The sequence below is a fragment of the Mycobacterium appelbergii genome (genome assembly GCF_032883035.1).
GTDB lineage: Bacteria > Actinomycetota > Actinomycetes > Mycobacteriales > Mycobacteriaceae > Mycobacterium > Mycobacterium appelbergii.
This window is the reverse complement of the sequence record NZ_JAMQTH010000009.1, coordinates 1-226074: the sequence shown is the minus strand read 5'-3', so window position 1 is coordinate 226074 and position 226074 is coordinate 1. Positions and strand designations below refer to the sequence as shown.

Below are 226074 nucleotides of genomic sequence, written 5' to 3'. Positions count from 1 at the left end.
CATATCGAGCAGCGCCCGACGAAATCGCGGGCCCGTTCGGGCCCGCCGATACGTCGTGACGGCGACCAGAATGCCGGCGGCAGCGATCGCGGCGACGGCGTCGTACCTTGTCAGGTAGGACAGCGCCATCGCGATGCCCCCGGCCGCCACCAGGTGGTGGACATCGTCGTCGGTCATCCACATGACGAGTCGACGCACAGCCCACGCCAGAAAGAAGATGAAGGGCGCTTCGCTCATCCCGTTCGCGCCGTAGAAGACGATCATCGGGTTCGCGGCGAAGATCGCGGTGACGGCGATGAGGTAGGGGCGGGGTAGACCACGGTCGGTGCCCATGCTGAGGATCTGCATTACGGCACCGGCCATGAACGGCGCCGACATCACGGTGCCGGAGTATGCGTACTCGGTCAGCGCCGGCCACACTGGACTGAACAGCACCACCGGAATCTGCACCATGGCGGTCAGCGGTGTGAAGATGAAACCGATTGCGGCAACATGCGGGTCGCGGCTGTAGAGCACACTCTGCGCGGCCGAGATGCGTGACAGCGAGTCGCCTAGGATGAACCCCTGGCGGACCTGCAGCCAGTACCCGACCACCAGGTAGGTGACCAGGGCGAGGCCGAACACGATCGCCTTGAGTTTGCGATCCGAGGGCCGCGCGGTCGTCATGGTGCCGCGGTTTCGGTGTCGGGCTTCTGGGTCAGGCCGTGGAAAGTCTTCTCCCAGTACGACGGATTGCGGATCAGTTGATATGTGCCCTTCGCCGCGGCAATACTCATCATCAGCCAGAACAGCGGCACCGTCAGCGCGGCCCAGAGCAGATCGGCCCGGTCGTCTTCGCGGAGCGCGATGAAATTCATGTAGATGGTGGCGAAGTTGCCGAGCACCAGCGCCGCCAGCGCGGGAAAGTAGATGTACCAGGGGAAGACGGCACCGATCAAGGCCGGCTGTCCGAGGAACCACATCACCGTGATCAGCCAGAACGCGAGGTTGAGCACAGCGATGATCGGGGTTCCCGCAAGCACCAGGTTGAAGCGGATGAAACCACGCCACCCCAGGGTGTGCAGCAACATCCCCGGTCGGCGCATCTGAACCAGCCAGGTCTGCAGATAGCCCTTGTACCAACGGGATCGCTGCCGTACCCAGTTGATCGGGTCGCTGTTGGCCTCCTCCAATGTCGTGGAATCGATGACGGCGGTGCGGTAGCCGGATGACGCGATGCGTAGCCCGAGGTCGGCATCTTCGGTGACGTTGTACGGATCCCACGCGCCGATCTTGTCGAGGACGGGACGCAGCAGGTGGTTCGATGTTCCGCCGAGGGGGATGGGCGAGTTCCGCCGCATCAAGCCGGGTAGGAGATAGCCGAACCAGAGCCCGTATTCGGCGGTGAACCAGGCGGTGAGCATGTTCTGGCGCCCGTTGTGGTAGGCGAGTTTGGCTTGGACGCAGGCAGTGTTGTCCGGCAACCGGGCGAATGCGGCGGCGACCCGGCGCAACTGCAGCGGTTCGGGGAGGTCCTCGGCGTCGTAGATGGTGACGATGTGGCCGGTGGCGAAGAACAGGCCGTAGTTGCACGCCTTGGGTTTGGTTCGCGGATCCGCAGGCGGGACCAGGATGGTGGTGATCACCTGGGTGAACGCCTCGTCTTCACATGCGTTCGCCGCGTCGATCGTGGCCTGGTCGTCGGCTTCGAGCAGTAATAGCACCTGAAGCTTGTCCTGCGGGTACTCCAGTGCGGTGATGGCTCCGATCAGGTCACCCACGACCTCGGGCTCGTTGTATGCCGGCACCAGGATGGTGTATGTCGGGAGATTGTCGTCGGGGATGGCGCGGGCCTGCTCGTCGGTGATGGTGATGGGCCGCGAGGCCAGCCCGTCGCGGAAGATCATCACCCGATCGATCATCGAGAATACGTAAGCGGCGGTGCAGATTCCGACCAATGCCACGGCAGTCCCCATCGGATGCCAGATCGCGAAGACCACGACCGTGATCAGCAGCGCCCACAACAGGCGGCGCTGCTGGGGAGTCACCGCCATCGATGCGGACTGTAGTGGATCGTCCTCACGCAGGCCGTTGATCGCACGGTGCAGGTAGTACTCCCGGTCCTCGGCGGAGGTGGGAACACCTTTCGGCGAACCAGTCTGCCCGGTCATCGCTGACCGTTGGGTGGTAGTTGGGCTGCAACGAGTTTGGTGCTGAACTCGGTCACCATGTCGGCGTCTTTGAACGACGGTGTGAGGTCGGCGGCCGCGGAGTTGCCCCGGAACAAAACGGTGAACAGGGTGTTCAGCGTCGGCACCAGCGCTCCGGTGGGTTGCGGGAACGGAGCATCGGGTTCGTGGTTGTCCACCGCGAACACCGTCACCTGTTGGGCGGAGCGACTGTTGCCCCATACCCAATCGAGGGCGTTCCACGTGATGAGGATGTTGTCGTCGACGACGCTGGCGAGGTAACCCGTGACGCTGTGACCGAGGTCGACCTCGCGCGGTGTGCTCTGTCGGATACCGGACACGTGATAGAGCACCTTCGCCGGATAGGTCTGGAAGGCGAATGGCCGTGCGCTGGTGACGCTGTCGACCACGATGGCGCGCGGACGGGAGAGCTTGTCCCACTGGGGGTTACCCCGGTCGGCCACAAACTTCTGGCGTATCAGCTTGGCGCCAGGGCCGTACACCCTGGACACCCAGGGGTATTCGCGCGTATCGGTCAGGTGCCACCCGGCGGGGGTCTGTAGCGGCGATCCGAATGACACCTGCTCGAACGCCGATTTTGCGGGCAGGACGTGGCCTGGCAACGGCATGAACGCCAGCGCGCACGCCACGACGAGCACGAGCGGAACACCGGCCCATACCTGTGCCGCTGCCAACGGTTCGACCTTGCGGTCGAGCAGTCGAAGCGGCCCGCCACGGTGTGCCTGCACGAACAGTACGGCGCTGACCGAGACGATGGCCGTGAGCGCCGGTATCACCTGATACATCACGAGAGGTGCGTCCGGGGTGAACACGCGCATACCGGCGAGCACTGCAATGCCGACGGCCCACGCACTGCCGAACGCGATCCAGCTGCGGCGGGAGCCATGACCGTTCGTGACTGCCGTCGCCAGGGCCGCGATCAGCAGGCTGACCAGGCCTGCCGCGACCTGCGTGCCGCCCAGCCGGATGACACCGATGTGATAGGGCAGCGGAAAGACGGCCAACAGCAGGACCCACACCCAGCGGAAGCGGTACACCGGCCGCAGGCCGAACAGCACCACGGATGCGCTGATGAGGAACATCCACAGCGCGACGAGATCCAGCCGGAGCAGATGGAAGTACTGCGTATAGCGGCCCAGCAGTACGCCTTTCAGCAGCATGGCGAGGCCGAGGCCCATCAACCCGACGATGATGTCGGTCTGCCGGTCGTGAATCGGCAGTTCGTTGCGGTTGCGTCTGGCCACCCCAATCGCGGCCATCAGACATGCCGGCGGCAGGAGCACAACGTAACTGTTGAGGCCGCCGCTGCGTACGGTGTCAGCCATGCTGGCCAGGGTGTCGTGGAACGCGAGTGCCGTTGCAGCTGCGATGAACAGCCAGCGCAACGCCAGGCGGTAGGCCGGATGCCGGTTCTGCAGCCACGGGGTCTTCGGGGCGGGCGGCGCGGCGGGCGTGGTGGTCATCTGTCCCGGCGCCGTGCGCGCAGCAACAACAGTGCCCCGCCCAGCGCTGCCAGGACCGCCACGCCGGCACCGACGAACAACAGCGTCTGCGCCGAGCCGGCTTCACTGTCGCCTGACGCCGCCTGGTTGTCCGGGGCGGCGACGGTGACGGGCGTGCGGTCAGGGGGCGACAGGATCGCGATGCCGTCGAGCAGCGCCCACCGCTGGATGTCGGCATTGAGCCAGTTGATGAGTGCATCGAGTCGCTCGGGGGCATTGGTGGAGGTGGCGACGAGAAGTGAACGGTCCCCGTCGAACACCGTCTGCAACGCCCCCAGTTGCAGGGATGGCTCGAGTGTGAGGTCCGTGGGATTGCCGTCATCGTCGAAGCCGGTGATGGTTTGCACCTGGTCGCCGCCGATCGTGACGGGCAGCTTTATGTCCGGATGGTTCCAGCCGTCGGCGGCAATGATGATCGCGGGAGTGTTCCTGCTCTCCAGAACCTCTTGTATAGGCGCCACCGAGGTGTCGAAGGGGAGCGCGCTGACACGTTGTAGTCCGGTGACAATCGCGATGGCCCGCGCGGTGTCGTCGAAGTCGGCGGTGCCGTTCTCGATGGCGACACCGATCTGTACCTTGGGCATCAGCGACTGTGGCATCGATTGAAATCCAGGTGGCACCGGGGGTTTTGCGAGCTTGGTCTCGACGTCGGTTTCGCCGTCGATGGTGAGCGTGATGGGTTGGAACTCTCCACAGCCGCCCGTGTTACCGGTGATGTCGACCTTGACCGCCAATGTGGTGTACCGCTGCAGCAAGTCGTCGGGGACGTCGACCCAGCGGTCGATCACGCCGTTGTCCTCGGTGGTCCAACGGTCGACGGTCTGCCCACCGACCGAGGCGACGAGTTGGCCGTTGACGGTGTCGGGCAGGGGAGTGTAGGAGCCGCGCAGGTGGACGCGGACGTGGTGAGCGGAACGCCCCAGGCGCGTCTGGTCCAGACCGATGTAGACCTCCGGGGACAGTGACGAGGAATTGACGCCAGGCTGTCCCAGCTTGCGAATCGTCGTCATATCGCCGGGCAACTGAGGTGTCGAGTGCAGTGGACCGGCCACCGCACCGGAGCTCAGCGCCAACCGGGAGATGTCACTGGACAGCAGGCGTGACTGGTTGGCCAGTTCGGCGGGCGGCCCCGATATCAGCAACGAGCCGACGCCGTTCGTCCGCTGCAGCGTGAGGCCTTTGTCCGGGCTCTCCTTGACCACGATCTGGCGCTCCAGCGGCAGGGACGGTCCGGGCGGAGTCGTCTGGCCGTCGTCCAGCCTGCCGAGGCTCACCTCGGTGTACTGGTGACCGTAGTGCGCAACGATGGCATCGGTCAGTTTCACCGCAGTGTCGGACTCGGCCTGCGATGGATTGGTGGGGATGAAGATGCTCAGCTTCCGCAGCACCGGCGGGAGGAAATCAGCCACCGTCGTGGGAGGTCGTTCGGTGCCGTCGAAGCGCATCGTGGCATCGGTCAACCGCAGCGGGTTGTTCGGATCGAGGCAATAGCCATTGAGCGGTAGCAGGTTGACTGTCATCGTCAGCGAAACGGAATTCTCGACGATCTGTACCCGGGGCAGCGGAATGCTGATCGGGGCGGGTCCGGTGGTCGGCAGTTCGACCCTCGAGATGACGGCGTCCTCCTGTGTCACGGTGAGGGTCGCGGCCCGGACGTCAGCCGGTGGCCATACGGTCGCGGTGATCTCGGTCGGCACCAGACCCGGCTGCACCGGCAGCGTGATCGTCTGCTGCGCCTGCTGGCCGTAGAAACCGAGGTAGGAACTGGACCCCAGCGCGGCAAGGTTGAGTACCGGGGCCACCGACAGTGCGCCACCGTCACCGGGCGCCGCAGGTGCCAACGGTGCAGGTAGTACAAGCAGTGCGCTGCCGACGACGGCGAGCAGTCGACGGCTTCGTCGCCACAGCATTGTCATCACTCAGCTCCCAATCGGTTCGCCAGATCTGTTGGAGTTCATGCAGAGTCGCGGCCCATGGCCGGCTACCCGCGGATGCGGCAATAACCCTGGTGTGAAACGACGCACAATCTTGCAATTTAGTTTGCGGCGGGGACCGCCGCGGCCGTTTGGCCATGTCGAGCACCTCGGGTGGATTTCAGCACTAACCATCTGGCGCCCCCGGCATCGGGAGTGGCTCGGCGCCCGGTGTGCCCAACTGGCCGGCCAGCCATGGCAATGCATCGGCAAATCCCTCGGCAGCTGCGGTGAAGGTGTGCGAACCGGGGTAGCTGACCACGGCGCATTCCACATTGTGGGCGCTCAACAACACACACAACTTGTTGGCATTGGCGGCGTGCTCCTCGGAGTACTGATCCCACCCTGCAAGGGTTTCGGGGTTTGCGGTGGTATCGGCTGCGGCGCGGTGCACGGTCGGGGTCTCCTCCGAAACCCCCAACCAGGCAGACAGGTTCGCGTATGGGCCATGGTTCTCGATGAGCGTCCTCGGGTCGAATGCGGCCCAGGCCTCGGCATCCCCTCCGAACAACCGCGCGATCGTCTGCTCCCTGGTCCCGCTGTTGGGGCCGAGTTGTCCGTCCAGCGCGACGAATGCGCTGAACAGTTCGGGATTGCGGACCGCGAGCATCAGTGCGCAGGTGCCGCCGGACGACCACCCGAGCAGGCCCCAGTTGGCCGGATCGGCGCTGACACCGAAGTGTGAGACCAGATACGGGCGGACGTCTCCGGTGAGATGGTCGGCGGCATTTCCGCGTGGGCCGTTCACACATTCGGTGTCGTTGTTGAAGCTGCCCGTCGAATCCGGGAACACCACGACGGGAGCATTGCCGTGGTGGAATGCGGCGAACTCGTCGAGTGTGGCGAGCGCGCTGCCGGATTCCGGCCAGTCGGAGGGATGACTGAACTCCGCACCGATGGCCATCACGGTGGGCAACTCCGGTGGCGGATCTGACCGGAACCAGGCGGGCGGCAGATAGACCAGCTCTCGGCGATGGCCGAATCCCGAGGCGTCGCGAGGGATGTCGACCCACACCATGGTGCCTCGGGTCGGTTGCTCACCGTTCGCCCGCATGGCGGCAAGGTCGGATTGCTCGATCCATTGCGGCGGTTCGGAACCTGTGACGCGTTGCCAGAGCGCCTGTGTGGTCGGGAAGTATCCCGTTGCGCTGTTGAGCTCGGCGAACGAGCACAGCACGGCCAGTACGACCGCCACCACCGAGGCGATCCGACGCGGCCACCGGCCACCACGCCAGGCCAGGATCATCATGGCCGCCGCGAATCCGGTGATGACCACCCAGAGCACCGTGCCGACCGAGGCTGCCTTCTCCGACCACCCTTGGTATTTCACGAAAACACGGACGACCACCGCGAACAACACGCCTGTCAGCAGTGCGATCGTCACCCAGCGCAGCAGGGGATCCCCGCGTCGGCGGCCGATACCGAACACCAGCGCAGCGAGCGCGAGCACTTCCAGGGTGATCGGCACCACGCCGCTGGTCAGTGACATACCCGCTCCTCCGCCCAGGTCAGTGAGTCATGGTGTGTGGTCTGCCGTGAACGTCGGGCAATCGTTGGCCGAGGGTAGTGATTTCATCCGGTCGTCGAGCCAGCCAAGGGCTGCGACAGGATTGATCTGGTCACGGCCCTTGTCCGGCCAGAAGGCGATCTGGATGACGTCACCCATCTTGCAGCCCTCGGCTATCGCACGGTCGGTCCACGCGGCGGGAATCACCGAATCCTGGCCGCCGTAGATGACGTACATCGGTGCCTGAGTAGGACCTTGAGGCAAATTGGTCTTCTGGATGTACCCGCGCAACGTCTCGAGGGCTGCCGGGGTGGCGGGCCGCAAATCTTGCGGAGGTATCTGCTCGGCGAGCGCCTTTCGTTGCATGGTGTCACTGCAGTTGAGCAACGCGTCCCAGTTCTGCTCGGCGGAGCCGCGCCGGTAGTCGTCGAGCTCGAAATCGTAGTAGTACTCGTCTTTCAGCGCCGCCAGGTAGGCCACGTACACGAGTTTCTGGTCGCTGTTCAACGTGCCGGACATGGCCGCTTCTGCCAGACCTGCGAAGTCCGCCACCGGTGCGAGCGCCGCGGCGGCAACCAATTTCAGATCGTCACCGTAGTTGTCGGCGAGTTCGTTTGCGGCCCACGCCGCCTGTCCGCCCTCTCGCGCGCCGACTGCGGCCCACGAGGTGGACGTTTCGGGGACGAGCGTCCGCGCTGCGCGCACCGCGTCGATCATGGTGAAACCGGCGGTGGTGGAATCCAAGTAGGGGTGAAAGTCATACTCGTCGGGTTCCGATGGCTTACCCAGACCCTGATAGTCGGGCACGGCGACCACGTAGCCGGCGTTCAGCAGTGCCACGACGGATGCGGCCTCACCGAGTAGGTCGGGCGACAACGACGGAGCGCAATCGGATGCGGTGCCGGTGATCCCGTGCCCCAGCGCCACAATCGGAAATCCGCCGGCCGGAGCGCTGCCCTTGGGAACGAAGACCGTTCCCGTCACATGGGATACGGCGTCGTTGACGCCGTTGCGCGAGGCGTACGTGATGGTCCTGGCAGAGGAGGCCGCATCGTGCAGAGCCGGGTCCAGATTGTCTGCCTGCGCATCTTCGATGACGTGGCCCGCGCTGTCCGGGTCCTCGGTGGCGGTCTGCTCGGAAGATCCACCACACCCGGTGACGACGGCGAGAATGACCGAGAGCAGTGCCATGACGCGCGCCATCGAATGTCCCCTGGTTCCCGCTGACTCGTGGCTGTTAGCTGGACCGACCCATCTTTTCATCGTATGTCCGGCCTGACATACGAAACCGATTCATTCGCGAAAATGCCGGGTTAAAGCGGGTGCACAGGCTCAACTCGCGGGCAGTGCACCCGCCGCCGGGCTGCGCTCAATTGCCGGTGGGCAGCGCGATGTTCACCCCTTCTGTCGCAAGTTTTTCTCTGAGGAACTGGACTCTCTGGTACTGCGTGACGGTGATCGGGCCCGCATAGCCTTCGCTCTGAAGCTTCCGTGGCGGGTATTTCAGATAGGTCTGCATCAGCTCCTTGATCGCCTCGTTGATGGTTACGAGAGTCCAGGTGTGTTCGGTGTAGTTGTTCATGAAGATGTCGTACCGTTCCTGCGGATCCTGCCAGAGATCGAAGATCTGAGGGACCGTCGCGACGTATGCCTGCGCACCTTTCCAGCCGAGGTTGGTGTCGACCGCGAGGCCTCCGGTGCTCGCGCCGTCATCACCGCGCAGATTGAAAACGGCCTTGTAGTGCCCGACCCGCACGGCGCCTGGCGTCAATTCGTTCTCACTGAAATAGAACCAGGACTTGCGTTCGGACTTGCCGGTCCCCAACAACGCCGGTGACATGTCGTAGCTGTCGAAGATGATGGGCTCGCCCTCCCGGTCGTTCTCGGGCAGTTGCGCGCCGGCCAGCGCGGCAAAGGTCGCCATGTAGTCGAGGCCGCCGACGATGTCGGAATTGCGTGAGCCGGCTTTGATTCCCGGGCCCCAGGCGATCGACGGAACACGATTGCCACCCTCGCGGACGGTGCCCTTGGTCCCGCGATAGGGCGTGTATCCCGCGTCAGGGTAGACGTCCTGCCACGCACCGTTGTCCGTCGTCCAGAACACGTACGTGTTCTCGGCAAGGCCCAGCGAGCGAATCTTGTCCATGATGCGGCCGATCCGGGTGTCGTTCTCCACGATCGAATCCGCGTACTTCGACTTCGACAGCGACTTGCCCTGGAAATCAGGGTGCGGCATGTTCGGCTGATGCACCTTCATGAAGTTGACGTGCAAGAAGAACGGGGATTCGGGCTTCGCGTTGTCGTCTAGAAACTCGAGTGCGTCCTGCTCGACGTACTCGTCGTAGAAGGGGATACCCACGAGCCCCTTCTCCGGCGTGTTGACGTACTGGCCGTTGACCTTGAAGTCCTCTTTCGCCTTCTCGCCTGCTTTGCCCGACAGCGCGCCCTGGGTCACCCGTTCGAACATCGCACGAAGGTCGTCATCCATGTCCGGGAACCACTCCGGGTCGGCATAGGTGTAGGCGTTGAGGTGGTAGAGCCCGCAGTGCCGCATCTCGTCATAACCGTGCGCGGTGGGTAGCGCATAGTCGGATTCACCGAGGTGCCACTTACCGGTGAAGAACGTTTTGTAATCAGCGGTCTTGAGCATGGACGCAAGGGACCACTCGGCAGCGGGCAGCCCGCCGCCCTGGCCCTGGAAGGCCACGGTCGTCATGCCGCTGCGATTCGGGATACGTCCAGTGAGAATCGCCGCGCGCCCGGGTGTGCAACTGGGTTGCGCGTAGAACGACATGAACTGCATGCCCTCTTCGGCCATCCGGTCGAGACAGGGAGTGGGCATCCCGCGGTTTTCGCCACCCCCGTACACACCCGCATCCCCGTAACCGAAGTCATCGGAGACGATGAGAACAATGTTCGGCTTGGGCTTGCTTGATTCTTGCGCCATATTTACCTCCCGGTGATGTGCAGCCAGGACGCCGACTGCAGACGGTCCTCGTCGATCGACGAGGTGGTGGGGAAGAGCCGACATCCAGCCTGCCACGAATCCGTCCCCGGGATCTTGGGTTCGTGCGTCATCCCCCGATTTCGACATTGCCAAGATCACCGGCTGGCGGGCCGAATTGGATACCGCTGATGAATTCGTCGAGATGGAGATGCCGGCAATCTCACTCGGCGAAAAACCGGGTCTCAACTGGGAGGAAAGCGTTGTTCTTTTCGTTGCAGAGGGCGTGCGATTCGAGAGTTCGCCGGCGAATCATTAATCTGCCTAACAGCTTTCGGTGACACGTCTTTGGCATGCATATGAACCCCATTGCGATCGAATCGGCGTAGTTTTATCGGGCATGGAATCTGTGCCTCATACACAGTCATCGCGCAACGCTGGCATTGACGAGAATCGCGAACACCTGTCGCGCCGTCGGGCATTGGGAGGGCTCGCGGTGTTCGGACTCGGCACGGCGGCGGTCTCGGTGCTCGCCGGTTGTGACAACGAGTCGTCTTCGGGCGCCGGTGGCGAATCCGGTGCGATCAGCACCGACGCCAACCCCAAGCCGGCGAGCGAGGCGACCAAAGCTGCCAACCAGAAACTGCTCGACACGCTGCCGTTCAATGACAAAGCCGATTTCGAGGATGCCAAGCGTGGCTTGATCGCCCGCCCGGATACGCTGACGATCAAGGGCGCCGACGGCAACGTCGTCTGGGACCTGGAAGAGTACAAAAAGTACATTGCTGACGATAAGCCCGCACCCGACACCGTCAATCCCAGCTTGTGGCGCAATGCGCAGTTGTGCATGCAGTACGGCCTGTTCGAGGTGGTGCCCGACCGGGTCTATCAGGTGCGCGGATACGATCTGTCCAACCTCACATTGGTCAAGGGCGACACGGGCTGGATCATCGTCGACACCCTGATCTCGCCGGAAACCGCCAAGGCGGGGCTTGATCTGGCCAACGAGAAGCTCGGCGCCCGGCCGGTCCTGGCAGTCATCCACAGTCACTCCCATGTTGATCACTACGGCGGCGTGCGCGGCATCTTGTCGCAGCAGGACGTCGATGCCGGCAAAGTCAAAGTCATTGCGCCCCAGGCATTCGTTGAGGACGCGGTGAGCGAGAACGTGATCGCCGGGAACGCGATGGGGCGCCGCGCGGTGTACATGTACGGTGCGCTGCTGCCGCGCAATGCCCAGGGCGGGGTGAACGGTGGCCTCGGGATGACGGTTTCCACTGGTGAGCCGTCGCTCATCATCCCGACCGACATCATCAATACGACGGGTCAGAAGATGACCATCGACGGCGTTGAAATGGAATTCCAGATGACGCCGGGTACTGAAGCGCCCACCGAGATGAACACGTTCTTCCCGCAGTTCAAGGCCATGTGGATGGCGGAGAACACCACCAACACGATGCACAACCTGCTGACCCTGCGCGGCGCCCAGGTGCGCGATGCCCGGATCTGGGCGCAGTTCCTCAACGAGACGATTCAGCGTTACGGGCCGAATACGGAGGTCAAGTTCCAGAGCCATCACTGGCCAATGTGGGGCAATGCCAAGATCATCGACTACTGGAAGCGTCAGCGTGACATGTACAAGTACATGCACGACCAGTCGGTGCGGCTGATGAACCAGGGCCTCGTCGGTTCTGAGATCGCCGAAGAAATCCAGTTTCCGCCCGAGCTCGACAACTTCTGGCCGGACCGCGGCTACTACGGCACCCTCAAGCACAATTCGCGCGCGGTGTACCAGCGTTACATGGGCTGGTATGACGGCAATCCGTCGGATCTCGATGACCTGCCACCGCAGGAATCGGCCAAGAAATACGTCGAGTACATGGGCGGTGAGGAAGCGATTCTGGAGAAGGCCAAGAACGACTTCGACAACGGCAACTATCGCTGGACCGCGATGGTGCTCAAACAGGTGGTGTTCGCCAACCCCGACAGTGTGCACGGCAAGAACCTGCTTGCCGACAGCTATGAGCAGATGGGCTATCAGGCCGAGTCCGGGCCATGGCGCTCGGTGTATCTGCAAGGCGCCTATGAACTACGCAACGGCGTGCCCACTTCGGGCGGCACCGACACTGCGAGCCCGGACACCATCAAGGCCATGCCGCCAGAAATGTTGTTCGACTACCTCGCCGTGCGTCTGAACGGGCCGAAGGCCGCAGGCAAGAACATCACCGTGAACGTCAACTTCACCGATCTGAAAAAGGAATACGGGCTGACGGTCGAGAATGGTGTGCTCAACTACGCGCCGGCACCGGTACCCGATGCCAACGCCAGTCTCACGCTGACGAAAGCCACGCTCGACGATATCCAACTGGGTAACACCACGATCGACGATGCGATGTCGACCAACAAGATGACCGTCGACGGCAATCGTCAATCGTTCAACGAATTCATGGGGCTGCTGGACACGTTCCCGTTCTGGTTCAACATCGTGACGCCCTAACGGCGGTCGGCGATCCACTGTCTGCCCCGTTCCACGGCCTCTTCGATGGCGCCGAACACCTTGGTGGTCGCGGGGACCATCCCGTCCGGACCGACCAGTTCGCGGACCCCACCGTGCTCCAGCACCGTGGTGGCTTCTGGGCTGAGGCCGGCAATGATCAGCTTGCCGCCGTTGGTCTTGAGTGCCTGCGCCCACTTCTCCAGTGCTTTCACGACTTTCGACGACGGCACATCGGGTAGTCCACCCATGCTGAGCACGACGACGGCATTCTCGGATTCGGCAACGCTGGGCCACTCCTCGTCGATCCGCGGGACTTCAGCGAACAGGCCGACCCCGGCGTAATGCAGGACGGTGACCTCGTTGCTCGGGCAGGATGCGGGGACCGGCGCCCGGTTCCATCCGCCATCGGCAGCGGCGGTCAGCGCCACCAGCTTTGCCGACTGGGCGGCCTTTACGCAGTAGAGGATGAGCGAGGTCAGGGCGCCGATGAGGATTGCGGTGTGCAGCGGCAGTTGTGTGGTCGCCAGGAACGTGATCAGCATTGCCACCGCGGACATGGGCGCGGTGCGCAGCACCAACTTGATGTCGGCCCAGCGCCCGGTGACCAGTTCGGCGCCGATCACCAGGATCAGGCCACCGATGACGGGCATGGGGATCAGTTCTGCCACCGAACCGGCCAGCAGGACGAGCGCGAGTAGCCACCCCCCGGCGAAGATGCCTGCCCATCTGGTCTGTGCGCCTGCCGAAACCGCGACACCGGTTCGCGACAACGAGCCGCCGGTAGGCAGTGCGCCGAACAGTCCACCGGCGACATTCGCCGCACCCTGGGCGACGAAATCGCCTGACGTGCTTGCGCGGCGCCCGTCGGGATTCGGCACCGATGCCGAGATTCCGGCGGCCTGGGCGAGTCCGACGAGCGCGACGGCCAATCCGCCGGTGAGCAGGTCGGGAATCGCGGCAAAATTGGGCAGGAGGAACGGGGGCAGGGCATTCGGTATCGCGGCGATGTCGCCGACCGTCTCCACTTCGACGTGAAGCACCGTGACGACGGCGGTGACCAGGACCAGCGCAATGAGAGTGGCGAACGCTTCCAGTGGCTTGATGACGCGGAACACCGCCCAGGTCGCCACCGTGCCGAGCGCGACCAGGACCGGCGCGATCTGCCAGGCACCGAGATGGGCGAACGCTTCGACGACCTTGCGAATTGTGTTGTGGCTCTCCGGTCGGTACCCGGTTGCGTCGCCGATGACACCGGTGATGATCTGGACCGCGATGCCGGTGGTGAAGCCCGTCATCACCGCGTTGGAGACGAAGTTCATGATCGACCCGAAGCGCAGCAGTCCGAACAGCAGCATGACCGCGCCGACCACGATGACCAGCGCCGCGATATTGGCGGGGTCCGTCGGATCCAACCCGGCTGCGGTGAGCACGCTGCGGGAAGTCAACGCCAAGGCACTGGTCAATGTCGTCACCATCAAGACGGTGCGGGCGAAAACCGAACCGACGATGGTGGACACCATGCCCGAGTAGAGGCCGGCAACCGGATTGAATCCGCCGATACTCGCGTACGCCATCCCTTCCGGGATCGAGAACAAGCCTGTGACCAGACCGGAGACGACGTCGCGAAATCGTGGTCGACCCAGCGCCGAAGCGGCCTGACCTGCGCGTCCCAAGATTGATGTGGGGCGGGGTTGCTGGTCGTTCACCGTCGAGACCTTTCCATGTTCGGTGCTATCTCCAATGTCCGCCATGACGTCGTGTGCCGGGAGCGAATTCGCGCGAATGAATAGACTCATCGGTCATGCGGCCGTCCGGGATAGCAGCGTGAACGACGAAGAAGTCACGGTGTACGACGCCGCAGGCAACGCCACAGGTGTCGCTGCGCGCTCGCGGGTCTATGCCGAGGGCCTGTGGCACGCCAGCGCGGGAGTGCTGGTCCGCTCGATGGACGGTGCCCGGATCTACGTACACCGACGCACTGCGACAAAAGCCGTCTTCGCGGGCATGCATGATTGCCTGGCCGGCGGAGTCGTCGACCCGGGAGAGACCCCCGCACAAACCGCGACCAGGGAACTGGCCGAGGAACTCGGCATCACCGGTGTGCCGCTGACTTCCGTGGCCTCGGCGCCGTGGGATGGGCAGTGGGCCGGAAAACCCATGCGCTGTCACCTGTTTGCCTACGAGATCCATTACGACGGTCCGATCCGTCATCAGCCCGACGAGGTCGCCGACGGCTGGTGGTGGTCGGATGCCGAGCTCGCCACACATCTGGCGAACCCCGATTGGCCGTTCGTCCCCGACACCCGCGTGCTGATTCCGCGCCTGTTGCGCTGCTGATCACGCCGTCAGAGTCGACGCAGCGGGGGCCACACCTGGGACCACGGTTGTCGCGGGTCGCTGCACTTCCAGATGGTCACGTCCCTGGTCACGCCGGGGAAGCCCAGCCGACTATCCACCCGCCCGACCGGCTGCACATGCGCGCACAGCGCGTGGGCGGTCTCGGGGCGTCGGTCGAGGTAGAGCACCGTCGTCGCCGAATCAGGCGGTGCACCGAAGTATCCCCAGCCGCGGCTGGGGGAGTACACCGCGGGCAGATAGGCATCCCGGAAGTTGTCCAGTGCGCTTGCCTGCCAATAGGACTCCGCAACGACCACGGCATGCGCGCGTTCTTGCGGGGTGAGTTCGCGGTAGGCTTTCGCGGTCGCCGCGCTGAGTTCCGGCCAGCCGAACCGGCCGTACAGCAGGATCGACAGATTGTCGTCGGCCGATGCCGGCGCCATATCGCGCTCCGGTTGCCACGGCAGACTCCACACCGCCATCGCCGCTGATGCAGCGATGACCGGAATCGCTGTGATCCGTTGCCAGCTTCGCGTTTCTGCGCGGGTCAGCCACACCGCGCCTGCGGCCATCGCCACCGAGTAGACCCCGGCAGCGTAGTAACCCCGCCCGCCGAGTGCGAGGAACACCACGATCACGAGTAGCACCGTCAGTCCGAGGAAGCGGTACGGCCGCAGCAGATACCAGCGCAGCAGTGCCCACACCCCGCATGCCAGCAGTATTGCGCCGAGTAGTCCGGCAACGAACAGCGCCATCGGCAGGAAGGCCAGCCTGCCGCCGACCGCACCGTTCTCGGCGGCGATGACACGGCCCATCACCAGTTGTGGCCAGCCGTTGCGGGCCTGCCAGGCCAGAGCAGGCAGCATGCTGGCCAGAACGAACACTGCGCCGGCCCATAAGGTCTTACGGCGCAGGAGATCCCGCGGTCCGAGCAGCAGCACGCTGATTCCGATACAGATCCACAACACTGGGATCAGCCACTTCACCTGCAGTGCAAGCGCCGTCGCGGCGGCAGCCCACCACAACAGCCGGTCCTGCCGGGTTCGGGTCCAGCGCACCACCAACCAGGTGATCAGCACCCATAACGGGATGTCGATCGCATTGGTGGCCAACTGTGATCCCTGCACGAGCAGAAACGGTGACGTTGCGTAGCCGGTGGCGGCCAGCACCTGGGCACCGCGGCCACCGCCGAACTCCCGGGCGATCTGCGCGGTGATCACGATCGCGGCAGCGGTCGCGATGACGGCCGGGAGCCGCAGCGCGAACAGCGATCCCGGCGCGATGGCGTCCATGACGTGAGCGATCAACGGTAGCGCCGGGCCCTGATCGGCGTAGCTGAAGGACAATCGGCTTCCCGCCGACAGGAAGTACAGCTCGTCGCCGAAGTAGCCGTACCTGCCGAGAACGGCCATCAGCGCGATCGAGCCCAGCGCGGCGACACCGGCCACTGCGGTCGTCGCGAAGCGGGGAGGAGCGGTAATGGTGGGCTCGACCGTGGAAACGCTCACCGTGCACTGCCGTTGGCCGTGACCAGGTCGAACAGCCGGGTGAGCGCCGATGTGTACGCGTGGACATCGAAGTCGGGTTCGCGCACGGCGCGTGCGGCAATCCCGTCGACACTGTCGCGAATCAGCTTCGCGGTCACGGTCGCATCGAACTCGCCGAACTCACCGGAGCGTTGGCCGTCGCGCAGGAGTTCGGTCAGGGGGGCGATGAGTTCGTCCTCGTTGCTGGTGTTGACGAATTTGAGGGTGCCGTCGGCGTCGCGCAGATTCAGCACAACCTCGGTCATCGCCGCCACGAATGTCCGGTTCGCATCGATGTAGGCGAGGTTTGATTCGATATAGGCCCGCAACCGGTTTCGTGATCCCTGGGCTGCCTCGACGAACGGTTGCATGTACTCGCCGCCGGAAACGAACAGTTGGACGACGACCTCCGTCATGAGATCGTCCTTGCCCGCGAAATGGTAGGAGATGACGCCCTTGGAGATCCCGGCGTGTTTTGCGATCCGGGCCAGTGAGGCATTGCCATAGCCGCCCTCGGCCAGCACCTCGACCGCTGACGCGATGATCTGGCGTCGTCGTGCTTCCTCGATGAACGACCGCCGCTGGCCGGATGACTCATTTTCTGGCCGCATGGTCAAAAGTTAGCACGTCCGGTCAACATCTCCCCGCGAGCAGACGTGAATGTGCCCTGAAACCGGCGTCTCAGGGTACTTTCACGTCTGCTCGCCACCGCACAAGCCCGGAGCGGGTAACCTGCGCGCCATGGCTAATGAGTTCAGCGGCAAGATAGAACTGGACATCAGGGATTCCGAACCGGATTGGGGTCCCTACGCCGCGCCCACGGCCACCGAAGGTGCCCCCAACGTGCTGTACCTGGTGTGGGATGACACCGGCATCGCCACGTGGGACTGCTTCGGCGGTCTCGTCGACATGCCGGCGATGAGCCGCATCGCCGAGCGCGGGGTGCGACTGTCCCAGTTCCACACCACCGCGCTGTGCTCGCCGACCAGGGCGTCACTGCTCACCGGCCGCAATGCGACGACGGTGGGCATGGCCACTATCGAGGAGTTCACCGACGGATTCCCCAACTGCAACGGCCGGATACCGTTTGACACCGCGCTGTGCTCGGAGGTGCTCGCCGAAAACGGTTACAACACCTACTGCGTGGGCAAGTGGCATCTGACGCCGCTGGAGGAATCGAATCTCGCGGCCACCAAACGGCATTGGCCGCTGAACCGCGGATTCGAGCGGTTCTACGGGTTCATGGGCGGCGAGACCGACCAGTGGTACCCGGACCTGACGTACGACAACCACCCGGTCGACCCGCCGGCCACCCCCGAGGACGGGTACCACCTGTCCAAGGATCTCGCGGACAAGACCATCGAGTTCATCCGGGACGCCAAGGTGATCGCCCCGGACAAGCCGTGGTTCACCTACCTGTGCCCGGGCGCCGGCCACGCCCCCCACCACGTGTTCAAGGAGTGGGCCGACCAATACGCGGGCCGATTCGACATGGGCTACGAGCGCTACCGCGAAATCGTGCTGGAGAACCAGAAGAATCTCGGCATCGTGCCGCCCGACACCGAACTGTCACCGGTCAATCCCTACGCAGACGTCACGGGCCCCAATGGTGAACCGTGGCCGGCTCAGGACACCGTGCGGCCGTGGGACACCCTTTCCGCCGAGGAGAAGCGGTTGTTCTGCCGGATGGCCGAGGTGTTCGCGGGATTCCTGTCCTACACCGATGACCAGATCGGTCGCATCCTGGACTACCTGGAAGAATCCGGCCAACTCGACAACACGATCATCGTGGTGATCTCCGACAACGGTGCCAGCGGTGAAGGCGGCCCCAACGGGTCGGTCAATGAGACCAAATTCTTCAACGGCTACATCGACACCGCCGAGGAGGGACTGAAGGTCATCGACCAGCTCGGCGGTCCGCAGACCTACAACCACTACCCGATCGGGTGGGCGATGGCGTTCAACACGCCGTACAAACTGTTCAAGCGCTACGCATCTCACGAAGGTGGTATCGCCGACACGGCAATCATCTCCTGGCCCAACGGGATTGCCGCGCACGGCGAGGTCAGGGACAACTACGTCAACGTCTGCGACATCACCCCGACGGTCTACGACCTGCTGGGCATCACTCCGCCTGCGACCGTCCGCGGCATTGCGCAGAAACCTCTCGATGGGGTCAGTATGAAAGTGGCCCTTGACAATCCGGAGGCGCCCACGGGCAAGGAGACGCAGTTCTACACCATGCTGGGCACGCGCGGCATCTGGAACAAGGGCTGGTTCGCCAATACCGTGCACGCCGCCACCCCGGCCGGCTGGTCGCACTTCGACGCCGACCGCTGGGAGCTCTTTCACATCGAGGCCGATCGCAGCCAGTGTCACGATCTGGCCGCCGAGCATCCGGACAAACTCGAAGAACTCAAGGCACTGTGGTTCAGCGAGGCCGCCAAGTACAACGGGCTGCCGTTGGCCGATCTGAACATCCTGGACACGATGATGCGATGGCGTCCCCATTTGTCCGGTGAGCGGTCCTCCTACACCTACTATCCGCACGCCGCAGAAGTCGGGCTCGGTGCGGCCGCCGAACTGCGCGGTCAATCGTTCAAGGTGCTGGCGGAGGTCACCGTCGAACGCGACGACGCCCACGGCGTGCTGTTCAAACAGGGTGGGGCGCACGGCGGCCACGTGCTGTTCCTTGCCGATGGCCGACTGCACTACGTCTACAACTTCCTCGGTGAACGCGAACAACTGCTGGTCGCCCCGGATCCGATTCCGTTGGGAAGACACATCTTCGGCGTGCGGTACAGCAGGACCGGCACGGTGGAGAACAGTCATACGCCTCTTGGGGACACCACGTTGTTCGTCGACGGCGCCGCGGTCGCCGAGCTGCCGGACATGCAGACCCACCCCGGTATGTTCGCGCTCGCCGGTGGAGGCATCTGCGTCGGGCGCAACACCGGCTCGGGGGTGTCGCAGCGGTACCGCACGCCGTTCGAGTTCACCGGCGGCACCATCGCCCGCGTCACCGTCGATCTCTCCGGCAAGCCTTATGAGAATGTGGAAGCCGAGCTGGCGCTGGCCTTCTCGAAGGACTGAATGGCTGAGCACCCATGCTGACCGAACTTGTCGAGCTACCCGGTGGCGCGTTCCGGATGGGATCGACGCGCTTCTACCCGGAAGAAGCGCCGGAACACACCGCGACGGTCGCGGAATTCGCGATCGAGAAGCACCCTGTCACCAATGCCGAGTTCGGCGAGTTCGTCGCGGCGACCGACTATGTGACCATCGCCGAACGTCCGCTCGACCCTGCGCTGTACCCCGGGGTGGCGGCGCAGGATCTGCTCCCCGGCGCCCTGGTGTTCCGGCCCACGCCCGGTCCTGTCGACCTGCGGGACTGGCGGCAATGGTGGGACTGGGTGCCAGGTGCGAACTGGCGCTGCCCATTCGGCCCGCAGGCACAGGCCTGCTCACCGGACCACCCCGTGGTGCAGGTCGCCTACCCCGACGCGGCCGCCTATGCCGCATGGGCCGGGCGTCGCCTGCCCAGCGAGGCCGAGTGGGAGTACGCCGCGCGTGGCGGCGCCGAGGGCGTGTACGCATGGGGAGACGAGGTGACTCCGGACGGTGAGCTGATGGCCAACACCTGGCAGGGCAGGTTCCCGTACCGCAATGACGGCGCGTTGGGCTGGCGCGGCACCTCACCGGTGGGAACGTTCCCGCCCAACGCATTTGGTCTGCTCGACATGATCGGCAATGTGTGGGAGTGGACGACGACGCGCTTCTCCGCTCACCACCGACCGGGCTCGGGTGAACCGGCGTGCTGTCCTCCGGCATCAGCTGATCCCAGCGTGAACCAGGCCCTCAAGGGCGGTTCGCACCTGTGTGCCCCCGAGTACTGCCACCGGTACCGGCCCGCGGCCCGCTCACCGCAGTCGCAGGACAGCTCGACGACCCATATCGGGTTCCGTTGCGTCGCGGACCTGACCTGACGCCCGCTCGTGCAACCGCAGGTGACCGATCATCACGACCAGACAGGTGATCACCGCAGCCAAGGCCAGCGGCACCGCAATGTGCAGTCGTAACAGCAGTGCCCCGGAGAGCGCGCCGAGAAAGATGACGACGATCGCGGCGAGTCGGCGGTTGAAAACTGCGGTGCCGCGGGCACCCCGCACCCACGTCTCCCCGGCCAGGCTGGTCAAGGTGGAGGTGACCACGACGGTGGTCATGTCCTTGACCGCGAGAGCCCGCGCCACCATCGCCTGCTGACCCATCACCACAGCGATCGCGGTCGCAATGACAACCTGCCCGGTCGCCCCCGGGGAGCTGTCACCGACCGCGAGTGCCACCGTCAGCGCCAAGAGAATCGCCGCGCCCACAGTGAGCAGAACGGTGATCCGGGTGTCCCATCCGGGCGCCGCCCGGCGGCGGACCGCGATCCCGGCGGCCAGTGCCCCGGCGGTGAACCCGACCAGCGCAACGGCTGGGCCGAGCACCGGCAGTTCGTCGGCCCCGGCAATACCCATGCCGAGGATCACGATGTTGCCCGTCATGTTGCCGGTGAAGACCCGGTCCAGGCCGAGGTAACCGACCGCGTCGACGACGCCGGTGACGAAGGTGAGGGCGATCGTGGTGATGAGTTCCAGACGGGATTGATTGATTCGCAGCATGTTTCAGAATAGGATGAGGGCGGCGACGGTGGCCAGCACCAGGCCGCTCATCACCGGTAGGAAGCACTTGCGGGCCAGACTCAGCACCGGTACGCGGGCAAATCCGGCGACCGCCACCAGCGAGGACCAGGCCACCAGGGTGCCGCCGCCGGACCAGATGTTGCCCATCTGTCCGATCGCGGCCAGCGTCGATGGATCCATGTCCACCACGGGCGCGAGAGCCCCGGACAGGGAGCCGGTCAGTGGCAGCCCGCTGAAACCCGAGCCCTCCAGTCCTGCGATGAGACCGACGAACAACACACCGAACGCGGTGACCACCGGGTTCGGTGACAGGTGCGACTGGGCGGCGGTGATGAGATCGAACAGGAAAGCAGGCCCGGTGGAATCGGCGGGCATGCCGAGAATGGCCGCCGAGAAATCGCCGTTGCCGATGAAGAAGAAGCCGGCGATGGGCAGCACGATCCCCATCGCTTTGAAGGCGAATACCAGCCCGTCCACCACATGCTGGGACGACGTCTCCAGGAAGTTGCGCTTGTCGTTGGTGGCCGCCGCCGCGAACAGGAGCAAGGCGGCCAGACCGCCGACGATGGCTGCCGCATCCCCGCCTTTGAGCGGTGGCACCGCGCTGGTGAACTTGCCAAGCAACAGGTAGACGATGAAGCCCAGGTAGACCAGGGGAACCAGGAGTGCAAAAACCTTTGCCGACAACATCTTCGGCGTCGGTTCCGGTGATGGCGGTGGTTGGTCGGGCTTCGTCAGCACGGCGGTGGCAGTTCTGGCCTCCGCCGCGATCGGTACCGCGGCGGCCGGCGCGGGCGCGGGCGTCGGTGCGGTCACCGGGCCCGTGCCGCCCCCCGGCGCGTCTTTCGGACCGTCTTCAGGTCGGCGATCGGCCGCGTTCTCCCACTCTTTCAACAAATCCGGAGACGGTGTGCGCCAGGTACGGCGCTGCATGACGTAGGTGATGATCAGTGCGGTCAGGCCGACGATCAGTGACAGCACCATGGCTTTGTCGGCGACCGCGTCGGGGTCCACCCCGGCGGCCTTAGCCGAGATACCGGGGGCGACTTTGATGATGTAGTCCGACGACAGCGCCATCCCCTGGCCGGAGATGGCGATCACCATGCCGACCGAGAGCGGCGACAGACCCGCCCGGATGGCGACCGGGATGAGCACCGCCCCGACCAGTGGCACCGCCGGGGTCGGCCAGAAGAACAGCGAGATCACGTAGGTGACGATCGCGAGCACGATGAAACTGCTGGTGCCTGCGCGCATCACCCGGCGAAACGGGGTGACCATCATCCGGTCGGCGCCCATCTCACGCAGCGCGCCGAGCATCGCGGTGACGATCGCGATGATCAGGAAGATGTTGAACAGTTCCTTGGCGGCGGTCAGGCTGGCGTTGAAGATGGACGACAAGCCGGTGATGAAGCTGCCGGAGAACGCCCAGGCCGTCAGCAGCGTCGCGGTGACCGCGGGCACGACGATGTTCTTGCGGATCGCCATCGTGAGCAATATGACGACGATGCCGGCCAGGTATATCCAGTGTGCCGCGGTGAGATGGGTGTCCAATGCGGGACCTCTCGTTGAACTGCTGGGGGCTGTGCAGTCTGATGCTGGAATGTTCGGCGCGGGCGGGCCCCGGGTCAACGACAACAGTGCACACCTGCGGCCGCCTCACCCTGTGCAATGTGCTCGATTTCAGTCGGCGGCATTACCTGGCGTTTCCACGAGGTAAACCCCTGCGCGTGTGCACCCTGTCCAACGAACGTCGACGTCGCTGTGCACGATCGCCTGACGTTGTCGCCCAACTGCGGCCGCTGCGGTGAGACAGTGCTTGGGACACACGGTATTTCGATACGAGGATGGTTCCGCGCAGTCATGACTGACATTCGTTCCACCGCACAGACCGTCTCGAGCGTGGCCGGTCGTGACGGCGGCACACCGCTCGGGCTGGCGGCGCTGCTGGCGGGGACCGTGGTGGGCACCGTCAGCAACAACGTCGTCAATGTGCCGCTCGGCGCGATCATCGACGAGTTCGACGCGCCACTGGGCAACGGTGTGTTCGTGGTGGTCGGCTTCCTGGTCTGCTTCGCGGCGACGATACCGCTGGCTGGTTGGTTCGGCGACCGATTCGGGCGCAGACGCGTCTACTGCGCGGCGCTGCTGGCGACCGCGGTCTGTGCCATCGGCGCCGCGACCGCGCCGTCGTTGCAGCTGCTGATCGCATGGCGGTCGGTGGGCGGGGTTGCTGCGGCTGCATTTGCCCCTGCCGTCATGGGTTTGATCGCATGGATGTTCGCCGGGCCGCGGCGGGGCCGGGCGATGGGAGCGTGGGCATCGGCCAACGGCATCGGACAGGCCATCGGCCCCACGCTGGGCGGTCTGGTGGCCGACAGTTGGGGATGGCGCTGGGTGTTCGTCCCGCTGGTGCCGGTGGCGCTGGCGGGTTTCGTCGGGACGTTGCGCTACGTACCCCGCTATCCGGGCACCAGGATGCCGTTCGATCTGGCCGGGGCGGCGGCACTGACAGTCGGTTCGGCGCTGCTGATGCTGGGGCTGGCGTTGGTGTCACAGCCCGATGTCACGGGCTGGTGGGCGATCGGCGCCGTCGCGGTCGGCGCCGTCGCGTTGGTCTGGTTCGGTTGGCACTGCACGCGGTCGCGGACCCCGTTCGTCAATGTCCGGTTGGTCGCGGAAACGCGATTCGCGCGCAGCTGCCTGGCGGCGTTTGCCCAGATGTTCTGTCTCGGCGCGACATTGCTGGCTGTGCCGCTGTATCTGGTCGGCAACTCGGTGTCGATATCGGCCGCCGGGATCGTGCTGTTCACCGTGCCTGCCGCGATGGCGATACTCGGTCCCTGGGTCGGGCGGTGGCAGGACCGGCTCGGCCCCAGACGTGTGTTGCGTAGCGGCCTGGTACTGCTGATGACGGCCCAGGTCGCGTTGGCGGTCACCATGGCCCACGGCCGGCTGCTGCTGCCCGCGCTGATCGCTGCACTGGTGGCAGGCGGTATCGGTATCGCGCTGGTGCAGACACCGGCGGCCACCGGCGCGACCCGCTCGCCCGCCGGAGATCAGGGCACCGGGCTCGGCGTGTTCAACCTCGTCCGGTTCGGCGGCTCCGCCTGTGGTGCGGCATGGGTGGCCGTCGCGCTCGAGGTGGCCGGCTACCCGGCCGTGTTCGCCGTGTGCGCGGTGATCGTGGCGCTCGGGCTGGCCGGATCGTTCGCCGGTCCGGACCCGCAGCCGGTGTGATCAGCGGAAACTGGCTTCCCGGTCGATCGCGGAGTGCACTTCGTCGAGGAGGTCGAGGCGGATTGCCAGCCACACGGTGAACTGGTTCTCGGGGACCCTGATGTCCATCCCGAGCAGCCGCGAGATCCGGTCCAACTTGCCCAGCATGGTGTTGCGATGCACATTGAGCACCCGCGCCGTGGCGTTCACGTTGCCGCCCTCGGCCAGGTAGGCGCTGAGCGTCTCCAGCAGGTCCGGGCCGGAACGCAACGGCCCCAACGTATCCCGAACCAGGTTGCGGCTCTGCTCGGTCTCCGCCACCTGCGCCAAAACGGTGAAGCCACGCAGTTCCTGATACGACGTCGCGCCGGTGCGGTTCAACCGGCGGGCGATCCCGAGTGCGACACGGGCCTCCCGATAGCTCTCCCGGACCTCGCCGGCGCCGCAGGCCGGGCGACCGTATGCCACCGGGGCGCGCAGGCCCCGACGCCGCTCCAGCTCGAGCGACATGGCCTGCGCGTATTCGGTCATCTCCGCGCGCATCGCCGCGCCGTCCTGGCTGCGTAGCGTGCGGACCACGACCAGAACGTCGCCGATCACGGTGACGTAGGCATGCACAGCCCGGTGCGGGGCGACGCCGGCCGCATAACGGGCCAGGCGGACCATGTTCGCGGTCGGATTGTCCACCCGGCGGGGCAGCACCCCCGGCGCGACGAACACCCCGAACCGGGCGTCCAGTTCGATGTCGTGGTGCTCGGCGCGGGCCCGCATATCGTGTTCGCTGGAGAAGCTCCCGTGCACCAGCGCCTGCACGAAATCTCCTCGGGCACGCTCTTCGGCTTCGTCGACGCTGCGTTGCCGCAACATCTCCGAACCGATGATCGCGGTGGCCTGATCGGTCAGCACTTCGTACCGGGCCAGGTCGTGGCTGCCGGGCGTCGCGGTGGGAGCGAGGACCACGACCCAGCCTTCGAACGACTTGCCCAGCCGGATCGCGCTGGCAACACACGTCCAGGTGCTGTCCTGCAGGCCCGTGACCGGTTGTATCCGGGTGTCGTGCCCGTCGGAGCGGCGATCGGCGGCAGGCACGTCGGCCGCGAGCATCTCCTTCACCGAATCGGCCAACGGTGCAAGTGTTTCCGGCGTCAGCCCGTTGTGGGCCACCACGTGTCCCCGGGAGTCCAGCGCGACCGCGGGTGTGCGCGCCAGGTTGGAAACCTCCCGGACCAGGATCTGCAGGCCGGCACCACGGTGGAACAGGCCGGCAAGTGATGCGTGCACCTGCGTCGAGTACCGCATGACGTGCACTTCCTGGCTGAGTGCGCGCTCCGCGAGGAGGCGGTTGAGGGCGGCGAAGCCGACCGGGATGCCCAACTCGATGACCACAAGTCCATCGGGAAGCCGGCCCAGATCGGGCGGTATGACGCCGTCCACCAGCAGGGCGGTGGCTCCGCGGGCGGTCAGCGCGGACAGGGTGGCGCCCTTTGCCGCCAATGACTCCGGCCGCGCGTAAACCGCCACCGCGTCGAGTGGGTCGTGTTGGGACAGGACTTCATTGAGTGGCAGCACCCAGCTCAACTCGACGTCGAGCCGGTCCGTGCCCGCGGTGATCCGGGCGCCGGCCATGAGTTCCTCGTCGAGCAGGCCCTGCACGGTCATGCGCCCGCTGTCGGTGGGTGGTTCCGTCACGTCGACCCCCGTGCTCGTTGTGTGCGTTCTGTATCGAATACCGGACTGCTCGGCACAGACACCATGTGCAACTTAACCGACGACGAGCACTAATTCAGGTCATATTGACCATCCCGTCCGGGGCCTGCGGATTGATAGACATGCCAGCGTCAGCCGATACCGACTGCTGCGAGAGAGCGAAGAAACCATGCACCGAATTCACCGCATCACCCTCGACGACGCGCTGCCACTGCTGGCCGCCGGTCGTGCGAAAGCCGAGGAACTCGGCGTCAAACAAACCCTGTGCGTCTGCGATGACGGCGGCAACGTCCTTGCCCTGCACCGGTTGCCGGGTGCCCGGCTGACCGGCGTGGACATCGCCATCGCCAAGGCCTTCACGGCCGCCGGCCACGAGCGTGCCACCCATCTGTTCAACGAACCGCCCGGGGGCCCGGCGCTGCCCGGCAACGAGGCGTTCGGCATCAGTCACATGCTGCCCGGCAAGTTCGCGATCTTCGTCGGCGGGTTTCCGCTGGTATTCGACGGCCAGATCGTCGGCGGGGTCGGGATCAGCGGCGGAAACGGTGAGCAGGACAAGGCGGTGGGTGCGGCGATGCTGTCGGAGTTCGACGCATTGACCGCGGCGGTCGCCCGGGCGTGAGCCACCGCGGGTGTGCACCATGACCCGTCAAGGGAGTGACCGCCGGTGATTGTGACCATGGCTGACGCCCGGCGCTCTAGCTAATCTCCCTGGTACCCAAGTGTTTTCACCGAAAGGATTGATCGATGACCCAGCTGCTCGGGCGCGACGAATTTCGCGCCGAACTCGAGAACGCCATCAAGGGCCGCGAGGCCAAGAACGCGTCGTTCTCCAAGGCATGGGCGGACGGCCAGCTGAGCAAGGAGCACTTCGCACGGTGGGCCGAGAACCACTACCACTACGTGGGCCCGTTCGCCGACTACCTGGCCAACATCTACTCCAACACCCCCGATGAGTTCACCGGCGCAAAAGATTTCACGCTCCAGAACATGTATGAGGAGGAGCTGGCCGACATCCGGCACACCGACCTGCTGATCAAGTTCGGTGAGGCGTGCGGGACGACCAAGGAACGCATCGAGGATCCGGCGAACATGAACGCGATCACCCGCGGACTGCAGGCCTGGTGCTATGCGGTTTCGCAGCGCGAACATTTCGTGGTCGCCACCGCGGCATTGGTGGTCGGCCTGGAATCCCAGGTACCCAGCATCTACACCAAGCAGATCGTGCCGCTGCGTGAGGTGTACGGATTCAGCGAGGACGAGATCGAGTTCTTCGAACTGCACATCACCTCGGATGTGGTGCACGGCGAGCGGGGTTACCAGATCGTGCTGGACCACGCCGACACCCCACAGCTGCAGCAGCGGTGCCTTCAGCTGGTGCGGTGGGGCGCGGAGATGCGCTTCTCCTACACCAAGGGACTCTACGACTACTACGTCGCACCGGACCTGGAACCGGCGTCCGTCTGATCCCGTCCCCGCCGTCTCGAGAGAAGGGTTGCGCCATGACCGCTGATTGGATTGCGGTGGCGAGTGTCAAAGAGCTCGGCCGCCGCCGCAAGCTCCGGGTGGAAATCGACGGCCTGGCCATTGCGCTGTTCGAGGCGGCGGGGCGGGTGTACGCGTTCGCCGACCTGTGCATTCACCAGGACCGTTCGCTGGTGAAGGGAACGTTGTTGCACGGCAAGGTGATCTGCCCCGGCCATCAATGGCAGTTCGACCTCGAAACCGGATACGAGGAGAGCCAGGACCGCTGCCAGCCCACCTATCCGGTGCGGGTCGAAGCGGACACCATCTACGTCAACACCGCGGCACGGATGAGTCCGGTGGCCGCTGGAAAGGAAGGGCAGGCATGACCGGCCGAACATTCGTGACCGTCGGCGCGGGGCAGACCGCGGCCGTGGCGGCCCGCACGCTGCGCCGCCGGGGGTTCGACGGTCGCATAGTCCTCGTGGGCGACGAACCGTATGCGCCCTACCAGCGACCGCCATTGTCGAAGGAATTCCTCACCGGCGCAGACTCCTTCGAGACGCTGCAGATCCTGCCCGACGCCTGGGTGGCCGACAACGACGTCGAGATCATCACGGGCGCGACAGTCACACGGGTGGATCCTGGCGCCCGTACGGTCGAGCTCGCCGGGCGGGCATCGCTGCGCGCCGACGCGGTGCTGTTCGCCACCGGTGGACGCCCACGCACGCTGGCCGTGCCAGGACCACGACCAGAGCTTGTGCACTACCTGCGTACCGTCGACGACGCCCGTCGGCTGCAGGCTTCACTCACCCGTGGACGCCGGCTGGCGGTCATCGGCGCAGGCTTCATCGGGCTGGAAATCGCCGCGACCGCACACACTCTCGGCGTCGAGGTCACTGTTGTTGAGGTGGCCGAGGTGCCACTGGCAGGCATCCTCGGACCGCGTATCGGCACCGAAGTCGCCCGCATGCACCGCGCCAACGGCATCGATCTACGCACCAACGTCGCCGTCGACGGGCTGCGCACCACCGCCGACGGCGTCGTCGTCTCCTACGGGGGCGGCCAGTCGTTGGAGGTCGACGCCGTGGTGATCGGCGTCGGTATCACGCCCACCACCGCGGTCGCCGAAGCCAGCGGCCTGGCGATCGACGACGGCATCGTGGTGGACGAGCAAGGTCGCGCGTCGATCCCCAATCTTTTCGCAGCAGGCGATGTGGCCCGCCGCTACTCAGAGCGGGCCGGGAACCATGTGCGGCTCGAACACTTCGACAACGCCAACCGGCAGGGCGCTGCCGTGGCCAACGCGATGCTGGACCGGGTTGCGGTCAACGACGACGCACCGTGGTTCTGGTCCGACCAGTACGACCACAACATCCAATTCCTCGGCGCCGCAACAGCTGAGGTGGTGATCCGCGGTGATCTCGACACGCTCGACTTCACTGCGTTCTACCTGGATGACGATGCCTTGCGGGGGGTGTTCAGTCTCGACCGTGGGGAAGACGTGATGGTGGCGCGCGAACTGCTCGGGCGTCGAATCGACCGTGACGTGTTGCGGGACCATGACGCCGACCTGTGGGAACTGGTGGACTCTGAGGAGGTGGTGGTCTCATGATGACCGCCAACTTTATTGATGGGCAATGGATCCCGGCGGTATCCGGCCGGACATTCCAACGGCACAACCCGGCCGATCCTGATCAGGTGATCGGCAGCTTCCCGGCCTCCGATGCGGCCGACGTCTCGGCAGCTGTCGACGCATTGGAGAAGGCAGCGCCGGAGTGGGCCGCCACCGCACCCGAGCGGCGCGCGGCAATCCTGGAATCCGCAGCCACACACATCGAATCCCGTGCCGATGCGCTGATCGCCGAACTGGTCGCCGAAGAGGGCAAGACCACCGCCGAAGCCACGATGGAGATCAGCCGGACCCCGGCGAACCTGCGGTTCTACGCCGGTGAGGCCACACGATGCACCGGGACCACCTACCCCGTGGCGGGGGAGGGACTGGTGTACACGCTGCGCGAGCCGGTCGGGATCGTCGGGGCGATCACGCCGTGGAACTTTCCGTTCAACATCCCGTCGCGCAAGATCGGACCGGCCCTGGCCGCCGGGAACCCGGTGCTGTTCAAGCCGTCCGAGATCACGCCGCTGATGGGGCAACGCCTCGTCGAGGCACTGCTGGCGGGCGGATTGCCGCCTACCGTGATCGCGCTGGTGCAGGGCGACGGGACCGCAGGCGCGGCGGTCGCGGCAGACCCACGGGTCGCCGCGGTGACCTTTACCGGCTCGACGGCGGTCGGCAGGGCGATCCACGGGGCCGTCGGACCGGACCGTCGGGTGCAGCTGGAGATGGGCGGCAAGAATCCGGTGGTGGTCGCCGAGGACGCCGACCTGGACGCGGCGGCCGCCCTGATCGTCAAGGGTGCCTTCGGTCTCAGCGGGCAGGCCTGCACCGGAACCAGCCGGGTTATCGCGGTCGACTCGGTGCACGATGAGCTGCTGGACCGCGTGGTGGCGAGAACCGAGGCGCTGCAGGTCGGCCCGGGCGACCAGCCCGGCGTCACGATGGGGCCACTGGCCAGTTCGGCCCAACTCGAAAAGTTCCTGCACTACGTACAGGCCGGTGTCGCCGAGGGAGCCACCCTTCGGTGCGGTGGGACCACGATCGGCGAACGCGGCTACCTCGTACGGCCCGCGGTGTTCGCCGATGCGTTACCCACCATGCGCATTGTCGCCGAGGAGGTGTTCGGCCCGCTGATCGCCTTCCAACGCGCCGCCTCACTCGAGGAAGCCATCGGGCTGGCCAATGCCACCGAGTACGGGCTGAGTGCCTCGATCGTCACCTCGAGCCTCGCGGCGGCAACGCATTTCGCACATAAGTCGCGTACCGGTCTGGTCAAGATCAACCAGCCGACCACCGGCATGGCGATGAACGCCCCGTTCGGCGGCTACAAGGCGTCGAGCACCCAGACCTACAAGGAGCAGGCGGGCGCGACGTTGATGGAGTTCTACACGCTCGAGAAGACCGTCTACCTCACCCCGACCTTTTAGTATCAGGAGTTTGAATGGAATTCGAGCGAGTTGCCCGGTCGGGTCAGGTGCCCGAAGGCATGGTGCGCCGGTTCTTCGCGGGCGATCACGAGTTCGCGGTGGCCCGCTTGAACGGCAAGGCCTACGCAACCTCCAACTACTGCACGCATCTGGACTGCATGCTGTCGTCAGGGAAGCTCGTCGATGACGGCATCGGATGTTCTTGTCACGGCAGTGCGTTCGACCTGGAGACCGGTGAGCCGATCTGCCCGCCTGCCACGGTTGCGATCAAGACCTACCCGGTGCAGGAACGCGACGGGGAGATCTTCGTCGGTGTCGATCCGGGGGAGATGCCCGTCGGTCCGCGGCGGCGACGCAAGGGAGCGTGATCGGGGTGCAGCGGCCTTCTGCGCTGTCGGTGGGCGGGATGGTCAGCAGCAGTCATCCCGCCGCGAGCTTCGCCGGCGCCCGGGTGCTTGCCGACGGCGGTAACGCGATCGACGCGACGCTGGCGATGGCCGCGGTCACCTGGCTCACACTGCCGGGGCAGTGCGGAATCGGCGGCGACGCGTTCGCGGTGGTGCGCGAGCCCGACGGTCGGGTGTGGACGATCGGCGGGTCCGGGTTCGGTCCCGACGGTGCCACCACGGAGTTGTACCGCGAGCGCGGATGCACGGGCATTCCCCTGGATGGAGCGTTGGGCGTCGCGGTCCCCGGCGCACCCGCCGCGCTGGCGGCCATGCACGCGCACGGGGCGAGCGTCGCATTGACCGAATTGTGGGAACCTGCTGCGCAATTGGCCGACACCGGCCTGCCGTGCTCGGCCAAAACGGCCGACGACGTGCGTGAGGCGCTGGCTGCGATCCGAGCCGACGCCGGACTGGCCGCGGTCTATGCACCGACCGGCGAGGCGGCGCGGATCGGGAACCGCTTGGGCCAACCTGATCTGGCGCGCACCATCCGGCGCCTGGCCACCGACCCCGACTACTTCTACACCGGCGAGTTCGCGCAGCGTGCCGTCGAGGTGCTGGGCGCGGCGGGCGCACCGTTCAGCGGTGACGAATGGGCGGCGACCGCGGCCGCGGTGCCCGAGCCCGCCATCACCGGTCGGTACGCCGGGGCCACCATCCATCAGACGCCGCTGCCGACACCGGGCTGGATGGTGTTGCAGCAGGCTGCTTTGTGCGACGGGGCGGTGGGTGGCAAGCCATGGCTGAGCGCCGAGGCGATCGATCGCATGGCCCGCGCGGCACGCATGGCTTTCCAAGATCGCTTCGAGCGGTGCGGCGGCGATACATCGGGAGCACGAGATGTGCTCGACCGCAACCATATCGAGGAGCAGCGTCGGCAGTTGTCGGCTGCAGTGGAGGACCGGCTGGCGTTTCAGGTGCACGCCGGTGACACCACCTGCACGGCCGCCGTCGACGCCGACGGCCGCTCGGTCTCGTTCATCCATTCGCTGGGGTTCACCTTCGGGGCCAAGCTGACGGTGCCCGGCACCGGCGTGGTGCTCAACAACCGGCTCGGCCGGGGCGCATATCTGATCCCGGGTCACCCCAACGAGGTCTCGCCGCGGCGCAAACCCCTCAACACGCTCAACGCGTGGATCGCCACGGGTAAGGACGGCGAACTGGTCGCGCTCGGCAGCATCCCGGGCGGCGACGGGCAGGTGCAGTGGAACATGCAGCTGATCTCACACCTACTCGATCACGGGCTCGATCCGGCCGCCGCCGTGTCCGCGCCCCGCTTCACGGTCTTCCCCGGCTCCGACGCCGACGTGATCGGCCGGCCCGCCGAACTGCGCGTCGAGGCGAGGATCTCAAAGGAGACGCGCGACCGGCTGGGTGCCCTCGGGCATCAGGTCATCGTCCAGCCGGCCTACGGGGGCGGCGGCAGTGCCCAGGTGATCCGGCGCGACGAACGCGGAGTGCTGCAGGGCGCCGCCGATCCCCGCCAGGAGGGTGTGACGATCGGCGTCGACTGACGCCCCTGGCGAGGTGCAACTGGATGCGGCTGCATCGTGACCGGTTGCCCGGCAACCATTTTCACTGCAGAAACAATGACGTCACATTGCTGTTCCGCCCGGCGGCCCAGAGTGCACCGTGCACAGAGACCCTCTCCCGACCAGGGCACTGTGCCCTTTGCCTTCGACGAGAAGAACTCCTAAATTTCTGGTGTAATCCCGATCACACAACGGGTCCGTTCTGCGCTTTTCCCACGAACTCCCGCCGTCACGACCACAGCCGTCCTGCAGCCCGGGGCGGCGTACCGAGTCCAACCGGAGATAACATGCACCTCGCCGCCGCACATTGGGTCTACCTCATAGGCGTAGTTTCGCTGATCGGCTTCATGGTTGCGCGCAAGGGCGTCGTGGTGCCCGCCATCATCGCCACGTTCCTGACGGCGTGGGTCTACACGGGCGACTTCGTGCAGGGCATCGGCAGCGTCTTCAGCGCCAGCGCCGTGGCGATCACAGAGTTCCTGAACATATTCCTCGTACTGGCCGCCGTGATGGCGATGGTCGGCGCGATGAAAACCATTGGCGCCGAACAACGGATGATCGCCCCCATCGCGCGTCTCATGAAGAACAGCACGGTGTCCTACTTCGTCCTGTTCGGCGTCACCTACCTGTTGTCGATGGTGTTCTGGCCGACGCCCGCTCTGGCGCTCGTCGCACCGTTTCTGCTGCCCGCGGCAATCCGGGCCGGCCTGTCGCCGCTGGCGGCTGCCATGGCGCTCGCGATCGCCGGGCAGGGCATGGCGCTGGCTTCGGACTACGTGATCGGGGTCGCCCCGAGTCTCTCGGCGAGTGGCGCCGGGGTCTCGGCAGACCTGATCGCCAACCGGGCCCTCATCCTGAGCTGGGTGGTCGGGGCCGTGGCGATCACCCTGACCTATGTGCTCCATGTCCGGGGCGGCGGCTTGCAGCGCCTGCGGCGCCTGGGCACTCGGCAGACCGTTGTGGCGAGTGTGGGTACCGGTCCCACCGTTCCGGTTGACTCCCTCTCCGTCCCGCGTGGCCAGGCTGTGGCAACCAAAACCAGACCGCCGGTGACGTCCGACGGCGCGGGGGATGGCCCTGCGGCAGGGGATGATTCGGACGGCGAAGCGCAAAACGGCGTCTGGACCCGCTTGTTCGCCATCATCGTCCCGATCGCGTTCGCCGGGCTGATCGCCTACATGCTGCTCGGAAAATTCACCGAGTGGGTGCCCGCGCCGGAGAGCGGCAACGGTGCGGCACTCGTCGGCGGGCTCGCCCTGATCCTCACCCTGGTCCTCACGCTCACCACCGGTGGCCAGGACCGTCTGGCGCAGGTCGGCGAGCACTTCGTCGACGGCCTGGTGTTCGCCTTCCGGGCCATGGGCGCGGTGATTCCGGTCGCCGGCTTCGTGCTCATCGGCATCGCGGATTTCGCCGGTCGCATCATGTTGCTGCCCGAGGACGCCACCCCGCCCTCGATCCTGTTCGACATCATCCTCAGCGGTGAGCGCTTCATTCCGGACAACCAGGTGTTGATCATGTTCGCCATGCTCGTGGCAGGCATGCTGATCGGCCTGGACGGGTCGGGATGGACCGGCCTGCCGTTCACCGGCGGATTGGCCGACGCGCTGGCCCACTCGTCAAGCCCGGAAGTCACCGCCACCTTCGCCGCGATCGCCCAGAATGCCGCGGGTTGGACGGGTGGCGGAACGCTGATCATCTGGTCGTCGCTTGTCGCGGTCGCCGGCTTCACCGAAGTTCCGGTCACCACGCTCGTTCGAAGATTGTTCCTTCCTGTCGTGGCCGGGCTCATATTGAGTGTGGTTGTCGCAGCGTTAATTTGGTGATCACCCCGCCCCGAATCTCCACATCTTGACCGGAAAGCATCGAAAGCATTGCAGTAGAAGGGAAACGATTGATGACCACGCTCAAACCAGCCATCGACCTGACCGGAGATGTCGTGATCGTCACCGGAGCCACCGGCGACATCGGCACCGAGTACGTGTGCGCCCTGGTGGCCGCAGGCGCCGATGTCGTCGCCACCGACGTGGCCTCGGCCGAGGCGAAAGGACAGGACCTCGTGCAGGGCGCCAACGACATCGGCCCCGGCAAGGCAGTCTTCCGGGCCGGCGACGTGACATCTGACGCGGACCTCACCGACGTTGTTGCGTCGGCGGTGGACCGCTTCGGCGGGCTCGATGCAGTGGTCAACAACGCTGCCATCTACCGGGGGCTCGGGCCGAAACGGCCGCTCGGTGAACTCAGCACCGATGACTGGGACACGGTCCTGCGCGTCAACGTCCGTGGCACCTGGCAGGCGATCAAGGCTGCTGTGCCTGCGTTCATCGAGCGCGGCGGCGGCCGGGTCGTCAACATCAGCTCCACCGTGGCCCGGGCGGGTGTACCGGGCTTCGCACACTACGTCGCGTCCAAGGCCGCGGTGGACGGGCTCACCCGCGCGGCAGCGAAAGAGCTGGGCGCCCACAACATCCGGGTCAACGGCGTGGCACCCGGTTTGGTGTCCGACTCTGCCACCGAGGCGATCAACCCCGACGGCTACGCGGCCCGCTCCGCTCAGACCCGTGCGTTGGCCCGCGAAATGGAGCCAGGGGATCTGGTGGGCGCCGTACTGTGGCTCGCCAGTCGGTCCAGTGGTTTTGTCACCGGTCAGACGATCCTGGTCGACGGCGGGCAGGTGTTCGCATGACGATCGCGCCTGCGGCACCGGTCGACTCTGCGGCGTGGGGCAGTGAAGAAGACGCCGCGCCAACAGATCCCACACTGCTCACGCCGCTCGGGCACGTCGCAGCGACCGCTCCGGAAGCGCTCGACCGGGCGGTCACCGCGGCGCATGCCGCCCTGCGACCATGGTCGGTGGATCACCGTCGCCGCAGCACGGTGATGCTGCAGTGGGCGCAGAACCTCGTCGACCACTCCGACGAACTGGTGGCGGCGCTGGTCGCGCAAACCGGAAAGCCGCTGCGCGAAGCGCGCGTCGAGGTGCTCGGCGCCGCCGAAGCGCTCCGCTACAACGCCGGGTTGTGCCGTCACATCGGCGGACACGCCGGGACGCTGGCCGATGGCAACATGCTGCACGTCGTGCGCGAACCCGTGGGCCCGTCGGCGTTCATCGTTCCGTGGAACTGGCCGGTGCTGCTGCTTCTGCGTGACCTCTCGCCGGCCCTTGCCGCCGGCGTCACCGCGGTGGTCAAACCCTCGCCGCAGACAGCACTGGTGACACTGCGGGCTGTGGAACTCGGCCACGAGGCCGGCGTGCCGGAAGACGTCGTGCAAACGGTGATCGGCGATGCCGCGGTGGGTGATGCGTTGGTGCGCCACCCCCTCGTGCGGGCAGTGTCATTCACCGGATCCACCGATGTCGGTCGGCACATCATGAAGACCGCCGCGCAGGATATGACCCGTCCGCTGCTCGAGCTGGGTGGCAAAGGCGTCGCAATCGTGTTCCGGGACTGTGACATCGACCGCGCCTGCGACGCCATCCTCTCGGCGGCGTTCATCACTGCCGGCCAGATGTGTATGGCGTGTACGCGGGTACTGGTGGACGCCGAGGTGCTCGACCGGGTCACGGCACGGATAGTCCAGGGCGCGGGTGCATTGCGCGTGGGCGATCCGCGGTCGGAGGAGACCGATGTCGGACCACTGATCTCGCTGAGCCATGCCCGCCGGGTGCTGCAACTGCTCGAGGATGTCCGCCATGACGCCACGGTGCTGGTCGGGGGAGAGGAACTGCACCCTGGGGGTCTGCGCGGGGGTTTCGTCTCACCGGCAGTCGTCACCGATGTCGACGTGAATTCGCCCATCGTGCAACAGGATGTCTTCGGGCCGGTGGTCACCATCGAACCCTTCGACAACGAAGACAACGCGGTCGCCGCCGCCAATGCGACTCCGTTCGGTCTGGCGAGCGCGGTGTGGACCGCTGATGTCGGCCGTGCCTGGCGCGTCGCGTCCACGGTGGCGGCGGGCACGGTCTGGGTCAACGGTTACAACAAGTCCGCCCCGGAGATGCCCAGCGGTGGATTCAAGTCTTCGGGTCTCGGTCGTACCCGCGGCATCGAGGGGCTGGAACAGTTCACCGAGGTCAAGAGCGTCCACTTCTCGATGGACGACAATCGATGACAGGTATGCCGACGAGCGTCCGCTCGGCGGCCGAGCAGATCAGGGCCGGTGACCTGACACCGTCGGACCTGCTCGACCTGTCGATCACCCGCATGCGGCAGGTCGATCCGCTGTTGCAGGCATTCGTCGCATTCGACGAGCAGCGGACCCGTGACGACGCCGCGACGCTGACGCGGGAGGCGGCCGCCGGGCGGATCCGTGGCCCGCTGCACGGAGTTCCGGTGGCCGTCAAGGATGTCGTCGACGTGGCGGGCATGCCCACCCGCGGCGGCTCCAGGGTGACCGACGCGGCGCCCGCGGTTGCCGACGCCGTCGCGGTCTCGCGACTCCGTTCCGCGGGTGCACTCATCCTCGGCAAGACCCGCACCCACGAGTTGGCCCACGGCGTCACGACACCGCCGAGCCGCAACCCCTGGGATCCCGAACGGATTCCCGGGGGCTCCAGCGGTGGATCGGCCGTGGCCGTCGCCTCGGGGCAGTGCCTCGCGGCGATCGGCAGTGACACCGGCGGATCCGTCCGCGTCCCTGCGGCGCTGTGCGGGGTATCCGGGTTGCGCCCGGCGCGCGGCGACGTGCCGGTCGACGGCCTGCTCGGCTTCTCGCCGCGCCTGGACACCTGCGGGCCCATCGCCCGCGACGCGCTCGATCTCACCCTGCTCTTCGAGGTCCTGTCCGACCGTGCCTGCCCTGCACCCGTAGTCCGCGGCATACGCATCGGAACGGTGGGCCCCCGCGACATCGGCGAACTGTCCGATGGCGTGGCAGAAGGCGTCGCAGAGGCCGTGCAGGAACTGGCGGCCGCAGGCGCCGAAGTCTGCACCGTCGAAGTCCCGTCCTTCCGGGCATGGAGCGCCCCCCGAGCGGCATACGTGCTGGCGGACTTTCTGGACACCCAGCGCAGCGCGGGGTTCTACCCCCGACACCGTGATGCCTACGGCGAGGAGGTCGCGAGCTATCTGCGCCAGGCCGAACGAATCACCCCGGCGGCCCGCGCGGCGGCCGTCGACGAACTCGAGCGTCTCGCCCGTGGGTTGCACAACGGCATGTCCGGCGTCGACGTCCTCGTCCTGCCGACCACGCCGACCCCGGCGCCGCGGGTGGCCGACTGCGTGTTCGACCCGCACGCGCAGGGTCGCGCGAGCGTGATCGAGACCCTGATGCGGCTCTGCGGGCCCTTCAGTTGGTGCGGTTTCGCCGCGGTGACGGTGCCCTGCGGAAGCGCACCTGGCAGACTGCCGGTCGGGATGCAGATCGCCGGCCGGAACAGCGCGACAGTACTCGCGGTTGCCGCGGCCTATCAGGCTCGGACGGCGCATCACCTGCGGGAGCCGGCAGCGATTTCGCGAGTGTGACGCCACTGCGAGAAACTCGCCGAGACCTGACAGTACGTTCACGCTGGGGGCGCGAATGCACCGATTTGGTGCATTGACGGTGCTCACCTAGTATGTAGGGGTTGCCTTGGGCAGACCTCGGTTGACTGTGCGTTTGAGTCAGCCCCGCGTGCCCTTCGGGAACAAACAAAGACCGCGCACGACCAGGTCGGTATCTGGCGTGCATACAAAACCAGGTCAGGAGATCGAGTGATTCAGCAGGAATCGCGGTTGAAGGTCGCCGACAACACGGGCGCCAAGGAGATCTTGTGCATCCGTGTGCTTGGCGGCTCGGGACGGCGTTACGCCGGCATCGGTGACGTCATCGTCGCGACCGTGAAAGACGCCATCCCCGGCGGCAACGTCAAACGGGGCGACGTCGTGAAGGCCGTCATCGTGCGCACCGTCAAGGAGCGCCGCCGCGCCGACGGCAGCTACATCAAGTTCGACGAGAACGCCGCCGTCATCATCAAGCCCGACAACGACCCGCGCGGAACCCGCATTTTCGGTCCGGTCGGTCGTGAACTGCGCGAGAAGCGCTTCATGAAGATCGTCTCGCTGGCCCCGGAGGTTTTGTAATGAAGGTGCACAAGGGCGACACCGTGCTGGTGATCTCCGGTAAGGACAAGGGTGCCAAGGGCAAGGTCATCGAAGCCTTCCCCACCCGCGACAAGATCCTGGTCGAAGGCGTCAACCGGATCAAGAAGCACACCGCCGTTTCGAGCAACGAGCGTGGCGCGTCCTCGGGCGGCATCGTCACCCAGGAGGCGGCCATCCACGTGTCCAACGTGATGGTGGTCGATTCCGACGGCAAACCGACCCGCATCGGCTACCGCGTCGATGAGGAGAGCGGCAAGAAGGTCCGCGTCTCCAAGCGCAATGGCAAGGACATCTAGAGATGACTACCACTGAAAGCCCTGCGAAGACCCTCCCGCGCCTCAAGCAGCGCTACCGCGAGGAAATCCGCGACTCGCTGCAGCAGCAGTTCGAGTACGCCAACGTCATGCAGATCCCCGGCGTGGTCAAGGTTGTCGTCAACATGGGTGTCGGCGACGCCGCCCGTGACGCCAAGCTGATCAACGGCGCCATCAACGATCTGGCCCTCATCACCGGCCAGAAGCCCGAGGTGCGCCGGGCCCGCAAGTCGATCGCCCAGTTCAAGCTGCGCGAAGGCATGCCCATCGGTGCGCGCGTCACGCTGCGCGGCGACCGCATGTGGGAGTTCCTGGATCGGCTGATCTCCATCGCACTGCCCCGTATCCGCGACTTCCGCGGACTGTCGGCCAAGCAGTTCGACGGCACCGGCAACTACACGTTCGGGCTGACCGAGCAGTCGATGTTCCACGAGATCGATGTGGACTCCATCGACCGGCCCCGCGGTATGGACATCACCGTCGTCACCACGGCGACGAACGACGACGAAGGTCGCGCGCTGCTGCGGGCGCTGGGCTTCCCGTTCAAGGAGAACTGAGCAGATGGCAAAGAAGGCGCTGGTCCACAAGGCCAACAAGAAGCCCAAGTTCGCGGTCCGCGCATACACGCGGTGCAACAAGTGCGGACGCCCGCATTCGGTTTACCGCAAGTTCGGGCTGTGCCGCATCTGCCTGCGCGAGATGGCGCACGCCGGTGAGCTGCCAGGCGTGCAGAAGTCCAGCTGGTAACACAGCTGAGCCGCTAGCACGCATCCACAGACCCAATCCAAACAGGTTGCGGTAGGCCCCCCAAGAAATTGGACACAGTGGGAACCGCCGCGAGGAAGGTGAGCCGGTTGTCATGACGATGACTGACCCGATTGCAGACTTTTTGACACGTCTGCGCAACGCCAATTCGGCGTACCACGACGAGGTGACCCTGCCCCACTCGAAGATCAAGGCCAACATGGCCGAGATCCTCAAGAAAGAGGGCTACATCACCGATTACCACACCGAGGATGCTCGGGTCGGTAAGTCGCTGGTCGTCGCACTCAAGTACGGCCCCAGCCGTGAGCGCAGCATCGCGGGCCTGCGCCGGGTGTCCAAGCCCGGACTGCGGGTGTACGCAAAATCCACCAATCTGCCACGGGTACTCGGCGGCCTGGGCGTGGCGATCATCTCCACGTCCTCGGGCCTGCTCACCGACCGCCAGGCAGCTCGACAAGGCGTGGGCGGCGAAGTCCTCGCTTACGTCTGGTGAGGGGATAAAAGACATGTCGCGTATTGGTAAGCACCCGGTCCCGGTTCCCAGCGGGGTCGATGTGACCATCGATGGTCAGAATGTGTCGGTCAAGGGCCCCAAGGGCACCCTGACCCTGGATGTCGCCGAGCCGATCAGGGTCGCTCGCGGCGACGACGGCGCCATCGTGGTGAGCCGGCCCAACGACGAGCGCGAGAGCCGCTCGCTGCACGGGCTGTCCCGCACCCTGGTGGCCAACCTGGTCACCGGTGTCACCGAGGGCTACGTCCGCAAGATGGAGATCTTCGGCGTCGGCTACCGCGTGCAGCTCAAGGGTTCCAACCTGGAGTTCGCGCTCGGTTACAGCCACCCCGTGGTGATCGAGGCACCCGAGGGCATCACCTTCGCGGTGGAGACGCCGACGAAGTTCTCGGTCTCGGGCATCGACAAGCAGAAGGTCGGTCAGATCTCGGCGGTCATCCGTCGGTTGCGCCGCCCCGACCCGTACAAGGGCAAGGGCGTGCGCTACGAGGGTGAGCAGATCCGCCGCAAGGTCGGAAAGACAGGTAAGTAGAAATGGCTGCTAGCACAACACAAGCATCCGCACGTAAGCCGGTGGGGCAGAACATCTCGGAGACCCGCCGCAATGCACGGCTGCGTCGTCACGCCCGTCTGCGCAAGAAGGTCGCCGGCACTGCCGAGACGCCGCGTCTGGTGGTGAATCGGTCGGCACGGCACATCCACGTGCAACTCGTCGACGACCTGGCGGGCGCCACGATTGCGGCTGCCTCGTCCATCGAAGCCGACGTGCGTGCGGTCGACGGTGACAAGAAGGCCCACAGCGTGCGCGTCGGTCAGCTGATCGCCGAGCGCGCCAAGGCGGCCGGTGTCGAGACCGTGGTGTTCGACCGCGGTGGGTACACCTACGGCGGCCGGATCGCCGCGCTGGCTGATGCCGCGCGCGAGGGCGGGCTGAAATTCTGATGACTGTCAACGAGAGGACTGCATGATGGCCGAGCAGGCAACATCTGGTGCCGGCGGCCCAGGTGCGTCGGATAACCGTGGCGGCCGTGGTGACCGGGACGGCCGTGGCCGTCGCGATGACCGCGGTGGCCGTGGCGGCCGCGACGGCGGCGACAAGAGCAACTACATCGAACGCGTGGTGACGATCAACCGGGTTTCCAAGGTCGTCAAGGGCGGCCGCCGGTTCAGCTTCACCGCGCTGGTGATCGTCGGCGACGGCAAGGGCATGGTCGGCGTCGGCTACGGCAAGGCCAAGGAAGTTCCTGCCGCCATCGCCAAGGGCGTCGAGGAAGCGCGCAAGAACTTCTTCCGCGTTCCGCTGATCGGTGGCACCATCGTGCACCCGGTGCAGGGCGAAGCGGCTGCCGGTGTCGTGATGCTGCGCCCGGCCAGCCCCGGTACCGGTGTGATCGCCGGTGGCGCCGCCCGTGCGGTGCTGGAATGCGCCGGCGTGCACGACATTCTGGCCAAGTCACTGGGCAGCGACAACGCGATCAACGTGGTGCATGCCACCGTGGCCGCGCTGAAGATGATCCAGCGACCGGAAGAGGTGGCGGCCCGTCGCGGTCTGCCCATCGAGGACGTCGCGCCGGCCGGGATGCTGCGCGCGCGTCGGGAAAGCGAAGCGCTGGCTGCCGCAGCGGCGCGGGATGGATCGGCGTAAACCATGGCAGAGCTCAAGATCACCCAGGTGCGTGGCACCATCGGTGCCCGCTGGAAGCAGCGGGAAAGCTTGCGGACGCTCGGACTGCGGAAGATCCGCCAGTCGGTGGTCCGTGAAGACAATCCGCAGACGCGCGGTCTCATCAAGACCGTGCATCACCTCGTCCAGGTAGAGGAGGTCTGAGAACGATGACTCCGATCAAACTTCACGATCTGAAGCCGGCGCGCGGCTCGAAGACCGCCAGGACCCGCGTGGGCCGTGGTGAGGGTTCCAAGGGTAAGACCGCCGGTCGCGGCACCAAGGGCACCAAGGCCCGCAAGAACGTCCCCGCGACGTTCGAGGGTGGCCAGATGCCCATCCACATGCGGCTGCCGAAGCTCAAGGGCTTCAAGAACCGCTTCCGCACCGAGTATGAGGTCGTCAACGTCGGCGACATCAGCAAGGCGTTCCCGAAGGGTGGCGCCGTCGGCGTCGACGAGCTGGTGGCCAAGGGTCTGGTTCGTAAGAACAGCCTGGTCAAGGTGCTCGGCGACGGCAAGCTGGCCGTCAAGGTCGACCTCACCGCACACAAGTTCAGCGGTAGCGCCCGCGAGGCGATCACTGCCGCAGGTGGTTCGGCCACCGAGCTGTAGATTTTCCTGATGAAAGGCCCCCGCTGCGGCGGGGGCCTTTCGCGTTGGAGGCAGACCGGGGGATCTAGGTGAGCTGTGGAACGACCTCGGCGGCAAGACGTTCCAGCTGTTCGCGGTCTTCGGCGACCGTTGCGCAGGCCGGGTTGAGCAGAATGGTCTCGGCGCCGGCGGCGATGACCTCGCGAAGTCCGCGCACCACGTCGTCCGGCGTGCCCGCCACCGGAACCGATTCGATGCCCGGTCTCGTGTCGTAGATGCGGCGCAGCCCGGCCAGCACGCGTTCGCGGGCCCTGTCGGCATCGTCGTCGACCATCAGGTACACCCGCTTGCCGACCGTGAAAGTCGAAGGGTCCCGGCCCTGTTCGTCGATCTCGCCGCGCAGCACCCGGACCGCATCGGCGAATGCCGCTGTGCTCGACGAGCCCGCGCCCATGAACGCGTCGCCGTGCCGGACCGCCCGGGCAAGTGCCCTGGGTGCGTGGGCGCCGAACCAGATCGGTGGATGTGGACGCTGTATCGGCTTGGGCGTGATCGGCAGATCGTCGACGTCGCGGAACTGCCCGTGAAAGGTGACCCGCTCTTCGTCCGACCAGGCCGCCTTCATCAGGTTCAGCCCCTCGGTGAAGCTCGCGATGAACGTCGAGGAGTCCACGCCGAACGCTGGAAACTGCCGGAAACCTCCGCCGGGGGCGACACCGACATCGATGCGGCCGTGGCTGAGCCGGTCCACCGCAGTGATCGACGACGCCAACTGCAGTGGATCGTGCAGCGAGGTCACCAGCACCGCGACGCCCAGCCGCAGCCGCGTGGTGCAGGCCGCGGCGTAAGACAGCAACTCCAGCGGTGCGATCAGCGGGGTCAGGCCGACGGTCTGTTCCACCGTCCAGCCTGCCTCGAAGCCGAGTTCCTCGGCGCGGGCGACATAGTCCTTGAAGCCGGCCGCGTCGAACCTGTCGCGGTCCAATTGCGGCAGAGAGATGGAGAATCGCACCGCTCCCACGGTACGGGCCGGCAGCCGAGAGTTCGCGCCAGCGCACCGCGGGATACGACTACCGCATGGCCCGGCCCGCAGTCCTGGCGGCCGCGAGAAAGGCCAGGACAGCGGGTGTGGTCCCGTCGGTGTGGTACGCCACTCCGATGGACAGCTGTGGGTGCGGCCCACGGATCGGGCGGTAGGTCACGCCATGACGGTCGAGTCGTTGAGTTCGTGAGGCGATGAATCCGATGCCCACTCCTGCAGCGACTAGGGCGATGATCGATTGCGCGGGAAACGCTTCCATCGCGATCTTCAGGGTGAAGCCTGCCTCCTGGCACTGCCGGAGCACTGTGTCGTAGAGCTGTGGTGCGATCTGCCGGGGAAAGATCACGGCCTGTTCGTCGGCCAGGTCGCCGAGTTCCAAGGACTTGGCCGCCGTCAGCCGGTGATCGGACGGCAGGGCGACGTGAAAGGGTGCCCGCCCGATCTCCTGTACGGCCAGGCCACCTCCTTCCAATGGGGGGTGGATCAGACCGATGTCGAGGTCGCCCACCTGCAAGGCGCGTTCCTGTTCGGCCGTGGTCATCTCCTGCACCAGTACGCCGATATCCGGATGGGCCGTTCGGAACAGCGCAGCAATCTCGGGATAGACCACGTACAGGGCAGGAGCGGTGACGCCCAGACGCAGTTGGCCGATCTCGCCGCGATCGACGCGCACCGCCATATCGGCGGCTTCCGACATCTGGCGCAGCATCTTTCGGGCCTCGCCGAGGAACGCGATACCCGCCGGTGTCAGCGACACCATCCGCTTGTTGCGATGCGCGAGACGTACGCCGATCGCTTGTTCCAGTCGGCGGATCTGCTGGCTCATCGCCGGCTGGCTGATGTGGCAGCGCTCGGCGGCACGGGCGAAGTGGAGTTCCTCGGCCAGCGCGACAAAGTATTCAAGGCCTGTCCGGTCCATACCCCCCAGACAAGCAGAAATAAGTAAACAAAATCAATTGATCACAATTAAGAGTTGGACCTTATCAGCAGGTGGCCCATAGCGTGGTCTTCGTCATACCGAACCGAAGGACAACCTGCATGTCACACCCGGAAGGGCCGCCCATCCGCATCACCGGCGTCGAGACGACCGTCGTCAATGCCGAACTGCGCAACTGGATCCTGGTGAAGGTCCGCACGGATCAAGACGGACTGTTCGGATGGGGTGAGGCCAGCCTCAACTGGAAGACGAGGGCGGTTCTGGGCGCCCTGGAAGACTTCGAGCAGATGGTCATCGGCCGTGACCCCCGCGATATCGAGCAGATCCTCCGGGTGTTGACCAAACACAGCTACTACCGGCTCGGGATCGTCGGTGTCACCGCGATCAGCGGGATTGAACACGCTCTGTGGGACATCTTCGGCAAGTCGCTCGGGGTGCCCGTGTGGCGGCTGCTCGGTGGCCAGGTGCGCGACAAAGTACGTGTGTACACCCACCTCGGCCTGGGGGACATGCGGTCGGTCTACGATACCGGCGACGCCGCTGTCTTGCGTGACAAGGCTGTCGAGGTTGTCGAAAAGGGCTACAACGCAGTAAAAGTCGTACTGATTCCGTATGGTGCGCATCTCACTGTCGCGGCTGAACGGCGGCGCGTCGACACACTCATGGCGACGCTGCGCGAGACCGTCGGCTCCGATGTCGACATCATGATCGACTTCCACGGCAGGCCGGCGTCGATCGCCGCGGCATTGCAGTACATCGATGTCCTGGCGCCCTACGATCCGTTGTTCTGCGAAGAACCCGTCCAGCCCGGCGACACCGAAGCGCTGAGGATCGTCGCCGAGCGGTCAACCGTGCCTATCGCCGCCGGTGAGCGGCTGGTCGGCCTCAAAGAGTTCCTCCCCGTATTGCAGGCCAAGGCGCTACACGTCGCCCAGCCCGACCTCAACCACACCGGCGGACTGCTGGAGGGAAAGCGCATCGCGGCTCTCGCGGACGCCGAGATGGTCGGGGTCGCACCGCACAACCCCAACGGGCCGATCGCGGGTGCGGCGGCGCTGCATTTCGCCGTCAGCACACCGAATTTCGTCATTCAAGAGGAAATGAGCGGAGCGGTGAGCTGGTACGACGACGTGGTGAGTACGCCCATGCGCCGTGACGGCAGCTACTGGCAGGTGCCACGAGAACCCGGGCTCGGGGTGGTCGTCGACGAACGCGAGGCGGCCAAGCATCCCTACCGGCCAGAAGTGGCCCACAGCAGCGCCGCGATCCTCGACGACGGAACGGTGGTGGACTGGTGAGCCGCACCCTGCGTACTTTCGCCCACCCTGCCGGCGTCCACAATGCGACGCCGCCGCGGATCGTGTTCGGTCCCGGCTCCTCCGCGACTCTCGCCGAGGAGATACGCCGGCTCAAGGCGGACCGGGCGATGATCGTCACCACGCCGGGACGCGCAAGTCTGGGCGACGAGTTCGCCACCGCCGTCGGTGATCTCTGCGTCGGACTGCTTCCCGAAGCGGTCAGCCAGGTGCCGGTCGAGGTGACCAGCCGCGGCGTGGACAAAGCAGCGAGCCGCGGCGCCGACTGTCTCGTCGCCATCGGTGGAGGTGCGGCCACGGGGTTGTGCAAAGGCATCGCCTACGACACCGGGCTACCCATCATCGCCGTGCCCACCACGTACAGCGGATCGGAGATGACCGGCTACTGCGGGATGACCGAGAACGGTGTGAAACGCATGCGCCAACGCCTGGCCATGCGTCCGTCAACCGTCATCTATGACGCCGAACTCTCTCAGGCGCTGCCGGCGACGATCAGCGCGGCCAGCGCGATGAACGCACTTGCGCACTGTGTCGACGCCATCTATCTGCCGAGCCTGAGCCCCTTGCTGGCACCCGCCGCGATCGAAGGCGCGCGCATCATTGCCGACACGCTGCCTGCGTTGGTTGCGGACCCTTCGAATATTAGCTTGCGTAACGAAATGCTGTATGCGGCATACCTTTCGGGTGCAGCGCTGACAGGAGGCTATGGGCTTCAGCATGCAGTAGCCCATATGCTCGGCGGCAGCTATGGCGTCGAGCATGGCACGGCACACGCCGTCGTACTGCCGTACGTCACCGAACAACTGGTGGGATCTGCCCCGGAGGCCATGGCGCGCATTGCCGATGCGATAGGCACCGACGATCTGCCCGGGACCATCTGGGATCTGGCGAGGAACGCAGGGCTGCCCACCGGCCTTGACGAGGTGGGATTCACGCCCGACGACATCGAACGCGGAGTGCTGATCGCCACCACGGCTGATGCACCGCCCACCGACCCCGATATCCATAACGCCAACAGGGCAGGCAACCCCGCGCCTGTCACCGCGGAAGTGGTGCGCTCGGTACTGCAAGCCGCATCGCGCGGGGTGCGACCGGGCGGTCCGCGATGAAGATCTTCCTCATCGGAGAGGCCGGTGAACACCGGGACGACCTTCTCCCACACCTCAATGTCGCGGCCGAGGTCATCTCGTTGCCGTGGTCGGCAGCTGACACAACGACCTTCGACAGCAAGATCGCCGACGACGACATTGTGGTTTCCCTACGGTTCTCGCGTCCCGCCGGTGCGCCACGGTTTCGCATGTTGCATGTACCCGGCGCCGGTCTCGACCAGATCCACATCGGGGAACTGAGCCCGGAAACCGTGGTGTGCAACGTTTTCGAGCATGAGGGACCGATCGGCGAGTTCGTCGTGGCGCGCCTGCTGGAGTGGGAGATCCGGGCCGGCGAGCTGCAACACGGATTCGGCGCCGATGCCTGGCCACAGATGTACCGCAACCGGAGACCCCATGGTGAGTTGGCGGACAAGACCCTGCTGCTGGTCGGCTACGGGCGCATCGGCAGGTCCATCGCCGCCCGGGCGCATGCCTTCGGAGTCAACGTCATTGCCGTCGACGACTCGGCGGTCTCCGACGATCATGCGTCGGTACTGCCCATCAATCAGCTGGACCGGCTGCAGCAACAAACCGATTATCTGGTCCTCGCCTGCCCTTTGACCCCGGACACCGAGGGGCTCATCGATGAGCACGCCCTCGAACGCCTTCCGGCACATGCCGTCCTCGTCAATGTCTCCAGGGCACCGATCGTGTCTGAGGTTGCACTGTATGCAGCCCTGCGCGACAACCAGATCGGCGGCGCGATTCTCGATGTGTGGTACCGCTATCCCACACCCGAGAACCCAGAAATCCCGCCGGCAGGTGTCCCGCTGTGGGAACTACCCAACGCCTGGTGCACACCGCACTCCAGCGCCTGGACCACCGAGCTGCCTCGCCGCCGGTACGCGGTGATCGCCGACAACATCAACCGCCTCACCGAGGGGCAACCACTGCGCAATGTGGTGCGCGCGGCGGGAGACAACGCTCAACGAGGAGCCCGGAAATGACCGCCACAGAAACCTCAGACCAGATCTGGGACGAATCGAAAAACCGCCTGATCCCGGGAACGGTGATCGGCAGCATTATCGAGTGGTACGACATCGCCGTGTACGGCCAGGCCGCGGCGTTGGTGTTCGGCACCCTGTTCTTTCCCGAATTCTCCACAACCGCAGGAACTGTCGCAGCATTCGCCACCTTCGGCGTCGGATACTTCGCGCGCCCGGTCGGCGCCATGGTGTTCGGCCATTTCGGCGATCGGTACGGGCGGCGTTTCGCGCTGGTCGCGACTCTGCTACTGATGGGTTTCGCGACCGTCGCGATCGGTCTGCTGCCGACGTACGCCGGCATTGGAGTGCTCGCCCCGATCCTGCTGGTCATCTGCCGGCTGCTGCAGGGTCTGGGTGTCGGTGCCGAATATGTCGGCGCCGTGACCATGGTGGCCGAATTCGCCCCCGTCAGGCGCCGCGGATTCTTCTCGTCACTGCCCGCCGCCGGTGTGTTCATCGGCATCGGGCTGGCCGCCGCCGTCAGCGCCAGTGTGGCCATGCTTCCCGAAGACCAGTTGATGAGCTGGGGCTGGCGGGTTCCGTTCCTGCTGAGCATGCTTGTTGTCGCCATCGGACTCCTGATCCGGCTGCGCGTTCCGGAATCACCGGTCTTCACCGACCTCAAAGAAGCGCGTGTCCGCACCAGGGTGCCCGCCATTGCACTGGTCAAGGCGATGCCGAAGCGATTGCTTCTGGTCATGGTGGCCAACGGCGTACTGGCCTTCAATATTTATGTCGTCCAGACGTATTCGCTGAGCTACATCGCAGACAAGGGTGTCGCCAAGAGCGTTGCCCTGAGCGCAGTGCTTGCGGGTTGCGCCGTTGGCGCGATTGCGATTCCGCTCATCGGTGCTCTGTCCGACCGCACGGGGCGCAAACCGGCGTACCTGGCAGTCAGCGCCTTCTGCGCGGTGATTCCCTTTCCCTTCTTCTGGCTGCTCGACACCGCCAACACCGCGTTGATTCTGGTGGCGTTCGCACTGGCACTGGGTGGCTGCCTGGCGATGTTCGGCTCGCAGGCCGCGTTCTACGCCGAGCTCTTCCCGGCAGAGTTCAGGTTCAGCGGTTTCGCCCTCGGCCGTGAGATTCCGGGCGCAGTGCTGGCAGGCCCGGCACCTGTCGTTGCGGTAGGTCTGGTGAGCGTGGGCGGCGGTGCGCCGATCTGGCTGGCGGTGGCGATGACCGGCGTGGCCGTTGCCGGACTGCTCGCCGTCATGGCGCTGCCGGAGACACGTGGCGTCGACCTGGCCCCGATGGTCGATCTGGAACGGCGACCGGGCGCTGTGCCCGTGGCCAGGTCCCGGTGACACCTTGCGCAAGGTAGGTGAAGTTCGCTCCTGCGCGCAGTGAATACCGATCGGTAGGCTCGGATCATGTTCGCCTTCCTTCCTGGACTGCCCGGTCCCGACGACCTGCGGGCACTGGTCCGCAAGGTCGATACGGCCCGCCACAGCGGGGTGCCGAGCGGCTGCGTGCTCGAGCTGGATCTGCAGTCGGTGCCCCCGGAGTCCGCCGGATTCGATCCGCTCGCCATGATCGCCGTCGGCGGACGCCCGCTGGTGCTGCGGCAACTGGTCGCCGCCATCCACCGCGCCGCCGAAGACGACCGGGTGGCCGGACTGATCGCCCGCGTGCAGGTCCCCGCCGCCGCGGCAGGACCGGTACAGGAGTTGCGCGACGCGATCGCCGCATTCAGCGACGGCAAGCCCACGGTGGCGTGGGCTGAGACCTACCCGGGCACGCTCTCGTACTATCTGGCGTCGGCATTCCGCGAGGTGTGGATGCAGCCGTCGGGCACCGTCGGTCTGGTCGGATTCGCCACCAACGCGATGTTCCTGCGGGACGCGCTGGACAAGGCCGGCATCGAGGCACAGTTCTTCACCCGTGGCGAATACAAGTCTGCGGCAAACCTTTTCACCCAGGATCGCTACACCGACCCGCACCGTGAGGCCGACACCCGCCTGATCGAAAGCTTGCAGGACCAGGTGTGGCGGGCCGTCGCCGAATCCCGGCATGTCACGGTCGAGGCAGTCAACGACCTTGCCGACAAGGCTCCGCTGCTGCGCGAGCAGGCCGTCAGCGGCGGCCTGATCGACCGCATCGGCTTCCGTGACGAGGCCTACGCCCGGATCGGGGAGCTTTCCGGCGCCTCCGGCGACGCCGACGGCGAAGACGGTGCCCCACGGTTGTATCTGTCGCGCTATGCGCGGGCGACCGCGCCGAAACCCGTCCCGCAACTTCCCGGGCGCAAGTCGAAACCGACTGTGGCCGTGGTGACTTTGCACGGGTCCATCGTCAGCGGCCGGGGTGGACCCCAGGTGCTGCCGCTGGGAAATCCCACTGCCGGGGGCGACACCATCGCCGCGGCCATCCGGGAGGCGGCAGCCGATGACGAGGTGTCGGCGATCGTGCTACGGGTGGACAGCCCGGGCGGTTCGGTGACCGGTTCGGAAACCATTTGGCGCGAAGTGGTCCGGGCCCGCGAGACAGGCAAGCCCGTGGTCGCGTCGATGGGCGCGGTGGCCGCGTCCGGGGGCTATTACGTATCGATGGCCGCCGACGAGATCGTCGCCAACGCAGGCACGATCACCGGGTCGATCGGCGTGGTCACCGGCAAGCTGATCTCCCGCGAGCTCAAGGACAAACTCGGTGTCGGCTCGGATGCCGTCCGCACCAACGTCAATGCCGATGCGTGGTCGACGAATGCGCCGTTCACCGACGAACAACGCGCCCACGTCGAAGCTGAGACCGATCTGTTCTACACGGACTTCATCGAGCGGGTGGCCGATGGCCGCAAGCTCGAGGTGGCTGCGGTGGATGCGATTGCGCGCGGGCGGGTGTGGACCGGCGCCGACGCCAAGGAACGTGGCCTGGTCGACGAGCTGGGCGGGTTGCGTACCGCCGTCATGCGCGCCAAGGTGCTGGCCGGGCTCGAACCGGACACCGAGGTGCGGGTGGTGAGCTACCCGGGGTCGTCGTGGCTCGACATGTTGCGGCCCAAGCCGTCCTCGCAGCCCGCCGCGTCGTCGGTGCCGGAGGCGCTGGCCGCTCTGGTCGGCAGTTCGGTTGCCGGAGCGGTGCATCAGGTGCAGGAATCGGTGACCGGCGTGCACGCTTTGTGGCTCGGCCAGCATCGGTTCTGACCAGCTAATACGGTGCCGTTTTGGTAACGGCGTGGTCACGCGCGGGTGCACGGCCGCCGACCGGGTTGTAACGTCAGGCTCTGGCAACTACTGAATTGTCGACGAAGCGACGGCCTGGTCCTGCGGTTTTGACCCCAGTCAGTCCAGCGGGCAGAAATGCGGCTGGCACCGGGTCGTCAGATGCGAGGAGGACCCGTGCCTGCCCCAAAACGCCCGATCAAAAGCTTCGGCGACAAGCCGGAGGTCGACTACCAGGAGCCGGCGGCCGAGGCGCCGGATCCGAAGGTATTGCGGCGTGCCATCGCCGCGTCGGCAATCGGCAATGCCACCGAATGGTTCGATTACGGTATCTACGCCTATGGCGTGAGCTACATATCGGCCGCCATCTTCCCCGGCGACACCGGTCAGGCGACCCTGCTCGCGCTCGCCACGTTCGCGGTGTCGTTCCTGGTGCGTCCGCTCGGCGGGTTCGTCTGGGGTCCGCTCGGCGACCGGGTGGGCCGCAAACAGGTGCTCGCCATCACGATCGTCCTGATGGCCGGCGCGACGTTCTGCGTCGGCCTCATCCCGTCCTACGCAGCGATCGGCTTGTGGGCGCCCGCGCTGATGGTCCTGCTTCGCATGGTCCAGGGCTTCTCCACCGGCGGTGAGTACGGTGGCGCCGCGACATTCATGGCCGAATATGCCCCATCGCGCCGCCGCGGCTTCCTCGGCAGCTTCCTGGAGTTCGGGACCCTGGCAGGCTTCTCGCTCGGCGCGCTGCTGATGCTCGGATTCTCGGTCCTGCTCAGTGACGATCAGATGGGGACGTGGGGCTGGCGGTTGCCGTTCATGGTCGCGGCCCCGCTCGGCCTGGTCGGTGTCTACCTGCGATCCAAGCTGGAGGACAGCCCGATATTCCGTGAGCTCGAGCAGTCGGGTGAAAAGGAACAGGCCGCCACAGCCCAGTTCAAGGATCTGTTGACGGAGTACTGGGGTCCGATCCTGCGCCTGGGTGGTCTGGTCGTCGCGCTCAACGTGGTCAACTACACCCTGCTCACCTATATGCCGACTTACCTGGAGCGGGAGATCGGCCTGTCGAGCAGCCACTCACTGATCGTTCCGGTGATCGGGATGCTCTCGATGATGGTGTTCCTGCCCTTCGCCGGGCACATCTCGGACCGGGTCGGGCGTAAGCCGATGTGGTGGTTCTCGATGATCGGGTTGTTCATCGCAGGGATTCCGATGTTCATGCTGATGTCGACGAACATGCTGGGTGCGATCATCGGGTTCGCCGTGCTGGGCCTGCTCTACGTCCCGCAGCTGTCGACCATCTCGGCGACATTCCCGGCGATGTTCCCCACGCAGGTCCGCTATGCCGGCTTCGCGATCGCCTACAACGTGTCGACATCTGTGTTCGGTGGGACCGCGCCCGCGGTCAACGAGTGGCTGGTGGGTAAGACGGGGGACAACCTCGTGCCCGCCTACTACATGATGGGCGCCTGCGTGATCGGCTTGCTCGCGTTGATCAAGGTGCCGGAAACCGCCCGGTGCCCGATCAGCGGTACCGAGATACCCGGTACGCCGGAGGCGCCGCCGCAGCTGGAGTACGAGACCGTGCCGAGCGGGGCGGACGGGGCGACGGAGGGGTCGGGCTCAGCCGACCGGTAGGTGTGAGACCAGCCGATCCACCGCTTCCTCCATATGCGCGATGACCAACTTGTCGGTGAGCTCGACATCGCCGGACTGGATCGCCACCGCCAGTGCGCGGTGTTCGGCGACCCGATCGCCGGGGGTGGGGTAGGAGTCGGTCAGCGCGTCGACGCACATCCGGGTTTCGACGATGAAGGTCTGGTGCATGCGGGTCAACCGCGGGCTGCCCGCGAGTTCGAGGAGCAGTTCGTGGAAGCGCACGTCGACCTCGTTGATCTCGGCGGGACCCGTCGCGGCGGCCATCTCCTCGACGACGGTCAGCAGCGCGTCCCCGGCGGCGGTGGGGTCGCCCTGCAGGATCTTTCGCGCGGCGGCGCGTTCGATGGCCTCGCGCGCCAGGTAGGTGTCGCGCACATCCTCGTCGGTGATCCGGTTGACGAACACCCCCCGGTTGCGGACTGAGATCAGCAGGCCTTCCTGGGTGAGACGCTGCATCCCCTCCCGCAGCGGTCCACGGCTGACGCCGAACCTGCGGGCCAGCCCGGCCTCTCCGACCTGAGCGCCGGGTTCGAGCTCGCCGCTGGCGATGGCCTGGCGCAGCTTGTCGGCGATGATGCTCGGCGTCGACTCCTGCACCACCGGCGCGATGAACTCGGTCATTTCCGTCCGCCGAACAGGTGTCCCAGGCCCGGCGCCGCCGGAACCGGCCCGACGAGCTGCATCCCCTTCCACACCGTCACCTGGTTGGCAGTGAGCACCGGTTTGCCGACCGCCGCTTCCAGGCGGTCGATGAATTCCAGTGTGTGCATGGCGGTGTCGGGGACGAGCACCGCCTCGGCGTCCGGATGATCGGCCGCACGGACCATGGCGACCACGTGGTCGGGGCCGAGTTCGCCGACCTCGGCGGCGGTGATGATGCCGTGGCTGCCCATCGCGACGACGTCTATGCCCTCGTCGGCCAGGAAGCTCACGAAATGTGCGGCCACGTCCGCCGGATACGACGCGGCAATCGCCGCCCGGCGGATATCCAAGTGGCGCAGAGCATCTGCGAAGGCGATCGAGGTGGACGAGGCGGGCACGCCTGCGACCGCCGCCACCTTCGCCGCCTGCGCCCTGGCGCCCTTGGCGCCGAACACGAAGCTGCCGGATGTGCACGCCCACATCACGGATTCCGGTCGGGCGGCAGCCAATTGCGCGACCCCGTCGGCCAGCCGCTCGGCCCGGCCGAGATCGAGTAGCGCGTCGACCCGATGTGCGTCCTCACCGACCGAGGTGATCACCACCGGAAGCCGCAGCGTGCCCGTCCACCGCTTCTCGAGGGCGGCATAGTCGTCCTCTGCGCTGTGGCCCGGATAGAGGACCCCTACCGTCGCCATGCAGTCTCCTGGATCACCATCATCGAAACAGTCGGATTGTTGACAATTCTAACAACCGGTGCGCTCAAATTAGCCGCTGCATCGGGTGCCGCGCGGTTCTCACGCCTCCAGCAGCCGCTGCCCGGGGCCGACGGCTTTGCGGCCCGCGACCGCGAGGGCGGCCCACATCGTGACCTGATTGGCGGTGACCACCGGTTTGCCGATTTCGGCTTCCAGCCGGGCGATCAGGTCGTATGTCGGCAAGTTGGTGCAGCTGATGACGATGGCTTCGGCCTCGGGCACGTCGGTGGCGCGCACCAGATCGGCGGTGGTCTCGTACGGCACCGCCCAGATCTGGGAGGTCATGCCCAATCCGGCGGTGGCGACCACCTCGACGCCCGCCTCCATGAGATAACTGGTCAGCCCGACCGTGAGGTCGGTGGTGTAAGGCGTGACGGTGGCGACCCGGTTCAGCCCGAGATGTCGCAGCGCGGTGAGCATCGAGCCGCTGGTGGTCACCGCGGCGGGGGCGCCAGCGGCACACATCGCCGCGACCAACGCCGCCTCCCCGGCCATTCCCTTGACGAAGCTGCCCGCGGTGCACGCGTACGCGGTGACCAGAGGCGACACCGCGAGCACGTTGGCGGCGCCGGCGAGGACCTGCTCGGGTTCGGAGACGTGCACCGCCATGTCAACGGTCACCGCGAGTGGGGCATATCGGAGGCGGGTCACGTACAGGCTCACATCGTCGGGCACCCAGCGCCACAATTCGCGGTCGAGCGCGAAGTCATATGGCGTCACAACACCTATCCCTACCTGGTGCAATGGTGGGGTTGGTGCCAGTTCCCCGAGGGTCATGTCCACAGTGTGAGGCCGGATGACCAAACCGGCAAGAGATTGTTGACAATCATACGGCGTGTCCCTAGCGTCGGGGCCGTGCCGAACCCGGTGATCGCCGTGCTCTGTAAGAGTGCAGCCGACCGTCCGCACGGGCTGGAGGGTTTGGATGTGGACTTCCGATATTGCGCTGCCGACGGCCTGGCCGAGGCTCTTCGGGGGGCCCGCGCACTACTGCTGTGGGACTACTTCTCGACCGCGGTGCGCGAGGTGTGGGCCGACGCCGGCACGCTCGAATGGATCCACGTCGCCGCGGCGGGCGTGGACACCCTGCTCTTCGACGAGCTGCGGGAATCTGACGTCGTGGTCACCAACGCGCGGGGCGTATTCGACCGTCCCATCGCCGAATACGTGCTCGGCGCGGTCATCGCCCACGCAAAGGGCAGTCATGCCAGCTTCGAGTTGCAACGTCGACATCGGTGGCAGCACCGGGAAACCCGCAGCATCACCAGCGCACGGGCGCTGGTGGTGGGCACGGGCGGCATCGGCCGTGAGATCGCCCGCCTGCTGCGCGCAGCCGGGCTGGCCGTGCGCGGAGCCGGGCGCGTCGCCCGCAGCGAGGATCCCGATTTCGGACAGGTGGTGGCCGCCGCCGATCTGGCAGCCGAAGCCGGATGGTGCGATCACCTCGTGATGGCCGCGCCGCTGACCGCAGCGACCCGCGGCCTGGTGAACGACGCGGTGCTCGACGCCATGAAACCCGATGCGCACCTGGTCAATATCGCCCGAGGGCCCATCGTCGACGAGGCGGCTCTGCTCACAGCGCTGACCGAGCGGCGCATCGGTGGAGCCACCCTCGACGTGTTCGACACCGAGCCCCTGCCCGCCGATCATCCGCTGTGGGATGCCCCCGGCGCGACCATCACCGCCCACATGTCCGGCGATGTCCTCGGGTGGCGTGACACCCTGGCCGCACAGTTCGCGGAGAACGTCCGTCGCTGGCTGGCCGGGCAGCAACTACTCAACGTGGTCGACAAGGTGCGCGGCTATGTGACCGGAGCCGGGCTGCCGGCGACATCGGGCTCTGAGGGGGGCGTGTGACGATGCTGCAGGCGGTCGACCTGATCGAGGGATACCGCACCAGAACGCTCTCGCCGGTCGAGGCCACCCGGGCGGCTCTCGACGCCATCGACCGCCACAACCCGCGGGTGAATGCCTACGTGCTGGTCGACGGCGACGGCGCGCTCGCCACGGCCAGGGAATCGGAGGCGCGGTGGCACGCGGGACGCCCACTGGGCCCCGCCGACGGCATCCCGACCTCGATCAAGGACGCGTTGTGGACGCGGGGCTGGCCGACGCTGCGTGGCAGCTGGCTCATCGACGAGGCCGGGCCGTGGGATGAGGACGCGCCCAGTGTGGCGCGCTTGCGCGAGTCGGGCGCGGTGCTGCTCGGCAAGACCACCACGCCGGAATACTCGTGGAAGGGCGTCACCGATTCGCCGCGCTACGGCGTGACGGGAAACCCGTGGAATACCGCCACCACGGCGGGCGGATCGAGCGGCGGGAGCGCGGCCGCGGTCGGCCTCGGCATGGGGGTGTGGTCGGTGGGAACCGACGGCGGCGGCTCGGTGCGGATACCCGCGGCGTTCACCGGCACCACCGCGCTGAAGCCGACCTACGGGCTCATCCCGCTGTATCCGCCGAGTCCCTTCGGTACGTTGTCGCATGCCGGGCCGATGGCCCGCACCGTGGCCGACGCCGCTGCGCTGCTGGATGTGATCACCGGCTTCGATCCCCGGGACTGGTCGGCAATGCCAACTCCGGGTTCACCTTTCGGGTCGGATCTCGACGGGGGAGTCGCGGGTCTGCGGATCGCGTACTCGCCGAACCTCGGCTACGGCCGCAACGAACCCGAGGTGGACCGTGCGGTGCGCACTGCGGTGCAGGTGCTCGTCGACGCCGGGGCGCGCGTCGACGAGATCGATCCGAACATCACCGACCCGGTGCACGCCTTCCATGTGCTGTGGTTCTCGGGTGAGGCAAAAGTGTTGGAGGGCAGGCTCAGTGGAGCCGACCGGATCGACCCCGGGCTGCGCCGCACCGCCGAACTCGGCGCGTTGTACTCCGCGTCTGACTATCTGGACGCGACCGCGGTGCGGATGCGGCTCGGTGAGCTGATGGGACGTTTCCACCAGAACTATGACGCGCTGATCACACCTACCCTGCCGGTCACCGCGTTCCCCGTGGGGCAGGACGTGCCCGATGGCTCGGCCTCACCCGACTGGACGAGCTGGGCGCCGTATTCGTATCCGTTCAACCTGACCCAGCAACCCGCGCTGTCGGTGCCCTGCGGTCTGAGTTCGGCCGGGCTGCCGATCGGGCTGCAGGTGGTGGGCCCGCGGCATGCCGATGCGTTGGTGCTACGCATCGGGAAGACCTATCAGAACGCCACAGACTGGCACCGCATGGTGCCGCCACTGCTCACTGAGGAGGTTGGATGAGCCGGCTGATCCGCGTGTCCCTCGATCTGCGCGGCGTGAGTTGCGTCGCGCGCCTGCTCGACGCCGAGGCGCCGCGCACCTGTGCGGCCGTGTGGGACGCACTGCCGCTGTCGGCGCAGGTGTTTCACGGAAAATACGCCCGTAACGAGATCTACACCCTGCTGCCGGGGTTCAGTGCGGACCCCGGAAAGGAGAACACCACGGTGACACCGATTCCCGGTGATCTGTGCTGGTTCTCATTCGACGACGACGATCTGGGTAATCCAGCATACGGCTACGAGAACACCACGGGGACAGGGACAACCGGTGCCATCGTCGACCTGGCCTTGTTCTACGGACGCAACAACCTGCTGATCAACGGCGACCAGGGCTGGGTGCCCGGCAACGTCTTCGGTGCGGTCGTCGACGGTCTGGAGGAGATGGCGGCGGCCTGTCAGGACCTGTGGATGGGCGGCGTCCGGGGGGAAACGCTGAGTTTTGCCCGGCTGTCCGACTCGTAGTCGAACTCAGCCGAGTGTGCCGCTGATGTACACGATCTCACCGAGCACATCACGGTCGCCGAATTCCGGTGTCGGCAAGCCATACCGGACGAACAGGTCCGAACGTGCCACGCCGGCCATCTGCCAGCCCTTCGGACCGAGATAGTCGGCCGCGGAATGCCGTTCACCGTGGTAGATCAGCGAGGGCATGTCCATGTTCAGTCCGAGCCGGCTGAATGCGTCCGTTGAGGCGCGCGCCTTCTCCGCATCGAAATCCTTCATGCCGGGTACGAATTCGGTGGCGACGGCGCTACCGGGTGCACTGAGCTCATGGATGTTGTCGAACAGCCGGTCCTGGGCCTCGGGGGGCAGGTAGATCAGCAGGCCTTCCGCGCACCAGGCCGTCGGCAGGCCGGGATCGAAACCAGCTGCGCGCATCGCGGCAGGCCAATCCTCGCGCAGATCGATCGGCACGGTGCGGCGCTGCGCGGTGGGTTCGGCGCCGAGGTCAGCCAGCGTGCGGGTCTTGAACTCGATCACGTCGGGTTGGTCGACCTCGTACACCACGGTGTCATCCGGCCACGGCAACCGGTAGGCGCGGGAATCCAGGCCTGCGGCGAGAATTACCACCTGCCGGATTCCGCGATCGGTGGCCGCCACGAAATAGTCGTCGAAAAACTTTGTGCGTACGGCCATTTCGTCGATGTTCGAGCGCACCTGACCCGCTGCTTCGGGTGCTACTTCGGCGATGTCCAACTTGCCGTCCACCATCATCGTGAAGGCTTCTATGCCGACAGCCCGCACCAGCGGGGCGGCGAACGGGTCATTGATCAGGCCGTGGGCATCGGTGCTGGCGATCGCGCGCCCCACCGCCACCATCGTCGCCGTCGCACCCACGCTGGATGCCAGATCCCAACTATCGCGGTCGGTCCGTGTCATCGCATCCCTTAAGTCAGTGTTGCCGACAGATAGCCCGAGTCGCCGGCCAGTTCAGCCAGATCATCGGGAAACTCAAATCCATACCCTGCGTAGGCCTCACGAGACAGTTGGACACGCACCTGCCAGCCCTGCGAGGTCAGATAACTGCCTGCGGTGTTGCGGTCACCAGAGTAGAACAGGTCCATCAGGTCGACGTCGGATCCGATCCGGCGCGACCATTCAGTCACCTTCGTCGACCAGGCCTGCGACAGCTTGGCCATGTCCATGTGCTCGGTCGCCAGCCCGCTGCCCGGTGCGGACAGCGCCGTGATGTTGTCGAACAGGCGATCCTGGGCTTCGGGGGGTAGGTAGATCAACAGCCCTTCGGCGATCCACGCGGTGGCGCGGGTGGGGTCGAAACCACTGTCCAGCAGTGCCTGCGGCCAATCATCGCGTAAGTCGACGGCGACCGCGCGGCGGTCGGCGGTGGGCTCGGCGCCGAGGTCGGCCAGCGTGCGGCTCTTGAACTCGATGACCCCCGGCTGATCCACCTCGAAGACCACCGTGCCCGCAGGCCAGGCCAACCGGTAGGCACGGGTGTCGAGCCCCGACGCGAGAATCACGGCTTGGCGAACACCCGCCTCTCCCGCGCCGGTAAAGAAGTCGTCGAAAAACCGGGTTCGCACGGCAATCTGTTCGCACATGCGCTGCCGGTCGAGCATCTGATCGCCCTCCACGCACGCCTCACCGTCAGCAAGGCGGATGCAGTGTTCCAGCCCGACGGCGCGCACGAGTGCGTCGGCATACGGATCGTTGATCAGCGGGTCGGGTTGCTTGGTCGCCAGTGCGCGCGATGCCGCGACGCCGGTGGCCGTGGAGCCGACGCTGCTGGCCAGGTCCCAGGCGTCCCCGTCGGTGCGTGCCATTGGTGTATCTCCTACTGTCGAATTGCTGTGACTGACAACGAATCACGTATCGGTGCGGTCTCGTCGGTGTCGGGCAGGGTGCGGCCGTAATCGGCGAAGACATCGGCGCGGGGACGGGTGGTGACCTGCCAGCCGTGTTGGGTCAGGTATCCGTCCACCCGGTTGCGGTCGCCGTCGTACCAGAGGTCGGACAGGTTGATGTCGAGACCGTGTGCGCGCCAGCGCTCGCTCATGGCATTGCCGCGGTTGCGAAACCGCGCCCCGTCGAGGTGGTCCTCGGTGGCCAGCCGGCTGCCGGTGCCGCTCAACGAGGTGATGTTGTCGAACAACCGGTCCTGCGCCTCTGGCGGCAGGTAGGCCAACAGTCCTTCCGCGCTCCACGCGGTGGGCGCCGCCGGATCGAAGCCCGCGCTGCGCAGTGCCGCGGGCCAGTCGTCGCGCAGATCGACCGCCACGGCGCGGCGCTGAGCGGTCGGCGTCGCCCCGATGTCGACCATCGCCGCCGTCTTGGCGCCGATGACCTCGGGCTGATCGATCTCATAGACGACGGTGCCATCCGGCCATGGCAGCCGGTAGGCGCGGGCATCCAGCCCGGAGGCCAGGATGACCGCCTGGCGTATCCCCGCCTCGCCCGCAATGACGAAGAAGTCGTCGAAGAATCTGGTGCGCACCGCCATCACCCCGACCATCAGCCTGGAGGCGTCGGCTTCCTCACCGTCGAGGGTGATCTCGCCGTCGACGAGTTTGGTGAAGAAATCCACACCCACCGCACGCACCAGCCGCGCGGCATACGGATCGTTGATCAACGGTTGCGGCTCGGTGCTCGCGATCGCGCGGGCCGCGGCCACCATCGTGGCTGTCGCGCCCACGCTGGACGCAAGGTCCCAGCTGTCGGTATCGGAACGTGCCATCGCAACTACCTCTCGGCGCTGATGTAAACCACCGACGCGATCTGCGCGTCGTCCTCGACCGGCGGAAGGCCGGTGCGGATCAGCAGATCGTTGGAGGCGATGCTGTTCGTGCGCCAGCCGTGCCCCTCGAGATATGTCGTCACCTCCGCACGATCGCCCAGAAATACCAGCTCGCTGAAATCCAGGTCGAAGCCGTGGGCGCGCCAACGGTCGGAGAAATCCTGCATCTTGGCCCGCATCGTGTCCTGATCCAGATCTGAGGTGGAGGGCACACCCTCGACGCCGACGCGGCTGCCTGGGGCGCTCAACTCGGTGATCTGATCGAGCAGGCGGTCCTGGGCATCCGGCGGAAGGTAGCCCAGCAGACCCTCGGCGATCCACGCCGTCGGCTTGGCCGGATCGAACCCCGCCTCGGTGAGTGCGGCAGGCCAGTCGTAGCGCAGGTCCACGGCCACCGCCCGGCGGTCGGTGGTGGGCGCTGCGCCCAGTTCGGTCAAGGTCGTCGTCTTGAATTCGATCACCTGTGGCTGATCGATCTCGAAGACCACGGTGCCTGCCGGCCACGGCAGCCGGTAGGCGCGCGAGTCCAGGCCCGCGGCCAGGATCACAGCCTGCCGGATCCCGCCGCGGCACGCGTCGAGAAAGAAGTCGTCGAAAAAGCGGGTCCGCGCGGCCATGCCGTTGGCGAATCGGGCCAGGCCCGTCGCGGCCTCCTCGTCGAGGTCCCCTGCCGAAAACTCGCCGTCCACCAGCTTGGTGAAGAAGTCCACGCCGACAGCACGCACCAACGGCGCGGCGAACGGATCGTCGATCACCGGATCGGGGGCGTCGGTCGCCATCGCCCGCGCCGCGGCCACCATCGTCGCGGTGGCACCCACACTGGACGCCAGATCCCACGTGTCGTCAGCAGTACGCGCCATGTAAACCCCTTCGGTCCCGGTTAGTTAGGTCATGTAATGAGCCGTCGCCGACTGTACGCTCTGAAACTGTATGGTCGCCCGCCCGCTGTTGCCGCTGATCGATGCGGGGCCGTCGGGGGTCAACTGTTACTCTCGTAGACTGTTTGACGCGTGACTCCACAGGTTCGCGCCTGTTCCGGTGACCTGGGCCTATAGCGTCCAGGACGTCGGGAGTCATGTATATGACTTGACCAAGACGCTGGACCCACCAGCCCCATTTGGCACGCCGCGCTGAGAAGGTCGGCTGCGCAGGAGGAAGAGTGCTTTCGGCTTTTATCTCGTCCCTGCGGACGCCCGACCTCAGACGAAAGATCCTGTTCACGCTCGGCCTGGTGATTCTGTACCGGGTCGGCGCGTCCATTCCGTCTCCCGGCGTCAACTACCCCAACGTGCAGAAGTGCATCGAGCAGGTCAGCGGCGGTGATGCGGGACAGATCTACTCGCTGATCAACCTGTTCTCCGGTGGTGCGTTGCTGCAGTTGACCGTGTTCGCGGTCGGCGTGATGCCCTACATCACCGCCAGCATCATCGTGCAGCTGTTGGTGGTGGTGATCCCGCGCTTCGAACAGCTCCAAAAAGAAGGCCAGGCCGGCCAGGCCAAGATGACGCAGTACACGCGTTATCTGTCGATCGCACTGGCGATCCTGCAGGCCACGTCAATCGTCGCGCTCGCCGCCAACGGCGGACTGCTGCAGGGCTGCTCGCTCGACGTCATCCAGGACAGCTCGATCTTCGGGCTGATCGTGATCGTACTGGTGATGACCGCGGGCGCGGCGCTGGTGATGTGGATGGGCGAGCTGGTCACCGAGCGTGGCATCGGCAACGGCATGTCACTGCTGATCTTCGCCGGCATCGCCGCCCGTATCCCGTCCGAGGGCGGCATGATCCTCGAGGACCGCGGCGGACTGGTGTTCGCGCTCGTGTGTGTGGCCGCCGTGGCCATCCTCACCGGCGTGGTGTTCGTCGAGCAGGGCCAGCGCCGTATCCCCGTGCAGTACGCCAAGCGCATGGTGGGCCGCAAGATGTACGGCGGCACCTCGACCTACCTACCGCTCAAGGTCAACCAGGCCGGCGTGATCCCCGTGATCTTCGCGTCATCGCTGATCTACATCCCGCAGCTGATCACCCAGTTGATCCAGAGCGGCAGCTCGGAACCCGGCACCGGTTGGTGGTCCACGTTCGTCGCCGAGAATCTGACGAACCCGGCGGACCCGGTGTACATCGCGATCTACTTCGGCCTGATCGTGTTCTTCACCTACTTCTATGTGTCGATCACCTTCAATCCCGACGAACGTGCTGACGAGATGAAGAAGTTCGGCGGCTTCATCCCAGGCATCCGTCCTGGTAAGCCGACCGCGGACTACCTCCGGTACGTGCTGAGCCGGATCACCCTGCCCGGCTCGATCTACCTGGGTGGCATCGCCGTGCTGCCCAACGTTTTCCTGCAGATGGGAAGTGGCGCCACGTTGCAGAACCTGCCGTTCGGCGGCGTTGCGGTTCTGATCATGATCGGCGTCGGGTTGGATACGGTCAAACAGATCGAGAGCCAGCTCATGCAACGCAACTACGAAGGGTTCCTGAAGTGAGAGTCGTTCTACTCGGACCGCCGGGGGCGGGCAAAGGCACGCAGGCGCAGAAGCTGTCCGAGAAGCTCGGCATCCCGCAAATCTCCACCGGCGATCTGTTCCGTAAGAACATCGGTGACGGGACCCCACTGGGTTTGGAAGCAAAGCGGTATCTCGACGCCGGTGATCTTGTTCCCGCCGAGCTGACCAACCGGCTCGTGGAGGACCGGATCGACCAGCAGGACGCCGCGGGCGGGTTCATTCTCGACGGCTATCCCCGTTCGGTCGAGCAGGCCGAAGCGCTGCGCGACATGCTCGCCGCGCGCAACACCAAGCTGGACGCGGTGCTGGAATTCCAGGTTTCCGAGAACGAGCTGCTCAGCCGGCTCAAGGGTCGCGGCCGCGCCGACGACACCGACGAGGTCATCCGCAACCGGATGAAGGTCTACCGCGACGAGACCGAACCGCTACTGGCGTACTACAGCGACGACCTGTTGACGGTGGATGCCGTCGGTGCCCTCGACGAGGTTTTCGCCCGCGCGCTGCGCGCACTGGGTAAGTGATTTCCCTGCCGGGGCTGCGCAACCGCAAGGTCGTCGCGCAGCGCAGCGCCGCAGAACTGGACGCGATGGCGGTCGCTGGCGCCCTGGTCGCCGCCGCGCTGAGCGCGGTGCGTACCGCCGCCGCGCCGGGAATGTCCACCCTGGATCTGGACCGGATCGCCGAATCGGTGATCCGTGACGGCGGCGGAACCCCGTCTTTCCTTGGCTACCACGGCTTTCCGGCCACCATCTGTGCCTCGGTCAATGACCGCGTGGTGCACGGAATTCCGACGGCCGCCGAGGCGCTCGCCGCCGGAGACCTGGTCTCCATCGACTGTGGGGCGATCGTCGACGGCTGGCACGGCGACTCTGCCGTCACCTTCGGTGTGGGTGCGCTCATCGATGCCGACGAGGCACTTTCGGCAGCCACCCGCTCGGCCATGGAGGCCGGTATCGCGGCCATGGTGCCCGGCAACCGGCTCACTGACGTGTCGCACGCCATCGAGGTCGAAACGCATGCCGCCGAGGCCCGGCACAACCGCAAGTACGGCATCGTCGCCGGCTACGGCGGCCACGGAATCGGCAGGCAGATGCACATGGATCCGTTCCTGCCCAACGAAGGCTCACCGGGGCGCGGCCCGTACCTGGCCCCGGGCTCGGTGCTGGCGATCGAACCCATGCTGACCCTGGGCACCGCGAAAACCGTGGTGCTGGAGGACGAGTGGACGGTGGTCACCGCCGACGGCACCCGTGCCGCGCACTGGGAGCACACCGTGGCCGTCACTGATGACGGGCCCCGGATTCTCACCGTTTAGCACCCACCAGCAACACTTACGTCAATATTGCGCGAACCGGCGCGGCGGGCGCCCGCGCAAAGGTGTAATGAACCGGAACGCCGCCAACGTCGTATCACAGACGGAGGTTGGTAATGGAAGATCCGGAGACCGCGATGATGCGGGTGCTCTACGACGAGCACGCTGCCGCATTGTGGCGGTACGCCCTGCGGCTCACGGGTGATCGTGCCCGGGCCGAGGACGTGGTGCAGGAGACGCTGCTGCGTGCTTGGCGCCATCCGGATGTGACCGCCGACGTGGATCGCTCCGCCAGAGCCTGGTTGTTCACGGTGGCACGCAACATGATCATCGACGAACGCCGGAGCGCGAGGTTTCGCAACGAAACCGGTGTCCCGGACCCCGAACAGGTGGCTGACCATCACGGTGTCGCAGCCGCCCCCGACCAGGTGGACAGCGCGTTGGACCGATTACTGCTGAGCACCGCGCTCAGCCAACTCTCCGAAGAACACCGGGCGGTGGTTCGCCGGGCCTACTACCAGGGCTGGACCACCGGGCAGATCGCCAACGACCTGCAGATCCCGGAAGGCACGGTGAAATCGCGGCTGCATTACGCGGTCCGCGCTTTACGACTCAATCTGCAGGAAATGGGGGTGACACGATGACACAGTCCGGTGTACCCCATAGCGTCGGTCCGGTGGACGACGACCGCTACGCGACCTGGGATGCCGCGTATGTGCTCGGCTCGTTGGAAAGCAGCGAGCGCCATGAGTACGAAAACCACCTGGCGGGCTGCGATCGTTGCCGTGCGGCGGTCGCCGAACTGAGCGGAATGCCCGCGCTGCTGGCGATGCTCGATTTCGACGACGTGCGTGCCCTCGACGAGGAACAACCCGAGCCGCCGTTGCGCCCCGAGGTGTTGCAGTCGGTGCTGGACAAAGTCAGCTGGCGTCGACGCCGTTCCCGTTGGGTGACAACGGGCGCGGTCGGGTTGGCGGCCGCACTGCTCGCCGTCGCGGTGGTCATCGGGATCCGGCCGGAGACCATCGGTCTGCACAGCGGAACCCAGCAGGAGACCGCACAGATGCTGGAGATGAGCAAGGTGTCGCAGACGCCGATCAATGCCAGCATCGCGATGAGCAGCTACGGCTGGGGCACCCGCATCGATATGGCGTGCACCTACGGAGACTGGGGCAACCGCGGCGCTGCGCCGCAGAACCTCGGCATGGTCGTGGTCGGCCGCGACGGCAGCAGCTCTGAGATCGCCACCTGGCTCGGGCTGTCCGGGGCCACCGCGCTTCCCAGTGCAAACACCCCGTTGCCGATGGACGAAATCGCTGCGGTGCAACTGGTTTCATCCCCCGATGGGAAAGTGCTGCTGGAAAAGCAACTGTGAATCAGCTGTCACCGCACGCCTGAAACGGACGGAATGGCGGTAACGCGGCGCTGACCACAGCCGGTTCGCCATGCCCGCGGGTCCATCGAGGATTCTGCGGAATACCTGCCAATCGCCCCGGCGGTGAACCGACCCTACCGGTGGGTCGTGTTACTTCATATGAACAGTGGGCACAGGGTGGTCGACCACATCGTCGGCTATTTGGCGGCGAGCGGTATCGGACATTTCTTCGGCGTCGACGGCGCCAACATCGAGGATCTCTACGACGCCGCGTACTTTCGCGACGACATCACCGCGGTGCTGGCCAAGCATGAATTCTCCGCGGCGGCTATGGCCGACGGTTACAGCCGCAGCGGTGCCGGACTCGGAGTGGTGGCCGCGACCTCGGGCGGCGGTTGCCTGAACACCGTGCCCGGTCTGGGTGAGTCGCTGGCCAGCCGGGTGCCGGTGCTGGCGCTCATCGGCCAGGCGCCCACGGCCCTGGACGGCCGCGGCGCCTTCCAGGACACCAGCGGGGTCAACGGTGCGCTCGACGGCGTGGCCTTGTTCTCTGCGGTCTCGGTGTACTGCAGACGGGTGTGCACGCCTGGGGACATCCTCACCGCGCTGCCCGAGGCGATCGCCGCCGCCGGCACCGGTGGGCCGGCAGTGCTGCTGTTGCCCAAGGACATTCAGCAGGCCGACCTCGGCGCGGTGACCGGATCGAACGGGCATGTCAACGGAACCCGGTCGGTCACACAGCTTTCCGATCCACAACTGCTGGCGCAGGCGCTGCGTCGGGCCGACGGTCCGATCACGATCCTGGCCGGCGAGCAGGTGGCCCGCGACGATGCCCGCATCGAATTGGAGGCTCTCCGTGCGACCCTGCGGGCCCGCGTCGCGACGGTGCCCGACGCCAAGGATGTCGCGGGCACACCCGGTCTCGGCTCATCCTCGGCGCTGGGAGTTTCGGGTGTGATGGGCCACCCCGGGGTGGCCACAGCGGCCGCGCAGAGCGCGCTGTGCCTGCTGGTCGGCACCCGCATGACGGTGACCGCCCGCGCAGGTCTCGACGACGTGCTGAAGACGGTCCCGACGTATTCGATCGGGTCGGCGGAGCCGTATGTACCGTGCACCCACATCCACACCGAGGATTTGCGCGGGTCCCTGTCACTGCTGAACCGGGCGCTGTCCGGCCAGGGCAGGCCCACCGCGACCCGGGTGCCGGATCTGCTGCCGCACAACGAATTATGTCCACCGCCGCACGACGGACCCGGTGTCCGGTACCGGGACGCGATGACGGTACTGGACGGCGCCCTGCCCGCGGGCACCGACATCGTCGTCGACGCAGGCAACATCGGCGCCTCGGCGATCCACTACCTCCCGGCCCGCCGTGACGGCCGTTTCATCGTCGCCCTCGGTATGGGAGGCATGGGATACAGCTTCGGTGCAGGCATCGGGATGGCCTTCCACCGGAGTCGTACGCGGCCCCGGCGGACGGTCGTGATCGCCGGAGACGGCTCATTCCTCATGCACGGCATGGAGATTCACACCGCACTGCAGTACCGGTTACCGATCACGTTCCTGCTGTTCGACAACCACGCCCACGCCATGTGCGTCACCCGCGAGCAGCTTTTCTACCAGGACCGCTACAGCTACAACAGGTTCGGCCCGAGCCGGTTGGGTGCCGGGTTGACGGCGATGTTCCCCGGACTGTCCGGGTTCGACGTCGACCATATCGACCAATTGCCCGCCGCGTTGGACCTCGCCCTGGACACCGCCGGGCCGTCGGTGATCAGCGTGGACTGTTCACCCGACGAAATCCCGCCGTTCGCAGCATTTCTCAGTAAGACCGCCCCATCGACCACAGAGGAGAACAGGTCCCATGTCGCTACCCGCGCTTGATGACATCACCACCCATCGGGGCACCACCGATCCCATGGACGGGCTGATCCGTATCGAGACCTCGCCCAAGGAGCAGGCCACGCCGATCATCATGGAGATGATGCGGTCGGTGTATCCACACGACCAGGTGTTCGGCGAGTACTGCACCGTCAACGACTACATCGACTGTCCGCCCGACGAGCTGTTCGACTACCTGGCCGACACCCGGTCCCTGGAGGAATGGACATACAGCCTGCGGGGTTTCACCCCCACCGAGCAGCCCGGGCTGTGGCTGGCCCACGACCGGCTCGGTGCCGGACCGTCCGGACCGGGTAGCGAGATCTACACCCGCACCGTCGCCCACCGTGATGCCATGACCGTCGACTACCACTGCGCATGGGACCAGGGCAAGCACCTGTGGATGATCTACCTGATGCGCATCGTCGATGCGCAGGTGGTGTTCGACAAGCCCGGATCGGTTGTGCTGTGGACGAACTGCCACCACCCGTTCTACGACCACAACCCCTATCCGGAGACCGCACCGGCGGCCCGCCCGGTCTGGGTGGGCGACTTCTGGGACATGTTCGGTCCCGGACACCTGCTGGAGCTGCGCAACCTCAAGGCGATCGCCGAGTATCGCCACCACAACGGCCTGCCGGTCAGCCCGGCCTGGATGAGATGAGATCGCCCATGAACAACACGACCGTCAGCCTCATCGACGTCTCGACCTACCTGCCCGGTGATCCGGTCGGCGCCGACTACTACGCGCAGTTCGCCGACTCCGATGACCTGCGGGACAACCTGATGTTCCGGGCCCCGCGATCACGTCACCACGTGGCACCCGACGAGACGGCGATCGACATGGTCGAACGCGCCGCGACCGGGCTCATCGAACGCCACGGGCAGGACGCGGTGACGGGCGCTGACATTCTGATCACGCACACCCAGCTGCCCGATATGCCCTTCTACGGTGGCGGTGGCGGCATGGCGCACCGGCTGGGCATGAAACCCAACTGGGTGATCGACCTGCACAACGGCGGCTGCGCGGCGTTTGTGCTGGGACTCAAGCTGGCCCGGAATCTGTTGGCATCGGGGGAGGGCCGGTCCGCGGTGATCGCGGTCGCGCAGAACGCGGCCGGTCAGATCTTCGACCAGCCGACGATCCGGCGAAAGGCGCAGTCCTCGGTCCCCGGCGACGGCGCGGCGGTCGGCCTGGTGACGCTCTCCGACACGGCGCCGATTCTCGATGTCGAATGCCGAACCTACGGCGAGTATGCCGGGGATATGACCATCGCGATCGATCCGCCGCGCAAATGGTGGGAAGCCGGGCCGGGGGAAGGCTGCATCGGTTTCACCGAGAGCAAGATCACCAAGGTGCTGGCCCGCGGCAACCGCCAGGTTCCTGAGGTGTCCTACGCGGTGTGCGACCGAATCGGCATAGCGCCCAAGGATATCGACCTGCTCGTCACCAACCAGCCGAACCGGGTGTTCCTGCGGAATTGGCGTGAGGCACTGGAACTGCCCGCCGAACGTCACGTCGACACCTTTGACGAGTGCGGAAATCTGTTCGCCGCGGGTATCCCGGTGAACCTGGACCGCGCGGCCAGTACGGGCCGGCTCAAAGCGGGTGACACGGTGCTGATGGCGGCATTTGCACATGCCGGCGACTTCGCCGGTGCGGCGGCCGTGCAGTGGGGCGGGCGGAACTGATGGCCGCCACGCGCGGCGCGCTCGTCGATGCTGTCGGTGCCCTGCCGGAAGCGGTGAACCCATTGGCTCTGTCGCTCAACGAATGTCCGTTTGCGCCGTTGCCTGCGGTGCGCTCGGCGATGGCGGCCTCGTTCGATGTCGTCAACCGGTATCCGGAGTTTCTTCCCGAACGCCTGCGGTCGTTGATCGCGGCACACGTCGGGCTGAGCGACGATCAGGTGGTGATCGGGATCGGCGCGACCGGTGTCATCATGCAGGTGCTGCACGCGGTGACCAGCCCCGGCGACACCATGGTGATGTCGGCACCTACCTTCGACGGATATCCGATCTTTGCGCACATGGCCCGGTTACGGCCGGTGACCGTCCCGCTCGATGTGCACGGTCACCACGACCTGGACGCGATGGCAGACGCGGCCGCCGACGCCAGGGTGGTGGTGGTGTGCCGACCGCACAACCCGACGGGCACCGTCGAGCCGGCGGCCGATGTGGAACGGTTCCTGGCCCGGGTGCCCGCGGACACCGTGGTGGTGCTCGACGAGGCCTACGTCGAGTTCCTCAGCCCCGATCACCGCATCGACGCCGCAGGCCTGGTCGCACGGTTCGGCAACCTCGTGGTGGTGCGGACCTTTTCGAAGGCCTACGGGCTGGCCGGACTGCGGATCGGCTATGGCTTCTGCGCGCCGGAGCTGGCCCGCACGCTGTGGGCCATGCAACTGCCGTTCGGTATTCCGGTGAGCGGGTTGGTGGCGGTCGCCGCCTCCTACGATGCGGAAAGTCAATTGCGCCAACGTATCCGGGTGATCGCGGCAGAACGCAGGTACCTGCGGATGCGGTTGCGGGCCCTTGGCGTCTACAGCACCGACGGGCATGCCAACTTCGTCTACCTGCCCGAGGCTGCCAGGGGATGGCGCGATGTCTTCGACCGTGCCGGCCTGCAGGTGCGCCACTACGCCGATGGCGGTGTACGCATCACGGTGGGAGGCCGACCCTCCACCAGGGCGGTGTTACGTGCGGTGATCGCCGCAACGGACTGAGATTCCGGTCGTGGGTTCTGCCGTCTCCGCGCGGGCATGCGGTAAGAAGAGGCGGTGCCCCATTCCGACAAGCGTGATCCCATCGCGTTGGCGCGCGCCAATTGGGAGGCCGCCGGATGGGGCGACGTCGCCGACGGCATGGTCGCTGTGACGTCGGTGATGCGGGCCCATCAGATCCTGCTGGCGCGCGTGGAGAACGCGTTGCGGCCCTATGATCTGAGCTTCTCCCGTTTCGAGTTGCTGCGGCTGCTGGCCTTCAGCAGTGCCGGTGAGCTGCCCATCACCAAGGCCTCCGACCGGCTTCAGGTGCACGTCACCAGCGTCACGCATGCCATCCGCCGCCTCGAGTCCAGCGGCCTGGTGGAGCGCATCCCACATCCCACCGACGGACGCACCACCCTGGTGCGGCTCACCGAGTTGGGGCGGTCCACCGTCGAGGACGCCACCGTCACCTTGAATCAGCAGGTGTTCGCCGACATCGGGATGTCCGATGACCAGTCGCGGGCGCTGGCGCAGTCCATCGAAACATTGCGCCGTCACTCCGGGGATTTCTGAAACGCGCGGCGTTAGGCTCGAACTCGATCGAGGGGAGCGCCATGCACGCCAAGATTCTCGGATTGGTGGTGTCGGCGGCGGCGCTGGTGGCTGCCTGCAGCGCGACCACCGCAGGGGTTGCCACCGCACCCCCGGACGTCACCCCGTTCACCACCACCACGGACCCGAGCGCGACTGCGGCGCCGGGCGCGTCGGTGATGCCGCAGGAGGCCTACGACGAGATTCGCGCCGCCGGTGTCGAGGGTCCGGACTCTGCCATCGAGGACCAGGTGGCGATGGCCTGCATCATGGCCAGCGGCAGTTTCAACCATTCGAAGCAGGACGTGGTCGATGTGCTGACCCAGATGGGCAGCCCGTTGCCGCCCGATGTGCTCATGGTGATCGTGGAGGTGGCGCTCAAGTATGAGTGTCCCGAGAACGCCGAGAAGCTCGGCGGTTAGCCCCGGGCGTCGGCCGTGGCTGCGACATCCAGGCTCAGGAATTCTGGCGCCTTGATGACCCTGCGCAACATGAACCGGATGAATGCGGGCATGCCGCCGGCGTTTTCGTCGCGGTAGACCCGAGGCGAGACCAGTTGGTACCGGTGCCTTCGGCTCTCGAGTTCGCAGCCACCGGCAGCGAGCACATTGCGTACCCAGTCGGCCTGCGAGCCGTAGGTCAGTGCGATGACGTATCCCTGCGGGCGGCGGAAGGCCCACAGCGGCGTCCGGAAGGTGCGCCCGGACTTGCGGCCGCGGTGTATGACGACCGCCCATCCGGGCGCCCACGGAGCGATGAAACGGGTGAGTCGATTGAGCCCAACTTTGTTGGCGCGGGCGACCCAACGGGGAGCAGGCATCTCGAAACTCCTCAGTCGTTGAATTAATGCACCGAGCGTAACGCCGCACGAATCCAGAAGTCAACGGTTGTGGAATTAATGTGGGCTACGGCTGCGGCCGGTTGGCCCTAGTCGATGACCGCGGGCAGCGGGATGGTCGCGGTGACGGCCGTGCCTGCCCCCGGCCTGGACCGGATATTGAGCCTGCCGCCGACGATCTCGGCCCTTTCAGCCATCGACAGCAGCCCGTAGCCGCCCATCTCGTCACTGCCCAGCGGGTGCTCGAAGGTATCGAAACCTCTTCCATCGTCGACGATTTCGAGCCGTGCCACGCCATCTTCGACCGCGAACGTCAGCCGGGCACGGGTCGCTTCAGCATGCTTGACGACGTTCTGCAGGCACTCCTGGGCGATGCGGTACAGCGCCAGTTCGATGTGGTCGGCCACCCGCGTCTCGGCGAGATCGACCTCCAACTCCACATGGGGAATGGAGCGCGCCAGGCTCGCCAGCCCGCCGGACAGGCCGAGGTCGTCGAGCACCGGCGGGCGCAGGCCACTGATCGCCGCGCGGGCCTCTTGCAGGGTGAGATCCGCCAACTCCCTGGCCTTCGCGAGTTGCTCGGCCACCGCCGCAGGGTCGTCGACCGCGCGGGCCGCCGCATCCAGCCGGTAGGACAGCGTCACCAGCCGTTGCGAGATCCCGTCGTGAATATCGCCCGCCAGCCGGCGTCGTTCGATCTCCTGCGCCTCGATCACCTGCTCGACGAAATTCTCATGCGCCCGTTCGCGGGCCACCAGCTGCCGGTGCAGCCGCGCCTGGTGTAGCGCACCGGCGATGAGCCTGCCGATCACCACCAGCAACTCGACGTCACGCGTGGGGAACTCGCGGCGGTTGACGGTATGAACGTTGAGCACCCCGACAAGCCCACCCGGATCCGTCTCCATGGGCACTGACACCATCGAGGTGAAATCGCGGCCGCGCAGCGACTCGAACGGCATGTAGCGCGGGTCGGATTCCTTGTGGTCGTTGATCACCACGGGTTCGCGGTGGCTGGCCACCCAGCCGGAGATGCCCTGACCCAATGGCAACCGGATCTTGCCCACTTCGCTGTCGAACGGCGGCGTGGCCCCGGCCAGGGTCAGCGAGCGGTCCGAGTCGTCGAGCACGTGCACGAAGCACACGTCGGTCGCGGTGGCTGCGGTGATCATCCGAGCCGCGGCGGCCGCCAGCGGCTCCACCCCCGGTCCGCTGGATGCGGCCCGGATGAGTTCCCGCAGCAGCGCCAGCTCGCGGTCGGCGGTCAGGTTCACCCGGGACGGGCGGTCGCGGGCCGGGGTCACTGGTAGATGCCTTCGCGTAGTGCGGTCGCCACGGCGCCGGCGCGGTCGCTGACCCCGAGCTTGCGGTAGATGGATCGCAGGTGCGTCTTGACCGTTTCCTCACCGATGACGAGCTTGTTGGCGACACCGCGGTTGGACAGTCCGCTGACGACGTAGGACAGGATCTCGCTCTCGCGCTGGGTGAGGCCCTGCCGGACGCCGGGCCAGAACTCGTCGCGCTGCAACCGGGCCGCGGTATCGGCCGCCCTGGCCGCCATGCCGGGGTCGATTGCGGTCTTGCCGCTGTGCGCGAATTCGATCTGACGCACCAGTTCGTCACTGCTGATGCTCTTGAGGAGATAACCGGACGCGCCGACCCGCAGCGCCTGGAACAGATACTGCTCGTCGTCGTAGACCGACAGCATCACGACCCTGCGGTCCGGATCCCGTTCGCGCAGGACCCGGCACAGGTCGAGCCCGCTCGAGCCCTGCATCCGCACGTCGCAGAGCACGATGTCGGGGTCCAGGTCCGCGACCACGCTGAGGGCCCGTTCGGCGCCGACGGCCTGCCCCACGACCTGAACCCGGTCTTCGAAGGTGGCAAGCATGGCCTTGAGACCCTCGATGACCATCTCGTGGTCATCGACCAGCACAAGGCGCACTGGGCTGGTGGGCGCCATGCGATCACCTTAGAGGGCCGGTTCTGCTGCGCTGCGCAACTTCGCCTGTCCAATCCCCCCTATGGGGGACGCGGAGGGGTTGTGACGTGCGCCACTGTGATCAGGTGACCACTCCACAGGAGAAAACATGGCGTGCCGGTCGGTTCTGGTGGGACTGTCCCCAACCCGGCGACGCCCGTGCCTTCCCGCTGCGTGCCGTGATCTTCGATCTTGATGCGCTCTCCGATGTCGATACCGACGGACACCGCGTCGTATTCAATGCCGCGTTCGCCGCACTCGGTCTGCCCATCGAGTGGAGCGTCGCACGCTACCGGCAATTACTGACACTCCATGATCAGCGTCAGCGGGTCACCGCCGAGCTGCGGAAGCGCTGCGTCGGCACCGAGTGCGATGTGCTGGCCGAGCTGCTCGCCGATGAGATCTGCATGACCAAGGAGATGATGTTCGAGGAGATGATCCTCGACGCCGGGCTGGCGCCCAGGCCCGGTCTGGTGGACCTCGTGATGGACGCCTACGCAGCCGACGTCCCGGTCAGCGTGGTCTCCAGTGGGCGACGCAGTTGGGTCGAACCCCTGGTGCGTCAACTGGTCGGTGAGGGTCTGGTCGAAACCGTCGTCACCGCCGACGACGTGAGCCCGGATGCCGAGCTGTACCGCCACGCTCTGGGTGAGCTCGGCGTGGCCGCCCACGATGCCCTGGCCGTCACCGGTTCGGCTGCCGGATTGCGCGCCGCGAACGCGACGGGGCTGGCCACGGTGCTCATCGACCCGGATGCCGCCGACGGGCGTAACCGGCCGGCCGCCGCGGTCCGCGCGGATTACGCCGGGGCCGACGACGCGCTGCGCCTGGCGACCTGCCAGCGCCTGCATGCCCAGTGGTGGGCGCAACACAGCACTTCAGCCGCGTAGCGTCTCGATCACCGCGCTGAAATCCTTGTCGGCGTGGTCGACGGCGAACTTGGCGTAGATGTCGGCGGCGTGGCTGCCCAGCGGTGCGGCCGAACCGGTCGATTCCACCGCGGCCATCGCCAGGCCGAGATCCTTGTTCATCAACGCCGTGGCGAAGCCGGGCTGGAAGTCGTTGTTGGCCGGTGACGTCGGAACAGGCCCGGGCACCGGGCAATTCGTGTGCACGGCCCAGCAGTTTCCGGTCGCCCCGGTGATCACGTCGAACAGCGACTGCGCGGGCAGGCCGAGCTTGTCGGCCAGGACGAACGCCTCACCCACCGCGATCTGTTGCACCGCCAGCACCATGTTGTTGCAGAGCTTGGCCGCCTGCCCGGTGCCGGACCCACCGCAGTGGATGATCTTGCCCGCCATGGGTTCCAGCACGGGGCGGGCGCGCTTCACGGCGTCCTCGGTACCGCCGACCATGAACGCCAACGTCCCCGCCGTCGCCCCCTTCACCCCGCCCGACACCGGCGCATCGAGGTGCGCATGCCCGTGTTCGCCGGCCAGGGCGTGCATGGCCCGGGCATCATCGACCGAGATGGTCGAGGTGTCGATGAACAGCGTCCCTTTCGGGGCCGCCGGCAGTACCTCGGTGTAACACGCCCGGACCACTGCACCGCTGGGCAGCGAGGTGATCACCACCTCGGCTTCGGCGGCCGCTTCGGCGCCGGTGTCGAACACCTTGACACCCTTGGCTTCTGCGGCCTCTTTCAGGGCCTGCACCGGGTCGAAGCCACGCACCGCGTGTCCCGCGGCGGCGAGGTTGGCGGCCATCGGTCCGCCCATGTGGCCCAAACCCAGGAATGCGATCGTCGTCACGTGTGTCTCCCTATGCTGTGGCGCTGGCTCTGGCTGATCCGCGCCCGATCACCACGCGCATGATTTCGTTTGTGCCTTCAAGGATGCGATGCACCCGCAGATCGCGGACGATTTTCTCCAGACCGTACTCGCGCAGGTAGCCGTAGCCGCCGTGCAACTGCAGCGCCTGATCGGCCACCTCGAAGCAGGTGTCGGTGACATAGCGCTTGGCCATCGCGCACAGCGTCACCTTGTCGGGGTGATCACTGTCAAGCGCAACGGCCGCCCGCCACAACATGTTCCGTGAGGTTTCCAGGCCCGTGGCCATATCGGCGATGGCGAACCGGATGGTCGGCTCGTCGAGTAGCGCACCGCCGAACGCCTGCCGGTCGGCCAGATACGCCACGGTCTTGTCGTAGGCGGACTGCGCACCACCGAGTGAACACGCCGCGATGTTGATGCGGCCGCCGTTGAGACCGTTCATCGCGATCCCGAAGCCGGTGCCCTCGGTACCGCCCAGCAGCGCATCGGCCGGCACCCGCACGTTCTCGAAGATCACCTGTGCGGTGGGCTGCGCGTTCCAGCCCATCTTCTGTTCATCGGCACCGAAACTGAGCCCCGGCGTGCCTTTCTCGACCACGAAGGCCGAGATTCCCCGTGGACCCTCGCCCCCGGTTCTCGCCATCACCACATACAGATCGGAGCTACCGGCGCCGGAGATGAACTGCTTGACGCCGTCGAGCACGTACTCGTCGCCGTCACGGACCGCCTTGGTACGCAATGCCGCGGCATCCGAACCGGCGCCGGGCTCGGTGAGGCAGTAGCTGGCGATGGCTTCCATCGACGCCAGCTTCGGCACCCAGGTCTTGCGCTGCTCCTCGGTGCCGAACGTGTCCACCATCCACGCGCACATGTTGTGGATGGACAGGAACGCCGCGATGGTGGGGTCGGCACCGGCGAGAGCCTCGAAGATGCGTACCGCGTCGAGCCGGCGCAGTCCGCTGCCGCCGGTGTCCTCACCGCAGTAGATCGCGGCCATGCCGAGCTCGGCCGATTCGCGCAACACATCGGTGGGGAAGTGATGGGTCTCGTCCCACTCCAATGCGTATGGCGCGATGCGTTTTTCGGCGAACGCGGCCGCTGTTTCGGCGATCACGCGTTCGTCGTCATCCAGGTCGTGCAGGTCCACCGCCGACGCTACTTCATGGTCGGGATGACGAACTCGGCGCCATCCTTGATGCCGGAGGGCCAGCGCTGGGTCACGGTCTTGGTCTTGGTGTAGAACAGGATCGAGTGGGGCCCGTGCTGGTTGAGGTCGCCGAAACCGGACCGCTTCCAGCCGCCGAAGGTGTGGTAGGCCACCGGAACCGGGATCGGCACATTCACGCCGACCATGCCGACCTGGACCCGCGAGACGAAGTCGCGGGCGGCGTCGCCATCGCGGGTGAAAATGGCGACACCGTTGCCGTATTCGTGCTGAGACGGCAACGCGAGTGCTTCTTCATAGTCGTGGGCCCGCACGATGCACAGCACCGGGCCGAAGATCTCGTCGGTGTAGATCGACATGTCATTGGTGACGTTGTCGAACAGGGTGGGGCCGATGAAGTAGCCACCTTCCAGGTTGGCATCACCGAAAGTCAGTTCGCTGCTGGCGCGTTCACGGCCGTCGACCACGAGCTCGGCACCCGCTTCCACGCCCTGGCCGATGTAGTCCTTGACGCGTTCGAGTGCGGCGCCGGTGACCAGGGGGCCGTAGTCGGCCTTTGGGTCGAGGCTGTGTCCGACGCGCAGTTGGTTGACGCGTTCAACAAGCCTGGCGCGCAGTCGGTTTGCAGTTTCCTCGCCGACCGGTACCGCCACGCTGATCGCCATGCACCGTTCGCCTGCACTGCCGTAGCCGGCACCGATCAGCGCATCCACGGCCTGGTCGAGGTCGGCGTCGGGCATGATGATCATGTGGTTCTTCGCACCGCCGAAGCACTGCGCGCGCTTACCGTGAGCTGCCGCGCCGGAGTAGATGTAGTGGGCGATGTCGGAGCTGCCGACGAACCCGACGGCTTGGACGGCAGGGTGCTCGAGGATGGCGTCGACCGCCTCTTTGTCGCCCTGGACGACCTGGAACACCCCAGGCGGCAGGCCGGCCTCGATGAACAGCTCGGCCAGGCGCAGCGGCACCGAGGGATCCCGCTCAGAAGGCTTGAGAATGAAGGCGTTTCCGCACGCGAGGGCAGGACCGGCCTTCCACAGCGGAATCATCGCCGGGAAGTTGAACGGGGTGATGCCCGCGACCACGCCGAGGGGTTGACGCAGCGAGTACACATCGATGCCGGTGCCAGCGCCCTCGGTGTGGTCGCCCTTGAGCAGGTGCGGGATGCCGACGGCGAACTCGATGACCTCCAGGCCGCGCTGGATGTCACCCATCGAGTCGCCGAGCGTCTTGCCGTGTTCCAGGGACAGGAGTTCGGCGAGTTCGTCAGCGTTCTGGTTGACCAGGTCGATGAATCGCATGAGGACCCGGGCGCGGCGCTGGGGGTTGAACGCGGCCCATTCTTTCTGGGCTTCGGCGGCCCCGGTCACCGCGGCGTCGACATCGGCGGCCGAGGCCAGTAGCACCTGGGCCTGGACTTCGCCGGTGCTGGGGTTCAGCACGTCGGCGGTGCGGGTGGACCCGGCATTGGTGCGCTGGCCGTTGATGAAGTGCTGGATCTGTTTCGTCATGGCGTCCGTCCAAGAGGTTTTACGCAGTGATGAGACTCGGCGAATACCCGAGATACTTGCATATCCTAGTAATTGGTCAACCGCCTTGGCAAGAGGTGGAATTGTCTTTCTGCCCCAGTTCTCCGGCGAGCAGACGCGCCGGTACCCGAAAAGTGCTCCGCAGGGGTACATACGCGTCTGCTCGCCGGGAAAACTGGGGCAGGTGGTCTCAGCCGAGCGGTTCCGCGGAGCCCGTCGGCGCCGAGCGCACCGCGCCGATGCTCGCGACCGTCACCAGGGCGACACCGAGGTAGCCGGGCACGCCGATCTGCTGACCGAGGATCACGAGCCCTGCCACCGCCGCGGCGACCGGTGACAGGCTGGTCAGCACGGCGAACGCGGCCGGTGTCAGCCGACGCAGGGAAAGCAGTTCCAGTGAATACGGGATGACCGAGGACATCACCGCGACGGTCACGGCCAGGACGGCGATGTCCCCGCGCCAGACGCCGGCCAGGTCGACGGTCAGCAGGGCGAACGGCGCGATCACGAGCGCGCCCATCACGGTCGCCAGCGCGAGGCCGTCGACGCGGCGAAACTCTGCGGCGGTGCGTGCCGAGGCCAGGATATAGCCCGCCCAGCTCACCGCCGCTGCCGCCGCGAAGGCGAACCCGAGTGGGTCCAGACGCCCGTCGCTGTGCCGGGTCAGGCCGAGCAGGGCGACGCCGGCGAAGGCGAGCACGGCCCAGAGCCACGCTGCCCGTCGTCTGCTCGTGACCACCGAAAGGATCAGCGGGCCAAGGACTTCAACCGTCACCGCAACACCGAGCGGGATCCGCGAGATGGCGCAGTAGAAGCTGAAGTTCATCACGGCCAGCGCCGCGGCCAGGGCGCCCGCCGAACCCCACGCCCGCCGCGTCAAGCCCCGCACCGCGGGTCGCACCGCTGCGCACAGAATCACCCCGGCAATCGCGAAGCGCACGAACACCGCACCCGCGGTACCCAGGGTGGCGAACAGGCCGACTGCGAACGCCGCGCCCACCTCCTGGCTGACGGTGGCCGCCACCACCAGCAGGGCTGCCGCGGCCGGTGCGCGCGAACCGAGGGTCAAACCGTCACCGGAAGCCGGGCTCCGGTGGCCAGCTCGGCGTACCGGCGCATGAGCCGCAGCGCGGTGTCCCGACTCATCTGAGGATCGCGAGCCACGATGCGGTACCCGAGATAGTCCTCCATCGCCATGAGTGTCATGGCGATGTCGCGGGCGGGGGAGTCCAGGGTGAACACGCCGCAGGCCGCACCGGCATCGAAGATGCCCGCGTAGAGGCCGACCTGACGGTGATAGATGTGCTGCACGTCGCGGCGTTGGTCGAGTTCGAAGCCCGCAGCCAGCACCGCCCGCCAGATCGCCCGCCATTCCGCATCCTCCGGACCGGTGGGCAGGCCGGCGGCGATGGTCAGCGCCAACTGCTCGCACACATCGTCGGTGCGCTCCACCACCGCGAGGCGGTCGTCGTAGAAGCGGGTGTCCGAACGCTGCGCGAGCTCGGACAGCAGCTGGTCCATCTCCTTGAAGTAGTAGCGGACGGCGTTGGCGGTGAGGCCCAGCTCGGCCGCGACGTCGGCGATGCGCAGCGTGGCGAGGTCATGCCGCTCGATCAGTGCGATCGCCGCGTCGAGGATCTCCTCGCGCCGTTGCGCCTGCCGGTTGGGTCGTGCCACCACCCCATCCTTACTGATTTCCCCGTTCCTCTTGCGCGTGGCGCCCGTCACGTCCATTATTTTCCAATCGTGAAAAAAACTCTGCAAACCGAAACCCCCGTGCGGGCCCGAGACCTCGGCATCCTCGTCGGGGAGCACCCGACCGGCAGCCACAACGCCATCACCGACGTGGCGGGCGTCCGCGTCGGCCACACCACGCTTCAACAGGCCGGCCCGCCGGCCGTCAACACCGGGGTCACCGTCGTCGTCCCGCATTCCGACATCTGGACCGAACCGGTCTTCGCAGGCGCGCACCGGCTCAACGGCAGCGGAGAACTGACCGGACTGGAGTGGATCAGGGAATCCGGCGAGCTCACCACGGCCATCGGAATCACCAACACCCACAGCGTCGGGACGGTCCGCGACGCACTCGTCGACGCGCAGGTGCAGGCCCGCGGCGAGGGGCTGTACTGGTCCCTGCCGGTCGTCGGGGAGACCTATGACGGACTGCTCAACGACATCAACGGCCACCATGTGCGCGCCGAACACGTGCACGCCGCCTTGGCGGAAGCAGCCGACGGCCCGGTCGCCGAGGGCAACGTCGGCGGCGGAACCGGCATGATCTGCCACGGCTTCAAGGGCGGCATCGGTACCGCCTCGAGGATCACCGACACCGCCACGGGCCGGTACACCGTCGGTGCGTTGGTACAGGCAAATCACGGACGACGCGAACGGCTCCGGATCAACGGCGTGCACGTGGGGGAGATGATCGGGCCGGATCAGGTGCCCACGCCCGACCTGCCACGGAGTTACGAGCCGGGATCGGGTTCGATCATCGTCATCCTCGCCACCGATGCGCCGCTGCTACCGCACCAGTGCGCGCGGCTGGCGCAACGGGCGACGCTGGCAATCGGCAGGCTCGGCGGCACCGGCGAGCAGTACAGCGGGGACCTGATGCTGGCCTTCGCCACCGGGAACCGCGGCATTCCGCCGTACGCGTGGGACGAGGACGTCGACACCGAACGCCCCGAGGTCCCGCTGCGGATGGTCGCCCCGCAGTTGATGACGCGACTGTTCGACCTGGCGATCGAGGCCACCGAGGAAGCCATCGTCAACGCACTCGTCGGTGCGCGAACTCTGACCGGACGTGACGGCCGCACCGCCCACGCCCTCGACCACACCTTGCTCCGCACCGCGCTGTTGATGGAGGGCCACTGATGAGCACAAGCACCTCGACTGCCGACGGGCAGCGCCTGCAGGGAAAGCTCGGCGCCGTCGGTGTCGTATTCATGGTGGTTGCCGCCGCCGCGCCCCTGACCGTGATCGGCGGCAACATGCCACTGGCCATGGGCCTGGGCAACGGTGCCGGAGCGCCGGTCGGATTCCTCATCGCCGCACTGGTTCTGCTCGTCTTCAGCATCGGGTTCGTGGCGATGACGCCGTACGTGCCCGAGGCGGGCGCCTTCTTCTCCTACGTGACGCTGGGGCTCGGCCAGCGGATGGGCAACGGGATCGCCGCCGTCGCGCTCATCGCCTACACCGCCATTCAGGTGGGCATCTACGGCTACATCGGATGGGCGATCGGCGATACGGTGCGGTTCTACGGCGGCCCGCAAATCCCTTGGCCGCTCTATTCATTGGCGATACTGGCGATCGTCGCGCTGCTCGGCTACCGGCACATCGACCTGAGCGCCAAGGTGCTCGGCGTCGCGCTCGTGCTGGAGATCAGCATTGTCATCCTGCTCGACCTTGTGATCGTCGCCGATCCGGGTCCGGCCGGTCTGACCCTGACGTCGTTCACCCCCGGCGTCTTCACCCAGGGTGCGCTCGGCATCGCAGTCCTGTTCGCGCTCACCGGGTTCATCGGGTTCGAAGCAACGGCGGTGTTCCGCGACGAAGCCCGCAACCCGGAGCGGACGATCCCGCGCGCGACGTACGCCGCGGTGCTGATCATCGGCGGCTTCTATGCGCTGACCTGCTGGGCCTTCGTTGTGGCCATCGGGCCCGACCAGGTGACCGAGGTCGCGCAGCGCACCCTCGACGGCGACGCGAACATGCTGCTGGACACCACGAACGACAATTTGGGCCGAATCGGGCGTGACATCGTCAACGTGTTGCTGCTGACCAGCCTGTTCGCCTGCGTGCTGTCCTTCCACAACGTGATCGCGCGTTACCAGTTCGCGCTTGCCCGAAAAGGACTGTTGCCCGGTCGCCTGGCCGTCGTGCATCCGGTCCACGGCTCACCGGCCTTCTCGTCAGTCGTCCAAACCGTCACTGCCGCAGTGATCGTGGGCATCCTGGCGGTGCTCGGCGTGGATCCGTTGGTGGGCGTGTTCGGGTCCATGGCGGGGGTGGCGACCGTCGGCATGGTGGTGCTGATGCTCACCACCTCGGTGGCGGTGCTCGCCTATTTCGTGCGGCACCGTGAGCACGCGGGCGGGCGACTCTGGCAGACGCGCATCGCGCCGGGGTTGGCCTGCCTGGGTCTGCTGGGCAGCTTGCTGCTGGTGCTCACAAACTTCACCCTGGTCACCGGCGGCAGCGCGACGGTGAGTGCAATCCTTGCTGCGGTGCCGTTCGCCGGGCTGGTCCTGGGCGCAGTTTTCGGCCGGTTACCGACGCAGTAGGCGGGGACATCCCGATCGCCGGGTTCAGTGCACTCCGGCGCGAAGTTCCTCGACGAAAGCGTGGGTGTCCTCCCACGTCGGCAGCAGGCCCGCCGCCTGCACCTCTTTGAGTGTCGGCGCGGCCGCATCGCGATCGGACACGATCAGCTCGTGGGCGTCCGGCCACTCGATCCCGAGGTCGGTGGCCCTGACGGTGTGCTCGCGGTCAGGGTCATAGCCCGTCGAGCACATGTACATCACCGTCGAATCATCTTCCAGCGCAAGGAAAGCGTGCCCGAGCCCTTCGGACAGGTAGATCGACCGGCGGTCGCGATCGTCGAGCAGCACCGAGTCCCATTGGCCGAAGGTTGGGGAGCCGACCCGGATGTCGACCACCACGTCGAACACCGCGCCCCGCACGCACGTCACGTACTTGGCCTGGCTGGGTGGTAGCTCCGAGAAGTGCACCCCGCGCAGCACCCCGGCGGCCGACACCGAGCAGTTGGCCTGACGCATGTCGAAGCGGTGGCCGGCGAATCCGGTGAACGCAGTGTCGGTGAACCACTCGAAGAACAGTCCGCGCGCATCACCGTGCAACTTCGGCGTGATCTCCCAGGCTCCTGGAATTTTGAGTTCGCGTGAGGTCACTGGCCTCGCTCCCGGTAGTTGTTCTCGACGGCATCCTTCAACGGCGCCCACCATGATTCATTCGCGCGATACCAGTCGATGGTGGCGCGCAACCCTTCGTCGAAGTCGGTGTGCTTGGGGCCCCAACCCAATTCGTCCTGCAGCACCGTGGGGTCGATGGCGTAGCGCAGGTCGTGTCCGGCGCGGTCGGGCACGTGGTCGAAGTCGTCAGGGTCACGGTCCATCAAGCGCAACAGTGCGCGCATGACGGTCAGGTTGTCGCGCTCGCATTCCGCGCCGATCAGGTAGGTGCGGCCGACGGTGCCATCGGCCAGGATGCGCCACACCGCGCTGTTGTGATCGTCGACGTGGATCCAGTCACGCACGTTGGCGCCTGCGCCGTAGAGCTTGGGCCGCCGACCGGTCAGCAGGTTGGTGATCTGGCGCGGGATGAACTTCTCCACATGCTGGTACGGGCCGTAGTTGTTGGAGCAGTTGGAGATCGTGGCGCGCACGCCATAGGACCGCACCCACGCCCGTACCAGCAGGTCGGCGGCGGCCTTGGTCGACGAGTACGGGCTGGACGGGTTGTACGGCGTGGACTCGGTGAAGCGCGCCGGATCGTCGAGGTCCAGATCGCCGTACACCTCGTCGGTCGACACGTGGTGCAACCGCACCCCGTGTGCGCGCACCGCCTCCAACACGGTGAAGGTGCCCATCACATTTGCCTGCACGAACGGCGCCGGGTCGGCAAGTGCGTTGTCCACATGGGTTTCGGCGGCGAAGTGCACCACCGCGTCGCACTCGGCGACCAGCTTGTCGACGAGCCCGGCGTCGGTGATGTCGCCCTCGACCAGCCGGATCCGGTCCGCGACCGGGCTCAGGGATTCACGCGAGCCCGCGTAGGTGAGGGCGTCGAGCACCGTCACCGACGTGGTGAGCGCCTCGCGTAGGGCCAGATGGACGAAGTTCGCGCCGATGAAGCCGGCGCCGCCGGTGACCAGCAATCGCATGGGTCAACCCTAACGGTCCGTCGTTGGGTACGTTCGGCGCGCTCGCGCGGTCAGTCGCGCAGCTCCAGCGGTCCCGCGAGCTCGGTCAGCGTCGGGATCAACGTGTCACCATCGCCGAGCACCTGGATCGCCACGTGGTCGGCGCCGGCCGCGACGTGTTGACGCAGGCGCGCAGCGATATCGCCCGCGGTGCCGTGTGCGACCACCGCATCGATCAACTTGTCGCTACCCGGCTTGGCGATGTCCTGTTCGGTGAACCCGAGCCGACGCCAGCTGTTGAGGTAGTTGCTCAGGTTGAGGTAGAAGTCGACCGTCTCGCGGCCCACCGCGCGGGCTGCCGCCGCGTCGCCGGTCAGCACCACCTTGTGCTCGGGCGCCAGGAAGACCGCTTCGCCCAGCACGCCACGGGCATGCTCGGTGTGTTCGGGAGTGGTCAGATACGGATGCGCGCCCGCACTGCGCTGCGCGGACAGTTTGAGCACCTTGTCGCCGAGCGCGGCGAGCACCCGACGGCTGGTGGGCACCTTGGCGGCATCGAGCACGTCGAGGTACTCGACCAGCGCGTCGTAGGGCTTGCGGTAGTCGTCGGTGTGTTCCGGATGGCCGACGCCCACGCCGAGCACGAACCGGCCCGGGTACGCCGCCTCGATGCGGTGATAGGACTCGGCGACCTGCTTGGCCTCGGCCGTCCAGATGTTGACGATGCCGGTGGCCACCTGCAGCGTTTCGGTGCGCTCCAGGATCGGTTCGACGAACGACAGGTCGCCCGCCGGGGATCCGCCGGCCCACACTGCGCCGTAGCCCAGCGCCTCGATCTCGGCGGCCTGTTCGGGGGTCACCGGCCCGAAGGTCCACACTCCGTAAGTGCCGAGCTGAGGTTTGAGCGAGAGCGTTTCGGTCATCCGAAGTCCTTCTTCTCAGGCCAGGCCGAGTGGCCCGGCGAGTTCGGCCAGCGCAGGAACCAGTTTGTCCGATGAGGTCAGCACCTGCACGGGTACGTGGTCGGCACCCGCATCCAGATGCTGCTTGAGGCGCGCCGCGACCGCGTCAACGGTGCCATACGCCACCACGGCGTCGATGAACCGGTCGCTGCCGGGCTTGGTGAGATCCTCATCGGTGAAGCCGAGGCGCGTGAAGTTGTTGCGGTAATTGGTCAGCCCGAGGTAGATGTCGAGTGCCTTGCGACCCACCGCCCGCGCCTGGTCCGCGTCGGTGGTGAGCACGGCCTTGTGCTCGGGTGCGAGGAACGCCTCCGGCCCGATCAGTTCGCGAGCCTGCGCGGTGTGCTCGGGGGTGGTCAGGTAGGGATGCGCACCGGCCGCCCGGTCCGCCGACAGTTGCAGGACCTTCGGTCCCAACGCCGCGACGACCCTGCGGTGCTTTGGCACCCCGTACTCGTCGAGCTTGTCCAGGTAGTCGGTGAGCGCATCGAGCGGCTTGCGATACTCGGTGTGCGCCTCGCGGTGACCGACGCCGATGCCGAGCAGAAAACGGCCCGGATACGCATTCTCGATCCGGTGGAAAGATTCGGCGACCGGTCCGGGTGCGGCCGTCCAGGTGTTGACGATGCCGGTGGCCACCTGCAACGTCGTGGTGGCTTCCAGGATCGGCTCCACCCACTCCAGCTCGGCCGGTGGTGATCCGCCGACCCAGACGGCGCCGTAGCCCAGCGCCTCGATTTCCCTGGCCTGTGCGGGCGTGACCCCGCGACCGAATGAGCCGAACCGGCCGAGATCGGGTTTGGTGTCTTGAGAAGTTGTGGTCTGCGTCATGGTCCGGTCAACCCTGCGGCGGGTCGCGGCTATTCCGAATGAATCACCGCGATTCTGGGTTACACGTGGCGGTGCGCGATAATTCTCGCGCTCATCGGAACCGATCGTGGAGGAGACAACTCATCAGGCTGGGGGGCTGGTAGTTGCTGGCGGTATTGCAGGCCTTCGCTGTCATCGGGATCGTCATCGTGGTGGGCATCGTCGTGGGGCGCCGCGATGTGCTCGGCGAGAACGCGGGAATGGTGCTCAACCGCGCGGCCTTTCACATCGGTGTTCCCGCATTGCTGCTGCTCAGTCTCGCCGATTCCGAACCCGGCCATGTGTTTTCGCTCATGCTCCTGGTATCGGCGATCGCCGCGCTTGTGGTCTATGCACTGTTCTTCGCGATCGCCAAGGTGATGCGACGTCCGCGCGGCGATACCGTCATCGGTTCGATGCTGGCGTCCCAGGTCAACGCGGGCAACCTCGGCATCCCGGTGAGCGCCTATGTGCTGGGCAGCACCACCGAGGTGTCAGCGATCATCCTGTTCCAGACGCTGGTGCTGGTGCCGATCAGCCTGGGCATCCTGGACTCCGAGGATTCCCGGGACACCTCGACCGGCCGTCGCCTGCTGAGCCTGTTCACCAACCCGATCATCGCGGCGAGTGCGGTCGGGCTGATCCTGGCGGTGGCCGATGTGCCTATTCCGCAGGCCCTCCGCGATCCGCTGGAGTTGCTTGCCGCGCTCGCGGTGCCGACGGTGTTGCTGGCCTTCGGCATCTCCCTGAGCGCGCGTTCACGCGGCGACGGCCATATCCATCGCGGCGAGCTCATGCTGGCAATCCTGTTCAAGACCCTGCTGATGCCCGCCGTCGCTTATGCGCTGGCACGGTGCCTGGGGGTGGACCACCACCAGCTCATGATCATCACCGTGCTCGCGGCGTTGCCCTCGGCGCAGAACATCAACACCTACGCGGCGCTGTACCGGCGGGGTGAAACGTTGGCCAGGGACGCGACACTGATCAGCACGATCGCGTCGATACCCGTCATCGTGGCGGTGGTCGCGCTCACGGGGTGACGGCGGCGCAGAAACTCAGCTGCCGGGTTCGGGTATCGGCAGGATGTCGGGCGCAGGCGCCTGCACCGGCAGCAGCACGATGAATCGGGTGTCGCCCGGCACCGATTGCACCCGCAGATCGCCGCGATGTTTCTCCACCACGATGCGCCACGCCAGGTCAAGGCCGAGCCCGGTGCCCTCACCGAATGCCTTGGTGGTGAAGAACGGGGTGAAGATGCGCTCGATGATGTCCTCGGAAATGCCCGGCCCGTCGTCGCAGATCTCCACGCGCACCAGATCCCCCTCGCGGAAGGTGCGCACCGTCAGCGTGCCCTTGCCGTCCATCGCCTGGATCGCGTTCTCGATGAGGTTGGTCCACACCTGGTTGAGATCACCCGGGTAGCACTGCAGTTCGGGCAGGGACTTGTCGCAGTCCTTGACCAGCCGGATTCCCTTGCCCTCCTTGCCGATCCGGTCGCCGAACATCATCAGGGTGCTGTGCAGCAGTTCGTGCACATCGGCGCTCTGATACGGCGCCCGGTCCATCTGTGAGTACTGCTTGGCGCCGGCCAGCAGCGCTGAGATCCGCTTGCTCGCCTCGGCGATCTGATTCATCAGAAGTTCGGTGTCGATCGTGTACTTCAGCCAGCCGAGCGCACCCTGCAGCGACGCGGTGGCGTCGACGTCATCGATCGACGCCGAGACCCGCTCCAGCCAATCGGTGTCCAGTCCGGCCTCGACGAAAGTGGGCGCGTAATCCCAGCCGTTGACGATGTCGCGATCATCGAGCCAGTCGCCGATCTGGTCCTCACGATCGGAGGTCTCGAGCGCCGTCAGATTCTGCACCTTGGACTTGGCGACCTGTTCTGCGACCTCGTCCTGGATCCTGGTCAGGACGCGCAGCGCCTCGGGGGTGAACTTCCCGTCGGCGAGCATGGCCAGTTTGTGCCGCATCTTGCCGACCCGGTCGCGCAGATCGCCGACCGCACGCGCGGTGGCCGCCGCCGGATTGTTGAGCTGATGGGTCAGGCCCGCCGACAGCTGGCCGAGCGCGAGCAGTTTCTCCCGTTGGCCGATGATCTGGCGACTGCGCAACCCGCCGACCTTGTGACCTTCCAGCAGGTGCACCGCCATCGGGAACTCCGAGCGCATGAAGTCCGCGTACGCGTCGGCGTCGAGCACGAAGAACCGGGATGGGCGGGTCACCCGCACCGAGGCCTCGTACACGGGCTGCTCACCGGGGATGTAAGCCGACCACGCACCGCAATACACCCCGCGCATCGAGGTGCGGTTGGTCTCGATGTCGATGCCGCCGGACTTCATGCTCATCACGAGTTCGCCGTCGATCATCACGTAGAAGCACGTCGCGGGTTCACCCTCGAGGCACACCGGCCCGGGTTCGAAGGTCGCTATGTGCCCGTTGGCACACAACCTGTCGAGCTGCTCGTCGGACAGCGACTCGAACAGGAACAGTGTCCGTAGTTCGTCGCGCACACAGATCTCGCCCATTTTGCTCAGCTCCTCAAGCCTCGGCCAGGTAGCGGTGCACCAGCATTACCGCCATCGACCCTTCGCCGACCGCGGCGGCCACCCGTTTGGCGGAATCAGCGCGCACATCTCCTGCAACAAACACACCGGGCACACTTGTTTCCAAGTGGTGCGGCGGCCGGTCCAACGTCCAGCCGCACACATCCCGCAGGTCCGGTCCGGCCAGGATGAATCCGTGGCCGTCGCGGGCCACCACACCGTCGAGCCAGTCGGTGCGCGGCGTCGCGCCGATGAAACAACACATGCGCGACGAGGTCACCTCCTCGCGCTCGCCGGTCCGCTTGTTCTCCAGCACCAGGCCGACGAGATGGTCGTCCTCGCCCCGCGTGCCGACGACTTCGGTGCAGGTCCGCACGGTGATGTTGGGTGTCTGCTCGATCTGCTGGATCAGGTAATAGGACATCGACGTATCCAGTGACGGTCCCCGCACCAGCAGCGTCACGGATCGCGCCGTGCGCGACATGAACATCGCCGCCTGACCCGCCGAGTTGGCGCCGCCCACGATGTAGACATCCTCGTCGGCGCACTCGGCGGCGTCGGAGACCGAGGCGCCGTAGTAGACGCCGCGGCCGACGAAATTCAGCGGGTTGTCGGGATCGTCCCAACACCCGGGGACGGACAGCTGGCGGTAGTCGACGCCGGTGGCCAGGATCACCGCCCTGGCACCGATGGTGTCGCCGTTGGAAAAGGTGATGGTGCGCGCCGCGCCTGCGATGTCCAGCGCGGTGGCCGCCCTGGTGGTGATGACCTCGGCGCCGAAGCGTTCGGCCTGACGCCGGGCCGAGGTGGCGAGCTCCGCGCCGGACACCCCGGTGGGGAAGCCGAGGTAGTTCTCGATGCGCGAACTGCGGCCGGCCTGCCCACCCGTGGCGGCGCCCTCGATCAGCACCGTCTTGAGTCCCTCGGAGGCGCCGTACACCGCCGCGGCCAGCCCGGCAGGCCCGCCGCCGATGACGGCCAGGTCGTACATGTTCAACGACGGCGAGGTCGACAGCCCCAGCATGTCGGCGAGTTCACCGTTACTGGGCTCCACCAGCGTGGCACCGCCCTCGGTGATCACCACCGGCAGCTGCAACCCGTCGAGGCCCGCAGCCTCCAGCAGCTGGCGGCCCTTGGGTTCGTCGGAGGTGAACGCGCGGTAGGTGTGCTGGTTGCGGGCCAGGAACTGGCGCACTTCCCAGGACCGTGGGCTCCACTGGTGGCCGATCACCTTGGTGTGCGGAATGGCCCGGTCGCCGACGGCCTGCCAGGTCTCCAGCAGCCCGTCGACCACCGGGTAGAGCTTTTCCTCCGGCGGATCCCACGGCTTGAGCAGGTAGTGGTCCAGGTCGACGACGTTGATCGCGTCGATCGCCGCGGTGGTGTCGGCGTACGCGGTCAACAACACGCGGCGGGCCATCGGGTAGAGGTCCATCGCGGCTTCGAGGAACTCGATGCCACTCATCTGCGGCATCCGGTAATCGGCGACGAACACCGCCACGGTGTCGCCGCGCAGCTTCAACTCGTTGAGCGTTTCCAATGCGTCCGGACCGGATTCGGCGCGCACGATGCGGTACCGCTCGCCGTAGTGGCGGCGCAGATCACGCGCCACCGCACGGGAAACGGCAGGGTCGTCGTCGACGGTGAGGATGACAGGTTTACGGGGCTGGGGGACGGGTCCAGTCATATCACCACCAATTATGCGCCGGTAGGCCAGCGATTATCTCGGTTGCCTCCAGTACGGCCGTCACAGGGGTGCGACGGCGTCGTTGACGGGCCCTGGCGTCGAACCGTTCGAACCCTTCAACATCGCGGCCACATCGATGCCCGACGTCTTGAGCGCCTCGACGATCTTGGCCACCGCCAACGGGCTGACCCCGAGCAGGCCGCCCATCGCATCCTGCACGTCGCCCGAGCCGCCGATGATGGACAGCCGGTCGATCTCGGACAGCGGCGTCGCGGCCGCCTCGGTGGCCTTGACGACCGAGGCGAGCACGTCCGGCAGCATCAACAGCCGGGCCGCGTCCGCGGTGTAGCTGTTGAGCGCGGCCGCGATCTCCTTCTTGCCGTTCGCCTCGGCGAGCAGTTTGGCCTCGATGCCCGCGGCCTCGGCCTGCTGTTCGACCCGCAGTGCGTCCGCCAGCTCCTTCTTGCCCGCGGCCTCGGCGACCAGCTTGGCCTGCAGACTGTCCGCCTCGGCCTGCTTCTCCACGCGCAGCGCGTCGGCGGCGGCCTTGCGGGCGTCGGCCTCGGCCTGCCCGGCGCGGCGCTGCGCCTCGGCACTGGCTTCCGCGGCCAGGATCGCCGCCTGGCGCTGACCTTCCGCGCGGGCGATATCGGCCTGTCGTTGTGCCTCGGCCGGGGCGATCACATCGGCCTGCAGGGCGGCGGTGGCCTGTTCACTGCGCCGCTGTTCGACCTCGATGCGGGCTTGCACCCGGGCGGCCTCTGCCTGTTCGGTGGCGATGCCGACGTCCTTCTGGGCGCGGGCGTTGGCCAGCGGGCCCGCCTGGTCGGCCTCGGCGTTCTCGGCCTCGGTCTGGGCGCGCAACCGGGCCAGTTCCACGTCGCGCTTCTGATTGGCGGTCGCGATGGCGGTGTCGGCCTCTGCCTGGGCCACCGATCCCTCCTGGCGTGCCTTCGCGGATCGGATCTGGGCGTCGCGCTCGGCCTCGGCGGTGCCGACGGCCGCATCACGCTTGACCTCGGCGATGCGTCGCTGCCCCAGCGACTTGAGGTAGTCATTGGCGTCGGAGATGCCTGCGATCTTGAGGACGTCGACCTCCATGCCGATGCGGGCCAGGTCGCCGCCGGCTTCCTCGACCACGCTGCGCGCCAGGGTGTCACGGTTGGAGTTGAGGTCCTCGACGGTCATGGTCGCGGTGATACCGCGCAGGCTGCCCGCGAGGATTTCGTTGATCTGGCGCTGCAACTCATTGAGATCGGAGGTGAGGAACCGCTGCACCGCGGTCTGCACGGCCTCATCCGCCGATCCGATCCGCACCAACCCCACGGCCTCGACGTTGACCGGAACGCCGTTGTTGGACAACGCGTTCTGCAGGTTGATGCTGACGTTGAACGGTTCGAGGCTCATGATGTCGACGCGTTCGATGCCGGGTACGCGGAACCGGGCCCCGCCCCGCACCACCTTCGGCTGCCCCCGCCCGGTGAACACGGCGACCTCGTTGGGCGGAACCTTGATGTAGTTCTTGACGTACACCAGCGGCAGTACCACCAGGATCAGGATGGCGGCGACGGCGACGAGGATGACGATGAGCAGCAGGGACATGGTGTTGGCCTTTCTTGCGGTTCCGGGCTCGGGTACCGCTCAGGTTTGTGGAACAGCGACGACGTGAACGAAATCGGCGTCGATGTCGGCGATGTAGACACGGGTCGCCTTGGACAGGGCTTCGGGTTCGCTGCTCTTGGCCCGGGAGAACACCCGGTTGCCGTCCCCGTCGACGAAGGAGACCTCACCCCAGCCGCCGGCAGGCACCTCAAGGGTGACCGTCCCAAGCAGCCCGATGTAGGAAGACCGACCTTTGTGTGAATTGGCCTGTTGTCTGCGCATGTAGGGCAGCAGGAGCCCGTTGAGTCCGACGACCAGCACCACCGCGCACGCGGCGGCGAGCACTGCGGCCCCGAAGGCGCCCATTCCCACCCAGGTGCCGATCAACCCGCCGGTGCCTGCGCCGACGAGGGCAGCGGAGAGTCCGGTGAGGCTCAGGAACGGCATCCCGTCCCCGTGTCCGACATCGGCCAGCAGCAACGCGGCCAGTACCGACACACCGCCGACGATGAACGCCGCCAGGTATACCGCCATCACGTGTTCTGTTCTCCAGTTCCGGGGCCGTCGCAAGCGCCGGGGGAGGCGCAGCTCACTATGAACCATTGTCACGTGTTCCGGGGCCGTTGAGTGCATGAATATTCGGTGGCCTACCGCTGGCCAGCTGTGATTTTGGCGCAGGCCCCCGAGCGGGTATTGTGGACCAATGGTGCGGCTTTCGCGCCGGCTTTTTGTGCGCCCCGTCCTGGAACTGCTGGAATTTCTGGAATTCTATCGATCCGGCTCACGTTTTTAAGTCGGTTGAAGGCTGTGCCGAGCACGGGCTGCAGTGAGACGAAGAAGCAACGAAACGAAAGCAAGGTCGCCAGAAAGTATGGCCAAGAAAGACGGTGCCATCGAGGTCGAGGGTCGCGTGGTCGAACCTCTGCCCAATGCGATGTTTCGCATTGAGCTGGAGAACGGACACAAGGTCCTGGCCCACATCAGCGGCAAGATGCGGCAGCACTACATCCGCATCCTGCCCGAGGATCGGGTGGTGGTGGAGCTTTCTCCCTACGACCTGTCCCGGGGCCGCATCGTGTACCGGTACAAGTGACCCAAGAGCCCGACCAGTAACGACGAGAAGAGTGGCGAGCGCATGCGTGCGCCACCGACGGAATCAGAAGGATCGAAACAGCCGTGAAGGTGAACCCGAGCGTCAAGCCCATCTGTGATAAGTGCAGGGTGATCCGCCGGCATGGGCGGGTCATGGTGATCTGCAGCGATCCGCGCCACAAGCAGCGGCAAGGCTGATCAGAAGCACTTTCCGCACCACCCACAACTGAATGCAGACCTCCCAGCACCAATGAGTTGCCTGGCGCGCCAGCGCCAAAAAAGACGATTAGCGCTGCTCGACACGTCCGGTACGGAGGCCGGACCCCACAGACAGACGACGTGGGAACGGACTGGGAACAGACCTCCGCATAGAAGAAGGAATGGCACACGTGGCCCGACTTATGGGCGTCGATCTCCCGCGCGACAAGCGCATGGAGATCGCGCTGACCTACATCTACGGCATCGGCCGTACCCGCTCCCAGGAGATCCTTGCCGGCACCGGCATCGACAGGGACATGCGCACGAAGGACCTGACCGACGATCAGGTGACGCAGCTGCGCGACTACATCGAAGGCAACCTCAAGGTTGAGGGTGACCTGCGCCGCGAGGTGCAGGCCGACATTCGCCGCAAGATTGAGATCGGCTGCTACCAGGGCCTGCGGCACCGTCGCGGCCTGCCGGTGCGCGGCCAGCGGACCAAGACCAATGCGCGCACCCGCAAGGGCCCGAAGCGCACCATCGCCGGCAAGAAGAAGGCCAGGTAAGCCATGCCACCGAAGAAGGCAGGCGCCCCCAAGAAGGGCGTCAAGACCCGCCGCCGGGAAAAGAAGAACATTCCGCTCGGCGCCGCGCACATCAAGAGCACGTTCAACAACACCATCGTGTCGATCACCGATCCGCAGGGCAACGTCATCGCCTGGGCATCGTCGGGTCACGTCGGTTTCAAGGGATCGCGCAAGTCGACTCCGTTCGCCGCACAGCTGGCCGCCGAGAACGCCGCCCGCAAGGCGCAGGAACACGGCGTCAAGAAGGTCGACGTGTTCGTGAAGGGCCCGGGTTCGGGCCGCGAAACCGCGATCCGCTCGCTGCAGGCCGCAGGCCTGGAAGTCGGGCAGATTTCTGACGTCACCCCGCAGCCTCACAACGGTTGCCGTCCGCCCAAGCGGCGCCGGGTCTAGAAGGAGATCAGACACTAATGGCTCGTTACACCGGACCCGCGACACGCAAGTCGCGTCGCCTGGGCGTCGACCTCATCGGCGGCGACCAGTCGTTCGAGAAGCGCCCCTACCCGCCCGGCCAGCACGGCCGCGCCCGGGTGAAGGAAAGCGAATACCGCCTGCAGCTGCAGGAGAAGCAGAAGGCCCGCTTCACCTACGGCGTCATGGAGAAGCAGTTCCGTCGGTACTACGAGGAGGCCAACCGCGTCTCCGGCAAGACCGGTGAGAACCTGCTGCGCATCCTGGAGACCCGGCTGGACAACGTCGTGTACCGCGCCGGGCTCGCCCGCACGCGCCGCATGGCCCGCCAGCTGGTCAGCCACGGCCACTTCACCGTCAACGGTGTCAAGGTCGACATCCCGAGCTACCGGGTGTCGCAGTACGACATCATCGACATCAAAGAGAAGTCGCTGAACACGCTGCCGTTCGAGGCGGCACGGCAGGCCGCGGGCGAGCGCCCGGTCCCGTCCTGGCTGCAGGTCGTCGGCGACCGTCAGCGCATCCTGGTACACCAGCTGCCCGAGCGTGCACAGATCGTTGTGCCGCTGGCCGAGCAGCTCATCGTCGAGTTCTACTCGAAGTAAGAAGCCGGCCCGTCGAGGTGGCGGGCCGGTCCACTTAACGGCATCAAATAGCGGGTGCCGAGAAGGAGATAGAGAACACATGCTGATCTCTCAGCGACCCACATTGTCCGAGGAGAGCATTGCCGAGAACCGCTCCAAGTTCGTCATCGAACCGTTGGAGCCCGGTTTCGGGTACACCTTGGGCAACTCGCTTCGGCGGACGCTGCTGTCGTCCATCCCGGGCGCAGCGGTCACCAGCATCCGTATCGACGGTGTGCTGCACGAGTTCACCACCGTTCCCGGGGTGAAGGAAGACGTCACCGACATCATCCTGAACCTCAAGGGCCTGGTCGTGTCCTCCGAGGAGGACGAGCCGGTCACCATGTACCTGCGCAAGCAGGGCCCGGGTGCGGTCACCGCCGGTGACATCGTGCCGCCGGCCGGTGTGACCGTGCACAACCCGGACATGCACATCGCCACCCTGAACGACAAGGGCAAGCTGGAGGTCGAGCTCGTCGTCGAGCGTGGCCGTGGTTACGTCCCCGCCGTGCAGAACAAGGCCTCGGGCGCCGAGATCGGCCGTATCCCGGTCGATTCCATCTACAGCCCCGTGCTCAAGGTGACCTACAAGGTGGAGGCCACCCGTGTCGAGCAGCGCACCGACTTCGACAAGCTGATCCTCGACGTCGAGACCAAGAACTCGATCACCCCGCGCGACGCACTGGCCTCGGCCGGTAAGACGCTGGTTGAACTGTTCGGTCTGGCCCGGGAGCTCAACGTCGAGGCGGAAGGCATCGAGATCGGGCCGTCGCCCGCCGAGGCCGACCACATCGCGTCGTTCGCGCTGCCCATCGATGATCTCGACCTGACGGTTCGTTCGTACAACTGCCTCAAGCGTGAGGGCGTGCACACGGTCGGCGAGTTGGTCGCCCGCACGGAGTCCGATCTGCTGGACATCCGGAACTTCGGCCAGAAGTCCATCGACGAGGTGAAGATCAAGCTGCACCAGCTGGGTCTGTCGTTGAAGGACAGCCCGGCCACGTTCGATCCGTCCGAGGTCGCCGGTTACGACGCCGCCACCGGCACCTGGACCAGCGACGCCAGTTACGACCTGGACACCGACCAGGACTACGCCGAAACCGAACAGCTCTAACCCAATTTCTCGAAAGAGAACCGTCCCGGTCCTACCTGATACGGGGATCGGCCCCATTTAGGAGATAGTCGCAATGCCCAAGCCCACCAAGGGACCTCGCCTCGGCGGGTCGTCTTCGCACCAGAAGGCGCTACTGGCCAACTTGGCCACGGCGCTCTTCGAGCACGGCCGGATCAAGACGACCGAGCCCAAGGCCCGGGCGTTGCGGCCGTACGCGGAGAAGCTGATCACCCACGCCAAGAAGGGCGACCTGCACAACCGGCGTGAGGTGCTCAAGAAGATCCGCGATAAGGATGTGGTGCACACCCTGTTCGCCGAGATCGGCCCGTTCTTCGCCGATCGCGCCGGCGGCTACACCCGCATCATCAAGGTCGAGAACCGCAAGGGCGACAACGCCCCCATGGCGGTCATCGAACTGGTGCGGGAGAAGACCGTGACCTCCGAAGCTGACCGTGCGCGCCGCGCGGCGGCCTCGCAGGCCAAGGCGGCAGAAGCCCCGGCTGAGGAAGCCCCGACCGAGGAAGCTCCGGCTGAGGAAGTCAAGGCCGAGGAGACCCCCGAGGTCGAGACCGAGGCCGAAGAGGCCGAGGCCACGGATGAGGCTGACGAAGCCAAGTCCTGAGGACGTTCGCAACATGCCCGCCATCGATTCCGGTGGCGGGCATGTTCGTTTACGCCTCGATATCGCCTACGACGGCACCGACTTCGCGGGCTGGGCGGCCCAAGCCGGCCAGCGCACCGTGGCCGGAGTGATCGACGAGGCGTTGTCGACGGTGTTCCGCACCCCGGTCGTGACCAGGACCGCGGGACGGACCGATACCGGAGTGCACGCCACCGGCCAGGTGGCGCACGTTGATGTTCCGGCCGAGGCGCTGCCGCATGCCTACTCGCGGACCGTGCGCTCATCGGAGTCCGAGTTCGCGGCATTGGTCCGGCGGCTCGGCCGGTTCCTGCCGACCGACGTCCGGATCCGCAACGTCGTCCGCGCTCCGGCCGGCTTCGACGCCAGATTCTCCGCACTGCGCAGGCACTACGCCTACCGGTTGTGCACGGCCCCCTGGGGGGTCGAACCGCAGGAGAGGCGCTACGTCACGCCGTGGCCCCGGCCGCTGGATGTCGAGGCGATGACGGCGGCGTCGCGGGAACTATTGGGACTGAACGATTTTGCCGCGTTCTGTCGGCACCGTCCCGGCGCGACGACCATCCGGGATCTGCAGCGCCTGGACTGGAGCCGCGACGGGCACTACATCACCGCCTATGTCACGGCAGATGCGTTCTGCTGGAACATGGTTCGATCGCTGGTCGGTGCGTTGCTCGCGGTGGGGGAGGGCAGGCGGTCACCGGACTGGACGGCCGGGCTGTTGAGCGCCACCAGTCGATCGAGCGCGTTCGCCGCCGCCCCGGCGCGCGGGCTGACGCTCGTGCACGTCGACTATCCGCCCGACGACCAACTGGTCGCCCGTAGCGCCGTCACTCGGGATCTGCGCTCGCTCTGAGTAATGTGCTCGCCCGCCTGCCTGTGTCGAACGTGTAGGTTTTCGTGAGAATTACCTCGAATTCCTCGATTCGCCTCGACCATCGACCACACCTCCTCGGGGTCGAGGCCGGTCTTGTTCATCAATGCATCCAGGATCGGCACCGCTTCGGTGTTCGGCAACAGCCGGCTTAGGTCGAACGCCGTGCGCGCCACGACGCCAGCATCGGCGGGTCCACCGACAAGCTGTGGCCTCGGTGTGTCTAGATCCGCCCTGCGACGAAGTCGGCGGCCTGATTGGGCATGCCCGCGTCGATGTAGGCGTTGGCGAGGTGCTGCGACCAATTGCTTTCCCAGGTGTTCGGGTCAGCCGGGTTGCAGATCGGGTCGGCGCCGTGGCACAGGTCGATGGTGCGGTCCCGGTAGACCGGGCTGATCGCTCCGATGGGCCCTGCCCATGCGCTGCCGTTGCCGAACACTGCGACGGCAGCGATGTGGGATTCCATACCGGGCGGCAGGGGATTTTTAAAGCCGAAGAATGCCATGGGAACCGCGAGCACCACATCGGTGACTGCGGCGCCCAGCGAATAACCGCCGAGCACCACGCGGGTGTCAGGGCAGTTGGCGGCCATGGATTGCACGTGCTGGCTCATATCATTGGCACCGATGTCGATCTCGTTGTCCGCGGGGTACTGCACGGCGTAGACGCCGACGTTCTTGTCCGTCTTGGAGCGCAGCGCGCTGACAAACGCGTTGCCGAGTTTGCCGACACCCGGAGGCTCGGTGCGGCCCCGGGCAAACACCACCTCGACTTCCGGGCACGGTGCGGCCGAGGCGGCCGGCAGCCCGTTGCCCTCGAACATCACCGCGGGTGCGACGGGCAGAACAAGCGCCGCGGCCATCGTGATCACGGCCGCAGAGAACCAACGCCGGAACCGTCGGCCGGTGGGATGTTTGACCATCTAACTGATAGTAGCCGAACGAATTAGCGAGTTCGGTGAATATTCGGGGCTCCGCTAGAGCCGGCCCGCCACGAAGTCGGCCGCCTGGCTGGCTGCACCTTCGTAGGCGCGGTGCGCGGCGACGCTGTCGCCGTCGGTGCAGACCGGATCTCCACCGTTGCACATGTCGATCGCTCTGGTGCCGTAGACCGGGCTGGCCGTGAGCGGTAGGCCAAGTTTGGCCGTCGGATTGCCGAATACCGCGACCGCTGCGACGTGCTCGGGAACGTTCGGCGGCAGCGGAGAATTGAATCCGATCGCGGGGAAGGGGACGGCAGCGATGACGTCGATCACCGCAGCGCCCTGCGAGTAGCCGCCCAGCACGAGCCGGGTGGCCGGGCAGTTGTCCACCATCCACTGGATGTGACCGCTGGCGTCGTTGGCGCCGTTGGCCGCGGCCAGGAAGTCGTAGCTGGCCGGATAGTTCACCGCGTACGTGCCCACGGAGCGGCCGCCGACCTTGTTTCGCAGCGAATTGACGAAAGCGCTGCCGATCCGTCCGAGACCGGGGGCCTCACTGGTTCCACGGGCGAAGACGACCTGGATGTCGGGGCAATCCTCGGCTGCCGCCACACCGAGGCCACCGGTCGGCCTCGGCGCGAGCACGGGCAAAACTAGGGCGGCTACCGCGACGAGCGCGGCGGTAGCGACGAGCAGGGTACAACGGCGAACAAGATCAAAGGTCACACCGAATATTAGCCCGAACGGCCGTCAAACCATTCCCGCGATGAATCCCGCGGCCTGTGGAATAAAGGCCGAGCTCTCATAGTGAGTGTGCGCGAACGGATTACGGCCGTCGGAACAGATCGGATCGCCATCGCTGCACAAGTCGATCGCCCGGCCGCCGAATCTGCTTGAGGTGACCGGTATCCCGAACTTGGCCGAGGGATTGCCGAACACTGCGACGGCCGCGATGTTGTCCGACAGGTTGCCCGGCAGGGGCGGCGCGGATCCGACGTCGCCGACCTTGTTGCCCAGTGGCGGGATACCCGCCAGCATGTCCACCACTGCCGCGCCCTGTGAGTAGCCACCGAGCACGATGCGCGTCGACGGGCAGTCCTGTGCCATCGCCGCGATGTGATTGGTGGCGTCGTTGGCGCCGTCCGCGGCGGCCAGGAAATCGTAGGTCGCGGGGTAGTTCACCCCGTAGGTGCTGACGGAGCGACCGCCGAGCTGGGACTGCAGCGCGTCGGCGAGTGCCTGGCCGACACGGCCGACACCGGGTGCCTCACTGGTGCCGCGGGCGAACACGACCTCCACATCGGGGCAGGGTGCGGCGCCCGCGACGGGGGCAGGGGCCACCGCGAGGGCGGCACCGGAAAACAGAACTGCGGAGGCGATCGCGGCCAGTCGGGCCGGCATCCGGAGAAAAGTCACGATCGCCATCGTCACACAAAATGGTTAGCCAGGGCTAATCGTTTGCTCAGGTGTCGCATTTTGCCCAGGGGCATCAGGCCAGCAGGCTTCGGCGATTGTCCGGGATTCCTGTTCGTTGCGGTCGCCCTGGCGGGCCAGCGCCAGGCCGAGCAAGACGACTGCGCCGCCAACGGCCTGGATGAGCGTGATCGCTTCACCCAGCAGGATCCAGGCGGCCAGAACCGCGAACATCACCTCTGACAGGCCCACCAGTGAGGCAAAGCGGGGCTTGAGGCGCGCAATGCCGAGGATGCCCAGGGTGTAGGCGAGCGCGGTCGGGATCAGGCCGAGCGCGATGACCGGCACCAGCCACGACGTGGTGAAACCTGCGATGGTCACCGGGCTGGCGGTGAACTTCAGCTGCATCACGCCGGTGATCCCCAGCAACCCGACCGCGGCCGCACCGACGATCAGGCCGCCGGTGGCCAGGCTGATCGGGTTCAGACCGTCTCCGGCGGTGCTCACCCGGTTGGACATCATGAAGTAGCAGGCCGCACAGACCGCCGCGGCCAGGCCCCAACCGACGCCGACGATGTTGATGTGTGCTCCGGTGAACACATTGAGCACGAGCATGATCCCCGCCACAGCCAGGCCGACACCGGCGAACGTCATGGGACTGGGCCGGTGCCGGGTGGTGGCCCACAGCCAACCCACGACCAGGATCGGGGCGGTGTACTCCAACAGCAGTGCCACACCGACCGACAAGTGTGCGACGGCGTTGTAATAGAACAGCTGCGCGCCGGCGATGGGCACCAGGCCGTAGGCGATCACCATTCTGGTGTGGCGGATGGCCTCGCGGGCCCACCCGGGACGCACGATGCTCGCGAAGACGATCATCGCGAAGGCCCCACCGGCGAGCCGGGCCGTGGCGGCCGCGACGGGGCTCCAGCCGGCCTCCATGAGGGCTTTGGCGAAGGGGCCCGACGACCCGAACGCCAGCGCGGAGCTGACGGCGAACAGCAGACCAATCCGGAACTGACCGGCTGCGGTCAGCCGGTCGAGTTGGGTCGTGGCCATCGGTACACCTCCCCGAGGCATGTCATGAGTAAAGTGGAAGTTGGTCATGACGCTACGGCGAAAGGGGGTCATGGGTCAAATGCTTTTTACTTATGACACGGATCTCACGTTGCGGGCCGCCTGCATGCTGGTCAACAGCGACCGGGTGAACGGCGACGAGCTCGGTGACGCCGCCGGTCTCGGCAGATATCTCGATCATTTCGGCTGGACCGGGCGGCGCGACCGGGACGACGTCGAGCTGCGGGCCGTGCACCGCCTGCGGGTGCGGGTGGGGGAGATCTGGGCCGTCGCCGACGACGAGGAACACGCCGTCACCCTGGTGAACGCACTGCTCGGCGACAACAAGGCGTCGCCGTGGCTGACCAGGCATCCGGAGAACCCGGACTGGCACCTGCATCTGGCGTCGGCCGACGATCCGCTGTGGCAGCGGGTGGGCGCCGAGATCGCGATGGCCCTGGCCGACCTGATCCGGATGGGTGAGCTCCGGCGGCTCAAGATCTGCGCGGCGCCGGACTGCGAGGCAGTGTTGACGGACCTGTCCCGCAACCGGTCGCGAATGTTCTGCGACACCGGCAACTGTGGCAACCGCCAGCACGTCGCGGCCTACCGACAGCGTCAACGCGAGGAGTAAATCTTCTGCGCCAGGGACGTTCGGCGCCGGGTTACGGTGATGGCCGGGGGAAATATGGCACGACAACCGGCATCGCGGTTACAGCTGAGCGGTTACCGATTCCTGATTCGGCGCACTGAGCACGCCTTGGTGCGTGGTGACGCCCGGATGCTCGACGATCCCCTTCGTGCGCAATCGATCTCGTTGGCAGCCGGCTGCCTGCTCGCTGTCATTGCGGTCGTGGCATGCGTGGTGCTGGCCGTGCTGCGTCCCGACGGCGCTCTCGGCAGTGCGCCGATCCTGATGACGCGGACGTCCGGCGCGCTGCATGTGCGCATCGGCGACACCATCCATCCTGTTCTCAACCTGGCCTCGGCCCGATTGATCGCAGGCACGCCCGCCGATCCGAAGCCGGTCGGCGATGCGGTGATCGCGGCGGCCAAACGTGGGCCGCTTGTCGGGATACCCGGTGCGCCGACGCAGATCGATCCTGCGCTGAGCATCGAAGAATCCGGCTGGACGGTCTGCGATGTGAGTGATCCGCCCGCGACGGTGCTGGTCGTGGGACGGCGCGGCGGGGACACCCGCCCACAGCGCCCTGGCCAGGCGATGCTCGTGAGGCCGCGCGGGGAGAGCGCCGCGACCACCTATCTGCTGTTCGACGGCCGCCGCGCGGTGGTCGATCTGCGCGATATGGCCGTGGTGCGCGCGCTGCGACTGGAAGGCGTTGCACCCCGCGATGTCTCGCGCGCACTTTTGGACACCGTGCCCGAGGTCCCGGCCATTCGGGCGCCGGTGATCGCCGACGCCGGCGCGCCGGGACCGCCGGCGTTGGGTGGCCTCACGATAGGCAGTGTGGTCAGGGTGATTCGGGCTGATCTCGGCGGGGCCGAGTTCTATGTCGTCCTCGGCGCCGGGCTGCAGCGCATCGGTGCGGTCGCGGCCGATCTCATCCGATTCACCGTGGCCCAACCGCGCAGTGAACCGGTCACCGTCGCGGCCGACGCCCTCGTCGATGTTCCGTTTGTCGAGACCCTGCCGGTGGCCGCGTTCCCAGCCGGGGTCCGGCAGCCGGCCGGTGCCGTGGTGTGTGCCGGCTGGGATGTACGACAGGCCGGTCCGGATACGAATACCACACTGCTGGTGGGTGATTCATTGCCACAGGAGGCGCTGACCCTGGCGCAGGCCGACGAGTCGGGCCCCAACATCGACCGGGTCCTGATCCCCGCGGGCCGTAGCGCACTGGTGCGGTCCGCCGCGGTGACCGGTGACGACGGCACCCCGGGCTCGCTGTACCTCGTCAACGACCTCGGAGTCCGGTTCGGCATCCACGATGACGAGGTTGCCACGCGCCTCGGCCTGACCGCTGCCGCTGTCCCCGCGCCGTGGCCGATGCTGGCGTCGCTGCCGCGAGGACCGGAACTGAGCACGGCCGCCGCCTCAGTCGTCGGGGATTCTCCGTCGTAACCGTCTGGAAGACAGGATAAGTGCCGACAGCACCGCCGCGGCGACACAGACTGCCGCCCCACCGAACGCGACCCGGCGCGGCTGTGGATCAGCGAATACGGGCGGGCGCGCTGCTACCGTCGGTACGGTGCGCGTGGGAACCGCTGGTACTCCGGGGCCTGCGCTGAGCGCAGCCAGCGCGTCGACCACTCCGTTCCCCACGAACGGATCCCAATCGCCCGGCGGACGGTGCGCGGTTGAGGTGATGCGCCGCATCACTTCACGTGCACTCAACTGAGGGAACCGGGACCGGACCAACGCGGCGATGCCCGCGATCGTCGGCGCTGCGTAACTGGTACCCGAGATCGGACTCCCGTCGGCAAGCGTGTCGATCAATCCTTCCCCATCCGGATGCAACGACACGATGCCCTCGCCCGGCGCGGCCACGTCCACCCACGGTCCGCCGAGGCTGAACTCCGAAGGCCTGCCGTCGGAACCGACCGACCCGACACAGAGCACCAGATCGTCATACCAAGCGGGACTGGCCACCGAGCGGACGTCCTCCCAGTTCGGCCTGCCGGCGGGACCGGACGCCGGGTTCTGCTCCGGGCAGTGCCCGGCCCCGCCGACATTGCCCGCCGCCGTGACGACGACGACGTTCTTGACATCCACTGCATAGGCCAGGGCCGCCCCGAGCGCACGGTCGTCGAGACGATCCGCGACCGCAACGCACGCAACGGTCGATATGTTGATCACGGTGGCGCCCAGGTCGGCCGCGGTGCGAACCGCCTCGGCCATGGTCTCGACGTCTCCCACCCCGAGTGCGCCACCGGCCGCTCTGAACTTGTTGCTGGACTGGCGGATACTCAGAATCGTCGCCTCAGGGGCGACTCCACTGAAACCGGTGGTGTTCGCCGCGCCGCCGATGATCCCGGCGACGATGGTGCCGTGACCGTCGCAATCGAGCGTGCCGTCGCCGCGCGATACGTAGTCGCCGCCACCGACGAGATGCGGCAGTAGACGATGGCGGGTGACCCCGGTGTCGATCACCGCCACTGTCTGCCCGGCCCCGCGGGCCAGCCGCCACACGTCGTCCATCTTGTGGGCATCGCCTGCGTCGGTGTGGGTTTGCGGGCTGAAGCAGGGCTCGCGTTGTTCGGTCTGGTGTGTGGGCGAGGGCGGTGCCGGTGGTGGCAGCAGTCCATTGTCGACGACCGGTGGCACCACGGCTGTGGCCGCCGGTGCCACCGCAACCGCGAGCGCGATGGGTGCCGCCGAGACCAGCCTGCACAATCGGCTCACAACAGGCTCAGACTGCGGACGAGATCGAAAGCCCCTGCCAGCCAACACGCCAGCGGCGCCACCAACGCCAGGGCGATGTACTCCATTGCGTCGACGGCACGTAATGCTGCGGGCCCGGCAGGTGCCGTGGGTGTCAACGCGGCCAGGCCGACGACCACCACGGCGATGCCTGTCCAGCTGGCGTGGCTAGGCGACCACACCACCACGAGCGTGAATGTTGCGGTCAGGCCCACGAACCCGGCCGCCAGCAGCGCCGTCCGGCAGCTTCGGGACGCGTAGGACCGTGACCGCAGTACCAACGCCAACCCGACCGCGGTGGTCAAGGCCATCGCCACCGGTGTCACCGGGTGCCGGCCACTCACCGCGATGAGCAGCGTACCCAGCGCCGCCGCGGCGCAGCAGCCGATCACCAGGCCGGTCAGACTGCGGTGCCCGCGCGTCACGCGGACGTCATCGACGGGTGCGGACTCGATGTCGGTTTCGTCGTCCTGCCCGGGAATCCGCGGAGTGAGGCCGGCCATCGCGACCGACAGGCGCGGTGCCACCGTCAGGGCGCCCAGCGCGACCGCGGACACCAGTGCCCCGAGGGCCTGCACCGTCAGCGGCCACAGCACCGCGCCCGCCGTCGCGACGGCAACCGTCACCGTGAACGCGAGGATCCCGGTCAATGTCACCGTGTCGAGCGCCGCGTCGTCACCGGAAACCCGAAGCAGCACCGCGCCTGCCGAGGCTCCGGCAACCGCGGCCAGGAAGGCGTTGGCTGCTCCCGGACCGCCAGGGACGACCAGGAAACCGAGCACCGCGGCCTGCACCACCACGGATACGTTCAGCATCGCCACGATCGGAGCGCCGGGACGCAGGCGATGTGCGGCGACGGCGGCAATGATGGTTGCCGCGGCCGCCAGGCCCGCTGCGGCGATGTGGGACCCGGTGTGGACGCCGAGCGCGGCGAAACCCAGCGCCGACGCACCGAGCAGCGAAGACCACAGACAGGCGGCGGCGCGCCACAGTGGGTGGGGACGGCTCTTCGGTTCGTCGACGGCGAGGACGGTGGTGACCGACTGCTCGCAGCGGTACGGAGCCGGCACCGTCGCAGCGGTCAGCAGCAGCAGTTCGCCGTCTTGAATATCGTTCTGCGCCAGCGTCGTCGACTCATTCAGTGACGATCCGCCGATGCGGGTGAGTCGAAAGCGCCGCAGCACGTCGCCGCGGGCGCCGAGCGCGTCGAGGATCGACGGCATCAGTGCACCGACGGCCAGTGCAGTCGGCAGCGAAAGGTCGACCGTGGCGGGACGATCGTCGGTGTCGTCCATCCAGTGAATCGACACGCGGCACAGCGCATCCGGCATCTCATCACCCCCCGGGTTGACACCAGTGGATCCACCGTAGCCGACCGCGGAGGCCTCCCCGCACAGCAATTTTCGTGATTGTGGATGGAACCGATCAGCGCCCGTCTGCGTCTAAACATTTGATGGACCTCACCCGATACCCACTCACCGCAACGAACGGTGAAGTCAGCATCGACGCGCCGCCGCCGGTGCCGCGTACGACCCCGGCCAACCCACTGGCCCGGCTACTGCCGCTCGTGGTGGTGATCGCCATGGTGGGCATGATGGCTGTCTACTTCGGTTCCGGGGCTGCCACCTCGCGCGGCCCGATGGTGATGTTCTTCCCGGTGATGATGCTGATGTCCGTCGTCGGCACGCTGGTGTACAGCATGCGCGGTACCGGTCATGCCGCCGAGCTGAGCCGGGATCGCCGCGAATACCTGTGCTATCTGGACGGACTTGACCGCGCTGCGGGCGCAACGGCGCGGGCACAATGGGTGGCGCTACACACCGAGCATCCCGAACCGGGGCTGCTGTGGACGTTGGCGGGTGGCAGCCGGATGTGGGAGCGCACACCAGCCGACACCACCTTCGGTGAGGTGCGGGTCGGTGTCGGGGACCAACCGTTACGGATCCGATTGGTGGCGCCCGAAATCCCGCAGGGCGAACAGGATCCGGTTACCACGAACGCACTGCAGCGGCTGCTGCGCAGGCGATCGACGGTGGCCGAGGTGCCGATCACCGTGCAGTTGTGCGGCCTCGGGCAGCTCTCGATCGGGGGAGACCCGCACGACGCCCGTGGGCTGCTGCGCGCGATGATCTGCGGCCTGGCAGTACTGCACAGTCCGGCAGACCTGCAGGTGGTGGCGGTGCTCGATGCGCTGGGCGCCGAACAATGGGATTGGCTGAAATGGCTGCCGCACCACCGGCATCCCGATCAGCGCAACGACGCCGGTGCGGCCTGCATGCGATACCGGGCCTTGACCGAGGTACCCGCTGACGGTCGGTCGGCCCACCGGGTGGTCATCATGGACGCCGCCGCAGAGGTGTCGACGTCGATCCCCGGTGCCACCGTGCTGAGTATCCGGGGTGCGCCGGTGGTTGACGGCCTGCACCTCCATATCGATCCAGAAGGTGTGTCCTGCAAAGAATTCATGGCATTACCAGATGGATTGACCGCTGAGCAGGCCCTGACCTGTGCGCGTAGATTGACGCGGCACCGGCCGGTTCGCGGTGTGCCGGGCACGCCGGCCGGCTGGGCGCAACTGATCGGGGTCGGCGATCCCGACCAGATCGACCCCGCGACCAGTTGGCGGCCGCCCCACGCGCTCCGCGTGCCGATCGGGGTCTGCGAGCGCGGCGCCCCGGTGTACCTCGACCTCAAGGAAGCCGCTCAAGGTGGCATGGGGCCGCACGGATTGTGCGTGGGCGCAACGGGTTCCGGTAAATCGGAGCTCCTGCGGACCTTGACGCTCGGGTTGATCGCCATTCATCCACCCGAGGCGCTCAACCTCATCCTGGTCGACTTCAAAGGAGGTGCAACGTTCCTCGGTCTGGACAAGTCCCGCCATGTCAGCGCACTGATCACCAATCTGGCCGACGAGGCGCCGCTGGTGGCACGGATGGGCGATGCCCTGGCCGGCGAGATGACCCGCAGGCAGGAACTGCTGCGGGCCGCAGGGAATCTCGCCAACATCACCGAGTACCGGCAACGGGGATCTGGGCGACCGCCGCTGCCCGCCCTGTTGATCGTGGTCGACGAGTTCTCCGAGCTGCTGCATCAGCATCCGGACTTCGCCGAGCTGTTCGTCGCCATCGGGCGGCTCGGGCGGTCACTGGGGATGCATCTGCTGCTCGCCAGTCAGCGCCTGGACGAAGGCAGGTTGCGCGGCCTGGAAACCCACCTGTCCTACCGGATCTGTCTGAAGACCTTCTCGCCCAATGAGTCCCGCTCGGTGCTGGGAGTGACTGATGCCTACCATCTGCCGAACGACCCGGGTGTGGGGTACCTGAAGACACCCTCTGGCGAGATTATCCGTTTCCAGACCGCTTTCGTCTCGGGCGGATATCACGGACCCTCGGCTGCCGTCGCGCAACCGGACAACGTCGCGACCAGGCCGTTCGAGGCCGGTTGGGCGCCAGTGGATGACCATTCCGTCGTATCGACACCCGCCGTGACGATGCTCGACACGGTGGTGAGCCGGCTGACCGGTCACGGGACCCCGGCGCACCAGGTGTGGTTACCTCCACTGCCGCCTGTGGTTCCGCTCAGCGACGTACTGATGCCGGGGCAGATGCCACTCACCGTCGCGGTCGGCCTGATCGACTGCCCGTTCGAACAGCGCCGCGATCGGCTCGTGGTCAGGCTCGACGGCGCCGCAGGCAACGTGGCCATCGTGGGCGGGCCACACGCGGGAAAGTCCACTGCGGCGAGGACGTTCGCACTGGCCCTGGCCGCCACCCACGACCCCCGTGGCGTTCAGCTCTACTGCCTCGATTTCGGTGGCGGGGCGTTGACGTCTCTGCAGTCGTTGCCGCATATCGGATGTGTTGCCGGGCGCCGCGACGTGAACCTGGTGCGGCGCACGGTCGCCGAGCTGCAAGCCCTGCTGCGGGCGCGGGAGGGCCGGTTCCGGGAGGTCGGGGTGGAGTCGATGGCGGAGTATCGGGCGCTGCGTGCCGGTGGGGGTTGCGATGATCCGTTCGGAGACGTGTTTCTGATCGTGGATGGCTGGACCGCCCTGCGCCAGGACTTCGACGAGTTGGAAGGACCCATCACTACCCTTGCTGCGCAGGGGCTTTCGTTCGGCATACACGTCGTGGCAACCGCTTCGCGGTGGGCCGATTTCCGGCCTGCGCTCAAAGACCAGCTGGGCACCCGTATCGAGCTGCGCCTCGGTGACCCGGCTGAATCGGAGGTCGACCGAAAACGTGCCCGTCAACTCGGCCAGTGTCCGCCCGGACGTGGCCTCACCCGTGACGGCCGCGAGCTGCTCATTGCGGTCCCCAGACTGGATGGCACCGCCTCGGCGACCGGTCTTGTGGAGGCGATGTCGACGGCGGGCCAGACGCTGCGGTCCCAGCATGCGGATGTCCGCGCGCCTGCTGTCCGCCTGCTGCCTGCCATCGTCACTGACGACACGATGCCGGCCGTCGCGCTCTCGCGGCCCGCGACCCAGGTGGTACTGGGGTTGGGGGAGCGCGAACTGCGGCCCATGCTGGTGGATTTCGCCGAGCAGTCCGACCTGATGATCCTCGGAGAGGCGGGCTGCGGCAAGACCACTGCGCTCCGCGCGCTGTGCAGCGAACTCGCCCGGACCAACGATCCGGCGAACGTGCAGATGATGCTCGTGGACTTTCGGCGCACCCTGCTCGGCGCAGTGGACGCGGGTCACCTGTCCGGCTACGCGGTATCGGCAGCCGCCCTGACGGCTCAGTTGACCGCACTGCGGGAGACGCTGCAGTCCAGGATGCCCGGTGCTGAAGTCACCCAGGATCAATTGCGTACCCGGTCCTGGTGGACCGGTCCGGAGCTTTACGTGGTGGTCGACGATTACGACCTGGTGGCCGGAGCGGGCGTGAACCCGCTGACACCGCTGCTCGACCACCTGCCCCATGCCAGGGATCTCGGCCTCCACCTGGTGGTGGCACGCCGGTCCGGGGGTGCGGCCAGAGCGATGTTCGATCCGGTGCTGGCGCGGCTGAGAGAGCTCGGCTGCATGGGTCTGGTGATGAGCGCGAGCCCTGAGGAAGGCGTGTTGCTCGGTGCCGTGCGGCCGACGCCGCTGCCGCCGGGGCGGGGCACCCTGATCGTCCGCACCGCACCCGAGCAGCTGGTCCAGGTGCGCTTGGCGTCCGAACGCATATGAGTACCACGGTGATCGAGGCAGGCCCGGTGATGGTCACCGGTCCTGGAACTCTCTGCGAGGAGCAGGCCGTGACCGCGGTGGACTGCATCGACGATCCGATCGCGCTGGTCGGCGACGAACCGGTTTCGGTGGACGAGCTGTGGACCGAGGTGATCCGCCGTGCTGTCGGTGCACCCGTCGAGAGACTCATCGTGGTCTTTCCAACCTGGTGGACCACCGAGCAGCTGGCGCGGGTGCGGCAGGCCGCCGCCGCGGTCACCGCCGATGTCGTGACGATGCGGCGGGTCGCGGCACTGAGCGCCGGCCTGCACGACGCGTGGGCAGTGGTGGAGATCGCCGCCGACCTGATCGTGGTGTCGCGCCCCGACACCGATCCCGTCACGCTGATCCGCGATGCCGACATCGACACACTCGCTGGATTGGTGGCCGACGCGGCCGGAGGCGCGACCGAGGTCGCCGTGGACGCGCAGGGTGAGGAGACGCTCTGCCGCGCCGTCACCAGCGAGTTACGCCGCCGCGGCGCAACGGTATCGGTGTCTGACACCGCCTCAGTGCGGTGCGCGGCAGGCATGCTTCACAGCAAGCCGGTCGAGCCCGTCGCCATTGGGCGCCCGCCGAGCCGTGGCAAGCGTGCGGTCGGTGGTGCGCTGGCGGTGGCGGCGGTATGCGCGGCGATTGCGGTCCGCCCGGACGCCGCCACGGGCGCCGGGCACCCGATGTCGCTGCTGGTCGAAGGCCGCGTGGGAATGCAGGTCCCGGCGCAGTGGAGGGTCCAGCGCGTCACCGGTGGACCAGGATCGGACCGCGTGCAGGTGGTCTCGACCACCGACCCCGACACCGTCGTCCATCTCACTCAATCCGCCACGTCCGGACAATCGGTGGCGGACACGCTTCGTCGAGCTCTGGACGAGCAGCCGGCCGGGGTGTTCGTCGACTTCAATCCCGATGACCGGATCGCCGGCCGCTCGGTGGTGAGCTACCGGGAGATCCGCGCCGACCGGGAGATTCGGTGGGCCGTGCTGGCTGACCGGGCCGTCCGCATAGCCATCGGATGTCAGAGCGCGCCCGGACGTGGCGACACCGTGCAGGGGGCCTGCGAGGCCGCGATCCGGTCGGCGCATGCGGTTTTTTGAGAAGTTCCCGCGGAAATGGAACCGGATCGACTCCCGCTGCGTCGAAATGTTATAGACCGCAACAACACCGAAAGGCCACCAATGGCGACAACCCTGGGTACCGATTTCGACGTGATGACTACCGTGGCCGGCAAGGTCGACGTGCTCAACGACGACCTCCGTGCCACCCTGCAGACCTTCATCGGCCGGATGAACAGCGTGCCGCCGTCGGTCTGGGGCGGTGCCGCCGCCACCCGGTTCCGCGACGTGGTCGACCGCTGGAACTCCGAGTCGCTCAAACTGCACACATCGCTGCAACGCATCGCCGAGACCATCCGCTCCAACGAGCAGACGCTGCGCGAGGCCGCCGACGGTCATTCGCAACGGCTCGGTGCCGTCGGCGACAACCTGTAAACAGATGGGCCCGCAGAGAATTGGAGTAAAGAATGAATCAGGTGCTGTCGTACAATTTCGACGAGATCGAATACTCGGTCCGTCAGGACATTCACACCACATCGTCGCGGCTCAATGCCGCGCTCGACGACTTGCGGTCACACATCGCCCCACTGCAGCAGGTCTGGACCCGCGAGGCGGCCGAGGCCTACCACGTGGAGCAGACCCGCTGGAACCAGGCCGCCGCTTCGCTGAACGAGATTCTGTTCAGCCTGGGCAACGCGGTCCGCGACGGTGCCGACGATGTGGCTGCCACTGACCGCAGTGCGGCCAACGCGTGGGGTTAACTGACCCGTCGAGAAAGCTTGTGCGGTCCCGTCGGACTGGAGAGACCGGCGGGACCGCACACTCACTTCATCTGCCGCCGGAGCGACCGGTGGCAGAGTCGTTGGACCGGCGGGGACGGCGCGGTCCGCCGCCGCCCCGCGATGCACCTGCACCGGACCGCGATCCGTGCGGGTTGTCGGAACGGCTCGGGTTGCGCGGACGCCCGCGGCGCGGTTGAGATGACTGCGGGCGTGCCGGTGCCGTCACCTCGATGTGCTTGGGTTCGCCGAAAACCCGGTCACCCGGGGCGATCTCCTGCAGCACCGGATGGTCGATGCTGTTGATCCGGGTGATGGTGGGCTTCACGCCCGCCTTACGGGTGAGGTTCCGTACGTCTGAAACCTGTGAATCGTGCATCAACGTCACCACGGTGCCGTCGGCGCCGGCGCGGGCCGTGCGACCGGACCGGTGCAGGTAGGCCTTGTGCTCGACCGGCGGGTCGGCGTGCACCACCAGGCTCACATCGTCGACGTGGATACCGCGCGCGGCGATGTCCGTCGCGACCAATACGGTTGCGGAGCCGTCGGAGAACGCCGTCAGATTGCGCGTGCGCGCATTCTGAGACAAGTTGCCGTGCAGCTCAACAGCGGAAACTCCACGTGAATTGAGCTGGCGGGTCAGGTTTTTCGCGCCATGCTTGGTCCGGGAGAAGACGATCGTGCGTCCCGGCGCGGCGGCCAGGTCGGCCACCACGTTGATGCGTGCGGCGTTGTCCACATGCAGCACGTGATGCACCATCGCGCTCACCGGTGACTGCGCGGAATCGACACTGTGCACCACCGGGTCGTGCAGGTAGCGCTTGACCAGCACATCGACGCCTGCGTCGAGGGTCGCCGAGAACAGCAACCGCTGGCAGTTCCGCGGCGTGCGGTCCAGCAGCCGCTTCACCCCGGGCAGGAAGCCGAGGTCGGCCATGTGATCGGCTTCGTCGAGCACCGTGACCTCGACCGAGGACAGGTCGACGTGGCCGGAGCGCATGTGGTCTTCGAGGCGGCCCGGGCAGGCGATGACGATGTCCACGCCCTGCTTGAGCGCGGAGATCTGCGGTCCGGGACCGACGCCACCGAAGATGTTGACCGACCGCAGGCCGGTCGCGGCGGCGAGCGGAGCCAGCGACGCCTGGATCTGGGTGACCAGCTCACGTGTCGGCGCCAGGATCAGCGCGCGCGGCCGGCCCGAAGCCCGGCGGGTGCCGCTGGTGGAGAGTCGCGCGACCAGGGGCAACAGGAACGCATAGGTCTTGCCGGAACCGGTGCGGCCGCGGCCGAGCACGTCACGGCCTTTGAGCGAATCGGGCAAGGTGGCGGCCTGGATCGGGAACGGGCTGGTTACTCCGCTCCCGGCCAGGGTGGCGACGATCTCGGCAGGCAGGCCGAGGTCGTCGAATGTGGGCACAGCGGTGCCAGTGGTTTCTTGGACAGACAAAATGAAAGCTCCGAAAATAGAGGGCGGTCGTCCTGCCCGGCGCGAGTGACATCTCGCGGCGCTCGGTTGACGATCGAGAAGGCGGCAAAGGCAGAACAGATGTGCCGCTCACGACCCACTATACGGGTAGGCGGACCGAACCCGTGCCTTCGGCGGCTGTGACCTGCGCAACCACACCGTGCGCCGCCGAGCTTTCGTGGCGTAGGGAAACTCCGGCTATCCTGGCCGTAACGCGCAGGTAGTCGGCACAAATTGGCTCAGCGCCAGGAGCGTGATCAGTGGGCATGTCAAAGACCTTCGACGGACGGGTGTCGTCGGCGGCGGTGCGTGCCGCGCATGACCTGTTCGTCGAGGGCCAGGTGGACGCCACCTATCTCCACTCCACGCCGCTACGCCGCATCGTGGCAGAGAGTTGGCAGCGCAGCCTGGCCACCGGTGTAGATCCCGACCGGGGCGGGCAGACGGCGGCCGCGGTGGCCGCGCTCGCCGAATTGCGCAACACTCATCCGCTCGCGCCGACGCTGCCCCTCATCCGGAAATTGCTGGTCAACGATGCTGTCGACGCCGGAGTTGTGGTGGCGATATCGGCAGCGGACGGAACGCTGCTGTGGGTTGAAGGCGACCGGGTGGCGTGCCGGAAGGCCGAGGCGATGAACTTCGTGCCCGGCACGGATTGGAGCGAACGCTCCGCCGGAACCAACGCGCCCGGCACCGCGCTGGCCCTGGATCGTGAACTACAGATCCACGGATCCGAACACTTCTCCCGCGTCGTGCATTCGTGGAATTGCACGGCGGTCCCCGTGCACGACCCGGCCAGTGGGCTGGTGCTGGGCGCGATCGACCTGACCGGCGGGTCGGCGGTCGCGTCGCCGCAGACCCTGGCTCTGGTACGGGCCACCGCCGTCGCCGTCGAGAATCAGTTGGCCTTGCTGCAGCTGATCGGTGGGCCCGCGGTACGTCCGGACGGCGTGGCGCGTTTGTCGGTGCTCGGTTCCGACCGGCCGCGCTGGCACGTGGCCGACGTTGACGGTCAGCCCCGGTCCAGCTTCCTGACCGGCCGGCACGCCGACATTCTGGTGCTGCTGATCCGCCACCCCGAGGGGCTGAGTGCCGATCACCTCGCGATGCTGCTGGACGACAAAGACCTCGACGTGGTGACCATCCGCGCCGAAATGTCGCGGTTGCGCCGGGTCATCGGGAGTGACTACATCGCCTCACGTCCCTATCGGTTGCTGACGCCGGTGGGCAGCGATCTGGGGGACGTGTTCGACGCCCTGCAGTCCGGTGACGTCGCGGCCGCGCTGGCTGCGTATACGGGTGCGCTGCTGCCGCAGTCGGTTTCACCGGCCATCGCGCGACTGCGCACCGAATTGACGGCGAGCCTGCGGGGCGCGGTGCTCGCTGCGTCCAGAGATGGCAACCTCGGACTGCTGCGTCGCTGGCTTGAGTTGCCTGACGGTCGCGACGACCGGCACGGCTGGCGCATGCTGTATGACCATGCGCATGCCGACCCGGTCGCCAAGGCCCAGGCCCGCGGGCACCTGGCCGGCCTGGATGCTGAACTGGGCTGACGGGGGCCGGCCCTTGCGTGCCCGCACGTCCCAGATCAGCGATATGGCGGGTTTCACGCGGGCGAATCGACCATTTCGTTGATCTCACGGGGTTGCAGCCCCGTGCAACCGTGGTGCAACCCCCGCACTCCTACTTTGAGTGACGACCGACACATTTCGGTGTCCGAAAGCAGGAGAATGTCATGACTGTTTATGCCCGTCCGGGTGCTGACGGCGCCCTGATGTCCTTTGAGGCGCGCTACGAGAACTACATCGGCGGCCAGTGGGTCGCGCCTACCGCGGGCCGTTACTTCGAGAACCGCACTCCCGTCACCGGTGAGGTGTTCTGCGAGGTGGCGCGCTCGGATGAGGCCGATGTCGACAAGGCGCTCGACGCTGCGCACGCTGCCGCCCCGGCGTGGGGCAAAACGGCGCCCGCCGAGCGGGCGGTGATCCTGAACAAGATCGCCGATCGGATCGAGGAGAACCTGGAGTCGATTGCGCTGGCCGAGTCGTGGGACAACGGCAAGCCGATCCGCGAGACGCTCAATGCCGACATCCCGTTGGCGGTCGACCACTTCCGCTACTTCGCCGGTGTGCTGCGCGCGCAGGAGGGCTCGCTGTCCCAGATCGACGAGGACACCGTCGCCTATCACTTCCACGAGCCGCTCGGGGTGGTCGGTCAGATCATCCCGTGGAACTTCCCGATCCTGATGGCGGTGTGGAAGCTGGCCCCGGCATTGGCGGCGGGTAATGCGATCGTGCTCAAGCCGGCTGAACAGACCCCTGTTTCGATCCTTTACGTGATGTCATTGATCGGCGACCTGCTGCCCGCGGGCGTGCTCAACATCGTCAACGGGTTCGGTGTGGAGGCGGGCAAGCCGCTGGCCTCAAGCAACCGCATCGCCAAGATCGCGTTCACCGGTGAGACCACCACCGGCCGGCTGATCATGCAGTACGCCAGCCAGAACCTGATCCCGGTCACCCTCGAACTCGGCGGCAAGTCGCCGAACATCTTCTTCTCGAACGTCCTCGCCGAAGCAGATGCCTACCAGGACAAGGCGCTGGAAGGCTTCACGATGTTCGCCCTCAACCAGGGGGAGGTGTGCACGTGCCCGTCGCGGTCGCTGATTCAGGCCGACATCTACGACGAGTTCCTGGAGTTGGCGGCGATCCGCACCAAGGCGGTGCGCCAGGGTGATCCGCTCGACACCGAGACCATGATCGGCGCGCAGGCCTCCAACGACCAGTTGGAAAAGATCTTGTCCTACATCGAGATCGGGAAATCCGAAGGCGCCAAGCTGATCACCGGTGGCGAACGTGCCGAACTAGGCGGTGACCTCAATGGCGGGTACTACGTGGCGCCCACCATTTTCACCGGTAACAACAACATGCGGGTCTTCCAGGAGGAGATCTTCGGCCCGGTGGTGGCGGTGACCTCGTTCACCGATTATGAGGATGCGATCTCGATCGCGAATGACACCCTTTACGGGTTGGGCGCCGGGGTGTGGAGCCGTGACGGCAACACCGCGTACCGGGCCGGGCGCGACATCAAGGCCGGCCGGGTCTGGACCAACTGCTACCACGCTTACCCGGCGCACGCGGCGTTCGGTGGTTACAAGCAGTCCGGTATCGGCCGGGAGAATCACAAGATGATGCTCGACCATTACCAGCAGACCAAGAACCTGCTGGTGTCCTACAGCAACAAAGCCCAGGGGTTTTTCTGACGAGATAAGTTCTGACAGTTGGTGTCGGGCACCCCCTCGGCCCTCTAGACAACGGAGCAACGTTGCCTGATTTTGTCGCTGCCATTGATCAAGGCACCACCAGTACCCGTGCCATGATCTTCGACCACTCAGGGGCCGAGGTGGGCCGCCACCAACTTGAGCACGAACAGATCCTGCCGCGGGCCGGCTGGGTTGAGCACAACCCGGTCGAGATTTGGGAACGTACCGCGTCGGTGCTGACCTCGGTGCTCAACAACACCAAGCTGCAGACGAGCGATCTCGCGGCGCTGGGCATCACCAATCAGCGTGAGACGGCACTGGTCTGGGACCGTAGGTCCGGCCGGCCGTACTACAACGCGATCGTCTGGCAGGACACCCGCACTGACCGGATCGCGTCGGCTCTTGATCGTGACGGCCGGGGTGACGTCATCCGCCGCAAGGCAGGGCTGCCGCCCGCGACGTATTTCTCGGCGGGCAAGGTGCAGTGGATTCTGGAGAACGTCGACGGGGTGCGGGCCGCCGCCGAACGTGGCGACGCGCTCTTCGGCACCAGCGATACCTGGGTGTTGTGGAATCTGACCGGTGGTCCACGGGGCGGTGTGCATGTCACCGACGTGACCAACGCCAGCCGCACCATGTTGATGGACCTGGAGACGCTGGACTGGGATGACGAACTGCTGTCGTTCTTCGACATTCCGCGTCAGATGCTGCCACGTATAGCGCCGTCGTCGTCGCCGGAACCGTACGGGGTGTCGCTGGCGACCGGGCCACTTGGTGGCGAGATTCCGGTAACCGGGATCCTCGGCGATCAGCAGGCCGCAATGGTCGGTCAGGTGTGCCTGGCCGCTGGTGAGGCGAAGAACACCTACGGCACCGGTAACTTCCTGTTGCTCAACACGGGCGAGAAGATCGTCCGTTCCGACAACGGGCTGTTGACGACGGTGTGTTACCAATTCGGCGATGCGAAACCCGTTTACGCGCTTGAGGGTTCGATAGCAGTGACAGGTTCGGCGATCCAGTGGTTGCGGGATCAACTCGGCATCATCAGCGGCGCCGCGCAGAGCGAATCGTTGGCCCGGCAGGTCGACGACAACGGCGGCGTCTACTTCGTGCCTGCGTTCTCCGGACTTTTCGCCCCGTACTGGCGCTCCGATGCCCGTGGCGCGATCGTCGGGCTGTCGCGGTTCAACACCAACGCACACGTCGCCCGTGCGGCGCTGGAGGCGATCTGCTACCAGAGTCGTGACGTCGTCGATGCGATGGAGGCCGACTCGGGAGTTCACCTCGAAGTGCTGAAAGTCGACGGCGGGATCACCGCCAACGAGTTGTGCATGCAGATCCAGGCCGACGTTCTCGGTGTCGACGTGGTGAAACCCGTTGTGGCGGAGACGACGGCGCTGGGTGCGGCCTATGCGGCCGGCCTCGCGGTCGGCTTCTGGGGAAACCCCGATGATCTGCGGGCTAATTGGCAGGAGGACAAGCGTTGGTCACCCACGTGGTCTGCAGACCAGCGGAATGCGGGTTACGCCGGCTGGCAGAAGGCCGTTCAGCGAACCCTGGACTGGGTCGACGTTTCGTGACTTCGGGCACCGGAGAGTATCTACACTGCGAGACGACCCGGCGGCGACTCCACCGATAGACAGGCGGACGCGCGATCAAGATGGAGGGCGGCGTTTACCCCAATCTGATTGCGTTGCGGCTGATCTGAAGCCTCGTTCAGAGTGCCGCCGCGCCGGCCTCGGCGACGGAAACATCCTGTTCGACGCTGCCCGCGCTGACTCCGATCGCCCCGATCACGACATCGTCCACCTTGAGCGGGATGCCACCGCCGAAGATGACCATGCCACCTGCGGTCTGTTCCAGCCCGTAGAGCTCGGCGCCGGGCTGGGCCAGCGGGGTGAGTGCACTGGTGGGCAGGTTCATCAGAATCGAGGTCCGCGCCTTACGGATGGAGATGTCGATGCTGGCTTTGATAGCCCCGTCCATGCGCACAAACGCGACGAGGTGACCACCGTCGTCGACGACCGCGATATTCATCGGCTGGCCGATCTCGCGTGCCTTCGCGGTCGCGGCGTCGATGACCTTGGTAGCGGCTGTCAGGGTGATGGCACTCATGGACGCACCTTTCGAAGAGGTTTTCCTGCAATATATTTGGGCGACGCGAGCCGGGTTCTGAATTGCGAGATTTTCGTAGGGCATCGCGAACATGATGATAATGCCCGTCGCGGATACAGGCGAGTGTTGGTCGATATCCGCCGGTCCCGGTCGACAAAAGCCTATCCAAAAGCTCACCTGTGGACCAGCAATTGCCCGTCATTCGGAGAGTAACCGGCCGGAACACCCCCTGAAACCTCCACAGGTCGGCACCATTCGAAAAGACTTGTGAGGCACATTCGGTCGATTCTTGCCGACTCATATCTGAAAGCGTCAGCAGCGACCCGTCGGAGAGGTTGGTCAGTGTCGAATATCGACATATTCGTCTGGGAGTTCTTGGGTACCGCGGTACTCTGCCTCCTCGGTAACGGCTCCGTGGCGGCGGTGGTGCTGAAGAATTCGTACTCCCACGGGGGTGGGGGCGACTGGCTGATCATTGTGCTCGGGTGGGGTTTCGGTGTCTTCGCCGGCGCGAGTCTCGCCGCCCCGTCCGGTGGCCACATCAATCCGGCGGTGACACTCGGGGTGGCGATTTCCGGGGGAATCCCTTGGTCGTCGGTCCCTGTGTACTGGGCGGCCCAGATACTCGGCGGCATCGTCGGCGCCTCGTTGTGTTGGGCTGCGTTCAAACTGCAATTCGACAAGATGGACGACAACTCGGGGACCCGCGGCATTTTCTGTACCTCGCCCGCCATCCGTCGCTTCCGGTGGAACATCGTGACCGAGATCCTCGGCGCTTTCGTGTTGGTCATCTGGGTCTTGACGAACCCGGAGATCAACCAGACTCTGGGCTATGCCGGCGTGTCATTCGTGGTGATAACGATCGGCTTCGGACTTGGTGGGCCGACCGGATACGCCATCAACCCGGCCCGCGATCTCGGACCCCGTATCGCGTACTGGTTCTTACCGATCAAGGGCAAGGCCGGACCTGATTGGAACTACTCGTGGGTGCCGGTGTTGGGACCCCTCATCGGAGCGGCTGTCGCCGCCGGGCTGGCGCTCGTGCTGCCGTCATGAGAATTCCGCAGGCGATCGCCTGGACCAGCAGTAGGGATGGTGGAGCATGGCCGTAGGCGGGTCCAGGGTTACGCCGACCGGTACTCGGTGGGGAACGCCAGTGCCGGTGACGAGCCGGTGGTTGTCATCGTTGACCGCGTAGGGCCACCGACACAAGCGCTGCGCGTTTGTGCACACCGAATTTGCCCATGATGTTGTGCAGGTGGAATTTCACCGTCGCCTCCGCGATGAACAGCTTCGTGGCGATCGCCCGGTTGTCGAGTCCGTCGGTGAGCAGACTCAACACTTCCCGTTCCCGCCGGGTCAGCATGCGTGAAAGGTCGGGCCCCGAATCGCCACCGCGTGAACGAAGTTCCGAGATAAGCGAACTGGCACTACGTGCGTCGAGTGCCTGCTGGCCGTCGATCACTCTCAGCACGGTGTTGAGGAGCTCCGTCGAAGGGGACCTGCGGTCGACCAGAGCGTCCGCCCCGGCCCGGATCAGTTCAAGAGCACGACAGGACGAATCGTCGCCGTCGACGACAACGACGACCTTGGGTACCGGATCCAGCTCGGCAAGCAGCCCGGACAGCAGCAGGTCGGGCTCGGCAGCTACCACAAGCAGGTCGGGGCGCAGTGCGCGCAGGCGCCCGGCGAGCTCGGCGCCATGCTGCAGATCGCCGGCAAACTGGACACCATGCGCTTGCGACAACACGTGCATGAGTCCGTGGCACAGCAGCTCGTCGTTCATGACAAAGACGGTGCGCAACCGAGCAGATTCTGCGAAAATGCCGCGTATATCGGCGATTTCATGCGAGCGTCCACCCCTCGCTTCGTGCAGGCCGGTGTGAATCGGTGCGTAGCGAGTCGGTGACCCACTCATGAATGACTCCGTCCTGCCGGTCAGCGGGGCGAACGTTATCGCGGGTCCCGTTGCACCGACGTTGCAAAGCGGCGAACTCGCTGCAGATCGTCTCAGTGTGTCCTGCCCGACACGGCGAGCACGCAGTCACCGCAGAGCCCGCCCCGGGGAGCCTGATAGAAGAGGCAGCAGCTCCGCCGGACGAATCTGCCGTGGGCAAAGCTGCCGGTTCCGATGAGCGGCTCGATCTCCATGAGGGCCCGCACCAGTGCCCGACCGGCGCTCTCATGCTGCGGTTGGGACATCGACACGACCGTCACGGCCCCGTTTGCCGCGGAGATCACGTTGCCCCAGGCCACCTGCGACGACAGCGACGTCAGTGATCGCAGCTTGGCATTGAGGGGGCCGAGGACTCCGGTGAGTAATGAACCCGCGATCAAGGCTGCCGCCTGCGATGGTGTCGGCGCCTCGACCCAATGCACATCGGTTATTGCAAACCGCGGAAAATGCTTCGAAGTCGGCTGCCACGTCAGGGACTGACGGTTCAACAAGGGCACAGTGCCAAAACACGTTGCGGCTCCGACGACCGGGGACAACAGCCGTGCCGAGATGCCCAGTTGAAACGATGACGCCGCCAATTTGACCGGAATACTGCCGGGGGCGCAGCGCGTCGAAGCGGCGATCGCGTTTCGCGTACGGTCGACAAAATCGACAACCGCCGCATCGTCGAACAACAGCGACAATTCCTGCCATTCGCCGTCGTCCGGGGTGGAAAGCGCGAAATATTCACCGAGTTCCGCGGTCTTGGCGAGCAGGGTGGTGCCATCAGGTGGAGGTGCAGGTTCACCCGCCGGCACCGCAACGTTGTGCATGATGATTCACGCTAACTTCACCGGCGTGCCGTGGTGGGGTCAAACGGCCCTCAGAGGCGATTCCCTGGCCGAACGGTGGGGATGTCCGGGACCGCGTCGGGGCTCCTCGACGGGGCAACCCCGGCGACGCGTTCTGGCGACACAGTCGCTCATAACGGGTTTGTGACCTGCAATTTTGCGTGGTCAGACCGCTGCAACGTTGCTGCAACGTGATACGAGACACAATTGGCATACGCGCGACCGACCGTGTCACGTGTGAGACGACGGGTGATGTAGTCGCCCCGACCCCTGGGAGCAGTGCATGACGGAACCGACCCTCGATCCCGCGGTGGACTATCCGCTGAGCGCCAACCGGAGGGATCTACTATTCACGCCCACCGGTAAATCCATCGACGACATCACCATCGAGGCCGTCGTTGCCGGCGAGGTTCAGGCCACAGATCTCCGAATCACACCGGATACGCTGCGGTTGCAGGCGCAGGTATCGGAAAAGGTCGGAAGAAAGCAATTGGGTGCCAACCTGCGGCGTGCCGCGGAAATGACGGCCATTTCCGACGAGCGGGTGCTCGCGATCTACAACGCATTACGGCCGAACGCGTCGACGAAGGATGAACTTGAATCCATCGCCGACGAATTGGAGTCCCAATACAACGCGACTCTGCTCGCGGAACTGGTGCGCGAAGCGGCTGATGTCTATCAGCGGCGCGACATTCTGGCGACAAGCGAATAGGAGACAATGATGACTGCAGCTCCGCACAGCGAGGACTCAACTGGCGACGGTGTCCGGCATTCGCTCCGAACGCTGGTGTTGGAAGGCCGCCCGGTCAATCTCGACGGCTTTGTCGAGGAATGGCCCGAGGTGGGCATGGTCGCGATGGACAGCCCGTATGACCCCGAACCGAGCGTACGGGTGGAGAACGGCCTGATCGTGGAGATGGACGGCACCGCGCGTGCCGACTTCGATTTCATCGACCAGTTCATCGCCGACAAGGCCATCGACGTCGAGACCACCGAAGCCTCAATGGCCGTGCCCGCAGCCGAGATCGCGCGCATGCTGGTCGATCCGCGGGTGACCCGCCAGGAAGTCATCGCAGTCGTCGGCGGTCTCACCCCGGCCAAGCTGCTCGCGGTTGCCAAGACGCTGAACATCGTCGAGATCATGATGGGCATGCAGAAGATGCGCGCCCGGCGCACCCCGGCCAACCAGGGGCACTGCACGAGTGCACGCGACAATCCGCTCCAGGTGGCCTGTGACGCGGCCGAGGCGTCTATCCGTGGCTTCTCCGAGGTCGAAACGACTCTCGGCGTCGTGCGCTACGCGCCGCTGGTGGCGATGGCGCAGCAGATCGGCAGCCAGGTCGGCACCGGCGGTCCGCTGACCCAGTGCGCGCTCGAGGAGGCAACCGAACTCGACCTCGGCATGCGGGGCATCACCGCCTATGCCGAGACCATCTCGGTGTACGGCACCGAGCCGGTCTTCGTCGACGGTGACGACACTCCGTGGTCCAAGGCGTTCCTGGCCGCGGCCTACGCATCGCGCGGGATCAAGATGCGGTTCACCTCAGGCACCGGCTCCGAGGTTCAAATGGGCAATGCTCAGGGAAAGTCCATGCTGTACCTGGAGATTCGCTGCATCCTCGTTGCCAAGGGCGCGGGTGTGCAGGGTCTGCAGAACGGCTCGATCTCATGCATCGGTGTGCCGGGCGCGGTGCCAGGCGGGATCCGCGCGGTGGCCGCCGAGAACCTCATCGCCTCCGCGGTGGACCTGGAGTGCGCCTCGGGTAACGACCAGTCCTTCTCGCATTCGGCGATGCGCCGCACGGCGCGGCTGATGCCACAGATGATGCCCGGAACGGACTTCATCTGCTCGGGCTACTCGACGATGCCCAACTATGACGACATGTTCGCCGGTTCCAATGTGGACAGTGACGATTACGACGACTTCAACACCATTCAGCGCGACCTGCAGATCGACGGTGGGCTGCGCCACGTGAAGGAAGCCGACATTCTTGCGGTCCGCACGCGCGCCGCGAAGGCGTTGCAGGCGGTGTTCGGCTACCTCGACCTGCCCCCGATCACCGACGCCGAAATCGACACCGCGGTGTACGCCGACGGTAGCCGTGACCTGATGCCGCGCGACATCCTCGAGGATCTCAAGGGCGCCCAGCAGGTGATGGACAACAATGTCACCGGTCTGGATCTCGTGAAAGCCCTTGATGCGACCGGTTTCTCCGACGTCGCCGAGAATCTGTTGGCCGTGCTGCGGCAACGGGTATCCGGCGATCTGCTGCAAACATCGGCGATCCTGACCCGCGAGTTGGAGGTGCGCTCAGCGGTCAACGACGCCAACGACTACCAGGGCCCCGACACCGGGTATCGCCCGTCCGGCGCACGCTGGGAAGAGATGAAACGGCTGCGCCATGTGACGAGCGCATCGAACCCCGAGGTAGAGGTGGAATGACAGTGTCGACCGAATTGGCAGCAGCCGGAGCGCGGACGCTCACGTTCAACGAGGTCGGTCCGGCCGAGCGTGGCAAGCGTCCTGACGAGGTGGTGATAGCGATATCGCCTGCGTTCGGCAGCTTGTTCACCCAGACGATCATCGGGCTGCCACATGCCGAGGTGATCCGTCAGATCCTCGCCGGCATCGAGGAACAGGAAAGCAGCGCCCGAATCATCCGGCTTCAGCACAGTGCCGACCTTGCGCTGATGGCGCACACGGCGGCCAAGCTGTCCGGGTCGGGCATCGGGATCGGGTTGCTGGCCCGCGGAACGTCGATGATTCACCAGCGCGACCTTCCTCGGCTCTCCAGCCTGGAGCTGTTCCCGCAGTGTCCGCTCTTGACGCTGGAGACCTACCGGAACATCGGATCGAACGCCGCCCAGTACGCCAAAGGCGAATCCCCTGAACCGGTTCCGACCCTCAACGATCAGATGGCCCGCCCGCGCTGGCAGGCGAAGGCGGCGCTCCTGCACCTGAAGGAGACCGAGTTGGTCCGTAAGGGCGCCCCAACCGTCGAGGTGGTGCCGGAATTCTCCACGGCATCGGCGTGATCCGAGGATCGGTTTGACAGAAGAGAGTTGACGCAGGTGAATCGGGCGATCGTCGGGGTCGATATCGGCAACTCCACCACGGAGGCCAGTCTCGCTACGATCGACGCGCAGGGGTCGGTCGAGTACATCGGTGCGGCATTGACACGTACAACGGGTATCAAGGGCACGGTCAAGAACGTCGACGGTGTCGTGAAGTCGGTCCGATGGGCACTGGAAGGTGCCGGAATCCCCTTGGCCGACCTCGATTTGATACTGCTCAACGAGGCGACCCCGGTGATCAGTGGGCTGGCGATGGAGACCATCACCGAGACCATCATCACCGAGTCGACCATGATCGGCCACGATCCGCGCACACCTGGCGGTCGGGGACTCGGAGTCGGCACCATTGTCGGCTTCGAGTCGCTGGCCGACACCGCACCGGGAGCGCCCGTGATCGTCCTGGTGGCCGCGGGCGTCGATTTCGACGTCACCGCTCATACGATCAACGCGGCGGTCGAGCGGGGTGTCGAGGTCACCGGGGCCATCCTGTGTAACGATGACGCCGTTCTGGTGGCCAACCGGTTGAACACCAAGATCCCGATCATCGACGAGGTGTCGCGGGTCGACCTGGTGCCGCGGGGGATGGTGGCTGCCGTGGAGGTGGCCGGCCCCGGCCAGTCCATCCGCACATTGTCGAATGCCTACGGCCTGGCAACGATTTTCGACCTGGATTCCGAGCAGACGAAGGTGGTCTCGCCGGTGGCCCGCGCGTTGACCGGTAACCGGTCGGCCGTCGTGGTACGCACCCCGTCGGGCGACGTCGAGGACCGTGCGATCCCGGCGGGCTCGCTGGAACTGACCGGCGTGCGCAAGACCGCGACGGTCGACGTGTCACGGGGCGCCGCCGACATCATGGCCGAGGTGGCCCGGGTCAGCCCGTTGGTCGACGTAGTCGGCGAAGCGGGGACCAACACCGGCGGCATGATCTCCACTGTCCGCCAGAGCATGGCAGACCTGTCCAACCACGCCCTCGCCGATGTGCGTATCCAGGATCTGCTGGCGATCGACACCCTTGTGCCGCAGGAGGTTCGGGGTGGCGTTGCGGGCGAGGTAGCCTTGGAGAACGCAGTCGCGCTCGCGGCGATGGTCCGCACCAAGGAAAGTGGAATGCAAGCCGTTGCCGATGCGGTCGCGGCTGAGTTGCGCGAAGCCGGAGCGGACCGGGTCGAGGTCGCCGTTGGCGGTGTCGAGGCGGAGATGGCGGTCCTCGGTGCGCTGACGACACCGGGAACCGACAAGCCGTTGGTGGTACTCGACCTCGGTGGCGGTTCCACTGACGCCGCGGTGATCGAGACCAACGGAAACATCGATGCCACACATCTGGCCGGCGCCGGTGATCTGGTGACCAAGTTGATCGATGCCGAACTGGGGCTGGGCAATCTCGAGCTGGCTGAAGAGATCAAACGCTGCCCACTGGGCAAGTCGGAGAGTTTCTTTCACATCCGTTTGGAGAACGGCACGGTGCAGTTCTTCGAGACGCCGTTGCCGTCAACCGCGTTCGCACGGGTCGTCACCCTGAGTGAGTCAGGGATGAACCCGATACCCACACGGCATTCGCTGGAGCGGATCCGGTTGGTGCGCCGAACGGCCAAGGAACGGGTGTTCGTGGTGAACGCGCTGCGGGCGCTTCGAGCGATCGCCCCGGCAGGTGACCTGCGACAGATCGGGTTTGTGGTGTTGCTCGGTGGTTGCGCACTCGACTTCGAGATACCCGAGTTGATCGCCGACGCCCTGGCCCCCTTCGGGATCGTCTGTGGCACCGGCAATGTCCGCGGCACTGAAGGACCGCGCAATGCAGTGGCCTCCGGCCTTGTGGCGGCATATGCTTCATCGCTCGGGGCCGGTCGGGCAGACGCCGAAAACGCCGTCGGCAGCCATGCTTGAGGGCGGACAGCCGGACAAGCCTGCCATTCTCGTGCTCAGTTGCCGGGGCGGCGCCGTCGAGAACGAGGTGCTGGCCGGAATCGAGGAAGAGGGCGTGCCGTGTGTAGTCGACCGGCCGCGTGGTGACGAGGACGCAGACACGCTCGGGCGACTGGCGGCTGTCCGTTCGTCGCTGAGCGTCGGGGTCGGAATCGACGGTCACGGGCGGGTGTCCGTCCACCATGAGAAGCTCGCCGAATCGCTTCCCGGACTGTCCTCGGCCCGCCCCGCGGACCTGAAGCTGGCCCGCATGCTCGGTCACAATGCCGCCCGCATCGTGGTGGGTATTCCACTGCGGACCGAGCAATTGGCATGAGCTACAACGCATACCGTAGTCGGGCTTGCGCTCAAGCCTGATAGCCGCTCCCGCGAATCCCGCCTGGGACTGGACAAGGCGGACGGGACGGGCGATACTTTTCCTCAAAGGTTGGCAAACCGACCTTTAGTCTGACAGTGGGACCGCGACGACGGTGTCTGGTCAGCTGTGGCTGTCGGTCGTGGAATGTCTCATGCAAAAGTATTGCGAATCAAGGAGTTTGACATGGCGGGCGTTGAAGAACACCTGGAGAGCGCGGATTATCTGCGCAAGCGTCAGCTCAAATCGGGCAGTGCCGGATGGTTGTTACTGGCCGGCCTCGGTGTCAGTTATGTGGTGTCCGGTGACTACTCAGGCTGGAATTTCGGCCTGGCGCAGGGCGGTTTCGGGGGACTGGCGATTGCCGCGGTGGTAATCGCGGGCATGTACCTTGCGCTCGTGCTGGGGATGGCCGAACTGTCTTCCGCGCTCCCCGCGGCGGGCGGCGGCTATACCTTCGCCCGCCGCGCACTCGGCCCGTGGGGCGGATTCGCCACCGGCACCGCGATCCTCATCGAGTACGCGATCGCACCCGCGGCCATCGCGACGTTCATCGGCGCGTACGTGGAGTCCCTCGGGCTGTTCGGCATCACCAACGGCTGGTGGATCTACCTTGCGGCATATGCACTGTTCATCGGGATCCACCTCTCCGGGGTGGGCGAAGCGCTGAAGGTGATGTTCGTGATCACTGCCATCGCGCTGGTGGGCCTGCTCGTGTTCGCCATCGCCGCCGTCGGCCATTTCGACGTGTCCAACCTGACCAACATCGCTGTTGACGAGGCGGCCGCCGGGGCCTCGGTCATCCTGCCGCACGGTTACCTCGGCATCTGGGCCGCGATCCCGTTCGCCATCTGGTTCTTCCTCGCCGTCGAAGGCGTACCGCTGGCCGCGGAGGAGACCGCCGAACCCGAGCGCAACGTCCCGCGCGGCATCATCGCCGCGATGGGCGTCCTGCTGGTCACCTGCGCCACGGTGCTGGTCCTCACCACCGGGGCAGGCGGTGCCGAGGCGATGTCGAATTCGGGGAATCCGTTGGTGGAGGCGCTCGGTGACGGTACCGCCGCCAAGCTGGTCAACTACATCGGCCTGGCGGGCCTGATCGCCAGCTTCTTCTCGATCATCTATGCGTACTCACGGCAGCTGTTCGCGCTGTCCCGCGCGGGCTACCTGCCGAAGGCGCTGTCGGTGACCAACTCTCGCAAGGCGCCGACACTGGCACTGATCATCCCGGGCATCATCGGGTTCCTGCTGTCACTGACCGGCCAGGGTGACCTGCTGCTGAACATGGCGGTATTCGGAGCCGCGCTCAGCTATGTGCTGATGATGGTCAGCCACATCGTCCTGCGCCGTCGTGAACCGGATATGCCGCGGCCCTACCGCACCCCGGGCGGCGCAGTGACCACCGGGTTCGCACTCGTCATCGCACTGCTGGCGGTGATCGCCACGTTCCTCGTCAATCCGGTCGCGGCCGGCTGGTGTCTGGCCGTGTTCGCCGCGTTCATGGTGTACTTCGCCGTCTACAGCAGGCACCGCCTGGTGGCCAACTCGCCCGACGAGGAGTTCGCGATGCTCGCGAACGCGGAGAGTGAACTGAAATGAAGTACCACCAACAGATTTCGGGGAGCACCTACAGTTTCGACGGCCTGGTCGAGGTGATGGCCAAGGCCACTCCGTTGCGCTCGGGCGATCAGCTCGCCGGGTGTGCGGCCGAGCATGACGGTGAACGTGCCGCGGCCGCCTGGGTGCTGGCCGACATGCCGCTGGAGCTGTTTCTCAACGAGGTGATCGTGCCGTACGAGACCGACGAGGTGACCCGGCTGATCATCGACAGCCATGACCGCCAAGCATTTTCGTCGATCTCGGAACTGACCGTCGGAGGGTTCCGGGACTGGCTGCTGGAGGCGGCCTCGCACGACGACAGCGCGCAGCGGATCGCCGCCGTCGCCCCGGGATTGACGCCGGAGATGGTGGCCGCGGTCAGCAAGATCATGCGCAACCAGGATCTGATCGCCGTCGCGGCGGCCACCGAGGTCACTGCGGCATTTCGCACCACGGTCGGTACCCGCGGCACCCTCGCCACCCGACTGCAGCCCAACCATCCGACCGACGATCCCCGTGGCATCGCCGCCGCCGTGCTCGACGGCCTGCTGCTGGGCTGCGGTGATGCGGTGATCGGTATCAACCCGGCGACCGATTCACCGCAGGCCACCGCGGACCTGCTGGCACTGCTCGACGCCATCCGCACCCGTTACGACATTCCGGCACAGTCCTGCGTGCTGTCACACATCACCACCACGATCGGGCTGATCGAGGCAGGCGCCCCCGTCGATCTGATGTTCCAGTCGATCGCGGGCACCGAAGGCGCCAACACCGCATTCGGCGTGAATCTCGCGCTGCTGCGGGAAGGTAACGACGCTGCCCGCTCACTCCACCGCGGCACCGTCGGGGACAACGTGATGTATCTGGAGACCGGCCAAGGGTCGGTACTGAGCTCAGGCACCCACCTCGGTACCGGCGGCAAGCCCGTCGATCAGCAGACCCTGGAGACCCGTGCCTACGCGGTGGCGCGGGACCTGCAGCCCCTGTTGGTCAACACCGTCGTCGGCTTCATCGGTCCGGAGTATCTGTACGACGGCAAGCAGATCATCCGCGCCGGGCTGGAGGACCACTTCTGCGGCAAGCTGCTCGGCCTGCCGATGGGAGTGGACGTCTGCTACACCAACCATGCCGAAGCCGATCAGAACGATATGGACACGCTGCTGACCCTGCTGGCGGCGGCCGGGGTGGCGTTCGTGATCACCGTGCCGGGCGCCGACGATGTGATGCTCGGCTACCAGAGCCTGTCGTTCCACGATGTCCTGACCACCCGTCGCACACTGGGGCTACGGCCGGCACCGGAATTCGAGGCGTGGCTGCGCACCGTCGGCATGGTCGACGACGCCGGCCGGCTGACCCCGTTCGATCTGGCGAGCTCGCCGCTGCGCTCGCTGACCTCGGCGCAGACGCCGTGACGACCGAGGGCCCGGCAATCCGGGAATTCTGGGACGAGCTGCGCAAGACCACGCAGGCCAGGATCGGGCTGGGCCGCGCAGGCAATGCGCTGCCCACCCGGCAGGTGCTGGAACTGGCGGGCGCGCATGCCGCCGCCCGCGACGCCGTGCATGTGCCGCTGGACGTGGACCAGCTGTCCGCCGAAGTCCGGCACGTCGGTATCGGGGAACCGATCATGGTGACCAGCCGGGTCACTTCCCGCGAGGAATACCTGCGCAGGCCCGACCTGGGCAGGCTGCCCGCCGACTCGATGCAGGTGCCCGCCTGCGAAGCCGACATCGGCTTCGTGCTGGCCGACGGGCTGTCGCCGACCGCACTGAACCACCACGGCGCGGCGCTGTTGAGCGCGCTGGTGGCGCAGCTGGCCGACCGCTATTCGCTCGCGCCGCCGGTCGTCGCCACGCAGGCCAGGGTCGGACTCGGCGATCACATCGGGGCACAGGCGCGGGTTCGGACGCTGCTGATGATCATCGGCGAGCGGCCCGGCCTCAGCGTCGCAGACAGTCTGGGCATCTACCTGACTCATCTACCGCGGCCCGGGCGCACCGACGCCGATCGGAACTGCATCTCCAACATCCACCCGCCCGACGGACTCGGGTATGCCGAGGCGGCCCGCGTGGCGACCGGCCTGGTCACCGGTGCCCGCGAGCTGGGGCGCTCCGGCGTCGACCTCAAAGACACTTCGCGAAGCACTGCGCTCGGTGCCACGGACGTCACCGAGCTCACCTGACAGCGCCGCAGGAGAAGTGTTGGGAACGTGGAAGTTTCACCAGCCGCCGACCCAGCCGCGGAATATCGCCTCGGGCTCCTCGTCGGGCCGTTCTGAACGTCCGACCAGGAAGTCGAAGTCACAACCCCGGTCGGCCTGCATGACGTGCTCGACGTACATGGCGGCGTAACCGCGGGTGTGGCGCTTCGTCGGCGCCACACCGAGTGCGGCCCGTCGCTCCGCAAGCTCGGAATCGGGCAGCAGAACATCGAGCGTGCCGGCATGGGCGTCCAGCGCGATGACGTCGCCGTCACGCACCAGGGCCAGCGGACCGCCGGCCGCCGATTCCGGGCTGACGTGGAGAACACAAGTCCCATAGGCGGTTCCGCTCATCCTGGCGTCGGAGATGCGGACCATGTCGGTGACGCCCTGCTTGAGCAGCTTGCTGGGGATGGGCAACTGGCCCCATTCGGGCATACCGGGGGCGCCACGCGGACCGGCGGATCGCAGGACGAGGACGGAATCCGCCGTCACGGCCAGGTCGGGATCGTCGAATCGGGCCATCAGATCGCCCATGTTCTCGAAAACCACTGCGGGCCCCTGATGGACCAACAGTCCGGGGCTGGCTGCACTGCATTTGATCACCGCCCCGTCGGGGGCGAGGTTGCCGCGCACCACCGAAAGGCCCTGGGCGGGTTGGAAAGGTGCGCTCAGCGGGGCGATCACGGTGGTATCGGCGGCCGGCGTGGAGGGGAGGGTGGTCGGGAGGTTGTCGGCGACGGTCTTGCCGGTGACGGTCAGTGCGTCGGTATGCAGCAGTGTTTCGATGGCCTTCATGACGGCCGGGATGCCACCGGCGTGGAAGACCTGCTCGACGAGGTGCTCGCCGGCGGGTCGCACGTTCACCACCAGCGGCGTGCGGGAGGAGAGTTCATGGAAGCGGTTGAGGGTCAGCGGCACTCCCACACGGCCGGCGATTGCCAGGAGGTGCACGATCGCGTTGGTCGATCCACCGACCGCCAGCATCAGCGTGATGGCATTGTCGAACGCCGCCCGCGTCATCACCTGGGACGGCCGAAGGCGCTCGGTGGCCAGCCCGACGGCCCGCGCTCCGCATTCCTCGGCCACCTGGAGGCGCCGAGAGTCCATCGCCGGAACCGCCGCAGCCCCGGGCAGGGTCATGCCGAGCCCCTCGACGAGGGTGGCCATCGTGGAGGCGGTACCCATTTCCGGACAGTGTCCCCGTGACGGCCCGGCCGCAGCCTCCAGCCGTTCATAGTCGGCCATCGACATCCGGCCGGCGCGGACATCGTCGATGTACTCCCAGAGATCCGTTCCCACCCCGAGCTGCTTGCCTTCGAAGACCGCGGGAGCGGCCGGTCCGCCGGTCAGCACGATGGCGGGGACGTCAGCGCTGGCCGCCCCCATGAGCTGTGCCGGAACTGTCTTGTCGCATCCGCCCAGCAGCACGACTGAGTCGAAAGGGTATGCCCGGATGGACTCCTCGACGTCCATCGCCATGAGGTTGCGGAACAGCATGGTGGTCGGTTTCATCAGCTGCTCGCCGAGCGAGATGGTCGGAAATTCCAGCGGGAATCCGCCCGCCGCCAGTACGCCCCGGCGCACCGAGTCGGCCAAGCCGCGAAAGTGCATGTTGCAGTTGACGACTTCCGACCATGAGTTGCAGATCCCGACGATCGGCCGTCCCTCGAAGGCCATGCGGGAGAACCCCGAGGCCCGCATGGCCGACCGGTGAACGAATCCGGGAACGTCGCGCCCCGCGAACCATTTGGCGCTGCGCAGGCCAACCGGCGGCGTCGTCATCGCACTCGGGCCGCGTAGGTGGTGATCTTGCGTAGCGCGGGCTGCCGCGCAGCCTGATAGCCCACCCAGCGTCCGGATCTGGTGGACATCAGGGCGCCGACCAGACGTTGCTGCCACGGCGGCCGGGCATCGGCTGCCGCAGTACCCGCGGTCCTCCCCGTCGGCGGACCGCCCGCCGCGTCGGCGAGAGCGGCTTTGGCGGCGTTGTGCCCGTTGGCCCCCATCACCCCGCCGCCGGGGTGGGTGCCGGAGCCGCAGAGGTAGTAATTGCCCACCGGTGTCCGGTAATTGGCCAACTCCGGGATCGGGCGGGCTCCGAACAGCTGGTCGAGCATCATGCTGCCGTGAAAGATGTTGCCATCGGTGATCAGATACTCATTGGCCAGATCGTCCGGTGTGATGATCACCCGGTCCAAGATGTGCTCGCGCAGGTTGGGGGCGTAGCCGAACAGCTCCTCCAACACCAGATCAGCCCACTTCTCCTTCTCCGCCGCCCAGGTCGTCCCGGTGAGTTCGGAGGGGAGTTGCTGGATTCCCAGCGTCATCGTGTGCAAACCCTCAGGCGCCAAGGTGTTGTCGGTGACCGACTGGGTGACGGCCTCGATGACGAAGGTGCTCGGGAACCCACCGCGACGCTGTGCTTCGAAGGCTTCCTCGAAGGCCTCCCGGCTGGGCCCCAGTAGCTGGTGTCCGTGGTGTTGCGGACCGGCGGTGGCGTCCCGGAACGGAAGATACTGCGGTAGTTCGTCGATCAGCAGGTGAATCCTGGCCATCGAACCCCGGGTATCGATGTTCTCGACATCCTGGACGAGCCTGGGCGGCAACACCCCGGGTTCGATCAGCCGCAGCAGCGAGCGCTTGGGGTCGGCGTTGGAGAATACCTGGTGGGCGGTGATGACCGCGCCGTCCTCGAGGCGCACCCCGGTGGCCACGCCACGCTCGATGACCACCTTGTCGACGGGTGCGGAGGTGCGGATCGTCGCGCCGTAGTGGCGCGCTCCCGCCGCAAGGGCGTCGCTTATCGCGCCCATCCCCCCGCGGGCCAGGCCGAACTGCCCGAAATTGCCATTGAATTCGCCCCAGGAGTGGTGGCCGTAGGTGTAGGCCGTTCCGGGTGAGGAGGGGCCACCGAAAATCGACACCATCCCGAAGAAGGTGAGCATGCTCTTGAGTCGTTCGTCCTCGAAGTACCGGTCGAGCAGGTCGCGGACCGAGAGCAACGTGAACTCGCCGAAGAGGGTCTGCTCGCCGGCCGCCTCGAAGGCGGCGAGAACTTCCGAGCGCTCCGGTGGAGCGGTGAGCAGATAGGGGGTGACCAGCCCGGCGAACCGCTGCAGTCGCATACCGAAATCGAGGAAGGACTGGGCGTCGCGCTTGTTGAGCTTCTCGATCTCACGCAGGGTGCGGTCGGTCTCCTTCCACATCGTGAAGGAGGTGCCGTCCCGAAAGAGGCTGAAAGACAAGGCGTCACCCTGATACAACTCCAGGCCGAACCTCTTCAGCTCCAGTTCTTCGATGATCTCCGGTCGTAGAAGCCCCGCGATGAACGCACACGATGACCACTTCGAGCCGGGTATCAGTTCCTCGGTCACGCAGGCGCCCCCGACGACGGGGCGGGCCTCGAGCACGAGTACTCTCTTCCCGGCGCGGGCCAGGTAGTTCGCCGTGACGAGGCCGTTGTGGCCGCCGCCGATCACGATGGCGTCGTAGTCCGTCGTGGCGTGGTAGTTCGGGGGAGCGGACATGTCAGTTCTCCTGGGGAAGTGGTGAATTACGGGTCAGCAGGGTGGATACGCTGCCTGGCTCCACGAGTTCGTCGAAGCGTTCCACCACAGCTCTCAGCTCCGGTGCCCCGTCGCGCACGCGTTCCCACTCAGGCCATGACGTCACCGTCATGACCTCGATGACGTCGACGCCGGCGGAGGTGGGTGGATCGACCAGGAAGACTTCGAAGTTCAACACGACATCCAGTGCCAGACAGGTCGGTCGATCGAGCTCTGCCGAGAAACTCTCGAACTCCCCGATACTGACGCCCGGTCGCAGACGGAACATGTTCACCGCGCTCACAGCCATGTCAGGCGCTTTCCCGGTTGATCATCACATGCTTGATCTCGGTGTATTCCTCGAGCGCATACACCGACATGTCCTTGCCGTTGCCGGACTGTTTGAAGCCACCGTGAGGCATCTCGGGAGTGACGGGCAGATGGTCGTTTATCCATACCGTGCCGAACTGAAGGTCAGCGGCCGCCGTCATCGCGCGCGAAATGTCGTTGGTGAACACCGAAGCCGCGAGCCCGTATTCGGTATCGTTCGCCCACGCGATGACATCGTCGTTGTCGCCGAATCGCGTCACCGATGTGACCGGTCCGAACACCTCGGTCCTCACGATCTCGTCGCCCTGTAGTGCCCCGACCACAACCGTGGGGGCGGTGTAGAAGCCGGTGCCGGGGTTGTCTCCCTGGATGATCTCGGTGTGACCCGTTGCCTTCGCGCGGGCCACGAAACCCTCGACCCGATCCCGGTGGGCGGCTGTGATGACCGGGCCCATCGAGGTGTTCTCGTCGGCGATGTCGCCGAGATTGAGTTCCTTGACCGCCTTTTCGAGGCCGGACACCAGGTCATCGTGCACGGCATCGTGGACGTACAGCCGGGAAGCCGCCATGCAGTCCTGTCCGGAGTTGCAGAACGCACCCTCCATGATCTTGTCGACGGTGAGAGCCACGTCGGCGTCGGAGTACACGAGGACGGGCGCCTTTCCGCCGAGCTCGAGGTGCAGCCTCTTGAGGTTGGAATCGGCCGAGGCCCGCATGAGGGCGCGCCCGGTCTCCACTGAACCGGTCAGCGACGACATCCGGACGTCCGGATGAGCGACGAGCCGGGCGCCGACGTCCTCGCCGTCGCCGGTGACCACGTTGAGGACGCCGGCCGGGAAGATGCCCTCAGCAAGCTCGGCGAGTCGTAGGACCGAGAAGGGGGTGTGCTCAGAGGGCTTGAGTACGAGCGTGTTTCCGGTCAGCAAGGCGGGGGAGATCTTCCAGATCGCCATCAGCAGCGGGTAGTTCCACGGTGCCACCGAGCCGACGACACCCAACGGGTCGCGGCGGATGATGCTGGTCTTACCGCGGACGAACTCGCCTGCCGAGCGCCCCTCCATGGTGCGTGCGCCGCCGGCGAAGAACCGGAGATGGTCGGCGATCATCTCCATCTCCTCGAGCGCCAGACCGATCGGCTTGCCGACGTTCTGCGATTCGATCTCGGCGAGGGTGCGCTGGTCGGCCTCGACCAGATCGGCGAGCTTGAGGAAGGCTCGGGCCCGTTCGCCGGCGGGCGTCCTCGCCCAATCCGGGAACGCCGCGTGGGCGGCGGCCACGGCGCGATCGACGTCGGCGACGGTGCCGTGGGCGATCTCGGCGAGTGCCTCCCCGGTCACGGGGGCGGCCACCTGGTCGACTGCACCGTCGGACGCGTCGGTCCAGCCGCCGTCGATGAACATCTGTCGGTGAAAGGTCATGATGTGACTCCTGTTTCGATAAATGGGTGTGCTGTTCAGGTGATGACGTCGCCGGCTTTCGCCGCCGTCCTCAGCAGGGCGCGGACGGCGTCCTTCGAGATCGGCTGCTGGGCGATGGACATGTGCACCATCAGGCCCTCGACGACCACGTCGAGCAGTCGGGCGGTCGCACGGTCGAAGTGGTGGGCGAGAGCGTCTTCGGCCCGCTCCATCCACTGCTGGGTCAGCCGCTTGTTGTCGCCTCGCCGCACGGCGTCTCCGTAGAGTTCGTAGGTCACGGCGAGCTCGTCCGGATGGGATGCGAGGTCATCGGTGATCGCCAGCACGATGCACTCGATGAGATCCGGCCCCTGCCGGCACGACGCCAATCGCTCCTCGAAGCGGCCGGCCAACTTGTCCACGTGCCTCTGGAAGGCAAGCTTCACGATGTCGTCGAGCGTCGCGAAGTGATAGGTGATCGAACCGAGTGGGACGTCGGCGGCCTCACCGATGGCGCGGTGGGTGATGCCCGCGACGCCGTCGCGGGCGAGAACCGCCAGGGCCGCCTCCACGATGCGCTCCTTCCTGTTCGGATCGTGACGACGTGCGCGCCGCGGTGGCGTGGCCATGGCTCACCTTCCGTTAGGAACATTTGTACGTATCGATGCGTGCAAAAGTACCTGGCGAACTTGCCGGCGTACACGTTTTGTCGCGTTTTTTGTCGGTTACTGCAGCGATTCGAGTGCCGGCTCGGCCAGTGCCCGCTCGTTGAGCGCCTGGCCGACCAGTGCGTACTTTGCGGGTGCGAAGAAGCGCAGGTACACGCCATAAGCCAGGCCCGCCAGCAGCGCGATGAAGACCAGCGAGAGCATCAGCACGGCAGTCATACCGTGCACCCCCAACAGGACGTCCAGGCTGTTCAGCGTCAGGACGAAGAAGGCGGTCAGGCCGATGATCGCGAGGATCGGTGCGACCACGGTGTTCCACCGCCGCTTGTCGACGTCCGATTTGCGGAAGAACACGAAGATCGCCACACCCGCGACGAGTTGCGAGAAGATCACACCGATCGTGCCGATACCCGTCGCCCAGGTGAACAACGTCGCGAAGGGATCCTGGCCGAGCAGCCCGAACAGCGCGATCACGATCCCGACCGTCGCGCTCTGCACGATCGAGGCCACCCAGGGCGTCTGGCGTCGCGGCAGTGTCCAGCCCAGAGGCTTCCACACCAAACCCTGCCTGCCGAGGGAGAACAGGTATCGCGAGACGTTGTTGTGGAAGGTGACGATGGCCGCGAATGTCGCTGTGACGATCAGCATTTCGAAGACGAGCGAGATGTTGTGACCGATGATGCTGTCACTCGCGACGAAGATGAAGTTGCCACCGGTCTCGGTGGCGATCGCGACCACCTTGTCGAGGCCCAGCGCGTTCATGATGAGCCAGCCCGACACCGCATACAGCACACCCATGAACACGATGGAGAGGTACGTCGCGCGCGGAATGGTGCGCGCCGGGTCACGTGCCTCCTCGCCGTAGATCGCCGACCCCTCGAAACCGATGAACGACGCGTGCGCGAACATCAGCGCGACGCCAAGGGCACCCCCGAATACGGCGCTGGGCGCAAACGGCGCGAGTGAGAACTCGGAGACCGGAACGGCATCGCCGAACAAACTGAAGGCACTCAGGATGGTGATCATCGTGACCTCCAGCGTCATGAACACGCCGAGCACTTTCGCACCCGAGTGCACGCCCTGGACGCCGAGCCCCAAACAGAGCACCAATGCGGCGAATGCATATGCCCACCAAGGGATATCCACTCCCAGCCGGGGGTTGACCAGCCCGGCTGCGTAGTATCCGAACCCGCCGTAGAGGCCGGCCTGGATGGCGTTGTAGGCGAACATCGCCAGGAACGCCGACCCGAGACCGGTGATTCGACCGAGTCCGAGGGTGACGTAGGCATAGAAGGCACCGGCATTGGTGACGTGCCGGCTCATCGCGACATAGCCGACCGCGAAAATCATCAGCACCACCGCGGCGATCACGAACGCGCCCGGCATGCCGACTCCATTGCCCGAGCCGATGATGATCGGGAACAGCGCCACCACAACCGTCAGGGGCGATGCCGCGGCGATGATGTAGAAGAAGATGCTGGGCACACCCAGGCTGTTCTCCTTGAGCCCGTGGTGACGTCGCCGCTCGGGCGGCGACGTGCGGCCTGGCGGTTCGGACGGCGTTGATACCAGTCGTTGTGGTGGCGGCGATTGAGTGACGTTCTCCATGGTCGTTCATCTCTCGTGAAATGGGCAGCTGACGATCGGGTCAAGCCCTTCGCCCTGTGCTCGTCTGACAGTGGCGGAGAACTCGGGCTGAGAAAAGGTCCTCACCTCCTCATATCGAGTGCGAGATCGGCGAGCAGATCTTCTTGACCGCCGACCATCGCCCGGCGACCGGCTTCGACGAGCAGATCGCGGGTCGGCACGCCGACCTCGGCGGCGACGCGCTCGGCGTGCAGGAGAAAACTGGAGTACACGCCGGCATAGCCGAGAGTGAGGGTCTCGCGGTCCACCCGGACGGGTCGCTGCTGCAACGGGCGGACGATGTCGTCCGCGGCATCCATGAGCGCGAACAGGTCGCAACCGTGGTGCCACCCGTTGAGTTCGGCGACGGCGATGAAGACCTCCAACGGACAGTTGCCTGCCCCGGCACCAAGGCCGGTCAGCGATGCGTCGACCCGGTGGGCACCTTCCTCCACCGCTGTGAGCGAATTCGCGACACCCAGGGCCAGGTTGTGGTGCGCGTGCACACCGACGGAGGTGGACGGCGCCAGGACGGTCCGGTAGGCGCGCACGCGATCCCGCATGTCGGTCATGGTCAGCCGTCCGCCCGAATCGGTGACGTAGACGCAACCGGCGCCCGCCTCCTCCATCACCTTGGCCTGCGCTGCAAGTTGTTCAGGGCTGCAGAGGTGGGACATCATCAGGAATCCAGCCACATCAAGGCCCAACGTGCGGGCGGTATCGATGTGTTGGCGGGCGATATCGGCCTCGGTGCAGGGGGTCGCGATCCGCACCGAGGTGACGCCGACATCGACGGCCGCACGCAGATCATCCAGCGTGCCGATACCCGGGATCAGAAGAGTTGTCAGGCGCGCGTTCTGGATCACCTCGGCGGCAGCGGAGATCCATTCCACGTCGCTGTGGGCACCGGCCCCGTAGGTCAACCCGCCGCCGGCAAGACCGTCGCCGTGAGCCACCTCGATCGCTGACACTCCGGCCAGGTCGAGCGCCCGTGCGATGCGTCGAATGTCGGACAGTGCAAACATGTGCCCGACCGAATGCATGCCGTCGCGCAGCGTCACGTCCTGGACGTAGACCTCGGTGGTCATCCGGACACCTCCGAAGCCGCGGCAGTCAGCACTATCTGTTCGGCAGCCTGGACCGCCGCGGCGGTCATGATGTCGAGATTCCCGGCGAAGGCGGGCAGATAGTCGGCCGCCCCCTCCACCTCGAGGAATACCGTCACCTGGGCCAGCTCCTCGTCGCGGTCCGCGGCCTCCACCAATCGCCTGCGTGGATCCCGTTGCGGGACAGGGGAGACCAGTACCTCTTGGCGGAGCCGGTATCCCGGAACATAGCGCGACACGGTCGTCACCATCTCGGTGACCGCTGATGCGAGCGCCGACTCGTCGACTGCCGACACCAGCGCGGCAACCGTGTCACGCATGATCATCGGCGGCTCGGCGGGATTGAGCACGATGATCGCCTTGCCGCGGCCTGCGCCGCCCACTGTCTCGATGGCCCGCGCAGTGGTGCGGGTGAATTCGTCGATGTTGGCGCGGGTGCCCGGGCCTGCTGAGCGCGACGATATCGACGCCACGATTTCGGCGTAGTGCACGCGTGTCACTCGCGACAGCGCCCCGACGATCGGGATGGTCGCCTGGCCACCACAGGTCACCATGTTGAGGTTCTGGTGGCTGGCAAGGTCGGCCATGTTGACCGCCGGGACGACGAATGGCCCGATCGCCGCCGGTGTCAGGTCGATGACCCGCCGTCCGGTCGGCCGAAGCTTCGTGTAGTTGGCCAGGTGGGCTGCCGCGCTGGTCGCATCGAAGATCACGTCGATGTCGTCGAAGGCTCTCAGCTGTAGGAGTCCGTCGACGCCGCCTGCTGTCACCGCCACGTCCTGCTCGGCAGCCCGGGCGAGACCGTCGCTACTCGGGTCGATACCGACCATCGCCGCAACGTCGAGAACCCGCGACCGCCTCAGCTTGTGCAGCAGGTCGGTGCCGATGTTGCCCGGGCCGATGATCGCGGCCAGGTGGCGCTGTGTCACTGTGCTTTTCACCCATCCTCGCGTTGGCATGTCATTCGCGGCAACGACGGTGCTCAGCTGGTGAGAGCGTGGGCGGTGGTGCGTGGCCGCGGTGACACCAGAACGCCGGGGGCGCTGCTTCGGGCCAGTTCGTTGAGGATCGCCGCGTGGCGCACCTTGTGCCGAATGAGTTCTTCGTGGAATTCGGGCCGGACCCAGCCGTTGTACATCACGGCTTCGGACTCGCCCGGCTCGACTTTGAAGTAGACCGGGCCCGCGACGCGGGCGATGTCGCCGGCCTCCCACAACCGGTTCATCCCGCCGAAGGATTCGAAGGTCTCGGCCCAGACGTCGAGCGGAAGGTCGACGGAACGCCGAATCGCGGCGAGCATCGGACGGCTCAGGTCACCGACGGGATTGACACTGTCGGCACCGAGATCCTGCAGCAGCTTGATCGACGCGGGGTTGGCGTGGCCGGCGTACACCGAGATTTTGAACTTGGCGTCAGCAGGGATCTGGCCGGCATCACGTGCCTTGTTCAGGATGTCCAGCACTCCCTCGTCCCACACGAGGACGCCGCGGATGCCGGTGGAGAACACCCGGAGGTAGTCATCGAGCAGGTAGCGGATGTTGTCCAGTCCCCGTACCCGCCTGCCACCCGCCTGGCCTTCGGTGCTCAGCGCTTGCCGGCCGAGGTCCCAGCCGGTGCGGGGGCCGGGAACCGCAATGAGCTCGATGTCGTTCTCTGCCGCCAGCGCGGCGACATCGGCAAGCTCACCGGTGTTGAGCAGCGTCGTACCGCCGCCGAAGGCAACGATGCGGTGGATGAAGACCCCTTGTTTATCGGACTCGTCGAGGAGCGCCTCGAGCGTCGAAAGGCGTTCTACTCCAGAGATTTCCAGGCGATACTTGCCGCCGTCGTCGAACGCCTTGGGCGACGGCGCGAGGCTGTAGTCATCGGCAGGCAAGAGACCTTGTGAAGCCAGGATGCCTGCCCCGTCGACTTTCGGGGAACGGCTGGCGGCTGCGGTGGACATCGGGTCTCCTTCGATGTGTGGGTTAAATTTCACTGAGTGATAGATGATTGCGCTGAATGAAAATCTAGAAGACCGGCGGGACCGTGTCAACAGGAAGCGGCCTGCCACTTGCGGCGTTCCTGGAGCCGTCACTGAGTGCTGGTAACCTTCACTAGGTGAAAACTGAGGCACGATCCGAAAAGGGCTCGAACCTGATCGGCGTCGAGCGCACAGCGCGAATCCTCACGGCAGTCGCGGAGGCGGATTCGGGTAATTTGACCGAAATCGGTAGGCGCACAGGACTTAACGAGGCGACGGCGCTGCGATATCTGAACAGCCTGGCCTCGCTCGGATACGTTGAGCGGTTCAACAGCGCCCAGTACCGACTCGGCTGGGAGATGTTCCGTCTGGGGCAGCGAGCCTTCTCCGGTCAGGTTCCGTCCGAAGCGATACGGCCGACGATGGAAAGCCTGGTGCGTGAGTTCAATGAGACGGTCAACTTCGCCGTAAACAAGGACCGCAAGGTGCTGATCCTCGAGGTCGTGGAGGGCCGTCGCGCGGTCAAGAAGGTCAGCGACGTCGGCCAGTCCGATCCCTGGCATGCGTCGGCATTGGGCAAGGCGCTCCTGGCGAGCATGCCCGACAGCGTGTGGCGCGACATCGTGGCGTCATCGGGGCTGCCCGAGCTGACGCCCCACACCATCACGTCGATGAAGAAGATGGCTGCGGAGATCAAGGACATCCGTGCCCAGGGCTTCGCCGTCGACCGCGAGGAAGCGGCAGAGGAGTTGACCTGTGTGGCCGCGGCCGTGCCCTCCACCGGTGGAGAACCGTCTCGTTATGCGCTGAGCATCAGTTTTCTCACTCACCGCCTGACGCCTGAGAACCTCGAACATGCTGGTGCTCAGGTGACCGCTGGTGCCGCTGAGATCGCGCGCAAGCTCTCCTGACGGGCACCGGGCGTCCGACGTGAGCTTGTGTGCGAGATTTCCCGAGAATCCCGCACACAAGCCAACATTGGTCAGTAGGGGGCGCCGGCGGCACGCAGCGCATCGCGGGTGCGGGCGATGATGGTGCCTTGCCGGTACCTGAGCAGGTCGGCGCCGACGCGCACGATGCGCCAGCCGAGGTCCTGGTACTCGGCGTTCTGATCGATATCGCGCGTGCGTTGCCTCGAATCCGTCCAATGCTGGACACCGTCGTACTGGACACCGACCTTCCATTCCCGCCAGCCCATATCGAGACGCCCCACGTGTTGCGCGTGGTCGAACACGTCGATCTGGGTGTGCGACGGCCGCATATCCGCTGAGGTGAGCAATAACCGGAGCCGGGTTTCCTGCGGTGACTCCGCTCCATCGTCGGCCAGCTCCAGTACATGTCGCAGCTGGGCAAGTCCCCGAACGCCACGGTGACGATCAATGAGATGCGCTACGTCGGGAATCTTGAGGCCGGTGGCCTGGATGAGCGCATCCACCCGAATGACAGCCATGGTCTGTCCCTGGCGACGACCGAGGTCGAACGCCGTGCGCTGTGGTGTCGTTGCCTGGATGCCCCGAATCAGGCAGGTCTCATCCTCGGCGAGCCTGTCACTGTGGATGAGAATTCCCGACGGTTGAGAGCGACTGGGCTGATTGAGCTCGGCTGGATGCTTGGCGTCGATCCACAATGAGCCGTGGAGGGCCGCGGCGGACAGTCCGGCCACGGTTGCATTCCGACCTGACCACAGCCACGCCGCCACCGCCTTGTCCAGCGGCGTGAGGTTCCTGCCACGCGGGACGTAGACGTTACGGAACACCGTGTCGTAGCGGGTGCGCAGTTGATAGCGGTTGAGCCTGCCGGCGGCCAACGCTTCAGTCCCCAGGAATGGCATGTGAATAGGACGTTGTGAGGTGGCCCAACGGTTCCCCTAGCGCCCACTGTTGGCTTATGTGCGAGAGTTCGCGAGAATTTCGCACACAAGCCCACGTTCGGCGCCAGCTGGGGCGTTTTGACCTGCGTGGACAGTCACCGGTAAGCTGCCCCGTTGGTGTGCGCTGCCCTTTTGGGGGCATACGGGTCCCGGGTCAACGTCGGTCGCCGGGAAACCTCAAATCGCAAACGCCTGACCGGCACCTAACCCGAGATAAGAAGGTAAGCACTGTGCCTACGTACACGCCGAAGGCGGGTGACACCACGCGTTCGTGGTACGTCATCGACGCCACCGACGTGGTGCTCGGCCGGCTCGCCGTCGAAGCAGCCAAGCTGCTCCGTGGCAAGCACAAGCCGACATTCACGCCCAATGTCGATGGCGGCGATTTCGTCATCGTCATCAATGCCGAGAAGATCGCCCTCAGTGGCGACAAGCTCACCAAGAAGTTCGCTTACCGCCACTCGGGTTATCCCGGCGGTCTGCGCAAGCGTACGATCGGCGACCTGCTGATCAAGCACCCGACCCGGGTCGTGGAGAACGCGATCGTCGGCATGCTCCCGCACACCAAGCTCAGCAGGCAGGTGCAGAAGAAGCTCAAGGTCTACGCAGGCCCCGAGCATCCGCACGCTGCCCAGCAGCCGATTCCGTTCGAGATCAAGCAGGTGGCCCAGTGACCGAAGTGACTGAAACCGAAGTCGTGACCGAAGCCGTCAGCGAGCCCGCCGAGCACCGCGAGCCCGTGATCATCGACCGTCCCATCCAGACCGTCGGCCGCCGCAAGGAGGCCGTGGTGCGGGTGCGCCTGGTTCCCGGCACCGGCAAGTTCCACCTGGACGGCCGCACCCTGGAGGCGTACTTCCCGAACAAGGTCCACCAACAGCTGATCAAGGCTCCGCTGGTGACCGTCGATCGGCTGGAGAGCTTCGACATCTACGCCCACCTCGATGGTGGCGGCCCGTCCGGTCAGGCCGGCGCGCTGCGTCTGGCAATCGCCCGGGCCCTGATCCTGGTGCAGCCCGAGGATCGACCGGCGCTCAAGAAGGCCGGCTTCCTCACGCGTGACCCGCGTGCCATCGAGCGCAAGAAGTACGGCCTCAAGAAGGCCCGTAAGGCGCCGCAGTACAGCAAGCGCTGATCTGTTCAGCTTTACCGCCGCCGAGCGTGCAATATGCACGCTCGGCGGTTTTTTTCTGTCGCAATTCAGCGGCGCTCCCAGCAATGTTTCCGGCGGGTCACGGATTGCACGTCATCACCGGTCATCGGAAACGGGAGCATTATTGGTTAACGCGTTCTGCGAAGGGCCGACCACTCAATCAGGGCGAATTATTAAATTTTGGTTTGACTTTCGCGAGAAGTGTGAAAACCCTGGAGGTGAAGCGGGGGCGTCGACGCACGTTCGGACAGGCCGAATCTGTCGCCGGTACGGGTCAGTCAGCTCGTTGGGGGCCGGCCCGCTTCCTGACTGAGAGGAGTACTGCATGATCTGGACGAAGTACGACACCTTCAAGCGGGTAACCGTGGGTGCGGCTCTGGGAGGGGCGCTCTTTTTCTCCGCAGGTGTGGGTCTTGCCGGCGCGGAAGCGCAGGACGGCCAAGTTGACGTCGCGGTCGGTTCCGCGGGTGTGCTGGAAGACGTGTCGGTCGCCTCGGCCGCTCAGTTGGCTTCCAAGGTGTGCGACGGCGATGTCAACCAGGTGACGTCGGCGGCCCAAACCGTCGATGCCAACGGCACCGAGCAGAATGTCTGCAGCAACAACATCGGGGCCGTGAGCTTCCGGCAGAACGACGGCACCGCCGCCGAAGGTGACGAAAACGTGCCGCAGGGCTTCGCCGAGGGCACCGGTCCGGGCGAGACCGCTACCACCACGACCACAACTCCATCACCGACCGAGGGCGCCGACGCCCCGGCGGGCTGACCGATCAGACCAGCGTCACCGCCCACATCCAGCCGGATGTGGGCGGTGATTCTTTTTGCGGTATCTCGTTTCGGTACCAATTTGGCCGCGAGCGGACCGCTGACCTCGTCGGTTGTGTTTCAAGCCGCTGATTATGAGAAGTTTAAGGGCATGGGTCGACTGTTCGGCACCGATGGCGTGCGCGGCGTCGCCAATCGGGAACTCACCGCCGAACTGGCGCTTGCACTCGGTTCGGCGGCGGCACGACGCCTCGGCAATTCCGGCGGTCATGCGCGCCGGGTGGCTGTGGTCGGCCGTGATCCGCGGGCCAGTGGCGAGATGCTGGAAGCAGCGGTGATTGCCGGGCTCGCCAGCGAGGGTGTCGACGCGCTGCGGGTCGGTGTCCTGCCCACCCCGGCGGTGGCGTATCTGACCAGTGCCTACGACGCGGATTTCGGCGTGATGATCTCCGCTTCGCACAATCCGATGCCCGATAACGGCATCAAGATCTTCGGCCCCGGTGGCCACAAACTCGATGACGCCACCGAAGACCGCATCGAGGAGCTCGTGAGTGCGGGCCCGGGGCTGCGGCCCACGGGCGCAGGCATCGGCCGCGTGCTCGACGCGGAGGATGCGCTCGACCGCTACCTACGGCATGCGGGCAAGGCCGTCACCACCCGACTCGACGGGCTGACCGTGGTTGTCGACTGCGCTCACGGCGCGGCCTCCGCGGCAGCGCCGCGGGCCTACCGGGCCGCGGGTGCCAACGTCATCGCCATCAACGCCGAGCCCACCGGTCTCAACATCAACGACGGTTGCGGGTCCACCCACCTGGACGTATTGCAGGCCGCGGTTCTCGGGCACGGCGCCGATCTCGGCCTGGCGCACGACGGTGACGCCGACCGTTGCCTGGCGGTCGACGCAGCGGGCCAGGTGATCGACGGCGACGCCATCATGGTGGTGCTGGCACTGGCCATGCAGGAAGCCGACGAATTGGCGTCGAACACCCTGGTCGCCACGGTGATGAGCAATCTGGGCCTGCACCTGGCCATGCGCGCGGCCGGCATCGAGGTCCGCACCACCGGCGTGGGCGACCGCTACGTACTCGAGGAACTGCGGGCCGGTGAATTCTCGCTGGGCGGCGAGCAATCCGGCCACATCGTGATGCCGGGACTGGGGCCCACCGGTGACGGCATCGTCACCGGACTGCGGCTGATGTCGCGGATGGCTCAGACCCAGTCTTCACTGGAGGCGCTCGCCGCACCGATGCAGACGCTGCCGCAGGTGCTGATCAACGTCAAGGTCGCCGACAAGGCGACCGTTGCCCAGGCGCCGTCGGTTCAGTCCGCCGTGGCGCGCGCCGAGGCTGAGCTCGGTGACACCGGACGGATCCTGTTGCGACCGTCGGGCACCGAGCAGGTGGTGCGGGTGATGGTCGAGGCCGCCGATGAGGACACCGCCCGGCAGTTGGCGGTACGCATTGCCGAATCGGTCAGCGGTCAAATCTGACGGAACCCGATGGGGTCCTGCTGCGTCTAACTCGGCATGGGAGAAGTTCACGCAGCCCGTGTCGACATCGTGGCGCTACTCGATGTCGCGCGTCGCTACGACACGGTCGCCGATATCGTCGACGCCGCCATCCGCACCCGGCTGAACCGGCCGGTGTTCGGTAGTGCGAGCGCGGGCCAGGCGCATGCCGTCCACGGAGATGCCGTGCGGGCGGCCCTCGACGAGCTCACCGACCCGTTGCGGCAATGGGTGCGGGCGGCCAATGAGATCGCAGCCGAGCTGCGGTCCTCGGCAGGGCGCTACGCTGACGCTGACGCCCTGGCGGCGAGCCGGGTGCGGTGATCATCGCCGTGACCGACAACACCGATACGGCAACGCGTTTGGCGCAGGGTAAACCGGCCGTCGACACGATCGCCGAGTACGTACTGGCGTGTGGGGTGCTCGGCTACCACCATCAGGATCTGACGCGGCACCCCGGCCAGGTGCACGCCTGGTACGACGCCGAGGACGGTTTGGATCTGCGGGCGCTCGACGCCCAACGTGCGGTGCTGGGCTCGGCCGCAGCCTCGGCCGAACAGGCTCTGCAGGTGCACGACAGCCAGCTGCACAGCCTGCCCGGGGTCTGGCAGGGCAGCGGTGCGCAAGCTTCTCATGAATTCCTGTTGCGCCACAGTAGATCGGCGTCGCAGGCCGCCGCGGCGCTACACGCGGCCGTCGGAACTTTGGCCGAGTTGCACGACAATCTGTGGCGGGCGGTGGATGCCAAGGTCGCGGCCGCCGTGGAGATCGAGGGCCGACGGGCCGGGCAGCGCGGTGAATGGCTGACCGCGGCGCGGACCGTCACCACCGGTCTGGGGGACCGGGCGGCAGCCAGTGAGCTGATCGACCAGCAGGTGAAGCCGTTTGTCGCCAACGACATCGGCGGGGATTGGCTGACTGCGATGCGGACGACGACGGCAGAGGTATCGGATGCCTACGATGCCGCGATCGCCGCCCTCCGTGGCGTGCCGGTGCCGGTGTTCGACATTCCCGGCGATCTGGGACCGGTGTGGACGCCCGGCCCGGGCGCCACGCCGGCGAGCCCCGAGGGCCGGAACAGCGCGGTGACCACTCCCGCCGCCTGGTCGCCGCCGAGCCCACTGCCCGCGCCGGCTGCGCCACCGACGGTGCCGTCGTGGCCACCGACGGTGCCGTCGTGGCCGGCGCCGGTGAGCCCGGCCGGTTATCCGGCGCCGTCGGTCGAGCCGCTCATGCCCGCTGCCGCGCCGGTGGGCGCCGCACCCGAGGTGGCGGCGCCGCCTGCCGATTTCGGCCAGGGCTCCGCATTGGGTGGGGGATCACCGGGAGTCGGCTCCGGCGTCACCGGGTTCGGTCAGCAACTCGCGGACCTGTTCGGCGGGCTGATCGGTTCTGCCGCAGACGGATTGCCCGAGGCGGACGCCCTGACCGAAATCGACGATCCGCTCGCCGATGAGGCAGCCGATGAGATTCTCGACGACGGCGATGATGACCCGGATGAGTCCGAAACGGCTGAGGAGTCTGACGAGGCCGAGCTGGATGAGCCTGAGCTTGATGAGGATGAGCCGGTCGACGCGGACAGTGCTGCGGAACCGGAAGAACAGCAGCCGATATCACCGGAACCGCCAGATCCCGAACCGGCCCAGCCGCCACCTGCCCCGATGGCCGGGCAGATGGCCGAGCCATTGGCCGCACCGCCGGGTGGGACACCGTGCGACATCGCGGCGGACGAACTGCCGCAGGTCGGCGGTTAGATCGTGTCGTCGCGGCAGGCCAGTGCCGCCGCGACGAACTGGTCACGGGCCGGGTTCTCGGTGGCCGCGTCCCAGATCAACGTCACCTGGACGGAGCCGATGTCCTCGATCGGGACGACCCGCACATCGGGTCGTCGGTAGTAGCCGGCTGTCGACCGTGGCAACACGACGAATCCCTCACGCGCGGCCACATTTTCAAGCTTGTCCTCGACACTGCGAACGGTGCTGTGCGGTGGTTTCCAGCGTTGTTCCGGGGCGACAAGTGCCTGCCATCCCGGCAGCATCGCGGGATCATGCAGCAGTACGCGGGATGCCAGGTCGGACAACCGAACCGACGAGCGTTCGGCCAGCGGGTCGTCAGCGGGGAGAACCGCGTCCATCGGCTCCTCCAACAACGCCACGGTGCCCAGCCCACGATGATCGATCGGCTCGCGGGCGTACACGACGTCGATTTCGCCGGTGCGCACCACATCGACCTGCTCGTTCCAACTGACCTGACGCACCACTGCACGCCGGCCCGGGCCGGTGCCCTCGAACGCCGTCGCCGCCGCCGTTGCCCGCAGCCCCGGCATCACTCCGACGGTGACGGTGACCTGTGGAGTGGCTCGGGTGAGGCGCTGCCGCAACGCTTTCACATCATCGATCAGCACCTTGGCGTCCTGCAGCAACTGGACCCCGGCAGCCGTCAACTGGGTGCCGCGGGATCCCCGCAGGAACAACTGCACGCCGAGTTCGCCTTCGAACGACCTGATCTGGCGGGACAGCACCGGCTGGGCGATGTGCAGGCGCCGTGCGGCCCGTCCGAAGTGGAGCTCTTCGGCGACCGCCACGAAATAACGCAGCTTGCGCAGGTCGAGATCGTCAGGGGCCATACCTCAAGGGTATCGCCGGACGACGAAAAGAGTCTTGGACACCGGCGCACCGTCGCACGCACGGTGGAGTCATGAACTTGAAGAACGCACGGGTCCTGGTCATCGGCGGCACCTCCGGCATCGGCTTGGGTGTCGCATCCGCGGTCGCGGAGCGCGGCGGCGTTCCGATTGTGGTTTCCCGCAAGCAGTCCAGCGTGGACCGCGCACTGGCGGCTCTGCCCGAGGGGGCGCGCGGTAGCACTGTTGACCTGTCCGACCCGGCCGACTTGGCACATCTGGTCGATGAGATCGGTGAGCTCGACCACCTGGTGTTCACCGCGGGCGAGGCGCTGGAGCTCGTCGGGGTCGCCGATCTCACTCCCGAGGTGATCACGGAGTTCCTGGGCACCCGCTTCATCGGTCAGTTGAATGCTGTTCGTGTCTTCGCACCGCACCTCAGCAATGGCGGTTCCATCACGCTCACCAGCGGGGTCGCCGCGGAGCGCCCCGGGCTGGGCGTGTTGCCCGCCAGTGTGTGCGGGGCAGTCAACGCCATGACCAGGGCATTGGCGGTCGAGCTTGCGCCGTTGCGCGTCAACGCAATCGCGCCGGGACCGATACAGACGCCGCTGTGGTCCGGGCTGGCCGAGCCCGACCGGCAGGCAATCTACGAGCGGTTCGCCCAATCCCTGCCTGCGGGCCGGATCGGAGAGGCCACCGACACCGCGTTGGCCTACGTGTACTGCATGGAGCAGGAGTTCGGCACGGGTGTCGTGCTCACGGTCGACGGGGGGAGCACGCTGGTCTGACGTCGGCTTCAGGGCAGTAGCGCCTGGAGCTCCTCGGCGAAACGGATGTGCTCACTGCGGTCGGCGGTCATGGGGTGCACCAGCAGTGTGGTCACCCCGGCTTCGGCATAGGCGGCCAATCGTTCTTTGACGAAACCGCGTGAGCCGATGAGGGATACGTTGCGCACCAGGTCGTCGGGCACCGCCGCGATGGCCTCGGCCTTCTTTCCGGCCAGGAACAGGTCCTGGATGTGGTCGGCGACCGTCCCGTACCCGTAGCGGGTGGCCAGGCGGTGGTAGAAGTTCTTGCCGCGGGCGCCCATGCCGCCGATGTACAGAGCCAGTTGGGGTTTGGCCCAGGCCAGCCGTTCCTCGACGTCATCGCCGATGGCGAGGCTGGCGCTGACCATGACGTCGAGCGGTCCGAGCGAGGCATCGCGCTTGGCGGCCCCGGCGCGCAGTGCCTCGCCCCAGACATCGTCGGCCTTCTCCGGGTAGTAGAAGACCGGTTGCCAGCCCTCGGCGATCTCGGCGGTCAGCTCCACGTTCTTGGGCCCGAGCGCCGCGATCGTAATCGGGATACGTTCGCGCACCGGATGATTGATCAAGTGCAGCGGCTTCCCCAGTCCAGTACCGCGGTCCGCTGGTAAGGGCAGCTGGTAGTACTTGCCGTTGTAGTTGACGTTCTCCCGACGCCATACCTGCCTGCAGATGTCGACCACTTCGCGGGTGCGTCCCAGCGGCGCGTCGAACGGCACGCCGTGGAAGCCTTCCATCACCTGTGGGCCGGAGGTGCCGATGCCCAGACGGAACCGGCCGTCGGACACGTAGTCGATCCCGGCGGCGGTCATGGCCAGCAGTGAAGGGGTGCGGGTGTAGATGGGCACGACGCCGGTTCCGAGCTCGATCGTCGAGGTCTTGGCGGCGAGATAGCCCAGTTGGCTGATCGCGTCATAGGAGTAGGCCTCGGCCACCAGCGCGATGTCGACGCCGACCTTCTCCAGCTCGACGACGTCGCCGGCGGCTTCCTTGAAGCCGTCGGCATAGCTCAGAAAGATCCCGGTCCGCATCATCGTTTTATACACCAACCAGTTGGTTGGCTCGCCACTCAGGGCTTCAGGAGCGCGGCGACCTTGTCCTCGAGGGCAACCGGATCGGCGTTCGGATCCGGGATCTCGGTGTGAGGCAACTGCGCCTCGGGATCGGCGAAGTCCTGGTAATTCTTGTCGCCGGCCAGAGTGTTCAGCAGGTAGCCGGTGAGCAGTGCGCGGACGATCTTCTGGGTGTCACGGTCGGCGCCGGGCAGGCCGACCACGCGGGCCAACCGTCGTCCTTCGATCAGCCCGCCAGGCTTGGCCTTCTGTACGGTGCGCAGCGTGGCACCACCCCAGGACCGGGCCAGTTCTACGGCGTTGGACCGCAGCGTCATCGGATCGCCCGGCGCGCTGAGCACGAGCCCGGGTGTCTTCAACGTCGCGGCCGGTTGCTCGGCCTGCGGTGTGGTGACGGTGGGGAACAGCGCCGCCACGGCCTTCGGTCCCTGTGGCCGGGATGCCATCCCTGCGGCGGTGAACACCGCCGCAGATCCACCGAACCCGTGTCCGACCACCCCGAGTTTGGTCGGATGCACGCTGATCTCTCCCGGTCCCAGTCGCACCCCGGTGATGATGTCCAGCGTGGCGCCCAGATCGAACGCGAGGTTCAGCACCGACGGTGCCAACCCGGTCTCGGTGTCCGGTGCGGCGGCCACGATGCCCCAGGACGCGAGGTGCTCCAGGGTGCTGTCGTAACGGTCGCACCTGGTCAACCAATCGTGACCGAACGCCACACCCGGCAGGTTCATGCCTGATTCCGGGGTGTACACGACACCGGGCATGCCGGCGAAAGCCAGGTCACCGCGGAGCACGCGGTGTGGTCCGCGGCGCGTCAACGCGCCAAAGAGTTTTTTTGTGCTGGCCACCCGATGACCGTAACTCACAGCCGATCCGACAGTTCCGCGATGATCCTGTTGAACCCGCGCGGGTCTTCGAAATGGAAGCCGTGACCGGTGTCGACCCGGTGGAAGGTGACATCCCGCAGCAGTGATCGGGCGCGTTCCGCGTCTTCGCCGCTCATCGCGGCCAGCAGCACACCGTCGTCGTCGTAGCTCCAGTTCGCGTGAATCAGAGCCGCCGGGACACTGATCCGGGCAAGCGTCTCGGCGTGGTCGAATCCGTCGTGAAAGCTGTTGTCGTAGAAGGTATTGCCGAATCGCGGATCGTAGGAATCCATCGCGCGGAAGAGCTCGTTGAATGTCGGGGGCAACGCGAAGAACCTGACCGGTTTTCCGGGACGGAGCCGGCGACAGGCGGCACCACTGCTCTGCAGCGGGCCGGCGAGTGGGCCGAACAGCTTCCAGATCGCGGCGTGCCGCAGGAAATAGGCGGTGAAGTCGGTCCCGCCGGTGGCGAGGAAGTCGTGTGCGCCGGTGGCAAGTCCGACGTAGTTGAATGTTTTCACGGCGCGAGGCAGGACTGACGAGAAGAACGGCGGATCCTCCAGCGCCACCGCACGTACCAGCGCGGGGGTATCGGCGGCCAGCACTGCGGCGATCAACCCGCCAGACGAGTGGCCCGCGATGATCGCCGGCTCGCCGACCACCCCGGCCACGAAGTCGTTGATATCGGCCGCCAGCGCGGTGGCCCGGTATTTGTGCGGTACGTGCTGCGAGCCGCCGTGGCCATAGCAGTCGACGGCGAACACATGGTGGCGTCGGGCCAGGTCCGGAAGTGTCCGGCTCCAGCTGCGCCAGTCCGTCACCTGCCCGTGAATCAGGACCACAGGGGGCCCGTTGTCCGGGCCCTCGGCGTAGTTCAGGACCGAGCCGCCGACGTTGGCGTGCTTCTCGGTGAATCCGGCCCTGGCCACCCGGCGGGCGTCTCGTGCGGCGTAGCTCAGGTTGCGTAACCCAACCGCCGCGGTGGCAGCGCTGAGTAGTGCAAGGGCGCCGCCGGAGAGCCGTAGCGCGGTCTGCGTGCGGATCATCGGCTATTCCCTGGGTGTGTCGGGGAACTGGTCGAACAGATCGGGTCGCACGATCGCGATGCCGCGCTCCACGTCGGCCAATAGCAGCAGGGTGTCGCCGGGGTTGATACCGAACAGCTCGCGGGCGGCTTTCGGGATCACGATCTGCCCTTTTTCGCCGACCCGGACCGTGCTCGCGTACTTGCCGTCTGTAGCCACTATGAGACCTCCGAGTCATACTAGTAGCACAAGTATAACTAGTATGACTGATCGATCAGCGCGTCGGTGACGGTGCACTACCCTGGGGGGTTATGTGTGGAATCGTCGGCTACGTCGGGGCGCGCCCGGCTCGCGGCATTGTGGTCGACGCGCTGCGCCGCATGGAATACCGCGGATACGACTCAGCGGGGATTGCGCTCATCGACGGTCATGGCGGGCTGGCGGTGCGGCGTCGCGCGGGCCGGCTGGCCAACCTGGAGGCCACCCTCGCCGACACTGACGACAGCGCTCTCTCCGGGACGACCGGTCTGGGTCATACCAGGTGGGCGACGCACGGGCGCCCTACCGACCGCAATGCCCACCCGCACCGCGATGCCGCGGGCAAGATCGCCGTCGTTCACAACGGCATCATCGAGAACTTCGCCGTCCTGCGTGCCGAGCTGGAGGCGGCGGGGGTGGAGTTCGCCAGCGATACCGACACCGAGGTGGCAGTTCACCTGGTGGCCAGGCAGTACGCGCACGGTGACACGGCAGGCGACTTCCCCGCTTCGGTGCTGGCGGTGTTGCGGCGACTGGAAGGCCATTTCACGCTGGTGTTCGCCAGTGCCGACGACCCGGGAATGATCGTCGCGGCGCGCCGCTCCACCCCACTGGTGCTCGGGGTCGGCGAGGGGGAGATGTTTCTCGGCTCCGATGTGGCCGCGTTCATCGAGCACACCCGCAACGCCGTCGAGTTGGGCCAGGACCAGGCGGTGGTGCTCACCGCCGACGGCTACGAGATCTATGACTTCAACGGAAATCGGGATGACGCGCATGCCCGGACTTTTCACATCGACTGGGACCTGAGTGCCGCCGAGAAGGGCGGCTACGAGTTCTTCATGCTCAAGGAGATCGCCGAGCAGCCAGCCGCCGTGGCAGACACGCTGTTGGGACACTTCGTCGACGGCCGCATCGTGCTCGATGAACAGCGCCTGTCAGACCAGGAACTCCGCGAGATCGACAAGGTCTACATCGTGGCGTGCGGCACCGCCTACCACTCTGGCCTGCTGGCCAAGTACGCCATCGAGCACTGGACTCGGCTCCCCGTGGAAGTGGAGCTCGCGAGTGAATTTCGATACCGGGACCCAGTGCTGGACCGCAGCACGCTGGTGATCGCCATCTCCCAGTCCGGGGAGACCGCCGACACCCTGGAAGCGGTGCGGCACGCCAAGACCCAGAAGGCCAAGGTGCTGGCGATCTGCAACACCAACGGCAGTCAGATCCCGCGCGAGGCGGACGCGGTCCTCTACACCCGTGCGGGCCCGGAGATCGGGGTGGCCGCCACCAAGACGTTCCTGGCGCAGATCGCGGCGAACTATCTGGTGGGTCTGGCGCTGGCGCAGGCCCGCGGCACCAAATACCCCGACGAAGTCGAACGCGAGTACCACGAGCTGGAGTCGATGCCGGATCTGGTGAGCCGCGTCCTGGCCGGTATCGGGCCGGTGGGGCAGTTGGCGCAACGGTTCGCGAAATCGCCGACCGTGCTGTTCCTGGGCCGCCACGTCGGATATCCGGTGGCACTGGAGGGTGCACTCAAGCTCAAGGAGCTCGCGTACATGCATGCCGAGGGGTTCGCCGCGGGTGAGCTCAAGCACGGTCCGATCGCGCTGATCGATGAGGGTCTTCCGGTCATCGTGGTGATGCCCTCGCCGAAGAATGCGCTGATGCTGCATTCCAAACTGCTGTCCAACATCCGCGAGATCCAGGCCCGTGGTGCGGTCACCATTGTCATCGCCGAGGAGGGCGATGATACGGTGCGCCCCTACGCCGACCACTTGATCGAAATCCCGGCGGTGTCAAGACTTTTCCAGCCGTTGCTCTCGACCATTCCGCTGCAGGTGTTCGCGGCCGGTGTGGCCCGGGCGCGTGGGTACGACGTCGACAAGCCACGGAATCTGGCCAAGTCCGTCACCGTCGAATAAGGCGGCCGGGCGCGCGGTGTTCAGGCACCGCTGCCGGGTGCTCTACGGGTTCCCGAACTTCTGCGGCAGGTTCTCCAAACTAATTGGGAGAGAGCCCATTTCGGCGCCCACGGCTTGCGGGCCGCTTCGGGTGTCCGGTAGCGTGGGAGACGACGAAGGGGAGTAGCCCCGAATCGGGCAATCGACATACTGGCCGTGCGGCAACGCCACGCGACCCGGTTGCCCGGACCGGATCGGATCCGGTGGGCGAGACCTTCGGCTGCGAGACCGTTACTGGTTGCCGGCCGGAGGAGAATACCGATCCCCCGCGGCAGTCACGATCAAGGAGTTGTGGTGTCCGCCGCGTTGCTGCTGAGCTTTGCCGTCATATTCGTCGCGGAGTTGGGGGACAAGTCCCAGCTGATGGCGATGACGTTTGCGCTGCGCTACCGCTGGTGGGTGGTGCTGGGCGGGATCACCGTGGCAACCACGGTGGTGCACATCATGTCGGTCGCGATCGGCCACTACCTCGGTGCCGCGCTGCCGACACACCTGCTCGGCATCCTGGCCGGTGTCGCGTTCATCTTCTTCGGATTGTGGACGCTGCGAGGCGACAGCCTCTCCGACGACGAGGCCAGCCGGGCTCAGCGGGCCACTGCGCCTGCGTTCTTCGTGGTCACCTCGGCGTTCATGCTCGCCGAACTCGGCGACAAGACGATGCTGGCGACCATCACGCTCGCCGCAGATAACGACTGGGTGGGGGTGTGGATCGGTTCCACGCTGGGCATGGTGGTCGCCGACGCCCTGGCCATCGTGGTCGGGGCGATCGCAGGCAAGCACCTGCCGGAGCGGTTCATCCAGATCGCAGCGGCGGTTCTGTTCCTGATCTTCGGCGCTTACATGCTGCTCGAGAATCTCATCCCTGGTGCGGCGGCGCCGGTCATCATCGCGATCTCGGTCGCTGTCGTCGGGCTGCTCGGCGGAGTCCTGCGCATGCTGCCACCGCGGTTACGCCCAGCGGTGCTGCGGACCGAGTCGAACCCGGCCGCTGATGACAGCGCACTACCCTCGGCGTAATGGATCTTGCCGAACCGAAAGTGAACATCGCCCCGCGGTCCGGCCGTGGAGGTCTGGGTGCGTTCGTCAGCGACGCGGCCTTCGAGCATTTCCTCGGCACGTACCGCAACGGCATGGCGACGCTGCCTGCCTTCGAACACTTCGATGTGCCAACGTCATTCGGCACGGTACGGACGTATCGGTTCGGCGGGCCGGATACGGGTGTGCCCGTCGTGATGTTGCCGGGCCGCAATGCGTCCACGCCGATGTACCGGACGAATCTGGGTTCGCTGCTGGCTCAGCGCACGGTGTACTGCGTCGACCTGCTCGGCGAGGCGGGCCTTTCGGTCCAGCACACCGCGATCGGTGGCCCGCCCGATCAGGCGCAGTGGCTCGACGAAGCGCTGGCCGGGTTGGAGCTGGGGCGTGCGCATCTACTCGGTGTGTCCATGGGCGGCTGGACGGCGGCGAACTGCGCCGTGCACCGCCCCGAGCGGATCGCATCGCTGACACTGCTGGACCCGGTCTTCACGTTCGTGCGCATCCCCGTGAAAGCGATACTGGCCTCGGTCGCCTTGTTCGCGCCCGGGGTGCCCGAGAACTGGCGCCGTCGTGTGCTGTCCTGGATCTCGGGAGGGTCAGATGTGGATTCCGCCGAACCGGAGGCGGCGCTAATCTCGGCCGGATCCAAGGATTTCGTGTTGCGCACCCCGATGCCGAAACTGTTCACCGACGAGCAACTGCGGTCCCTCGACGTGCCGGTGCTGGCATTGATTGCCGGCCGCAGCGTCATGCTGGACCCGGCGCGGGCCGTGGCGCGCGCCCGAGAACTCCTGCCCCGTGGTCAGGTTGAGCTGTGGCCCGATGCCTCGCACGCCATCAACGGCGAATACCCCGACAAGATCGCGCAGCGGGCGGCCCGGTTCTGGGCGGAGGTCGACTCCTAGGTCAGTACAGGTCATTCCGGTAGTGATCGTCGATGACCGTGTGAAGGACGCCCGCCAGATCACCGAGCTTCTCGGCCATCTTCGCCGCGCTTTCGGTGATGGTGAGCGTGTAGAAGTCCCCGCCCACTGTCACGGCCTCGGCCAATCCTCGACTGTCGCCTTCCCACAGCTTGGCCCGGATGACGGCCTTACCGCATTGCCCGAATACCTCGCGGACGCGCACGATTGTCGCCAGCACCGCCGGTTTCCCGTCCGCGCTGAGCATTTCGAGCAGTTCCGGATCGTCGGTGACGAACGCGTCACCGTTGACCCGGATCACTTCGCGGATACCGGGCACGAAGAAGACGATCCCCACCGCGGGATGGCTGGTGATGTTCTGGTGGGTGTCGGCGAGCTTGTTGCCGGGCCGATCGGGGATCGCGAGTGTCCACGGGTCCAGAATTCGCACCGAACCCGGTGGGTCCCCCCGTGGGCTGGTATCGAGCTGGCCGTCCGCGCCGACGGTGGACAGGCAGAAGAACGGGCTGTGCGCGATGAACCGGGCGGAGAACTCGCCCAGTCTGGGTTCCTTCTTCTCTGCGATGAACCGTTCGGGGAAGCCCACGACCTCTCTGATGCGATCCATCGACACCGGAGTGTAGGAATCGGCCGCCGTGCGTTCGGGAGTCTGCGCAGACACGGTGGTGTCAACGGTTGTCATGTGTCTCTTTCCTAGATATCGAGAACCAGCCGGGACGTCTGTGCGCGCGAAACACAAATGAACATGCGATCATTGGCGGCTCGTTCGTTCTCCGACAGGATGTCGTCGCGGTGATCGGGCACCCCGTCGAGCACCCGGGTTTCACACGCGCCGCATATCCCGGATCGGCAGGACGATGCCACGTTGACCCCGGCGTCTTCGACAGCGGTGAGGATGCTCTGCCCCTCGGCAACGGTGACGGTCGTGCCCGAGGCGGCACATTCAACTTCCACGGGCTTGTCATCGGCCGGCGATGTCCGCGACCGGGGTTTGAAGCGCTCGAGGTGCACGCTCTCGGGCGGCCAATGCGAGGCCGCGTCCTGCAGAGCGGTTAACAACGTGGCCGGGCCGCACGCATAGATCTTCACGCCCGTTCGGACCGTGGCGAAGTACTCGCCCAGTGGAATGCGGCCGCTCGCGTCGGAGGGGTGGAAACGCACGCGTCGTCCGTATTGTCGAAGTTCGTCGAGGAACGGCATCGACGCTGCCGTGCGACCGCCATAGAGCAATTGCCAGTCCAGCCCCCAGGACTCGACTTGGCGGATCATCGGGAGGATGGGCGTTATCCCGATGCCGCCCGCCACGAACAGATATGAGGTGGCCCGCTCCAACTCGAAGGTGTTGCGCGGACCGACGAGGCGCAGCCGCTGTCCCGGGCGCAGAAAGGCGTGCACATACTCTGAACCGCCCCGGCTGGCGCGTTCCCGCCGAACTCCGATCTGATAGTAGGACCGTTCGCCGACGGGGCCGCACAACGAGTACTGGCGTTGTATGCCGGTGGGCAACACCAGGTCGATGTGTGCTCCCGGTTTCCAGGAGGGAAGCAACCCGCCCGCGCACGCCTGCAACTGCACGGAAACCACGCCGTCCGCCTCCCACCGGAGCTGTCGGACTGCGACGTCAACCCCGGTGGCCGTCTCGCCTGCCACGTCATACCTTCCGTTCGATTAACATTGTTAATGGCTGGTCAGAGGCTACTGATAACATTGTTAACATGTCAAGTGAGGCTGCCACCCACGGTCGGGCCGGACGGGCCCGGCTGCGTGTCGACACGGTGGTGCAGGAAGCCCTGGCGGTGGTCGAGGAGGGTGGGTTGGAATCGCTGACGATGCGGCGCCTGGCGGACCGGCTCCAAGCACACCTACCGACGATTTATCGACTGGTCGACGGTAAAGAGGCACTCATCGACGAGATGGCCGAGACGATCCTGGCGAAAGCGTTCCCCGCCATCCGCGCCGACCACTCCGATTGGAAAGATCGGATCAGCAGCCATGCCGGCGGCCTGCGGTCGGCTCTGCTGACCCAACGCGATGGAGCGCGCATCGTCGGTGGAAACTACGCCGCTAAACGCGCCAATCTGACGTACACCGACAGCCTCGTCGGGTGCATGCAAGATGCCGGTCTGGTCCACGAACATGCCCTGTGGGCCGCGAGTTCGGTCTTCTGCTTCGTCTTGGGCGAAGTTCTTGAGCAGCAGGGCGCAACCGGCGGCGAAACCTCGACACTCGAAGGCGTCGTCGACGCAGGCGATTACCCGCACCTCGCATCGAGCCCGGTTGAGCATCTCCTGGATTTCGACGCGAGATTCGACTTCGGTCTCAGCTTGCTGATGTCAGGATTGCAGTCATGGCTCGATCGCGCCGGCGAGCTCCGATGACGGTGCGGCTCTGCGCAGTTCGCCGGTAGCCAGCCCCAATCCCAGCCCGCAGGCGATCAACGCGATGCCGGCCCACACCGGTGGCGCGGGGAAGTGCCCGGTGAGCGGTATGCCGATCGTCGCGGCGGCGACGGGGGCCACCCCGGTGAGCAGCCCGGCCCGCCCGGCGCCCAGCCACCGCACGCACGTGTACCAGAGGATGAAGGCCAGCGCCGTCACCGCTACCGCCAGATACCCGATCGCCGCGAGCTCACCGGAGTCGAAACGTGTTGCGGCATACCATCCTTCGGTCGTCAGGCCGAGCGCACCGAACATCACCGCCGCCAGCCACGTGGTGTGCACCGACACCCCGGCGGGTCCGAGCGGGCCGAGCACCGGGATGGCCAGCAGGGTGAAACCGGCCTCGCAGGCGAACACCACCAATGCCCAGAGCAGGCCGACCGCGTCGCAACGGCCCAGTCCCTCGACCACCGCCGCGCCTGCGGTGACGATGCCCGCGGCCAGCAGGATTCGCGTGCGTGGCCGGCGGCCCTCCAAAATCGGCCCGATCGCCGCCAGTGCGACAGGTACGCCCGCCACCGCCACCGCGAGCACGGCTGGTTCGGCGTGCCGAGACCCGTAGACCAGGGCGACATTGAACAACACCAGTCCCGTCAGTGTGACGCCGAGCAGCCACAGCCACTCGGTGCCGCGCGGACGGCTGACCCGCCGTCCGGTGAGCCGGACCCAGCCGAGCAGTAGTACGCAGGCGAGCGCGTAGCGCAGCGCCTGCGCGGTGTGCAGTGGGGCGTCCGCGAGAGCGCCTGACACGGCGACGCTGCCGCCGACGAAGGTCATGCCGAGTGCACCGGATATCGCGGCGCGGGTGGTACTGGACATCAGCCTATGCTCGCGTCACGATGGTCCTATAAACAGCACCAAGAGTGGACGTATCAAGTGAACCAAGTTGTGGGCGGGGCGGATTTTCTGCTGCTCGACCCGTCATCTGCGCCCGCGAGAGGGCTGACCGGCTGGCTCGTCGACGCGCTACGCAGCGCGATCACGGACGGTCGGCTGGTCGCGGGCACCCGGCTGCCCGCGACCCGGGTGCTGGCCGAGGAACTTGCCATCTCCCGCGGCGTGGTCGTCGAGGCCTACCGCCGGTTGGCCGACGAAGGACTGGTGGGCGGGCGTTCCGGCGGTGGTACGAGCATCCTGGCCAAACCTGTCCCGGCGGCTCGACCGCGCCGTGCACCGCAGGAGCCGGTTTCGCGACTTCCGCGACCGCGACTGCCGGTCGGTGAGGGCATCGATCTCTCACCGGGCGTCCCTGATCTGTCCGCGTTTCCGCGCAGCACCTGGTTGCGTGCCGAGCGGGCGGTGTTGTCCGAGACGCCGCCGGAAGATCTCGGTTACGGGGACCCGCGGGGACATCCGCGGCTGCGGGCCGCGCTGGCTCCGTGGCTGGCCCGCACCCGCGGCCTGCGCACGGATCCGGACGACATCCTCATCGTGGCAGGCGTCGCCCAAGCCGTCGCATTGCTGGCCCAACAGTTGCGGGGCGAAGGAGTCGACACCATCGCCGTCGAGGATCCCGGTTCGCGCGGTGCCATCGAAGAACTCGAGTACTGGGGGTTGCGCCCGGTTCCGGTGCCGGTCGACGACGAGGGCATCCGGGTCGACGTGCTCGCCACCACCGGAACCTCCGCTGCCTTCCTCACCCCGGCACACCAGTTCCCGACCGGCGTCGTCCTGGGCCCGCACCGTCGTCGTGAACTGCTCGGATGGGATGGTGAACTGCTGATCGAGGACGACTACGACGCCGAATACCGCTATGACCGCGCCCCGGTACCGGCGCTGCATCCGTCGGCGCCCGAGCGCATCGCCTATGCAGGCAGCACGTCGAAGAGCCTGGCGCCTGCGCTGCGGCTGGGCTGGCTGATACCGCCGCGGCGGCGTTACGCGGACCTGGTGGCCGCCAAGCATGCCAGCGATCTGGGCAGCCCGACCGTGCCGCAGCTGGTCCTGGCCCGGCTGTTGGACAGCGGCGAGTACGACCGGCATGTGCGGTTGGTCCGCGCCCGGCACCGCGCCCGGCGCGACGCACTGCTCGGTGCGCTGCCCGGTGCGGTGGTGACGGGCGTGGCCGCAGGACTGCACCTGCTGGTCACACTGCCCGCCGATGTCGACGACGGTGCCCTGGCCGGCGAACTGCACGAGGCCGGCGTGCTGGTGCATCCGTTGTCCTGGCATCGGCGGCTGCCCGGACCGCCCGGGCTGGTGCTCGGCTATGCCTCACATACCCCGGACCGCCTGCGCGAGGCAGGCGAGACGATTGCCCGGGTGTGTGGTTGGCGTTGAGGCGCGAAATGCGGACTGGGAGGTGCAGACGTGCAAAGCCACGTAACCTATTGGCGCGCGGGCAAGTCGAGTGGGACGGGAGCTGATGCGGCACTACTACACCGCTGACGCGATCCGCGAAGCTGAAGCCCCGCTGCTGGCGTCGTTGCCGGACGGCGCCCTGATGCGTCGGGCCGCCTACGGTCTGGCCACGGCGATCGGCCGGGAACTCCGGCGTCGCACCGGCGGGATCGCCGGTAGACGCGTCTGTGCGGTGGTCGGCTCAGGTGACAACGGCGGCGACGCGCTGTGGGCGGCGACCTTCCTGCTCCGCCGCGGTGCGGCGGCCACGGCGGTGCTGTTGAACCGCGAACGCGCGCACGCCAAGGGGCTGGCGGCATTCTGCAAGGCCGGCGGCCGGGTGGTGGAAACTGTCCCGACGGCAGCCGATCTGGTGATCGACGGAGTGGTCGGTATCTCGGGCTCCGGGCCACTGCGGCCGAACGCCGAGGCCGTCTTCGCCGCCACCACCGCACCCGTCGTGGCGGTCGACATCCCCAGTGGCATCGACGTGTACACGGGCGCAGCCGACGGACCACACGTGCGTGCCGCGCTGACCGTCACCTTCGGCGCCCTCAAACCCGTTCATGCCCTGGGTGATTGCGGACAGGTCGAGCTGATCGACATCGGCCTTGACCTGCCACCCACGGCCCTGCTGGGTTTCACGGCCGCCGACGCCAAAGCGCGCTGGCCGGTGCCCGGTCCGACCGACGACAAGTACACCCAGGGCGTCACGGGCGTGCTGTCCGGCTCCGCGGCCTATCCGGGTGCCGCAGTGCTCAGTACCGGTGCCGCGGTCGCCGCCACCTCCGGCATGGTGCGATATGCGGGAAGTGCTGCGCAGCAGGTGCTTTCGCAGTGGCCCGAGGTGGTGGCCGCGCCGAGCCCGCAAGCCGCGGGCCGGGTGCAGGCCTGGGTGGTAGGGCCGGGACTGGGCACCGACGAGAACGGGAAGGCCGCGTTGCGGTTCGCGTTGGATACCGACCTGCCGGTGATCGTCGACGCCGACGGGCTGACGCTGCTGGCCGCCGACCCCGCGCTCGTCGCGGGTCGGGATGCGCCGACGGTGCTCACCCCGCACGCCGGTGAGTATGAACGGCTGGCCGGACAGCCGGTCGGCGCGGACCGCATCGCCGCGGCCCGGGGCCTCGCCACGCGCCTGGGGGCGACCATCCTGCTCAAGGGCAATGTCACCGTCATCGCCGAACCTGGTTCGGGGGACACCTATCTCAACCCCGCCGGACAATCCTGGGCCGCCACCGCAGGCTCCGGTGATGTGCTCTCGGGAATCATCGGTGCGCTGCTGGCCGCCGGTCTGGCGCCGGGGGAGGCGGCCGCCGCGGCAGCGTTCGTGCATGCGCGCGCCGCCAATCTGTCGGCCACCAACCCCGGCCCTGGGCCGGCGCCCACCTCGGCCTCCCGCATTCTCGCCCACGTCCGTTCCGCGATCGCATCCCTGTAACGAAAGGCTTTTCATGGCGCACAAGCATTCCCATGGCCCGCATATCTCCCCGGCCTACACCGGGCGGTTGGCGATGGCGCCCGTGCCGTCGTCGCGGCTGCCCGACGATGCGATGGACCCCGGCGCGGCGTACCGATTCATCCACGATGAATTGATGCTCGACGGCAGTTCGCGGCTGAACCTGGCGACCTTCGTCACCACCTGGATGGATCCCGAGGCCGAGAAGCTGATGGCCGAGACGTTCGACAAGAACATGATCGACAAGGACGAGTACCCCGCGACCGCGGCCATCGAGGCCCGCTGCGTGTCGATGGTGGCCGACCTGTTCCACGCGGAGGACCTGCAGCCCGACGATCCGGCGAGCGCTGTCGGGGTGTCCACGATCGGCTCCAGCGAAGCGGTGATGCTGGCGGGCCTGGCGATGAAATGGCGGTGGCGCGCGAAGGTCGGCGACGGTTGGAAGGGGCGCACGCCCAACCTCGTGATGGGTTCCAACGTCCAGGTCGTGTGGGAGAAGTTCTGCCGGTACTTCGATGTCGAACCGCGTTATCTGCCCATGGCCGAGGGTCGCTACGTCATCACCCCCGAGCAGGTGCTCGATGCGGTCGACGAGGACACCATCGGCGTGGTGGCGATCCTCGGCACGACCTACACCGGGGAGCTGGAACCGATCGGCGAGATCTGCGATGCCCTGGACAAGCTCGCCGGTGGCGGCGGGGCCGACGTGCCCGTGCATGTCGACGCGGCCAGCGGCGGCTTCGTGGTTCCCTTCGTACATCCCGATCTGGTGTGGGATTTCCGGTTGCCGCGGGTGGTTTCGATCAATGTCAGCGGTCACAAGTACGGGCTGACCTATCCCGGCATCGGATTCGTGGTGTGGCGCAACAAGGACCACCTGCCCGAGGAGCTCGTGTTCCGTGTGAACTACCTCGGCGGCGACATGCCGACGTTCACGCTGAACTTCTCGCGCCCCGGCAACCAGGTGGTCGGTCAGTACTACAACTTCCTGCGGCTGGGCCGGGCCGGCTACACGCAGGTGATGCAGTGTCTGTCCCAGACGGCCCGCTGGCTGGGCGACGAGCTGCGTGACAGTGAACATTTCGAGCTGATCAGTGACGGTTCGGCGATCCCGGTGGTCAGCTTCCGGCTCAAGGGGGATCCCGGTTACACCGAGTTCGACGTGTCCGAGGCGCTGCGCGCGCACGGTTGGCAGGTGCCGGCCTACACGATGCCCGAGGACGCCAGCGACGTCGTCGTCCTGCGGGTCGTGGTGCGCGAGGGCTTTTCGGCCGACCTGGCCAGAGCGCTCAAGGACGACATCATCACCGTGTTGACGCACCTCGACGCACTCAAACCGAACGGCCATTTCGACGAGGTGCAGCCGTTTGCCCACTAGTTCGACTGCGGTCCATTTGGTGATGCCTTGCGCCACTGGGGGCTTGGCTCGTCAGGAATAGCTGCCGTACGTGTCCTGTTGCGTCGGGTGTGAAGGCGATCGGATATACCGAGTTCGGTGGTCCCGAGGTCCTGAGGGTTCTGGAGGTGCCGAAGCCTGACGTGGGGCCTGGGCAGGTGCGGGTCCGCGTGCTGGCGTCAGGGGTGAATCCTGCGGACACCGCAGCGCGGTCGGGATGGATGCGTGCGGCCTATCCGCCGGAGACGCTCCCCGGAGGACGATATCCGGATCCGCCGTACATCCCTGGATGGGATTTCAGTGGTGTTGTCGACCAGGTCGCTGATCGTGACTCGGTCGGACTCGGTGAGCACGTTGTCGGTCTGGCACCCACAACGATGGCCGGTGTCGGTGCATACGCGGAATATGTTGTGACCGATGCTCGTTCGGTCGTGCGCGCACCCAGCAACGCCACAGCGGCGGCGGCATCCACCTTCCTGATGAATGCGCTGACCGCATACGCCATGCTTGAGGCGATATCCATTCCTGCCGGTGGCCTGATTGCCGTGACGGGTGCGGCCGGAGCACTGGGCGGATATGCCGTTGAACTGGCGAAGCACCAAGGGCTACAGGTTATTGCCGATGCTGCCGAAGCGGATGAGCCACTGGTCAGGCGGCTCGGAGCAGACACTGTCGTACGTCGCGGAGCAGATGTCGCTGAACGTATTCGCGACGTCGTAGCCGATGGAGTCGACGGTGTCGTCGATGCAGCGCTCTACAACGACGCAATAACTCCGGCGATCCGCGACGGCGGCGCGGTCACCTCGGGCCGCCAGCATGTCGGCTCCAATGAGCGATCGATCACCTGGCACAAGGTGTTCGTCAACGAGCACATCACCCGCACGGACGTCCTCCGCAGCCTCCGTGATCTCGTGGAGGCCGGCATATTGACCCTGCGGGTCGCCGACATGCTCCCCGCTGAGCAGGCCGCCGACGCACACCGCCGTCTAGAGGCCGGCGGACTCCGGGGCCGTCTCGTACTCACGTGGTAATCAGCTGAGTACCGGCATTCTCCGGCCTGAGCGGTAGTCACCGTGATCCTGCCCCGGCCATCATCACCGTGGGATCAACAGGGCTGACTATGCCCCGCCGCCACCGGGCCTTGTCCTGCGGCAATTTGTGACTCTGGGACAATGGTCGGCGGTGATATGAGCATGCAGACGACCGAACTCACGACATCCCTGACCCCGAGCGCATCGGCGCAGGCCGTCGTGGACCTCGGCGCGATCGAACACAACGTGCGACTGCTGTGCGAGCATGCGGGTAAGGCCCAGGTCATGGCCGTGGTCAAGGCCGACGGCTACGGCCACGGCGCGGTCCCCGTCGCCCGGACCGCACTGGCGGCCGGCGCCGCCGAGATCGGTGTCGCCACCATCGGCGAGGCCATGGCCCTGCGGGCCGGCGGAATCACCGCCCCGGTGCTGGCCTGGCTGCACCCGCCGGCCACCGATTTCGCACCGGCGGTCGCGGCCGACGTCGAGGTCGCGGTGTCCTCGCTGCGCCAACTGGACGATCTGCTGGCCGCGGTGCACCGGACCGGCCGCACGGCCGTCGTCACCGCGAAGGTCGACACCGGGTTGAGCCGCAACGGAGTCAGTGCGGCCGACTATCCCGCCTTGCTGGCCGCGTTGGGCCGTGCCCGCCTGGACGGCGCGATCCGGCTACGCGGCATCATGACGCACCTGGTGCACGGCGACGATCCGGACAACCCGTTCAACGACCTGCAGGCGCAGCGGCTGACCGATATGCGCGACCATGCGCGTGACCAAGGGGTGCCGTTCGAGGTGACGCACATGTGCAATTCGCCCGCGGCGATGACGCGCCCGGACCTGGCTTTCGACATGGTGCGCCCCGGCATCGCCGTGTACGGCCTCAGCCCCATCCCTGGCCTCGGCGATATGGGCCTGCGGCCTGCGATGACACTGAAATGCCCTGTTGCGCTGGTCCGTTCGGTACGTGCCGGGGACGGCGTGTCCTACGGTCACCTCTGGGTGGCCGACCGGGACACCACGCTGGCACTGCTGCCGATCGGCTACGCCGACGGCGTGTACCGCTCCCTGAGCGGACGTTTCGAGGTGCTGATCAACGGCAGGCGCCGGCGCGCCGTCGGACGCGTCTGCATGGACCAGTTCGTCGTCGACCTCGGGCCCGACGCGTCCGATGTGACCGAAGGTGACGATGCCATCCTCTTCGGGCCGGGCACCCAGGGGGAGCCGAAGGCGCAGGACTGGGCCGATCTGCTCGACACCATCCACTACGAGGTGGTCACCAGCCCGCGCGGTCGGGTCACCCGGACTTATCTGCCGGCAGGTCAGCACCGTTGAGCCGTAATACAGGCTGGCTCGCCGGCGCGGCAGGGCTGACCGCTGTGGGTGCCGTCGCGGGTGCCTCGCTGGCACGATCTCTCGGTCGGCGGATCAGTGCCGAGGATCCGTACGCCGGCGAGGATTTCGAGATGCTCGACGCCGACCGCAGCTCGGTGGTGACCACCGCCGACGGGGTGCCGCTGGCAGTGCGCGAGGTCGGCCCCGCCGACGCTCCGCTGACGGTGGTGTTCGCCCACGGTTTCTGTCTGCGGATGGGCGCGTTTCACTTTCAGCGGGCCCGGCTCGCGCAACAGTGGGGCCCACAGGTGCGGATGGTGTTCTACGACCAACGTGGCCACGGCCGGTCCGGGGCCGCCCCACCGGACACCTACACCGTCGAACAGCTGGGTCAGGATCTGGAAGCAGTGCTGGCGGTGACGGTCCCGCGTGGCCCGGTGGTACTGGTCGGCCACTCGATGGGCGGGATGACGGTGCTGTCGCATGCCCGGCAGTTCCCGCAGCGCTACCGGTCGCGGGTGGTGGGGGCCGCGGTGATCTCGTCGGCCGCCGAGGGAGTGTCCCGGTCGCCGCTGGGCGAGATCCTGCGCAACCCGGCGCTGGAAGCCGTCCGGTTCGCCGCCCGGTACGCCCCGAAGACCGTGCACCGCACCCGCGGCGCCGCCAGGTCGGTGATCGCCCCGATTCTGCGGGCCGCGTCCTACGGTGACGAGAGGATCAGCCCGAGCGTGGTGGAGTTCTCCGAGGCGATGATGCATGCGACCCCGATCGCCACCCTGGTGGAGTTTCTGCACGCGCTGGAGGTGCACGACGAAACCGCAGGCCTGGCGGTGCTGGCCAACGTGCCCACGTTGATCGCCTGTGGTGACCGTGATCTGCTCACCCCGATGGAATACTCGGAGGCCATGGCCGCGCAGCTGCCCCGCTCGGAGCTGGTGATCGTGGGGGGAGCGGGCCACCTGGTACAGCTTGAGGAGCCCGAGGTGATCGACGACGCGCTGGTCCGTCTCGTCGAGCGGGCCACCCCCTCCAAACTGGTCACGCTGACGCGGCGGGTGCGGAATCGGGTACGGCCCAATGGGTGAGCGCATGGCAGGTACGGCCGAACTCCCCACAGCCGAGGACACCATCGCGCTGGGTGCCAGCTTGGGTGCGGGCCTGCGCGCCGGCGACGTGGTGGTGTTGTCCGGTCCGCTCGGAGCCGGAAAGACCGTGCTGGCCAAGGGGATAGCTCAGGCGCTGGATGTCGACGGTCCGGTGGTGTCGCCGACATTCGTGCTGGCGCGCCTGCACCGGGCGCGCCGTGCGGATCGTCCGGCCATGGTGCACGTGGACATGTACCGGCTGCTCGACCATCCCGGTGCCGACCTGCTCGGCGAACTTGACGCGCTCGACCTCGATACCGATCTCGACGACGCGGTGGTGGTGGTCGAGTGGGGCGAGGGTCTGGCCGAACGACTTTCCGAACGTCATCTGGACATTCGCATCGAACGTGGTTCGGGTACCGATGTCCGCATCGTGACCTGGCAGTGGAGCCGGCCGTGACAACCGTGATTCTGACCATCGACACCGCTACTCCGGCCGTCAGCGGGGGCGTGGTACGCCTCGACGACGACGGCACCATCACCACGTTGGCAGAGCGGGTGACCGTCGCCCCCCGCGCACACGCCGAGCAACTCACCCCGAATGTGCTTGGTGCGCTGGCTGATGCGGAACTTACTGTAGGGGATGTGGCCGCGGTCGTCGTCGGTTGCGGGCCGGGGCCGTTCACGGGCCTGCGGGTGGGGATGGCCAGCGCCGCCGCGTTCGGACACGCACTCGGGGTGCCGGTGCACGGGGTGTGCAGTCTCGACGCCATCGGCATCCACACCACCGGTGAAGTGCTGGTGGTCACCGACGCCCGGCGCCGCGAGGTGTACTGGGCGCGGTACCGCGAAGGGGTGCGGGTCGGCGGACCGTCGGTGAACGCGCCCGCCGATGTGCCCGTGGACGCCGCGGCAGTGGCCGGATCACCCGAGCACACCGCGCTGTTCGACCTGCCCCGGCTGGAACCGGTGTATCCGACGCCGGCCGGACTGGTGGCCGCGGTGGTGGATTGGGCAGGACCCGCGCCGCTGGTTCCGCTGTACCTGCGCCGGCCCGACGCCAAACCGGCGGCGCCCCGATGAGCATCACCTTCGACGCGCTCACCCGTGCCGACGCACAGCGCTGCGCGGATCTGGAGGCCAAGCTGTTCGCCGGTGACGACCCCTGGCCGGCGCGCGCATTTCTCGGCGAACTGGCCGCAGGTCACAACCACTACATCGCCGCCCGCGCCGAGGGCACCCTCGTCGGCTACGCCGGGATCTCCCGGCTGGGCCGGACCAAGCCCTACGAGTACGAGATCCACACCATCGGCGTCGATCCCGACTTCCAAGGCCAGGGCATCGGCCGACGGCTGCTCGATGACCTGCTCGACTTCGCCTCGGGCGGAATGGTTTTCCTGGAAGTGCGAACAGACAACGAACCGGCGATCAAACTGTACGAGAGTGCCGGATTCACCAACATCGGGCTGCGTAAACGCTACTACCGCGCCAGTGGAGCCGACGCCTACACCATGCAACGACCTCCCCGAGGGAGCCCGACGTGAACATTCTCGCCATCGAAAGTTCCTGTGATGAAACGGGAGTCGGCATCGCCGCCGTCGCCGAGGACGGTCGGGTCACTCTTCTCGCCGATGAGGTGGCCTCCAGTGTCGACGAACACGCCCGATTCGGCGGCGTCGTCCCGGAGATCGCCTCGCGCGCCCACCTGGAAGCACTCGGCCCTACCATGCGTCGTGCGCTGCAGGCCGCAGGCATCGCCAAACCCGATGTCGTCGCCGCCACCATCGGCCCCGGCCTCGCCGGCGCGCTGTTGGTCGGGGTGGCCGCCGCGAAAGCCTATGCCGCGGGCTGGAATGTGCCGTTCTACGCGGTCAACCACCTGGGCGGCCACCTTGCCGCCGACGTGTACGACCATGGCCCCCTGCCCGAATGCGTGGGACTGCTCGTGTCGGGTGGGCACACGCACCTGCTGCATGTGCGTTCGCTCGGGGAGCCGATCCTCGAGCTGGGCAGCACCGTCGACGACGCGGCGGGGGAGGCCTACGACAAGGTGGCCCGGTTGCTCGGGCTGGGCTATCCGGGCGGCAGGGTGCTCGACGAGCTGGCCCGCACCGGGAACCGCGACGCGATCGTCTTTCCGCGGGGGATGACCGGGCCGCGCGACGATCCGTACGCATTCAGCTTCTCCGGCCTCAAGACCGCGGTCGCGCGGTATGTGGAGTCGCATCCGGAGGCGTCGCAGGCCGACGTCGCGGCAGGCTTCCAGGAGGCGGTCGCGGATGTGCTGACCCGCAAGGCCGTGCGCGCCGCCACCGAACTCGGAGTGTCGACGCTTCTGATCGCCGGTGGCGTGGCGGCCAATTCGCGGTTGCGTGAACTGGCCGAGCAGCGCTGCGCCGAGGCGGGGTTGACGCTGCGGGTGCCGCGACCGCGGTTGTGCACCGACAACGGCGCGATGATCGCGTCGTTCGCCGCCCACCTGATCGCCGCCGGTGCGTCGCCGTCGCCACTGGACGCAGCCAGCGACCCTGGCCTTCCGGTGGTGAAGGGCCAGGTGGCGTGAATTTCACTCCACCAGTGCCGGATTCGGTTTGTTGGTCGGTGCGCTTGTGGCTGACGGCGGTGGCCGCCGGTGTGCTTGAGGCCTTGATCTACGTCCTGACCAGCCCGGGTTACGACGTCGCGGTCCAGCTGCCGGTGCGGGTGGTGATCTATCTGCTGGTCACTGCGCTGATCCTGCGACTGCGTCGTGGCCAAGGTTGGGTGCGCATGGCGCTGGCCATCCTGCTGGGTGGGTTCGGACTGCTCTCACTGCTAGTCGAACCGGTGTCCTGGTGGATGGCAGGCGGTTCGCCTGCGGCGTTCCTGGCAGACGCGGACACCGCGACCCTCGCGGTGGTAGCCGTGCGCGTGGTACACGTGGCATCCGTCCTCGTTGCGTTGACCTTGATGTACCGGCCGACGGCCAACAGGTTTTTCCGGCGCAGTCCTTCGAAGGAGTCTGTTGCATGACGCAGACCGACGAACTTGCCTCGCGACTTGCGGTGACCGAGCTGCTCTACCGCTACGCCGAGCTGATCGACGCCGGTGACTTCGACGGCGTCGGGCACCTGTTGGACCGGGCCACGTTCGCCGGCGCCGCCACGGGCGCCCAGGCCATCGCGAAGCTGTTCGCATCGACCACCCGCCGCTATCCCGAGCATCAGAACACACCACGGACCCGTCACCTGGTGCTCAATCCCATCGTCGACCTCGACGGCGAGCGGGCTGACGCGCGCTCCACCTTCGTCGTCGTGCAGCACACCCAGACGGTGCCGCTGCAACCCATCGTGGTCGGCCGTTACTTCGATGCGTTCGCCCATGACGAGCACGGCTGGTACTTCACCGAGCGCAAGGTTGACGTCGAGATGGTCGGGGACGTATCGGCGCACCTCATGCTCGACCCGAGCGCGTTCGGTCGTTAATCACGGGGCACCCTTGAGTGCTAGCACTCTCATGTATAGAGTGCTAGGTGGCACGCGGCCAACCCCCAGCGCCGGCACCCGCGACGACGGAGCGAGGGCACGGACGCATGCCGAACACCTGATTAATCGGCATCCGGGAAATCTTCCCGGATCCACACCCAAACAAGTGGAGGGCTCCATCGTGGCGAGCGTGAACATCAAGCCACTCGAGGACAAGATCCTCGTACAGGCCAATGAGGCCGAGACCACGACCGCTTCTGGTCTGGTTATCCCTGACACCGCCAAGGAGAAGCCGCAGGAAGGCACCGTCGTCGCAGTTGGCCCCGGCCGCTGGGATGAGGATGGCGAAAAGCGGATCCCCCTGGACGTTGCCGAGGGCGACACCGTCATCTACAGCAAGTACGGCGGCACCGAGATCAAGTACAACGGCGAGGAGTACTTGATCCTGTCGGCCCGCGACGTGCTGGCTGTCGTCTCCAAGTAGTTCCGCAAGGATCTCGTGTAACCGCCCCGGAAGTCCCCGCGCCATGCGGGCGAAGTCCGGGGCGGTATGCGTTCTACCCCGCGATTCGGGGAAATAGGAGTCAGAAAAAGGACTTATGAGCAAGCAGATTGAGTTCAACGAAACAGCGCGTCGCGCCATGGAAGCCGGTGTCGACAAGCTCGCCGACGCCGTCAAGGTCACGCTCGGCCCGCGAGGCAGGCACGTGGTGCTGGCCAAGGCGTTCGGTGGCCCGCAGATCACCAACGACGGCGTCACCATCGCCCGCGAGATCGATCTCGAGGATCCGTTCGAGAACCTGGGCGCGCAGCTGGTGAAGTCGGTGGCCACCAAGACCAACGACGTCGCAGGTGACGGCACCACCACCGCGACGGTGCTGGCGCAGGCCGCCATCAAGGCCGGGCTGCGCAACGTCGCTGCCGGCGCCAACCCGATCGCGCTGGGGGCAGGCATCGCCAAGGCCGCCGACGCGGTCTCCGAAGCGCTGCTGGCCTCGGCCATCCCGGTGACGGACAAAAGCTCCATCGCCCAGGTTGCCACGGTGTCCTCACGCGATGAGGAGATCGGTGAGCTGGTCGGCGAGGCCATGACCAAGGTGGGCCACGACGGTGTGGTGACGATCGAGGAGTCCTCGACGCTCAGCACCGAACTGGAGATCACCGAGGGTGTCGGCTTCGACAAGGGCTTCCTCTCGGCCTACTTCGTCACCGACTTCGATTCCCAGGAAGCGGTCCTCGAAGACGCGTTGGTGTTGCTGCACCGCGACAAGGTCAGCTCGCTGCCCGACCTGCTTCCGCTGCTGGAAAAGGTGGCCGAGGCGGGTAAGCCGCTGCTGATCATCGCCGAGGACGTCGAAGGCGAGGCGCTGTCGACGCTGGTGGTCAACGCCATCCGCAAGACGCTCAAGGCCGTCGCCGTCAAGGCGCCGTTCTTCGGTGACCGCCGCAAGGCGTTCCTCGACGATCTCGCCGTCGTGACCGGCGGCCAGGTGGTCAATCCCGACGTCGGCCTGGTGCTGCGGGAGGCCGGTCTTGATGTGCTGGGCTCGGCCCGCCGTGTGGTGGTGACCAAGGACAGCACGGTGCTCGTCGACGGTGGCGGTGCTGCCGAGGCGGTCACCGATCGCGTGAAGCAGTTGAAGTCCGAGATCGAGAACACGGACTCCGACTGGGACCGCGAGAAGCTGCAGGAGCGGCTGGCGAAGCTTGCCGGCGGCGTCGCGGTGATCAAGGTCGGTGCGGCCACCGAGACCGACCTGAAGAAGCGCAAGGAAGCGGTGGAGGACGCCGTCGCGGCGGCCAAGGCTGCGGTCGAGGAGGGCATCGTCACCGGCGGCGGTGCCGCACTGGTGCAGGCCCGTGCGGTGCTGGAGAAGCTGGGTGCCGAGCTCAAGGGCGACGAGGCGCTCGGCGTCAAGGTGTTCTCGTCGGCGTTGTCGTCCCCGCTGTACTGGATCGCCACCAATGCCGGGCTGGACGGCTCGGTCGTGGTGAACAAGGTGAGCGAACTGCCCACCGGGCACGGCTTCAACGCGGCCACGCTGACCTTCGGCGACCTGGCCGCCGACGGCATCGTCGACCCGGTCAAGGTGACGCGTTCGGCGGTGCTCAATGCCGCATCGGTGGCCCGCATGGTGCTGACCACCGAGACCGCGATCGTCGAAAAACCGGCTGAGGAAGAAGATCACGGGCACGGCCACCACGGCCACGCTCACTGATCTGGCACTACAGAGCACCCCCGACCACCAGGTCGGGGGTGTTTTGTTTCGGCGAATAAGCTCGGCGCGGGCCGGCCGCGGTCTCACCGGATCCACAGCCCTGTAGGCAATCTCAACGATGACCTGGGTGCCGCTGTCGGGACGAGCACCTCAGGTGTTCGGGCCTACCCGAAGTGACCGGCGATGAGTTTTCAGGTCGCCGCCGGTCAGTACGGTCATGACTGACGACACCATGAGAACCGCGCGCACCATCGCCGCGCCGGCCGAGACCGTGTTCGCGGTGCTGGCCGACCCGACGACCCATCAGGCGATCGACGGCACCGGCTGGGTGCGGGAATCGCTCGACGGCAAGCCACTGACCGAAGCCGGCCAGGTCTTCCGGATGGCGATGTACCACGACAACTACGGGGGCATGCACTATGAGATCGCCAACCGGGTCGAGATCTTCCAGCCACCGCGCGCGATCGCGTGGCTGCCGGGCCAGGGCAGTGATGACGACAACCTGGAATTCGGCGGCTGGATCTGGCGCTACGATCTCGAACCGGTCGGCGATGATCGGACCGAGGTCACCTTGACCTATGACTGGTCGGCGGTGCCGCAGGCCACCCGCGAACACATCGGGTTCCCGCCGTTCGATGGCCAGCATCTGGACAACTCACTCCAGCACCTCGCGGAGTTGGCGCAGGATCGGGCGTAGGGCCGGCACGGAGTTCTGCTGCCGAGGCACTCCCGGATCCGGTTGGTGCGACGTATTTTCGTCTCGACGGACCATGAGATTGCTTCCACAGTGCCGCGGTGGTACTTAAAGACATGACCTATCCGCCTGACCCGTTCCCGTCGGCGGGAAGCGTTCCAGACCCTCACGTGAATCCCTTTGGTGGTAACCAGCCCCCGCCCCCGATGCACCCCCCGCATCAAGGTGGTGGACCTCCGTATTCTACGGCGGATCCACGCTCATACGGCCCCCCGTGGCCTCCGGGATATCACGCCGGATATCAACCGGTGCCGCCACCGTATCCGGTGTGGCCACACCCTCCGCTGCCACCACACCCTCCGCGCAAAAAGCGGCGGGTCTGGTTGGTGCTCATCGTGGTGGTCGCCGTTGTCTTCGTCATCGTGGGCATCGGCGGTGCGATTGCGTGGTGGTTGAACCGGGGTGGTGACGAAGTGGTCCGGTCGTCGGGGCCCAGCGCCAATCCCGCTGCGGGGCCGTTGCCGGCGTCGGTGCCGCCGCTGGGCGATGTTCGCCCGCCGACCGATATCGCGTTGCCCTCGCTCGAGCAGCCGATTGACACACCGCGCTGGACCTACAAGGTCGGCATCGATGAGGCTGTGCTCGGTGGTGACTCCTACACCGTGGTGGTCGGGTCGGATGAGGGAGTGATCGCCTTGGACGCCTCCTCGGGAGTGCCGCGCTGGTCCGAACCGATCAAACCGCCCGATATCAATGTCAACGAGATCAAGAAGGGCAAGTGTGTAATCGCCCGCGCGGCAACGACCATGGGGTGCGCGCTCAACGTGAATCTCAGCACGGGACAACCCGAAGTGCTCGCGTTCTTCGATGTGGCGACGGGACGCACTCTGAGTCAGACCACGCTGCCGGGGGGACAGATCAGAAATATGTCCCGGAGTGGCGACGGAATCGCTGTTGTTCTCGATCGTGAGCTCGTCGCGTATGGGTCGGACGGCACTGAGGCATGGCGCGTCGATCACGACGGCGACGCCGTGGTATTCGGTGATCAAGCGGTCATCGTCACCAGGCGTGCCGTCTACGACGCAAGTACCGGAGCCCCCATAGTTTCGGGGGTGAACGTGGTCGGCAAGACCGCCTTCGCCTCGGGATTCGCGCTGTCGGACGGGAACTCGATCAATTTCTACGACTTCAGCGGCAGAAACACGGCCTCTCTGGCCAGCGATGGTTACCGCCTGCTCGACAATGCACGGGGCGACGCCCGGTCCAATCAAGACTTGTACGGCTCGTCAGGGTTTAACTATCCGCTGGCCTACAACGACGCCACAGGTGATCTTCGTGCGTTCGACGGTGCATCCGGACGTGTCCTGTGGACACGCCCCACCGGTCAAGACTTGACCTTTCGGGTCCAGGGATATGGCAGTGACACGTTGTGCCTGATCGGTGTGAGCCTTCTCAACGACACCGGCTTCATGAATATGAAGGTCCAGCCTTGCCAGGCTGACAGTGCCAACCCGTTCGTACGGGTCTCGGAGGTGAACTTCCTCGGATCCGACGGCACCCGGCTACTTGCGGTGGATTCCCGCGATCTGGTGTGTGTGGACGGGGTTACCGGGAAAGAGTTGTGGCGGAAGAAAACCACAGACTTTCCGCACGGCGTCTGGGTGGGCAATCGGGCGTACACCACCTACAACTCGACGGTGACTCGTTGGATTTGACCCGGACATCGGCAGCACCTCAGTGCCTGGCCGCGGCTTTTGTATTTGTAGGCTGACAGGCTGAAGTGTCCTGATCTTGGCGAACCGGTTATCGGACCGAGACCACGACACTTCCCGCGGCGGGGCGGTTTTTGACGGTATGTAGCTCACAATTCGGACATGACGGTGCCGGCGCGTGGGGTCTCGCGTCAGACGTTTCTGCGGGGCGCCGTCGGCGCGCTGGCCGCCGGCACGGTTTTCGGGTCGAGCGCGGCCAGAGCCGAGCCGCCGCGTACCTCCGGCTGGGGCGATCTCTCCTCGGCGATCAACGGACGCGTGATCCTGCCGGACAACGGGCAATTCGCTTCGGCCAAAAGTGTTTTCAACACCATCTACAACGACCTGACGCCCACGGCGATCGTCACTCCGGCATCGGCGGCGGACGTGCAGAAGGCGATGACCTTCGCGGCTGCCCATAACCTCAAGGTTGCTCCGCGGGGCGGTGGGCATTCCTATGTGGGCGCCTCGACGGCGACGGGAACCATGGTCCTGGACCTGCGTCAACTGCCCGGTGACATCGACTATGACGCCGCCACCGGGCATGTCACGGTGACACCTGCGACCGGTCTGTACGCGATCCACCAGGTGCTGGCCGGGGCCGGCAGGGGGATCCCGACCGGTACCTGCCCGTCGGTCGGCGCGGCCGGGCACGCCCTGGGTGGAGGATTGGGCGCCCAATCGCGGCACGCGGGCCTGATGTCCGATCAACTGGTGTCGGCCACGGTGGTGGTGCCCGGCGGCGCGGCGGTCACGGCGTCGGCCAATGAAAACCCCGATCTGTTCTGGGCGTTGCGCGGTGGCGGTGGCGGCAATTTCGGGGTGACGACCGCACTGACCTTCGCCACGTTCCCCACCAGCGATGTGGATGCCGTGAGTCTCAATTTCCCGCTGGAGGCGTTCGCGCAGGTTCTCCTCGGGTGGCAGAGCTGGCTGCGTACGGCCGACCGCAACAGTTGGGCATTGGCCGACACCATCACCGACCCGCAGGGCGCCCACTGTCGCATCCTTGCGACCTGCCCGGCCGGTGCTGGGGACGCCGTCGCGGGCGCCGTCGTCAAAGCGGTCGGGCTACAACCGGCCGGGGTGGATAAGCACCGGTTCAATTACCTGGACCTGGTCAAGTACCTGGCCGTCAACAACCTCAACCCCGCACCGCTGGGCTATGTCGGCGGATCGGATGTTTTCTCGTCGATCACCCCGGCCGCCGCGCAGGGGATCGCCGCGGCGTTCAACGCCTTTCCCGACGGCGCAGGCCGTCCGCTGGTGATCATGCATGCGCTCGACGGAGCGCTCGCGACCGTGGCGCCCGGAGCCACCGCCTTTCCCTGGCGGCAGCAGTCCGCCCTGGTGCAGTGGTATGTGGAAACCTCCGGATCCCCGGCGCCGGCTGCCAACTGGCTCCGCACCGCACACCAGGCGGTGGCGCCGTACTCGGTCGGCGGTTATGTGAACTACCTCGAGGTGAACCAGCCGGCGTCGCGGTATTTCGGCGCCAACATGTCCCGGCTGACCGCCACCCGGCAGAAGTATGACCCGGGCCGAGTCATGTTCTCGGGCCTGAACTTCTGAGGGCGCCCGAAGCCCGGACCTAAGCCCGGTCCTAGGTGTCGGTCAGTATGAGATCGGCTGCGCGCCAAGCCATCGCCATCGCCGGGCCGTTGAGGTTGCCCGACACGATCGTGGGCATCACCGAGCAATCGACGACGCGTAGGTTGCGGACGCCGCGTACCCGTAACACGGAGTCGACGACGTCGTCGTCGGCCGGTCCCATCGCGCATGTGCCGACGGCGTGGTATCCGCAATAGCCTTCGTCGAGCGCGGCGGCGAGCACGGCCTCGTCGGTGACAATGGCGCTGCCCGGCCGGGTCTCGGCGAGAAGGTAGTCCGCGATGGGAAACTCGCTGAACAACCGGCGCATGGTGCGGAATAGCGCCACGCCTTTTTCGCGGTCGTGCGCGGTCGTGAAGAAGCGCGGGTCGATGTCCGGCGGCGCATCCGGATCGGCGGATGTGATAGTCACCGAGCCTTCGCTGTCGGGCCGAAGAACGTATCCGATGGCCTGAATCCCCGGTTCCCGCTCGACCGACGGAGCTTTGCCGGGCTGCACAGGTGCCAAAGAGAATGGCGCCATCAGTATTTGGGCGTCCGGGCGCGTGAGTTCGGGTGATGTCTTGAAGAACGCGGCGATGTCGAACGCGGCTCCCGCCAGCGGACCACGCCTGGTCGCAAGGTATTTGGCGGTGGTCACCGCCTGACGCAGCGGTGTGCTCAACTGGTGGTTGTAGCCGAGGGGCCGATTGAGCCGGAACTGGATCGCGAAGCAACGGTGTTCCCGCATGCGGCGGCCGACGTTGGGACTGTCGGCGATGGTGTCGATTCCCAGGCCCCGCAGTAACGAACGATCACCGACTCCGGACAGTTGCAGCAACTTCGGGGTGGAGATGCTGCCGAGGGACAGGATGACCTCGCGCCGGGCCGTATAGCTGACCGTGGCACCCCGTGAGGTGACGGCGTCCACGCCGACGGCCCGGTCGCCTTCGAACAGCACCCGATTCACCGTGGTGTCGGTGGCGACCCGAAGGTTCGCACGGTGAGTGACCGGGTGGAGGAACGCGTGCGCAGCGCTGACCCGGCGGCCGTTCTTGATGGTTCGGGGTGCCGGACCGATGCGTTCGGCGTCGCCGCCGTTGATGTCGTCGGTCGGCGACCAACCCAGGTTTGCGCCGGCGATGATGACGTCATCGCAGATCTGTGGGCGGTGGGTGTCGACGGAAATCCCCAGCGGCCCTCCCGATCCCCGCATCGGATCGGCGCCCAGCTCGTGGTTCTCCATGGCGCGGAAGATGGGAAGGATGTCGTTCCAGCCCCACTCCGGATTTCCCAGCGCAGCTATCGCGTCGTAATCGGCTGCACTGCCGCGGTTGTAGACCATCCCGTTCACCGAACTCGAACCGCCAAGGGTCTTTCCGCGCACCCAGTATTCGACGGCCTGCGAGGGTCGCGACCAGACCGGGAACTGCCACGTGATCTTCGGATTACCCAGGATCTTGCCGACACCTTTGGGGATCCGGATCATGGGGCTGCGGTCCCGGCCACCGGCCTCGATGAGAAGGACGCTGTTCCCGGGGTGCTCGGAGAGTCGGTTGGCCAGGACGCAGCCTGCCGAACCGGCGCCGACGATGATGTAGTCGAAAGCAGTCATAAGGTGGGTGTGTTTGAAGGTACGTCCGCCACGCTGACTCAACGTGGAGGGGATGTCAATGCATGGCGGCGAACTCCGCGATGGTCTCAGAACGGGGTGGGAGCGGTGTTCCGGTAGATCCCGTCGATCTGTTCGGGTTGATCGCGGATGCCGAACTCGCGGGCGATAGGAGCCAGCACCTCCCGATCTTTCGGATGGAGTCCGTCGAAGCAGATGGTCTCACCGTCGCGGTGAAAGGTGACCCAGAGCTGAAGGCGGTCACGCCACTGGCCGTCATTCGACTCCCGCCAGCAGACGTACCGGGCAGTGGCCCGCCGATACGGCCACGCGTAGAGATGACCGCGGGATCGTTCGGCGATGGCTCCCTGTTCGTAAACGTGTACCTGCGCGCCCTTCCGCAGAAACAGTCCGGCGAGCAGTGGGACAGCCAGGAAGAGCGCCAGGCCGAGGAAGATCACCCCGGTGATGCCGGATACCAGCATGCCTACCGTGGAGGTGCCGATGGCGCTGTCGCCCCAGGGCGACGCGTCGTACGCCATCTTCAGGAACGGGAACGGTACGACCAGCAGCAGGAGCAGAGCGACGCGCATGCGCCGGTCATAGGCCCGGTTGACCCGGTACGAGCAACGGTAGGGGCCGTAATCCTCCTCCTCAGCGATCGCCGCGGCACGCGGGGTGGGGGTTCGACCAGTCACCGGATTCACCTCCCTCCTGGTCGCCATGGGTCGTCGGTGTATCCCATCACGACGATCCACATGCCGCCCCGTGGGCGTGCGCGAAGGTGCTCGACACCGCGTACCCGGCGGACGAGGATGCCAGCCAAGGAGCGGATTCTCCGGAGGAGGCCCAATGACGACGTTTCCGATGACGACTTTTCCGCAGACGCAGGCAGCGACGGCCGCGCTTGCCGTGGCCGCCCGGTTCTACTCGCCGGCGCTGTTGAACCACTGCAAGCGGTCCTACCTGTGGGGAGCGATGTACGCCGCGGCGCACGGCATCGCCTTCGACGACGAGCTCTATTACGTCTCGGCGCTGCTGCATGACATCGCTCTCACCGACCCATTCGACAGTCACCGGCTGCCTTTCGAGGAGGCAGGCGGGGACCTGGCCTGGGTGTTCGGGGTGGCGGCCGGGTGGCCCGTCGATCGCGCGGCCCGGGCAACGGAGATCATCGTGCTGCACATGCGCGACGACGTCACTGCGGCGGCAGACCCTGAGTCCCACCTGTTGCAGATCGCCACCAGCTGGGACGTCGCCGGGAGACGACCGGAGGAGTTCCCGGCCGAGGTCAGGGGCCAGGTGCTGGCGCACTATCCCAGGTCGGGATTCGGTGACGAGTTCTTGGCGTGCTTCCAAGACCAGGCCACGCGTAAGCCGGAGAGCGCCGCCGCGGCATCGGTGGCCAACAACGGCGCTGCACGGATCAAGGGGAACCCGCTCGATACTGAGTGAGGGTTGGGACTCGGTCTGACGCTGTCGCGCGTCACCCCGACGTGGTGGTGATCCGGACTTCCGAGGTCAGGGTCTGATGGACGGGGCACCGTTCGGCGATGTCCAGTAATCGCTGCCGCTGGGTGTCGTCGAGGTCGCCGGTCAACTCGATCTCACGGTCGATCTGGTCGATCATCCCCTTGGTGGTCTCGCAATCGGCGCAGTCTTTCGCGTGAACGCGGTAGTGCCGCAACGTCACTCGTACACGCTCGAGTGGCCAGCCCTTTCGGTTGGCATACATTCGCACCGTCATCGACGTGCATGCGCCGAGCCCCGCCAGCACCAGGTCGTAGGGATTCGGGCCGGTGTCGGCACCGATGGGTAGGGGTTCATCGGCGGTCAGCTCATGGCGTCCGACGGTGATCTGCTGGGTATATGTGCCCGCACCCGTCTCGGTCACCGTCACGTCTGTCGTCATGCAATTCTCCTTGGTCGATGGGTCCAGTCTCCCGGCGAGCAGACGCGGAGGTACCCATTTTGCTCGGGAAATGGGTACCTCCGCGTCTGCTCGCGCTGAGGAAGCTCGCGCTTAGGAGGCCCGCGCGCTGAGGAAGCTCGCGCGGAGGAAGCCCGCGCTGAGGACGTTAGTCCAGCAACCGCACGTCGACAGCCGCCAGGCGGTCCGGATCGCCGATGATGTCGATAAGATGTATGCGGCCATCTTGAATGCCAAGGCGCAGCACGGATTTCAGCTGGCCCGCGGGTGCGATGACGATGCCGGCCGCACCGTCGACCAGAGCCACTTCGCCGCCTTGCGCGACCGCCGTGAACATCTTGGACTCCTCGACGAACTCCTGGGCACCGCGCAACTCGGTGGGGACCCGATCCGCCACGAGCACGCGGTCGACATGCCGGACCACGTCCGGGGCAAGTACTTCCAGCAGCGCCGCCAGATCGCCGTGTTGTGACGCCGACAGGAACGCCTGCGCGATCTTGAGGTGTTCGGCGGTCGGGCGTCGTGTCGGCTGCGGGTCGCCGTGCAGTCGTTCCCTGGCCCGGCTGGCCAATTTCTTGGCGGCCACCGCTGAGCGGTCCAGCAGCTCGCCGATGTCATCGAAGGGCACGGCGAAAATATCGTGCAGGACAAACGCCACACGCTGAGCGGGGGAGAGCCGGTCGAGCACCACCAGCAGTGCGCGGCCCACCGACTCGGCCATGGCCACTTCGTCATCGGCGGCGGGGGAGGCAGGGGAGGCGGCGGCAGAGACGAGGTCCTCGGCGCCGAACACCTCGCCGCGGCGTTTGCGCTCCCGCAGTCTGTCGAGACACTCGCGGGCCGTCACCGTGGTGAACCAACCGGTCGGATTCCGTACATCCGCGATGCCGTGCCTGCTGATCTTCAACCAGGTGGCCTGGACTGCATCGTCGGCGTCATGGATGGAGCCCAGCAGGCGGTAGGCGACTGCGCGTAGGTGGCTGCGATCCGCTTCGAATCGCTCGGCCATGGCCTGCTGATGGTTCATCCGGACAACTCCACCACACCGACCGCCATACGCGAGGAGACGACATGTTGACACTACAACTCGGCCCGGTCGCGGCGATCGTCTCGACGGTGATCGCCTTCCACGGCGCGTTTCTGGCGCTTGCGGCGCTATCGCTTGCGGCGCTATCGCTGGTTGCGTTCGCGCTCGGGTGACATGCCGGTGGCTCAGGCGCTGCGGCGCACCCCGCGCTTGAGCAGAAGTTCACGTTCGGATTCGCTCAGCCCGCCCCAGATGCCATAGGGCTCACCGACAGCCAGTGCATGGGTCCGGCACTGCGCCATCACCGGGCAGGTATGGCACAGTTCCTTGGCTCGAGTCTCCCGCTGCGCGCGGGCGCGGCCACGTTCCCCGTCGGGATGAAAAAACATCGCCGAATCGACGCCTCGGCAAAGTCCCTGCATCTGCCAATCCCAAATGTCCGCGTTGGGTCCGGGCAGCTGCTGTGGCTGCGGCATATGGAAAACCCCTCTCTGCGCGCCCATTTCAAGGAAACGGGCGTGTGTGAGCCGGTGGAACCGAACTGAGCATATGTCGCCGATGACTACTCGTGCACACAAACTAGGGGTGCTCAATAATTCCCGTCAATAGTCGGTGTGTGTGCTCAATGACATACCCGCAGGTTGTGAATTTACATCACGTTCATCGTTGGTAGGGGCCCAACGCGGCAGTCTCGTTATCCGGATCTGCCGCTCAGCCGGTTTCCCCTGTTCGCGCTGAACGGAACCCGCGGACATTCCTTAGGATAAGTAAAGGAATTGACAATTAGTTAACATTGTATACACAAATTGTTAACCATGCTTTTTCTGTAATAACTAATACCCGGTTCCCGCGGTATCAGGTTCCCGCGGAACCGCCATTCGCATGGTATTGATAGCGTCGCGAGCCGATGACCACCACAGCGAGCGTCCTGGCCAACGCCGCCTTCGGCGATGACCCCGGCCGCTGGCCGTTGCCCGCGGCCACCCACCCCCGCGAGCACTGGCTGCGAGCCGTCGCCGCGGGTGGCCAGGGCCGCTACGCCTGCGCATTGAGCGAGCTCGCCGTGATCACCAGGACGCACCGCAGTGGCCCGCTGCTGTCGCTGGCGCAGAGCACCCAGGCCTCGTTCCTGCGCCAACTCGGCTGGCACACCCGGGCCCGCGGGGCAGATGGTGTGGCCTTGGCGCACAGCGGTGGTGACGCCGAGGCGACCTCTGATGCACTGATCGGATTAGCCGCTGATGCGCTTGGCGTCGGCCGATTCGGGGTGTCCGCACGGATGCTGGACCGGGCCCGGACAGTGGTCGGTGACGGCGGTGGGCGATCGGCGGTGCGCCTGGCGTGGGTCAGCGCCGAACTGGCGATGGTGCGCGGCGACGGGGCCGACGCCGTCGGACACGCCGAACGGGGAGTCGTCGCGGCAGCCGGCTACGGCGCAACGCGACACGCGCTGAAATCGGACGTCGTCCTCGCCGCGGCGCTGTGCAGCGCGGGACGGCTCGACCGTGCCCGCGACGTCGCGGACTCGGCGCTGCAGGTCACCGACCGAACCGGCAGTGTTCCGCTGCGGTGGGCGCTGGCCTGCCTGCTGTCCGACATCGGCAGCGCGGCATATTCAGCCGCGCAGGTCTGCGCCATCCGCGACGCCGACGCCGATACAGTGCGACGCAGAGGCGGCGTATGGGCCGGTCGGTGATCGGGCACTGAACCGGTCCGCGCCGCACAGATCGTTATTGTTTAGCTGAGCAACACCGCCGCGAGTGTCGGTGCTTCGTAACGTTGGAGATATCGCCCACGATGACTAGTTCGGGAGACCGTCTCGACGCTGTCGTTGCTGAGGCAGTGGCTGGCGATCGAAACGCGCTCCGGGAAGTGCTGGAGATCATCCGGCCGATCATCGTGCGGTACTGCCGAGCGCGGATCGGGACTACCGAACGAAGTGGTCTGTCAGCGGATGACATCGCGCAGGAGGTGTGCTTGGCCGCCATAACGGCGCTGCCGCGCTACAGAGATCAGGGACGACCGTTCCTGGCCTTTGTATATGGCATCGCTGCGCACAAGGTTGCTGACGCGCATCGCGCGGCGGCCCGCAATCGTGCCGAGCCCACCGAGGTGGTACCCGAACGATTCTCGCTGGACGCCGGCCCCGAGCAGTCCGCCCTCGACGCCGAGGCTTCGGCACGCATGGCGCGACTGCTGTCGATCCTGCCCGAGAAGCAGCGCGAGATTCTGATCCTGCGCATCGTCGTCGGCATGAGCGCCGAGGAGACCGCCGAGGCGGTCGGCAGCACTGCGGGCGCGGTGCGGGTGGCTCAGCATCGCGCGCTGGCGCGACTCAAGACCGAGGTCATGGCGACGGGACGTGACCATGCCTGACTTCGGCCGATGGACATCCAATGGCGGTGATCCGTCGCTCAACGAGATCAACCGCACCGACCGGTTCATCGAGGCGCTGTCGCTGGAACGTCCGGTGTACTCCACCGATGCCGGCGAGGCGGAACTGGCCCATCTGCTCGCCGGATGGCGTGACGATGCGCGCAGCGTCCCGACGTCCGGTGTCGTCAGCACCCGTGACGCGGTGGCGGCGCTCGAGCGTGGCACGTCCCGGCACCGCCCCCGGCTGCCGTTGGCGTTGGTCGGCTCGGTGGCCGCCGCGGTGCTGTGCCTGGGCGGTTTCGGAGCGGCCGTGTACGGCTCGAGCCCCGGCGACCCGCTCTACGGTGTGCGCAGCTCGCTGTTCGGCGAAGTGCAGACCACCCGCGGCGTCCAGGTGGAACTGGCGTCCACCGAACTCCAGCAGGTTCAGCAGCTGATCGACCAGGGCCAGTGGCAGGAAGCCCAGCAGAAGTTGCAGACCATCACCACCACGGTGGCGACCGTCCAGGATGCCCAGCAGAAGCAGGAACTCGTCGACCAGTGGCAGCAGCTGTCGGTGAAGGTGGAGAGCCGCGACGTCAACGCGACGGTTCCACCGGACGCGCCTCCGGTGGTGCTGCCCGAGGTGACGCTGACGACGACGCCGCCGACGGAAACCTCGCAGGTACCGGGAACCACAACACCGTCGACGTCGGAGAGCACGTCGCCGGGTACCACGCCCACGACGGGTTCCACGACGGCCCCGACGACGACGGCAAGCCCGTCGGAGAGCGCGGAGCCGGGAAGTTCGACGATCCCCACCACGACCGAGGCGCCGACCAGCACCGCCACCACGCCGCCGCAGACGACGTCGTCGGCTCGGCCGCCCACCACCACGGCCGCCCCGCCGGTCGAACTGCCGCCGCCGTCGGCCACCGCCACGGTGACCACACCGAGTGAAGTGCCTGTCCCCGGCACGGCGACCACGACGTTTCCCACCGTGACGGTGCCGACAGTGAGTGAACCGGCTTCAGCCGAGGTCGAGGCACCACCGGCACGCGGGCCAGGAGGCGGGGGTCAGCAGCAGGGACCTGCAGCGCCGGTCATCGAACTGCCCCTGCTACCGGGGCTGGGTGGTGGCGGTCAGCGGTAACCGTCGGATTCCGACCGCGCTTCGTTGAGCGAAGCGTCGGCGTAACCGCGGCAGTAGTCCCACGTCACGTAGGCGTCGGGTTCCGGATCGTAGGCCGGCTCGTGCGGACGCACCGTGCCGTCCACCAAAAGCTGGAGCAGGTTGGCCCGCAGCATGTCCCAGTCGTGGTAGTGGTCCTGCTGGCATTCGTCGCAGCAGACCACCAGTCCGCGAATGCCCTTGTGCGCCAAAAGCGCTTCGTACACCGCCAGATCAGCCAAGTCGGCTTCGACAGCCGTCCGCTCCTGGGGGTCCAGCGGCTGGCCCGGCTCGATGGCGTCCAGCGCCGCGGAAGGGTCAGACGGGTCGTCGGCGAAGGGATCGGGTGGCAAACCAGGTGGTAGGTGGTCACGCACGAGTTCCACACTACGCAGCCCGACTGGCATCGCGCCAGCCGTCCGTAGGCGTCCTCACGTGCGGCGCGGGGAACGCGGCCGATCCTGTGCCTGCGCCGTCCATGCCGAGGCGCAAGCCGGTAGGTGGAAGCCGATAAGATTAGGTATCCAGCATTGCGCCGATGGAGGCCCCGCTTATGTCGATCGCTGAAAGCAGCGTTCCCGTCGCCGTACCGGTGCCCACCGGTGGCGACGACCCGACCAAAATTGCCATGCTCGGCCTCACCTTCGATGATGTGCTGTTGCTGCCCGCCGCATCGGAGGTGGTGCCTGCCACTGCGGACACCTCCAGCCAGGTCACCCGCAGAATCCGGTTGAAGGTGCCGCTGGTCAGCTCGGCGATGGACACGGTGACCGAATCCCGGATGGCCATCGCGATGGCGCGGGCCGGCGGGATGGGCGTGCTGCACCGCAATCTTCCCGTCGCCGAGCAGGCCGGTCAGGTGGAGACGGTGAAACGCTCCGAAGCCGGCATGGTGACCGATCCGGTGACCTGCTCGCCGGAGAACACCCTGGCCGAGGTCGACGCGATGTGCGCCCGGTTCCGGATCTCCGGTCTGCCCGTGGTCGATCCCGACGGCCAGCTCGTCGGCATCATCACCAACCGCGACATGCGGTTCGAGGTCGACATGAACAAGCCGGTCGTCGAGGTGATGACCAAGGCGCCGTTGATCACCGCCCAGGAGGGCGTCTCGGCCGAGGCCGCGCTGGGCCTGCTGCGGCGGCACAAGATCGAGAAGCTGCCGATCGTCGATGGGCGCGGCAAGCTGACCGGTCTGATCACGGTCAAGGATTTCGTCAAGACCGAGCAGTTCCCGCTGTCGACCAAGGACAGCGACGGCCGGCTGCTGGTCGGTGCCGCGGTGGGTGTCGGTGACGACGCCTGGACCAGGTCGATGACGCTGGTCGACGCGGGCGTGGACGTGCTGATCGTGGACACCGCGCATGCCCATAACCGGTTGGTGCTCGACATGGTGCACCGGCTCAAGACCGTGGTGGGCGACCGCGTCGAGGTGGTCGGCGGCAACGTCGCCACCCGTGCCGCCGCCACCGCACTGGTGGAGGCGGGCGCGGACGCCGTGAAGGTGGGTGTCGGTCCCGGTTCGATCTGCACCACCCGCGTGGTCGCCGGTGTCGGCGCCCCACAGATCACCGCGATCTTGGAAGCGGTGGCCGCCTGTCGTCCGTACGGCGTGCCGGTGATCGCCGACGGCGGCCTGCAGTACTCCGGTGACATCGCCAAGGCGCTGGCCGCGGGTGCGTCGACGGCGATGCTCGGTTCGCTGCTGGCGGGCACCGCCGAATCGCCCGGGGAGCTGGTCTTCGTCAACGGCAAGCAGTTCAAGAGCTACCGCGGGATGGGTTCGTTGGGCGCCATGCAGACGCGTGGCCCGCAGAAGAGCTACTCGAAGGACCGCTATTTCCAGGACGACGTGCTCTCCGAGGACAAGCTCGTCCCCGAGGGCATCGAGGGGCGGGTGCCCTACCGTGGGCCGCTCGCATCGGTCGTCCACCAGCTGACAGGCGGACTGCGCGCAGCCATGGGTTACACGGGGGCGTCCTCCATCGAGCAGCTGCAGCAGGCGCAGTTCGTGCAGATCACCGCGGCGGGCCTGAAGGAAAGCCATCCGCACGACATCACGATGACTGTCGAAGCCCCCAACTACTACACCCGCTGATTTCGCTGAGAATCGGAGCTGACCGTCATGCGAGACATGGTTGAAATCGGCATGGGCCGAACCGCCCGGCGCACATACGAACTCGACGACATCACGATCGTGCCGTCACGACGTACGCGGTCGTCACAGGATGTGTCGACGGCCTGGCAGCTCGACGCCTACCGCTTCGAGATCCCCGTCGTCGCGCATCCCACCGATGCGCTGGTATCTCCTGAGTTCGCCATCGAGCTCGGCCGTCAGGGCGGGCTCGGGGTGCTCAACGGCGAGGGCCTGATCGGCCGGCACGCCGACGTTGAGGACAAGATCGCCCAGGTCGTGGAGAAGGCCGCAGCCTCCGATGAGCCCTCAGCCGCGATCCGGCTGCTCCAACAGCTGCATTCGGCGCCGCTGGATCCGGACCTCCTCGGAGCCGCGGTGGCCCGCATCCGTGAAGCCGGGGTGACGACGGCAGTGCGGGTCAGCCCGCAGAACGCCCAGGCGCTGACGCCCACTCTGGTGGCTGCGGGCATCGACCTGCTGGTCATCCAGGGCACCATCATCTCCGCGGAGCGCGTCGCGCAGGACGGTGAACCGCTCAATCTCAAGACCTTCATCTCCGAGTTGGATGTGCCGGTCGTGGCCGGTGGGGTGCTCGATCACCGCACGGCCCTGCACCTGATGCGCACCGGGGCGGCCGGCGTCATCGTCGGCTACGGCTCCACCAGCGGCGTCACCACCAGCGACGAGGTGCTCGGCATCAGCGTGCCGATGGCTACCGCGATCGCGGACGCGGCCGCGGCACGTCGCGAATACCTTGACGAAACCGGCGGTCGCTACGTGCATGTGCTGGCCGACGGTGACATCCACAGCTCGGGTGACCTGGCCAAGGCCATCGCCTGCGGGGCTGACGCGGTGGTGCTCGGCACGCCGCTGGCGGCCTCGGCCGAGGCGATGGGCGACGGTTGGTTCTGGCCGGCGGCCGCCGCGCATCCGTCGCTGCCGCGCGGTGCCCTGCTCCAGGTGGCGCTCGGCGAGCGGCCGTCGCTCGAACAGGTGCTCACCGGCCCGTCCGACGATCCGTTCGGAACGTTGAATCTGGTCGGTGGGCTGCGCCGGTCGATGGCCAAGGCCGGCTACTGCGATCTGAAGGAATTCCAGAAGGTCGTGTTGACGGTGGGCGCTTAGTCTGCCGAGCGGCGTGGCCTATCTGTGCGTGTGCTTTACAAGTTAGGCATTCCTGTCTAGAAAGTTACCTGTCGGTAGGGTCATACTGTTCGCATGAAACCTGACTACGACGTCCTGGTTATCGGTTCGGGGTTCGGCGGCAGCGTGAGTGCGCTGCGGCTCACCGAGAAGGGGTATCGCGTCGGCGTGCTGGAGGCAGGCAGGCGTTTCACCGACGCCGATTTCGCCAAGACCTCATGGGACCTCCGCAGATTCCTGTGGGCCCCCCAGCTGGGCATGTACGGCATCCAGCGCATCCATCTGCTGCGCAACTGCATGATCCTGGCCGGCGCCGGCGTCGGCGGCGGGTCGCTGAACTACGCCAACACGCTGTATGTGCCGCCGGAGCCGTTCTTCGCCGACCCGCAGTGGAAGGACATCACGGACTGGCGCGCGGAACTGATGCCGCACTATGACCAGGCGCAGCGGATGCTCGGGGTGGTCACCAACCCGACGTTCACCGATGCCGACCGCGTGATGAAAGAGGTCGCCGACGATATGGGCGTCGGCGACACCTTTGTGCCGACCCCGGTAGGCGTGTTCTTCGGCAACGACGGCGAGAAGACGCCGGGCAAGACGGTGCCCGACCCGTACTTCGGTGGCGCCGGGCCGGCCCGCACCGGCTGCCTCGAATGTGGTGAGTGCATGACCGGATGCCGCCACGGCGCCAAGAACACGTTGGTCAAGAACTACCTCGGGTTGGCGGAATCCGCCGGGGCGCGGGTGCATCCCATGACCACGGTGACCCAATTCCAACAGCGGGCAGACGGTCTGTGGGAGGTCACCACGGTGCGCACCGGCCGCAAGCTCCGCCGGAAGCGCACGACCTTCACCGCGACGCATCTGATCCTGGCCGCCGGCACCTACAACACCCAGAAGCTGCTGTTCAAGATGCGCGACACCGGTCGGTTGGCCAAGCTGTCCGACAAGCTCGGAGTGCTGACCCGCACCAACTCCGAGTCGATCGTGGGCGCGGGCCGGTTGCAGGTGGCACCCGACCTGGACCTCACCCACGGGGTGGCGATCACCTCGTCGATCCACCCCACCGCGGACACCCACGTCGAGCCGGTGCGGTACGGCAAGGGGTCCAACGCGATGGGCCTGCTGCAGACTTTGATGACCGACGGCGGTGGTCCGCAGGGCACCGACGTGCCGCGCTGGCGGCAGTTCTTCAACCAGGCCGGGGAGAACCCGCGGGAACTGGTGCGGCTGCTCAACCCGAGTCGTTGGAGTGAGCGCACCGTGATCGCGCTGGTGATGCAGCACCTGGACAATTCGATCACCACGTTCACCAAGCGCGGCCCACTCGGCCGACGGCAGATGTCGTCCAAACAGGGGCACGGCGAGCCGAACCCGACGTGGATCCCGGCAGGCAACGAGGTCACCCGGCGTATCGCGGCGAAGATCGACGGCGTGGCAGGCGGCACGTGGGGCGAGTTGTTCAACATTCCGTTGACCGCCCACTTTCTGGGCGGAGCGGCCATCGGTGACAATGCCGAGCACGGCGTCATCGACCCGTACCAACGGGTGTACAACTATCCGACGCTCCACGTCATGGACGGTGCTGCGATCTCGGCGAATCTTGGTGTGAACCCGTCGCTTTCGATTACCGCGCAGGCGGAGCGGGCGGCGGCGCTGTGGCCGAACAAGGGGCAGCAGGATCAACGCCCCGGGCAGGGTGAACCGTATCGCCGGCTGGCGCCGATCGCGCCGGAAGCTCCGGTGGTGCCCGCCGAGGCGCCCGCGGCGCTGCGCCGGCTACCCATCGAACCGGTCACCTCGACCGGCTAGGACGCCCGCAGTTCGGCGGCGTCGCCCAAGGCGCGGCTGCGGTTCCCGTGTACGTCCACGGGCGCTTCACCGGCCAACGTCACGCGGTGCATGACCCGGCGCTGGTCGTCGTAGTCGTCGACCGCGCGGTGCTGGGTGGCCCGGTTGTCCCAGATGGCGACGTCACCGGGCGCCCAGTTCCATCGGATGGTGTTCTCGGGCAAGGTGATCCGTCGTTGCAGCAGCTCCAGCAGGGTATGTGACTCGTGGCTGTCCAGCCCGAGGAAGCCGCGGACGAAATCCCCGGCGACCAACGTGCGTTCACCGGTCTCCGGATGCACCCGGACCACGGGATGCTCGGTGCGGAAGTCGGGCTTGGTGAATGCCGCGCGCAGCAGTTGCTGCTCCTCGCTGACCTGTTCCGTCGGCGCCGCAGCGTAGTCGAATCGGTTGCTGTGTAGCGCCCAGAGGTTCTCGGCGAGGTGCTTGAGCGGTGCGGGGAGCGCGTCGTAGGCCGCTGCCGTGGACGCCCACAGTGTGGAGCCGCCGTAGGTGGGCAGGGTGACCGCGCGCAGGATCGACGCCATCGGGTAGTCGGGCAGAAAGGTGACGTCGGTGTGCCAGCGGGTGGCCTTGGCGTAGTCGGAGTCGATCGGGGTGATGAGCGGTGCGTCGTCCTGTTTGAGCGCGTGGTGGCCGACGGGAGAGCCGAGCAGGCCGGCGAACGCGTGCTGCTGCTCGTCGGTCAGGTGGTGCTGGTCGCGGAAGAAGATCACCTTGTGACGCAACAGGGCGCGACGGATGTCACCGACCGTGCCGGTGTCGAGCTCACCGCTCAACCGAATTCCCTCGATGCTTGCGCCGATCCGACTGCCGAGCTTTGTCACGGTCACAGGGGCGGCAGAAACAGTCATGGCGTGTCCTTTGCGCTGGTCTTTCCTGCTGTAGTCAGCTGACTACAGCAGCTTGGACGCTAGTGTAGCCAGATGACTACAGGCACGCCACCGGCCCGGACCGGGCCGGGCCCGGTCGGCCGGGACGAAGTGGTGGCCGCGGCGCTGGCCGCGGCCGCCGAGCTCTTCGCGGAGCGCGGACCTGGCGCCACCTCCATCCGTGACATCGCCGCCCGGTCCAACGTCAACCACGGGCTGATCTACCGGCACTTCGGAACCAAGGAGCGATTGGTCGGCGCGGTGCTCGAGTACCTGGGCACGACGCTGACCGGGCTGCTGCACGACGGCGCGCCCGCCGATGAGATCGAGCAGACCGTCGACCGCCATATGCGGGTGATGGCCAGATCGCTGCTCGACGGATATCCCGTGGGCCAGTTGCAGACCCGGTTTCCCGGCGTCCGGCTGCTGCTCGACCAGATCCTGCCGACCCGCGCCGATGAAACCGCTGCCCGGCTGGCGGTGGCCAACACCGTTGCCCTGCAACTGGGTTGGCGTCTGTTCGAACCCTTCCTGCGTTCGGCGGCCGGCCTTGAGGAGCTCACCGGGGATCAGCTGCGTGATGCGGTCGGTGGCGCGGTGACCCGAATCCTGCAGGCCGGTCCCGACGGCTGAATCAGCTCTGTCGTCGGCTGACCCGGCGGCGCATGGGTTGGCGCCCGGCCGGTTGCGGAGGCGGCGGCAGTAACGGCTGTAGTGGCTCTACCGCAACCGTGGTCGGGGCGCGCGTGGTGAGTGCAAGGTCCGCACCGGCGTGCCGGATGGTCAGCGAACCGTCGGGCCCGTCGCGCAGGGTGTAGGTGACATCGGCATGGTTTGCATCCACGGTCAGCCGGAAATCCCTCCAGCGCAACCGAAAACGCAGACGCGAGATACCGTCGGGCAGATGCGGGTCGAGTGAGAGCCCCGCTTCGTCATCGCGCAGTCCACCGAATCCGCCGACCAGCGCGGTCCAGGCCCCGGCCAGTGAGGCCATGTGCAGCCCGTCGCGGGTGTTGCGGTGCAGATCCCGAAGATCGATGAGCGCGGCCTCGTAGGCATAGTCGTGTGCGAGCTCGAGATGTCCGACCTCGGCACACATGACGGCCTGGGTGCACGCCGACAACGACGAGTCCCGCGTGGTTCGCCGCTCGTAATAGTCGACGTTGCGGGCCTTCTGCTCGGGGGTGAAGGCGTGGCTGTGCCACTGCATGGCCAGCACCAGGTCGGCCTGTTTGAGCACCTGCGCCGGATACAGCCGCACGTACGGCTCGTTGAGCAGCAGCGGGTAGGTGGTGTTCGAGGTGAAGTCCCACTCCCGCAGCGTGGTGAAGCCCTCGCACTGTGGGTGAACGCCCAGTTCCTCGTCGAACGGGATGTGGGCGGCATCCGCGGCGTCCCGCCAGGCTGCGGTCTCCTCGGTGGACACACCCAGGGCCGACGCCGCGTCGGGATGCCGCGTACAGGCCTGCGCGGCAGACCGCAGATTGTCGGCGGCCATCAGATTGGTGAATACGTTGTCACGGACGATCGCGGTGTATTCATCGGGCCCGGTTACCCCGTCGAGATGCCATACCCCATGGCGGTCATGGTGACCCAGTGATATCCACAGTCGTGCGGTGTCGACGAGCACGGCGAGTCCGCATTCCTGCTCCAGCGAATCATCACCGGTGACAATGCGATACCGCTCGAACGCCCGCGCAATATCGGCGTTGATGTGCCAGGCCGCGGTGCCTGCCGGCCAGTACGCCGAGCATTCCTCACCGGCGATGGTCCGCCACGGAAAACTGGCGCCCTTGAGGTCGAGCAACTCGGCGCGCTCGCGGGCGAGCTCGAGAGTCGAGGACCGCCAGCGCAGGGCGTCGGCGGCCGCCTGCGGCACGGTATAGGTCAGCACCGGCAACACGAAACCCTCGGTGTCCCAGAACGCGTGGCCGTCATAGCCGGTTCCTGTCAGCCCCTTGCCCGCGATGGCACGCCGCTCGGCGCGGGCACTGGCCTGCAGCACGTGGAACAGTCCGAAGCGCACCGCCTGCTGGCAATCCGGATCGCCTTCGACCTCGACGTCGGCGCAGTCCCAGAACTCGTCGAGGTAGGCGCGCTGGGAATCCAGCAGGCCCTGCCAGCCGCTGTAGCGTGCCCCGGTGAGGGCACCCGCGGCTTGATCGATCAGCGCCGGGCGGGAGCGCAGGCTCGACCATCCGTAGCCCAGATACTTGACGACCCGCAGCTTCTGCCCCGGGCGAAGACCGCAGATCACGGTGGTGCGGGCCAGATCCTCGCTGGCGTCGGTGGTGACCTCGACGCGGCCGGGCACCTCGACATCGTGATCCATGCCTGCTGCCATCATCAGCGCGCTGCCGTGGGTGCGGTGCACCAGGATCGCGCTGCGTTCGGTGTTTTCGTAGTGCACGGATTGCAGTGGGCTTCTCAGCACCGCCGAGACCCGCGGGTCATCCGAGGTCTCGGGCTGGTCTTCGTTGGCGACGAGCTCCGATTGGACGGTGACACGGACGAATTCGTCGAGCGCCTCGACGGTGTACTCGATGGCGGCGACCCCACGCTGCGCAAGGGAGACCAGCCGCGTCGAGCAGATGCGCACCTGCTTGCCTGCCGGTGAGCGCCAATGCGCATTTCGCGTCAGCGTGCCGCTACGCAGATCCAATGTCCGTTCGTGGTCGATCAGTTCGCCGTAGCGGACATCGAACGGCTCGTCGTCGACCAGCAACCGCAGGATCTTTCCGTTGGTGACGTCGACGACGGTCTGACCACCCTCGGGATAACCGAAACCGGCCTCCGCGTAGGGCAGTGGCCGCACCTCATAGAAGCCGGCCAGGTAGGTCCCGGGTAGGCCGTGCGGTTCGCCCTCGTCGAGGTTGCCGCGCAGCCCGATATGACCGTTGGACAACGCGAACAACGACTCCGACTGGGCCAGCAGGTTCAGATCGAGCCGAGTCTCACGAACCTGCCACGGCTCGACGGGATAGGCCTCATGGGTAATCATCATGGCGGTTGCAGCAATTCAGTCAGATCGGTGACGACGATGTCGGCTCCGTCGCGGCGCAACTGGTCTGCTTGCCCCACGCGGTCGACCCCGACCACGAAGCCGAAGTTTCCCGCGCGCCCGGCGGCGACTCCTGACAGTGCGTCTTCGTAGACCGCCGCGTCGGCGGGGGAGACCTCCAGCAGTTCGGCTGCCCGCAGAAAACTGTCGGGTGCCGGTTTTCCCGGCAGGTGCTCGTCACGCATGGTCACTCCGTCGACCCGTACCTCGACAAGCGGGGCGAGCCCGGTGATCTCGAGCACCTCGCGGGTATTGGCGCTGGACGACACCACCGCCCGGCGGAGCCCCGCCGCGGCGACCGCCTCCAGATATCGCCGAGAGTCTTCGAACACCTCGACGCCGTCCTTGCGCAGCGTGCGGTGGAACATCTCGTTCTTGCGGTTGCCCAGGCCCGCGACCGTCTCGGCGTCCACCGGGTCGTCCGGTTGGCCCTCGGGCAACTCGATCCCGCGGCTGGCCAGAAACGACCGGACGCCGTCTTCGCGCCGCTTGCCGTCGACGTAGCGCAGGTAGTCGGTGCCGATGTCGAAGGTGACGAACGGCTGCGCGCCGCGGTCGGCCGCTTGCCGCAGGTAGTCGTCGAACATGGCCTTCCAGGCCTTCTTGTGCACGCTTGCGGTGTCGGTGAGCACGCCATCCAGATCGAACAGGCAGGCACGCACCTGGTCGGGCAGTCCCAACACAGGCAACCTCGCTTTCGGTTGCGGACAGGTACTACTTCACCATGCCGACATCCGTACCCGGGCACACTTCGGCGGCGTTTCGTGTCGCGAGAGCGCCGACGATGCGGCAGACCGGCCGCCTCTTAGACTGAACCGGTGAAAGCAGCATCTCCCCGGCCGGTCCTCGTCGTCGACTTCGGCGCGCAGTATGCGCAGCTGATCGCCCGACGGGTCCGTGAGGCGCGGGTGTACTCCGAGGTCATCCCGCACACGGCCAGCGTTGAGGAGATCAAGGCGAAAGACCCCCAGGCGATCGTGCTGTCCGGAGGCCCCGCCAGCGTGTATGCCGAGAACGCACCGCGCCTTGACCCCGCGATGTTCGACCTTGACGTGCCGGTGTTCGGGATCTGCTACGGCTTCCAGGCCATGGCCCAGGCGCTCGGTGGCACGGTGGCACACACCGGGACCAGCGAATACGGCCGGACCGAGCTGAGCGTGACCGGCGGCGACCTGCACTCGGAACTGCCGGACACCCAGCCCGTGTGGATGAGCCATGGTGACGCGGTCACCGCCGCACCGGAAGGCTTCGACGTCATCGCCACCAGCGCGGGCGCGCCTGTCGCGGGCTTCGAGAACCGGGCCCGCAGACTCGCCGGCGTGCAGTACCACCCTGAGGTACTGCACTCTCCGCACGGTCAGCAGGTGCTCAGCCGATTCCTGCACGAGTTCGCGGGCATCGGGGCGAGCTGGACGGCGGCCAACATCGCCGAGCAGCTGATCGAGTCGGTCCGCGCCCAGATCGGGGACGGCGAGGCGATCTGCGCGCTGTCCGGCGGCGTTGATTCCGCGGTGGCCGCCGCGCTCGTACAGCGGGCCATCGGTGACCGCCTGACGTGCGTGTTCGTCGACCACGGGCTGCTGCGGGCGGGTGAGCGGGGGCAGGTGGAAAGGGATTTCGTCGCTGCGACCGGCGCCAAGCTCGTCACCGTCGACGTCGCTGACCGCTTCCTGGAGGCGCTCACCGGGGTGACCAACCCAGAGGGTAAACGCAAGATCATCGGCCGGGAGTTCATCAGGGCATTCGAGGGTGCGGTCCGGGATACCTTGGGCAGCAACGACGCCGAGACGGAATTCCTGGTGCAGGGCACCCTGTACCCCGATGTCGTCGAATCCGGCGGTGGCACCGGCACGGCCAATATCAAGAGCCACCACAACGTCGGCGGCCTGCCCGACGACCTCAAATTCAAACTCGTCGAGCCGCTCCGGCTGCTGTTCAAGGACGAGGTCCGTGCCGTTGGCCGGGAACTCGGCCTGCCGGAGGAGATCATCGGCCGTCAACCGTTCCCCGGGCCCGGCCTCGGCATTCGGATCGTCGGCGAGGTCACCGCGCAGCGGCTGGACACGTTGCGGCGCGCCGACGCGATCGTCCGCGAAGAGCTCACCGCCGCCGGGTTGGACCAGCAGATCTGGCAGTGCCCCGTGGTGCTGCTGGCCGACGTCCGCTCGGTGGGTGTGCAGGGCGACGGACGCACCTACGGGCACCCGATCGTGTTGCGGCCCGTGTCGAGCGAGGATGCCATGACTGCGGACTGGACGCGGGTGCCTTACGAAGTGCTGGAACGGATTTCGACCCGGATCACGAACGAGGTGGCCGAGGTCAATCGCGTCGTGCTCGACGTCACCAGCAAGCCGCCCGGCACGATCGAGTGGGAGTAGTTTCTTCCGGCGAGAAGACACTTATGTCCCCCGGAATGCGCGTTCCGGGGGACATTCACGTCTGCTCGCCGGGCTCCGCAGCCTTCTCGACGTACTCGGTGAGCATCTGACTGACGACCGATTCGATGGTCGATTCGATCGAATATGCCAGCGTGGCGCTGACTGCCGCGACCGCCTGGGTGCGGAACCGCACCAGCATCGTGATCAGCTCGGCCACTTCGGTGTCCGCAGGAAGCGATTCGCCGGGCTTGATCTTCTCGCTCACCTGGTCTACGCCGGCGCGCACCAGGATTGCGCTGATCTCGTCGAGGTGCGGTACCACCCGCTCGTGGATGTCGATGAGCGTGTCGATGCCGACGCCGTACTGCCGGATCTCGTTGAACGCCTCGATGAGCCTGGGCCGCATGATGATGACGTCGTCGGATCCCGCGTCGAGTTTGATCACTCCGTTGCCGGCCAGTCGCTCGAAGGCGGCATCGTCGTCGATCAGCCGTTTCGCCTCGGCGAGCGGGACGCGTTCGGACTTCTCGGTCGCCCAATTGCCGGCGATGGCGTCCTCCAGGCCCAGCACGTCACCGAGATCCTTGCCCTGCTCCCACGCGTTGAGCATCTCGTGCACGTGGGCGATGTTGTAGCCGCGGTCGAGCATTGAGGTGATCAACCGCAGCCGGGTCAGGTGGGTGTCGTTGAACAGCGCGATACGACCGACCCGCAGCGGCGGGTGCAGCAGCCCGCGGTCGCGGTACACGCGGATGTTGCGGGTGGTGGTATCGGCGAGGCGGGCCAACTCCTCGATGCGGTATTCACCGGAGGCGGTGACGGCGTGGGGTTGCACCGCGGCGTCGAACAGCTGTGACACCGCTGTCTCGATGACATCGCGGGAGCCCCGCCGGATCTGCTTGGGTGCCCGGCGAAGCCCGTTGAGGATCGTCGAGATTGCACCGGCGGGTTGCCGTGGCTGCCTGGTCTGAGCCATGTCAGGCCGACGAGCTGATGGGGACCCGTGCGTCACGCGCCGCGACGTCGTAGTCGCCGTACCGGAAATCACGCATCTGTCGAAGATACTGGGTGGCGAATCCGGGGTACATCGACGCGTTGAATCCGTCGGCCGTCAGATACCAGCTGTTGCAGCCGCTCATCCACGTCGTTTTGGTGAGCCGTTGCTGCAGGCGCCGGTTGTACCGGTGTTGCACCTCGGCGCGGACATCCAGGTAACGCAGGTTGTTGCGCAGGATCGTGGTGATCCCCCTGACGGCGTAGTCGATCTGGCCCTCGACATAGACCAGCAGCGAGTTGTGGCCCGGGCCCGAGTTGGGCCCGGTCATGAAGAAGAGGTTCGGGTAGCCGTGCGCGCTGACGCTCTTGTACGCCTGCGCGCCGCCGGCCCATTCGTCGGCCAGGACGCGGCCGCTGCGCCCGGTGACCGGGTACGGCGGGCCGGTCAGGTGCACGTCGAACCCCGTGGCGAACACGACGGCGTCCAGGTGGTGTTCGATGCCGTCGCTGGTGCGGATGCCCACGGGACTCATGGTGGCGATCGGCCAGTCGATGAGCTTGCAGTTGTCTTTCTGCAGCGCCGGGTAGTAATCGCTGGAGACCAGCATGCGTTTGCAGCCGGGGGTGAAATCCGGTGTCAGTTGCCTGCGCAGCCACGGGTCTTTGACCTGCCTGCGCAGATGCGCCTTGCCGAGACGGGCCACCAGTCCGGTCAGCGGGGTGTCCCACACCATCGCGGTCGCGCTGGCCTCATGCCCCCAGAACAGGACCTGGCGGGCCAGCTGTTGAGTGGCAGGGACTTTCGTGAACAACGTCTGCGCCACGGGCGGGGTGGCGATGTCCAGACGCGGGATCACCCAGCCCGGCGTGCGCTGGAACACCTTGACAAATCCGGCAGTCTTCACCAGCTCCGGCACGATCTGTACGGCACTGGCACCGGTACCGATGACCGCGACCCGCTTGCCGGTGAAGTCGTAGTCGTGATCCCAGTTCGCGCTGTGGATCTTGTGGCCTTCGTAGGTGTCCAGGCCGCGGATGTCCGGCCATTTGTGGTCGGGCAGCGGACCGGAGGCCAGTACGACCGTGCGCGCGTGAAACCGTCTTCTGCCATTGGTCTTCACCGTCCACACCCCCTCGTCCTCGTCGAAGGCCAGCCCGTTGACCTCGACGCCGAACCGGATACGACGCCGCAGATCGCCGGTGTCGGCCATGTCCTCGATGTGCCGACGGATCTCGTCTGCCGGTGAGTATGCGCGTGACCAGCTCGGGTTCTTGGCGAATGAGAATGAGTACAGCAGTGACGGAATATCGCATGCCGCACCGGGATAGGTGTTGTCGCGCCAGGTTCCGCCGATGCGATCGGAGCGTTCCAGGAGGATGAAGTCGTCGACGCCGGCCTCGGCGAGTTTGACTGCGGCGCCGATCCCCGTGAAACCGGCTCCGACGATCACGGTGTCATAGGTATGAGGCATGTCAGGCCGCCGGCTCGTGGGTCAGTTCTTTGAACCACGTCGGAACGGGTCGCAGCAGCGCCTTCGGGTAGCGGTCGGATGCCCACACCATCGGGTTGGCGATCCAATGGTAGGGGTGGCGCGGATTGGTGACCATGCGGCCGTGCAGCTTGAGCAGCTGATAGGTGGGTACCCGCCAAGTGTATTCGGCCCGCCCGCCGAGTTCTTTGAAACGCATCATCGCCTTGTACAGCTTCTCCGGCTGCAGGCCCATATCGATGATGTTGTTGCGCATCCGGTTGAGCAGCGGCACATACATCAACGTGCCGATGATCACGCCGGGAGACGCCACGTTACCGACGAATTCGACGGCGAGCCGTCGCATGCTGGAGTGCCCGATCATGTTGAGGACCTCGAAATCGACGGCGATGTGCCGTGATTCGTCGTTGTTGATCTTCTCGAAGACCTGATGGCAGATCGGGTCGTCGACCTCCTCCAGTAGGAATTTCAACAGGGCCCCGTCGAGGGCCACCTCGAGCATCGGGATGACCGTGCCCAGCACGGACAGGGACATGTTGTCCGAGAAGGTGTCCAGCCACTCGATGGCCAAGCGGATGTTGACGTTCGGCTCGGGCATCTCGTCGCCGTCGAGCATTCCCCAGCGTTTCATCAGCGCGAGTTCGGCATTGGCGTGACGCTGCTCTTCGGCGTGGAAGTAGCGGTAGATCTCGGCGATGGTCGGTGTTGGCGCCTTCTTGGCCAGCGCAGCGAATCCACGCGCTCCGACGTTTTCGATCCAGCACAGGTCAGCCATGAAAGCCTTGAGCTTGGGCCGCATGTCATCGGTGATCGTCTCGGCTCCCGGTGCATCCCAGTCGATGTCGGCCAGCGCCCACTGCCGGTCCTTGATCTTGGCGAGCATGGTATCCATGTCGATGGCCACAGCAACCTCCTACGGTGTGGTGATCCGGGTGGTGATACCGACGGCACGGGTGTACACCGTCGGGGTGAGTCGTTTGATGCCCCAGCCGATCCGCGCATCCGGTTGCGGCATGCAGTAGAGGCCGCCGCGGTCGTTGGTGTCCAGGCACGTCCGCGCAACCCGCTGCGGTGAGAAGCCCGTCCAGCGCATCAGACGATCCGCCAGCTGGGTCGATTGTGCGCTGATACGCCCCGATTCGACGATGTTGGTCTTGACGAACGTGGGGCACAGCACTGTCACGTTGATCCCGGTGCCTGCGAGTTCGGCGGCCAGTGTTTCGGAGAGAGACAGTGTCCCGGCTTTACTGACGTTGTAGGCAGCCATGCCTGGGGCGGCGCCGAATGCGGCTGCCGACGCGACATTGATGATGCCGCGCGGTTGCTCGGGGTCGGCTGCCCGCAGGATCGGGGTGAACACCTGGCAGCCATGGATCGGGCCCCACAGGTTGATGCCGAGGACCCAGTTCCAGTCGTCGAGGCTGGTCTCGCCGATCGGCGTACCGCCTGCGCCGACTCCGGCGTTGTTGACCACCAGGGAAGGTGGACCTCCGAACCAGTCGTCTGCCGCGGCGGCCAGGTGCGTCACCTCCTCGATGCGGGAGACGTCGCAGCGCAGGGCGGTGGCGGCCCCGCCCTCGGCGATGATGGCGTCGGCTGTGGTGCGGGCGGAGTTCTCGTCGATGTCGCTGCACACCACCCGGCCGCCGCGGCGTGCGAGTTCGGTCGCGAAGGCGGCACCGATTCCGCTGCCCGCGCCGGTGACGACCGCGCGGGCACCATGGCTGCGCTTGCGGCCGTTGCCGAAGAGGTTCATCCGGCCACCTTGATTCCGGTGCGGCTCAGGGTTTCCGAGATGAATGCCGCGACCTGGTGCATGGCCGGTGTGGCTTCGGGACTCAACCGGGGCAGGGCCTGGAACACATGCACCTGGTCCGGCCACACCTGAAGTTCGCAGGAACCGCCAGCCGCGCGGATATCGGCGTCGAGCCTGCGGGCGTCGGCGACGAGCATCTCCGCGCCGCCCGCCTGAATCAGTGTCGGCGGCAGTTGCCGGCCACCCGCGACGTCCAGCGAAAGCCGTGGGTGGGTGAGATCGATGCCCACACAGTACAACTCGACCAGTCGCGCCGCGTCGGCCGCGCGGATCGCGGGATCGTGACGAAGCCCCTCTCGGGTGCGTGCCAGCGAAAAGGTCAGGTCGATGAGCGGCGAGAACAGCGTCATGCCCGCCGGCTGGGAGACCTCCGGCTGCAGGAGCAGGTCGACGGCGAGATGGCCGCCTGCGGAATCGCCTGCGATCATGATGTGCTGCGGTTTCAAGCCGCGTTCCGTGCACAACCAGTCCCAGCCTGTCCGCACATCGTTTGCGGCCGTGGGGAAGCGGTGCCGAGGGGCCAGTCGATAATCGACGCAGAACACCGGCAGCCCGGTCAGCCGCGACAGCCACCCGGTGAGCCGTCGGTGGGTTCGTGGTGAGCAGAGGGCAAACCCACTGCCATGCAGGTAGTAAATGGCGCGGTCACCGGTTATGACGCCGGGGCCACGCACCCATTCGCCCTTGACCCGCCGGCCGGCGGCCATGCGCACGTCGACGGGTTCGACTCGGGTACCGGACAGTGACGGTCCGAAGGTGTTCATGATCTGGGCGATCACCCGACGCGACGTCCACAAGCCCCAGCTGGTCTCCGGCGGTAGAGCGCCGCTGACCTGCCGCAACGTCAGGCTGCTGATCTTGGCCGCGCTGCGGGACCGCAGCGATCCCCGTTGGGGCACGGCTCGGGGTGTTGCAGGCGTACGGGGCATCGGGCCTCCTCGTCGAAACGTATGACGAGTACACCCCCAATTGGTGACATTTGTCAATGTCACCATTTAGTGGTGGAAGATCCCGGGTGGCTTCGTCGGCGTGTCAGCGCGCGGGATCGCCCTGCCAGTGAAAGCTGTTGACGTACTTGCCCATGTCCAGTGCGAGGTCCAGATTGGCGCCGGAGGGCTTGCCGGAGCCGAAGTCGGGCCCGTATTCGCGGTAGGGGCCGGTCGCGATCGCGATCAGTGCCAGGTCGTTCTTCACCGCGGCCAGGATGACCACCCGGAGCCGCATGTAGTCGCCGGTGGCGTTCTGCGGCCAGCTGTCGACGACCATGCCGTATCCGGGTTGATAGCCGACCATTGCATTCGGGATCTCATAATCGACGTCGGTATCAGGGTAGGTGTCCTCGACCAGGGTCGTCGCGATCTCTTTCGGCGTTCGGCCGTTCGCGGGCCGGCTGATCAGTTGCATGGTGCCGCCGTCGCCGGCCTGGAAGTCCGCCGTGACACCATCGGCGGCGGTGGTGACCGCGTATGCCGCGCCGGTGGCGGGATACGAGACCGAGAAGGAGCCGTCGGGAGCGGTGAAGCGAGGGTTCGTCGCCACCGGATCGGTCAATGGCGGGCGTCCGCAGTCCGGTGGACACACGTACCGTGCGGGTGGATTGCTGACCAGCGCCGACACCCCGAGCAGGGTGGCCGCCAGCAGCGCGACACCGACACCCCAGGTCCCGAACAACCGGCGGGGGGCGGTGCGGTGCGCGGGGCGGGCATGACGTCCTGCGGCCCGCACCGACCGGGACGAAGCCTGGGCCGCCGCCCCGCAGTTGGGGCAGAACGCCATAGCGGGAACGATGTTGTCGCACTGCGGGCACAGCAGCGTGTCGTCGGCGCCGAATTCCTCGTGAGCTTCGTACAACAAGGCCCATTGCAGCGCGACGCGTAATGCCAGCACCGCCAACACCATCACCACGAGGTGCACCGCCAACACCACCGTCTCCGGCACCTGTGCGACGTCGATCAATCCGAGGATGGCATAACCGACTGGGGCAGCCGGTAGCAGAGCGGCGCCCAGCCGATTCGGGTGCCGGTATGCGTCATCGGCGGCTGGTCTGAACCACAGCACCACACCGACGAGGCCGCCGATGGCTGCCGCGGTCAAGGGCACCGCCAACGCCTGGATGCCGGCCTGGACCACCAGCCCGATCAGGGGTCGGTCGTGGTCGATCATCCCATCGTCGACCTGCGGCGCCAACCGGCTCAGCGTGGCCGCCGCAGTGAAGGTGAGCGCACCCAGTGCACCGAACACAAAGCCGTCCAGCGCTTCTCGCGTTCGTGGCCTGAGCAGGCGGATCACCACCACCGGGGTGAGCATCAGCAGCATGGCACCCAACGGAACGCCGAGGCCGTCGCGCACGATCCGGAACTGATCCACGTCGTCGCCCATCGGCATGTCGTACTCGCGGGACACCACCGCCCCCGTCAACAGCACCCAGCCGGCACCGAGTCCGGCGCCGAGACACGCGGTCAGCAGCAGCTTACCGATCGAGAAGTCCTGAAAGACACCGGCTTCGCGCAGATAGGTGACGAACAGCAGCGGAAAAGCGAGCGCGGCGAGTGCGATCATCGCCGCGGGCAGTCGCAGCAGTGCGCACGCGGCCACCGCGACCACCAGCGCTGCGACTCCCAGCCGGAACGGGGCCCGCGAATGGTGCGGCAACTGCGGGAACAGCGAGCTGACCACCGACGGCCGGAACAGGTTCTCGCCCCGGCCCGCGCAGTACGCCCGGTTTCGTAACCACCCGGGTCCCGTGGCGAGATGGGCGCCGCACCGACCGCAGAACTCGCCCGCAGGCACCTCTTTTCGGCACTGTGGGCATTCGACGATGGCATCGTCGGGGTCGGTTCCTGCGCTCACGGCATGGACCGTTGCAGGATCAGCAGATCGTGAACGAGGTTGTCGATGTTGGGCGAACCGAGTCCGGTGGCGAGGTCGTAGCCCGGAGTGGCGAGTGCGACCGCGTTGCCGCCGAGGGCCACGTCACGGAAGCCCGGCAGGGGCGCGCCCGCCGCGATGCGGTAGAGCAGGGGATTGGCATCGCCGAGCGGCCGTCCGCCATGGGCGTTGAGGTACTGATTCATCACCGCAGTCAGGCCGGCCCAGATCGGCGCCGCCTGCGAAGTGCCGCCACCGACCATGACCTGTTGTCGGAAAACAAGTTTCACACCGGTGAACGGGTCAGCGGCCGCGGCGATGTCGGGGGTGAGCCGGTGGTCGGAGTCATAGTCGGACGACACCGTGCGCTGCCAGTCGGGACGCTCGAACAGCGACGACACGCCACCGCCCGTGCCTTGGGACAAGGGAACGTCGAACCAGGCCTGTTCGGACAGCCACTCGCCGTCGGCGCCGGTGGAGACCGTGGTGCCTCCGACACTGGTCATTTCGGGCAGTGATGCAATCGAATCCAGGCCGACGTCGTCGGGGCCGGGCCGCGACGACCAGTCCTGCCCGCCTCGGCATTCCAGACCGGCCAGATCCCCGCTGGCGTCGAATGCCGTGGTGCCGTGGGTGTGTGCGGTTCGCAGGGCGGCCCGCACCGGTTCCAGGTCGGCCGCGGTGAGCAACCGGTCGCATCCCCAGCCGATCGAGAAGCTCCACACGGCGCCGGGGAACTGCTGGTCCACCGATTCCATCAACTTCCCGATTTTTTCGTAGTTGCCGTCACCTTCCACCGTGGGCCGGGCGTTGACGACGACCTTGCGGGCGTCGGGTGCCACCGCGTGGATGAGCTGCAGGTCCATCGTCGTCTCACCGTGCGGTTCGCCCGGCTGACCACCGACCAGAGTCGGGGTCAACGGAGGTAGCGCGAACATTGTGGCGAACGAATCAAGATCGGCCTGGTCGTATCCGTCGAACGCGAAGATGACGACGGTGGAGCCCGTGCCGGTGTAGCCGTCGCGCGCCAACCGGCCTGCGTTGTAAGTGGTCAGCAGTGCACTGGGCGTGAGTCCCAGATCCGGCACGTCACGTGGCGGTATGGGCGGCCGCGCCAGGCGATACGGGGTGTAGCCGAGGATACGGCCGAGTTCTGCGACTTCGCCGCGCAACACCGATGGCACCGACGGTTGCTGCGGGGAGGCGTAGAACACCTGGCCACGGCGCCCGCGGTAGTCGTGCACCGCCACGGCCAGGGCCTTCGCCACCTGCCGTGGCTGCCCCTCGACGACGGCCCATCGGTCACCGGTCCGCCAGCGCACCGTCAGGCCCCTGTGGTGCGCCCAGTCGAACAACGCAGCGGGCCGTGCGGACTGCCGCAGCGCCACCGTCAACTGCGCGTCGGGGCGGTGCGACGGTCCGAGATCCGTTGAGGCTGCGAGTAACGACGCGTAGGGGCCGTCGATTACTCCGGTGCGGTGGGTCGCCTGCGCGTCAGTCAGGCCTGAGGCCAGGACCAGCACCCCAGCCGCAAGAACGATCAGCAGCCGACGCACGATCGTGTGCCGATAGCTGTCGGTTTACCCGCCGCCGTTGGGGCTGTACCCGCGACGTCCTGTGGGCGGCGCCGGCGTTTCGACGTGGGTGGGGGTGAACTTGTTGCCACCCCCGGGAGTGATGTTCTTCTCGGTCGGCTCCACGGGCGGCGGCGCCGTCGAAGGCGTCGTCGGGGTGGTGGTCGTGGTCGTCGTGGCGGGGGTCGTGGTTTCGGGCGCTTGTTCTTCGGTACCGCAAGCTGCGAGCCCGCCCATTCCGATGATGGCGGCGATGCCTGCAGTGGCTGCGAGGCGGCGAGATAATCGACGTGACCTCATGTTTAGTCCTAACTGTCCCCCGAGGGCGGTGCAAATATTAACCGTCCACACGGACCGGCTAGCAAACTCTAACCCGGGTCTGCCATTCGCGGGCGTTAATTGCGGGTTTGCCCCGTCAGCGGGCAGGATCTCCGTCCCAGCGGAAGCTGTTGACGTACTTTCCCATGTCGAGTGCCAGCTGCAGATTCGCACCGGAGGGCTTGCTGGCGCCGGACTTGGGGCCGAACTCGTGATACGGCCCGACGGCGGAGGCGATCAGTGCGAGGTCGTTCTTCACCGAAACCATCACGATCACCCGCATCCGCGCATACATGCTGTTTGAACCCTGCGGCCAACTGTCGGCGACGAAGCCGTATCCGGGCTGGTATCCGACCATCGCGTTCGGTATCTCGTAGGCGGTTGTGGTGTCAGGAAAGGTCTTGTCCACCAGGGAATCGGCGATCTGTTGAGGAGTACGGCCATTGGCCGGTTCACTGAACAACTGCAGCATCCCGCCGTCGCCGGCCAGGAACTCCGCGGTCACACCGGTGGGCTTGGTGCTGATCTTGTAGGCAGCCCCGGCAACGGGGTAGGAGACGGAGAAGCTGCCGTCTGGGGCGGTGAACACCGGGTTGATCGCGATCGGTTCCCCCATCGGGGGCTGCCCGCAGTCCGGCGGGCACATGTAGCGTGCCGGTGGCTTGCTCGTCATCCCCGATATCCACAACAGCGCGGCGGCCACCAGCGCGATGCCGGTGCACAAGATCACCAACAGCTTCAGCGGCGAGGTTCGGCGGGTCGGCTTCGCCCGGTAGGTCCCTCGGGGCACCGCATACCCGGGGAACAGTGCGGGTGCGGTCATGGCGTCTCCGGGTTACGTTCGGGTCGGTGCTCCCGGCGCTCGGAACGCGATGAGCGCGACGACGCGTGGGTGGCGGCACCACAGTGCGCGCAGAACGCCATATCGGGTACGACGTGCCCACAGCGCGGGCAGAGGATCGGTTGGTCCGAGGCGATCGGATCGTGTGCTTCGTGCAACAGCGCCAGGTGCAGGCCGACGCGCAACACGAACACCGCCACCAGCGCGACCGCGAGATGCACGGTCAGCTGCAGCCATTGCGGGGCCCGTGCGACGTCGATCAGTCCGAGCGCTGCATAGACGACCAGTACGGCGAAACCGCAGCCGAACAGCACCAGCCGCACGTACCCGGGATGTTGATGCTCCTTGCTCGCCGGCCTGGTGAACCACAATGCCGCGCCGATGAGACCTCCCGCCGCCGCAGCGGTCAACGGCGCGGCCACGCCACGGATTCCGGCCTCGACGAGTAGCCCGGACATGGGTCGGTTGTGGGCCACCATTCCTGTGGTGAGTTGTGGCGCCAGCCGGGTCAACGTCGCGGCCGCGGTGAACGCGGTGGCTCCGAATGCGCCGAACATGAAGCCGTCCAACGATTCCCGGGTCGGTGGCCGCGACAGCCGTACCACCACGGCGGGTATCAGCATCAGCAGGGCACTGCCCAGCGGAACGCCCAATCCGTTGCGCGTGATGCGGTCGATCGACATTCCCGAGCCCAGTGGGACACCGTAGGACCTGGCCATCATCGTGCCGGTGAGCAGCACCCAGCCGACGCCAAGACCGATGCCCAGCACCGCGGTCAGGATCAGGCTGGCGGTGGGCAGATCGCGCAACGCGTCGGACTCCTGCAGGTAGATGACAAACAGCAGGGGTAGCCCCAGTGCGGCGACGGCGATCAGTGCCGCGGGTAGTCGCAGCAGCGCGCACGCCACCAGCCCGGCCAACAGGACCAGCATCGCGATGCGGAACGGGATGCGGGAACGATGCGACAGGTGCGGGAATAGCGAGCTCGTGATCGACGGGCGCAGCAGATGTTCCTCGGGCGCGACGCAGGATGCGGTGACGCGCAGCCATTCCGGGCCGTCACCCGGCTGCTCGTTGAGATGCACGCCGCACAGGCCGCAGTACTTGCCGTCGGGAACGTCGACCTTGCAGACCCGGCACTCGGTGGTGGGGACTTCGTCGTTGTCAGGGGTGTCGGTCATCGGTTCGCCTTTTGCAGGACAAGAAGGTTCTTCGCCAGGTTCTCCACGTCGGGTGTGCCCAGTCCGGTCACCATGTCGTATCCCGGTCCGGCACTGGCTACGGCGTTGCCGCCGAGCGTGACGTCACGGAAGGCGGGCAGCGGTGCACCCTGGGCGATGCGGTACAGCATGGGGTTGAGATCGCCCAGCGCCCGTCCACCGTTGGCGATCAGATACTGGTTCATCACGGCGGCCATCCCGGCCCACAGCGGCGCCGACTGCGAGGTGCCGCCGCCGACCAGGATCTGGCCGTCCAGCACGATTTTCACCCCGGTGAAGGGGTCGGCAACCGCGGCCACATCGGGGGTCAGGCGTCGTTGTGCGCCGCCGTCGTCCGGGGTGGATATGTGGCGCTGCCAATCCGGGCGGTCGAACAGCGCCGACACCCCGCCCCCGGTGCCCTGGGACAGCGGGACGTCGAACCAGGATTGTTCGGCCAGCCAGCCACCGTTGGCATCGGTGGACAGCGTGGTGCCGCCGACATCGGTTATCTCCGGTAGCGATGCGACCGAATCCAGGCCGATGTCGTCGGGCCCGGGCGGGGACGACCAGTCTTGTCCGCCTTTACATTCCAGGCCGGCCAGATCGCCGCTGGCGTTGAATGCCGTGGTGCCGTGTGAGTGCGCGGTGGACAAGGCGGCGCGGACCGGGGCGACGTCGGCCGCGGTGATCAGCTTGTCGCAACCCCAGCCGATCGAGAAGCTCCACACCGCGCCGGGGAACTGTTTGTCCGCCGACTCCAACATCTGGCCGATCTTCTCGTAGCCGCCGTCGCCCTGCACTGTCGGCCGGGCGTTGACCACCACTTTGCGCGCGTCGGGGGCGATGGCGTGGGCGACCTGCAGGTCCATCGTGGTCTCGCCGCGGGGAGCGCTGGGCTGGCCACCGACCAGGGTGGGGGTGAACTTGGGCAGGCCGAAGGTGGTGGTGAAAGTGTCCAGATCGTCCTGGTCGTAGCCGTCGAACGCAAAGATCACGATGGTGGTGCCCTTGCCGGTGTACCCCTGCGCGGCCAGACCGCTGAGGTTGTAGGTGTTGAGCAGCGCCTTCGGCGTCAACCCCTGGTCCGGAACGTCGGTCGGCAGGTTCCGCAGGTCCGGCAGGGACATCCGGTGTGGCAGGTAGCCGAGGATCCGCCCGACCTCGGTGACCTCGCCGCGCAGCGGCTCCGGCATCGACGGCTGTTGAGGAGAGGCATAGAACACCTGACCGCGCTTGCCCCGATAGTCGTGGATATCGACGTCGAAGGCAGCCGCCATGTCGTCAGGTGTGCCCTCGACGATTGCCCAATGGTCACCGGAACGCCACCGCACCGACAACCCGTGTGTGGCGGCCCACCCGGACAATGTCCTCGGATGCGCCGAGTCGTGCAGGGCCACGGTGAGCTGGACCGGTCCGCCGTGTGACGGTCCGAGATCCGTTGACGCACCGAGTAACTGGGCGTAAGGCCCGCCGATGACGGACGACGTGGCGTGGCCTGGAGCGTCGTGTGGATCTGACGTCGAGACCACCACCACGCCGACCATCATCAGTGCAAGTAGCCAGAGCCCGAGGCCATTGCGCTTGTTCCTGGATGCGTCGAGACGCTGCTGCCTACCGGTCATGGATCAACCGGGCAAGTAGCTCGGCGGACCTGGTTTATCCGGTGTTTTCCCTGTTGCCGGGGATCGCGGTCTGTGGACCGGGTGCCTTCACGTCGGGGGTGAACAGATTGCCGCCGGTGGGGTTGATCGACTTCTCGGTCGGCTCCAGGGGTGGCGGCGGTGCCGGAGTGGCCGGCGGTGCGGTGGTCGTGGTTGTCGTAGTAGTGGTCGTCGGCGTCGTGGATTCCGGCGCCTTTTCCTCTTCGGTACCGCAGGCCGCGGTGAACGAGATCATCCCGATCACGGCAGCGCCGCCGATGGCGACGGTGAGCCGCCGAGTCAATTGCCCAGACTTCATGGTGCAGTCCTCACTGTCCCCGGAGTAATAAACAGATCTCTCGTGGCGAATCGCCGTTGCGACTCCCACTTTCTGCAACGCAATAATTCACCAGACCCATCCCGGAGGGGCTCTGGTGAACGCACTCTAACTTAATGCCGGGACAGGCGCAGTTCCATTCCTGCTGGCACTACCAATCGGGGTTTTCTCCACTGCAGGCAGCTTGACGGTGTCGGTGGCCCAGTGTTTACTCGAGTCATCGAACATATATTCGAACAAAGCCTGGGTCGAATGGTGCTGGAGGTGTTGCTGTGACGGTTGCGGCGGACCTTGACGTGAGTCGGCTTACCCGTGCTGAACAGGTAGAACACCTTCGCCGCAAGATTGCGGCGGTGCCTGGGCGGGTCGGCTCTGCCCATCGGGGAGTGGCCCGGTCCGATGGCCCGGTTGTCGCCACGGAAACTTTGCTGCCGCTACCCGAACCGCTGGCCGAATCGCTGACCGGGCCGTTGCCCACCCAGTTGCCGCGCGGGACGGTTGCGGTCACCACGGGCGCCCGGTCGCTGTCGCTGGGCTTGGTGGCGGCGGTGACGGCGGCCGGTGGGCACGCCGCGATCGTCGGGCAGCCCGATGTGGGTCTGCTGGCAGCGGTGGAAATGGGCGCCGATCTGAGCCGGCTCGCGGTCATCCCGGATCCGGGCGCCGACCCGGTGGAGGTGGCCGCGGTGTTGATGGACGGGATGGACCTCGTGCTGCTCGGGTTGGGCGGACGCTGCGTACCGCCGAGTCGTGCGCGGGTGATGGTGGCGCGGGCCCGGCAGAAAGGCTGCACCCTGCTGATCGTCGACGGGGACTGGCAGGGTTCGGCCACCCGGTTGGAGGCCAGGGTCAGCGGTTACGAGGTGACCGGCGCGGGCCGGGACGTGCCCACTCCGGGGCGTGGCCGGATCGGTCGGGTCCGGCTGACCATGCGGGCCAAAGGCCGCGCCATCGGAACAGCGTGCGCGGCAGGCGGTTAGGCCATGCCTGCTTCCCGGGTGCTGGCTCTGTGGTGCATGGACTGGCCGGCAGTCGCAGCAGCGGCAGCGGCGGGTCTGCCGCCGACGACTCCGATCGCGGTCACGCTCGCCAATCGGGTCATCGCTTGTTCTGCGTCGGCGCGTGCGGTCGGGGTACGGCGTGGGCTGCGCAGGCGGGAGGCTCAGGCCCGATGTCCGCAACTGCACGTCGTCACCGCCGATCCAGCCCGTGACGCCCGTTATTTCGAAGACGTGACGGTCGCGGTCGACGCCCTGGTGCCGCGGGCCGAGGTGCTGCGGCCGGGTCTGTTGGTGTTGCCAGTGCGCGGGGCCGCCCGGTATTTCGGATCTGAACCGGCCGCCGCCGAACGGTTGGTCGACGCGGTGGCCGCGGCGGGGGCGGAATGTCAGGTCGGTGTCGCTGATCAGTTGCCCACCGCGGTTTTCGCCGCCAGGGCGGGCCGCATCGTCGAACCGGGCCAGGACGCGCCGTTTCTGTCCGCACTGTCCATCCGGCAGTTGGCCACCGAGCCGTCGCTTGCCGCGCCGGGCCGTGAGGATCTGGCAGACCTGTTGTGGCGGATGGGGATCAGGACCCTGGGGGCATTCGCTGCAGTGTCGCGTACCGACGTGGCCTCCCGGTTCGGTGCGGATGCGGTGATCGCGCACTCTTTTGCCCGCGGTGAACAGGCCAGGGGGCCGTCAGGGCGGGACCCGGCCACCGACCTCGATGCGGTGATGAACTGCGATCCGCCGATCGAACGGGTGGACGCCGCAGCCTTCGCCGGACGGTCGCTGGCCAGTGCCCTGCACCGAAGCCTGGCGGCGGCAGGTATCGGCTGCACCCGGTTGGCGATCCACGCCGTGACCGCCAATGGCGAAGAGCTGGAACGGGTGTGGCGATGTGCCGAGCCGCTGACCGAGGACGCCACCGCAGACCGGGTGCGTTGGCAGTTGGACGGCTGGCTCAATCGCCGTACCTCCGAGCGGCCCACCGCGCCGGTCACCGTACTGCGGTTGCATCCGGTGGAGGTGGTGTCTGCGGCCGCGCTGCAACTGCCGCTGTGGGGTGGGATCGGCGGGGAGGACCGGTTGCGGGCCAGGCGTGCGCTGGTACGGGTCCAGGGACTACTCGGACCCGAGGCGGTGCAGGTGCCGGTGCTCAGCGGTGGGCGTGGGCCCGCCGAACGCATCACCTTCACCCCGTTGGGTGATGAGCCGGTGCCGCGGGCCGACCCACAACAACCGTGGCCAGGTCAGTTGCCCGAGCCCTCACCCACCGTGCTACTCGACGACCCGGTCGAACTGCTTGACGCCCAAGGTAATCCGGTGCGGGTCACCGGCCGGGGGATGTTCTCCACCGATCCGGTCCGGCTGTCCGGCGCGGGCCGCCGTGACGGCATGCTGCGCTGGTGGGCCGGGCCGTGGCCGGTCGACGAGCGGTGGTGGGATCCGGAGGGACGAGCGGAGACACGGGGCCGTACCGCACGGGCCCAGGTGTTGGTGGGCGACGACCGCAACGGCCAGAGCGATCTGGCGTTGCTGCTGTGCTACCGGCAGCGGCGGTGGTACCTGGAGGGTGCCTATGAGTGAGACGTCGGGTGCAACGACTTGGCGAACGAACCGACACGGTCGATGAACCGATCGAAGAACGCAGCCGGGTCCACGTCGACGCCGACGAGCGCATTGGGCTGCCGGCCCCAGTGCCCCCGCCAATCCGCCACCGTCATACCGCGGGTCAATGTCCCGGTCAGCTCCACATCCACGGTGCTCTGCCGGTACTGCACCAGATCCGGGTTCAGCGCCACCGCGGCGGCCAGCGGGTCGTGCAGATGCGCGAGATAGCCGTCGCCGGTGTCGAAGTGGAATTCGAAGTAGAACCGCAGCGCGTCCTCGAGCACGCGGATGAGCGGGTTGGCGGCCATCGACAGCGTGCCCCGGTCATCGAGCACGCTCATCGTCGGTGATTCCGAATCCGCCGCAGCGGCCAGCCGGCTCAGCAGTGCCGGTGTCATCGCGACGTTCTCGGTGAGGTTCAGGCCCAGCACAATCGGCACGTGTGTCGGCTCGTCCAGGCCCCACGCCGCACCCCACGCGCCGAACACCTCGGCGGCGGCTTCGGGGTCGACGCTGATGTTCCATTCCGAGACCGGTGTGGTGTTGCCCCGGTAGTCGAAGGCACCGCCCATGATCACCAACCGGCGCAGCAGCTTGGGCAGGCCGGGTTCGGCACGCATGGCCAGGGCCAGGTTGGTCAGCGGTCCCACGGCCAACCCGATCAGTTCACCCGGATACGCGTGAGCTGCCCGCACCCAGGCTTGCGCGGAGTCGTGTGCGGTGAGCATCCGGTCGGACGAGGGCAACTGGGCATAGCCGAGCCCCTGAAGGCCGTGGGTGTCCTCGGCGGTACGCAACGGGATGCGCAGCGGTTGCTCGGCACCCTTGGACACCGGGATCCCGGTCACCCCGCACAACTCCAGCAGGCCCAGGTTGTTGGTACAGACCTGTTGGACCGGAACGTTTCCCGCGGTCGATGCGATGCCCACCAACTCTGCGTCCTGGCTTGCCAGCAGATACGCCAGGGCCAGCGCGTCATCGACGCCGGTATCGACATCGGCGAAGACAGGCATCGGTGTCACCCGGACAACGATAATGCCAACGAACGGTCGGAGTGCCTACCAGTGCACGCCAGGGACCAACCGCACCGCCCGTTTGACGGGGCGGGCGAGGCTGCGCGGCACCCGCAACGACCCTCCTGTGCGAGCCGGCCGCCGCGGCCGCCGGGTGGCAGCTGTGGTCTCCGACGGCGCCAGTCCGCGCGCCGCAGCTGAATCCGGATAGCCCAGATACAACTGGTGCAGGACACGTCGGGACAGCTTCGGCGTCAGGTAGTTACCGAAGTCGGCCAGCGTGCCCAATGGCGTGTCGATGCGGGCCGGCTTGTCGACCAGACCGCGCACCACCATGGCCGCGGCGTGCTCAGCTGAGATCGGCGGCACCGGGTTGAGCCTGCGCGACGGCGCGATCATCGGGGTCCGCACCAGCGGCATGTGAATGTTGGTGAAGGTGATGTGGTCGGACAGTGTTTCGGTCGACACCACGTCCGAGAACGCGTCCAGCGCAGCCTTACTGGGTAGGTACGAACTGTACTTCGGGCTGTTCGCCTGCACACCCGCGCTGGACACGTTGACCACATGACCGAACCGGCGTTCGCGCCAGTGCGGCAGCAGCGCCAGCACCATGCGGACCGCGCCGAAGTAGTTGACCGCCATCACCCGCTCGTAGTCGTGCAACCGGTCGGTCGAGTTCACCACCGACCGGCGGATGGACCGGCCCGCATTGTTCACCAGGTAGTCGACGTGGCCGAAGCGGCCGAGGATGTCCTTGACGGTGTGCTCCACGGAAGCGGAATCGGTGACATCGCAGGTGAATGCGTAGGCCTGACCACCGGCGGCGCGGATCTCCGATACCAGGTCGTCGAGCGCGGCGGCATTGCGGGCCAGCGCGAACACGCATCCGCCGCGTTCGGCGATCGCGATCGCCGAGGCCCGTCCGATACCGCTGGAGGCGCCGGTGATGATCACGTGCTTGCCCACCAGTGGCCCGGCCGGATCGTCGCGCCGGGCCCGGTCCGGGTTCAGGTGCTGCGCCCAGTACTGCCACAGTTTCGGTGCGTACGAAGCGAACTCGGGGACTGCGATCCCGGAGCCTTGTAGCGCCCGCTCGGTGTGCTCGGCGGTGAACGTCGGCATCAGGTCGACGACATCGAGCACCTCACCCGGGATGCCCAACTGCGTGGCCACCATGTTGCGTACCGTCCTGGCACGTCCGGTGGCCCGCACCACCGGCAGCGCTGCCGCGCGGGGCAGCGAACCGCGTAGCGCGGGCAACCCGGCGGCTTCCGCGACGCCGCGGTAGATACCGCGCAGCCCAATGGTTTTCGGGGCGGTGAGGTGGAACGTCTGCCCGTCGCGGCCTTCGGCATGCATCAAATGCACCACCGCTTCCACCACGAAGTCCACCGGAACGATGTTGGTGCGGCCGGTGTCGGGCAGCATCATGGGCGTGAACCTCGGGAGCGCCGCGAGCCGGGCGAGGATCCCGAAGAAGTAGTACGGGCCGTCGATCTTGTCCATCTCACCGGTGGTCGAGTCGCCGACCACCACGGCGGGCCGGTACACGCGGTAGCGCAGCCCCGGCTCGGACCGCACCAGCAGCTCGGCCTCGAATTTGGTCTGGTGATACGGCGTCGGCAGGTCCTGCGCGACATCGAAATCGTCTTCGGTGTACACGCCCCGGTAATTGCCTGCGACCGCGATCGAGGACACGTGGTGCAACGTCGCGTCCAGCCGGCGCGCCAGGTCGATCACCGCGCGGGTGCCGTCCACGTTGGCCGCACGCTGCTCGGATTCGCCGACAGTGATGTCGTAGATCGCCGCGCAGTGCACCACGTGGGCGACATCTCCCAGCCCGGCGATGTCGGCATCGGTGAGCCCGAGATCAGCCGCAGTGAGGTCTCCCACCAGCGGATTCACCCGCTCATCCCACTGCTGCGCCAAGCGCTCGAAGCGGGTCAGTGACTCGCGTCGGACCAATACCCACACTTCGGCGTCGGCCTCACGGGCAAGGATTCGGGACACCATACGGCGACCGATAAACCCGGTACCGCCGGTAACGACATAGCGCATGCGAGACATGGTGGCCCTCTATCAGGCAAACGTCAACCGAGAGGATTATCGTCCGAGGAATGCCGATCAACCCGAACGCCGTCGGTGAAAAGACCGACCCGTATCAGTTCGACTGGACCGACCGCGACACCCTCCTCTACGCCATCGGTGTGGGCGCCGGTGTCGACGATCTCGCGTTCACCACCGAGAACAGCCACGAGATCGAACAGCAGGTGCTGCCGACGTACGCCGTCATCGCGTGTTCCCCGTTCGCTGCCGCCACGAAGATCGGCACGTTCAACTTCGGCATGCTGCTGCACGGCTCCCAGGCGATCCGGCTGTTCAAACCGCTGCCGCCGGCAGGAAAACTCCGGGTGGTCACCGAGGTCGCCGATATCCAGGACAAGGGCGAGGGCAAGAACGCGGTGGTCATGCTCAAAGGCACGGGCACCGACCCGGACAGCGGCGACGTCATCGTCGAGACATTGGCGACGGCGGTGATCCGGGGCGAGGGCGGATTCGGCGGGCAGCCCGGCCAGCGGCCGGTAGCGCCGGAAATCCCCGACTCCGAACCCGATGCCAGGGTGTCGCTGCCGACGCGTGAGGACCAGGCGTTGATCTACCGGCTGTCGGGCGACCGCAACCCGCTGCACAGCGATCCGTGGTTCGCCGAGAATCTCGCTGGTTTCCCGAAGCCGATCCTGCACGGTTTGTGCACTTACGGGGTCGCCGGTCGGGTGCTCGTCAGAGAACTCGGAGCCGGTGACGCAACGAAGGTCACCGCGATCGGCGCCCGGTTCACCTCACCGGTGTTCCCCGGAGAGACACTGACCACTTCGATCTGGCGCACCGAGCCAGGGCGGGCGGTGTTCCGCACCGAGGCGTCGAACCCGGATGGGTCGGGTGCGCGATTGGTGTTGGAGGACGGCACCGCCGAGTACACCGACTGAGGCCGCGTACCGGCCAATTTCGTCGAAGCACTGATAATGCACCCGCTGGTTGACAGGATCGGTGCCACTGACAGTCGCACTGCGCAGTGCGGGATTGGTGGTTACAGATGACGCAGATGAGATTGGTCGTTGGGTATCTCGCCACCTCCGGTGGCGCTGACGCATTGGCCTTGGCGGTCCGGTTCGCCAGAACGCTGGGTGCCGACGTCGAAGTCTGCATCGTGCTGCCGCCTGACACCGTGCTGCCGGGATTGGTGCCGAAGGGCGGCTACGAGGAAGTGTTGGCCGAACAGGCCAAGGGCTGGCTGGACGAGGCGTTGGCCACGGTGCCCGATGACGTTGTGGCGCACAGCCATCTGAGCTTCGACGAATCGTTCACCGATGGGCTGATCCGCGAGGCGGTCCGGCTGGAGGCGTCGGCGATCGTGGTGGGCGGCTCCGGGGGCGGTCTGGCAGGCAGCTACTCGCTGGGATCGGTGGTCAACGAGCTGCTGCATTCGTCGCCGGTGCCGGTGGTGGTGGCACCGCGCGGAACCCGGGATTCCTCGATCGACCGGATTCGTGAAGTGACCTGTGCGATCGGTCGTCGTGAGGGTGCGGATCTGCTGTTGGACAGCGCAGTACGCCTCAGCCAGGCATCGGGTGCGCCGCTGCGGCTGGTGTCCCTGGTCGCGCTGGATCCGACCTTCGGTTCGCTGCGATCTGACGACGACGCAGTCCGGGAGCGGGCACTCAAGCACGCCCGCCAGACCGTCGAGAAAGCGAAAAGAGAGTTGCCGGAAGGATTCCCGGTGACCTCGACGATCGTGAACGGGCCGACGGTCGAGGCGGCCGTCAAAAAGCTGGAATGGCATGACGGCGATGTCATCATGGTCGGTTCCAGCCGGCTCAGCGCGCCCCGGCGCATCTTCCTCGGGTCGACCGCCGCGAAGATGCTGCGGGTGCTCGACGTGCCGATGGTGGTTGTCCCCAGGGACGAGCCGGCCGACGGCGAGGGTCGGTGATGGCCGAACAGCCACCACAGTCCCAGCTGAAGGCGGCCGAGGAGGCTGCCGGACTGGTCTCCAAAGGGCTCGCGGCCGGAAAGGTCGGCACGTTTTCCGGTGCCATCCTTGGCATCTCCTCGGTGGCGCCCGGCTATACCCTGACTGCCAGCATCGGCCTCATCGTTGCGGCTGTCGGGTTGAAGATGCCCGCGATTCTCATCGCCGGCTTCATCCCGATGTTCCTCACCGCCTACGCCTACCGGGAACTCAATTCCCGTGCCCCGGACTGCGGTGCATCGTTCACCTGGTCCACCAAGGCATTCGGACCCTACGTCGGGTGGATGTGCGGTTGGGGCATGGTGGTGGCCACCATCATCGTGTTGTCCAACCTGGCCGCGATCGCGGTCGAGTTCTTCTATCTGTTCATCGGGCGGATCGCGAACAATCCCTCGATCGCCGAGTTGGCCGGCAACAAGGCCATCAACATCATCACCACGCTGGTGTTCCTGGCCATCGCCACCGCGGTCGCCAGTCGCGGTATCACCACCAGCGAGCGGGTGCAGTACGTGCTGGTCGGATTTCAGATGGTGGTACTGCTGTCGTTCGCGGTGATGGCCTTCGTGCATGTGGGTAGAGGCGATGCGCCTGCCGGGCTGTCATTCGACCTGGACTGGTTCAATCCGTTCACCGGACTTGCGGTGAGCGCGTTCGTTGTCGGCGTGACGGGATCGATCTTCGCGTTCTGGGGTTGGGACACCTGCCTGACCCTGGGGGAGGAATCCAAGGACCCGACGAAGGTGCCGGGGCGGGCAGGCCTGTTGTGCGTGCTGTCGATCCTGGCGACGTATCTGCTGATCGCCGTCGCGGTGATGATGTATGCCGGGGTCGGGGAAGCCGATCTGGGACTGGGCAACCCGGACAATGCGGACAACGTCTTCGCCGCGCTCGCCGACCCGGTGTTGGGCAGCTGGGCCGGGCCGCTGCTGTTCCTGGCGATCCTGGCGTCCTCGGTGGCGAGCCTGCAGACCACCTTCCTGCCCGCAGCACGAGCGATGCTGGCGATGGGCGCCTACCGGGCGTTTCCGGCGCGCTTCGCCGACGTCAGCCCACGTTTTCTGGTGCCGACGTTCGCCACCGTCACCGCCGGTGTGATCACCGGGGTGTTCTACACCGTGGTGAGCCTGCTCTCGGAGAGTGTGCTGCTGGATACCATTGCCGCGCTTGGCATCATGATCTGCTGGTACTACGGCATCACCGCGTTCGCCTGCGTGTGGTACTTCCGTCAGGAGCTGTTCACCAACGCGCACAACGTGATATTCAAGTTCCTGTTCCCGTTGCTCGGCGGCATCATGCTCGCGGCGGTGTTCGTGATCTCGATCGGTGAGAGCATGAATCCGGAGAACGGCAGCGGCACGGCGATCGGCGGGATCGGCCTGGTGTTCTACATGGGCTTCGGCATCCTGCTGCTGGGTGCGGTGCTCATGCTGATCTGGCGGCCGCGCAGCCCCGAGTTCTTCCGCGGCGAGACACTGCACCACGACACCCCGTCGATTCTCTAGCCGGCGGCCTGCCCGATACCGGAGGTGCCCTCGTTGTGGGCAAGCTCGAACGGATCGAGAATGTCCCACGCCGAGGTGAAGAACTGTTGTTTGAGCTCAGCGGCGTCGTTGTCGAAATTGAGCAGGTCGGCGGCGATGTCGTAGCCGTAGTACAGCAGTGATCCCGGCGGGGTGGTCTTGATCAGCTCGTTGATGATGATCTGTCGGGCATCTCTGGCTTCGGGCGTATCGCCGACCGCAGGCGCGAGACTGGGCAGGATCTTGCTGATCGGGACCACCGCGTTCACCCACGGCACGATCTGGCTGGCCCGGTAGGCCTGCTCGACGCCTTCCCGAACGAACGGATCGAGCTCAGCGGGCAAGGCGCTCCGCAGCGCTTCCCTGAGTTCCATGATCGGCTCGGGAATGTCCGTCGGGTCCGGATCATCCGGCCGGAACGGGTTCGGGTTCCACGTGGGTCCGTCCGCAGTGGTGTCGGCGTGTGATTCGACCGCCGTCCGCACCACCGGGGTGCTTGCCGGTTTGTCCTCCAGCGCACCGTCATCCGGCTTGGGTGTCGCGGCTTGTTTCGGCGTGAACAGCTTCTTGAGTCGCTCGACCTGCTTGGCTTCGAACTCTTCTGCGCTCGGCTTTGCTTTCGGCTTGACCGGCTTCACGCTCGGCTTGTGCAGGGAGTCGGTGATCGACTTGGATACCGTGCTCGCGGTCTTGTTGAGCTGCGAGGTGACGTGTGAGGCCACCTTCTCGACCCGGTCGTTGACCAATGACCGCGGCTTGGTGCGGGTCGAGTTCTTGTCGGCTTTGGTGGTTTTCACGCCGCTGTTCCGTTTCGGGCCCGCCTTGACACTTGAACTGCTGCTGGTCGACGCCTTCGCGGCAGCACCGCTGTCGGTCGCATCAGCGCCGGCAGTGCCCTGGCCGGCCACGGCGATCGCGGCACCGACTCCTGCCGCCACCGCCACACCGCCGACGTAGCCGATGTACTTCGTTGAGGTCATTGCGCCCTTTCCCAGCCGGTCCCCAGCCCAGGGGCATCGTAGGGTGCGGCCGGGTAAACCGCAGCGCGAAGGTTGCAGCCGGTCACGAAGCGATCGTGTAATACCCTGTGGGTCGCCCCCAAAGTTGCTGTGAAATGCCCCCGGTCGGCTGGGCTGACAGATCTCGAGGAAGGTACGTCGTGACCCTGCGCAGATTCGCCGCGCTGTTCGGAGCATTCATATTGGCACTGATGGTGAGTGCCTGTGCAGATGAGAAGAAGGCCGACGCGGCCGGATCGACGCCCGAGCGCACCGCGCCCGATCCAAAGACCGCTGTACTCACGATCGAGATCGTCGAGACGATGAATTCGACGTTGCAAGAGCTGGCCGGTGCCGAGCTGAACCAGATCCAGGTGAGCTCGGTGTCGATCAGTACGTCGGGGAACATGGCCGTTGATGCGCTGGATCCCGCCAAACCGACCGAGTTCAACAAGTACGTCTCCTATTGGGACGGCCGCACGGACGTCCGGCCGTACGACTACGGCGGTGCGGAGAAGCTGCCCGCGTTGCAGGAGACGTTGTTCCCCGCCGACACGGTGCCGCCGCAGACGCTGGTGGATGTCTGGACCGACTCGTTCGAGCGTGTCGAGGGCGAGCGGGCTGAGCTCAACGCTTCCGCGGGCCCCACGGTGACGCGCGCCGACGAGACCGGTCCGGTCGAGATATACGTCGTCAACGGCACCGAGCGAGACCGCCAGACGGTGTATTACGACGCCACGGGCAACTTTCTGCGGGTGTCGTAGCCTTTTCACACCCAGGTGCCACCGTCGACCCGCAGCGTCACGCCGGTGACATAGGAGGCTCGATCGCTGAGCAACCACGCCGCGGCCTCGGCGATCTCCTCGGGTTGGGCCGCGCGGCGTAGCGGGGTTTCGGCGACGATCCGCTCGACGATGCCGGGGCTCGCGTCTTCCCACTCCTGGATCATCTCGGTCAGCGTCGTTCCGGGCGCCACTCCGTTGACCCGGATGCCCTCGGGTCCGTAGGTGACGGCGGCCGATTCGGTTAGGCTGTTGACGGCCCGCTTCATCGCGCCGTAGGCCGGCAACTCAGGATTGCCGCGCAGGCTGCCGATACTGGAATTGTTCACGATCGCACCGGTTTTGGCGGTGGCCCGGATCGCGGCCACCTCGGCCGCCAATGCCAACCACGCACCTTTGAGATTGACGTTGTAGACGTGGTCGAGGTCGGTCTCACTCACCTCGTCGAGTGGTCCCGGCGGCACGATCGTCGCAGCGTTGTTGAAGGCGATGTCGAGCCGTCCCCAGAGCTCAACGGTGCGTTCAACCGCGGCCCGCACACTCGCGCCGTCGGCCAGGTCGCACACCACGTAGTCGGCTGTGCCCCCGGCCGCGACGATGTCCTCGGTGACCGTCTTGAGTTGGCTCTCGGTTCTGGCTGCCAGCAGTACGGTTGCGCCTTCGCGGGCAAAAAGCCGGGCCGCCGCGGCGCCTATGCCGCGGCCCGCGCCGGTGATGAAGGCGACCTTGCCCGCGAGCAGTCCTGCGTTTGTCTGTGTCATGTCAGCGAGCGTGCGTCGGCGCGGAGTCCGTAACCAGGTATCGGCTGTACCTGCCTACTGTCGACATCCGGCGGAGAATGGGGCTGTGGACAAGCGAGAATTCGGCGCCTTCCTGCGCAGCCGTCGGGAGCGGATCCGTCCGGTCGATGTTGGACTGCCGGTCGGCGCCCGCCGTCGGACGCCGGGTTTGCGCCGCGACGAGGTGGCCCATCTGGCGTTCATCTCCACGGAGTACTACACCCGACTGGAACAGGCCAGGGCCCCGCATCCCTCCCGTGAGGTGCTCGAAGGACTGGCCCGGGCACTGCGACTCTCCGATACCGAACGCGCACATCTACACCTGCTGGCCGGCGTCGCGCCCCAGCGACCGGTGGGGCCGCCGCGGACAGTGCGCCCGAGCATCCTCGGCCTGTTGCAGCGATTACCACAGGCCGCGGCGATCGTGGTGTCGGCCACCAATGAAGTGCTGGCCTGGAACGATCTGGCGTGTGCGCTCATGGAGGACTTCTCCGCATTGTCGCGTCGTGACCGCAACCTGATCCGGCGCGCGTTTCTGGGACCGCCGGCACCGGGCGGGCAGCGGCTGTACGGAGTGTCCGACGTCGACGAGTTCGCGCGCACCAGCGCCAAACATCTGCGGGCCGCTGCCGCCCGCTATCCGGAGGATCCGGAAACCCTCGAGCTGATAGCCGAATTGCGCTCCGGCAGCGAGGAATTTGCACGGCTGTGGGAGTCACACGATATCGTCGACCACCCGGCGTTGTGCAAGACGTTCGTGCATCCGACGGTCGGTCCGGTCGCGGTCAACTGCGACGCGCTCGACATCGCCGACCGGGACCAGCGCGTCGTCATCTACTCACCGGAGCCCGGCTCTCGGTCCGAGGAAGCAATGCGGCTGCTGGCGGTCCTGGGCACACAACGCATGGACGTGCCCCGCTGAGCTCAGGCGTGCCAGCGCTTGCGCTCCGTCGCGGCAGCCGCAGTGACCAGTGTGTTGGGCGGGACATCCTTCGTCACGATCGACCCGGCACCGACCACCGAATTCTCACCGACCGTGACACCGGGCAGGATGGTGACGTCCGTTCCGAGCCACACATTGTCTTCGAGCGCGATCGGTGCGGCGAGGATGTACTCGCGCCGCTCGGCGGGCGGGACGGGATGTCCGGAAGTGATGAGATTCGTCTTCGGTCCGATCATCGTCCCTGCACCGATTCGGATGCCGCCCTGATCAAAAAACGTGCAGCCCTGGTTGACGAACACGTTCTCGCCGAAGGTGGTGTTGAGCCCGTTGTCGGTGAAGAACGGCGGATACAACGTGAGGGTTTCCGGGAGCGGCCGGCCGAACACCTGCGCCAGCAGCACCGCGCGCCCGTCCGTATCGTCGAACGGCAGCAGGTTCAGCTGCGACGTGAGCGCGGTGACGTGATGGATCCGCTCGGCAACCCGTTCCCACTCAGGGGTTTGGATGTAGAGGCGACCAGAGGTCAAATGAGGCATGCAGCGATCTCAGCAACAGCCATGACCACACGGCAAGCAACCGACACGCGGGCGGGACACAACCAGAGGTTGGGGAAGACCATTGGATCTTGACGGCGTCCGCACCTTCGTCGTGGCGGCCGAACTCGGTCAATTCCAGGGCGCTGCAGACGAACTGAGGATCACGCCGCAAGCGGTGTCGAAGCGCATCGCCGCGCTGGAGCGTCACGTCGGGGCGGTGCTGTTCTCTCGCAGCGCCCACGGTGTGCAGCTCACTCGCGCCGGGCGCACATTCCTTCCGCACGCGCGGGATCTCCTGGATGTTGCCGACCGGGCGCGGCGGTCTGTCCAGCCCGAGGGCCGGGCGCTGCGCGTCGATGTGACGAATCGCCGTATCGCACCGTCGAGGGTGCTCCAGGACTTCCATCTCGCACACCCCGGTGTGGACGTTGACGTCGTGACTCTGGCTGACAACAACCTCGCGGGTGCGCTCACCGCAGTGCACTCCGGAGCAGTCGACGTGTCCTTCCGCGCAGTGACGGTGCCCGCCAGGGACATACCGCCCGGAGTGAGCGTGGCCCGCGCGATCGACCACGAACTACAGCTCTTAGTGGGGCCCGAACATCCGCTCGCAGCCGAGTCCGCTATCGAGCCGCGGTGCCTCGCCGGGCATCGGATCTGGATTCCCGGAATTGTTCCCGGCACCGAATGGGCGACGTTCTACGATGACCTCGCAGCGGCATTCGGTCTCACGATCGACGGTCGTGGACCGCATTTCGGTGACGAGTCTCTCCTCGAACGGCTCTGCCAGGCATCGGATCTCGCGACCCTGGTGGGCAGGCGCGACCGCTACCTCTGGCCCGCGCACTACGACTTGCGCCGCATACCGGTGCGCAACCCGACTCCGATCTACCCGCACTCGCTGATCTGGCTGACCGCCAACCCGCACCCGGGCTTGGGGGCGCTCCGCGAGTACCTGGCGACGGTGCGCCGGTCACAGCCGCATGAACCGAACGTCTGGCTGCCGACCTGGGCTCACGAATCTTCAGGCCGGAGATAGCTACCTGTCGTACCGGAAGGCTGTGCAGTACGCGGTGTATCGCGTCCTGGTTTCGGACTCGCACCAGCGCCGTCAACCCAGGTCAACCGGTCCTTCGAGATAGATCAATCGGCCGGCCACCAGGTTGGCGCACACGTCCAGGCGTGGCCTTCAGGGCGGCCAACGCGGCTTCCCACACATCATCTGGATGTTGGGCGATAATCGCCGACAGACCATTCGCATACCCTGGGTATGCGACATCTACACGGTATGCACAGGCTGAAGGGCATTGGTGCGATGGACATCGCCGCATTCGAAGTGCACCGTCGCCATGCCACGACCGCGTCCGGTCCCATCGGCTACATCGATGTAGGAAGCGGCCGTCCGGCGGTGTTCATACACGGCATCCTCACCAACAGCCTGTTGTGGCGGCACGTCATCGCCGAGGTTGCCGGCAACGAGCGTCGGTGTATCGCCGTGGACCTACCCGGGCACGGGCATACACCCGCTGCACCGGCGCACGCCGATGTTTCACTGACCGGGCTGGCCCAGCGCGTCGTCGAACTCTGCGACCATCTGGGCTTGGATCGTTTTGACCTGGTGGCCAACAACACTGGTGGTGCAGTCGCGCAGATCGTTGCGGCTCGCCTCGGCGATCGGCTCTCGACATTCACCTTGACGAACTGTGACACCGAAGGAAACACGCCGCCGTGGCTGTTCAAGCCCGTCGCGCTCGCGGCACGCCTGGGGCTTCTGGCGAAAGTCGGGCCACATGTCGCCGCCAACCGCCGGCTGAAGCTGTGCGGTCTGACCGCCGGCTATCGGCATCCGGGCCGGCTTCCCGAAGAAGTGGTCGATGCCTACTATGGTCCGGTCTTCGGAACACCTGAGTCCTCCCGCGCTTTCGCTCGGCTGACAGTCGCCATCTCATCAGTAGATCTCGCCGCCGTCAGACCCCAATTAGCCCAACTCAAGGCGCCCACCCTCATCGTGTGGGGCACCGGCGACGTCTTCTTTCCGCTCAAGTGGGCGCAGCGCCTCAGAGATCTGATCCCCGGCGTCACAAAAGTCGCCACCATCAATGGGGCCCGGATGCACTTCCCCGACTATCGCGCCGACGAATTCCTTCCGCTGCTGCGCGAGCATTGGGCGGGATGCTGACTGACCACGCTGACTGACAACACTGTCACCGATGTCCTGCGAGATGACGCACCTCAAAAGTGTGATGGTGCAGCATGGTCGGCGTCCGTCGATCGGGGTGGTGGTGCTCGATCGTGCGCCGGCGTCGATCGTTGCGGCGGCGCTCGTCGGGGTGGCTACCGGGTTGGATCTCGGTAGCGTCATCGACCGCTGGTGGGGTGCAGCGGGGTGGGCAAGCCCCGGGCTTGCGTAGATCTCAGGGTCCGCGTATTCCTTTGCCGCCGTGGGCATAATCGTTGCCGATGCTCTGCCAGGGGTCGGGGTACTCGTCGGTGTCGGGGTTGGTGTCGATCGCCGCGGGGTCGTCGTCGATGTCCTCGGCGCTCGGCGGGGTCGGGGTGGGCTGGTCGTACATGTTGGCCCATTCGCGGTCCCATTCCAGGATCGCTTCGAGGTCACACTCGGGGATTGACTCGGGGTGCCAGTCGGGGTCTGCGATTGTGTCCCCGTGTGGTTCGCGTTGCGCGTCCCACTGTGGCTCGCCCTGCGGTTCGTGCTCTGCGTCCCTCCCCGGTTCGGGTTCTGCTTGCCGTTCCAGCTCGGGTTCCGCTTCGCGTTTCGGTTCGTTCGGGTCGGGCTCGGGGTTCTGGGGTGGGGTGAGGAGGAGTTCGGGGCGGTGGTGGTAGTTGATGCGGGTTTGGCCGTGATCCAGTGCTGGTGGGGGGTGCCAGGCGACTTCGCCGGTGTTGGTGATGGTGGTGGTGTAGCCGCCGT

218 protein-coding genes and 1 pseudogene (1 of these 219 only partly in view) are annotated in these 226074 nt (G+C 66.4%); 125 read left to right on the top strand and 94 right to left on the bottom strand.

Annotated features, from left to right (window positions below; all coding sequences use genetic code 11):
• From M1247_RS21850 to M1247_RS21815, 8 genes are all read right to left on the bottom strand, one after another.
• Positions 1-666, bottom strand: partial view of a glycosyltransferase family protein gene (locus M1247_RS21850; RefSeq protein ID WP_317158470.1) — the start only. Its footprint begins 1020 nt before the window's first position; the window shows 666 of its 1686 coding nt (coding positions 1-666); it begins with the start codon at positions 664-666; its stop codon lies off the left edge, out of view.
• Entirely contained in the window at positions 663-2150 is a 1488-nt protein-coding gene (locus tag M1247_RS21845; protein ID WP_317158469.1) for a glycosyltransferase, read from the bottom strand. Before M1247_RS21845 ends, M1247_RS21850 begins: the two co-directional genes overlap by 4 nt.
• On the bottom strand, positions 2147-3652 hold the full coding sequence (locus tag M1247_RS21840; protein ID WP_317158468.1) for a hypothetical protein: 1506 nt from the start codon (positions 3650-3652) through the stop codon (positions 2147-2149). The genes M1247_RS21845 and M1247_RS21840 overlap by 4 nt, the downstream gene beginning before the upstream one ends.
• A complete protein-coding gene (locus M1247_RS21835) occupies positions 3649-5607 on the bottom strand; it encodes a hypothetical protein (RefSeq protein WP_317158467.1) in 1959 nt (652 codons plus the stop codon). Before M1247_RS21835 ends, M1247_RS21840 begins: the two co-directional genes overlap by 4 nt.
• A 184-nt stretch (positions 5608-5791) precedes the next feature.
• A complete protein-coding gene (locus M1247_RS21830; protein WP_317158466.1) occupies positions 5792-7153 on the bottom strand; it encodes an alpha/beta hydrolase in 1362 nt (453 codons plus the stop codon).
• A 27-nt stretch (positions 7154-7180) separates the two neighbouring features.
• Positions 7181-8374, bottom strand: a complete 1194-nt coding sequence (locus M1247_RS21825) for a lipase family protein (protein WP_317158465.1) — start codon at positions 8372-8374, stop codon at positions 7181-7183.
• A 166-nt stretch (positions 8375-8540) separates the two neighbouring features.
• Positions 8541-10118 (bottom strand): arylsulfatase, encoded by a 1578-nt coding sequence (locus tag M1247_RS21820; protein ID WP_317158464.1) that lies wholly within the window; start codon positions 10116-10118, stop codon positions 8541-8543.
• A 2-nt stretch (positions 10119-10120) separates the two neighbouring features.
• Entirely contained in the window at positions 10121-10249 is a 129-nt protein-coding gene (locus M1247_RS21815) for a hypothetical protein (protein ID WP_317158463.1), read from the bottom strand.
• 362 nt (positions 10250-10611) lie between these two features.
• On the opposite strand from M1247_RS21815, the gene M1247_RS21810 reads away from it, so the two are divergent.
• Entirely contained in the window at positions 10612-12612 is a 2001-nt protein-coding gene (locus tag M1247_RS21810; RefSeq protein WP_317158462.1) for an alkyl/aryl-sulfatase, read from the top strand.
• Here M1247_RS21810 and M1247_RS21805 read toward each other — a convergent pair.
• A complete protein-coding gene (locus tag M1247_RS21805; RefSeq protein WP_317158461.1) occupies positions 12609-14318 on the bottom strand; it encodes a SulP family inorganic anion transporter in 1710 nt (569 codons plus the stop codon). The two genes, M1247_RS21810 and M1247_RS21805, sit on opposite strands and share 4 nt — an antisense overlap.
• Before the next feature lie 118 nt (positions 14319-14436).
• Here M1247_RS21805 and M1247_RS21800 point away from each other — a divergent pair, with 118 nt between their 5' ends.
• Positions 14437-14949 (top strand): NUDIX hydrolase, encoded by a 513-nt coding sequence (locus M1247_RS21800; RefSeq protein ID WP_317158460.1) that lies wholly within the window; start codon positions 14437-14439, stop codon positions 14947-14949.
• An 8-nt stretch (positions 14950-14957) separates the two neighbouring features.
• Here the strand turns inward: M1247_RS21800 and M1247_RS21795 are convergent, their stop codons facing one another.
• Positions 14958-16457: a glycosyltransferase family 39 protein gene (locus tag M1247_RS21795; protein ID WP_317158459.1), complete on the bottom strand. Its 1500-nt coding sequence runs from the start codon at positions 16455-16457 to the stop codon at positions 14958-14960.
• Complete coding sequence (locus tag M1247_RS21790) at positions 16454-17086, bottom strand: TetR/AcrR family transcriptional regulator (protein ID WP_317158458.1); 633 nt, start codon at positions 17084-17086, stop codon at positions 16454-16456. The genes M1247_RS21795 and M1247_RS21790 overlap by 4 nt, the downstream gene beginning before the upstream one ends.
• A gap of 130 nt (positions 17087-17216) precedes the next feature.
• On the opposite strand from M1247_RS21790, the gene M1247_RS21785 reads away from it, so the two are divergent.
• Both M1247_RS21785 and M1247_RS21780 read left to right on the top strand, forming a co-directional pair.
• The gene (locus M1247_RS21785; protein WP_317158457.1) at positions 17217-19568 is read left to right on the top strand and encodes an arylsulfatase; all 2352 of its coding nucleotides are present in this window, start codon (positions 17217-17219) and stop codon (positions 19566-19568) included.
• A 14-nt stretch (positions 19569-19582) separates the two neighbouring features.
• Positions 19583-20461, top strand: coding sequence for a formylglycine-generating enzyme family protein (locus M1247_RS21780; RefSeq protein ID WP_317158456.1), 879 nt, complete (start codon positions 19583-19585; stop codon positions 20459-20461).
• Here the strand turns inward: M1247_RS21780 and M1247_RS21775 are convergent.
• Both M1247_RS21775 and M1247_RS21770 read right to left on the bottom strand, forming a co-directional pair.
• Positions 20396-21139 (bottom strand): YoaK family protein, encoded by a 744-nt coding sequence (locus M1247_RS21775; protein ID WP_317158455.1) that lies wholly within the window; start codon positions 21137-21139, stop codon positions 20396-20398. The genes M1247_RS21780 and M1247_RS21775 overlap by 66 nt on opposite strands.
• A gap of 3 nt (positions 21140-21142) precedes the next feature.
• A complete protein-coding gene (locus M1247_RS21770; protein WP_317158454.1) occupies positions 21143-22711 on the bottom strand; it encodes a hypothetical protein in 1569 nt (522 codons plus the stop codon).
• Between the two features lie 309 nt (positions 22712-23020).
• Here M1247_RS21770 and M1247_RS21765 point away from each other — a divergent pair, with 309 nt between their 5' ends.
• The gene (locus M1247_RS21765) at positions 23021-24397 is read left to right on the top strand and encodes an MFS transporter (protein WP_317158453.1); all 1377 of its coding nucleotides are present in this window, start codon (positions 23021-23023) and stop codon (positions 24395-24397) included.
• On the opposite strand, the gene M1247_RS21760 is transcribed toward M1247_RS21765, so the two are convergent.
• Positions 24398-26035: a PucR family transcriptional regulator gene (locus tag M1247_RS21760; RefSeq protein WP_317158601.1), complete on the bottom strand. Its 1638-nt coding sequence runs from the start codon at positions 26033-26035 to the stop codon at positions 24398-24400. It abuts the gene before it with no gap.
• Positions 26036-26252: 217 nt separating this feature from the next.
• Here M1247_RS21760 and M1247_RS21755 point away from each other — a divergent pair, with 217 nt between their 5' ends.
• The 21 genes from M1247_RS21755 to rplO all read left to right on the top strand — a co-directional run bounded on the left by M1247_RS21755 (position 26253) and on the right by rplO (position 42532).
• Entirely contained in the window at positions 26253-26705 is a 453-nt protein-coding gene (locus tag M1247_RS21755; protein ID WP_317158452.1) for a GlcG/HbpS family heme-binding protein, read from the top strand.
• A 125-nt stretch (positions 26706-26830) separates the two neighbouring features.
• On the top strand, positions 26831-27550 hold the full coding sequence (locus tag M1247_RS21750; protein WP_317158451.1) for an iron-containing redox enzyme family protein: 720 nt from the start codon (positions 26831-26833) through the stop codon (positions 27548-27550).
• 35 nt (positions 27551-27585) lie between these two features.
• A complete protein-coding gene (locus M1247_RS21745; protein WP_317158450.1) occupies positions 27586-27936 on the top strand; it encodes a Rieske (2Fe-2S) protein in 351 nt (116 codons plus the stop codon).
• Positions 27933-29162, top strand: a complete 1230-nt coding sequence (locus tag M1247_RS21740; protein ID WP_317158449.1) for an NAD(P)/FAD-dependent oxidoreductase — start codon at positions 27933-27935, stop codon at positions 29160-29162. Before M1247_RS21745 ends, M1247_RS21740 begins: the two co-directional genes overlap by 4 nt.
• The gene (locus tag M1247_RS21735) at positions 29159-30595 is read left to right on the top strand and encodes an aldehyde dehydrogenase family protein (RefSeq protein WP_410506916.1); all 1437 of its coding nucleotides are present in this window, start codon (positions 29159-29161) and stop codon (positions 30593-30595) included. Before M1247_RS21740 ends, M1247_RS21735 begins: the two co-directional genes overlap by 4 nt.
• 14 nt (positions 30596-30609) lie before the next feature.
• Positions 30610-30963: a Rieske (2Fe-2S) protein gene (locus M1247_RS21730; RefSeq protein ID WP_317158448.1), complete on the top strand. Its 354-nt coding sequence runs from the start codon at positions 30610-30612 to the stop codon at positions 30961-30963.
• 38 nt (positions 30964-31001) lie between these two features.
• Positions 31002-32558 (top strand): gamma-glutamyltransferase family protein, encoded by a 1557-nt coding sequence (locus tag M1247_RS21725; RefSeq protein ID WP_317158599.1) that lies wholly within the window; start codon positions 31002-31004, stop codon positions 32556-32558.
• A gap of 305 nt (positions 32559-32863) precedes the next feature.
• Positions 32864-34402 (top strand): permease, encoded by a 1539-nt coding sequence (locus tag M1247_RS21720; RefSeq protein WP_317158447.1) that lies wholly within the window; start codon positions 32864-32866, stop codon positions 34400-34402.
• 71 nt (positions 34403-34473) lie between these two features.
• A complete protein-coding gene (locus M1247_RS21715; protein WP_317158446.1) occupies positions 34474-35262 on the top strand; it encodes an SDR family NAD(P)-dependent oxidoreductase in 789 nt (262 codons plus the stop codon).
• Positions 35259-36692, top strand: a complete 1434-nt coding sequence (locus tag M1247_RS21710; protein ID WP_317158445.1) for an aldehyde dehydrogenase family protein — start codon at positions 35259-35261, stop codon at positions 36690-36692. The genes M1247_RS21715 and M1247_RS21710 overlap by 4 nt, the downstream gene beginning before the upstream one ends.
• Positions 36689-38044, top strand: coding sequence for an amidase (locus M1247_RS21705; protein ID WP_317158444.1), 1356 nt, complete (start codon positions 36689-36691; stop codon positions 38042-38044). The genes M1247_RS21710 and M1247_RS21705 overlap by 4 nt, the downstream gene beginning before the upstream one ends.
• 228 nt (positions 38045-38272) lie before the next feature.
• Positions 38273-38641: a 50S ribosomal protein L14 gene (rplN, locus tag M1247_RS21700; RefSeq protein WP_137148880.1), complete on the top strand. Its 369-nt coding sequence runs from the start codon at positions 38273-38275 to the stop codon at positions 38639-38641.
• On the top strand, positions 38641-38958 hold the full coding sequence (gene rplX / locus M1247_RS21695) for a 50S ribosomal protein L24 (protein ID WP_317158443.1): 318 nt from the start codon (positions 38641-38643) through the stop codon (positions 38956-38958). The genes rplN and rplX overlap by 1 nt, the downstream gene beginning before the upstream one ends.
• 2 nt (positions 38959-38960) lie before the next feature.
• Positions 38961-39533, top strand: coding sequence for a 50S ribosomal protein L5 (gene rplE, locus M1247_RS21690; protein WP_317158442.1), 573 nt, complete (start codon positions 38961-38963; stop codon positions 39531-39533).
• A 4-nt stretch (positions 39534-39537) separates the two neighbouring features.
• A complete protein-coding gene (locus M1247_RS21685) occupies positions 39538-39723 on the top strand; it encodes a type Z 30S ribosomal protein S14 (RefSeq protein ID WP_003892855.1) in 186 nt (61 codons plus the stop codon).
• A 112-nt stretch (positions 39724-39835) separates the two neighbouring features.
• Complete coding sequence (gene rpsH / locus M1247_RS21680; protein ID WP_317158441.1) at positions 39836-40234, top strand: 30S ribosomal protein S8; 399 nt, start codon at positions 39836-39838, stop codon at positions 40232-40234.
• Positions 40235-40247: 13 nt separating this feature from the next.
• Positions 40248-40787, top strand: coding sequence for a 50S ribosomal protein L6 (gene rplF / locus M1247_RS21675; RefSeq protein WP_317158440.1), 540 nt, complete (start codon positions 40248-40250; stop codon positions 40785-40787).
• Positions 40788-40789: 2 nt separating this feature from the next.
• Entirely contained in the window at positions 40790-41197 is a 408-nt protein-coding gene (gene rplR, locus M1247_RS21670; RefSeq protein ID WP_410506915.1) for a 50S ribosomal protein L18, read from the top strand.
• Positions 41198-41219: 22 nt separating this feature from the next.
• Positions 41220-41900 carry a 30S ribosomal protein S5 gene (rpsE, locus tag M1247_RS21665; RefSeq protein ID WP_458695245.1) on the top strand — a complete coding sequence of 227 codons (681 nt, stop codon included), beginning with the start codon at positions 41220-41222 and terminating at the stop codon, positions 41898-41900.
• 3 nt (positions 41901-41903) lie between these two features.
• Complete coding sequence (rpmD, locus tag M1247_RS21660; RefSeq protein WP_317158439.1) at positions 41904-42083, top strand: 50S ribosomal protein L30; 180 nt, start codon at positions 41904-41906, stop codon at positions 42081-42083.
• Between the two features lie 5 nt (positions 42084-42088).
• Positions 42089-42532, top strand: a complete 444-nt coding sequence (gene rplO / locus M1247_RS21655) for a 50S ribosomal protein L15 (protein ID WP_317158438.1) — start codon at positions 42089-42091, stop codon at positions 42530-42532.
• Positions 42533-42596: 64 nt separating this feature from the next.
• Here the strand turns inward: rplO and M1247_RS21650 are convergent, their stop codons facing one another.
• Both M1247_RS21650 and M1247_RS21645 read right to left on the bottom strand, forming a co-directional pair.
• Positions 42597-43523 carry an LLM class flavin-dependent oxidoreductase gene (locus M1247_RS21650; protein WP_317158437.1) on the bottom strand — a complete coding sequence of 309 codons (927 nt, stop codon included), beginning with the start codon at positions 43521-43523 and terminating at the stop codon, positions 42597-42599.
• Positions 43524-43581: 58 nt separating this feature from the next.
• Complete coding sequence (locus M1247_RS21645; protein WP_317158436.1) at positions 43582-44472, bottom strand: LysR family transcriptional regulator; 891 nt, start codon at positions 44470-44472, stop codon at positions 43582-43584.
• A gap of 119 nt (positions 44473-44591) precedes the next feature.
• Between M1247_RS21645 and M1247_RS21640 the strand changes: the two genes are divergently transcribed.
• From M1247_RS21640 to M1247_RS21615, 6 genes are all read left to right on the top strand, one after another.
• The gene (locus tag M1247_RS21640; RefSeq protein WP_317158435.1) at positions 44592-45788 is read left to right on the top strand and encodes an enolase C-terminal domain-like protein; all 1197 of its coding nucleotides are present in this window, start codon (positions 44592-44594) and stop codon (positions 45786-45788) included.
• Positions 45785-46915 (top strand): maleylacetate reductase, encoded by a 1131-nt coding sequence (locus M1247_RS21635; RefSeq protein WP_317158434.1) that lies wholly within the window; start codon positions 45785-45787, stop codon positions 46913-46915. The genes M1247_RS21640 and M1247_RS21635 overlap by 4 nt, the downstream gene beginning before the upstream one ends.
• Entirely contained in the window at positions 46912-47904 is a 993-nt protein-coding gene (locus tag M1247_RS21630) for a 2-hydroxyacid dehydrogenase (RefSeq protein ID WP_317158433.1), read from the top strand. Before M1247_RS21635 ends, M1247_RS21630 begins: the two co-directional genes overlap by 4 nt.
• Positions 47901-49250: an MFS transporter gene (locus M1247_RS21625; protein ID WP_317158432.1), complete on the top strand. Its 1350-nt coding sequence runs from the start codon at positions 47901-47903 to the stop codon at positions 49248-49250. The genes M1247_RS21630 and M1247_RS21625 overlap by 4 nt, the downstream gene beginning before the upstream one ends.
• A 66-nt stretch (positions 49251-49316) precedes the next feature.
• On the top strand, positions 49317-51086 hold the full coding sequence (gene sppA / locus M1247_RS21620) for a signal peptide peptidase SppA (protein WP_317158431.1): 1770 nt from the start codon (positions 49317-49319) through the stop codon (positions 51084-51086).
• Positions 51087-51266: 180 nt separating this feature from the next.
• A complete protein-coding gene (locus M1247_RS21615) occupies positions 51267-52736 on the top strand; it encodes an MFS transporter (RefSeq protein ID WP_410506914.1) in 1470 nt (489 codons plus the stop codon).
• Here M1247_RS21615 and M1247_RS21610 read toward each other — a convergent pair.
• The 3 genes from M1247_RS21610 to M1247_RS21600 all read right to left on the bottom strand — a co-directional run bounded on the left by M1247_RS21610 (position 52722) and on the right by M1247_RS21600 (position 54931).
• Positions 52722-53378 (bottom strand): GntR family transcriptional regulator, encoded by a 657-nt coding sequence (locus M1247_RS21610; RefSeq protein WP_317158430.1) that lies wholly within the window; start codon positions 53376-53378, stop codon positions 52722-52724. The genes M1247_RS21615 and M1247_RS21610 overlap by 15 nt on opposite strands.
• Positions 53375-54094, bottom strand: a complete 720-nt coding sequence (locus M1247_RS21605; protein WP_317158429.1) for a maleate cis-trans isomerase family protein — start codon at positions 54092-54094, stop codon at positions 53375-53377. Before M1247_RS21605 ends, M1247_RS21610 begins: the two co-directional genes overlap by 4 nt.
• A gap of 99 nt (positions 54095-54193) precedes the next feature.
• The gene (locus tag M1247_RS21600) at positions 54194-54931 is read right to left on the bottom strand and encodes a maleate cis-trans isomerase family protein (protein WP_317158428.1); all 738 of its coding nucleotides are present in this window, start codon (positions 54929-54931) and stop codon (positions 54194-54196) included.
• A gap of 78 nt (positions 54932-55009) precedes the next feature.
• On the opposite strand from M1247_RS21600, the gene M1247_RS21595 reads away from it, so the two are divergent.
• Genes M1247_RS21595 through M1247_RS21585 form a run of 3 tightly spaced genes read left to right on the top strand, consistent with a single transcriptional unit; the run spans position 55010 to position 57911 of the window.
• Complete coding sequence (locus M1247_RS21595) at positions 55010-56011, top strand: D-2-hydroxyacid dehydrogenase (RefSeq protein WP_317158427.1); 1002 nt, start codon at positions 55010-55012, stop codon at positions 56009-56011.
• Between the two features lie 2 nt (positions 56012-56013).
• Positions 56014-57411, top strand: a complete 1398-nt coding sequence (locus tag M1247_RS21590; protein WP_317158595.1) for an amidase — start codon at positions 56014-56016, stop codon at positions 57409-57411.
• Entirely contained in the window at positions 57408-57911 is a 504-nt protein-coding gene (locus tag M1247_RS21585; protein WP_317158426.1) for a DUF3830 family protein, read from the top strand. Before M1247_RS21590 ends, M1247_RS21585 begins: the two co-directional genes overlap by 4 nt.
• Positions 57912-57917: 6 nt before the next feature.
• Here M1247_RS21585 and M1247_RS21580 read toward each other — a convergent pair whose 3' ends face one another.
• From M1247_RS21580 to M1247_RS21565, 4 genes are read right to left on the bottom strand one after another with little or no spacing between them, the layout of a single operon-like run.
• A complete protein-coding gene (locus M1247_RS21580) occupies positions 57918-58829 on the bottom strand; it encodes a class I SAM-dependent methyltransferase (protein WP_317158425.1) in 912 nt (303 codons plus the stop codon).
• Between the two features lie 8 nt (positions 58830-58837).
• Positions 58838-59734 carry a class I SAM-dependent methyltransferase gene (locus M1247_RS21575; protein WP_317158424.1) on the bottom strand — a complete coding sequence of 299 codons (897 nt, stop codon included), beginning with the start codon at positions 59732-59734 and terminating at the stop codon, positions 58838-58840.
• An 11-nt stretch (positions 59735-59745) separates the two neighbouring features.
• The gene (locus M1247_RS21570) at positions 59746-60645 is read right to left on the bottom strand and encodes a class I SAM-dependent methyltransferase (RefSeq protein ID WP_317158423.1); all 900 of its coding nucleotides are present in this window, start codon (positions 60643-60645) and stop codon (positions 59746-59748) included.
• A 5-nt stretch (positions 60646-60650) separates the two neighbouring features.
• The gene (locus M1247_RS21565) at positions 60651-61565 is read right to left on the bottom strand and encodes a class I SAM-dependent methyltransferase (protein WP_317158422.1); all 915 of its coding nucleotides are present in this window, start codon (positions 61563-61565) and stop codon (positions 60651-60653) included.
• 299 nt (positions 61566-61864) lie between these two features.
• Between M1247_RS21565 and secY the strand changes: the two genes are divergently transcribed.
• The 11 genes from secY (at position 61865) to M1247_RS21510 (ending at position 71500) form a co-directional block, all read left to right on the top strand.
• Positions 61865-63190: a preprotein translocase subunit SecY gene (secY, locus tag M1247_RS21560; protein WP_317158421.1), complete on the top strand. Its 1326-nt coding sequence runs from the start codon at positions 61865-61867 to the stop codon at positions 63188-63190.
• Positions 63187-63732 (top strand): adenylate kinase, encoded by a 546-nt coding sequence (locus M1247_RS21555; protein WP_317158420.1) that lies wholly within the window; start codon positions 63187-63189, stop codon positions 63730-63732. The genes secY and M1247_RS21555 overlap by 4 nt, the downstream gene beginning before the upstream one ends.
• On the top strand, positions 63729-64526 hold the full coding sequence (gene map, locus M1247_RS21550; RefSeq protein WP_317158419.1) for a type I methionyl aminopeptidase: 798 nt from the start codon (positions 63729-63731) through the stop codon (positions 64524-64526). Before M1247_RS21555 ends, map begins: the two co-directional genes overlap by 4 nt.
• A 113-nt stretch (positions 64527-64639) precedes the next feature.
• Positions 64640-65167 (top strand): sigma-70 family RNA polymerase sigma factor, encoded by a 528-nt coding sequence (locus M1247_RS21545; RefSeq protein ID WP_317158418.1) that lies wholly within the window; start codon positions 64640-64642, stop codon positions 65165-65167.
• Positions 65164-65898, top strand: a complete 735-nt coding sequence (locus M1247_RS21540) for an anti-sigma factor family protein (protein ID WP_317158417.1) — start codon at positions 65164-65166, stop codon at positions 65896-65898. The genes M1247_RS21545 and M1247_RS21540 overlap by 4 nt, the downstream gene beginning before the upstream one ends.
• A gap of 159 nt (positions 65899-66057) precedes the next feature.
• Complete coding sequence (locus tag M1247_RS21535; protein ID WP_317158416.1) at positions 66058-67782, top strand: thiamine pyrophosphate-binding protein; 1725 nt, start codon at positions 66058-66060, stop codon at positions 67780-67782.
• On the top strand, positions 67763-68443 hold the full coding sequence (locus M1247_RS21530; RefSeq protein ID WP_317158415.1) for an SRPBCC family protein: 681 nt from the start codon (positions 67763-67765) through the stop codon (positions 68441-68443). The genes M1247_RS21535 and M1247_RS21530 overlap by 20 nt, the downstream gene beginning before the upstream one ends.
• Positions 68444-68451: 8 nt before the next feature.
• On the top strand, positions 68452-69471 hold the full coding sequence (locus M1247_RS21525; protein ID WP_317158414.1) for a 3-oxoacyl-ACP synthase III family protein: 1020 nt from the start codon (positions 68452-68454) through the stop codon (positions 69469-69471).
• A complete protein-coding gene (locus tag M1247_RS21520; RefSeq protein WP_317158413.1) occupies positions 69471-70505 on the top strand; it encodes a pyridoxal phosphate-dependent aminotransferase in 1035 nt (344 codons plus the stop codon). Before M1247_RS21525 ends, M1247_RS21520 begins: the two co-directional genes overlap by 1 nt.
• 54 nt (positions 70506-70559) lie before the next feature.
• Positions 70560-71060: a MarR family winged helix-turn-helix transcriptional regulator gene (locus M1247_RS21515; RefSeq protein ID WP_317158412.1), complete on the top strand. Its 501-nt coding sequence runs from the start codon at positions 70560-70562 to the stop codon at positions 71058-71060.
• 41 nt (positions 71061-71101) lie between these two features.
• Positions 71102-71500, top strand: coding sequence for a hypothetical protein (locus M1247_RS21510; RefSeq protein WP_317158411.1), 399 nt, complete (start codon positions 71102-71104; stop codon positions 71498-71500).
• Here M1247_RS21510 and M1247_RS21505 read toward each other — a convergent pair.
• From M1247_RS21505 to M1247_RS21495, 3 genes are all read right to left on the bottom strand, one after another.
• Complete coding sequence (locus M1247_RS21505; RefSeq protein WP_317158410.1) at positions 71497-71898, bottom strand: nitroreductase family deazaflavin-dependent oxidoreductase; 402 nt, start codon at positions 71896-71898, stop codon at positions 71497-71499. The two genes, M1247_RS21510 and M1247_RS21505, sit on opposite strands and share 4 nt — an antisense overlap.
• Positions 71899-72005: 107 nt before the next feature.
• The gene (locus M1247_RS21500) at positions 72006-73187 is read right to left on the bottom strand and encodes a GAF domain-containing sensor histidine kinase (RefSeq protein WP_317158594.1); all 1182 of its coding nucleotides are present in this window, start codon (positions 73185-73187) and stop codon (positions 72006-72008) included.
• 26 nt (positions 73188-73213) lie between these two features.
• The gene (locus M1247_RS21495; RefSeq protein WP_317158409.1) at positions 73214-73876 is read right to left on the bottom strand and encodes a response regulator; all 663 of its coding nucleotides are present in this window, start codon (positions 73874-73876) and stop codon (positions 73214-73216) included.
• 104 nt (positions 73877-73980) lie between these two features.
• On the opposite strand from M1247_RS21495, the gene M1247_RS21490 reads away from it, so the two are divergent.
• Positions 73981-74784 (top strand): HAD family hydrolase, encoded by an 804-nt coding sequence (locus M1247_RS21490; protein WP_317158408.1) that lies wholly within the window; start codon positions 73981-73983, stop codon positions 74782-74784.
• On the opposite strand, the gene mmsB is transcribed toward M1247_RS21490, so the two are convergent.
• The 5 genes from mmsB to M1247_RS21465 all read right to left on the bottom strand — a co-directional run bounded on the left by mmsB (position 74773) and on the right by M1247_RS21465 (position 80037).
• Positions 74773-75645: a 3-hydroxyisobutyrate dehydrogenase gene (gene mmsB, locus M1247_RS21485; RefSeq protein WP_317158407.1), complete on the bottom strand. Its 873-nt coding sequence runs from the start codon at positions 75643-75645 to the stop codon at positions 74773-74775. The two genes, M1247_RS21490 and mmsB, sit on opposite strands and share 12 nt — an antisense overlap.
• A gap of 10 nt (positions 75646-75655) precedes the next feature.
• Positions 75656-76813 (bottom strand): acyl-CoA dehydrogenase family protein, encoded by a 1158-nt coding sequence (locus tag M1247_RS21480; RefSeq protein WP_410506913.1) that lies wholly within the window; start codon positions 76811-76813, stop codon positions 75656-75658.
• 8 nt (positions 76814-76821) lie between these two features.
• On the bottom strand, positions 76822-78342 hold the full coding sequence (locus tag M1247_RS21475; RefSeq protein WP_317158406.1) for a CoA-acylating methylmalonate-semialdehyde dehydrogenase: 1521 nt from the start codon (positions 78340-78342) through the stop codon (positions 76822-76824).
• 208 nt (positions 78343-78550) lie between these two features.
• Positions 78551-79429 carry an EamA family transporter gene (locus M1247_RS21470; RefSeq protein ID WP_317158405.1) on the bottom strand — a complete coding sequence of 293 codons (879 nt, stop codon included), beginning with the start codon at positions 79427-79429 and terminating at the stop codon, positions 78551-78553.
• Positions 79426-80037 (bottom strand): TetR/AcrR family transcriptional regulator, encoded by a 612-nt coding sequence (locus M1247_RS21465; RefSeq protein ID WP_317158404.1) that lies wholly within the window; start codon positions 80035-80037, stop codon positions 79426-79428. The genes M1247_RS21470 and M1247_RS21465 overlap by 4 nt, the downstream gene beginning before the upstream one ends.
• A 99-nt stretch (positions 80038-80136) precedes the next feature.
• Here M1247_RS21465 and M1247_RS21460 point away from each other — a divergent pair, with 99 nt between their 5' ends.
• Together M1247_RS21460 and M1247_RS21455 are read left to right on the top strand one after the other, a co-directional pair.
• Complete coding sequence (locus M1247_RS21460) at positions 80137-81234, top strand: DmpA family aminopeptidase (RefSeq protein ID WP_317158592.1); 1098 nt, start codon at positions 80137-80139, stop codon at positions 81232-81234.
• Entirely contained in the window at positions 81234-82643 is a 1410-nt protein-coding gene (locus M1247_RS21455; RefSeq protein WP_317158403.1) for an APC family permease, read from the top strand. Before M1247_RS21460 ends, M1247_RS21455 begins: the two co-directional genes overlap by 1 nt.
• Before the next feature lie 24 nt (positions 82644-82667).
• Here the strand turns inward: M1247_RS21455 and M1247_RS21450 are convergent, their stop codons facing one another.
• From M1247_RS21450 to M1247_RS21435, 4 genes are read right to left on the bottom strand one after another with little or no spacing between them, the layout of a single operon-like run.
• Positions 82668-83270, bottom strand: coding sequence for a dTDP-4-dehydrorhamnose 3,5-epimerase family protein (locus M1247_RS21450; protein ID WP_317158402.1), 603 nt, complete (start codon positions 83268-83270; stop codon positions 82668-82670).
• Positions 83267-84262 carry a dTDP-glucose 4,6-dehydratase gene (gene rfbB, locus M1247_RS21445; protein WP_317158401.1) on the bottom strand — a complete coding sequence of 332 codons (996 nt, stop codon included), beginning with the start codon at positions 84260-84262 and terminating at the stop codon, positions 83267-83269. The genes M1247_RS21450 and rfbB overlap by 4 nt, the downstream gene beginning before the upstream one ends.
• A 50-nt stretch (positions 84263-84312) precedes the next feature.
• A complete protein-coding gene (locus M1247_RS21440) occupies positions 84313-85164 on the bottom strand; it encodes an LLM class F420-dependent oxidoreductase (protein ID WP_317158400.1) in 852 nt (283 codons plus the stop codon).
• Between the two features lie 15 nt (positions 85165-85179).
• Positions 85180-86034, bottom strand: a complete 855-nt coding sequence (locus M1247_RS21435; RefSeq protein WP_317158399.1) for an LLM class F420-dependent oxidoreductase — start codon at positions 86032-86034, stop codon at positions 85180-85182.
• Between the two features lie 143 nt (positions 86035-86177).
• Between M1247_RS21435 and M1247_RS21430 the strand changes: the two genes are divergently transcribed.
• Complete coding sequence (locus tag M1247_RS21430; RefSeq protein ID WP_317158398.1) at positions 86178-87092, top strand: AEC family transporter; 915 nt, start codon at positions 86178-86180, stop codon at positions 87090-87092.
• A 15-nt stretch (positions 87093-87107) separates the two neighbouring features.
• Here the strand turns inward: M1247_RS21430 and M1247_RS21425 are convergent, their stop codons facing one another.
• From M1247_RS21425 to M1247_RS21410, 4 genes are read right to left on the bottom strand one after another with little or no spacing between them, the layout of a single operon-like run.
• Positions 87108-88580 carry a sensor histidine kinase gene (locus tag M1247_RS21425; RefSeq protein ID WP_317158397.1) on the bottom strand — a complete coding sequence of 491 codons (1473 nt, stop codon included), beginning with the start codon at positions 88578-88580 and terminating at the stop codon, positions 87108-87110.
• A 13-nt stretch (positions 88581-88593) separates the two neighbouring features.
• On the bottom strand, positions 88594-90285 hold the full coding sequence (locus tag M1247_RS21420) for an NAD(P)/FAD-dependent oxidoreductase (protein WP_317158396.1): 1692 nt from the start codon (positions 90283-90285) through the stop codon (positions 88594-88596).
• Between the two features lie 60 nt (positions 90286-90345).
• Entirely contained in the window at positions 90346-91887 is a 1542-nt protein-coding gene (locus M1247_RS21415) for a flotillin family protein (protein ID WP_317158395.1), read from the bottom strand.
• 39 nt (positions 91888-91926) lie between these two features.
• A complete protein-coding gene (locus M1247_RS21410; RefSeq protein ID WP_317158394.1) occupies positions 91927-92421 on the bottom strand; it encodes an NfeD family membrane protein in 495 nt (164 codons plus the stop codon).
• Between the two features lie 337 nt (positions 92422-92758).
• Here M1247_RS21410 and infA point away from each other — a divergent pair, with 337 nt between their 5' ends.
• From infA to truA, 8 genes are all read left to right on the top strand, one after another.
• The gene (infA, locus tag M1247_RS21405) at positions 92759-92980 is read left to right on the top strand and encodes a translation initiation factor IF-1 (RefSeq protein ID WP_003418601.1); all 222 of its coding nucleotides are present in this window, start codon (positions 92759-92761) and stop codon (positions 92978-92980) included.
• A gap of 83 nt (positions 92981-93063) precedes the next feature.
• Positions 93064-93177, top strand: a complete 114-nt coding sequence (gene rpmJ, locus M1247_RS21400; protein ID WP_003879483.1) for a 50S ribosomal protein L36 — start codon at positions 93064-93066, stop codon at positions 93175-93177.
• A 191-nt stretch (positions 93178-93368) separates the two neighbouring features.
• Positions 93369-93743, top strand: coding sequence for a 30S ribosomal protein S13 (gene rpsM / locus M1247_RS21395; protein WP_317158591.1), 375 nt, complete (start codon positions 93369-93371; stop codon positions 93741-93743).
• 3 nt (positions 93744-93746) lie between these two features.
• Complete coding sequence (rpsK, locus tag M1247_RS21390; protein ID WP_317158393.1) at positions 93747-94157, top strand: 30S ribosomal protein S11; 411 nt, start codon at positions 93747-93749, stop codon at positions 94155-94157.
• A gap of 17 nt (positions 94158-94174) precedes the next feature.
• Positions 94175-94780, top strand: coding sequence for a 30S ribosomal protein S4 (gene rpsD, locus M1247_RS21385; RefSeq protein ID WP_317158392.1), 606 nt, complete (start codon positions 94175-94177; stop codon positions 94778-94780).
• Between the two features lie 79 nt (positions 94781-94859).
• The gene (locus M1247_RS21380; RefSeq protein ID WP_317158391.1) at positions 94860-95912 is read left to right on the top strand and encodes a DNA-directed RNA polymerase subunit alpha; all 1053 of its coding nucleotides are present in this window, start codon (positions 94860-94862) and stop codon (positions 95910-95912) included.
• Between the two features lie 73 nt (positions 95913-95985).
• Positions 95986-96534 (top strand): 50S ribosomal protein L17, encoded by a 549-nt coding sequence (gene rplQ, locus M1247_RS21375; protein WP_317158390.1) that lies wholly within the window; start codon positions 95986-95988, stop codon positions 96532-96534.
• Positions 96535-96547: 13 nt separating this feature from the next.
• Positions 96548-97408, top strand: coding sequence for a tRNA pseudouridine(38-40) synthase TruA (gene truA / locus M1247_RS21370; protein ID WP_410506912.1), 861 nt, complete (start codon positions 96548-96550; stop codon positions 97406-97408).
• A 241-nt stretch (positions 97409-97649) separates the two neighbouring features.
• On the opposite strand, the gene M1247_RS21365 is transcribed toward truA, so the two are convergent.
• The 4 genes from M1247_RS21365 to M1247_RS21350 form a co-directional block, all read right to left on the bottom strand.
• Positions 97650-98288, bottom strand: coding sequence for a cutinase family protein (locus M1247_RS21365; protein WP_317158590.1), 639 nt, complete (start codon positions 98286-98288; stop codon positions 97650-97652).
• Positions 98289-98402: 114 nt separating this feature from the next.
• Positions 98403-99074 (bottom strand): cutinase family protein, encoded by a 672-nt coding sequence (locus M1247_RS21360; RefSeq protein ID WP_317158388.1) that lies wholly within the window; start codon positions 99072-99074, stop codon positions 98403-98405.
• A gap of 24 nt (positions 99075-99098) precedes the next feature.
• Positions 99099-99773: a cutinase family protein gene (locus M1247_RS21355; protein ID WP_317158589.1), complete on the bottom strand. Its 675-nt coding sequence runs from the start codon at positions 99771-99773 to the stop codon at positions 99099-99101.
• A gap of 15 nt (positions 99774-99788) precedes the next feature.
• On the bottom strand, positions 99789-100820 hold the full coding sequence (locus M1247_RS21350) for an EamA family transporter (protein ID WP_317158387.1): 1032 nt from the start codon (positions 100818-100820) through the stop codon (positions 99789-99791).
• A 79-nt stretch (positions 100821-100899) separates the two neighbouring features.
• Here M1247_RS21350 and M1247_RS21345 point away from each other — a divergent pair, with 79 nt between their 5' ends.
• Both M1247_RS21345 and eccB read left to right on the top strand, forming a co-directional pair.
• Positions 100900-101451 (top strand): CGNR zinc finger domain-containing protein, encoded by a 552-nt coding sequence (locus M1247_RS21345; protein ID WP_317158588.1) that lies wholly within the window; start codon positions 100900-100902, stop codon positions 101449-101451.
• A 54-nt stretch (positions 101452-101505) separates the two neighbouring features.
• Complete coding sequence (gene eccB, locus M1247_RS21340; RefSeq protein ID WP_317158386.1) at positions 101506-102897, top strand: type VII secretion protein EccB; 1392 nt, start codon at positions 101506-101508, stop codon at positions 102895-102897.
• Here the strand turns inward: eccB and mycP are convergent.
• Positions 102871-104178, bottom strand: coding sequence for a type VII secretion-associated serine protease mycosin (gene mycP, locus M1247_RS21335; protein WP_317158385.1), 1308 nt, complete (start codon positions 104176-104178; stop codon positions 102871-102873). The genes eccB and mycP overlap by 27 nt on opposite strands.
• Positions 104175-105527 (bottom strand): type VII secretion integral membrane protein EccD, encoded by a 1353-nt coding sequence (gene eccD / locus M1247_RS21330; protein WP_317158384.1) that lies wholly within the window; start codon positions 105525-105527, stop codon positions 104175-104177. The genes mycP and eccD overlap by 4 nt, the downstream gene beginning before the upstream one ends.
• Positions 105528-105649: 122 nt before the next feature.
• Between eccD and eccCa the strand changes: the two genes are divergently transcribed.
• The 4 genes from eccCa (at position 105650) to M1247_RS21310 (ending at position 111227) form a co-directional block, all read left to right on the top strand.
• Positions 105650-109375 carry a type VII secretion protein EccCa gene (gene eccCa, locus M1247_RS21325; RefSeq protein ID WP_317158383.1) on the top strand — a complete coding sequence of 1242 codons (3726 nt, stop codon included), beginning with the start codon at positions 105650-105652 and terminating at the stop codon, positions 109373-109375.
• Positions 109372-110508 carry a type VII secretion-associated protein gene (locus tag M1247_RS21320; RefSeq protein ID WP_317158382.1) on the top strand — a complete coding sequence of 379 codons (1137 nt, stop codon included), beginning with the start codon at positions 109372-109374 and terminating at the stop codon, positions 110506-110508. The genes eccCa and M1247_RS21320 overlap by 4 nt, the downstream gene beginning before the upstream one ends.
• A gap of 81 nt (positions 110509-110589) precedes the next feature.
• On the top strand, positions 110590-110901 hold the full coding sequence (locus M1247_RS21315; protein ID WP_317158381.1) for a WXG100 family type VII secretion target: 312 nt from the start codon (positions 110590-110592) through the stop codon (positions 110899-110901).
• A gap of 32 nt (positions 110902-110933) precedes the next feature.
• Positions 110934-111227 carry a WXG100 family type VII secretion target gene (locus M1247_RS21310; protein WP_317158380.1) on the top strand — a complete coding sequence of 98 codons (294 nt, stop codon included), beginning with the start codon at positions 110934-110936 and terminating at the stop codon, positions 111225-111227.
• Positions 111228-111294: 67 nt separating this feature from the next.
• On the opposite strand, the gene M1247_RS21305 is transcribed toward M1247_RS21310, so the two are convergent.
• On the bottom strand, positions 111295-112662 hold the full coding sequence (locus M1247_RS21305; protein ID WP_317158379.1) for a DEAD/DEAH box helicase: 1368 nt from the start codon (positions 112660-112662) through the stop codon (positions 111295-111297).
• 314 nt (positions 112663-112976) lie between these two features.
• On the opposite strand from M1247_RS21305, the gene M1247_RS21300 reads away from it, so the two are divergent.
• From M1247_RS21300 to glpK, 3 genes are all read left to right on the top strand, one after another.
• Positions 112977-114263 carry a helix-turn-helix domain-containing protein gene (locus tag M1247_RS21300; RefSeq protein ID WP_317158587.1) on the top strand — a complete coding sequence of 429 codons (1287 nt, stop codon included), beginning with the start codon at positions 112977-112979 and terminating at the stop codon, positions 114261-114263.
• A 182-nt stretch (positions 114264-114445) separates the two neighbouring features.
• The gene (adh, locus tag M1247_RS21295; RefSeq protein WP_317158378.1) at positions 114446-115969 is read left to right on the top strand and encodes an aldehyde dehydrogenase; all 1524 of its coding nucleotides are present in this window, start codon (positions 114446-114448) and stop codon (positions 115967-115969) included.
• A gap of 62 nt (positions 115970-116031) precedes the next feature.
• A complete protein-coding gene (gene glpK, locus M1247_RS21290) occupies positions 116032-117549 on the top strand; it encodes a glycerol kinase GlpK (RefSeq protein WP_317158377.1) in 1518 nt (505 codons plus the stop codon).
• Positions 117550-117685: 136 nt separating this feature from the next.
• Here glpK and M1247_RS21285 read toward each other — a convergent pair whose 3' ends face one another.
• Entirely contained in the window at positions 117686-118084 is a 399-nt protein-coding gene (locus M1247_RS21285) for a GlcG/HbpS family heme-binding protein (protein ID WP_317158376.1), read from the bottom strand.
• A gap of 342 nt (positions 118085-118426) precedes the next feature.
• On the opposite strand from M1247_RS21285, the gene M1247_RS21280 reads away from it, so the two are divergent.
• Entirely contained in the window at positions 118427-119140 is a 714-nt protein-coding gene (locus M1247_RS21280; RefSeq protein ID WP_317158375.1) for an MIP/aquaporin family protein, read from the top strand.
• A gap of 124 nt (positions 119141-119264) precedes the next feature.
• On the opposite strand, the gene M1247_RS21275 is transcribed toward M1247_RS21280, so the two are convergent.
• Positions 119265-119870, bottom strand: coding sequence for a response regulator transcription factor (locus M1247_RS21275; RefSeq protein ID WP_317158374.1), 606 nt, complete (start codon positions 119868-119870; stop codon positions 119265-119267).
• Between the two features lie 224 nt (positions 119871-120094).
• A complete protein-coding gene (locus M1247_RS21270; protein ID WP_317158373.1) occupies positions 120095-120853 on the bottom strand; it encodes a (2Fe-2S)-binding protein in 759 nt (252 codons plus the stop codon).
• Between the two features lie 301 nt (positions 120854-121154).
• Between M1247_RS21270 and M1247_RS21265 the strand changes: the two genes are divergently transcribed.
• From M1247_RS21265 to eutC, 8 genes are all read left to right on the top strand, one after another.
• Positions 121155-121583, top strand: a complete 429-nt coding sequence (locus M1247_RS21265; protein WP_317158372.1) for a diol dehydratase small subunit — start codon at positions 121155-121157, stop codon at positions 121581-121583.
• A gap of 9 nt (positions 121584-121592) precedes the next feature.
• Positions 121593-123314 carry a propanediol/glycerol family dehydratase large subunit gene (locus tag M1247_RS21260; RefSeq protein WP_317158371.1) on the top strand — a complete coding sequence of 574 codons (1722 nt, stop codon included), beginning with the start codon at positions 121593-121595 and terminating at the stop codon, positions 123312-123314.
• Positions 123311-123907 (top strand): propanediol/glycerol family dehydratase medium subunit, encoded by a 597-nt coding sequence (locus tag M1247_RS21255; protein ID WP_317158370.1) that lies wholly within the window; start codon positions 123311-123313, stop codon positions 123905-123907. The genes M1247_RS21260 and M1247_RS21255 overlap by 4 nt, the downstream gene beginning before the upstream one ends.
• Positions 123908-123943: 36 nt before the next feature.
• Positions 123944-125830, top strand: coding sequence for a diol dehydratase reactivase subunit alpha (locus M1247_RS21250; RefSeq protein WP_317158586.1), 1887 nt, complete (start codon positions 123944-123946; stop codon positions 125828-125830).
• Positions 125823-126185 (top strand): glycerol dehydratase reactivase beta/small subunit family protein, encoded by a 363-nt coding sequence (locus M1247_RS21245; RefSeq protein WP_317158369.1) that lies wholly within the window; start codon positions 125823-125825, stop codon positions 126183-126185. The genes M1247_RS21250 and M1247_RS21245 overlap by 8 nt, the downstream gene beginning before the upstream one ends.
• 225 nt (positions 126186-126410) lie before the next feature.
• A complete protein-coding gene (gene eat / locus M1247_RS21240) occupies positions 126411-127823 on the top strand; it encodes an ethanolamine permease (protein ID WP_317158368.1) in 1413 nt (470 codons plus the stop codon).
• Positions 127820-129235: an ethanolamine ammonia-lyase subunit EutB gene (locus tag M1247_RS21235; protein ID WP_317158367.1), complete on the top strand. Its 1416-nt coding sequence runs from the start codon at positions 127820-127822 to the stop codon at positions 129233-129235. Before eat ends, M1247_RS21235 begins: the two co-directional genes overlap by 4 nt.
• On the top strand, positions 129232-130005 hold the full coding sequence (gene eutC, locus M1247_RS21230) for an ethanolamine ammonia-lyase subunit EutC (protein ID WP_317158366.1): 774 nt from the start codon (positions 129232-129234) through the stop codon (positions 130003-130005). The genes M1247_RS21235 and eutC overlap by 4 nt, the downstream gene beginning before the upstream one ends.
• 36 nt (positions 130006-130041) lie before the next feature.
• Here eutC and M1247_RS21225 read toward each other — a convergent pair whose 3' ends face one another.
• From M1247_RS21225 to M1247_RS21185, 9 genes are all read right to left on the bottom strand, one after another.
• Positions 130042-131808 carry a dihydroxy-acid dehydratase gene (locus tag M1247_RS21225; protein WP_317158365.1) on the bottom strand — a complete coding sequence of 589 codons (1767 nt, stop codon included), beginning with the start codon at positions 131806-131808 and terminating at the stop codon, positions 130042-130044.
• The gene (locus tag M1247_RS21220) at positions 131805-133553 is read right to left on the bottom strand and encodes a phytoene desaturase family protein (protein WP_317158364.1); all 1749 of its coding nucleotides are present in this window, start codon (positions 133551-133553) and stop codon (positions 131805-131807) included. Before M1247_RS21220 ends, M1247_RS21225 begins: the two co-directional genes overlap by 4 nt.
• A 1-nt stretch (position 133554) precedes the next feature.
• Complete coding sequence (locus M1247_RS21215) at positions 133555-133881, bottom strand: RedY/HapK family protein (protein WP_317158363.1); 327 nt, start codon at positions 133879-133881, stop codon at positions 133555-133557.
• Position 133882: 1 nt separating this feature from the next.
• On the bottom strand, positions 133883-135319 hold the full coding sequence (locus tag M1247_RS21210) for an aminobutyraldehyde dehydrogenase (protein WP_317158362.1): 1437 nt from the start codon (positions 135317-135319) through the stop codon (positions 133883-133885).
• Between the two features lie 35 nt (positions 135320-135354).
• Positions 135355-135927, bottom strand: coding sequence for a TetR/AcrR family transcriptional regulator (locus tag M1247_RS21205; protein WP_317158361.1), 573 nt, complete (start codon positions 135925-135927; stop codon positions 135355-135357).
• Positions 135928-136023: 96 nt separating this feature from the next.
• Positions 136024-137574, bottom strand: coding sequence for an APC family permease (locus M1247_RS21200; RefSeq protein ID WP_317158360.1), 1551 nt, complete (start codon positions 137572-137574; stop codon positions 136024-136026).
• Between the two features lie 101 nt (positions 137575-137675).
• Positions 137676-138680, bottom strand: coding sequence for a 4-hydroxy-2-oxovalerate aldolase (gene dmpG, locus M1247_RS21195; RefSeq protein WP_317158359.1), 1005 nt, complete (start codon positions 138678-138680; stop codon positions 137676-137678).
• The gene (locus M1247_RS21190; protein ID WP_317158358.1) at positions 138677-139639 is read right to left on the bottom strand and encodes an acetaldehyde dehydrogenase (acetylating); all 963 of its coding nucleotides are present in this window, start codon (positions 139637-139639) and stop codon (positions 138677-138679) included. Before M1247_RS21190 ends, dmpG begins: the two co-directional genes overlap by 4 nt.
• Positions 139640-139680: 41 nt before the next feature.
• Positions 139681-140643 (bottom strand): hypothetical protein, encoded by a 963-nt coding sequence (locus M1247_RS21185; protein WP_317158357.1) that lies wholly within the window; start codon positions 140641-140643, stop codon positions 139681-139683.
• Positions 140644-140798: 155 nt separating this feature from the next.
• On the opposite strand from M1247_RS21185, the gene M1247_RS21180 reads away from it, so the two are divergent.
• The gene (locus M1247_RS21180) at positions 140799-141572 is read left to right on the top strand and encodes an IclR family transcriptional regulator (protein ID WP_317158356.1); all 774 of its coding nucleotides are present in this window, start codon (positions 140799-140801) and stop codon (positions 141570-141572) included.
• A gap of 71 nt (positions 141573-141643) precedes the next feature.
• On the opposite strand, the gene M1247_RS21175 is transcribed toward M1247_RS21180, so the two are convergent.
• On the bottom strand, positions 141644-142492 hold the full coding sequence (locus tag M1247_RS21175; RefSeq protein ID WP_317158355.1) for a putative endonuclease domain-containing protein: 849 nt from the start codon (positions 142490-142492) through the stop codon (positions 141644-141646).
• Between the two features lie 269 nt (positions 142493-142761).
• Between M1247_RS21175 and rplM the strand changes: the two genes are divergently transcribed.
• The 6 genes from rplM (at position 142762) to M1247_RS21145 (ending at position 147707) form a co-directional block, all read left to right on the top strand.
• On the top strand, positions 142762-143205 hold the full coding sequence (gene rplM / locus M1247_RS21170) for a 50S ribosomal protein L13 (protein WP_317158354.1): 444 nt from the start codon (positions 142762-142764) through the stop codon (positions 143203-143205).
• A complete protein-coding gene (gene rpsI, locus M1247_RS21165; RefSeq protein ID WP_458695244.1) occupies positions 143202-143666 on the top strand; it encodes a 30S ribosomal protein S9 in 465 nt (154 codons plus the stop codon). Before rplM ends, rpsI begins: the two co-directional genes overlap by 4 nt.
• Before the next feature lie 343 nt (positions 143667-144009).
• Positions 144010-144447: a hypothetical protein gene (locus M1247_RS21160; RefSeq protein WP_317158353.1), complete on the top strand. Its 438-nt coding sequence runs from the start codon at positions 144010-144012 to the stop codon at positions 144445-144447.
• 150 nt (positions 144448-144597) lie between these two features.
• Positions 144598-145935, top strand: coding sequence for a phosphoglucosamine mutase (gene glmM / locus M1247_RS21155; RefSeq protein WP_317158352.1), 1338 nt, complete (start codon positions 144598-144600; stop codon positions 145933-145935).
• 36 nt (positions 145936-145971) lie between these two features.
• Complete coding sequence (locus tag M1247_RS21150; RefSeq protein WP_317158351.1) at positions 145972-146277, top strand: type VII secretion target; 306 nt, start codon at positions 145972-145974, stop codon at positions 146275-146277.
• Positions 146278-146285: 8 nt separating this feature from the next.
• Complete coding sequence (locus tag M1247_RS21145; protein WP_317158350.1) at positions 146286-147707, top strand: hypothetical protein; 1422 nt, start codon at positions 146286-146288, stop codon at positions 147705-147707.
• On the opposite strand, the gene M1247_RS21140 is transcribed toward M1247_RS21145, so the two are convergent.
• Positions 147704-148579: a LysR family transcriptional regulator gene (locus tag M1247_RS21140; RefSeq protein ID WP_317158349.1), complete on the bottom strand. Its 876-nt coding sequence runs from the start codon at positions 148577-148579 to the stop codon at positions 147704-147706. The two genes, M1247_RS21145 and M1247_RS21140, sit on opposite strands and share 4 nt — an antisense overlap.
• 71 nt (positions 148580-148650) lie before the next feature.
• Here M1247_RS21140 and M1247_RS21135 point away from each other — a divergent pair, with 71 nt between their 5' ends.
• Positions 148651-149367 (top strand): SDR family oxidoreductase, encoded by a 717-nt coding sequence (locus tag M1247_RS21135; protein WP_317158348.1) that lies wholly within the window; start codon positions 148651-148653, stop codon positions 149365-149367.
• 8 nt (positions 149368-149375) lie between these two features.
• On the opposite strand, the gene M1247_RS21130 is transcribed toward M1247_RS21135, so the two are convergent.
• The 4 genes from M1247_RS21130 to M1247_RS21115 are packed head-to-tail and all read right to left on the bottom strand — an operon-like array spanning position 149376 to position 152568.
• On the bottom strand, positions 149376-150416 hold the full coding sequence (locus tag M1247_RS21130) for an LLM class F420-dependent oxidoreductase (protein ID WP_317158347.1): 1041 nt from the start codon (positions 150414-150416) through the stop codon (positions 149376-149378).
• A gap of 38 nt (positions 150417-150454) precedes the next feature.
• Complete coding sequence (locus tag M1247_RS21125) at positions 150455-151306, bottom strand: dienelactone hydrolase family protein (protein ID WP_317158346.1); 852 nt, start codon at positions 151304-151306, stop codon at positions 150455-150457.
• A 14-nt stretch (positions 151307-151320) separates the two neighbouring features.
• Positions 151321-152370, bottom strand: coding sequence for an alpha/beta fold hydrolase (locus M1247_RS21120; RefSeq protein ID WP_317158345.1), 1050 nt, complete (start codon positions 152368-152370; stop codon positions 151321-151323).
• 3 nt (positions 152371-152373) lie between these two features.
• The gene (locus tag M1247_RS21115; RefSeq protein WP_317158344.1) at positions 152374-152568 is read right to left on the bottom strand and encodes an AbrB/MazE/SpoVT family DNA-binding domain-containing protein; all 195 of its coding nucleotides are present in this window, start codon (positions 152566-152568) and stop codon (positions 152374-152376) included.
• 92 nt (positions 152569-152660) lie between these two features.
• Here M1247_RS21115 and glmS point away from each other — a divergent pair, with 92 nt between their 5' ends.
• From glmS to M1247_RS21100, 3 genes are all read left to right on the top strand, one after another.
• Positions 152661-154529 (top strand): glutamine--fructose-6-phosphate transaminase (isomerizing), encoded by a 1869-nt coding sequence (gene glmS, locus M1247_RS21110; protein ID WP_317158343.1) that lies wholly within the window; start codon positions 152661-152663, stop codon positions 154527-154529.
• A gap of 333 nt (positions 154530-154862) precedes the next feature.
• Positions 154863-155585, top strand: a complete 723-nt coding sequence (locus tag M1247_RS21105; RefSeq protein ID WP_317158342.1) for a TMEM165/GDT1 family protein — start codon at positions 154863-154865, stop codon at positions 155583-155585.
• On the top strand, positions 155585-156511 hold the full coding sequence (locus M1247_RS21100) for an alpha/beta fold hydrolase (RefSeq protein ID WP_317158341.1): 927 nt from the start codon (positions 155585-155587) through the stop codon (positions 156509-156511). Before M1247_RS21105 ends, M1247_RS21100 begins: the two co-directional genes overlap by 1 nt.
• 1 nt (position 156512) lies before the next feature.
• On the opposite strand, the gene M1247_RS21095 is transcribed toward M1247_RS21100, so the two are convergent.
• Together M1247_RS21095 and M1247_RS21090 are read right to left on the bottom strand one after the other, a co-directional pair.
• The gene (locus tag M1247_RS21095) at positions 156513-157211 is read right to left on the bottom strand and encodes an MSMEG_1061 family FMN-dependent PPOX-type flavoprotein (RefSeq protein WP_317158340.1); all 699 of its coding nucleotides are present in this window, start codon (positions 157209-157211) and stop codon (positions 156513-156515) included.
• 11 nt (positions 157212-157222) lie between these two features.
• The gene (locus M1247_RS21090) at positions 157223-158179 is read right to left on the bottom strand and encodes a PDR/VanB family oxidoreductase (protein WP_317158339.1); all 957 of its coding nucleotides are present in this window, start codon (positions 158177-158179) and stop codon (positions 157223-157225) included.
• Positions 158180-158244: 65 nt separating this feature from the next.
• On the opposite strand from M1247_RS21090, the gene M1247_RS21085 reads away from it, so the two are divergent.
• Positions 158245-158907 carry a TetR/AcrR family transcriptional regulator C-terminal domain-containing protein gene (locus M1247_RS21085; protein WP_317158338.1) on the top strand — a complete coding sequence of 221 codons (663 nt, stop codon included), beginning with the start codon at positions 158245-158247 and terminating at the stop codon, positions 158905-158907.
• Here the strand turns inward: M1247_RS21085 and M1247_RS21080 are convergent.
• The gene (locus tag M1247_RS21080) at positions 158875-159786 is read right to left on the bottom strand and encodes a DMT family transporter (RefSeq protein WP_317158337.1); all 912 of its coding nucleotides are present in this window, start codon (positions 159784-159786) and stop codon (positions 158875-158877) included. The genes M1247_RS21085 and M1247_RS21080 overlap by 33 nt on opposite strands.
• A gap of 57 nt (positions 159787-159843) precedes the next feature.
• On the opposite strand from M1247_RS21080, the gene pdxR reads away from it, so the two are divergent.
• The 17 genes from pdxR to M1247_RS20995 all read left to right on the top strand — a co-directional run bounded on the left by pdxR (position 159844) and on the right by M1247_RS20995 (position 177310).
• Complete coding sequence (gene pdxR, locus M1247_RS21075; protein ID WP_317158336.1) at positions 159844-161247, top strand: MocR-like pyridoxine biosynthesis transcription factor PdxR; 1404 nt, start codon at positions 159844-159846, stop codon at positions 161245-161247.
• 85 nt (positions 161248-161332) lie between these two features.
• Positions 161333-162748, top strand: a complete 1416-nt coding sequence (locus M1247_RS21070; RefSeq protein WP_317158584.1) for an NAD(P)H-hydrate dehydratase — start codon at positions 161333-161335, stop codon at positions 162746-162748.
• Positions 162749-162761: 13 nt separating this feature from the next.
• Positions 162762-164144, top strand: a complete 1383-nt coding sequence (locus M1247_RS21065) for a glutamate decarboxylase (protein WP_317158335.1) — start codon at positions 162762-162764, stop codon at positions 164142-164144.
• A gap of 146 nt (positions 164145-164290) precedes the next feature.
• On the top strand, positions 164291-165193 hold the full coding sequence (locus M1247_RS21060; RefSeq protein ID WP_317158334.1) for an alcohol dehydrogenase catalytic domain-containing protein: 903 nt from the start codon (positions 164291-164293) through the stop codon (positions 165191-165193).
• A 162-nt stretch (positions 165194-165355) separates the two neighbouring features.
• Positions 165356-166525, top strand: coding sequence for an alanine racemase (gene alr / locus M1247_RS21055; protein WP_317158583.1), 1170 nt, complete (start codon positions 165356-165358; stop codon positions 166523-166525).
• Positions 166522-167610: an alpha/beta fold hydrolase gene (locus M1247_RS21050; RefSeq protein ID WP_317158333.1), complete on the top strand. Its 1089-nt coding sequence runs from the start codon at positions 166522-166524 to the stop codon at positions 167608-167610. Before alr ends, M1247_RS21050 begins: the two co-directional genes overlap by 4 nt.
• Positions 167603-168070, top strand: coding sequence for a tRNA (adenosine(37)-N6)-threonylcarbamoyltransferase complex ATPase subunit type 1 TsaE (gene tsaE, locus M1247_RS21045; RefSeq protein WP_317158332.1), 468 nt, complete (start codon positions 167603-167605; stop codon positions 168068-168070). Before M1247_RS21050 ends, tsaE begins: the two co-directional genes overlap by 8 nt.
• A complete protein-coding gene (gene tsaB, locus M1247_RS21040; protein ID WP_317158331.1) occupies positions 168067-168693 on the top strand; it encodes a tRNA (adenosine(37)-N6)-threonylcarbamoyltransferase complex dimerization subunit type 1 TsaB in 627 nt (208 codons plus the stop codon). Before tsaE ends, tsaB begins: the two co-directional genes overlap by 4 nt.
• Positions 168690-169154 (top strand): ribosomal protein S18-alanine N-acetyltransferase, encoded by a 465-nt coding sequence (rimI, locus tag M1247_RS21035; RefSeq protein WP_317158330.1) that lies wholly within the window; start codon positions 168690-168692, stop codon positions 169152-169154. Before tsaB ends, rimI begins: the two co-directional genes overlap by 4 nt.
• Positions 169151-170173 carry a tRNA (adenosine(37)-N6)-threonylcarbamoyltransferase complex transferase subunit TsaD gene (gene tsaD / locus M1247_RS21030; RefSeq protein ID WP_317158329.1) on the top strand — a complete coding sequence of 341 codons (1023 nt, stop codon included), beginning with the start codon at positions 169151-169153 and terminating at the stop codon, positions 170171-170173. Before rimI ends, tsaD begins: the two co-directional genes overlap by 4 nt.
• Before the next feature lie 14 nt (positions 170174-170187).
• Complete coding sequence (locus M1247_RS21025; protein ID WP_317158328.1) at positions 170188-170622, top strand: hypothetical protein; 435 nt, start codon at positions 170188-170190, stop codon at positions 170620-170622.
• Positions 170619-171074: a nuclear transport factor 2 family protein gene (locus M1247_RS21020; protein ID WP_317158327.1), complete on the top strand. Its 456-nt coding sequence runs from the start codon at positions 170619-170621 to the stop codon at positions 171072-171074. Before M1247_RS21025 ends, M1247_RS21020 begins: the two co-directional genes overlap by 4 nt.
• A gap of 181 nt (positions 171075-171255) precedes the next feature.
• Positions 171256-171558, top strand: coding sequence for a co-chaperone GroES (gene groES / locus M1247_RS21015; protein WP_003892970.1), 303 nt, complete (start codon positions 171256-171258; stop codon positions 171556-171558).
• Between the two features lie 115 nt (positions 171559-171673).
• Entirely contained in the window at positions 171674-173293 is a 1620-nt protein-coding gene (groL, locus tag M1247_RS21010; RefSeq protein WP_317158326.1) for a chaperonin GroEL, read from the top strand.
• Positions 173294-173510: 217 nt separating this feature from the next.
• A complete protein-coding gene (locus tag M1247_RS21005; protein WP_317158325.1) occupies positions 173511-173990 on the top strand; it encodes an SRPBCC family protein in 480 nt (159 codons plus the stop codon).
• 392 nt (positions 173991-174382) lie between these two features.
• On the top strand, positions 174383-175702 hold the full coding sequence (locus M1247_RS21000) for a BamB-related PQQ repeat family beta-propellar protein (RefSeq protein ID WP_317158324.1): 1320 nt from the start codon (positions 174383-174385) through the stop codon (positions 175700-175702).
• A 159-nt stretch (positions 175703-175861) separates the two neighbouring features.
• Positions 175862-177310: an FAD-dependent oxidoreductase gene (locus M1247_RS20995; protein ID WP_317158323.1), complete on the top strand. Its 1449-nt coding sequence runs from the start codon at positions 175862-175864 to the stop codon at positions 177308-177310.
• Positions 177311-177341: 31 nt separating this feature from the next.
• Here the strand turns inward: M1247_RS20995 and M1247_RS20990 are convergent, their stop codons facing one another.
• Both M1247_RS20990 and M1247_RS20985 read right to left on the bottom strand, forming a co-directional pair.
• A complete protein-coding gene (locus M1247_RS20990) occupies positions 177342-178943 on the bottom strand; it encodes a GMC family oxidoreductase (RefSeq protein ID WP_317158322.1) in 1602 nt (533 codons plus the stop codon).
• An 86-nt stretch (positions 178944-179029) separates the two neighbouring features.
• Positions 179030-179638: a hypothetical protein gene (locus M1247_RS20985; protein ID WP_317158321.1), complete on the bottom strand. Its 609-nt coding sequence runs from the start codon at positions 179636-179638 to the stop codon at positions 179030-179032.
• Positions 179639-179792: 154 nt separating this feature from the next.
• Here M1247_RS20985 and M1247_RS20980 point away from each other — a divergent pair, with 154 nt between their 5' ends.
• Positions 179793-180395 (top strand): HD domain-containing protein, encoded by a 603-nt coding sequence (locus tag M1247_RS20980; protein ID WP_317158320.1) that lies wholly within the window; start codon positions 179793-179795, stop codon positions 180393-180395.
• A 31-nt stretch (positions 180396-180426) separates the two neighbouring features.
• Here the strand turns inward: M1247_RS20980 and M1247_RS20975 are convergent, their stop codons facing one another.
• Together M1247_RS20975 and M1247_RS20970 are read right to left on the bottom strand one after the other, a co-directional pair.
• A complete protein-coding gene (locus M1247_RS20975; protein ID WP_317158319.1) occupies positions 180427-180852 on the bottom strand; it encodes an OsmC family protein in 426 nt (141 codons plus the stop codon).
• 166 nt (positions 180853-181018) lie between these two features.
• Complete coding sequence (locus M1247_RS20970) at positions 181019-181897, bottom strand: sigma-70 family RNA polymerase sigma factor (RefSeq protein ID WP_317158318.1); 879 nt, start codon at positions 181895-181897, stop codon at positions 181019-181021.
• Positions 181898-181941: 44 nt separating this feature from the next.
• On the opposite strand from M1247_RS20970, the gene M1247_RS20965 reads away from it, so the two are divergent.
• A complete protein-coding gene (locus M1247_RS20965; protein ID WP_317158317.1) occupies positions 181942-182070 on the top strand; it encodes a hypothetical protein in 129 nt (42 codons plus the stop codon).
• Between the two features lie 12 nt (positions 182071-182082).
• Here M1247_RS20965 and M1247_RS20960 read toward each other — a convergent pair whose 3' ends face one another.
• Positions 182083-182373 carry a WhiB family transcriptional regulator gene (locus M1247_RS20960; RefSeq protein WP_317158316.1) on the bottom strand — a complete coding sequence of 97 codons (291 nt, stop codon included), beginning with the start codon at positions 182371-182373 and terminating at the stop codon, positions 182083-182085.
• A 431-nt stretch (positions 182374-182804) separates the two neighbouring features.
• Here M1247_RS20960 and M1247_RS20955 point away from each other — a divergent pair, with 431 nt between their 5' ends.
• The 3 genes from M1247_RS20955 (at position 182805) to M1247_RS20945 (ending at position 185405) form a co-directional block, all read left to right on the top strand.
• Positions 182805-183593, top strand: a complete 789-nt coding sequence (locus M1247_RS20955; protein ID WP_317158315.1) for a hypothetical protein — start codon at positions 182805-182807, stop codon at positions 183591-183593.
• Positions 183594-183694: 101 nt separating this feature from the next.
• Positions 183695-184273 (top strand): sigma-70 family RNA polymerase sigma factor, encoded by a 579-nt coding sequence (locus M1247_RS20950; protein ID WP_317158314.1) that lies wholly within the window; start codon positions 183695-183697, stop codon positions 184271-184273.
• The gene (locus M1247_RS20945) at positions 184266-185405 is read left to right on the top strand and encodes an anti-sigma-D factor RsdA (protein ID WP_317158582.1); all 1140 of its coding nucleotides are present in this window, start codon (positions 184266-184268) and stop codon (positions 185403-185405) included. Before M1247_RS20950 ends, M1247_RS20945 begins: the two co-directional genes overlap by 8 nt.
• Here the strand turns inward: M1247_RS20945 and M1247_RS20940 are convergent.
• Positions 185396-185800 carry a DUF5319 domain-containing protein gene (locus M1247_RS20940; protein ID WP_317158313.1) on the bottom strand — a complete coding sequence of 135 codons (405 nt, stop codon included), beginning with the start codon at positions 185798-185800 and terminating at the stop codon, positions 185396-185398. The genes M1247_RS20945 and M1247_RS20940 overlap by 10 nt on opposite strands.
• Before the next feature lie 176 nt (positions 185801-185976).
• On the opposite strand from M1247_RS20940, the gene guaB reads away from it, so the two are divergent.
• From guaB to M1247_RS20925, 3 genes are all read left to right on the top strand, one after another.
• Positions 185977-187518 carry an IMP dehydrogenase gene (gene guaB / locus M1247_RS20935; protein WP_317158581.1) on the top strand — a complete coding sequence of 514 codons (1542 nt, stop codon included), beginning with the start codon at positions 185977-185979 and terminating at the stop codon, positions 187516-187518.
• A gap of 36 nt (positions 187519-187554) precedes the next feature.
• Positions 187555-188682 (top strand): GuaB3 family IMP dehydrogenase-related protein, encoded by a 1128-nt coding sequence (locus tag M1247_RS20930; protein WP_317158580.1) that lies wholly within the window; start codon positions 187555-187557, stop codon positions 188680-188682.
• Positions 188683-188775: 93 nt separating this feature from the next.
• Entirely contained in the window at positions 188776-190512 is a 1737-nt protein-coding gene (locus M1247_RS20925; protein WP_317158312.1) for a GMC family oxidoreductase N-terminal domain-containing protein, read from the top strand.
• On the opposite strand, the gene M1247_RS20920 is transcribed toward M1247_RS20925, so the two are convergent.
• Positions 190509-191405 (bottom strand): TauD/TfdA dioxygenase family protein, encoded by an 897-nt coding sequence (locus tag M1247_RS20920; protein WP_317158311.1) that lies wholly within the window; start codon positions 191403-191405, stop codon positions 190509-190511. The genes M1247_RS20925 and M1247_RS20920 overlap by 4 nt on opposite strands.
• A 72-nt stretch (positions 191406-191477) precedes the next feature.
• On the opposite strand from M1247_RS20920, the gene M1247_RS20915 reads away from it, so the two are divergent.
• Positions 191478-192056 (top strand): TetR/AcrR family transcriptional regulator, encoded by a 579-nt coding sequence (locus tag M1247_RS20915; RefSeq protein WP_317158310.1) that lies wholly within the window; start codon positions 191478-191480, stop codon positions 192054-192056.
• 1 nt (position 192057) lies between these two features.
• On the opposite strand, the gene M1247_RS20910 is transcribed toward M1247_RS20915, so the two are convergent.
• Both M1247_RS20910 and M1247_RS20905 read right to left on the bottom strand, forming a co-directional pair.
• Positions 192058-194424, bottom strand: coding sequence for a glycoside hydrolase family 65 protein (locus M1247_RS20910; RefSeq protein WP_317158579.1), 2367 nt, complete (start codon positions 194422-194424; stop codon positions 192058-192060).
• Positions 194424-195167, bottom strand: coding sequence for a beta-phosphoglucomutase family hydrolase (locus M1247_RS20905; RefSeq protein WP_317158309.1), 744 nt, complete (start codon positions 195165-195167; stop codon positions 194424-194426). Before M1247_RS20905 ends, M1247_RS20910 begins: the two co-directional genes overlap by 1 nt.
• 135 nt (positions 195168-195302) lie before the next feature.
• Between M1247_RS20905 and guaA the strand changes: the two genes are divergently transcribed.
• Positions 195303-196862: a glutamine-hydrolyzing GMP synthase gene (gene guaA / locus M1247_RS20900; RefSeq protein WP_317158308.1), complete on the top strand. Its 1560-nt coding sequence runs from the start codon at positions 195303-195305 to the stop codon at positions 196860-196862.
• Between the two features lie 55 nt (positions 196863-196917).
• Here the strand turns inward: guaA and M1247_RS20895 are convergent, their stop codons facing one another.
• The 12 genes from M1247_RS20895 to M1247_RS20840 all read right to left on the bottom strand — a co-directional run bounded on the left by M1247_RS20895 (position 196918) and on the right by M1247_RS20840 (position 209926).
• Positions 196918-197838, bottom strand: coding sequence for a MerR family transcriptional regulator (locus M1247_RS20895; protein WP_317158307.1), 921 nt, complete (start codon positions 197836-197838; stop codon positions 196918-196920).
• Between the two features lies 1 nt (position 197839).
• Positions 197840-199330 carry a flavin-containing monooxygenase gene (locus tag M1247_RS20890; RefSeq protein ID WP_317158306.1) on the bottom strand — a complete coding sequence of 497 codons (1491 nt, stop codon included), beginning with the start codon at positions 199328-199330 and terminating at the stop codon, positions 197840-197842.
• A 1-nt stretch (position 199331) separates the two neighbouring features.
• Positions 199332-200252 (bottom strand): ferritin-like domain-containing protein, encoded by a 921-nt coding sequence (locus tag M1247_RS20885; RefSeq protein ID WP_317158305.1) that lies wholly within the window; start codon positions 200250-200252, stop codon positions 199332-199334.
• Positions 200253-200261: 9 nt separating this feature from the next.
• Positions 200262-201104, bottom strand: coding sequence for an SDR family NAD(P)-dependent oxidoreductase (locus M1247_RS20880; RefSeq protein ID WP_317158304.1), 843 nt, complete (start codon positions 201102-201104; stop codon positions 200262-200264).
• Positions 201101-202093, bottom strand: coding sequence for an alpha/beta hydrolase (locus tag M1247_RS20875; RefSeq protein ID WP_317158303.1), 993 nt, complete (start codon positions 202091-202093; stop codon positions 201101-201103). Before M1247_RS20875 ends, M1247_RS20880 begins: the two co-directional genes overlap by 4 nt.
• A 103-nt stretch (positions 202094-202196) precedes the next feature.
• Entirely contained in the window at positions 202197-204014 is a 1818-nt protein-coding gene (locus tag M1247_RS20870; RefSeq protein WP_317158302.1) for a zinc ribbon domain-containing protein, read from the bottom strand.
• Positions 204011-205588 carry a S53 family peptidase gene (locus M1247_RS20865; protein WP_410506911.1) on the bottom strand — a complete coding sequence of 526 codons (1578 nt, stop codon included), beginning with the start codon at positions 205586-205588 and terminating at the stop codon, positions 204011-204013. Before M1247_RS20865 ends, M1247_RS20870 begins: the two co-directional genes overlap by 4 nt.
• Positions 205589-205612: 24 nt before the next feature.
• Positions 205613-205906: a hypothetical protein gene (locus M1247_RS20860; RefSeq protein WP_317158301.1), complete on the bottom strand. Its 294-nt coding sequence runs from the start codon at positions 205904-205906 to the stop codon at positions 205613-205615.
• A gap of 115 nt (positions 205907-206021) precedes the next feature.
• A complete protein-coding gene (locus tag M1247_RS20855) occupies positions 206022-206747 on the bottom strand; it encodes a hypothetical protein (RefSeq protein WP_317158300.1) in 726 nt (241 codons plus the stop codon).
• Positions 206744-207946: a zinc ribbon domain-containing protein gene (locus M1247_RS20850; protein WP_317158299.1), complete on the bottom strand. Its 1203-nt coding sequence runs from the start codon at positions 207944-207946 to the stop codon at positions 206744-206746. The genes M1247_RS20855 and M1247_RS20850 overlap by 4 nt, the downstream gene beginning before the upstream one ends.
• Positions 207943-209589: a S53 family peptidase gene (locus tag M1247_RS20845; RefSeq protein ID WP_410506910.1), complete on the bottom strand. Its 1647-nt coding sequence runs from the start codon at positions 209587-209589 to the stop codon at positions 207943-207945. Before M1247_RS20845 ends, M1247_RS20850 begins: the two co-directional genes overlap by 4 nt.
• Before the next feature lie 34 nt (positions 209590-209623).
• The gene (locus tag M1247_RS20840; RefSeq protein ID WP_317158298.1) at positions 209624-209926 is read right to left on the bottom strand and encodes a hypothetical protein; all 303 of its coding nucleotides are present in this window, start codon (positions 209924-209926) and stop codon (positions 209624-209626) included.
• 290 nt (positions 209927-210216) lie between these two features.
• Here M1247_RS20840 and M1247_RS20835 point away from each other — a divergent pair, with 290 nt between their 5' ends.
• Positions 210217-210924, top strand: coding sequence for a DnaE2-dependent mutagenesis accessory factor ImuA' (locus M1247_RS20835; protein WP_317158297.1), 708 nt, complete (start codon positions 210217-210219; stop codon positions 210922-210924).
• A 3-nt stretch (positions 210925-210927) separates the two neighbouring features.
• A complete protein-coding gene (locus M1247_RS20830) occupies positions 210928-212517 on the top strand; it encodes a DNA polymerase Y family protein (RefSeq protein ID WP_317158296.1) in 1590 nt (529 codons plus the stop codon).
• On the opposite strand, the gene M1247_RS20825 is transcribed toward M1247_RS20830, so the two are convergent.
• Together M1247_RS20825 and M1247_RS20820 are read right to left on the bottom strand one after the other, a co-directional pair.
• Positions 212508-213554, bottom strand: coding sequence for a nucleoside hydrolase (locus M1247_RS20825; RefSeq protein ID WP_317158576.1), 1047 nt, complete (start codon positions 213552-213554; stop codon positions 212508-212510). The genes M1247_RS20830 and M1247_RS20825 overlap by 10 nt on opposite strands.
• Positions 213555-213599: 45 nt before the next feature.
• Entirely contained in the window at positions 213600-215612 is a 2013-nt protein-coding gene (locus M1247_RS20820; RefSeq protein ID WP_317158295.1) for an SDR family oxidoreductase, read from the bottom strand.
• 59 nt (positions 215613-215671) lie between these two features.
• Between M1247_RS20820 and M1247_RS20815 the strand changes: the two genes are divergently transcribed.
• The 3 genes from M1247_RS20815 (at position 215672) to M1247_RS20805 (ending at position 219086) form a co-directional block, all read left to right on the top strand.
• A complete protein-coding gene (locus M1247_RS20815; protein WP_317158294.1) occupies positions 215672-216541 on the top strand; it encodes a MaoC/PaaZ C-terminal domain-containing protein in 870 nt (289 codons plus the stop codon).
• 116 nt (positions 216542-216657) lie between these two features.
• A complete protein-coding gene (locus M1247_RS20810; RefSeq protein ID WP_317158293.1) occupies positions 216658-217545 on the top strand; it encodes a universal stress protein in 888 nt (295 codons plus the stop codon).
• On the top strand, positions 217545-219086 hold the full coding sequence (locus M1247_RS20805; RefSeq protein WP_317158292.1) for an APC family permease: 1542 nt from the start codon (positions 217545-217547) through the stop codon (positions 219084-219086). Before M1247_RS20810 ends, M1247_RS20805 begins: the two co-directional genes overlap by 1 nt.
• Here the strand turns inward: M1247_RS20805 and M1247_RS20800 are convergent.
• Positions 219083-220084 carry a hypothetical protein gene (locus tag M1247_RS20800; RefSeq protein ID WP_317158291.1) on the bottom strand — a complete coding sequence of 334 codons (1002 nt, stop codon included), beginning with the start codon at positions 220082-220084 and terminating at the stop codon, positions 219083-219085. The genes M1247_RS20805 and M1247_RS20800 overlap by 4 nt on opposite strands.
• A gap of 179 nt (positions 220085-220263) precedes the next feature.
• Between M1247_RS20800 and M1247_RS20795 the strand changes: the two genes are divergently transcribed.
• On the top strand, positions 220264-220866 hold the full coding sequence (locus M1247_RS20795; protein WP_317158290.1) for a hypothetical protein: 603 nt from the start codon (positions 220264-220266) through the stop codon (positions 220864-220866).
• Positions 220867-220871: 5 nt separating this feature from the next.
• Here the strand turns inward: M1247_RS20795 and M1247_RS20790 are convergent, their stop codons facing one another.
• Positions 220872-221645 carry an SDR family NAD(P)-dependent oxidoreductase gene (locus M1247_RS20790; protein ID WP_317158289.1) on the bottom strand — a complete coding sequence of 258 codons (774 nt, stop codon included), beginning with the start codon at positions 221643-221645 and terminating at the stop codon, positions 220872-220874.
• A gap of 85 nt (positions 221646-221730) precedes the next feature.
• Here M1247_RS20790 and M1247_RS20785 point away from each other — a divergent pair, with 85 nt between their 5' ends.
• On the top strand, positions 221731-222585 hold the full coding sequence (locus tag M1247_RS20785) for a helix-turn-helix transcriptional regulator (protein WP_317158288.1): 855 nt from the start codon (positions 221731-221733) through the stop codon (positions 222583-222585).
• A 2-nt stretch (positions 222586-222587) separates the two neighbouring features.
• Here the strand turns inward: M1247_RS20785 and M1247_RS20780 are convergent, their stop codons facing one another.
• Positions 222588-223142 (bottom strand): sugar O-acetyltransferase, encoded by a 555-nt coding sequence (locus tag M1247_RS20780; protein ID WP_317158287.1) that lies wholly within the window; start codon positions 223140-223142, stop codon positions 222588-222590.
• Positions 223143-223224: 82 nt separating this feature from the next.
• On the opposite strand from M1247_RS20780, the gene M1247_RS20775 reads away from it, so the two are divergent.
• The 3 genes from M1247_RS20775 to M1247_RS20765 all read left to right on the top strand — a co-directional run bounded on the left by M1247_RS20775 (position 223225) and on the right by M1247_RS20765 (position 225553).
• A complete protein-coding gene (locus M1247_RS20775; protein WP_317158286.1) occupies positions 223225-224181 on the top strand; it encodes a LysR family transcriptional regulator in 957 nt (318 codons plus the stop codon).
• A 276-nt stretch (positions 224182-224457) separates the two neighbouring features.
• Positions 224458-225321 carry an alpha/beta fold hydrolase gene (locus M1247_RS20770; protein ID WP_317158575.1) on the top strand — a complete coding sequence of 288 codons (864 nt, stop codon included), beginning with the start codon at positions 224458-224460 and terminating at the stop codon, positions 225319-225321.
• Positions 225322-225352: 31 nt separating this feature from the next.
• Complete coding sequence (locus tag M1247_RS20765; protein ID WP_410506909.1) at positions 225353-225553, top strand: hypothetical protein; 201 nt, start codon at positions 225353-225355, stop codon at positions 225551-225553.
• A 3-nt stretch (positions 225554-225556) separates the two neighbouring features.
• Here M1247_RS20765 and M1247_RS20760 read toward each other — a convergent pair.
• Positions 225557-226074 (bottom strand): annotated as a pseudogene (locus M1247_RS20760) (hypothetical protein); the annotation flags it as partial.

What these genes read in the sequence shown, in the direction of transcription:
- M1247_RS21845 (WP_317158469.1), bottom strand. Translation starts at nt 2,150, where the DNA reads ATGACCGGGCAGACTGGTTCGCCGAAAGGTGTTCCCACCTCCGCCGAG.
- M1247_RS21840 (WP_317158468.1), bottom strand. Translation starts at nt 3,652, where the DNA reads ATGACCACCACGCCCGCCGCGCCGCCCGCCCCGAAGACCCCGTGGCTG.
- M1247_RS21835 (WP_317158467.1), bottom strand. Translation starts at nt 5,607, where the DNA reads ATGACAATGCTGTGGCGACGAAGCCGTCGACTGCTCGCCGTCGTCGGC.
- M1247_RS21830 (WP_317158466.1), bottom strand. Translation starts at nt 7,153, where the DNA reads ATGTCACTGACCAGCGGCGTGGTGCCGATCACCCTGGAAGTGCTCGCG.
- M1247_RS21825 (WP_317158465.1), bottom strand. Translation starts at nt 8,374, where the DNA reads ATGGCGCGCGTCATGGCACTGCTCTCGGTCATTCTCGCCGTCGTCACC.
- M1247_RS21820 (WP_317158464.1), bottom strand. Translation starts at nt 10,118, where the DNA reads ATGGCGCAAGAATCAAGCAAGCCCAAGCCGAACATTGTTCTCATCGTC.
- M1247_RS21815 (WP_317158463.1), bottom strand. Translation starts at nt 10,249, where the DNA reads ATGACGCACGAACCCAAGATCCCGGGGACGGATTCGTGGCAGGCTGGA.
- M1247_RS21790 (WP_317158458.1), bottom strand. Translation starts at nt 17,086, where the DNA reads ATGCGGCCAGAAAATGAGTCATCCGGCCAGCGGCGGTCGTTCATCGAG.
- M1247_RS21785 (WP_317158457.1), top strand. Translation starts at nt 17,217, where the DNA reads ATGGCTAATGAGTTCAGCGGCAAGATAGAACTGGACATCAGGGATTCC.
- M1247_RS21780 (WP_317158456.1), top strand. Translation starts at nt 19,583, where the DNA reads ATGCTGACCGAACTTGTCGAGCTACCCGGTGGCGCGTTCCGGATGGGA.
- M1247_RS21775 (WP_317158455.1), bottom strand. Translation starts at nt 21,139, where the DNA reads ATGCTGCGAATCAATCAATCCCGTCTGGAACTCATCACCACGATCGCC.
- M1247_RS21765 (WP_317158453.1), top strand. Translation starts at nt 23,021, where the DNA reads ATGACTGACATTCGTTCCACCGCACAGACCGTCTCGAGCGTGGCCGGT.
- M1247_RS21760 (WP_317158601.1), bottom strand. Translation starts at nt 26,035, where the DNA reads ATGACCGTGCAGGGCCTGCTCGACGAGGAACTCATGGCCGGCGCCCGG.
- M1247_RS21755 (WP_317158452.1), top strand. Translation starts at nt 26,253, where the DNA reads ATGCACCGAATTCACCGCATCACCCTCGACGACGCGCTGCCACTGCTG.
- M1247_RS21750 (WP_317158451.1), top strand. Translation starts at nt 26,831, where the DNA reads ATGACCCAGCTGCTCGGGCGCGACGAATTTCGCGCCGAACTCGAGAAC.
- M1247_RS21745 (WP_317158450.1), top strand. Translation starts at nt 27,586, where the DNA reads ATGACCGCTGATTGGATTGCGGTGGCGAGTGTCAAAGAGCTCGGCCGC.
- M1247_RS21740 (WP_317158449.1), top strand. Translation starts at nt 27,933, where the DNA reads ATGACCGGCCGAACATTCGTGACCGTCGGCGCGGGGCAGACCGCGGCC.
- M1247_RS21735 (WP_410506916.1), top strand. Translation starts at nt 29,159, where the DNA reads ATGATGACCGCCAACTTTATTGATGGGCAATGGATCCCGGCGGTATCC.
- M1247_RS21730 (WP_317158448.1), top strand. Translation starts at nt 30,610, where the DNA reads ATGGAATTCGAGCGAGTTGCCCGGTCGGGTCAGGTGCCCGAAGGCATG.
- M1247_RS21725 (WP_317158599.1), top strand. Translation starts at nt 31,002, where the DNA reads ATGGTCAGCAGCAGTCATCCCGCCGCGAGCTTCGCCGGCGCCCGGGTG.
- M1247_RS21720 (WP_317158447.1), top strand. Translation starts at nt 32,864, where the DNA reads ATGCACCTCGCCGCCGCACATTGGGTCTACCTCATAGGCGTAGTTTCG.
- M1247_RS21715 (WP_317158446.1), top strand. Translation starts at nt 34,474, where the DNA reads ATGACCACGCTCAAACCAGCCATCGACCTGACCGGAGATGTCGTGATC.
- M1247_RS21710 (WP_317158445.1), top strand. Translation starts at nt 35,259, where the DNA reads ATGACGATCGCGCCTGCGGCACCGGTCGACTCTGCGGCGTGGGGCAGT.
- M1247_RS21705 (WP_317158444.1), top strand. Translation starts at nt 36,689, where the DNA reads ATGACAGGTATGCCGACGAGCGTCCGCTCGGCGGCCGAGCAGATCAGG.
- rplX (WP_317158443.1), top strand. Translation starts at nt 38,641, where the DNA reads ATGAAGGTGCACAAGGGCGACACCGTGCTGGTGATCTCCGGTAAGGAC.
- rplE (WP_317158442.1), top strand. Translation starts at nt 38,961, where the DNA reads ATGACTACCACTGAAAGCCCTGCGAAGACCCTCCCGCGCCTCAAGCAG.
- M1247_RS21685 (WP_003892855.1), top strand. Translation starts at nt 39,538, where the DNA reads ATGGCAAAGAAGGCGCTGGTCCACAAGGCCAACAAGAAGCCCAAGTTC.
- rpsH (WP_317158441.1), top strand. Translation starts at nt 39,836, where the DNA reads ATGACGATGACTGACCCGATTGCAGACTTTTTGACACGTCTGCGCAAC.
- rplF (WP_317158440.1), top strand. Translation starts at nt 40,248, where the DNA reads ATGTCGCGTATTGGTAAGCACCCGGTCCCGGTTCCCAGCGGGGTCGAT.
- rplR (WP_410506915.1), top strand. Translation starts at nt 40,790, where the DNA reads ATGGCTGCTAGCACAACACAAGCATCCGCACGTAAGCCGGTGGGGCAG.
- rpsE (WP_458695245.1), top strand. Translation starts at nt 41,220, where the DNA reads ATGATGGCCGAGCAGGCAACATCTGGTGCCGGCGGCCCAGGTGCGTCG.
- rpmD (WP_317158439.1), top strand. Translation starts at nt 41,904, where the DNA reads ATGGCAGAGCTCAAGATCACCCAGGTGCGTGGCACCATCGGTGCCCGC.
- rplO (WP_317158438.1), top strand. Translation starts at nt 42,089, where the DNA reads ATGACTCCGATCAAACTTCACGATCTGAAGCCGGCGCGCGGCTCGAAG.
- M1247_RS21645 (WP_317158436.1), bottom strand. Translation starts at nt 44,472, where the DNA reads ATGGACCGGACAGGCCTTGAATACTTTGTCGCGCTGGCCGAGGAACTC.
- M1247_RS21640 (WP_317158435.1), top strand. Translation starts at nt 44,592, where the DNA reads ATGTCACACCCGGAAGGGCCGCCCATCCGCATCACCGGCGTCGAGACG.
- M1247_RS21630 (WP_317158433.1), top strand. Translation starts at nt 46,912, where the DNA reads ATGAAGATCTTCCTCATCGGAGAGGCCGGTGAACACCGGGACGACCTT.
- M1247_RS21625 (WP_317158432.1), top strand. Translation starts at nt 47,901, where the DNA reads ATGACCGCCACAGAAACCTCAGACCAGATCTGGGACGAATCGAAAAAC.
- sppA (WP_317158431.1), top strand. Translation starts at nt 49,317, where the DNA reads ATGTTCGCCTTCCTTCCTGGACTGCCCGGTCCCGACGACCTGCGGGCA.
- M1247_RS21615 (WP_410506914.1), top strand. Translation starts at nt 51,267, where the DNA reads ATGCGAGGAGGACCCGTGCCTGCCCCAAAACGCCCGATCAAAAGCTTC.
- M1247_RS21610 (WP_317158430.1), bottom strand. Translation starts at nt 53,378, where the DNA reads ATGACCGAGTTCATCGCGCCGGTGGTGCAGGAGTCGACGCCGAGCATC.
- M1247_RS21605 (WP_317158429.1), bottom strand. Translation starts at nt 54,094, where the DNA reads ATGGCGACGGTAGGGGTCCTCTATCCGGGCCACAGCGCAGAGGACGAC.
- M1247_RS21600 (WP_317158428.1), bottom strand. Translation starts at nt 54,931, where the DNA reads ATGACCCTCGGGGAACTGGCACCAACCCCACCATTGCACCAGGTAGGG.
- M1247_RS21590 (WP_317158595.1), top strand. Translation starts at nt 56,014, where the DNA reads ATGCTGCAGGCGGTCGACCTGATCGAGGGATACCGCACCAGAACGCTC.
- M1247_RS21585 (WP_317158426.1), top strand. Translation starts at nt 57,408, where the DNA reads ATGAGCCGGCTGATCCGCGTGTCCCTCGATCTGCGCGGCGTGAGTTGC.
- M1247_RS21580 (WP_317158425.1), bottom strand. Translation starts at nt 58,829, where the DNA reads ATGACACGGACCGACCGCGATAGTTGGGATCTGGCATCCAGCGTGGGT.
- M1247_RS21575 (WP_317158424.1), bottom strand. Translation starts at nt 59,734, where the DNA reads ATGGCACGCACCGACGGGGACGCCTGGGACCTGGCCAGCAGCGTCGGC.
- M1247_RS21570 (WP_317158423.1), bottom strand. Translation starts at nt 60,645, where the DNA reads ATGGCACGTTCCGATACCGACAGCTGGGACCTTGCGTCCAGCGTGGGC.
- M1247_RS21565 (WP_317158422.1), bottom strand. Translation starts at nt 61,565, where the DNA reads ATGGCGCGTACTGCTGACGACACGTGGGATCTGGCGTCCAGTGTGGGT.
- M1247_RS21545 (WP_317158418.1), top strand. Translation starts at nt 64,640, where the DNA reads ATGGAAGATCCGGAGACCGCGATGATGCGGGTGCTCTACGACGAGCAC.
- M1247_RS21540 (WP_317158417.1), top strand. Translation starts at nt 65,164, where the DNA reads ATGACACAGTCCGGTGTACCCCATAGCGTCGGTCCGGTGGACGACGAC.
- M1247_RS21535 (WP_317158416.1), top strand. Translation starts at nt 66,058, where the DNA reads ATGAACAGTGGGCACAGGGTGGTCGACCACATCGTCGGCTATTTGGCG.
- M1247_RS21530 (WP_317158415.1), top strand. Translation starts at nt 67,763, where the DNA reads ATGTCGCTACCCGCGCTTGATGACATCACCACCCATCGGGGCACCACC.
- M1247_RS21525 (WP_317158414.1), top strand. Translation starts at nt 68,452, where the DNA reads ATGAACAACACGACCGTCAGCCTCATCGACGTCTCGACCTACCTGCCC.
- M1247_RS21520 (WP_317158413.1), top strand. Translation starts at nt 69,471, where the DNA reads ATGGCCGCCACGCGCGGCGCGCTCGTCGATGCTGTCGGTGCCCTGCCG.
- M1247_RS21510 (WP_317158411.1), top strand. Translation starts at nt 71,102, where the DNA reads ATGCACGCCAAGATTCTCGGATTGGTGGTGTCGGCGGCGGCGCTGGTG.
- M1247_RS21505 (WP_317158410.1), bottom strand. Translation starts at nt 71,898, where the DNA reads ATGCCTGCTCCCCGTTGGGTCGCCCGCGCCAACAAAGTTGGGCTCAAT.
- M1247_RS21495 (WP_317158409.1), bottom strand. Translation starts at nt 73,876, where the DNA reads ATGGCGCCCACCAGCCCAGTGCGCCTTGTGCTGGTCGATGACCACGAG.
- M1247_RS21475 (WP_317158406.1), bottom strand. Translation starts at nt 78,342, where the DNA reads ATGACGAAACAGATCCAGCACTTCATCAACGGCCAGCGCACCAATGCC.
- M1247_RS21455 (WP_317158403.1), top strand. Translation starts at nt 81,234, where the DNA reads ATGAGCACAAGCACCTCGACTGCCGACGGGCAGCGCCTGCAGGGAAAG.
- rfbB (WP_317158401.1), bottom strand. Translation starts at nt 84,262, where the DNA reads ATGCGATTGCTGGTCACCGGCGGCGCCGGCTTCATCGGCGCGAACTTC.
- M1247_RS21440 (WP_317158400.1), bottom strand. Translation starts at nt 85,164, where the DNA reads ATGACCGAAACGCTCTCGCTCAAACCTCAGCTCGGCACTTACGGAGTG.
- M1247_RS21435 (WP_317158399.1), bottom strand. Translation starts at nt 86,034, where the DNA reads ATGACGCAGACCACAACTTCTCAAGACACCAAACCCGATCTCGGCCGG.
- M1247_RS21425 (WP_317158397.1), bottom strand. Translation starts at nt 88,580, where the DNA reads ATGGGCGAGATCTGTGTGCGCGACGAACTACGGACACTGTTCCTGTTC.
- M1247_RS21420 (WP_317158396.1), bottom strand. Translation starts at nt 90,285, where the DNA reads ATGACTGGACCCGTCCCCCAGCCCCGTAAACCTGTCATCCTCACCGTC.
- M1247_RS21415 (WP_317158395.1), bottom strand. Translation starts at nt 91,887, where the DNA reads ATGTCCCTGCTGCTCATCGTCATCCTCGTCGCCGTCGCCGCCATCCTG.
- M1247_RS21410 (WP_317158394.1), bottom strand. Translation starts at nt 92,421, where the DNA reads ATGGCGGTATACCTGGCGGCGTTCATCGTCGGCGGTGTGTCGGTACTG.
- infA (WP_003418601.1), top strand. Translation starts at nt 92,759, where the DNA reads ATGGCCAAGAAAGACGGTGCCATCGAGGTCGAGGGTCGCGTGGTCGAA.
- rpsK (WP_317158393.1), top strand. Translation starts at nt 93,747, where the DNA reads ATGCCACCGAAGAAGGCAGGCGCCCCCAAGAAGGGCGTCAAGACCCGC.
- rpsD (WP_317158392.1), top strand. Translation starts at nt 94,175, where the DNA reads ATGGCTCGTTACACCGGACCCGCGACACGCAAGTCGCGTCGCCTGGGC.
- M1247_RS21380 (WP_317158391.1), top strand. Translation starts at nt 94,860, where the DNA reads ATGCTGATCTCTCAGCGACCCACATTGTCCGAGGAGAGCATTGCCGAG.
- rplQ (WP_317158390.1), top strand. Translation starts at nt 95,986, where the DNA reads ATGCCCAAGCCCACCAAGGGACCTCGCCTCGGCGGGTCGTCTTCGCAC.
- truA (WP_410506912.1), top strand. Translation starts at nt 96,548, where the DNA reads ATGCCCGCCATCGATTCCGGTGGCGGGCATGTTCGTTTACGCCTCGAT.
- M1247_RS21365 (WP_317158590.1), bottom strand. Translation starts at nt 98,288, where the DNA reads ATGGCCGCGGCGCTTGTTCTGCCCGTCGCACCCGCGGTGATGTTCGAG.
- M1247_RS21355 (WP_317158589.1), bottom strand. Translation starts at nt 99,773, where the DNA reads ATGGCGATCGTGACTTTTCTCCGGATGCCGGCCCGACTGGCCGCGATC.
- M1247_RS21350 (WP_317158387.1), bottom strand. Translation starts at nt 100,820, where the DNA reads ATGGCCACGACCCAACTCGACCGGCTGACCGCAGCCGGTCAGTTCCGG.
- M1247_RS21345 (WP_317158588.1), top strand. Translation starts at nt 100,900, where the DNA reads ATGCTTTTTACTTATGACACGGATCTCACGTTGCGGGCCGCCTGCATG.
- eccB (WP_317158386.1), top strand. Translation starts at nt 101,506, where the DNA reads ATGGCACGACAACCGGCATCGCGGTTACAGCTGAGCGGTTACCGATTC.
- eccD (WP_317158384.1), bottom strand. Translation starts at nt 105,527, where the DNA reads ATGCCGGATGCGCTGTGCCGCGTGTCGATTCACTGGATGGACGACACC.
- eccCa (WP_317158383.1), top strand. Translation starts at nt 105,650, where the DNA reads ATGGACCTCACCCGATACCCACTCACCGCAACGAACGGTGAAGTCAGC.
- M1247_RS21320 (WP_317158382.1), top strand. Translation starts at nt 109,372, where the DNA reads ATGAGTACCACGGTGATCGAGGCAGGCCCGGTGATGGTCACCGGTCCT.
- M1247_RS21315 (WP_317158381.1), top strand. Translation starts at nt 110,590, where the DNA reads ATGGCGACAACCCTGGGTACCGATTTCGACGTGATGACTACCGTGGCC.
- M1247_RS21310 (WP_317158380.1), top strand. Translation starts at nt 110,934, where the DNA reads ATGAATCAGGTGCTGTCGTACAATTTCGACGAGATCGAATACTCGGTC.
- M1247_RS21300 (WP_317158587.1), top strand. Translation starts at nt 112,977, where the DNA reads ATGTCAAAGACCTTCGACGGACGGGTGTCGTCGGCGGCGGTGCGTGCC.
- adh (WP_317158378.1), top strand. Translation starts at nt 114,446, where the DNA reads ATGACTGTTTATGCCCGTCCGGGTGCTGACGGCGCCCTGATGTCCTTT.
- M1247_RS21285 (WP_317158376.1), bottom strand. Translation starts at nt 118,084, where the DNA reads ATGAGTGCCATCACCCTGACAGCCGCTACCAAGGTCATCGACGCCGCG.
- M1247_RS21275 (WP_317158374.1), bottom strand. Translation starts at nt 119,870, where the DNA reads ATGAACGACGAGCTGCTGTGCCACGGACTCATGCACGTGTTGTCGCAA.
- M1247_RS21270 (WP_317158373.1), bottom strand. Translation starts at nt 120,853, where the DNA reads ATGCACAACGTTGCGGTGCCGGCGGGTGAACCTGCACCTCCACCTGAT.
- M1247_RS21265 (WP_317158372.1), top strand. Translation starts at nt 121,155, where the DNA reads ATGACGGAACCGACCCTCGATCCCGCGGTGGACTATCCGCTGAGCGCC.
- M1247_RS21260 (WP_317158371.1), top strand. Translation starts at nt 121,593, where the DNA reads ATGACTGCAGCTCCGCACAGCGAGGACTCAACTGGCGACGGTGTCCGG.
- M1247_RS21255 (WP_317158370.1), top strand. Translation starts at nt 123,311, where the DNA reads ATGACAGTGTCGACCGAATTGGCAGCAGCCGGAGCGCGGACGCTCACG.
- M1247_RS21245 (WP_317158369.1), top strand. Translation starts at nt 125,823, where the DNA reads ATGCTTGAGGGCGGACAGCCGGACAAGCCTGCCATTCTCGTGCTCAGT.
- eat (WP_317158368.1), top strand. Translation starts at nt 126,411, where the DNA reads ATGGCGGGCGTTGAAGAACACCTGGAGAGCGCGGATTATCTGCGCAAG.
- M1247_RS21235 (WP_317158367.1), top strand. Translation starts at nt 127,820, where the DNA reads ATGAAGTACCACCAACAGATTTCGGGGAGCACCTACAGTTTCGACGGC.
- M1247_RS21225 (WP_317158365.1), bottom strand. Translation starts at nt 131,808, where the DNA reads ATGACGACGCCGCCGGTTGGCCTGCGCAGCGCCAAATGGTTCGCGGGG.
- M1247_RS21220 (WP_317158364.1), bottom strand. Translation starts at nt 133,553, where the DNA reads ATGTCCGCTCCCCCGAACTACCACGCCACGACGGACTACGACGCCATC.
- M1247_RS21215 (WP_317158363.1), bottom strand. Translation starts at nt 133,881, where the DNA reads ATGGCTGTGAGCGCGGTGAACATGTTCCGTCTGCGACCGGGCGTCAGT.
- M1247_RS21210 (WP_317158362.1), bottom strand. Translation starts at nt 135,319, where the DNA reads ATGACCTTTCACCGACAGATGTTCATCGACGGCGGCTGGACCGACGCG.
- M1247_RS21205 (WP_317158361.1), bottom strand. Translation starts at nt 135,927, where the DNA reads ATGGCCACGCCACCGCGGCGCGCACGTCGTCACGATCCGAACAGGAAG.
- M1247_RS21200 (WP_317158360.1), bottom strand. Translation starts at nt 137,574, where the DNA reads ATGGAGAACGTCACTCAATCGCCGCCACCACAACGACTGGTATCAACG.
- dmpG (WP_317158359.1), bottom strand. Translation starts at nt 138,680, where the DNA reads ATGACCACCGAGGTCTACGTCCAGGACGTGACGCTGCGCGACGGCATG.
- M1247_RS21185 (WP_317158357.1), bottom strand. Translation starts at nt 140,643, where the DNA reads ATGTCCACCGCAGCCGCCAGCCGTTCCCCGAAAGTCGACGGGGCAGGC.
- M1247_RS21175 (WP_317158355.1), bottom strand. Translation starts at nt 142,492, where the DNA reads ATGCCATTCCTGGGGACTGAAGCGTTGGCCGCCGGCAGGCTCAACCGC.
- M1247_RS21160 (WP_317158353.1), top strand. Translation starts at nt 144,010, where the DNA reads ATGATCTGGACGAAGTACGACACCTTCAAGCGGGTAACCGTGGGTGCG.
- glmM (WP_317158352.1), top strand. Translation starts at nt 144,598, where the DNA reads ATGGGTCGACTGTTCGGCACCGATGGCGTGCGCGGCGTCGCCAATCGG.
- M1247_RS21150 (WP_317158351.1), top strand. Translation starts at nt 145,972, where the DNA reads ATGGGAGAAGTTCACGCAGCCCGTGTCGACATCGTGGCGCTACTCGAT.
- M1247_RS21140 (WP_317158349.1), bottom strand. Translation starts at nt 148,579, where the DNA reads ATGGCCCCTGACGATCTCGACCTGCGCAAGCTGCGTTATTTCGTGGCG.
- M1247_RS21135 (WP_317158348.1), top strand. Translation starts at nt 148,651, where the DNA reads ATGAACTTGAAGAACGCACGGGTCCTGGTCATCGGCGGCACCTCCGGC.
- M1247_RS21130 (WP_317158347.1), bottom strand. Translation starts at nt 150,416, where the DNA reads ATGCGGACCGGGATCTTTCTGAGCTATGCCGACGGCTTCAAGGAAGCC.
- M1247_RS21120 (WP_317158345.1), bottom strand. Translation starts at nt 152,370, where the DNA reads ATGATCCGCACGCAGACCGCGCTACGGCTCTCCGGCGGCGCCCTTGCA.
- glmS (WP_317158343.1), top strand. Translation starts at nt 152,661, where the DNA reads ATGTGTGGAATCGTCGGCTACGTCGGGGCGCGCCCGGCTCGCGGCATT.
- M1247_RS21100 (WP_317158341.1), top strand. Translation starts at nt 155,585, where the DNA reads ATGGATCTTGCCGAACCGAAAGTGAACATCGCCCCGCGGTCCGGCCGT.
- M1247_RS21095 (WP_317158340.1), bottom strand. Translation starts at nt 157,211, where the DNA reads ATGACAACCGTTGACACCACCGTGTCTGCGCAGACTCCCGAACGCACG.
- M1247_RS21085 (WP_317158338.1), top strand. Translation starts at nt 158,245, where the DNA reads ATGTCAAGTGAGGCTGCCACCCACGGTCGGGCCGGACGGGCCCGGCTG.
- M1247_RS21080 (WP_317158337.1), bottom strand. Translation starts at nt 159,786, where the DNA reads ATGTCCAGTACCACCCGCGCCGCGATATCCGGTGCACTCGGCATGACC.
- M1247_RS21070 (WP_317158584.1), top strand. Translation starts at nt 161,333, where the DNA reads ATGCGGCACTACTACACCGCTGACGCGATCCGCGAAGCTGAAGCCCCG.
- M1247_RS21065 (WP_317158335.1), top strand. Translation starts at nt 162,762, where the DNA reads ATGGCGCACAAGCATTCCCATGGCCCGCATATCTCCCCGGCCTACACC.
- alr (WP_317158583.1), top strand. Translation starts at nt 165,356, where the DNA reads ATGCAGACGACCGAACTCACGACATCCCTGACCCCGAGCGCATCGGCG.
- tsaE (WP_317158332.1), top strand. Translation starts at nt 167,603, where the DNA reads ATGGGTGAGCGCATGGCAGGTACGGCCGAACTCCCCACAGCCGAGGAC.
- rimI (WP_317158330.1), top strand. Translation starts at nt 168,690, where the DNA reads ATGAGCATCACCTTCGACGCGCTCACCCGTGCCGACGCACAGCGCTGC.
- M1247_RS21020 (WP_317158327.1), top strand. Translation starts at nt 170,619, where the DNA reads ATGACGCAGACCGACGAACTTGCCTCGCGACTTGCGGTGACCGAGCTG.
- groL (WP_317158326.1), top strand. Translation starts at nt 171,674, where the DNA reads ATGAGCAAGCAGATTGAGTTCAACGAAACAGCGCGTCGCGCCATGGAA.
- M1247_RS21005 (WP_317158325.1), top strand. Translation starts at nt 173,511, where the DNA reads ATGACTGACGACACCATGAGAACCGCGCGCACCATCGCCGCGCCGGCC.
- M1247_RS20995 (WP_317158323.1), top strand. Translation starts at nt 175,862, where the DNA reads ATGACGGTGCCGGCGCGTGGGGTCTCGCGTCAGACGTTTCTGCGGGGC.
- M1247_RS20990 (WP_317158322.1), bottom strand. Translation starts at nt 178,943, where the DNA reads ATGACTGCTTTCGACTACATCATCGTCGGCGCCGGTTCGGCAGGCTGC.
- M1247_RS20980 (WP_317158320.1), top strand. Translation starts at nt 179,793, where the DNA reads ATGACGACGTTTCCGATGACGACTTTTCCGCAGACGCAGGCAGCGACG.
- M1247_RS20975 (WP_317158319.1), bottom strand. Translation starts at nt 180,852, where the DNA reads ATGACGACAGACGTGACGGTGACCGAGACGGGTGCGGGCACATATACC.
- M1247_RS20970 (WP_317158318.1), bottom strand. Translation starts at nt 181,897, where the DNA reads ATGAACCATCAGCAGGCCATGGCCGAGCGATTCGAAGCGGATCGCAGC.
- M1247_RS20965 (WP_317158317.1), top strand. Translation starts at nt 181,942, where the DNA reads ATGTTGACACTACAACTCGGCCCGGTCGCGGCGATCGTCTCGACGGTG.
- M1247_RS20960 (WP_317158316.1), bottom strand. Translation starts at nt 182,373, where the DNA reads ATGCCGCAGCCACAGCAGCTGCCCGGACCCAACGCGGACATTTGGGAT.
- M1247_RS20955 (WP_317158315.1), top strand. Translation starts at nt 182,805, where the DNA reads ATGACCACCACAGCGAGCGTCCTGGCCAACGCCGCCTTCGGCGATGAC.
- M1247_RS20950 (WP_317158314.1), top strand. Translation starts at nt 183,695, where the DNA reads ATGACTAGTTCGGGAGACCGTCTCGACGCTGTCGTTGCTGAGGCAGTG.
- M1247_RS20945 (WP_317158582.1), top strand. Translation starts at nt 184,266, where the DNA reads ATGCCTGACTTCGGCCGATGGACATCCAATGGCGGTGATCCGTCGCTC.
- guaB (WP_317158581.1), top strand. Translation starts at nt 185,977, where the DNA reads ATGTCGATCGCTGAAAGCAGCGTTCCCGTCGCCGTACCGGTGCCCACC.
- M1247_RS20930 (WP_317158580.1), top strand. Translation starts at nt 187,555, where the DNA reads ATGGTTGAAATCGGCATGGGCCGAACCGCCCGGCGCACATACGAACTC.
- M1247_RS20925 (WP_317158312.1), top strand. Translation starts at nt 188,776, where the DNA reads ATGAAACCTGACTACGACGTCCTGGTTATCGGTTCGGGGTTCGGCGGC.
- M1247_RS20920 (WP_317158311.1), bottom strand. Translation starts at nt 191,405, where the DNA reads ATGACTGTTTCTGCCGCCCCTGTGACCGTGACAAAGCTCGGCAGTCGG.
- M1247_RS20915 (WP_317158310.1), top strand. Translation starts at nt 191,478, where the DNA reads ATGACTACAGGCACGCCACCGGCCCGGACCGGGCCGGGCCCGGTCGGC.
- M1247_RS20910 (WP_317158579.1), bottom strand. Translation starts at nt 194,424, where the DNA reads ATGATTACCCATGAGGCCTATCCCGTCGAGCCGTGGCAGGTTCGTGAG.
- M1247_RS20895 (WP_317158307.1), bottom strand. Translation starts at nt 197,838, where the DNA reads ATGGCTCAGACCAGGCAGCCACGGCAACCCGCCGGTGCAATCTCGACG.
- M1247_RS20890 (WP_317158306.1), bottom strand. Translation starts at nt 199,330, where the DNA reads ATGCCTCATACCTATGACACCGTGATCGTCGGAGCCGGTTTCACGGGG.
- M1247_RS20880 (WP_317158304.1), bottom strand. Translation starts at nt 201,104, where the DNA reads ATGAACCTCTTCGGCAACGGCCGCAAGCGCAGCCATGGTGCCCGCGCG.
- M1247_RS20875 (WP_317158303.1), bottom strand. Translation starts at nt 202,093, where the DNA reads ATGCCCCGTACGCCTGCAACACCCCGAGCCGTGCCCCAACGGGGATCG.
- M1247_RS20860 (WP_317158301.1), bottom strand. Translation starts at nt 205,906, where the DNA reads ATGAGGTCACGTCGATTATCTCGCCGCCTCGCAGCCACTGCAGGCATC.
- M1247_RS20855 (WP_317158300.1), bottom strand. Translation starts at nt 206,747, where the DNA reads ATGACCGCACCCGCACTGTTCCCCGGGTATGCGGTGCCCCGAGGGACC.
- M1247_RS20850 (WP_317158299.1), bottom strand. Translation starts at nt 207,946, where the DNA reads ATGACCGACACCCCTGACAACGACGAAGTCCCCACCACCGAGTGCCGG.
- M1247_RS20845 (WP_410506910.1), bottom strand. Translation starts at nt 209,589, where the DNA reads ATGACCGGTAGGCAGCAGCGTCTCGACGCATCCAGGAACAAGCGCAAT.
- M1247_RS20840 (WP_317158298.1), bottom strand. Translation starts at nt 209,926, where the DNA reads ATGAAGTCTGGGCAATTGACTCGGCGGCTCACCGTCGCCATCGGCGGC.
- M1247_RS20830 (WP_317158296.1), top strand. Translation starts at nt 210,928, where the DNA reads ATGCCTGCTTCCCGGGTGCTGGCTCTGTGGTGCATGGACTGGCCGGCA.
- M1247_RS20825 (WP_317158576.1), bottom strand. Translation starts at nt 213,554, where the DNA reads ATGCCTGTCTTCGCCGATGTCGATACCGGCGTCGATGACGCGCTGGCC.
- M1247_RS20820 (WP_317158295.1), bottom strand. Translation starts at nt 215,612, where the DNA reads ATGCGCTATGTCGTTACCGGCGGTACCGGGTTTATCGGTCGCCGTATG.
- M1247_RS20815 (WP_317158294.1), top strand. Translation starts at nt 215,672, where the DNA reads ATGCCGATCAACCCGAACGCCGTCGGTGAAAAGACCGACCCGTATCAG.
- M1247_RS20810 (WP_317158293.1), top strand. Translation starts at nt 216,658, where the DNA reads ATGAGATTGGTCGTTGGGTATCTCGCCACCTCCGGTGGCGCTGACGCA.
- M1247_RS20805 (WP_317158292.1), top strand. Translation starts at nt 217,545, where the DNA reads ATGGCCGAACAGCCACCACAGTCCCAGCTGAAGGCGGCCGAGGAGGCT.
- M1247_RS20800 (WP_317158291.1), bottom strand. Translation starts at nt 220,084, where the DNA reads ATGACCTCAACGAAGTACATCGGCTACGTCGGCGGTGTGGCGGTGGCG.
- M1247_RS20790 (WP_317158289.1), bottom strand. Translation starts at nt 221,645, where the DNA reads ATGACACAGACAAACGCAGGACTGCTCGCGGGCAAGGTCGCCTTCATC.
- M1247_RS20780 (WP_317158287.1), bottom strand. Translation starts at nt 223,142, where the DNA reads ATGCCTCATTTGACCTCTGGTCGCCTCTACATCCAAACCCCTGAGTGG.
- M1247_RS20770 (WP_317158575.1), top strand. Translation starts at nt 224,458, where the DNA reads ATGGACATCGCCGCATTCGAAGTGCACCGTCGCCATGCCACGACCGCG.
- M1247_RS20765 (WP_410506909.1), top strand. Translation starts at nt 225,353, where the DNA reads ATGTCCTGCGAGATGACGCACCTCAAAAGTGTGATGGTGCAGCATGGT.